Source organism: Enterobacter cloacae complex sp. P43RS (assembly GCF_014930585.1).
GTDB lineage: Bacteria > Pseudomonadota > Gammaproteobacteria > Enterobacterales > Enterobacteriaceae > Enterobacter > Enterobacter bugandensis.
The window spans coordinates 57,026-283,933 of record NZ_JADBRJ010000006.1 but is presented as its reverse complement, the minus strand read 5'-3'; the positions used below and the strand labels follow the sequence as shown (position 1 = coordinate 283,933).

Here is a 226,908-nt window from a genome sequence, read left to right as displayed (position 1 = left end):
CCGTCGGCTGGTGGAAAAACAGCTTCTCACCTATCGGCTGCACGGCGAAGCCTGGCGAGATAAGCTCAGCCAGCGCCCGGTCGTGCATCAGGACTTTGATGAGCAGCCGCGCGGGCCGTTTATTGTCTGCGTGGATACGTCCGGCTCAATGGGTGGCTTTAACGAGCAGTGTGCGAAGGCGTTCTGTCTGGCGCTGATGCGCGTGGCGCTCGCTGACCGCCGTCGCTGCTTTATCATGCTCTTCTCCAGCGAAGTCGTGGGCTACGAGCTGACGAACCAGCAGGGCATTGAGCAGGCCATCCGCTTTTTAAGCCAACGTTTTCGCGGCGGCACCGATCTGGCCAGCTGTTTTCGCAGCATTGTAGAACGGATGCAGGGCGGCGACTGGTACGACGCTGACGCGGTGGTGATTTCCGATTTCATTGCCCAGCGGCTGCCGGAAGATGTGGTAAATAAAGTGAAGGAGCTGCAGCGCGTGCACCAGCACCGTTTTCATGCCGTGGCGATGTCCGCACATGGAAAACCCGGCATCATGCGCATCTTCGATCATATCTGGCGCTTTGATACCGGGTTGCGTAGCCGCCTGCTCAGACGCTGGCGGCGTTAATTAAAGAAGAGAATCGACGCTTTCACGTACCTGCTGCGGCCAGACCCCACACTGCACTTGACCAATATGAGACAGTTGCAGCAGCAGCATGGTCAGACGGGACTGCCCGATACCGCCGCCGATGGTCTGCGGCATTTCACCGCGCAACAGCGCCTGATGCCACTCTAATTTAAGGCGATCTTCATCACCGGTCACCGCCAGCTGGCGCTTCAGCGCCTCTGCATCCACGCGGATCCCCATCGAAGAGAGCTCAAACGCATCTTCCAGAACCGGGTTCCAGACCAGAATATCGCCGTTCAGACCGGCATATTCGCTTTCGCCCGCGGTGCTCCAGTCATCATAATCCGGCGCACGAACGTCGTGCCGTTTGCCATCAGACAGTTTGCCGCCGATGCCAATCAGAAATACCGCGCCCAGTTCTTTGGCGATCGCCCGCTCGCGGCCTTTGGCATCCAGATCCGGGAAGCGGCTCAGCAGTTCCTGGCTGTGGACAAAGTGGATCGTATCCGGCAGGAACGGTACCAGACCAAACTCTTTGCTCACGGCCGCTTCGGTCGCTTTGATCCCCGCGTAGATCGCCTCAACGGTGGATTTCAGCGTACCGACATGACGCTCGCCGTCACCCATCACGCGCTCCCAGTCCCACTGGTCAACGTAGACAGAGTGAATCGGGGAGAGGCGGTCTTCATCGGGGCGAAGGGCTTTCATGTGCGTGTAGAGCCCTTCGCCCGCGCTGAAGTCGTGTTGTCCCAGGGTTTGACGCTTCCACTTCGCCAGGGAATGCACCACTTCGAACTGTGCATCTGGCAGTGTTTTCACTTTCACCTGTACCGCTTTTTCGCATCCAGACAGGTTATCCTGCGTCCCGTCACCCACGCGGCTAAGAATCGGCGCCTGAACTTCAATAAGACCAAGCTTCTCTTCCAGCTGGCGGGAAAAATGGGATTTTACGAAACTGATCTGGCGTTGTTTTGCGATGTAAGCGGTTTTCATTATTTATACTCCTGCGTCCTGTTGATAATGATTAAGCAACAGAACCGGCACTTAATTCAATAACCCATCAACAAAAAGCCACCTTCACTTTTGATTCGTTAAAATAAGACGCTAGAATAGACGTATTCATTAATCTTCATAAGAAAAAGCTATGGAAAATTATCAGATCGACAATCTGGACCGCGGCATCCTTGAGGCCTTAATGGCCAATGCCCGTACAGCCTACGCCGAACTGGCGAAACAGTTTGGCGTCAGCCCGGGAACCATTCACGTTCGCGTAGAGAAGATGAAGCAGGCAGGGATCATTACCGGTGCCCGCATCGACGTCAGCCCGAAGCAGCTGGGTTACGACGTCTGCTGCTTCATCGGCATTATTCTTAAAAGCGCAAAAGATTACCCCTCCGCGCTGGCAAAGCTGAACGCGCTCGATGAAGTCACCGAGGCGTACTACACCACCGGGCACTACAGCATCTTTATCAAGGTGATGTGTCGATCCATCGATGCCCTCCAGCAGGTACTTATCAACAAGATCCAAACAATCGATGAAATTCAGTCCACCGAGACACTGATCTCCCTGCAAAACCCGATCATGCGTACCATCCGCCCGTGATCGGGCAAATTCATTCCCACATTTTCCACAGGTAGATCCCAGCTCGTTCACAGCGTACAATGATCCCCTCTTTATCTGAGCGAGCGATCAATGGCGGACATTACCCTTATCAGCGGCAGCACTCTTGGCGGTGCGGAATACGTAGCGGAACATCTGGCTGAAAAGCTGGAAGATGCAGGCTTTTCTACACAAACGCTGCACGGGCCGCTGCTTGAAGATCTCCCGGCTGACGGGGTCTGGCTGCTGATCACCTCCACTCACGGCGCGGGCGATCTGCCGGATAACCTGCAACCTTTATATGACGAACTGCTGGAACAGCAGCCCGACCTGTCAAACGTCCGTTTTGGCGCAGTGGGGATCGGCAGTCGTGAATATGACACCTTTTGCGGGGCAATAGAGAAGGTCGAAGCCGCTGTTACCGCTTGCGGAGCAAAACAGCTGGGTGAAACGCTCAAGATCAACATCCTCGATCATGACATTCCGGAAGATCCAGCCGAGATCTGGCTCGCGGAATGGAAAAATTTACTCAAAAACGATTAAAGATCGCGCGAACAGATGTGGATAACTCTGGTTAAAAGCTCGTATTAACCCGTAGTTATCCAAAGAACAACCCTAGCGTCGTTTTTGACCTGTGTATAAAGTCGCGATCTGATCCCAGCTTATACGGTCCTGGATCACCGATCATTCACAGCAAACGATCCTTCCTAACTGCATGATCTTATTTGCAGGATCGGACTTATCCACACGTGTCCGCGATCCTAATAAGAGATCACAATAGAACAGATCTCTAAATAAAAAGATCTTCTTTTTAATAGCCCAGGATCCCAATGCTTTCTCGAAAGACTAAAGTTGAGTAGAATCCACGGCCCGGGCTTCAATCCATTTTCATACCGCTTTACGCGAGGCAGACCACCATGTTTTATCAGGATCCTTTTGACGTCATCATCATTGGCGGGGGTCATGCAGGCACTGAGGCCGCAATGGCCGCAGCGCGAATGGGTCAGCAGACCCTGCTTTTGACACACAATATCGACACGCTGGGACAAATGTCCTGTAATCCGGCGATTGGCGGCATTGGGAAAGGACACCTGGTAAAAGAAGTGGATGCACTTGGCGGCCTGATGGCGAAAGCGATCGATCATGCGGGCATTCAGTTTAGGATACTAAACGCGAGTAAAGGCCCTGCTGTTCGCGCCACTCGTGCGCAGGCAGACCGCGTGCTTTACCGCCAGGCCGTGCGCACCGCGCTGGAGAACCAGCCGAACCTGATGATCTTCCAGCAGGCGGTAGAAGATCTTATCGTTGAGAACGATCGCGTCGTGGGCGCCGTGACCCAGATGGGCCTCAAGTTCCGCGCCAAAGCCGTGGTGCTGACGGTCGGGACATTCCTGGACGGCAAAATCCATATTGGTCTGGACAACTACAGCGGTGGCCGTGCTGGCGATCCGCCGTCCATTCCGCTGTCTCGTCGTCTGCGTGAACTGCCGCTGCGCGTCAGCCGTCTGAAAACCGGCACGCCGCCGCGTATCGATGCGCGCACCATTGATTTCAGCGTACTGGCCCAACAGCACGGCGATAACCCGATGCCGGTTTTCTCGTTCATGGGCAACGCGGCGCAACACCCGCAGCAGGTACCGTGCTACATCACGCATACCAACGAAAAAACCCATGACGTGATCCGCAATAACCTCGATCGCAGCCCAATGTACGCTGGCGTGATCGAAGGGATCGGCCCGCGTTACTGCCCGTCGATCGAAGACAAAGTGATGCGCTTTGCCGATCGTAACCAGCATCAGATCTTCCTGGAGCCGGAAGGGCTGACCTCGAACGAAATTTACCCGAACGGCATCTCCACCAGCCTGCCCTTCGACGTGCAGATGCAAATTGTTCGCTCAATGCAGGGGATGGAGAATGCGAAAATCGTTCGCCCTGGCTACGCTATTGAGTACGATTTCTTCGACCCGCGTGACCTGAAGCCGACGCTGGAGAGCAAATTCATCCACGGCCTGTTCTTCGCGGGGCAGATTAACGGCACCACCGGCTACGAAGAAGCCGCAGCGCAGGGTTTGCTTGCCGGTCTGAACGCTGCCCGCTTCTCTGCCGAGAAAGAGGGCTGGGCGCCGGCGCGTTCTCAGGCCTATCTGGGCGTTTTGGTCGACGATCTCTGCACGCTGGGCACCAAAGAACCGTACCGTATGTTTACCTCTCGCGCGGAATATCGTCTGATGCTGCGCGAGGACAACGCCGACCTGCGTCTGACCGAGATAGGCCGGGAGCTGGGTCTGGTGGATGACGAACGCTGGGCGCGCTTCAACGAGAAGCTGGAACGTATTGAACAGGAGCGTCAGCGCCTGAAAACCACGTGGGTAAACCCACAGGCGGAAACCGCTGCCGAAGTGAACGCTCACTTAACAGCGCCGCTGTCGCGTGAAGCCAGCGGCGAAGATCTGCTGCGTCGTCCTGAAGTCACCTACGAGAATCTGGTCAAACTGACCGCGTTCGCACCGGGCCTTGAAGACGCTGAAGCTGCCGAGCAGGTCGAAATTCAGGTGAAGTACGAAGGCTACATCGCGCGTCAGCAGGATGAGATCGAAAAACAGCAGCGCAACGAAAACACGCTGCTGCCGGAAATGCTGGATTACCGTCAGGTGACGGGCCTTTCCAACGAAGTGATCGCTAAGCTGAACGATCACAAACCGGTATCGATTGGCCAGGCCTCCCGTATCTCGGGCGTTACGCCGGCGGCGATTTCGATCCTGCTGGTGTGGCTGAAAAAGCAGGGCATGCTGCGTCGTAGCGCGTAATTGACATTGCTTTTGGCGGGTGGCGCTTCGCTGACCCGCCCTACTTATTCGTAGGCCCGGTAAGCGGCAGCGCCACCGGGCAAAAAAACTCTCAACAGGTATTCACCGTGCTCAACAAACTCTCTCGTCTGCTTGATCAGGCAGGTATTTCGCTCACCGATCACCAGAAAAACCAGCTGGTGGCGTATGTCGATATGCTGAACAAATGGAATAAAGCGTACAACCTGACGTCTGTGCGCGATCCCAACGAGATGCTGGTTCGCCATATTCTCGATAGTATCGTGGTGGCGCCGTACCTGAAAGGTGGACGTTTTATCGACGTGGGGACGGGGCCGGGTTTGCCGGGCGTTCCGCTGTCTATTGTCCGACCTGAGAGCCATTTCACGCTGCTGGACAGCCTGGGCAAGCGCGTGCGCTTTTTACGCCAGGTTCAGCATGAACTGAAGCTCGATAACATCACGCCTGTACAGAGCAGGGTAGAGGAGTTTCCGGCAGAGCCGCCGTTTGACGGCGTTATCAGCCGTGCGTTTGCTTCGCTCAATGACATGGTGAGCTGGTGTAAGCATCTGCCGGCAGAAGATGGCCGTTTTTATGCGCTGAAAGGACAGCTGCCCGGTGATGAAATTGAACAGCTTCCGGACGGTTTTAGCGTTGAAACCATCGAGAAATTAAACGTTCCGCAGCTCGACGGTGAACGTCATCTGGTGATAATTAAGCCAAACAATTTTTAAAAAAATAATAAAAAATGTGGAATTTGTGCTGTTCTGAGTATGTTAAAAAACAGCACAACTACCCGGGATTAACCAGAGAGCGTTTAACCGCTTTTTTACCAGGGATTTTCTTGCGGTTAACCTCAAGTCGATTATTCATCGCGAAGATAGTCAACTATGAAAATATCAGCCTGCTAAAAGTGGAAGGCTGTAACCAGAACGCAATGTTAATTATTTATTAAGAATGTCAATAAAAGGTTTTTATTGTGTACGGGGCTGTTTTGAAAATAGTTGCGATATTTTGTGTTTAATTTCAGAAAGATAATCCTGGGCGATTTACGGCTTTGATAAATACAACCTTATCGCAAATGTGTGTTTTGTGATCTCGTGCACGCTTTGTAGTCAACGTTTTCGCGCTGTTTGCAGTTTTGCTCGAAGGTCGGTGCTTTCTACGAAAGTTAAAAAATAGCGCTGGGGAAAAATATTTAAACATTTATTCACCTTTTCGCTACTTAATGTTTGAAATCACGGGTACGCACCGTATAATTTGTCCGCTTTTTGATGCTTGACTCTGAGCCTTAAAGGACGTTTTATACGACACGCGGCATACCTCGAAGGGAGCAGGAGTAAAAACGTGATGTCTGTGTCGCTCTTGAGTAGAAACGTTGCTCGTAAGCTTCTGTTCATTCAGTTTCTGGCTGTGATAGCAAGTGGACTGCTGTTTAGCCTCAAAGACCCCTTCTGGGGCATCTCCGCCGTGTGCGGGGGTTTGGCGGTCGTGCTGCCAAACGTGTTGTTTATGATTTTTGCCTGGCGTCATCAGGCGCATACACCCGCCAAAGGCCGCGTGGCCTGGTCCTTCGCCCTCGGCGAAGTGTGTAAGGTGTTGCTGACCTTTGCTCTACTGGTGATGGCGCTGGCGGTTTTGAAAGTGGTATTCATGCCGCTGATAGCAACGTGGGTTTTGGTGCTGGTGGTACAAGTTCTGGCTCCAGCTGTAATCAATAACAAAGGGTAAAAGGCATCATGGCTTCAGAAAATATGACGCCGCAGGATTACATAGGTCACCATCTGAATAACCTTCAGCTGGACCTGCGTACATTCTCGCTGGTGGATCCACATAACCCCCCGGCCACCTTCTGGACGATCAACATCGACTCCATGTTCTTCTCGGTGGTTTTGGGTCTTCTGTTCCTGGCCATGTTCCGCAGCGTTGCTAAAAAAGCGACCAGCGGTGTTCCAGGGAAATTCCAGACGTTCGTTGAGATGATCATCGGCTTCGTCCATGGCAGCGTGAAAGACATGTACCATGGTAAGAGCAAGCTGATTGCTCCGCTGGCCCTGACCGTGTTCGTTTGGGTCTTCCTGATGAACCTGATGGACCTGCTGCCAATTGACCTGCTGCCGTTCATCGGCGAGCACATCTTCGGCCTGCCTGCGCTGCGTGTTGTACCGTCTGCGGACGTGAACATCACCCTGTCTATGGCGCTGGGCGTGTTTATCCTGATTCTTTTCTACAGCATCAAAATGAAAGGCGTAAGCGGCTTTGTGAAAGAGCTTACCTTGCAGCCGTTCAACCACTGGGCGTTTATTCCGGTCAACCTGATCCTGGAAGGCGTTAGCCTGCTGTCCAAACCTGTTTCACTGGGTCTGCGACTGTTCGGCAACATGTATGCGGGTGAGCTGATTTTCATTCTGATCGCGGGTCTTCTGCCGTGGTGGTCACAGTGGGTTCTGAATGTGCCATGGGCCATTTTCCACATCCTGATCATTACGCTGCAAGCCTTTATCTTCATGGTTCTGACGATCGTCTATCTGTCGATGGCGTCTGAAGAGCACTGATTTTTTACCAACACTACTACGTTTTAATTGAAACAAACTGGAGACTGTCATGGAAAACCTGAATATGGATCTGCTGTACATGGCTGCCGCTGTGATGATGGGTCTGGCGGCTATCGGTGCTGCGATCGGTATCGGCATCCTCGGAGGTAAATTCCTGGAAGGCGCAGCGCGTCAACCTGATCTGATTCCTCTGCTGCGTACTCAGTTCTTTATCGTTATGGGTCTGGTGGATGCTATCCCAATGATCGCTGTAGGTCTGGGTCTGTACGTGATGTTTGCTGTCGCGTAGTAGTTGTTTTAAAACCCCAAGCCACAGAAATTTAAGAGGTATTGTGCTGTGAACATGAACGCAACAATCCTCGGCCAGGCCATCGCGTTTATTCTCTTTGTCTGGTTCTGCATGAAGTATGTATGGCCGCCTTTAATGGCTGCCATCGAAAAACGTCAGAAAGAAATTGCTGACGGTCTGGCTTCCGCAGAACGCGCTAAGAAAGATTTGGACCTTGCACAGGCCAACGCGACAGACCAGCTGAAAAAAGCGAAAGCTGAAGCTCAGGTAATCATTGAACAGGCTAACAAGCGCCGTTCTCAGATCCTGGACGAAGCCAAAGCTGAAGCAGAACAGGAACGTACTAAGATCGTGACACAGGCTCAGGCTGAAATTGAAGCTGAGCGTAAACGTGCTCGTGAAGAACTGCGTAAGCAGGTTGCGATTCTGGCTGTTGCTGGCGCCGAGAAGATCATCGAACGTTCCGTGGATGAAGCTGCTAACAGCGACATCGTGGACAAACTTGTCGCTGAACTGTAAGGAGGGAGGGGCTGATGTCTGAATTTGTTACGGTAGCTCGCCCCTACGCCAAAGCAGCTTTTGACTTTGCTGTCGAACACCAAAATGTCGATCGCTGGCAGAATATGCTGGCGTTTGCCGCTGAGGTGACGAAAAACGAACAAATGGCCGAGTTGCTTTCCGGTGCGTTAGCGCCTGAAACCCTCGCCGCGTCGTTTATCGCCGTGTGCGGAGAGCAACTGGATGCCAACGGCCAGAACCTGATTAAGGTCATGGCAGAAAATGGTCGTCTCCGTGTGCTCCCGGATGTTCTCGAGCAGTTTGAGCACTTACGTGCCCTTAGTGAAGCAACTGCAGAAGTCGAAGTGACTTCTGCGACTGAACTGAGTGACGAACAGCTTGCGAAAATTACCGCCGCGATGGAAAAACGTCTGTCACGCAAAGTTAAGCTGAATTGCAAAATCGATAAGTCTGTAATGGCAGGCGTAATCATCCGCTCGGGTGATATGGTCATTGATGGCAGCGTACGCGGCCGTCTTGAGCGCCTTGCAGACGTCTTGCAGTCTTAAGGGGACTGGAGCATGCAACTGAATTCCACCGAAATCAGCGAACTGATCAAGCAGCGCATTGCTCAGTTCAATGTTGTGAGTGAAGCTCACAACGAAGGTACTATTGTTTCTGTAAGTGACGGTGTTATCCGCATCCACGGCCTGGCCGATTGTATGCAGGGTGAGATGATTTCCCTGCCGGGTAACCGTTACGCTATCGCACTGAACCTGGAGCGCGACTCCGTAGGTGCAGTTGTGATGGGTCCATACGCTGACCTCGCCGAAGGCATGAAGGTTAAGTGTACTGGCCGTATTCTGGAAGTGCCGGTTGGCCGTGGCCTGCTGGGTCGCGTTGTTAACACCCTGGGTGCGCCAATCGACGGTAAAGGTCCGGTTGAGCACGATGGCTTCTCCCCAATCGAAGTTATCGCACCAGGCGTTATCGACCGTCAGTCCGTTGATCAGCCAGTGCAGACTGGTTATAAGTCCGTTGACGCCATGATCCCAATCGGTCGTGGTCAGCGTGAACTGATCATCGGTGACCGTCAGACCGGTAAAACCGCGATGGCAATCGACGCCATCATCAACCAGCGTGACTCCGGCATCAAATGTGTGTACGTGGCTATCGGCCAGAAAGCGTCCACCATTTCTAACGTGGTTCGTAAACTGGAAGAGCACGGCGCACTGTCTAACACCATCGTTGTGGTAGCAACCGCGTCTGAATCTGCTGCACTGCAATACCTGGCGCCATACGCCGGTTGCGCAATGGGCGAATACTTCCGTGACCGCGGTGAAGATGCGCTGATCGTATACGATGACCTGTCTAAACAGGCTGTTGCTTATCGTCAGGTTTCCCTGCTGCTCCGTCGTCCACCAGGACGTGAAGCATTCCCGGGCGACGTATTCTACCTCCACTCTCGTCTGCTGGAGCGTGCTTCCCGCGTTAACGCGGAATACGTCGAGAACTTCACCAAAGGTGAAGTGAAGGGCAAAACAGGTTCTCTGACCGCGCTGCCGATCATTGAAACCCAGGCGGGTGACGTTTCTGCGTTCGTTCCGACCAACGTAATCTCCATTACCGATGGTCAGATCTTCCTGGAAACCAACCTGTTTAACTCCGGTATTCGTCCGGCGGTTAACCCGGGTATCTCCGTATCCCGTGTGGGTGGTGCTGCTCAGACCAAGATCATCAAGAAACTGTCCGGTGGTATCCGTACCGCGCTGGCACAGTATCGTGAACTGGCTGCGTTCTCTCAGTTCGCATCCGATCTGGACGAAGCAACCCGTAAACAGCTGAGCCACGGTCAGAAAGTGACCGAACTGCTGAAGCAGAAACAGTACGCTCCAATGTCTGTTGCTCAGCAGGGCCTGGTGCTGTTCGCGGCTGAACGCGGTTACCTCGAAGATGTGGAACTGGCGAAAATCGGTAGCTTTGAAGCCGCTCTGCTGGCTTACGTCGACCGTGATCACGCTCCGCTGATGCAAGAGATCAACCAGACCGGTGGCTATAACGACGAAATCGAAGGCAAGCTGAAAGCTATCCTCGATTCCTTCAAAGCAACCCAATCCTGGTAATCGTCCGGCGGCTTGTCTCAGGGCAAGCCGCCTGGCATTGAGGAGAAGCTCATGGCCGGCGCAAAAGAGATACGTAGTAAGATCGCAAGCGTCCAGAACACGCAAAAGATCACTAAAGCGATGGAGATGGTCGCCGCTTCCAAAATGCGTAAATCGCAGGATCGCATGGCGGCCAGCCGTCCTTATGCAGAGACCATGCGCAAAGTGATTGGTCACCTTGCAAACGGTAATCTGGAATATAAGCACCCTTACCTGGAAGAACGCGACGTTAAGCGCGTGGGCTACCTGGTGGTGTCGACTGACCGTGGTCTGTGTGGCGGCTTGAACATTAACCTGTTCAAAAAACTGCTGGCGGATATGAAAGGCTGGTCTGATAAAGGCGTTCAGTGCGATCTGGCACTGATTGGCTCTAAAGGCGTCTCTTTCTTTAACTCCGTTGGTGGCAACATTGTCGCTCAGGTGACCGGTATGGGTGATAACCCGTCCCTGTCCGAACTGATCGGCCCGGTTAAAGTGATGTTGCAGGCCTACGATGAAGGCCGTCTGGACAGACTGTACGTTGTCAGCAACAAATTCATTAACACCATGTCTCAGGTTCCAACGCTCACTCAGATGCTGCCGTTACCGGCATCAGAAGATGACGAGCTGAAGCAGAAAGCCTGGGATTACCTGTATGAACCCGATCCGAAACCGCTGCTGGATACCCTGCTGCGTCGTTACGTTGAATCTCAGGTTTATCAGGGCGTTGTAGAAAACCTGGCCAGCGAGCAGGCCGCACGAATGGTGGCGATGAAAGCCGCGACCGATAATGGCGGCAGCCTGATTAAAGAGCTGCAGTTGGTTTACAACAAAGCTCGTCAGGCCAGCATTACTCAGGAACTCACCGAGATCGTCTCGGGGGCCGCCGCGGTTTAACCAGGTTTACGAATTACGTAGAGGATTCAAGATGGCTACTGGAAAGATTGTCCAGGTAATCGGCGCCGTGGTGGACGTCGAGTTCCCTCAGGACGCCGTACCACGCGTGTACGACGCGCTTGAGGTACAGAATGGTAACGAGAGCCTGGTGCTGGAAGTTCAGCAGCAGCTCGGCGGCGGTATCGTGCGTACCATCGCCATGGGTTCTTCCGACGGTCTGCGTCGTGGTCTGGAAGTTAAAGACCTTGAGCACCCGATCGAAGTGCCTGTAGGTAAAGCAACGCTGGGTCGTATCATGAACGTATTGGGTCAGCCAATCGACATGAAAGGCGACATCGGCGAAGAAGAGCGTTGGGCTATCCACCGCGCGGCACCTTCCTACGAAGAGCTGTCCAGCTCTCAGGAACTGCTGGAAACCGGCATCAAAGTTATCGACCTGATGTGTCCGTTTGCGAAGGGCGGTAAAGTTGGTCTGTTCGGTGGTGCGGGTGTAGGTAAAACCGTAAACATGATGGAGCTGATCCGTAACATCGCGATCGAGCACTCCGGTTACTCCGTGTTTGCGGGCGTAGGTGAACGTACTCGTGAGGGTAACGACTTCTACCACGAAATGACCGACTCCAACGTTCTGGACAAAGTATCCCTGGTTTACGGCCAGATGAACGAGCCACCAGGAAACCGTCTGCGCGTTGCGCTGACTGGTCTGACGATGGCTGAGAAATTCCGTGACGAAGGCCGTGACGTTCTGCTGTTCGTTGATAACATCTATCGTTACACCCTGGCCGGTACCGAAGTATCTGCACTGCTGGGTCGTATGCCTTCAGCGGTAGGTTATCAGCCTACGCTTGCGGAAGAGATGGGTGTTCTTCAGGAACGTATCACTTCTACCAAAACAGGTTCTATCACCTCCGTTCAGGCGGTATACGTACCTGCGGATGACTTGACTGACCCATCTCCAGCAACCACCTTTGCGCACTTAGACGCAACCGTGGTACTGAGCCGTCAGATCGCGTCTCTGGGTATCTACCCGGCCGTTGACCCGCTGGACTCCACCAGCCGTCAGCTGGATCCACTGGTTGTTGGTCAGGAACACTACGACACCGCGCGTGGCGTACAGTCCCTGCTGCAGCGTTACCAGGAACTGAAAGACATCATCGCCATCCTGGGTATGGATGAACTGTCTGAAGAAGACAAACTGGTGGTAGCACGTGCGCGTAAGATCCAGCGCTTCCTGTCCCAGCCGTTCTTCGTTGCGGAAGTATTCACCGGTTCTCCGGGTAAATACGTTTCCCTGAAAGACACCATCCGTGGCTTTAAAGGCATCATGGAAGGCGAATACGATCACCTGCCAGAGCAGGCGTTCTACATGGTTGGTTCCATCGAAGAAGCCGTGGAAAAAGCCAAAAAACTTTAACGCCTTAATCGGAGGGTGATATGGCAATGACTTACCACCTGGACGTCGTCAGCGCAGAGCAACAAATGTTCTCTGGTCTGGTCGAGAAAATCCAGGTAACGGGCAGTGAAGGTGAACTGGGTATTTTCCCGGGTCACGCACCGCTGCTCACCGCCATTAAGCCTGGTATGATCCGCATCGTTAAACAGTTCGGTCACGAAGAGTTTATCTATCTGTCCGGCGGCATTCTTGAAGTGCAGCCTGGCAGTGTGACCGTTCTGGCCGATACCGCTATTCGTGGCCAGGATCTCGACGAAGCGCGAGCCCTGGAATCGAAGCGTAAGGCTGAAGAGCACATTAGCAGCTCTCATGGTGACGTGGATTACGCTCAGGCGTCTGCGGAGCTGGCCAAAGCGATCGCGAAACTGCGCGTTATCGAGTTGACCAAAAAAGCGATGTAACACCGGCTTGAAAAGCACAAAAGCCAGTCTGGATACCAGACTGGCTTTTTTTTTCATCCTTAATTCATGATGAAAAAGATGTAGAATTTTAGGCATCAAACGTTTTTACTTCTCACTCAAACTACCGTCAGGATGCGTATGTCAAACAGTGCGATGAGCGTGGTGATCCTTGCCGCTGGCAAAGGTACCCGCATGTATTCCGATCTGCCTAAAGTGCTCCACACGCTGGCAGGAAAGCCAATGGTGCAGCATGTCATTGATGCAGCGAATGAACTAGGTGCCCGTCAGGTTCACCTGGTCTACGGCCACGGCGGCGATCTGCTTAAAAAGACGCTGAGCGATGATGCGCTCAACTGGGTGCTTCAGGCTGAACAGCTGGGTACCGGTCATGCGATGCAGCAGGCTGCGCCGTTCTTTGCCGATGACGAAGATATTCTGATGCTCTACGGTGATGTTCCGCTGATCTCCGTTGAAACGCTGACTCGCCTGCGTGCAGCCAAGCCGCAGGGCGGCATCGGTTTATTGACCGTTGTGCTGGACGATCCAACGGGCTATGGCCGTATCACGCGTGAAAACGGCAACGTAACGGGTATCGTTGAACATAAAGATGCCAGTGATGAACAGCGCAAGATTCAGGAGATCAACACCGGCATCCTGATTGCCAATGGCGCGGATATGAAGCGCTGGCTCTCTCAGCTCGACAACAATAACGCGCAAGGTGAGTACTACATCACCGACATCATTGCGATGGCGTATCACGAAGGGCGTGAGATCGCCGCCGTTCATCCGGCGCGCATCAGCGAAACGGACGGCGTGAATAACCGCCTGCAGCTTTCCCGTCTTGAGCGTATTTATCAGTCCGAGCAGGCCGAAAAACTGCTGCTCGCGGGCGTGATGCTGCGCGATCCGGCGCGTTTCGATTTGCGCGGCACCGTGTCTCACGGGCGCGACGTTGAGATCGATACTAACGTTATTCTTGAAGGCAACGTCACGCTGGGCAACCGCGTCAAAATTGGCGCCGGCTGCGTGATTAAAAACAGCGTCATCGGTGACGACTGCGAAATCAGCCCGTACAGCGTGTTGGAAGATGCTCATCTTGAAGCAGCGTGTACCATCGGCCCGTTTGCGCGTCTGCGCCCGGGCGCTGAGCTGCTGGAAGGCGCGCACGTGGGCAACTTCGTGGAAATGAAAAAAGCGCGTCTGGGTAAAGGCTCGAAAGCCGGTCATTTGACCTATCTGGGCGACGCGGAGATTGGCGACAACGTGAATATTGGTGCAGGAACCATTACCTGTAACTATGACGGCGCCAATAAGTTTAAAACCATCATCGGCGATGACGTGTTCGTGGGCTCGGACACGCAGCTGGTGGCACCGGTTACCGTGGGTAACGGCGTAACCATTGCCGCCGGCACGACCGTCACGCGCGACGTAGCGGATAACGAGCTGGTGTTAAGCCGCGTGCCGCAGGTACACAAGCAGGGCTGGAAACGCCCGGTGAAGAAAAAGTAACAACAAGGCGGGTTGGCGCTACGCTTACCCGCCCTACGATTGAGTAGGCCTGATAAGGCGTAGCCGTCATCAGGCAAACCCGGGAGAGGAGATAAATATATATCTCCCCCCACAAGCAGTACCCATAAAAATAACCCCACTCTCTACAAGGCTCGGGGCGCCCGGAAAGGGTAAATACAGGTCAGCGACAACGCAGGCATAATGCCTAAATTCGGAATCTAAAATATGTGTGGAATTGTTGGCGCAGTTGCGCAGCGTGATATTGCTGAAATCCTTCTCGAAGGTTTACGTCGTCTGGAATACCGTGGTTACGACTCTGCCGGTCTGGCTGTCGTGGATGCAGAAGGGCATATGACCCGTCTGCGTCGTCTCGGTAAAGTGCAGATGCTGGCTCAGGCCGCGGAAGAACACCCGCTGCACGGGGGTACCGGTATCGCGCACACCCGCTGGGCGACGCATGGCGAACCGTCTGAAGGTAACGCGCACCCGCATGTGTCTGAACACATCGTGGTGGTGCATAACGGCATTATCGAAAACCACGAACCGCTGCGCGAAGAACTGAAAGCGCGCGGCTATACCTTCGTCTCTGAAACCGACACCGAAGTGATTGCTCACCTGGTTCACTGGGAGCTGGCAAAGGGCGGTACGCTGCGTGATGCGGTGCTGCGCGCTATCCCTCAGCTGCGCGGTGCGTATGGTACGGTGATCATGGACTCCCGCGATCCATCTACCCTGCTGGCCGCGCGTTCCGGTAGCCCGATGGTTATCGGTCTGGGCATGGGTGAAAACTTTATCGCCTCCGATCAGCTGGCGCTCTTGCCGGTCACCCGTCGCTTTATCTTCCTGGAAGAGGGCGATATCGCGGAAGTGACGCGCCGCAGCGTGACCGTCTTCGACACCAAAGGCGAGCAGGTGAAGCGTCAGGAGATCGAATCTAACCTGCAGTACGACGCGGGCGACAAAGGCGCTTACCGTCACTACATGCAGAAAGAGATCTACGAGCAGCCGAACGCTATCAAAAACACTCTGACCGGGCGCATCAGCCACGGCGAGGTGGATCTGAGCGAGCTGGGGGCAAACGCCAACGAACTGCTCGGCAAGGTTGAACATATTCAGATCGTAGCCTGCGGTACCTCTTATAACTCCGGTATGGTCTCTCGCTACTGGTTTGAATCCCTGGCGGGCGTGCCATGCGACGTGGAAATCGCATCTGAGTTCCGCTATCGCAAGTCTGCGGTGCGTCGTAACAGCCTGATGATCACCCTTTCCCAGTCCGGCGAAACGGCGGATACGCTGGCAGCGCTGCGTCTGTCTAAGGAATTGGGTTATCTGGGCTCGCTGGCCATCTGTAACGTCCCGGGCTCATCCCTGGTGCGTGAGTCCGATCTGGCGCTGATGACCAAAGCGGGTACCGAAATCGGCGTGGCCTCCACCAAAGCGTTTACCACTCAGTTGACCGTTCTGCTGATGCTGGTGGCGAAGCTGGCGCGTCTGAAAGGCGAAGATGCTTCCGTTGAGCACGACATTGTTCACGGTCTCCAGGCGCTGCCGAGCCGTATTGAGCAGATGCTGTCTCAGGACAAACGCATTGAGGCGCTGGCGGAAGATTTCTCTGACAAACATCACGCCCTGTTCCTGGGTCGTGGCGATCAGTACCCGATTGCGCTGGAAGGCGCACTGAAGCTGAAAGAGATCTCCTACATCCACGCGGAAGCCTACGCGGCAGGTGAGCTTAAGCATGGCCCGCTGGCGCTGATTGACGCGGATATGCCGGTCATTGTTGTCGCACCGAACAACGAACTGCTGGAAAAACTGAAGTCTAATATCGAAGAGGTGCGCGCCCGCGGCGGCGTGCTGTACGTCTTCGCTGATAAAGATGCCGGTTTCGCCAGCAGCGACAACATGCACATCATCGAGATGCCGCATGTGGAAGAGGTGATTGCACCGATCTTCTACACCGTTCCGCTGCAGCTGCTGGCTTACCACGTGGCGCTGATCAAAGGCACCGACGTTGACCAGCCGCGTAACCTGGCGAAATCGGTCACCGTAGAATAATCCCTTCTGTTAATGGCTACACGACGTGTAGCCATTTTTTCCTTACTTTTTTCTCATCAGCTTTCTCTTTGCTATCAATCATCTTATTCTGACGCATTTCGTTACTTTATTGTGTGAATAATGAACGAGATTGCTTCTGAGCATTAGTATTTTCTATTTTGATCACTAAACGATCAGCTTTTATTAACGGAATCCTAAAAATGGTTTGTTTATAAAATATGTGTCCTTTTTATGTGTATACTGAAAAGGAATTTTAATGATAAAGCAAAAATAATATTATATTTGTTTTTCTCTATTATTATTCCAGCTATGGTTCGTCATTATTCCATTAATTTAAACTCTCCCCTTGAAGATCATTCTTCCCGAAGAATATTATTTCATCGCATTTGGGATGGCGTTGTCTTTATGATAAACGCAATATTGATTTAATTAATGGAGTTATCATGAAAAATAATGGAATTACGGTGGCGATTGCACTCGCATCGGCGTTAATGGCAGGACAATCATTTGCTGCGGATGGTACGGTTCATTTCCGCGGAGAGGTTATTGATTCAACGTGTGAAGTGACGCCTGATACCGCCGATCAGACGGTGAATATCGGCCGCGTTGCCAAAACGACGTTCTCCGGCATTGACTCAACGGCGTCAGTAAAAGATTTCCATATTAAACTGGAGAAATGCCCTGCAACCTATACTCAGGCAGCAGTTCGTTTTGACGGAACAGAAGATAAAGACACCATCGGCAAAGGGTATTTGTCTATTGGCACGCCTGTTAACGGTGAAGCGGGTACTGACGGTATTTACACCGGCGAAGGTGAAGCCGTTACCGCTACCGGCGTTGCAATCAAGCTCTTCAACCTGAACGATGATACGGCGATCCCGCTGTATAACAATTCAAATTATGTTGCTATCACCGACGGCAAAGCGGACATGGGCTTTAAAGCGAAGTTTGTGCAGACGCTGGCTACGGTTACGCCGGGTACAGCGAACGCGGATTCCCAGTTCACCATTGAATACCTGAAATAATCTTCAGCTGTTCGCCAGGAGCCTGTTTTATCCTTTTTGCAGGCTCCTCCACAGGATGTGAGGATAACTGATGTATTTACGGCGTTTGTTGACTCTGTTCATCATGCTCTCTTTTTCATTTTTAACACCCTTGTCGACGGCTGGCGTCATTATTGGCGGAACCCGCGTTGTTTATAGTAGCGATAAATCCGATGCGACAATTAGCATAAAAAATAACGAAGCGACCACGCCTTATCTCATACAGACGTGGGTCGATCCTTTTAAAGGCGATACAGCGTCGAATAAACCTCCTTTTACCGTTATTCCGCCGGTTTCAAGGCTGGAGGCCGGGCAGGAGAAAGTATTGCGCATCATGAAAGTGAAGGGCGAACTGCCTCACGATCGGGAATCGCTGTTCTGGCTCAACATCAAAAATATTCCACCGTCCAGTTCAAACCCCAATTCGCTCGAAATTGCGATTAAGACGCGAATAAAACTTTTTTGGCGTCCGGCGACCCTGAATATCACGCCTGAACGGGCTGCGGCGAAGGTTAAATGGCGTGTTCAAAACCAGCAGCTCGTGATTGAAAATCCGAGCCCGCTACATATTAACGTTATGAATGTCACCGTCGATAAAAAAGACGTTCCCTTAAACATCATTCCCCCTTTTGACACCGTGCGTTTGCCGCTTCCGGAAGGGATTAACGGCCACGCGCTGGTCTGGCGTTTCGTTAACGATTTTGGGGCAATCAGTCAGGAAATTCACGTCACGCTGTAAACATAGGGATGTTTGATATGGGGTGTTTCCGTTTTTTCATTGCGCTTGCCTCGGGGGTATCTCTCGGCTTTTCAGGCGTGACGCTGGCAAAAGATATCTTTAACCCTGCGCTTCTTGAAATTGACCATCCGGTGGATGTTGATATCCACCAGTTTAACCGCGCCAATACGTTACCTGCGGGCTCTTATAAGGTTGATATTCATGTTAACGATGAGTTTATCGATAGCCGGGAGGTCACCTTTATTGAAGATAAGGCTGGCGATAGGCTGCATCCCTGTTTTAAGCACGTCAGGACGGTGCTTGCGGAGCTCGGGGCTAAGGTGGCGGCGATCGGTTCGCTGGATCGCCTGGACGAAAACGCCTGTGTGGACCCTACCCCGCTGATCCCTGGCGCCACATGGACGTTCGATACCGATAAGCTGCTGCTCAACGTCACGCTGCCGCAGATTTACATTGATACCACCGCCCGCGGCACCATCAATCCTGCCCGCTGGGATGAAGGTATTAATGCGTTGATGATGAACTATGACTTTTCCGGCTCCAGCACGTTGCAGTCTGATGATGACGACAATAGCGATTTCTACTATCTGAACCTGCGAAACGGGGCGAACATTGGCGCGTGGCGTTTACGCAATTACAGCACGCTAAACATCATTGACGGTCATTCGGATTACCATTCCATCAGCACCTATGTGCAGCGAAACCTCGCGACGTTACGCAGCCAGATCATGCTGGGTGATACCTGGACCGCGAGCGATGTCTTCGACAGTACCCAGGTGCGCGGCGTGCGCCTGTATACCGATGATGAAATGCTTCCTTCCAGCCTGACGGGCTTTGCGCCGGTCGTTCGGGGCGTAGCGAAAAGCAATGCGACGGTGATTATTCGGCAGAACGGCTACATCATTTACCAATCTGCCGTGCCGCAGGGACCGTTTGCGCTAAAGGATTTAAACACCACCAGTTCCGGCGGCGACCTGGACGTGACCATCAAAGAAGAAGACGGCAGTGAGCAACACTTCACGCAGCCCTACGCCTCGCTGGCCATCCTCAAGCGTGAAGATCAGACCGACGTCGATATCAGCGCGGGTGAACTGCGCGATCAAAGCGAATTCCAGCCCAACGTTTTTCAGGCGCAGGTTCTGCACGGCTTTCCTGCCGGGATTACGGTATACGGTGGCGTGCAGGCCGCGGAAGCGTATCGCTCGGCAGCGGTGGGGGTCGGCAAAGATATGGGGGCAGTTGGCGCGTTTTCCGTCGATATCACCCAGGCACGTGCGCAATTTACGGACGAGGACTCAGAGGAGTCCGGCCAGTCCTGGCGTTTTCTCTATTCGAAACGGTTTGATGAGACGGATACCACGCTGAGGCTGGTGGGGTATCGCTACTCAACACAGGGCTACTACACCCTCAATGAATGGGCGTCACGCCAGAACAGTCAGCGCGATTTCTGGGTAACGGGCAACCGACGCAGCCGGCTTGAAGGGTCCTGGACGCAGAATTTCGGCGATGGCATGGGGAACATTTATCTCACGCTGAGCCGCCAGCAGTACTGGAAAACCGACGAAGTTGAACGCCTGGTTCAGCTTGGCTACAGCAATGTCTGGCGGTCGCTTTCCTGGAACCTCTCCTGGAACTACAGCGATTCCATCACCACGGCGCAGAGCGCGGAGTATTCAGATAGCGACGATCGAGAAAGCGAACAGGTTTTTATGCTGTCGTTCTCCGTGCCGCTGTCAGCATTGCTGCCGGACAGCTATGTGAGCTACGGCCTCACGCAGAACAACAGCGGAAAAGGAATGCACCAGCTTGGCCTGAACGGTACGGCGCTTGATAACCGTAATCTCTCCTGGAACCTCCAGCAGTCCTGGGATGCGGATGACAGTGTGTACAGCAGCAGCGCGGGGGTGGGATATGACGGAACCTATGGTTCGGTTAACGGCAGCTATGACTACAACCAGGACAGCCAGCGGCTCAACTACGGCGCGCGCGGCGGGATCCTGCTGCATGGCGATGGAGTGACGTTCTCGCAGGAGATGGGCGAAACCGTGGCGCTGATTAAAGCACCCGGTGCAGCCGGTCTGGCAATGGAAAACGGCACCGGTACGGCAACCGACTGGCGAGGCTACACCGTTCAAACGCAGCTTAACGCTTACGATGAAAACCGTGTGGAAATTGAGAGCGGCTATTTTGAAAAAGCGAACGTCGAGCTGGAGAACAGCGTGCTTAACGTCATCCCCACGCGAGGTGCGGTGGTGCGGGCGCAATTTATCACTCACGTTGGCTATCGCGTGCTCTTTGAGGTCACACAGGCCAACGGCAAACCGGTTCCCTTTGGCGCAGTGGCGTCTGCCGAACTGGCGACGGGCAGCGTGTCGGGCATTACCGGCGAGAATGGCGAACTGTATCTTTCGGGCATGCCGGAAGAGGGAACGTTCACGCTGAAGTGGGGGAGTGAAAAGACAAAACCTTGCAAGGTCCATTATCAGTTCCCCAAACCAACGGGTGTTGAACTGGTTCAAACAGCGGTCGTGTGCCAATAGGGAAATGAGATGAAACGACGTATCACTTTTATAGCAGTCGCCATGCTGCTTTTTACCCCTTTTTCCCACGCTGCGACGACAGAAGGCGGGGTGTGTTTCGCCATCGGCGGCACCTATATTTTCAATCTGAATCTTAACGGGGCAGAAATACCGGCAGATAAAAACCAGGCGGGAACCGAGGTGCGCGATCTGACGACCCTGCAATCGCCTTCCCAGTATAAACTGGGATGTAACTGCCTGACCCATTTCACCACCACGTTTCGTAGCGTCTACTTCACCGCGCGTTCGCCCTTAAGCGTTAATACCGTTAAAAATGGATATACCTACTACAGGTTGAACGATCACCTCAGTATTGCGTCCTCTATTCACGTGCTGGGACGTGACTATCTCGCCGTTCCCTTTGAGGCGGAGCCCAACCGGGTGACGTCCGGTATCTACTGTTATACCTCCAGTGTAGAGGGCTCAGAGGCAACGCTTGATACCGGCTCTCAGGTAAAAATATCGTTTTTGATCGACAAGCCCTTTATTGGAAAAATTACCGTTCCGGGTACGACGATTGCCACGCTCTATGGCGGTATCGATGAAGCGTCCTCTCTGGCAAGTACCGAGAAGCTCGCCGAAATAAAAATTGCCGGAGACATCGTGGTACCGCAAAACTGCGAGATTGCGCCGGGTCAGTCGCTGGAAATTGATTTTGGAAAAATTCCCGCCAGCGCGTTTTCAGCCACCAAAGGCGAGGCGGTCGGTAGCCGCAAAATCCGCAAGATGATACAGGTGAAATGTACCGGCATGCTGGATGAGAACATCGTCCGATCCGCTTTCCATGCCGATCCCGTTGACGCTGACGCCACGATGATGAAAGTGAACGGCAATGATGACGTAGGGATCGTTATTTATGATAAATGGGACCGCGTCGTCAACGTCAATGGGGGGAGCATGGAGATGGATATGGGAGCCAACCAGGGGGGGGGCGAAGTTAACTCGCTCACCTTCTCTGCTGCCCCGGCCAGCGCGACGGGGAGTATTCCGAAGCCCGGCGCCTTTGAAGCTTGGGCAACCGTGACCTTCGAAATTCAAAATTAATAACAACGGCTGTTTATGACAGCCGTTGTCATATTCACATCTTTGAACCAGGCTTAACGCATCTCAGTGTGACATTATCATGACAGGGATATGATTTTATTTGTATTAAAATCATTACCTTAACTCAAACGCGTTGATTGTCATAAAACTGTCATATTTCGTACATTTATCTGTCACCTGTTTGTCCTATTTTGCTCATCGTAGCCACTTAAACAATGATTTACGAAATCCTTGCAGGAGACATTATGAAAGTTATGCGTACCACTGTCGCAACTGTTGTCGCCGCGACCTTATCTCTGAGCGCTTTCTCTGCTTTTGCAGCAGCAAGCCTGACTGGCGCTGGTGCAACCTTCCCTGCGCCGGTGTATGCCAAATGGGCGGATACCTACCAGAAAGAAACCGGTAACAAGGTGAACTATCAGGGTATCGGCTCCTCCGGTGGCGTAAAACAAATTACCGCGAATACCGTTGATTTCGGCGCATCCGACGCTCCGCTGTCTGATGAAAAACTGAATCAGGAAGGCCTGTTCCAGTTCCCGACCGTGATCGGCGGCGTTGTGCTGGCCGTTAACATCCCTGGCCTGAAATCAGGCGAGCTGGTGCTGGACGGCAAAACCCTGGGCGACATCTACCTGGGCAAAATCAAAAAATGGGATGACGAAGCCATCACTAAGCTGAACCCGGGCGTTAAGCTGCCTTCGCAGAACATCGCTGTGGTTCGCCGTGCTGACGGCTCTGGTACCTCCTTCGTGTTCACCAGCTACCTGGCAAAAGTGAACGAAGAGTGGAAATCGAAAGTCGGCTCCGGCTCTACCGTTAACTGGCCAACCGGTCTGGGCGGTAAAGGTAACGACGGCATCGCTGCCTTCGTACAGCGTCTGCCTGGCTCTATCGGTTACGTAGAATACGCTTACGCTAAGCAGAACAACCTGGCTTACACCAAACTGGTTTCTGCTGACGGCAAACCGGTTAGCCCAACTGAAGAGAACTTCGCTAACGCAGCGAAAGGCGCTGACTGGAGCAAATCCTTCGCACAGGATCTGACTAACCAGAAAGGCGACAACGCGTGGCCAATCACTTCTACAACGTTCATTCTGATTCACAAAGATCAGAAGAAACCAGAGCAAGGTACTGAAGTGCTGAAGTTCTTTGACTGGGCATACAAAAACGGCGGCAAACAGGCTAACGACCTGGATTACGCCAGCCTGCCAGACAGCGTGGTTGAGCAGATTCGTGCTGCATGGAAAACCAACGTGAAAGACAGCAGCGGTAAAGCATTGTATTAATTTAGCATTCTGACGAAAATGGCGGGTGGCGCTTGCGCTTACCCGCCGATTTCGTAAACGCGTTTAACAGAAGAGTGATTTATGGCTGCAACCAAGCCTGCATTTAACCCTCCGGGTAAAAAAGGTGACATGATTTTCGGCGCGCTGGTCAAACTGGCTGCGCTGATTGTGCTATTGCTGCTGGGCGGCATTATCGTGTCTCTGATTTTCTCCTCCTGGCCGAGCATTCAGAAATTCGGTTTCTCCTTCCTGTGGACCAAAGAGTGGGACGCGCCGAACGATATCTACGGTGCGCTGGTGCCGATTTACGGTACGCTGGTGACCTCGTTCATCGCCCTGCTGATTGCGGTTCCGGTAAGCTTCGGTATTGCGCTGTTCCTGACGGAACTCGCGCCGGGCTGGCTGCGTCGCCCGCTGGGTATTGCCATCGAACTGCTGGCGGCCATCCCAAGTATCGTATACGGCATGTGGGGCCTGTTTATCTTTGCGCCGCTGTTTGCCACGTACTTCCAGGAGCCGGTAGGTAATGTTCTCTCCGCCGTTCCGTTTGTGGGTGCCCTGTTCTCTGGCCCGGCATTCGGTATCGGTATTCTGGCGGCAGGTGTGATCCTCGCCATCATGATTATTCCGTACATTGCGGCGGTAATGCGCGATGTCTTCGAACAAACCCCGGTGATGATGAAAGAGTCGGCCTACGGCATCGGCTGTACCACCTGGGAAGTTATCTGGCGCATTGTCCTTCCGTTCACCAAAAATGGGGTGATCGGCGGCGTAATGCTGGGCTTAGGTCGCGCGCTGGGTGAAACTATGGCGGTCACCTTTATCATCGGTAACACCTACCAGCTCGACAGCGCTTCACTCTATATGCCGGGTAACAGTATTACCTCCGCGCTGGCAAACGAATTTGCCGAAGCGGAATCCGGGCTTCACGTCGCAGCGCTGATGGAACTGGGTCTGATTCTGTTCGTTATCACCTTCATTGTTCTGGCGATTTCCAAGCTGATGATCCTGCGTCTCGCGAAAAATGAGGGGGCACGCTGATGGCAACTCTCGAAATGCAAAGCACCGCTCAGCTTGCCGAATCCCGCCGCAAAATGCAGGCGAAGCGTCGTTTTAAAAACCGCATTGCGCTGACGCTTTCCATGGCAACGATGGCATTCGGCCTGTTCTGGCTGATCTGGATCCTGATGTCCACCATCACACGTGGTATTGATGGAATGTCTCTGGCGCTGTTCACCGAGATGACGCCGCCGCCAAATACGGCGGGTGGTGGTCTGGCGAACGCCCTGGCGGGCAGCGGCCTGCTGATCCTGTGGGCGACCGTTTTCGGTACGCCGCTGGGCATCATGGCCGGCATCTACCTGGCCGAGTACGGGCGTAAATCCTGGCTGGCAGAGGTGATTCGCTTCATTAACGACATCCTGCTTTCCGCTCCGTCGATTGTCGTGGGCCTGTTTGTTTACACCATCGTAGTCGCGCAAATGGAACACTTCTCCGGCTGGGCGGGCGTAATTGCGCTGGCGCTGCTGCAGGTGCCTATCGTCATTCGTACCACCGAAAACATGCTGAAACTGGTGCCGGATAGCCTGCGTGAAGCAGCTTACGCGCTGGGTACGCCGAAATGGAAAATGATTTCTGCGATCACCCTCAAAGCGTCGGTCTCCGGGATCATGACCGGTATCCTGCTGGCTATCGCCCGTATTGCCGGTGAAACGGCACCGCTGCTGTTTACTGCCCTCTCCAACCAGTTCTGGAGCACGGACATGATGCAGCCGATCGCCAACCTGCCGGTGACGATCTTTAAATTTGCGATGAGCCCATTCGCGGAATGGCAGCAGCTGGCCTGGGCCGGGGTGCTGATCATCACCCTTTGCGTACTGTTGCTGAACATTCTGGCGCGCGTCATTTTCGCGAAGAAGAAACACGGTTAATTTTTTACGGCGCGGCAGCTCGCGGCGTCGAATGAGGAAATGAGTCAATGAGTATGGTTGATACTGCCCCGGGTAAGATTCAGGTTCGTGATTTGAACTTCTACTACGGCAAATTCCATGCCCTGAAGAACATCAACCTGGATATCGCGAAGAACCAGGTCACGGCATTCATCGGTCCGTCTGGCTGTGGCAAGTCCACGCTGCTGCGTACCTTTAACAAAATGTATTCGCTCTATCCGGAGCAGCGCGCTGAAGGTGAAATTATCCTGGATGGCGAAAACATTCTGACCCAGGCCCAGGATATCGCCCTGCTGCGTGCCAAAGTGGGCATGGTGTTCCAGAAACCGACGCCGTTCCCGATGTCCATCTATGACAATATCGCGTTTGGCGTTCGCCTGTTTGAGAAGCTCTCCCGTGCGGACATGGACGAGCGCGTGCAGTGGGCATTGACCAAGGCCGCATTATGGAACGAAACCAAAGATAAACTTCATCAGAGCGGGTACTCTCTCTCCGGTGGTCAACAGCAGCGTCTGTGCATTGCGCGCGGTATCGCCATTCGCCCGGAAGTGTTGCTGCTGGATGAGCCGTGCTCAGCGCTGGACCCGATCTCAACCGGCCGTATTGAAGAGCTGATCACCGAGCTGAAGCAGGATTACACCGTGGTTATCGTGACCCACAACATGCAGCAGGCTGCGCGTTGCTCAGATCACACGGCGTTTATGTACCTGGGCGAGTTGATTGAGTTCAGCGATACGGACGCGCTGTTCACCCGGCCCGCGAAGAAACAAACCGAAGATTATATTACTGGCCGCTACGGTTGATTTGCCTTAGTGCATGTGGAGAAACCATGGACAACCTCAATCTTAATAAACACATTTCAGGCCAGTTCAACGCAGAGCTGGAAAGTATTCGCACGCAGGTGATGACCATGGGTGGCATGGTCGAGCAGCAGCTTTCTGATGCGATTACGGCAATGCATAACCAGGACAGCGAGCTGGCGAAGCGCGTCATCGAAGGCGACCATAACGTCAACATGATGGAAGTGGCGATCGACGAAGCCTGCGTGCGTATTATCGCCAAGCGTCAGCCGACCGCGAGCGACCTGCGTCTGGTAATGGCGATCATTAAAACCATCGCCGAGCTGGAACGTATTGGTGACGTGGCGGATAAAATCTGCCGCACCGCGCTGGAGAAGTTTTCCCAGCAGCATCAGCCGCTGCTGGTGAGCCTGGAGTCGCTGGGCCGCCACACCGTGCAGATGCTGCACGACGTGCTGGATGCCTTTGCGCGTATGGATCTGGACGAAGCGGTGCGTATCTACCGTGAAGACAAGAAAGTCGACCAGGAGTATGAAGGCATTGTGCGTCAGCTGATGACCTACATGATGGAAGATTCCCGTACGATCCCAAGCGTGCTGACGGCCCTGTTCTGCGCGCGCTCTATCGAGCGTATCGGCGACCGCTGCCAGAACATTTGCGAATATATTTTCTACTTCGTGAAGGGTCAGGACTTCCGTCACGTGGGCGGCGACGAGCTGGACAAGCTGCTGGCGGGTAAAGATCCGAAAGAGTGATGGTTGTGGCGGGTGGCGCTGGCGCTTACCCGCCCTACGTTAGCTTAACGCGTAATATCCCACCCGCGTGCCTTCCACAACTCTGGCAATTGCGCCAGATCGGTAAAGGTCGTCACTTTTGGATGATCGATCGGCTTGTTGTGCGGATCGGCACAGAAGTAAAACACCTCCATCCCCGCATCAATCCCCGACTGGGCGCCCGCAGGCGAGTCATCCACCAGAATGCAGTTCTCCACGTTGACGTTCATCGCTTTCGCCGCGTGGAACATCAGCGCCGGATCGGGCTTCCAGCGCTGGATATCGTAGCCGCTGAACAGTTTTTCCGGAAAGTGGTGCAGCATTTCAAGCTTGCCCAGTGAATGCTGCATTTTGCTGACCGGACCGTTGGAAACTACGCAGATTGGCACCGTCATCGCATCCAGCAGCGCGTTAGCCCCGGCAATAACGTCCAGTTCTGAGTCGAAGAGGCGTGCGACCTCGGCGCGGTACACCGGTTCCAGCTCCGCTTTCGCCAGATCCACCCCGTGCTCTTCGTTAATGATGTCGATGATCTCGTACAGCTTCACGCCCTTAAAGCGTTTGAACACCTCTTCGAGATCGAGCGTAATGCCAAATTCCTGGAACATGGCGACATACGCGCGGGAACAAATGACCTCACTGTCGACCAGCGTACCGTCACAGTCGAAAAATACCGCTTCAATTCCGGACATGCCCTTCCCTTTTAACAAGTTTAACGTTTACGTACGACAGATTTACGAGACGCAATCGTTGCCGTATAAGCATAATCAATGAAAAAAGTATCCCGTAACCGCCACTATTGTCGCATTTTGGTATAGGATAGCGACGAATTTTCCCTCCTTGTTCGGAAATTGATGATGAGTCAACAACACACAACCCAGACATCTGGTCAGGGTCTGCTTGAGCGCGTATTCAAACTGCGCGAGCACGGCACAACGGCACGCACCGAAGTGATCGCCGGTTTCACCACCTTCCTGACGATGGTCTATATCGTTTTTGTGAACCCGCAAATTCTGGGCGTCGCTGGCATGGACACCAGCGCCGTCTTTGTTACCACCTGTCTGATCGCGGCCCTTGGCAGCATCCTGATGGGCGTTTTCGCTAACCTGCCTGTGGCGCTGGCACCCGCAATGGGCCTGAATGCGTTCTTCGCGTTCGTGGTGGTTCAGGCGATGGGCCTGCCGTGGCAGGTTGGTATGGGCGCTATCTTCTGGGGTGCGGTCGGCCTGCTGCTGCTGACCATCTTCCGCGTCCGCTACTGGATGATTGCCAATATCCCGGTGAGCCTGCGCGTGGGTATCACCAGCGGTATCGGTCTGTTCATCGGCATGATGGGGCTGAAAAACGCCGGTGTGATCGTGGCGAACCCGGAAACGCTGGTGAGCATCGGTAACCTGACCTCGCACAGCGTGCTGCTGGGCGTGCTGGGCTTCTTCATCATCGCGATCCTGGCGTCGCGCAACATCCACGCTGCGGTGCTGGTCTCTATCATCGTGACCACGCTGCTGGGCTGGATGCTGGGTGACGTGCATTACAGCGGTATTGTCTCTGCGCCGCCGAGCGTCTCTACCGTGATTGGTCACGTTGACCTGGCGGGTTCCCTGAACCTGGGCCTGGCGGGCGTGATCTTCTCCTTCATGCTGGTCAACCTGTTTGACTCCTCCGGTACGCTGATTGGCGTGACGGACAAAGCGGGTCTGGCTGACGAGAAAGGCAAATTCCCGCGCATGAAGCAGGCGCTGTATGTGGACAGCATCTCTTCCGTGGCGGGTTCTTTCATCGGCACCTCATCTGTTACCGCTTACATTGAATCCTCTTCCGGCGTGTCCGTGGGTGGCCGTACCGGCCTGACGGCGGTGGTGGTGGGTATCCTGTTCCTGCTGGTGATCTTCCTCTCTCCGCTGGCGGGTATGGTTCCACCGTATGCGGCTGCCGGCGCGCTGATTTACGTGGGCGTGCTGATGACCTCGAGCCTGGCGCGCGTGAAGTGGGAAGATTTAACCGAAGCGGTGCCGGCCTTTATTACCGCCGTGATGATGCCGTTCAGCTTCTCGATCACCGAAGGTATCGCGCTGGGCTTTATCTCTTACTGCGTCATGAAGATCGGTACCGGCCGCTTCCGCGAACTCAGCCCGTGCGTGATTATCGTTGCGCTGCTGTTTGTGTTGAAGATTGTGTTTATTGACGCGAAATAAACAGGTTTGTTCCCTCTCCCCGTGGGAGAGGGCCAGGGTGAGGGCACCAAGCCGCTCCGGCTTACGCCTTCACCCGCTTAATATAATCCCCAAACGCGGTCAGCTGGCCAGAGAGATGGTCACGCGTGCTCTGATCCACCACTTCACCCGTCTGCGGGTCAACCTTGTTTTGAATCACACCGCCCATAAATTCCGGCTTGTTCATCACCATCGCATCCAGGAACACCAGGATCTGACGCAGGTGATACTGGCAGCGTGCGCCACCAATCGCGCCCATTGAACTGGTCTGGATCAGCACCGGTTTGCCAGACAGCGGCTGCTCCGGTAAACGGGATAACCAGTCAATCGCGTTCTTCAGGCCACCCGGAACCGAGTAGTTATACTCCGGCGTGACAATGACCACACCGTCGGCCTGGCGGATCTGCTCGGCTATCGCCTCCACGCTCTGCGGGAACCCCTCTTCCTGCTGGACATCTGCATCATACAGCGGGATATCGCCAATAGATGGCAGGGCGCTAATTTCCATACCTGCCGGGGCCAACTGCGGCAGCGTGCGGGCAACCATTCCGTTAAATGAACCTTTGCGCAGGCTTCCCAGTAACGTAACTACTTTCAACGTATCAGACATGATTACTCCTGTTTCATCATGATGACCCTGATTGGATCAGCTATGGGTAAATGCTTTTTCTGCCGGTAAACTGGTTAAACGCATCAGGCGTGCGGCGGGCTCGTTGGCGCGCTCGGGCACATCCGGAAGGCTACTCCATCCCTCTTTACTGTCAAATTCCCAAATCTTTAGCCGTTCGATGGCTGGGCTAACTGCAACAGACCATATCAACACATCTTCTGCATCGCTGAGCGCCTCTACAAGCGTAGCTTTAGCAGCACGCAGGCGTCCGGAGCCGGGCAACAATTGCAACAGGCTGGCGTCGTCTGAAGCGCATCCGCAGAGCTTGCGAATACTCTGGCGCAGGGTGATGAGCTGGGCTCTGGCCTCGACGGAGTCGTTCTGGTTGCGTACCCACAGCTTCTCATTACTGGAGAGCGGGTAGTCATCGTGCGGGCTTGCGCCGTGGAAGCTCCGCGTCGCACGCTGAAGCTCCATATCCAGCCCGCAATCCCCTTCGGTGGTCAGCGCCACGCCAATGATATTGCCCGTATAGGCAATGGAAAAACGGGGGAGTTCCGGGTCAGCAAAGACCGGGCGGCCTTCTGGTTGCGTGACGATCTCCGGCAGTTCGCTGGTGCCGTACAGCATAAACAGCAGTTCTGCGAGAAGTGCTCTCGAGGCTAAAAACCGCGTCCTGCGGTGTTCGGGGAGTTTGAGCGCCTCACTGTGACAGGCTGAAGAGAGTCTGGCCGATACGAGACGTCCTTCTGTAAGTATCCCTCTTGCAAAGTGCGTTGCCATTTTTCGCTCCTTGATAATGGTCGTAATCGGTTAAACGGTTACATGATTATCGCTTAACTTGGCTCCTGTTTTAATCAGTAAATCGGAGTAAGAGAAGCCTGAAGGCCGAACTTTACATTTTCTTAGGCAAAAATTGGATCGCTGCCACCGTACAACGCCTTGATGGTCTCCCGCAGCCAGAGGATTTTCGGATTATGGCTGTTCCGTTTATGCCAGATCAGCGTGAAGGGAACGGTCAGCTTTTCAGCCTGCGCTTCGTCAATGGGAATAGGAAGCGCGATCAGCTTCCGCTGGTGGAGTTCATTGTAGTGGCGACAGTAGTGGGGAGCCGTGGCGATATAGTTATGGCCGGGCTGCGCCGCCATAAACATCGACTGCTCAAAGCCCGGCAAACACATGGCAATGTTTCTCTCCCGCCCCATCTCTTTTAGCACCTCATCCAGCGCCCAGGTGTCGCTCCGTTCCCAGAAGATACTGATATGGGGATAGCGCAGGAAGGTCTCCAGATTCCACTCCTCCTGCAGAGCGGGGTGGTCCTCACGCAAATAGACGTATGGACGGTCGCTAAACAGGATTTCGTAGTCGATAAACCAAGGCATCAGCTTCAGCAGTTCACGCGAGCGCGGGTGGGTTTCGCGACCGGTGAAGCCAACGTCCACTTCCCCGCGCGTAATGGCGTCCAGCGAGTCGTAATCCCAGTGACGCATCTTCACCGTCGCCTGCGGATAACGCTGGTTCACCTGCTCAAGCAGGGCGTTAAAGCGGATGAGCATCAGCGGCGTTTCGGCGGCCAGCACAAACGTCAGCCCGCCAGGCGAATCATGGTGAGATTTATCGAGGATCTGGTTGCCAATCTGCATCCAGTCGGCCAAATCCTGCTCCAGGCTGACCGTCAGCGGCGTAGGCAGCAGCCCTAACGGCGTTTTGACAAACAGCGGGTCGTCAAACCAGTCGCGCAGCCTGGCCAGCGATTTACTCACCGCCGACGGCGTCACGTTCATCCGCTTCGCGGCTTTGGTGACGCTGCGCTCCTGCAGCAAAAGCTGCAGGCAAAGCAACAGGTTAAGATCGAGACTGCTGATGGGCTTCTTCATACTGTGCCGCGGGCTGGATGACCATAAGTAAGGTGATGCAGACTATGCTACAGCCAATCAGAATCCCGATCAGCATATTGAGCGCGTTAAGTCCGATGACCGCCGCCAGCCATATCCACAGAGACGAGCCGCAGACCTGCGCAATCCCCAGCACCGAGCTTGCCACGCCTGCCCGCAGCGAGAACGGGCCGAGCGCCTGACTCATCGCCACGCCAAAGCCAACCGAGAACCCGGCACAGATGAGCGTAATGCCCACCAGCATCAGCGCATGCGAGCTGGTGGTTGCCAGAACCACACCTGCGGCGAGAAACAGTACTTGAGAGGTCAGCATCAGCGTGCGCTGGCGGAAGATATTCAGCGCGAAGGGGGTAGAAAATGAGACGGCCATACTGACCATAGCGGTTAATGCCATTACCGTGGAATACTCACCGCGATCGAAACCCATAGTCTCCATCAGCAAAACCGGGGAAACGTTTACATACGTCAGGATCACCGCCACGCTTAACGTGGTTACGGCCAGACGGCTGAGGAAAAAGCGATTGAGAAGTTTCTCTGCCGGATGAATGGTCGCGGTATGGCTGGGATTCTGCGAGCCCGGGTGGGTCTCTTTCAGTACGGCGATCGACAGCACAAAGACCAGGGCGCCCATTGCAGCCATGGTCCAGAACAGGCTCTGCCACGGGAATTTCAGCATGATCAGATAGCCTACAACCGGTGCCAGCACCGGAATGATGCAGGTTATCCCGTTCAGCATGGAGAGCACCTTAGCACGGCGCTGGGCGCTTAAGGTGTCGCGCAAAATAGCAAACGCCACCACGTAACAGCCGCCGGCACCAATGCCCTGGATGAACCGTCCTGCCAGGAACAAGGTGCTGTTCTGTGCCTGTGAGCAGAGAAGAGAGGCCAGGGCAAAGATGATGGCTCCGGTTATTGCGACGGGCTGACGGCCAGCCTTATCCGCGATCTTCCCGGCAAAGACCATCGACGACGCCATTCCTGCGAGGTAGGCCGAAAACGCGATATGCAGCTGCGCTTCGCTGGCACCCAGATCGCGGGCGATGTGCGGTAATCCCACCAGATACATATCAATACCCGACGGATAAAGCAGAACTAATGCGAAACTACAAAACAGAAAACGCGCCATAAACCCCCCATAAATGCAGGCATGCAGAATAGGGGGTGAAAAGGGTTAAAGCGAGTTGCCATTTGGACAATGGTGATTTCCTGAGAGGAAATCACCATCAATTAGCGGAAACTATTTACCAATACAGAAGCTCGAGAAAATCCTGCCCAACAGATCGTCCGACGTAAACTCCCCGGTGATCTCGCTCAGATTCTGCTGCGCCAGACGCAGCTCTTCCGCCAGCAGTTCACCCGCCCACGCACCAATCAGCTGCGCTTTGCCCTGGTCAAGATGGCGTGCCGCCTCTTCCAGCGCCTGCAGGTGACGGCGACGTGCCAGGAAGCCACCTTCCATGCTGGTGTCAAAGCCCATGCTCTGCTTGAGATGATTACGCAGGTCGTCCACTCCTTCACCGGTCCGCGCCGACAGGCGAATAAGTGAGTGACCATTCACATCGCTGATGCCCAGCGTTTCGCCGGTCACGTCCGCTTTGTTACGCACCACGGTGATCGGCAGTTTCGCCGGCAGACGGGCGATAAAGTCCGGCCAAATCTCCGCCGGATCGACGGCGTCGGTCGTGGTGCCGTCCACCATAAACAGCACGCGGTCGGCTTGCTCAATCTCCTGCCAGGCGCGTTCGATACCGATGCGCTCAACCTCGTCGCTGGCATCGCGCAGGCCCGCGGTGTCGATAATGTGCAGCGGCATCCCGTCGATGTGGATATGCTCGCGCAGCACGTCGCGGGTGGTCCCGGCTATGTCGGTTACGATCGCCGCTTCACGGCCCGCCAGGGCGTTCAGCAGGCTCGATTTTCCGGCGTTAGGGCGACCAGCAATGACGACCTTCATCCCTTCACGCAGCAGGCTGCCCTGACGCGCTTCGGCGCGTACCGCGTCGAGATCGTTCATCACCTGGTTCAGCTGGGCTTCGATTTTACCGTCAGAGAGGAAGTCGATCTCCTCATCCGGGAAGTCGATAGCTGCTTCGACATAGATTCGCAGGTGAGTAAGTGCTTCCACAAGGTGATTCACACGTGCGGAAAACGCGCCCTGCAGCGAGTTCAGGGCGGAGCGGGCCGCCTGTTCAGAGCTGGCGTCGATCAGGTCTGCAATCGCCTCGGCCTGTGCCAGGTCGAGCTTGTCGTTGAGGAAGGCACGTTCGGAGAACTCGCCCGGCTTCGCAATGCGCAGGCCAGGCAGGGTCAGAATACGTTTTAACAGCAGGTCGAGGATAACCGGGCCGCCGTGGCCCTGAAGTTCCAGCACGTCTTCGCCGGTAAAGGAGTTCGGGCCGGGGAACCACAGCGCAATGCCCTGGTCCAGCGGCGTGCCGTCGGCATCTTTAAACGGCAGGTAATCAGCGTAGCGCGGCTTTGGCAATTTACCCAGCACCGCTTCAGCCACCTCGCGCGCCTTCAGGCCGGAGATGCGCAGAATGCCTACACCACCGCGTCCCGGTGGGGTTGCCTGGGCGACGATAGTGTCGTTATGGCTCATGGTTGCTCTCGTTCAATACAAATAAAAAAGGCGGTCAATCGACCGCCCTTATTTTAGCGTTATCTTACCGAATCAGGACTTTTTCTTTTCGCGGCTATGCAGGCCACGTTTTTCCAGACCACGGTAAATCAGCTGCTGCTGGATGATGGTCACCAGGTTGCTGACGATATAGTACAGCACCAGACCTGACGGGAACCACAGGAAGAACACGGTGAAGATGACCGGCATAAAGGTCATGATCTTCTGCTGCATCGGGTCGGTCACGGTGGTTGGCGACATCTTCTGGATGAAGAACATCGTCACGCCCATCAGGATCGGCAGGATGTAGTACGGGTCCTGTGCGGACAGGTCATGGATCCACAGGGCGAACGGCGCGTGGCGCAGCTCAACGGAACCCATCAGCATGTAGTACAACGCAAGGAAGATTGGCATCTGAATCAGCAGCGGGAAGCAACCACCCAGTGGGTTCACTTTCTCTGCTTTATACAGGGCCATCATCTCCTGGCTCTGACGCTGTTTATCATCGCCCAGACGCTCACGCATTGCCTGAATCTTCGGCTGCAGCATGCGCATCTTCGCCATGGAGGTGTACTGCGCTTTGGTCAGCGGGTACATGATGCCACGAACGATGAAGGTGATAACGATGATAGAGAAGCCCCAGTTACCCAGGAAGCTGTGGATGAACTTCAGCAGCTTAAACAGCGGCTGAGAGATGAACCACAACCAGCCGTAATCAACGGTCAGATCCAGGTGCGGCGCAACAGCGGCCATTTTGTCCTGGATTTCCGGGCCGACCCACAGGGTGCTTGCCAGCTTACCGGTTTGACCCGGCTGAACCAGAACAGGCTGTGATTTGTAGCCGATGGCTGCAATACCGTTGCCCAGGTTCGCGGTGTAGAAGTTATTCGTACCGTCGTTATTCGGGATCCACGCGGTCGCGAAATACTGCTGCAGCATTGCGACCCAACCGCCTTTGGAGCTGACGTTCAGGTTTTCGTTATCGGCAATGGTGTCGAATTTGTATTTCTCGTACTTCGCATCAGGCGTGGAGTACGCCGCGCCACGGAAGGTATGCAGCGCAAAGTTGCTACTTCCGGTGTCACGGTGTGACGGCAGATTGATGGACTGCTTCAGCTGACCGAAGGTAGACAGTTCCAGCGGTTTCGCACCGGCGTTCTGTACGCTGTAGCCCACGTTCACCGCATACTCACCGCGTTTCAGGGTGAAGGTTTTGGTGAAGGTGTTGCCTGCCGCGTCGGTGTAGGTCATCGGGATAACGAGTTCGTTCTGGCCATCGGCCAGTACAAAGGTGTCGTTCTCGACGTTATACAGTGGACGCGCACCGTTAGCCGGATTGTCCGGGCCATCACGACCGGTCAGGCCGCTCTGCGCCTGATACAGGAACTCCGGTGTGGTTTCCAGTAACTGGAACGGTTCGTTAGACTTCAGCTCTTTCGGGTAGGTCAACAGCAGCGCCTGCTCAACATCACCACCACGGGTGTTGATAGTCAGCTCAAGCACATCGGTCTTAACCGTAATCTGTTTCCCCTGGCCACTGGCCGGTACGCCCTGGTCGGCGGCGCTACCCGCTGCGGTGGTCGTGGTCTGCGTGGTCTGCTGCTGGGGTTGAGGATTTTTATCCTGCTCCCATGCCTGCCAGATCATGAAAGACACGAACAACAAAGCGATGATAAGAAGATTGCGTTGCGAATCCATCGTTAGTGTTCTCTGGTATCAAAAGGTCCTGGGGGGACGGGGTCGTCTCCACCGGGGTGTAAAGGGTGGCATTTTAATACGCGTTTCACCGTCAACCAACTGCCTTTTATCACTCCAAACCTGCGCAATGCCTCAATTCCGTAGCTTGAGCATGTTGGTGTGAAACGGCAGTGCGGCCCGAGTAGCGGACTAATCAGGCGTTGATAGACCCGAATGAGGGCTATCAGGACCCGTGAGCCAGGCGACAGTGGCGGCGCCATAATTTTTCCAACGCTTCCGAGAGAGCACGGTTATCGAGGTCGGCAACCCCTTTTTTAGCCACCACCACGAAATCCATAGAAGGCAGTTCGTGCTGACGTAAACGGAAGCTTTCACGCGTCAGACGTTTAATCCGGTTGCGTTCATGCGCACGCTTAACGTTTTTCTTAGCGACTGTGAGACCGATGCGGGGATGCCCCAGCGAATTTTGGCGGCCGAGGATGGTGATTTGCGGCGTGCCAGCCCGTTGTGGCTGCTGGAAGACGAAAGTGAAATGAGTGGGAGTTAACAAACGTAACTCCCTGGGAAATGCTAGCTTAACCACTCAGGGGTTAGCTTTATTACTTGGAAACGGTCAGACGAGCGCGGCCTTTAGCACGACGACGTGCCAGAACCTGACGACCATTTTTAGTAGCCATACGAGCACGGAAGCCGTGAGAACGGTTGCGCTTCAGTACAGACGGTTGAAAAGTGCGTTTCATGGCGATTTCTACCTAAACTTGAAAAAATTCATGACTTTTGCGGATGCCCGACCGAGTTTCGAATGACGGACGCCGAAGCCGTGGGTGATTAAAGAGGCCGGATTGTAATAATTGTACACTCCGGAGTCAATTCTCTTTCCTTATTTCCCGCGTATTTCCGCACGATTTCGCGTGGAAAATGAGCAACGGACGACGCAGGAAGATGAGCATCACGCGCCGGGTCGAGGATTATACGGCCTCGCCAACAAAGCGCAAGGATCGTCCCGGATCTTCGTTAGATCATTTAAGCAATAAATTGTCGCTGCTCATTAAATTTTCCAATATGCGGGCTAAATCGCGGGGCACTCGCGCCAGGATCGTTTACACTTACCCGGTTTCGGATCTTCCTGTGGATAAATCGGGAAGAATCTGTGAGAAACAGAAGATCTCTGGCTCAGTTTACGCTATGATCCGCGGTCCCGATCGGGATCCCAGGATCCTGGTCAGGATAAATTGCAGATAGCAATTCGCACGTCCCCCTTTACACAGGGTCATGTCGATGTGCGCCAACAATCATGAATATTCAATAGTTTTCTTTTATTGTTCGAGTGGAGTCCGCCGTGTCACTTTCGCTTTGGCAGCAGTGTCTTGCCCGATTGCAGGATGAGTTACCAGCCACAGAATTCAGTATGTGGATCCGCCCGTTGCAGGCGGAGCTGAGCGATAACACGCTGGCTTTGTATGCGCCAAACCGTTTTGTGCTCGATTGGGTAAGAGACAAGTACCTTAATAACATCAATGGCCTGCTGAACGATTTTTGCGGGTCAGATGTCCCACAGCTGCGTTTTGAAGTGGGCACAAAGCCGGTCACCCAAACCGTTCGTGAAACCGTAAATGTAGCCGCGCCCGCTCAGGCTGTTCCGGCTCCGACGCCACGCGTTGCACCTGCTCGTCAGGGCTGGGATAACGTCCCTGCCCCCGCAGAGCCAACCTACCGCTCTAACGTTAACGTGAAACACACGTTCGATAACTTCGTTGAAGGTAAGTCGAACCAGCTGGCGCGCGCGGCAGCCCGTCAGGTTGCCGATAACCCCGGCGGTGCTTACAACCCGCTGTTCCTGTATGGCGGCACGGGTCTCGGTAAAACCCACCTGCTGCATGCGGTAGGTAACGGCATTATGGCGCGCAAGCCCAACGCGAAAGTGGTGTATATGCACTCCGAGCGCTTCGTTCAGGACATGGTAAAAGCCCTGCAAAACAATGCGATCGAAGAGTTTAAACGCTACTACCGTTCCGTTGACGCGCTGCTGATCGATGACATCCAGTTCTTTGCCAATAAAGAACGATCGCAGGAAGAATTTTTCCACACCTTCAACGCTCTGCTGGAAGGTAATCAGCAGATCATTTTGACCTCGGATCGTTATCCTAAAGAGATCAACGGCGTTGAAGATCGTCTGAAATCCCGCTTCGGCTGGGGCCTTACCGTGGCGATCGAGCCACCTGAGCTGGAAACCCGCGTCGCGATCCTGATGAAGAAAGCCGATGAGAACGACATCCGCCTGCCGGGTGAAGTGGCGTTCTTCATCGCCAAGCGCCTGCGTTCCAACGTGCGTGAGCTGGAAGGGGCGCTGAACCGCGTTATCGCCAATGCCAACTTCACCGGTCGTGCGATCACCATCGATTTTGTGCGTGAAGCACTGCGCGATTTATTGGCATTGCAGGAAAAACTGGTCACCATCGACAATATTCAAAAGACGGTGGCTGAGTACTACAAGATCAAAGTGGCAGATTTACTGTCTAAACGTCGTTCCCGCTCGGTGGCGCGTCCGCGTCAGATGGCGATGGCGCTGGCAAAGGAGTTAACCAACCACAGTCTGCCGGAAATCGGCGATGCGTTTGGTGGCCGTGACCATACGACCGTGCTGCACGCGTGTCGCAAGATTGAGCAGTTACGCGAAGAAAGCCACGACATAAAAGAAGATTTTTCCAATTTAATCAGAACATTATCATCGTGACGCTATGAAATTTACCGTTGAACGTGAACATTTATTAAAACCGCTGCAACAGGTGAGTGGCCCATTAGGCGGCCGCCCAACGCTGCCTATTCTCGGAAACCTGCTGCTTCAGGTCGCGGACGGTACGCTGTCGCTGACCGGTACAGATCTGGAAATGGAAATGATCGCGCGCGTTACGTTGACGCAGCCGCACGACGCGGGCGCGACCACGGTTCCGGCACGTAAATTCTTTGATATCTGCCGCGGGTTGCCGGAAGGCGCTGAAATCGCCGTGCAGCTGGAGGGCGACCGCATGCTGGTGCGCTCTGGCCGCAGCCGTTTCTCGCTCTCCACGTTGCCCGCTGCGGACTTCCCGAACCTGGACGACTGGCAGAGTGAAGTTGAATTCACTCTTCCGCAGGCGACGATGAAGCGTCTGATTGAAGCCACGCAGTTCTCCATGGCGCATCAGGACGTTCGTTACTACTTAAACGGCATGCTGTTCGAAACCGAAGGTGAAGAGCTGCGTACCGTCGCCACCGACGGCCACCGTCTGGCGGTCTGTTCCATGCCGATTGGCGACTCGCTGCCGAATCATTCGGTGATCGTGCCGCGTAAAGGCGTGATTGAACTGATGCGTATGCTCGACGGCGGTGACACGCCGCTGCGGGTGCAGATTGGCAGCAATAATATCCGTGCCCACGTGGGCGATTTTGTCTTCACTTCGAAGCTGGTTGATGGCCGTTTCCCGGATTATCGCCGCGTATTGCCGAAGAACCCGGACAAAACGCTGGAAGCGGGCTGCGATAGCCTCAAGCAGGCGTTTGCCCGCGCGGCCATTCTCTCGAACGAGAAATTCCGCGGCGTGCGCCTGTACGTGAGTGAAAACCAGATCAAAATCACCGCCAACAACCCGGAGCAGGAAGAGGCAGAAGAGATTCTGGACGTCACCTACGCCGGGGCTGAGATGGAAATCGGCTTCAACGTCAGCTACGTGCTGGATGTGCTCAATGCACTGAAATGCGAGAATGTGCGCATTCTGCTGACCGACTCCGTTTCGAGCGTACAGATTGAAGATGCGGCCAGCCAAAGCGCGGCTTATGTTGTCATGCCAATGAGACTGTAATGTCGCTCACCCGTCTGTTGATCCGCGACTTTCGCAATATCGAAAGCGCGGATCTCGCTTTATCCCCCGGCTTTAACTTCCTGGTTGGCGCGAACGGCAGCGGCAAAACCAGCGTGCTGGAAGCCATCTATACGCTCGGCCATGGCCGGGCGTTTCGCAGTTTGCAGATTGGTCGCGTCATTCGCCACGAGCAGGAATCCTTTGTTCTGCACGGGCGTTTGCAGGGCGCAGAGCGGGAAACTGCCATCGGCCTGACCAAAGACAAGCAGGGCGATAGCAAGGTGCGCATCGACGGCACCGACGGCCATAAGGTGGCGGAGCTGGCGCTGCTGATGCCAATGCAGCTGATTACGCCCGAGGGGTTTACTTTACTCAACGGCGGCCCCAAATACAGAAGAGCGTTCCTCGACTGGGGATGCTTTCACAATGAAGCCGGTTTCTTTAACGCCTGGAGCAACCTGAAGCGTTTGCTTAAACAGCGTAACGCCGCGTTGCGCCAGGTCACGCGCTACGCCCAGCTGCGTCCGTGGGACATGGAACTCATCCCTCTTGCGGAACAGATCAGCCGCTGGCGTGCCGAATACAGCGCGGGTATCGCCGAAGATATGGCCGACACCTGCAAACAGTTTTTACCCGAGTTCTCTCTCACCTTCTCCTTCCAGCGTGGCTGGGAGAAAGAGACGGATTATGCCGAGGTGTTAGAGAGAAGCTTCGAGCGCGACCGCATGTTGACCTACACCGCGCACGGCCCGCACAAGGCGGATTTCCGCATTCGTGCCGACGGTGCGCCGGTGGAAGACACGCTGTCGCGCGGGCAGCTCAAGCTCCTGATGTGCGCGCTACGCCTGGCGCAGGGGGAGTTCCTCACCCGCGAGAGCGGACGACGCTGCCTGTACCTGATAGATGATTTTGCCTCGGAACTTGACGACGCGCGGCGCGGGCTGCTTGCCAGCCGCTTAAAAGCCACGCAGTCGCAGGTTTTCGTCAGCGCCATTAGCGCTGAACACGTTATGGACATGTCGGACGAAAATTCGAAGATGTTTACCGTGGAAAAGGGTAAAATAACGGATTAACCCAAGTTGAAATGAGCGAGAAACGTTGATGTCGAATTCTTATGACTCCTCCAGTATCAAAGTCCTGAAAGGGCTGGATGCGGTGCGTAAGCGCCCGGGTATGTATATCGGCGACACGGATGACGGCACCGGTCTGCACCACATGGTATTCGAGGTGGTAGATAACGCTATCGACGAAGCGCTCGCGGGTCACTGTAAAGACATCGTGGTCACCATCCATGCGGACAACTCCGTCTCCGTTACCGATGACGGCCGTGGCATCCCGACCGGTATTCACCCGGAAGAGGGCGTATCGGCTGCGGAAGTGATCATGACCGTACTGCACGCAGGCGGTAAGTTCGACGATAACTCCTATAAGGTTTCCGGCGGCCTGCACGGCGTAGGCGTTTCCGTAGTAAACGCCCTGTCGCAAAAGCTGGAGCTGGTTATTCAGCGCGAAGGCAAAATTCACCGTCAGATCTATCAGCACGGCGTGCCTGAAGCCCCGCTGGCCGTTACCGGTGATACCGATAAAACCGGTACCATGGTGCGTTTCTGGCCGAGCCTTGAAACCTTCACCAACGTCACTGAATTCGAGTACGACATTCTGGCGAAGCGCCTGCGTGAACTGTCGTTCCTGAACTCCGGCGTCTCTATTCGCCTGCGCGACAAACGCGACAATAAAGAAGACCACTTCCACTACGAAGGCGGTATCAAGGCGTTTGTTGAGTATCTGAACAAGAACAAAACGCCAATTCACCCAAATATCTTCTACTTCTCCACCGAAAAAGACGGTATCGGCGTGGAAGTGGCGCTGCAGTGGAACGACGGTTTCCAGGAAAATATCTACTGCTTTACCAACAACATTCCACAGCGCGACGGCGGTACTCACCTTGCGGGCTTCCGCGCGGCGATGACCCGTACCCTGAACGCCTACATGGACAAAGAAGGCTACAGCAAAAAAGCGAAAGTCAGCGCCACCGGTGATGACGCCCGTGAAGGCCTGATTGCCGTGGTCTCCGTGAAGGTGCCGGATCCGAAGTTCTCCTCACAGACCAAAGACAAGCTGGTTTCTTCTGAGGTGAAATCGGCGGTTGAGCAGCAGATGAACGAACTGCTGAGCGAATACCTGCTGGAAAACCCGAACGATGCGAAAATCGTGGTGGGCAAAATTATCGATGCGGCACGTGCCCGTGAAGCGGCGCGTAAAGCCCGTGAAATGACCCGTCGTAAAGGCGCGCTGGACCTGGCAGGCCTGCCGGGCAAGCTGGCTGACTGTCAGGAACGCGACCCGGCACTGTCTGAACTGTACCTCGTGGAAGGGGACTCCGCGGGCGGTTCTGCGAAGCAGGGCCGTAACCGTAAGAACCAGGCGATCCTGCCGCTGAAGGGTAAAATCCTCAACGTTGAGAAAGCGCGCTTCGACAAGATGCTCTCTTCTCAGGAAGTGGCGACGCTCATCACCGCGCTCGGCTGCGGCATTGGCCGCGACGAGTACAACCCGGACAAGCTGCGCTATCACAGCATCATCATCATGACCGATGCGGACGTCGACGGCTCGCACATCCGTACGCTGCTGTTGACCTTCTTCTATCGTCAGATGCCTGAAATCGTTGAGCGCGGCCACGTCTACATTGCCCAGCCGCCGCTGTACAAGGTGAAGAAAGGCAAGCAGGAACAGTACATCAAAGATGACGACGCGATGGATCAATACCAAATCGCGATCGCCCTTGATGGCGCGACCCTGCACGCGAACTCCAGCGCGCCGGCACTGGCAGGCGAGCCGCTGGAGCGTCTGGTCTCCGAATTCAACGCCACGCAGAAAATGATTGGCCGTATGGAACGCCGCTATCCAAAAGCGCTGCTGAAGGAGCTGGTCTATCAGCCAACCCTGACCGAAGCCGATCTGAGCAACGAGCAGGCCGTGACCCGCTGGGTGAATACCCTGGTGAGCGAGCTGAACGAGAAAGAGCAGCACGGCAGCCAGTGGAAGTTCGACGTTCAACAGAATGCGGCACAGCAGTTTGAGCCGATTGTTCGCGTGCGTACTCACGGCGTCGACACCGACTACCCGCTGGAGCACGAATTCGTGACCGGCCCGGAATACCGCCGTATCTGCACCCTCGGCGAGAAGCTGCGCGGCCTGATCGAAGACGATGCCTTCATCGAACGTGGCGAGCGTCGTCAGCCGGTAGCAAGCTTCGAGCAGGCGCTGGACTGGCTGGTGAAAGAATCCCGTCGCGGTCTGTCTATCCAGCGTTATAAAGGTCTGGGCGAAATGAACCCGGATCAGCTGTGGGAAACCACCATGGATCCGGAAAGCCGCCGCATGCTGCGCGTCACCGTTAAAGACGCGATTGCAGCGGATCAGCTGTTCACGACCCTGATGGGCGATGCGGTAGAACCACGTCGTGCGTTCATTGAAGAGAACGCGCTGAAAGCGGCGAATATCGATATTTAACAGTCGCTATCCCGCATGAAAACTGGCCGCGCTTTTAGCGCGGCTTTTTTATGGGCGCAGGAATGTCCAGCGACATCGCCGCCGGTAAACGGCTCGCCAGCGCATCTATGGCCATTCTTACCCTCAGGGGCAGGTACGGCGTCTGTTGCCAGACGGCATGGACGTCAAAATGGACATCCGGCGCCTGCTTAAAGAGCGGGACAAGCTTTCCCTGATGAATTTCTTTGATGGCCATCCAGCAGGGGAGCCAGGCAATGCCGTGCCCGGTCACCGCCGCGTCGCAGATGGCCTGCAAATCATCCATATTGAGTGATGACCGCGGCATAAACGTGCGCGGCGTTCCGTCGCTGTCCATAAGCTGCCAGGATAGCACGCGGCCTGCGCGCAGATAGTTAATGGCCGAGTGCCGGGATAAATCATCCACAGCGTCTGGATGACCTCTTTTTTGCAGATAGTCGGGCGAGGCGCACAGGACCATGCGGTGTTCTCCCAGCTTTCTGGCCACCAGCACGCTGCTGTCCTGCAGCGTGCCGTTACGTACCGCCATATCGAAGCCTTCCTCGACCAGATCCACCACGCGGTCGCTGAACGACATTTCAAGCTCAAGCCCAGGGTGTTCCTGCGCCAGTTCAATCAGCAGCGGCGCGACGCACTGGCGTCCAAACAGCACCGGCATGGCAACACGAAGCCGGCCGTTGATCTGATGTTTCCCCGTTTCCAGCAGGGATTCCGCGCTCCTGATCTCCTCCAGCGCGCGCAGGCAGCGCTCGTAGAACAGGGCGCCGTTATCGGTGAGCCGCTGGCTGCGGGTGGTGCGCTGAAACAGCCGCACTCCCAGACGTTCCTCAAGTCGAGCAATGCTTTTACCCACCGCAGAGCGCGACAGGTGCAGGCGAACTGCGGCCTGCGCAAAGCTTCCTGCCTCCACGGCAGCGACAAAAACAGGAATATCTTTCAGCGTATCGGTCACGGTTTGTATCCATTCAGGCGTCAATGAAGAGAAAACTTATCGCCACTGGTGACGAGGAGTCAACGGTAGACTGTCATTACTGAAGCTTATCTGATGGCAGGAGAAAAAAATGACAGAGACAATGCAGCGCTGGTCAATGAACGCCCTCGGGCGCGAGAATCTCAAACTCATTCATGAATCGGTTCCACAGCCAGGCCCCGGTGAGATTCGTGTGCGGGTGAATGCCGTTGCGCTCAACTATCGCGATAAAATGGTCATCGAAGGCACGATGCCGATTCCGCTTTCCTTCCCGTTCACCCCGGCGTCTGACATGGCGGGCGTGGTGGACAGCGTAGGTGAAGGTGTCACGCGTTTCAAACCCGGCGCTCGCGTCATTTCAACCTTCTTCCCGGAGTGGATCGACGGCAAGCCGCAGGCAGACGCGCGTGATTTGCCCTACAAAACGTCCGGCGGCTATTTCCAGGGAATGCTGGCCGAATATGTGGTTGTAAATGAAAACGCGCTGGTAGCCTCTCCGGAAACTCTGAATGACGCAGAGGCCAGCACGTTACCCTGCGCAGGGCTTACCGCCTGGTTCGCGCTGGTGGAGCGGGGTCAGCTCCGCGCCGGGCAATCGGTGCTGGTACAGGGGACGGGCGGCGTGGCGATTTTCGCCCTGCAAATTGCAAAAGCGCACGGCGCAGAGGTTATTGTCACGTCCGGGAGCGATGAAAAGCTGGCGCTCGCCAAAAAACTGGGCGCCAGTCAGGGCGTCAACCGCCTGAAAAGTGACTGGGCTGAAGAAGCATTGGCGCTGACTCAGGATCGCGGCATCGACCATATTATCGAAACCGTAGGAGGGGAAAACCTGAAGCATTCCCTGCGTGCCGTTGCCGTTCACGGACGTATCTCCGTCATTGGCGTGCTGGCCGGGACTGACATTTCGCTGCCTGCTGGTGAGCTGCTGCTGAAATCCCCCGTCATTCAGGGGATTGGCGTGGGACACCGCCGGGCGCTGGAGGATTTCGTCCGTGCTGTTGACGTCACGGGACTGAAGCCGGTGATTGAGCATCGCTACCGTTTTAACGAGCTTGAACAGGCCTTTGAACATCTGGATCGCGGCGCATTCGGTAAAATCGTTCTCACCCGCGAGTAAGTCGTCATTCCCCGGGTAAGCGTAAAAGGGGTGTTTCTGTTGCGCAATGTAGCTCTATTTTTGTGTGCTTAATCGCGTTAGCATGAGGTAGCACTCATTTATCCCGGGGAACTCATGGCTATCAAACTCATTGCAATCGATATGGACGGCACGCTGCTGCTGCCAGACCACACTATCTCTCCTGCCGTTAAAAACGCGATCGCCGCCGCACGAGCGAAGGGCGTGAATGTGGTTCTGACCACGGGGCGTCCATATGCGGGCGTACACAGCTACCTGAAAGAGCTGCACATGAATCAGCCGGGCGATTACTGCATCACCTATAACGGCGCGCTGGTGCAGAAAGCCGCAGACGGCAGCACGGTTGCGCAAACTGCGCTGAGCTATGATGACTACCTGTTCCTCGAAAAACTGTCCCGTGAAGTGGGCTCCCACTTCCACGCGCTCGATCGCAATACGCTCTACACCGCCAACCGCGATATCAGCTACTACACGGTGCATGAATCCTACGTTGCGACCATTCCGCTGGTGTTCTGTGAAGCCGAGAAAATGGATCCGGCGACGCAGTTCCTGAAGGTGATGATGATTGACGAGCCGGAGATCCTGGATAAAGCCATCGCGCGCATTCCGGCAGAGGTAAAAGAGAAGTACACCGTGCTGAAAAGTGCGCCGTACTTCCTCGAAATCCTCGATAAACGCGTCAATAAGGGCACCGGCGTGAAATCACTTGCTGATGCGTTAGGGATTAAGCAGGAAGAAATCATGGCGCTCGGCGACCAGGAGAACGACATCGCGATGATTGAATTCGCGGGCGTTGGCGTGGCAATGGATAACGCCATTCCTTCGGTGAAAGAGGTGGCTGATTTCGTCACAAAATCTAACCTGGAAGATGGCGTTGCCTACGCGATCGAGAAGTTTGTGCTGCAGTAACGCTTATTTTTAATTATCAGCCCCGGTTATCAATCGGGGCTTTTTTTTGCCCTGTATTTATCGAATTGTTCTTTTTGTGATCTTGATTGTAGTACAACATTAAATGATTGTACTACATTGTCACCACAGCAAAGACGAATGGCCTCACGTTTGTACTGCAAAAGTGAGGCGAAATTCAGCGGTCGCGGTAAAGTAGTGATGGACATACAGAGCACAAGGACTCTCCATGACTCTCAATAAAACCGATCGCATCGTTATTACGCTGGGCACCCAGATTGTAGGCGGTAAATACGTTCCCGGTTCGCCGCTCCCCGCAGAGGCTGAACTGTGCGAGGAGTTTGAAACCTCGCGCAACATCATCCGGGAAGTGTTCCGCTCGCTGATGGCGAAGCGGCTGATTGAAATGAAGCGCTATCGCGGCGCGTTTGTTGCTCCGCGCAACCAGTGGAACTACCTCGATACCGACGTGCTGCAGTGGGTGCTGGAAAACGACTACGACCCACGGCTTATCGGCGCGATGAGTGAAGTTCGAAACCTGGTGGAGCCGGCAATTGCGCGCTGGGCGGCGGAACGCGCGACCTCCGGTGATTTGGCCCAGATTGAATCGGCTTTAAACGACATGATCGCCAATAACCAGAACCGGGAGGCGTTCAACGAGGCGGACATTCGCTACCACGAAGCGGTGCTGCAGTCGGTGCATAACCCGGTATTACAGCAGCTTAGCGTGGCGATCAGCTCGCTACAGCGAGCGGTATTTGAACGTACCTGGATGGGTGATGAGGCCAACATGCCAAAAACGCTCCAGGAACATAAAGCGCTGTTCGATGCGATACGGCATCAGGACGGCGATGCGGCAGAGCAGGCGGCGCTTACCATGATTGCCAGCTCGACACGAAGGCTGAAGGAAATCACATGACATCTCGCTACATCGCAATTGACTGGGGATCGACCAATCTGCGCGCCTGGCTTTATCAGGGCGAGCAGTGCCTGGAGAGCAGGCAATCAGAAGCAGGCGTGACGCGCCTGAACGGTAAATCCCCCGAGGCGGTGTTAGCTGAGGTCACACAAAACTGGCGCGACAGCGCCACGCCGGTGGTAATGGCGGGAATGGTGGGCAGTAACGTAGGCTGGAAAATTGCACCTTATCTGCCGGTTCCCGTCCATTTCTCCGCTATTGGCGAGCAGTTAACGTCCGTTGGCGACAATATCTGGATTATTCCCGGTTTGAGCGTCTCTCGCGACGATAACCACAACGTGATGCGCGGCGAAGAGACGCAGCTGCTTGGCGCGCGCGCTCTCTCTCCTTCTTCTGTCTACGTCATGCCCGGCACGCACTGTAAGTGGGTCCAGGCTGACGCTGAGCAAATCCACGATTTTCGCACCGTAATGACCGGCGAGCTGCACCATTTGCTGCTCAACCATTCGTTGGTCGGGGCCGGTTTACCTGAGCAGGAATCCTCGTCAGAGGCGTTTGCCGCCGGGCTTGAACGTGGGATCGCCTCCCCTGATGTGTTGCCGCAGCTTTTTGAGGTTCGCGCCTCGCACGTGCTGGGACTTCTCCCGCGCGAGCAGGTCAGCGAGTTTCTCTCCGGCCTGCTGATTGGCGCAGAGGTCGCCAGCATGCGTGAGTTCATCGCGCACGAGCAGGCCATTACGATTGTCGCAGGCGCATCGCTAACGTCGCGCTACGAACAGGCATTTCGCGCCGTTGGGCGTGATGTTTCGACGGTATCCGGCGACACGGCATTTCAGGCAGGAATAAGGAGCATCGCTCATGCAGTGGCAAACTGATCTTCCCCTTATCGCGATTTTGCGCGGCATCACGCCCGATGAGGCGTTAGACCACGTCGGCGCGGTTATCGACGCCGGATTCGACGCGGTAGAAATCCCGCTCAACTCGCCCGACTGGGAAAAAAGCATTCCGGCCGTGGTGGAGGTTTTCGGCGATAAGGCGCTGATTGGCGCAGGCACCGTGTTACAGCCTGAGCAGGTCGATCGGCTGGCAAAGATGGGCTGCAGGCTTATCGTCACGCCCAATATTCAGCCTGAGGTGATCCGCCGCGCGGTGGGTTACGGCATGACGGTTTGCCCGGGCTGCGCCACCGCCACGGAAGCCTTTACTGCCCTTGATGCGGGCGCGCAGTCGCTCAAAATTTTCCCGTCATCGGCTTTTGGACCGGACTACATCAAGGCGTTGAAAGCGGTATTGCCCGCCAGCGTGCCGGTCTTTGCCGTGGGCGGCGTAACGCCAGAAAATCTGGGCCAGTGGATGAGCGCTGGCTGTGTGGGCGCAGGGTTGGGTAGCGATCTCTATCGTGCCGGACAGTCCGTGGAACGTACCGCACAGCAGGCGGCAGCATTTGTGAAAGCGTATCGAGAGGCAGTGAAATGAAAATAACCAAACTCACCACGTACCGTTTACCCCCGCGCTGGATGTTCCTGAAAATCGAAACCGATGAAGGGGTTGTAGGCTGGGGCGAACCGGTGATTGAAGGGCGCGCGCGCACCGTTGAAGCGGCAGTACACGAGCTGGGCGAATACCTGATTGGTCAGGATCCGGCGCGCATTAACGACCTGTGGCAGGTGATGTACCGCGCGGGCTTCTACCGCGGTGGTCCGATCCTGATGAGCGCCATCGCCGGTATCGACCAGGCGCTGTGGGATATCAAAGGTAAAGTGCTTAACGCGCCGGTATGGCAGCTTATGGGCGGCCTGGTGCGTGACAAAATCAAAGCCTACAGCTGGGTGGGCGGCGACCGCCCTGCGGAAGTGATCGACGGCATCACGCAGTTGCGCAATATCGGCTTTGACACCTTCAAGCTCAACGGCTGCGAAGAGATGGGCGTTATCGACAATTCGCGTGCGGTAGACCGGGCGGTCAATACCGTGGCGCAAATTCGTGAAGCCTTCGGCAACGAGATTGAGTTTGGCCTGGATTTCCACGGCCGCGTCAGCGCGCCGATGGCCAAAGTTCTGATTAAAGAGCTGGAGCCGTATCGCCCGCTGTTTATCGAAGAGCCGGTGCTGGCCGAGCAGGCGGAGTACTATCCGAAGCTGGCTGAACAGACCCACATTCCTATCGCGGCGGGTGAACGTATGTTCTCGCGCTTCGAGTTTAAACGCGTACTTGAAGCGGGCGGCATAGCGATCCTGCAGCCGGACCTTTCTCATGCGGGCGGCATCACCGAATGCTACAAAATTGCCGGGATGGCAGAAGCTTACGATGTGGCGCTGGCACCGCACTGCCCGCTCGGCCCAATCGCGCTGGCGGCCTGCCTGCACGTCGACTTCGTCTCCCGCAATGCGGTGTTCCAGGAACAGAGCATGGGGATTCACTATAACAAGGGCGCGGAACTGCTCGATTTTGTGAAAAATAAAGAAGACTTCTGCATGGAAGGCGGTTTCTTTAAACCGCTTACGAAGCCGGGCCTTGGCGTGGAAATTGACGAAGCTAAAGTCATTGAGCTGAGTAAGAATGCGCCGGACTGGCGAAACCCGCTGTGGCGTCATGAGGACGGCAGCGTAGCGGAATGGTAATCGCCATCCCGTAGACCCGGTAAGCCTCCGGGCAAAAATCATACATACAAAAATATAACCCTCTGTAAATTACAGGGCATGGTGAGCGGCTTCGCTATGCCCAAAATCTGGAGACAGATTGCGATGGATATTCCAGTTACCGCTACAAAAATCGGGCGTCGCCGCTACCTGACGCTGATGATGATCTTTATTACCGTGGTCATTTGCTATGTCGACCGCGCCAACCTTGCCGTGGCATCGGCCCATATTCAGGAAGAGTTTGGCATCACCAAAGCGGAAATGGGCTACGTCTTCTCGGCGTTTGCCTGGTTGTATACCTTATGCCAGATCCCCGGCGGCTGGTTTCTTGACCGCGTGGGTTCACGTCTGACCTACTTTATCGCCATATTAGGCTGGTCCGTGGCGACCCTATTCCAGGGCTTCGCCACCGGGCTGATGTCGCTGATTGGCCTGCGTGCCATCACCGGGGTTTTCGAAGCGCCCGCGTTTCCGACCAACAACCGTATGGTGACCAGCTGGTTCCCGGAACACGAGCGCGCGTCCGCCGTTGGTTTTTACACCTCTGGCCAGTTTGTCGGCCTGGCGTTCCTGACGCCGCTGCTGATCTGGATCCAGGAGCTGCTGAGCTGGCACTGGGTGTTCATCGTCACCGGCGGGATTGGCATTATCTGGTCGCTCATCTGGTTCAAGGTGTATCAGCCGCCGCGTCTGACCAAAAGCATCACCAAAGCCGAGCTGGACTACATCCGCGACGGTGGCGGTCTGGTGGATGGTGATGCGCCGGTGAAAAAAGAGGCGCGCCAGCCGCTGACCAAAGCGGACTGGAAGCTGGTCTTCCACCGTAAGCTGGTGGGCGTTTATCTGGGTCAGTTCGCGGTTACTTCTACGCTGTGGTTCTTCCTCACCTGGTTCCCGAACTACCTGACCCAGGAAAAGGGGATCGCGGCGCTGAAGGCGGGCTTTATGACCACCGTGCCGTTCCTCGCCGCATTTTTCGGCGTGCTGCTCTCCGGCTGGCTGGCCGATAAGCTGGTGAAAAAAGGGTACTCGCTGGGCGTGGCGCGTAAAACGCCGATTATCTGCGGCTTGCTGATCTCAACCTGCATCATGGGTGCCAACTACACCAACGATCCGGTGTGGATTATGGCCCTGATGGCGGTGGCGTTCTTTGGTAACGGTTTCGCCTCTATCACCTGGTCGCTGGTGTCGTCCCTTGCGCCGATGCGGCTGATTGGCCTGACCGGCGGTGTGTTCAACTTTGTCGGCGGACTGGGCGGGATCACCGTACCGCTGGTTATCGGCTACCTGGCGCAGGACTACGGCTTCGGCCCGGCGCTGGTCTACATCTCTGCCGTGGCGCTGATCGGGGCACTCTCCTACATCCTGCTGGTGGGCGATGTGAAACGAGTAGGCTAATCCCTGCGGATGTTTTACCCTGATGCACTCACCGTGCATCAGGGTATCCTCATGAAACAAATCACCTTCGCTTCCCGCAACCACCAGCTGACCAACATCAATACCTGGACGACGGACAGCCAGTGGCTGGCCTACGACGTGCGCCCGTCAGGCGCGTCATTTACCGGCGAAACCATTGAGCAGGTCAACGTCGTTACGGGCGAGGTGGAGGTGGTTTATCGCGCTACTGACGGCGCGTATGTCGGCGTGGTGACCGTTCATCCGGCACAGGACAAATACGTCTTTATCCACGGTCCGAAAAACCCGGATGCTGACTGGCACTACGATTTTCATCATCGTCAGGGTGTGATTGCGCATAACGGTCAGGTGAGCAACCTGGACGCGATGGATATCACCGCGCCTTATACCGCAGGCGCGCTGCGCGGCGGCAGCCACGTGCACGTCTTTAGCCCGAACGGGCTGCTCGTCAGCTTTACCTATAACGACCATGTTTTACATGAGCGCGATCCGAAGCTCGATTTACGCAACGTCGGCGTGGCGGCACCGTTTGGCCCGGTGAACCCGCAGGGGAATCATCCACGTGAATATTCAGGCAATTTCTGGAGCGTGCTGGTCAGCCGCACAACACCCAACCCGCAGCCGGGCAGCGATGAAATCAACCGCGCCTACGAAGAGGGCTGGGTGGGCAACAACAGGCTGGCATTTATCGGCGATACCCTCTCCGCGCAGGGCGAAAAAGTGCCTGAACTGTTTATTGTTAACCTGCCAGAAGACGAGCAGGGCTGGAAACGAGCGGACGATGCGCCGCTGCAGGGCACCCCAGACACCCTGCCAGCGCCGCCTGCCGGGGTGAAGCAGCGTCGTCTGACCTTTACCCACCAGAGGGCTTACCCGGGTCTGGTGAACGTGCCGCGTCACTGGGTGCGCAGTAACCCCCATGGGACGCAAATCGCGTTTCTGATGCGGGATGATAATGGCATTGTGCAGCTGTGGCTGATCTCTCCTGAGGGCGGCGAACCGCGCCAGCTGACGCGCACCGGGAGCGGTATTCAGTCTGCGTTTAACTGGCACCCTTCCGGGAACATGCTGGGATTTGTGCTTGAAAACCGAATCGCCTGCTGTGACGCGAAGACTGGAGAAGTGACGTTTTTGACGTCCGATCACGGCAATCCGCCGTCTGCTGATGCGGTCGTGTTTTCCCCGGACGGGCGCTTTATTGCGTGGATGCAAGAGACGGGCGGTTTCCGTCAGCTTTGGGTAACGGAAACCGCGAAGGACTAGCGCGGCGGCATCTCGGCGGGCGGGATAACGGCGTTTGTCGCCAGATTTTCCTGCTCGCTTTTCTCTACCCGTGAGCGCACGGAATCGTCTTTACGGAATACATCCCACGGCAGCAGAAGCGTATCCGCCACTGCTGTAAAGGGCATATCCAGGATAACCAGGGATTTGGTGCCCCAGTTCGTATCGTCATCGGAGATCATCGCCGCGCTGGCGCGCGTCCCCGGATATGTTCCTTCTTTACCGCCGGTGTGAGACATCACGCTCGAACACCCGCAAAGTAAAACCACCCCGCTGAACGTCGTCAGCTTTATCAGAACATTTTTCATCATCACTCAGTCATCGTTAATGGCACTGCATAGACCTGCAACTCAGGGTTATAGCGAGCCTTATCCGAAATGAATAGCCCGATAACCCCGCACTGTGGCAGCCATCGCAATTTAACCCTTTGTGCTGTTGTCCCAGAGTCTATGCGACAACCAGCAAAGTGCAAAAAAATCTCGATTAAATAGTCTTGAAAAGCCCGGTTCCAGACCCATTTTAAGAATGTGACCCGATAACGAACACGCCTGATGGGTGCTCGGGGGCGCAAAGGCCTGTCCATGGTGGAAGGCTACAATTTCTCGCTGATTTCAGGAGTATTATCTATGCGTAACTTCGATCTTTCTCCGCTATACCGTTCTGCAATTGGTTTTGACCGCCTGTTTAACCATTTAGAAAATAACCAAAGCCAGAGCAACGGCTACCCTCCATACAATGTTGAGCTGGTTGACGAAAACCACTACCGCATCGCCATTGCCGTCGCCGGTTTTGCAGAAAACGAGCTGGAAATCACCGCGCAGGACAACCTGCTGGTGGTGAAAGGTTCCCATACGGCCGAGCAGAAAGAACGTACCTACCTTTACCAGGGCATCGCCGAGCGCAACTTTGAACGCAAGTTCCAGTTAGCCGAGAACATTCACGTTAAAGGCGCGAACCTGGTTAACGGCCTGCTGTTTATCGAACTGGAACGCGTGATTCCGGAAGAGAAAAAACCGCGCCGTATCGAAATTAACTAATTACGCGGGTCGCGCGAGCGGCCCACCCAGACTTGCTTGCCGTAACGGGAGCATATGCGAATCCATCAGGATTTGCAGGAACAACTGTGCACAAAATTAAACTGTGCCGAACTCGCTTCTCAGAAGGAGATTTAGTATGCGTAACTACGATTTATCCCCCCTGCTGCGTCAGTGGATTGGTTTTGACAAACTGGCTAATGCCCTGCAAAGCACCACCGAGCAACAGACATTTCCGCCGTACAACATCGAAAAAAGCGACGATAACCACTATCGCATCACCCTTGCGCTGGCCGGGTTCCGCCAGGAAGATCTGGATATCCAGCTCGAAGGCGCGCGCCTGACCGTGAAGGGTACGCCGGAAAAACAAGAGACCGAAACCCGGTGGCTGCATCAGGGTCTGGTTAATCAGCCGTTTAGCCTGAGCTTTACCCTGGCAGACCATATGGAAGTGTCCGGTGCGACGTTTACCAACGGGCTGCTGCATATCGATCTTATCCGTAACGTGCCGGAAGCCATCGCGCCGCAGCGTATCGCCATTAGCGAGCGGCCGGCGTTGAACAGCTAATCCGCTTTACTCACAGACAGCACAAAGCCCTGCTCCGGCAGGGCTTTTTTGTGCGCCATCGCCCATACAATCGCATCCGGCTCTGAGAGAATCCATAGCATAACTAAGGTTATACACAGGATGTGGATCATGAGTGATATCGCGTTAACCGTCAGCGTGTTGGCCCTGGCCGCGGTTGTAGGGCTATGGATTGGCAATATCAAAATCCGTGGCGTCGGGTTTGGGATTGGCGGGGTGCTGTTTGGCGGCATTTTTGTCGGGCATTTTGCTGACAAGCTCGGGCTGGTTCTCAGCGCCGATATGCTCCACTTTATTCAGGAGTTCGGCCTGATCCTCTTTGTCTACACCATCGGGATTCAGGTAGGGCCTGGCTTTTTCGCTTCCCTGCGCGTCTCCGGGCTACGGCTCAATCTGTTTGCCCTCGGCATTGTGGTGATGGGCGGGCTGGTCACCGCGATCCTGCACAAAATCTTTGCTATCCCGCTGCCCGTGGTGCTGGGCATTTTCTCCGGGGCGGTTACCAACACGCCGGCGCTCGGAGCCGGGCAGCAAATCCTGCGCGATTTGGGCATTGAACCCGGCATTGTCGACCAGATGGGGATGAGCTACGCCATGGCCTATCCGTTTGGGATTTGCGGCATTCTGCTCTCCATGTGGCTGGTCCGCGTCCTGTTTCGCGTTAACGTCGACAAAGAGGCGAAGGATCACGAAACCACGCTCACCAACGGCCACATGCCGATCAAAACCATCAACATTCGCGTCGATAACCCCAACCTGAACAATATGGCGATTCAGGACGTACCGATTCTGAACAGCGCCAATATTATCTGCTCCCGCCTTAAGCGCGACGACGTGCTGATGGTGCCTGCGCCCGGCACGATGATCCAGCAGGGTGACCTGCTGCACCTGGTCGGCCAGCCGGGGGATTTAAACAACGCGCGGCTGGTGATTGGTCAGGAAGTGGATACCTCGCTTTCGACCCGCGGCACCGATATGCGCGTGGAGCGTGTTGTGGTGACCAACGAGCACGTTCTGGGCAAGAAAATACGCGATCTGCAGGTAAAAGAGCGCTACGACGTGGTCATCTCCCGCCTCAACCGTGCGGGCGTCGAACTGGTTGCCAGCCCGGAGGCCAGCCTGCAGTTCGGGGATATCCTCAACCTGGTCGGACGCCCGTCGTCCATCGATGCCGTGGCGGATATGGTAGGCAACGCCCAGCAAAAACTGCAGCAGGTGCAGATGCTGCCGGTGTTTATCGGCATCGGGCTTGGCGTGCTGCTCGGCTCTATTCCGCTGTACGTGCCGGGCTTCCCGGTGGCGCTCAAGCTCGGCCTGGCGGGCGGGCCGCTGATTATGGCGCTGATCCTCGGGCGTATCGGCTGCATCGGGAAGCTCTACTGGTTTATGCCGCCGAGCGCTAACCTGGCGCTGCGCGAGTTGGGCATCGTGCTGTTCCTGGCGGTTGTCGGGCTGAAGTCCGGCGGGGATTTTATCGATACCCTGGTCAAGGGCGAAGGGATGAGCTGGGTCGGCTACGGCATCTTTATCACGGCGATCCCGCTGCTGACGGTGGCAATCCTGGCGCGGATGTTCGCCAAAATGAACTACCTGACGCTGTGCGGTATGCTAGCGGGCTCCATGACCGACCCGCCAGCCCTCGCTTTTGCCAACAACCTGCACGCCACCAGCGGCGCGGCCGCGCTCTCCTATGCCACCGTCTACCCGCTGGTGATGTTCCTGCGCATCATCACCCCGCAGCTACTGGCGGTGCTGTTCTGGGGGATGGGCTAACAGCTCTTCCGGGTGGATGCGCCGCAGATGGTAGTCCACCTGGTAATCGCTGGTATTTCGGAACATCACGGAATAATTGAGGAACTCGCCGCTGTCGCTGTAGGAGAGAGAGGTAATTCGCAGCAGCGGCGTCTGTTCCGGCAGATTCATATAACCGGCCAGCTGTTTATCTGCCAATACCGGCGTCAGGCTCTCGTAGTTGCCGCTGATGGTGATCCCGCACTCCTTCTCAATGTAATCAAACTTAGACCCCTCAAGATGCGCCAGTGACAGGTTGCGGAACAGCTTCACCGGCATAAAGCTGTCCTCCAGCATCAGCGGCTTTCCGTCCACGTAGCGCACCCGCCGTGAAAAGTAGATCCGCTCATCCACCTGGATCCGCAGCTGGCTGGCGATGGCGGGCGGGGCGGGCATCACTTCGAACTGCAGCACCTTGCTCTGCACCTCTTTTCCCTGCTGACGCAGTACCTCCACCAGCCCGGTCAGGTTAGTGGTTTCGTGGTGAACGTCTTTGCGCGAGACAAACGTTCCGCTGCCGTGCCGGCGCTCAACCAGCCCCCAGCTCACCAGCAGATCCAGCGCCTTGCGGATGGTCATGCGCGCCACGCCAAACTCCTGCGCCAGCGCTTTTTCACCAGGCAGCGGGCTGCCGATGTTGTAGTCCGATGAATTCAGCCGCAGCCGCAACCTGTCAGCAATTGATTTGTAGATCACCAGTAGACCTCTCTGCCCTTATCAGGGCGTGGAATGCGTCCTGACATGTCCATATTTACCGCAAGAAGTAGACCTGACTGGTCAAAATAAAACCATGAATGCGATCACGAATCGCAGCGGCACGCCATGTTCGTACATCAGTAAGTTCTTATGCTCACCTCAGGCCAGCACAAAACCATAAAGGCCTCTACCCCTACAGGTTGTTACGTGAGGATTTAAAAATGCTCAGTCAAATACAACGTTTTGGCGGTGCCATGTTTACCCCGGTGTTGCTGTTTCCGTTTGCCGGGATCGTGGTGGGAATCGCCATCATGCTTCGCAACCCGCTGTTTGTCGGCGAAGCCTTAACCGCCCCCGATCATCTTTTCGCGCAGATCGTTCACATCATTGAAGAGGGTGGCTGGGCGGTGTTTCGCAATATACCGCTGATTTTTGCCGTCGGCCTGCCGATTGGGCTGGCGAAGCAGGCGCAGGGCCGCGCCTGTCTGGCCGTGCTGATTAGCTTCCTGACCTGGAACTACTTCATTAACGCGATGGGCATGACCTGGGGCCACTTCTTTGGCGTCGACTTCTCCGCCGAACCGACGGCGGGAAGCGGGCTGGCGATGATTGCCGGGATCAAAACGCTCGATACCAGCATCATCGGCGCCATCGTGATCTCAGGCATCGTCACCGCCATTCACAACCGCTATTTCGACAAGCCGCTGCCGGTCTTTCTGGGAATTTTCCAGGGCAGCTCGTTTGTCGTTATCCTCGCGTTCTTCGTGATGATCCCCTGCGCCTGGCTGACGTTGCTGGGCTGGCCGAAAGTGCAGATGGGCATCGAATCCCTGCAGGCGTTCCTGCGCTCTGCCGGTGCGCTGGGCGTGTGGGTGTATACCTTCCTGGAACGCATTCTGATCCCAACTGGCCTGCACCACTTTGTCTACGGTCCGTTCATCTTCGGCCCGGCGGCGGTGGAGGGCGGTATTCAGGTCTACTGGGCGCAGCATCTGCAGGAATTCAGCCAGAGCACCCTGCCGCTGAAGACCCTCTTCCCGGAAGGTGGCTTCGCGCTGCACGGCAACTCAAAAGTGTTTGGCTCGGTCGGGATTGCCTTCGCTATCTGGTACACCGCGTCGCCAGAAAACCGCGTCAAGGTGGCGGGCCTGCTGGTTCCGGCCACGCTAACTGCCGTGCTGGTGGGCATTACCGAACCGCTTGAGTTCACCTTCCTGTTTATCTCGCCGCTGCTGTTCGCCGTGCATGCGGTGCTGGCGGCAACCATGGCGACGGTGATGTACGCCTTCGGCGTCGTGGGGAACATGGGCGGCGGCCTGCTGGACCAGTTCCTGCCGCAAAACTGGATCCCGATGTTCCATAACCACGCCTCGACGGTGTTCACCCAGATCGGCATTGGCATCTGCTTCACCGGCATCTACTTCGTGATCTTCAAAACGCTGATTGAGCGTCTGAATCTGAAAACGCCGGGCCGGGAAGAGAGCGAAATCAAACTCTACAGCAAGGCCGACTATAAGGCGGCGCGCGGGCAAACCACCGCCCCGGCGGCGGCCAGCCAGCAGGTTGGGCAAGCAGCCGGATTCCTGCAGGCGCTCGGCGGCGCGGCCAACATCGAAAGCATCAATAACTGCGCCACCCGCCTGCGTATCGCACTGGTGGATATGGCGAAAACCCAAAGCGACGACGTCTTCAAAGCCCTGGGCGCACACGGCGTAGTGCGACGCGGCAACGGCATTCAGGTGATTGTCGGCCTGCACGTTCCTCAGGTGCGCGACCAGCTGGAATCGCTGATGAAAACCCCTTTAACAAATGAACAAACCACCCTGACAGAGGCTATATCATGAAAAAATTCTCAGTTGTCATTGCAGGCGGCGGCAGCACCTTTACGCCTGGTATCGTCCTGATGCTGTTAGCCAACCGCGACCGCTTCCCGCTGCGCGCCCTGAAGTTCTATGACAACGACGGCGCGCGTCAGGAGACCATCGCCGAAGCGTGCAGAATCATCCTTAAGGAGCAGGCCCCGGAGATTGAATTCAGCTACACCACCGATCCAAAAGCGGCGTTTACCGATGTCGATTTCGTGATGGCGCACATCCGCGTGGGCAAATACCCGATGCGCGAAAAAGATGAAAAAATCCCGCTGCGCCACGGCGTGCTGGGCCAGGAAACCTGCGGACCGGGCGGTATCTCTTACGGCATGCGCTCTATCGGCGGCGTGCTGGAGCTGGTGGATTATATGGAGCAGTACTCCCCGAACGCGTGGATGCTGAACTACTCCAACCCGGCGGCGATTGTCGCAGAAGCCACGCGCCGCCTGCGTCCGAACGCTAAAATCCTCAACATCTGCGATATGCCGATCGGCATTGAAGGGCGCATGGCGCAGATTGTCGGCCTGAAAGACCGCAAAGAGATGCGCGTGCGCTACTACGGCCTGAACCACTTCGGCTGGTGGACGTCGATTGAAGACCTGAACGGCAACGATCTGATGCCGAAGCTGCGCGAATACGTGGCGAAAAACGGCTATGTTCCGCCTTCGGAAGATGCGCATACCGAAGCGAGCTGGAACGATACCTTTGCCAAAGCTAAAGACGTGCAGGCGCTGGATCCGGACACCATGCCGAACACCTACCTGAAGTATTACCTGTTCCCGGACTACGTGGTCGCGCATTCCAACCCGGAACGGACCCGCGCCAATGAAGTTATGGATCACCGTGAGAAGCATGTGTTTAGCGCCTGTCGGGCGATTATCGAAGCCGGCAACTCCGCCGCCGGTGAGCTGGAAATCGACGAACATGCGTCGTACATCGTCGATCTGGCGACTGCGATTGCCTTTAATACCCAGGAGCGGATGCTGCTGATAGTGCCAAACAACGGTGCCATCCATAACTTTGACGCCGACGCGATGGTGGAGATCCCGTGCCTGGTGGGCCATAACGGACCGGAGCCGCTTACGGTGGGCGATATTCCGCACTTCCAGAAAGGGCTGATGAGCCAGCAGGTGGCGGTGGAAAAACTGGTGGTGGATGCCTGGGAGCAGCGCTCGTACCAGAAGCTCTGGCAGGCCATTACCCTGTCGAAAACCGTGCCGAGCGCCTCCGTCGCGAAAGCGATTCTGGATGACCTGATCGAGGCCAACAAAGAGTACTGGCCAGAGCTGCATTAATCGTCCTGACCGGCATCGCCCGATGCCGGTCTCCTTGTCCTTGTCGATTTACGCTATGCTGAAGCCTGCCCGTAGCACGACAAGGAATCTCCATGAAAATTTCCCGCCTCGGCGAAGCGCCGGACTACCGCTTCTCTCTGGCTAATGAGCGCACTTTTTTAGCGTGGATCCGCACCGCACTGGGCTTTCTGGCCGCAGGTGTCGGCCTTGACCAGCTCGCCCCCGATTTTGCCACGCCGCTGATTCGTGAAGTGCTGGCGCTGCTGCTGTGCCTGTTCGCGGGCGTGCTGGCGATTTACGGCTACCTGCGATGGCTGCGCAATGAGAAGGCGATGCGCCTGAAGCAGGATCTGCCCTATACGCGCGGGTTGCTCATCATCAGCGTGATTCTGCTGGCGGTGGCGGGCGTGGTGATGGGGCTGGTGTTCTATGGCGGATAGCCGCAAAGCGCGGCGCGAAGCGGACCCCGGCCTGCAGCCGGAGCGGACGTCGTTGGCCTGGCTGCGCACGCTGCTGGGGTATGGCGCGCTGATTGCCCTGGCGATTAAGCACAACTGGCACCGAACCGGGGTGCCATTCTGGATCTCTATTATTGTGCTGGCGCTGGTGGCCATCATTTTATGGCGCTATACCCGCAGCCGTAACCTGATGGACGTGGCGCAGAACGATTTTGTACAGCCGAAAGCGGTGCGGGATAAGTTCCTGATCGCACTCGCTGTTCTCTCGCTATCGCTGCTGTTTGCGGTGACCCATATTCAGCAAATTTTGAGTTTGTAAGCCGGGTGGCGGCTTAATTACTTCCCTTTAGCCAGATACTTCGCCATCTCGTCTTCCGGCACCATGCCGCCGCCGGTTGCCCACACCAGGTGGGTAACGTTGGTATGCGAATGAACGCGCAGCGGCCCGGCCATCCCCGCCAGCGCTGAAGGCTCAAGGCGGATCCCTTCCTCCTGCGCCAGCCAGCCGAGCATGTCGTACATGCTCCGATCGGAAAGGGTATAGAACCCGTCGAGCAGGCGCTCCATCGCGCGGCCCACGAAGCCGGACGCGCGCCCAACCGCCAGACCGTCCGCCGCCGTCACGTTATCAATGCCCAGATCCTGCACCGCGATTTCATCGTGCAGGCCGGTGTAAATGCCCAGCAGCATGCACGGCGAGTGCGTTGGCTCCGCGAAGAAGCAGTGCACGTTATCACCAAAGGCCAGCTTCAGGCCAAACGCCACGCCGCCAGGCCCGCCGCCTACGCCGCACGGCAGATAGACGAACAGGGGATGATCCGCATCCACCACGCGGCCCTGTTCGGTGAACTGCGCTTTCAGGCGCTCGCCCGCCACCGCATAGCCCAGGAACAGGGTGCGGGAATTCTCATCGTCAATGAAGAAGCAGTTCGGATCGCTTTCCGCCGCTTTGCGCCCTTGCTCCACCGCCACGCCGTAATCCTGCTCATATTCCACGACGATGACGCCGTGGCTGCGCAGCCTGGCTTTCTTCCACTCGCGGGCGTCGGCGGACATATGGACCGTCACCTTAAAGCCGATGCGGGCGCTCATTATGCCAATGGATAACCCCAGGTTGCCGGTGGAGCCCACGGCAATGCTGTACTGGCTGAAGAAGGCCTTAAAGCGTGGCTCCAGCAGAACGCTGTAGTCGTCTTCAACGCTCAGCAACCCGGCGTCCAGCGCCAGTTTTTCCGCGTGGGTCAGCACCTCATAGATGCCGCCGCGCGCTTTAATCGAGCCGGAAATCGGCAGGTGGCTGTCTTTTTTCAGCAGCAGCGTGCCGGGAATGGATTTGCCAGATTCTCTCTCCAGCCGCGCCTGCATTGCCGGAATGGCGACCAGTTCAGATTCAATAATCCCACCCGTTGCCGCCGTCTCCGGGAAGGCTTTCGCCAGATACGGCGCGAAGCGGTTGAGGCGCGCGTGGGCGTCGTCCACGTCGGCTTTGGTCAGCCCGACATAGGGTAACCCTTCCGCCAGCGTGGTGGTGCGCGGGTTAAGCCAGGTGGTTTCTTTCAGGGCAATCAGATCCTCAACCAGAGGAAACTGTGCGGTTAAAGTGGTGATAGTTGCGTTTTCCATAATATGTCTCTTCGCGCTCAGATAATGAAAGAAAGCAGGAATGTGCCGCCAAGTGCAAGCACCGAGGCGATAAACGTCGCCGTCGTATAGTATTTGAAGGTCTCATTCAGGGTCGCGCCGCAGTATTGCTTCACCAGCCAGAAGAGAGAATCGGTCACGATCGTGCAGCCAATGGCGCCGGAACCGATGGCAATGGTGATGATCTCCGGGCTGACGTTCGGGTAGAGCGGCAGCATCGGCGCGACGATGGCCGTGGCGCCCATCATCGCGACCGTGGCGGAGCCTACGGCGGCATGCAGCACCAGCGCCACCAGCCAGGCGAGCAGGATAGGGTGCATGTGCAGGTTCGAGAGAATTTGCGCCAGCGAGTCCGCCAGTCCGCTGGTTTTCAGGATGGCGTTGAACGCGCCGCCCGCGCCGATAATCAGCAAAATGTTGGCGATAGAGCCAAAGCCGTGCTCGGTGTGCGTCAGCATCGCGCCCATGCCCATGTGCTGGCGGATGCCCAGCAGGTAGTAGGCGACAAACACGGCGATAAACATGGCGGTGATCGGGTTGCCGATAAACTCCAGCAGCGTATACAGCGTGCCGTCTTTTGCCATATTCAGTTCAGCGATGGTCTTCACCAGCATCAGGGCAATCGGCAGCAGCACCGTAAACAGCGTGGCGCCCAGCGACGGCAGGGTATGCTCCTCCCGCACCTTCAGGTCTGAAAATTCCGCCGGAACCGGTTTAAATGGCAGACGATTGCCGAGCAGCTTCAGGAACAGCGGGCCGCCGACCAGAGAGGCCATCAGGCCGACCATCAAACCGTAGACAATGACCGTTCCAACGTCCGCCCCTAATTTATTGGTCACAAACAGCGCGGCCGGATGCGGCGGCACCACGCAGTGCACCGCCATCAGCGCGGTACAGAGCGGAATGGCCAGCTTGAGCAGCGACGTGTGGGTCTTTTTGGCGATGGAAAACGCCAGCGGTATCAGCAGGACCACGCCCACTTCCACGAACAGCGTAATGCCGCAGATCAGGCCCACCAGCACCATAATCACGTCTGCTGACAGCCAGCGGCAGCGCTGCAACGTAATCCCGATGCGCTCTGCCGCGCCGGAAACCTCCATCATCTTGCCGAGAATGGTCCCAAGACCAATCACGGTCGCCAGGAAGCCCAGCGTGCCGCCAATCCCACTCTCAATGGCGTTTACCATATCCAGCGGGCTCATTCCCATCATTGCGCCGACGAAAAAGCTCGCCAGCAGCAGCGCGAGGAACGGGTGAAACTTTAGCTTAACGATGGTTAAAACAATCAACACAATGCTGACCAGCAGCGTTGCCACAACCCAGACCTGAGATCCCATATCTCACCTCACCCTTATGTCATCTGGGGGTATTGGACGAAAAAGCGGCGTGGGCTGACAAACGATATAAATTGGCGTTCAGGTGAGCCAGATTGAATCAACTGAGTGACTGCGCTCTAAAAAACGCACTTAAACCGCATTAGGTTCACATATATTCACCCTTAAACAGTATGCTGAGCGCAGAAACCACGCGTGAGAATTGTGATGACCGATGCAAATGAAGCCAGAAACCGGCTGCTCAACGGCTGGCAGCTGTCGAAAATGTACACCTTTGAAGTGGCGGCTCGACATGAATCCTTCGCGCTGGCGGCGGAGGAGCTGTCGCTCAGCCCCAGCGCGGTGAGCCACCGCATCAACCTGCTCGAAGAAGAGCTCGGTATTCAGCTGTTTGTCCGTTCGCACCGTAAAGTCGAGCTGACGCAGGAGGGAAAGCGCGTTTACTGGACGCTAAAATCGTCCCTCGACACCCTGAATCAGGAGATCCTGGACATCAAAAACCAGGCGCTGTCCGGCACGCTGACGGTCTACTCCCGGCCGTCGATCGCTCAGTGCTGGCTGGTACCCATGCTGGGCGACTTTACCCGCCGCTATCCGTCGATTTCGCTCACCGTCCTGACCGGCAATGATTACATCAATATGCAGCGAACGGGGGTCGATCTGGCGCTCTATTTCGACGATACACCGCCAAACCATCTGTCTCATCACTTCCTGATGGACGAAGAGATTTTGCCCGTCTGCTCGCCGCAGTATGCCCGCGAGCATGAGCTGTTGAAAAACCCCGATAACCTTAGCCACTGCACGCTGCTGCACGACCGTCAGGCCTGGAGCAATGATTCCGGTACGGATGAGTGGCTGAGCTGGGCGCAGCACTTTGCGGTGAATATGCCGTCATCGTCGGGTATTGGTTTCGATCGTTCCGACTTAGCGATTATTGCGGCCATCAACCACGTCGGCGTCGCGATGGGGAGAAAGCGGCTGGTGCAAAAACGGCTTGAACGGGGCGAACTGATCGCCCCGTTTGGTGACAAGACCCTGAAATGCCATCAGCACTACTATGTTTCGACGCTTTCGGGCCGACAGTGGCCGAAAATAGACGCCTTTATCGGCTGGCTGAGAGAACTGGCAGGTTGAAGAATTATTACGCTTTCGCGCTACACCAAATGTGAAAAAGCATGCTAAATACAGGTAATGCTTTCGATTTATCCAGGGTAAACCGTGTTAAAGCCTCTTATAGCGACCGCGTTACTGATCTCTTCCGGCTGGGCCATTGCCGCTGAGCCGCCGCTGACGGCTGCCCGTTATGCGCAGCAGCTTGGCGTCGGGATGGATGTGGACTGGGCGCGCACCGAGCGCGGCATACGCGAATTCGACCCGCTGGTGGTCCGCGATTTTCGGGCTAAAGGCATTACTCACGTGCGCATCCGCGTGGCCGACGAGCCGACGGAAGCGCGGCTGATCCACCTGCGCAAGCTAGTAGAAGCCTGTGAGCAGTATGGCGTGATCCCGATAGTCGCGTATCAGGCGGATGAATATAAAAACGACCCGAAAGCCGACAACGAGAAAGAGACGATCAACTGGTGGATTGCCGTGGCGCACTATTTCGGCCAGAGCTATCCGCTGCTGGGTTTTGATCTCATTTATGAGCCAGCCGACAAGCTTAACCACAACCTCGCGTCGTTAAACCGCGTGTATGAAAAAACCATTAAAGCGATCCACGACATCGACCCGCAGCGCATGATTTTCATTGCGCCGCGCCTGCGCGCTGCGCCGGAGGATTTATCCGGCCTGAAGCTGCCTGCGCACAGTCAAAACTACCTGCTGGCGGAGTGGCATATTTTCCCGTGGGGGCCGCTGAAAAATAGCGGTAAATACCCGTGGACGTCCGGCACGGTGGCGGAGAAGGCGGCTATCCGTAACCGCATCAGCACCGCGCTGCGCTGGCAGCAAAAAACCGGGCACGTTAGTTGGGTCGGGGGCTGGGGCGTGGGGGAGTCAAACCACCTCACGCCAACCGCTTCGCAAATGGCCTTCGCCACCTTTATGGCCTGCGAGCTGCAAAAGGCGAAAATCCCGTATGCGCTTAACGCGGATTTCCAGTTTTACGACGGGGAAGAGGGGGCCTGGCGGCCTGCGCCGGAGCCGTTATTGCAGGCGATGATTGCGCCCGTCTGTGAAAAGCCCGGCGAGAAGCCGGGCCATCATGCGGTTAAACCGGCTGCTCGTGATGCGGAACGCGCGACGACAGCGGCAGCCAGCACAGTAAAATCAGCAGCCCCATTAGCGTCATCAGAAGGCCCAAACTAGCCTGCCCGGTCTGCGGCATCATGGCCGAGAGCCAGGCCAGCGCGCCGGAACCGATGTTCTGCAAACCGCCCACCAGCGCGCCCGCCGTGCCTGCGAGGAACGGGAACGGCTCCATCGCGCCGCTGGTGGCGAGCGGGAACAGCATTCCCGCGCCGAAGAAGAACAGCGCCGCCGGAATCAGCAGCGTCCAGACGGTCATCACGCCAAACAGCCCCGGGATCCACATCATCAGACCCGCCAGCAGGCAGCTGATCACGGCCTGCCACATCAGGGTTGAAAAGCGCTTGTTCTGACGCCCGGCAAACCAGGCGCCAAAGAACGCCGCCGGGATCGGCAGAATAAACAGAATGCTCACCACCATGCTGCTCAGGCCAAGGCCCGCGCCCAGCAGCACGCCGGAGCAGGCTTCGAACACTGCAATACCCGCCAGGCCGCCGATCAGCATCAGCAGGTAGCAGGTAAACGCGCCGTTGCCGAACAGCGTCTTATAGCTTGTGAGAAGCTTCGTGCGCGGCGCGTCTTTTGGACGGGTTTCCGGCATCCAGCGCGCCATGCTGAAGGTGACAATTACGCAGAGCACCAGCAGAAAGGCGTAACAGGCGCGCCAGGACCACATTGTGTCCAGCAGGCCGCCAATCAGCGGAGCGAGAAGCGGGCTGACCAGAATGCCCATATTTAACAGGCTGTTGGCGTGGCGGAGCTGGGTGCCCTGATACATATCGCGCGGTAAGGTTCGCGCCATCACCCCGCCGACACCCGTCCCAACGCCCTGCAGGGCGCTGGCGGCAATCAGTACGGTCAGGCTGTGGGTGGTAATGGCAATCACCGTCGCTACCATGAAAATGCTCATGCCCACCAGGATCACCGGGCGACGCCCGACGCGGTCGGAGAGCGGGCCGTAGAAGAGCTGTGAAACGCCATAGGTCAGCAGGTAGGCTGCCATCACGCTCTGCACCGCGCCTTCGCGGACGTTCAGTTCCTTTGCCATGTCGGCAATCGCCGGAATGTAGATGGTTTGCGCCATCTGACCGACGGCCACCAGTAACACCAGCATCAACAATAAGTTAACGTTCCGTTGCTTTTTCATGTCGCTGAATACTTTTGCCAAAAGAGGTAAATAAAGAATAAGTGACTACGCATTCCCATAAATGCGCGAGGAATCTACCACAGATAGATGACAATTTAAGCATTGTTGCGGTGAATGAAAAAACCGGGAAAGGCAGGATTTGTAAACAAGAACGGCAACTAATGTTGCCAGCGATTTACGCCAGACGCAGCAGAATAGCGCCGACAGCAATACCCAGCGCTGCCGCGATGCGCAGGCCCGCAACCTTCTCTTTTAAAAGGACAAAGGCGATCAGCGCCCCGAAAAGAATTGAGGTTTCACGCAGCGCGGCGACCACCGCCAGCGGTGCCTGCGTCATCGCCCAGAGGGCCAGACCGTAAGAGCCCATGGTCCCCACGCCGCCGAGCAGCCCTTTTTTCCAGTGCAGGCGCAGGTAGCTGGACGCCTCGCGCCGACGCGCCACCATCGCCCAGCCCAGCAGGCAGAAGCCGTTCATAAAGAAGGTCCAGAGCGTGTAGCCCAGCGCGGTGTCCGACAGCCGCACGCCGGTGCCGTCCACCAGCGTATACCCGGCGATAAAACAGGCGTTCAGCAGCGCCAGCCAGATCCCCCTGCGTGACTGCATGCGGCCATTCATCGCCATCGCCAGAATCGACAGGCAAATGACTCCGATACCGGACCAGGCGAGCCAGGAGAGATGGTCGCCGAGCGCCAGCACGCTGATCAGCGCCACCAGCAGCGGGGCGGTGCCGCGCATCAGCGGATAGGTCTGGCTCATGTCCGAGACCTGATAGGTCTTCGCCACCAGCACGGTGTAGACCACCTGTAAGGCGCAGGAGACGATCAAAAACGGCCAGCTTGCCGCAGAAGGCTGTGGTGAGAAGGGCAGTAAAATCAGGGCAATAATCGCGGCTGAGCCGCTAACGCCGATCGCAGAGTAGAGTTTATCCGTTCCGGCTTTAACGATAGCGTTCCAGCTGGCATGCAGCAGTGCGGCGAAAAGCAAAATGCAGAAAACGGTGATGGTCATGGCGTATTGGGTGATGAATTGTCACTCAACTGTAACATTCACATCCTGATGCCGCCAGCCGGTTACACCGCACAAAAAAGGCGGTGCGTCACCCGCGGTTCGTCTGAGACCAGCGTAAAACCGGCTCGATTGTAAAATCCGTACGCGCTGTCCGGCGCGTGAGTATTCAGAAAATCAAACCAGATGCTGGCATCCGCCATCACTACGGTTAAAAGCTGTTTTCCAATGCCCAGCCCGCGGCACTTCTCGCTGACGTAGAGATGGCGAATGCGTCCGGCACGCGGCTGCTGGCTGAACGGATCGCGGTTGAGGCCACACACGCCCACCAGCTTGCCGTTAAGAAACGCACCCAGCAGCTTTTCACCCGGCGCGTTAAAGCGGTTCTCACCCCGCAGCCAGTTCTCTTCCAGCCTGCGCAGCATGTTGAAATTCAGCGCGATACTTTCCGCCTTCAGGGCGATATACCCCGGCTCATCCGGTGTGACAGGCTCAATTAACAGACGCGACATAGCATTCCCTCGTTATTAAAGAGGGGCGGTTGCCCGCCCCTCTCAGGTGCGACTTGAACCTGAATTACCGAATGTATTTCAGGACAGCATCAAGCAGTTGCAGTACTGCAACAATGAGTTTGAGGATAAGTATCACCATATCCACTACGCTCATACGCGTCTCCTTTTGGTTAAAAGGAGCACGATGCTGGCGTACCTTTCCGCCGCCTGTTGCCAGCACCTGGATTGACGTAACACAGTGTGCTCACTTCAGGGGTTAAGGCACTGACGGCACCACCCGTTTCAGCCAGGACTTCGTTGCGCCGGTAAACTGCGGCCCCCTCGCTCACTGCGAACACCCTCAGTATAGATAAATACTGTATGCATGAACAGTATTTTTTGGACAAAATTAGGAAGGTGATCCATACTCAAAAACGTCAAAATCCGTGCCGGAATTGCGCGTTCGAGTTCTATCGCGTATACTTTTCGCGTTGACGTAACACAGTGTGTTCTGCGGCGACCAACCGCAAAACCCTGAAAAAAACCTCGCTCCGGCGGGGTTTTTTGTTTTCAGATGTTAGTCTGAAAAACAATACGTGTTGACACATTGGCAATGCATGATATTGTTGCCATAATGGCAACGGACGCAGCAGGCATGCAGTATGCATTTAATTTCTATGAAGGCAATTATTGATGCGGTCAAACAGTTCCCGCAGCACAAGGAAGAGCTCCTTTTTTTAGGTCGCACTATCGAAAAGAGCCATTGCCCGACACCTGCTGCGCTGAAACAAATTTTTCCGACGCTGGATAACTTTAAATATCTGGATAAGCATTATGTGATTGATATTGCAAATAACAATCTCAGAGTAGTGGCTCTCATATTCTTTGAAAGCCAAACGTTCTATGTGCGCCATGTTTTTACTCATAAGGAATATGACCGTTTTACGGAGAAACATCGCACTAAGGGGAAGAAATGATGATCGTCGCTGATGCAATGAAAGCAACGCATGCCCTTGTCGAGGCTGTCCCTTTACTGGGTGAACATCCGAATGAGAAAGATTACCAGGATGCACTTGAGCTGGTTGAGTATCTGCTCATGAATGAACCTGGTAGTCCTTTGCTGGATATCGTATGTGCAAGAATAAGTCGTTATGAAGCGAATCGACCCGAGATTGTCGCCTTGCGTCAGGAGATGGAATCTGTTTCAGTGGGAATTGCGGTTTTAAGAACCCTTATGGATCAGTACAAACTGACCATTTCAGATTTTCAGGATGAAATTGGCAGTAAATCAATGGTCTCTAGGGTATTGAATGGACAGCGTCAGCTGACGTTAAACCATATAAAAAAACTGGCGGTGCGCTTTGGGGTATCGCCTGCACTGTTTATTGAATGAAATAAAACGGTCGACAGCCCTTTATCACTCAACAAACGAAACGTGATCCCTGACGCATTTTTGCGCAGATGAAAATATTTCCATTGTCACGCCCGAAAACCTGTGTTTGTATAAATTCAATCAATGATTCCAAACACAGGTCCCCAATGACTTCATCCATCTTCACTTCGACCCTACTAAAAACTGCGCAACCTGCCGCAGTGGTCGTCGTGCGTGTGGTGGTGGTCGTCGGCAATGCGCCGTAGGGACTGGATCAACACACGAATCCAAAACCCCGCCGGCGCAAACCGGGCGGGGTTTTTCGTTTAGGACCCTCCCCGGAAAGTCGGCCCAGAAGAAAAGGACTGGAGCATGGCAAGTTCGGGCACAACATCCACAAAGACGCGTTTTACAGGCGCGCAGCTGATTGTTCATTTACTGGAACGACAGGGCATCACCACGGTTGCGGGTATCCCGGGTGGAACCGTGCTGCCGCTGTACGATGCGTTGAGCCAAAGCACGCAGATCCGCCACGTGCTGGCGCGTCACGAGCAGGGGGCAGGCTTTATCGCTCAGGGCATGGCGCGTACGCAGGGCAAACCGGCGGTCTGTATGGCCTGCAGCGGCCCCGGCGCAACCAACCTGGTGACCGCCATCGCCGACGCGCGCCTCGACTCCATTCCGCTGATCTGCATTACCGGCCAGGTGCCGTCCTCGATGATCGGCACCGACGCGTTCCAGGAAGTGGACACCTACGGCATCTCTATCCCCATCACCAAACATAACTATTTAGTTCGCGATATCAGCGAGCTGCCTCAGGTTATCAGCGATGCGTTCCGCATCGCCCAGTCTGGCCGCCCGGGCCCGGTGTGGATAGACATTCCTAAGGATGTCCAGACCGCAGAGATCGAGATTGACGTGTTGCCGGAGCCGGGCGAGCGCGCCCCCGCGCCGGAATTCAGCGCTGAAAGCGTGCGCGACGCCGCCGTCATGATTAACGCCGCCAAACGCCCGGTGCTCTATCTGGGTGGCGGGGCGATCAATGCCGCGGATGAAATCCGCCAGTTTGCGGAAAAGGCCAACCTGCCGACCACCATGACCCTGATGGCGCTGGGTATGCTGCCTAAAGCGCATCCGTTGTCATTAGGCATGCTGGGCATGCACGGCGCGCGCAGCACCAACTACATCCTGCAAGAGGCGGATTTGCTGATTGTTATGGGGGCACGTTTTGATGACCGGGCGATTGGCAAAACCGAGCAGTTCTGCCCGAACGCCAAAATTATTCACGTGGATATTGACCGCGCCGAGCTGGGTAAAATCAAACAGCCGCACGTGGCGATTCAGGGCGACGTGGCCGAAGTGCTGGCGCAACTGATCCCGCAGACGGACGCAACTGACCGGGCCGACTGGCGTCAGCTGGTGGCCGATCTGCAGCGCGAGTTCCCGGGCACCATCCCAGCTGAGGGCGACCCGCTGAGCCACTACGGGCTGATCAACGCCGTGGCCGCCTGCGTGGACGACAGCGCGATTATCACCACCGACGTGGGCCAGCACCAGATGTGGACCGCACAGGCGTATCCGCTGAACCGTCCGCGCCAGTGGCTGACCTCCGGCGGCCTCGGCACCATGGGCTTCGGCCTGCCGGCGGCAGTAGGCGCGGCGCTCGCCAACCCGGACCGCAAGGTTATCTGCTTCTCCGGCGACGGCAGCCTGATGATGAACATTCAGGAGATGGCGACCGCGGCCGAAAACCAGTTAGACGTGAAAATCATCCTGATGAACAACGAGGCGCTGGGTCTGGTGCACCAGCAGCAGAGCCTGTTCTACAAGCAGGGCGTGTTTGCGGCGACCTATCCGGGAATGATTAACTTTATGCAGATTGCCGCCGGCTTTGGCCTGCACACCTGCGATCTGAACGCGGAAGAAGACGCCCACGCGGCGCTGCAGGCGGCGATCTCGCGTCCTGGCCCGGCGCTGATCCACGTGCGTATCGACCCTGAACAAAAAGTGTATCCGATGGTGCCGCCGGGTGCGGCCAATACTGAGATGGTGGGGGAATAAACCATGCAGAAACAACATGATAACGTCATTCTGGAACTCACCGTCCGCAACCACCCTGGCGTTATGACCCACGTCTGTGGGCTGTTTGCCCGCCGCGCGTTTAACGTGGAAGGTATTCTCTGCCTGCCGATTCAGGGCAGCGAGCACAGCCGCATCTGGCTACTGGTCAACGACGATCAGCGTCTGGAGCAGATGATGGCGCAGATCGACAAGCTGGAAGACGTCACCAAAGTGGCGCGCAACCAGTCCGATCCCACCATGTTTAACAAAATTGCGGTGTTTTTCGAGTAAATCGCTTAAGGTAAGCGTCTTTCGCTCTTGTAGGCCGGATAAGCGCAGCGTCATCCGGCTTTTTCAGACCGCAGGAACACACATGACCACCATCGCTCTCATCGACGACCACCTTATCGTCCGCTCCGGCTTTGCCCAGCTTCTTAACCTCGAACCGGATTTTCAGGTCGTGGCCGAGTTTGGCTCCGGTCACGAGGCGCTGGCGGGCCTGCCGGGGCGCGGGGTGCAGGTCTGTATCTGTGACATCTCGATGCCGGATCTCTCCGGGCTGGAGCTGTTGAGCCAGCTGCCGAAAGGGATGGCGACGATCATGCTCTCGGTCCACGACAGCCCGGCGCTGGTCGAGCAGGCGCTCAACGCGGGCGCACGCGGCTTTCTCTCCAAACGCTGTAGCCCGGACGAGCTGATCGCCGCCGTGCGCACCGTCTCCACCGGCGGCTGCTACCTGACGCCGGATATCGCCATCAAGCTGGCGGCCGGACGTCAGGATCCGCTCACCAGACGCGAGCGCCAGGTGGCGGAGAAGCTTGCCCAGGGCATGTCGGTGAAAGAGATTGCCGCCGAGCTGGATCTGTCGCCGAAAACCGTGCACGTCCACCGCGCCAACCTGATGGAAAAACTCAACGTCAGCAATGACGTCGAGCTGGCGCGCCGCATGTTTGACAGCTGGCAATGAGTCCCGTGTTTTCACGGCTGATCGCCGTCGTCGCCAGTTTTTTTATCTTCTCCGCCGCGTGGTTTTGCCTGTGGAGCATCAGCCTGCATCTGGTGGAGCGTCCGGAGCTGGCGGTGCTGCTGTTTCCCTTCGGCCTGCGGCTGGGATTAATGCTCCAGTGCCCGCGCGGCTACTGGCCCGTTTTGCTCGGCGCGGAGTGGCTGATGCTGGTCTGGCTGGCGCAGGAGGTGGCCCTCGGGCATCTTCCCTTATTGATGACCGGAAGCCTGCTTGCGCTTCTCCCCGTTGCCCTGATTTCCCGCTACCGCCACCAGCGCGACTGGCGCACGCTGCTGCGTCAGGGGGCGGCGCTGATTGCCGCCGCGCTGTTACAATCCCTGCCGTGGATCGGCGAGAAGGAGATGCTTAACGCCCTGCTTCTGACCCTGACCGGTGGTCTGACCCTCGCGCCGACCTGTCTGGTTTTCTGGCACTACCTCACAAGCACCGTCTGGCAGCCGCTCGGCCCCGCGCTGGTCTCCCAACCGGTGAACTGGCGCGCCCGGCACCTCATCTGGTATTTGCTGCTGTTTATGGTGAGCCTGTGGCTGCAGCTTGGTCTGCCCGCCGAGCTTTCGCGCTTCACGCCGTTTTGCCTGGCGCTGCCGATCATCGCTCTGGCCTGGCACTACGGCTGGCAGGGGGCGCTGATCGCCACGCTGATGAACGCAATCGCGCTGATCGCCAGCCAGACCTGGCACGATCATCCGGTGGATCTGCTGCTCTCGCTGCTGGCCCAGAGCCTGACCGGATTGCTGCTCGGCGCGGGCATTCAGCGCCTGCGCGAGCTGAACCAGTCCCTGCAAGCCGAGCTGGCGCGCAACCGTCGTCTGGCGGAGCGTCTGCTGGAGACCGAGGAGAGCGTGCGTCAGGAGGTGGCTCGCGAGCTGCACGACGATATCGGCCAGACCATTACCGCCATCCGCACGCAGGCGGGCATTGTTCAGCGCCTGGCGGCGGATAACTCGGGCGTGAAGCAGGGCGGGGCGCATATCGAACAGCTTTCGCTGGGTGTCTATGACGCCGTTCGCCGCTTGCTGGGACGGCTGCGTCCGCGCCAGCTTGATGACCTGTCGCTGGAGCAGGCGATACGCTCCCTGATGCGCGAGATGGAGCTGGAAAGCCGCGGCATTGTCAGCCATCTCGACTGGCGCATTGATGAATCATTGCTCAGCGAAGGCCAGCGCGTGACGCTGTTCCGCGTCTGCCAGGAGGGGCTGAACAACATCGTTAAACATGCCAATGCCAGCGCGGTGACGATCCAGGGCTGGCAGCAGGACGAGCGCCTGATGCTGGTGATTGAAGACGACGGCTGCGGCCTGCCGCCGGGCTCCGGCCAGCAGGGCTTTGGCCTGGCGGGCATGCGCGAGCGCGTCAAGGCGCTGGGCGGCACGCTGACCCTCTCCTGCACCCACGGGACGCGCGTCAGCGTCAGTTTGCCGTTAAGGACGTACCATGTTTAAAACCCCAACCAGCGCGGCTCCGTTGCGCGACAAGGCGGAAATCGACGCCCGCTACCGCTACTGGCGTCGCCATATCCTGATCACCATCTGGCTCGGCTACGCGCTGTTCTACTTCACCCGTAAAAGCTTCAACGCCGCCGCGCCGGAAATCCTCGCCAGCGGCGTGATGACGCGCACCGATATCGGCCTGCTGGCGACGCTGTTTTACATCAGCTACGGGCTGTCGAAGTTCTTCTCCGGCATCGTCAGCGACCGCTCCAACGCGCGCTATTTCATGGGCGTTGGGCTGATCGCCACCGGCGTGGTGAACATCCTGTTCGGCTTCTCCACCTCGCTGTGGGCCTTCGCCCTGCTGTGGGCGCTGAACGCCTTTTTCCAGGGCTGGGGTGCGCCGGTCTGCGCCCGCCTGCTCACCGCCTGGTACTCGCGCAACGAGCGCGGCGGATGGTGGGCAATCTGGAACACCGCGCATAACGTCGGCGGGGCGCTGATCCCGATGGTGGTGGGAGCGGCGGCGCTGCACTACGGCTGGCGCACGGGGATGATGATTGCCGGTGGCCTCGCGATTGTCGCCGGGCTGTTCCTCTGCTGGCGCCTGCGCGACAGGCCGCAAACCGTCGGCCTGCCTGCGGTGGGCGACTGGCGGCACGACGAGATGGAGATTGCCCAACAGCAGGAGGGCGCCGGGCTGTCCCGCCAGGAAATCCTCACCAAGTACGTGCTGAAAAATCCGTACATCTGGCTGCTGTCCCTCTGCTACGTGCTGGTCTACGTGGTGCGCGCGGCGATCAACGACTGGGGCAACCTGTACATGTCCGAGACGCTCGGCGTGGACCTGGTGACCGCCAACTCTGCGGTGACGATGTTCGAGCTGGGCGGGTTTATCGGCGCGCTGGTGGCGGGCTGGGGCTCGGACAAGCTGTTCAACGGCAACCGCGGCCCGATGAATCTGATTTTTGCCGCCGGGATTTTACTCTCCGTCGGCTCGCTGTGGCTGATGCCGTTTGCCAGCTACGTGATGCAGGCGGCGTGCTTCTTCACCATCGGCTTTTTTGTCTTTGGCCCGCAGATGCTGATCGGCATGGCGGCGGCGGAGTGCTCGCACAAGGAGGCGGCAGGCGCGGCGACGGGCTTTGTCGGGCTGTTTGCCTACCTCGGCGCATCGCTCTCCGGCTGGCCGCTGGCACGGGTCATCGACGTCTGGCACTGGAGCGGTTTCTTCGCGGCGATCGCCATCGCGGCGGGCATCTCGGCCCTGCTGCTGCTGCCGTTTTTGCACGCTCAGGCGCCGCGCGAAGCGTGACGTGCCTCACCTTTTGTTGCCGAGTGCCGCAAAACTAGGAAATTTTCCCGGTTTCACCTGGACGCTGTCTCAGGCATCTCTCCCGGCTGATTTTTACAATGCTGCAAAAATCAGCTCAGGAGTAAACCAACCATGCTGGCCTTCTTAAACCAGGTGCGCAAGCCGACCCTGGATCTGCCGCTCGACGTGCGGCGCAAGATGTGGTTCAAACCGTTCATGCAGTCTTACCTGGTGGTCTTCATCGGCTACCTGACCATGTACCTGATCCGCAAAAACTTTAACATCGCGCAGAACGACATGATCTCTACCTACGGGCTGAGCATGACGCAGCTGGGGATGATTGGCCTGGGTTTCTCCATCACCTACGGGGTGGGGAAAACGGTTGTGTCCTACTACGCGGACGGCAAAAACACCAAGCAGTTCCTGCCGTTTATGCTGATCCTCTCCGCCATCTGTATGCTCGGCTTCAGCGCCAGCATGGGCGCGGGCTCCGTCAGCCTGTTCCTGATGATTGCCTTTTATGCCCTGAGCGGTTTCTTCCAGAGCACCGGCGGGTCGTGCAGCTACTCCACCATCACCAAATGGACGCCGCGCCGCAAGCGGGGTTCGTACCTCGGCATGTGGAACATCTCCCACAACCTCGGCGGGGCGGGTGCGGCAGGCGTGGCGCTGTTTGGCGCGAACTATCTGTTCGACGGCCACGTGATCGGCATGTTTATCTTCCCCTCGATTATCGCCCTGATCGTCGGCTTTATCGGCCTGCGTTTCGGCAGCGACTCCCCGGAATCGTACGGCCTCGGCAAAGCCGAAGAGCTGTTCGGTGAGGAGATCAGCGAAGAGGACAAAGAGACCGAAGAGAACGAGATGTCCAAATGGCAGATCTTTGTTGAGTACGTGCTGAAAAACAAAGTGATTTGGCTGCTGTGCTTCTCAAACATCTTCCTGTACGTGGTGCGCATCGGCATTGACCAGTGGTCAACGGTGTACGCTTTCCAGGAGTTGAAGCTCTCGAAAGAGGTGGCGATTCAGGGCTTCACCCTGTTCGAAGTGGGCGCGCTGGTCGGCACGCTGCTGTGGGGCTGGCTCTCCGACCTCGCCAACGGCCGTCGCGCGCTGGTGGCCTGCGTCGCGCTGGCGCTGATTATCGCCACGCTCGGCATCTACCAGCACGCCAGCAACCAGTACGTTTACCTGGCGTCCCTGTTCGCGCTCGGCTTCCTGGTGTTTGGCCCTCAGCTGCTGATTGGCGTAGCGGCCGTAGGGTTCGTGCCGAAAAAAGCGATCGGCGCCGCCGATGGGATTAAAGGCACCTTCGCCTACCTGATCGGCGACAGCTTCGCCAAGCTTGGCCTGGGGATGATCGCCGACGGTACGCCGATTTTCGGCCTCACCGGCTGGGCGGGCACCTTCGCGGCGCTGGATGCGGCAGCGATTGGCTGTATCGTCCTGATGGCGATGGTCGCGGTGCTGGAAGAACGTAAAATTCGCCGCGAGAACCGCGCGCAGAAATTAAAAGCGGCCTGAGTGTGCAGGTAACTTCTTTGCCCGGTGTGTGATGCCGGGCTTTTTTCTTAAATAAAGAGCATCCTTATTCAAATCAAAGATTTGTATTTACCCCGTTATCTCAACATGCAAACATTCTGATTTAACCATATTTTAAATCAGGTATTTGTTATGGATAACTGGCTGGCGCTCTTCGACGGACAGACCCGTTACACTCTGGACATTACGGACTCCCGCGCCACGCCCGACGTGCTGCGTTTTAAGGGCCGCGAGGCGCTCAGCGAACCCTTCCGCTGGACCATCGATTTCACCACCCCGCAGGATAACCTCACCCCTGAAGAGGTACTGATGAAGTACGCCACCCTGCACATGCGCAGCGGGAAGACAGTGTACGGTATCATCACCCGTCTGGAGTGGCTTTCAACTACCGGCGACCAATCGCATTACCGGGTGGAGCTGAGTTCCCGTCTGGCGCTGCTCAGCCGCACCCGCCAGTGCCGCATTTTCCAGAACCAGTCCGTGCCGGAGGTGGTGGAGCAGGTCCTGCGCCTGCACGGGCTGGAAGGGCCGGACTTTGAATTCAGTCTGGAGCGCAGCTATCCGGCGCGTGAACTTATCACCCAGTGGCGGGAGACGGACCTGGAATTTATTCAGCGCATTCTGTCAGAGGTCGGGATTTTCTGGCGCACGGAAACGGACGAGGCGCGCGGGCTGGATATTTACATTTTTGCCGACAGCCAGCTGAACTATCAGTTTGATGTCCGCCTGCCGTACCGCGAGCCGTCCGGGCTGTATGACGGGGCGGAAGAGTCGGTGTGGGACGTGTACACTCTGAATCTGGTGGTGCCGGGGATGATCAGCACCCGGGACTACAACTACCGCGACGCCAGCATGCCGATGGATGCGACGGTCAGCGTGCGCAGCGACGCGGTGACCACCGGAGAGCACTACCGCTACGCGGAGCCGTACCGCACGGCAGGGGACGACACTGACCCGGAGCCGGAAACCGAATCCGGCGCGTTTTATGCCCGGCTTCATCACGAGCGGGAACTCAATAAATCAACCCGTATCCACCTGTTCAGCAACTCCTCCGTACTGTCACCCGGTCAGGTGCTGGAGCCACAGGGCGATGTCATTGCTGCCCTGAAAGAGGGGGTCATTCTCACGCTGGTGACCTTCCGGGGAGCGCGGGATTCCCGCCTGCATGTGTCGGTCTGGGGTATGCCCTACACTGAGCGCTACTGTTTCCGCCCGGCGGAAGTTTCGCGCCCGGAAATACACGGCACCCTCCCGGCCCGCATTGAGAGCCGGGAGAAGAATGATATTTACGCCCACCTGGACGACCAGGGCCGCTACCGCGTCAGGCTGGACTTTGACCGGGACGATGCTGAACAGGGATTCGCATACCTGTGGCTGCGGATGGCGAAACCGTATGCCGGGGAGACATACGGCTGGCATACGCCACTGACCGACGGCACGGAAGTGGCCATCGTGTACAGCAACGGTGATATTGACCTGCCGTACATCGCGTATGCGCTGCACGACTCCGGACATCCCGACCCTGTGACCCGCGACAACCACACCCGCAACGTGCTGCGCACGCCCGCCAATAACAAGCTGCGGATGGAGGATAAGCGCGGGGAGGAGCACGTAAAGCTCGCCACGGAATACGGCAAAACGCAGCTGAACAGCGGGCATCTGGTGGACGCGCAGGAGCAGCCCCGGGGCAAAGGCTTTGAACTCCGGACCGATGAGCACGGCGTCATTCGCGTGGCGAAGGGGCTGTTTGTCACTGCGGACGGGCAGCAGAAGGCTGCGGGCGAAGTGCTGGACATGAGCACGGCGCTGAGAGAAATCGACATCTGCCTGCGACAGCTTCAGCATCTGGAGGTGGTGGCAGAGCAGGCGCAGGCGTTGAAGGCGGATATCGACAGCCAGATACAGATGTTTGAGCAGCGCCTGAAGCCCCTTAACGAAACCCTGCTGTTCTCTGCCCCGGAAGGGGTTGCCGTGACCAGCGGGAAGCACATGCAAATGACAGCCACAAAAAACGTCGCCGTTAACGCCGGAGGGGATATCAGTGCCGGTGTCATGGGCAACATGACGGCGCTGGCAGGGGAAAAGCTCGGGCTGTTTGCCAGAACGGGCCAGCTGAGCCTAAAGGCCAGTGAAGGCCCGGTGGAGATGCAGGCGCAGAACGGCAGAATGCAACTGTTCGCGGAGAAGAAGCTCACCCTGTCGTCTGCGAGTGACATCACGTTTGCGGGGAAAAAGCGCATCACGCTCATCGGGGGCGGGAGCTACCTGCGGCTGGAGGCCGGGAAGGTGGAGTATGGTACGACAGAGATGTATATGCGGAAGGTTAAACGGACAATGGCAGCGGGGAAAAATACAATTGAAACTGATTTACCTTCTGTTGCTGGTGAAGTCTCAGATTTACCGTCCACTAAAAAAATTCTGTTCTCATAATCAAGGATTGAACGATGCATATTTCCCCTCCTATTTTATTACCATATTCCCCGAATGGCATTTTCAGCGACTGGGTTTTTCAGTGCATGCCTGTCGATACTGCACGTAATTATCCCGTAAATCCTGTGGGTGCATGGCACGGGGGCATACATATTCCTCATACAGATATTTCCGGTGCACAGGCCAACCCCATCCGGGCAATTGCTGACGGTACTATTATTTATGCCAGGCCTTCGTCCGAAAACAAAGATAAAAAGCCACTGGCTTATAATGGGAAAACAGACGATGGGTGTGTACTGATCCGACATAAGATATTAATTGGTGATGATCCTGTCGAGTTTGTTTTTTATTCGTTAACCATGCACATGAAGCAGGTTCGATTTGAAATTTTGTCTAATATTGGACAGCGTATAAAACGTGAGCAAGTCTTAGGTACGTCGGGTGTCGTGGATGGAAAAAATGCATTCCACTTCCAGATTTGTTGCGAGCAAAAAATGCTCGATGTATTGTGTGGTCGAATTCATGGAGGGATAAATATTGCGTTCCCAGGACGGTTTAAGCCTGTATACGGTAGTGAGTACTATTATTTCCCTGCGGGTACTCCTGTTTATGGGAATATTCCTAAAGGTTTTGTGCACGCTCCAGCGAACATCACGACGGAAGATTTATATATTATCAACAGTGGGGGAGATACAAAAACGCTGCGAAAAAAAGACGATGGTTTCTATGACCACCTCGGCAGTGTTGCTGTGGGCGTCAATTATATCAGCGAAGCATCAGGGGTTGATTTCCTAAAAAATGCCATGGGCTACAGTCATTGGGTTAAGATTGCGCTCCCTGGTGGAAGTGGGTGGGTCGATGTCTGCACTGATAATATAATGACTTACAGCGAGGCCGAACTACCTGACTGGGCAGGATGGTCTCTGATTGATGACGACGCATCCAGCGATAGCCAGTGTAATTCAAAAATTATAAAAAAATTATATGCAGAAAAAAAGAATGATGATGCAAAAGATCTGCTTACACACTCAATTTGCAAGTTTCCATTTGAGTGGGATTTTTCAACATTCGAAGCGCGTTTTTCATGGGTAAAAACAAAAACAGATCATCTACCCGAGCCATTGACAGATGATGATTACAATGAACTCAAGGAACACATAAAGTCGTTATGCTTCTTTGATAAATTGCCTGCTGAGGTACAGAAGGAACTCAGTGGTCAGATTTGGCATTTTGAACCCCGAGTATTTATCACGCAGATACAAAAAGCAGAACGCCGTTTGATCTTTAAAACCATTAAAAAAATGAATGACTTCACTGCTGATGATATGCGGTACGGTGATATGACGAAAGAGCAGATACTTGCTCAGGGAAAAATGAACAAAGTTGACATTTTTGGGCGGGAGTTTAAAGTTAACTTTTTCAATTTTGACAAAACTATTGATGAGCATTTTAAGAGCATGGATAGTATGGGGTACTGGACTGCTTGGGGGGAATATTCAAGTCTTATAAATATCATGCTCAAAAAGTTTAAAGCGAACGAAGGTGGGGTTTTAAAGCATAATCTTTTGAATAAGGCATTTTCTGAACATGTAACTACAGTGGAATGTGTTAATAAAATTAAGGGGTTTATTAAATCATTACTTGATGACAATGGTTATATGAGTCTTTCGGTTAATGACTTAAACGTGTTAAATGAAAAAATAAGGAATGGTATTAAGCTTCCTAAATTCGATAGCTATGATTGGTTTAATGGTTTAGGAATAACTATCCATGATACTTATTCCACGCAAATTTATCTTAATTATATAGACGTTAGTGACGGTAAATTTAAAGCCGAAATTTCATTTCAAATACAGGATCACTTTGGTTTAGATGTTGCTGATGTTAATGGGAAATGGTTTGAAGACTCTCCATGGTTTTGTTCATGGTTCATTCTTCAGCGTTATACGGAATATGGATATATGCCATTCATTAACGAGGCTGAGTTTACAAAGGTTGTTGAAGGGTGAGAAATGAAATTTAAATATATTTTTTTAGTGATAATCATCGGCGTTATAATAAGCGTGATTTATTTGTTTTTAAAACCAGCAAAAATATCTGGAATATATCAAGATATAACTTATGATAAGCGCTGGGATAGTGAATGTAAATCAACTATTGTATTGGTAGATAATGCTCCGCTGACGAAATCAAACCTTACGAAATTGTGGAGTCGAGAGAAAACATTCATTTTGGATCAGTGGAAGCCTTTTGTTAATAAATGCGATTATATACTTTTTATAAAAAACAAAACTGAGCCTCCTCTTGATAGTGAGGAAGTTAAGTACTGGGTAGGCGATTATCAGTTATGTCTTAAAGGTAAGATAGATAATTGCATTTCGAAAGATGAAAGGTTGTTTTATATAGGCATTGATAAGCAGATATATGGCGATAGATTGATCGGGGAGTTTGGCAATAAAAAACTTTATCTAAGTTTTGTGGACTGAATATTTTATTCTATCGGTTTGATGTGCGTCTGCCGTACGGCGAGCTATCGGGTCTGTTTGACGGGGCGGCAGAATCGGTCTGGGATGTGCGGACACTGGCACAGTGTTGCCACCGTACCGTCGCCACGCGGGATTACAACTACCGGATAGCCACCACACCGGTGGATGCTACAGTGAGCGTACGCAGTAAGACAAGCACTACAGCTAAGCAGCACCGTACCGGAAGGCGGACGATGACAACGCCACCAGCAGGCACGGCTGAACGATAGCGCTCGGAAGTGCATGGTATCGTCCCTGGATGGTTTGGGAGCAGTGATAAGAACGATATTTCATACTACCTTTACCCCGCTTTACACACCCACTCCTCTCCATGCTCTACAGTGTTTTTTGCTGCCGCCTTTCGTGCAGCCTTAGCCCCTTTTGCTAACGGAGAGCTTGCATGTTAACCCGACGATTGTCCTGCCTGGCGCTGCTGATGGCGCTGGCGTCCCCCGCAATGGCTGCGGATGCCCCCACCTACGGCGAGAAGCTGGAAGGTTTCGACTACGGCTGGCCGGTAAAACACTTTACCTTTACCTCGCAAAACCAGTCTCTGGATATGGCTTACCTGGACGTGAAGCCGGAAAAACCCAACGGACGTACCGTGGTGCTGATGCACGGCAAAAACTTTTGCGCCGGCACCTGGGACGGCACGATCCGTGCGCTGTCGGCCAGCGGGTATCGCGTGATCGCACCCGACCAGATCGGCTTCTGTAAATCCACCAAGCCGGACCATTATCAGTACACCTTCCAGCAGCTGGCGGACAACACCCACGCGCTGCTCACATCGCTTGGCGTCGATCGCGCGACGGTTATCGGCCACTCGACCGGCGGCATGCTGGCAACCCGCTACGCGCTAATGTGGCCGCAGCAGGTAGAGCAGCTGGTGATGGTCAACCCGATAGGGCTTGAAGACTGGAAAGCGCGCGGCGTGCCGCATATCACGGTTGACCAGTGGTACCAGCGCGAGCTGAAGGTCAGCGCCGACGGCATTCGTCAGTACGAGAAAAATACCTACTACGCCGGGGAGTGGAAGCCGGAGTACGAACGCTGGGTCACGATGCTTGCCGGGCTGAACAACGGGCCGGGCAAAGCGCGCGTGGCGTGGAACTCGGCGCTGCTCTACGACATGATCTACACCCAGCCGGTTATCTACGAATTTAGCGACCTGAAGATGCCGGTATTATTGATGATCGGCACGAAGGACAACACCGCCATCGGGAAAGACCTCGCCCCGCCGGAGGTCCGCAAGACGCTCGGCAACTATGCGGTGCTGGGCAAAGAGACGGCGAAGCGCATCCCGCACGCGACGCTGGTGGAGTTTAACGACATGGGCCACGCGCCGCAGATGCAGGATCCCGCACGCTTTCACGAGGCGCTGTTGAAGGGGCTTCAGGCGCGCTGACGGGTCTCCAGCAACAGCCCGCGCAGCCACGCCTGCGCGGGATTGCTTTCATCGCATTTATCCAGCTTTTTTCGGTTCACTATTCTGGCCGTACCCGCTGTCGACACGCTGCGTTTCCCGCTATGATGAGCGGCAAGTCTAAGGAGAACGCATGGTCTGGATAATGCTGGCAACGCTTGCCGTGGTGTTTGTGGTGGGATTTCGTGTCCTGACCTCAGATTCCCGCCGCGCCATCAAACGTTTAAGCGAACGGCTGGGGATTACCCCGATGCCGATCGAGTCGATGATTGACCAGTTCGGTAAAACACCGGGCAATGAATTTATCCGCTACCTTGAGCGGCCTGACGAGGCGCATCTGCAAAACGCCGCGCAGGTGCTGCTCATCTGGCAGGTCTGTATTGTCGACGGTAGCGAAGAGAATCTGCATGCCTGGCACCGTATGCTGCGTAAAGCCCGCCTTGCCGCACCCATTACCGATGCGCAAATTCGTCTGGCACTTGGCTTTATGCGCGAAATGGAGCCCGATCCGCAGGAGCTGAACGCCTTCCAGCTGCGCTATAACCAGCTATTTCTGCCGGAAGAAGGTGTGTTTTATCTGCATTAAGCCTTTTTGCCGCACAAGATATTCTGAGCGTTCAGGATCTCCTCTCTGTTTTCATTGAGGCGAGTTGCGGCATAGATATCAATATTTAATCTCTTTGCCTCATCGTCCGTTAGTTCGCGATAGCATAGCCCCTCCTGATTGAAGGTGCATTTTGACTGAGGCAGCAGCGCAAACCCTTTCCCTCTTGCGATACGGCTTAGCATCACGAGGGAATCATCCGGCTCTTTAATACGCTTCAGCGGCGTTTTCAGCGTGTCAAAGTAGCTTTCGCATTTATCATAGAATGACGGATTAGCGCTTCTCGAAAACCAAAAAAGTGGAAGATCGCTAATGTCTTCCAGCGAGACTTTCTCTTTCAGACTGGCAGGATGTAAAGAAGGCATTGCGATGAGCAACGGTTCCTGGCAGACCCAGCGGTATTGAACAATGTCTTCATGACCCGTTCCTTTTTCCCCGGTCAGCACCAGATCCAGCATATTTTTAGACAAGCTTTGCAGCAGCTGTGCTGACGTCAGGTCGGGCGTTTCAACGTCATCTCCGGCGTTCATTTTTTGAAGCTGGGTATTTACAGGTTCAATATATTCAAAATTAAGCGTGCGCGTGAGACCGATGCGCAGATTCGTTTCTGAAGAGTGAGGGTCTTCTTTTAAGCTGCTGATGTCTTTGAGTATTTTTTCTGCCTGAACGACCAGCGCTCGGCCTGCTTCAGTGAGGCTAACGTCATGCGTACTGCGACTGAACAACTGACGTTTCAACACCGCTTCAAGGCATTTTATCTGACGCGTCAGAGGCGGTTGAGTCATGCGCAGACGTTCGGCAGCCTTACGAAAGTTCAGTTCATGTGCAACAGCGAGAAAGCATTGTAATTGTTTGATACTGGGCAGGTTATTGCTGATTAAATGTTCTGCTGTAGCCATACGTGGGTCCTAAATGCGAAAAGGTATTTCGTCTTTTTTCCATTTCGATATTACACGCTAAATGCTGGCAGCAAAACCCGTTTTAACAGTAATACAAAAAATATATTACAAATTTAACAATTCCAATAGTTTCCTGTATTGATAAATTTCTATCCGAATCCTCACTTAATCAATACTCGGAGTAATTATGTCGTCTAAATATGTACTGGTATCACGCTTCCCATTAAAAAACACTTTTTCTGAAAAAGAATTTACTTCCTTAAAAAGCAATGAAAACGTTCGCTACTATACCTGTGAAGAAAACGGCGTTAATGAATTGCTGGAATTACGCGCATTCAACGATATTAAAGAAATTGCATGGGTTGAAAGTGAAATGGAATCCATGTTCCATCGTTTCTCTGAAGTTCTTTCTGCCGATATCCGTCGCGAACTGCTTAAGTTTGTTGAATCCCCAATTGATAATAAAAATAGCTTGCCACAATCAAATTATATTCAACTCCGACACGTCGAAGTGCCTGCGCATAACTATCAGCAGTACCGTCAGTGGCGCGATGAAACCATTTTTAATGTTGTAAGAGATAACAAAGATAAGATTGAAAGTTTCGAAGCATTTCATTCACTGATCAGCGGCGTTCCGGGTGTAATGTTTATCTCCTCATTCAACGGCGATAAAGCAGCATATAAAGAAGCATTTACCAATGCACGTTATCAGGAAATCATTCAACAGGCCGGCGATAACTTTATTACTGGCGGTAATGACGGCCTTTATACACGTATCTATCGTGCTTGCTGTTGTTGAGGGACAATGAATGAACTGTAAAAAGTTGGTAGTTGTTGGCGATAAATTTAATGAATTTGCTAATGGTAAAGATGTACTGACTATATCTCAGCTAGAATTATTGACTCAAATCCCTGCGAATATCATTGATAAAGAACATGAAATTATTGTTGGGCAGGGCGTGCGCAAGGATTTTGCCGGAAAGGTAATTTCAAATCAGGCAAGAAATGCGATTCATGGTAATAAGTTAAAAATGTGCTCTCTGGAAAAACTGGTTAGCGACAAAAAAAATGCTTATTGCCATAAAAGACTGGAACAGAATGTACTTATAGGACCTGCGGAACAAGCTGAGCATAACCACGATCTTTATGCGATGCCGCTGTTAATTGATGAGCGTTGCGAATTGATGGCGGATCATCAGACGGGGCAGCATATTCAGGGAATGCTCCTGGTTGAAGCCAGCCGACAGGCCTTTATCGGTGTCACCGAAGAATTTATTTACCAGCAGGAAAGTGGACGCTATTACGTCATTAATAGCATGGCAATCACTTTCGCCAGTTTCCTGTTCCCTTTACCGGCGCTGGTTCACTTTGAATTTCTTGAAAAAGATATTAACGACCGCCGGGGGCGTTTCAAGGCTCAGGTTCGCGTCACTCAGCACCAAACGCTTTGCGCGACAATGGATGTCTCGTTCACCGTCTATCCTTCCGCCCTGATTACAGAGAAAGAGAAATCTCTGGCTGAGGTTGCCATGCAGGCGACCATTGTTGAGCAGCAAGGGGTGACTCAGGGGGTAACGCATGCCTGAATTACGTAGCCAGAAATACCGTCTGGCTGCGACCACGCAGGGGCCGCTTTACCCCCCTGCGGAGGTCATGGACGGGAAGGGTAATTTTGTCGTGGTTGGCATGGTGCCAGGGGATAACGGACTGCAGTGGCGAAGCGTCATTGTCTCTCCGGACAGCCCGCTTCCGGCATTTGGGGAAGTCGCACCCTATAACATTCTGTGCGATCTGGACAAGATGCCTCAGGACGCGTTGAAGGACATCATTCTTCATACTCTTCCTTTACCCATTCCGATGAACAACTATCGTATGGTTTTCGCACCAGAACAGCGGCCGCAGGCCAATAATGAAATAAGGCCTGGCCTGCCACTTCATGAAGGCTATATCGCGGATTATCGCAGCAGCGATGGAAAGCGAGAGATCGAGCCAGTGACCCTCGCTGCCTGGCTCGAGGCAGAGGGCACCTTTGAGGTCACATTGTCCGAAGATAAGAAACGAGCCCGGTTCACGTTTTCGTTCCGGAGCCTTGTTCCGGATAGCGTTTACACCGTGATGAGTCTCAGGGAAAACGATCTAGCCTCGGAGGATCCGAGCAGGCCAGGTCCGCTGGGAATACCCAACGTATTTATAACCGATAGCGAAGGTAATGCCGAATATTGGGCAGAGTTAACCGATCCTTTCCCGGCGCCGGCGAGGAAAGGAAACAGAATTATTAATGTAGTCGTACTTTATATGAGCTCGCGTCAGAGCTACGGCGGTGCAATTGGCTTTTATGGTCTTGGAGGCGATATCCATGCCCATTTAAAACTCAAAGGCCGTTCCTTCGATGAATTTACAACTATAGAGTGAGAAAAATATGCCATTTGTTCATGTTATGACCTGGCCTGCGAAAGATGAAAATCAAATCATCAGACTCCAGGAAGATATTACATTTGCCGTTCACAAAAACACGGGTGCGCCGCTGGATAAAATTTCCGTGGTGGTTTCTGAAATTGCGCCTTCTCGCTGGGCGGATGCAGGCGTGTCTGGTACGGATAGAGATTTTCCGGTTAAGAGTCGAAGAAAAAACTACGAGGAATAAAGTTTGCGTAAACATGCCGCTTTTTTTGATGTTGATGAAACGCTTATAAATATTAAAAGCATGTTTGATTTCTATGATTTCTGGTGCAGGGAAAATAATCAAAACGATCGTCTTCAACGCTATATGTCTCGTTTTCGCACCGACGTGAAAAACGGCGTGCCAAGGGAAGCCCTGAACAGAGATTATTATCGTCAGTTTAAAGGCGTGTCTTGTCGTTATCTGGAAGAAATGGGTGAGAAGTGGTTCAGGCGTAAGCTGGAAAGCGAGTTTTTTATTGAGAGTGCTGTTTCAGCCCTTAAAAAACATCAGAACCAGAACATGTATACCGTATTTATATCGGGCTCTATGCTTCCGATTCTTTCACCCATTGCAAAATATCTTGGAGTAACGGAAGTACTCTGTGCGCCGGTGATAATAAATGACGAAGGTGAGTTGACGGGTGAAATCGGCCTGCCTCAAACAATTGGAACAGGTAAAAAAGACGCGCTTATCGCCTTTTGCGATGATAAAGAGATTAACCCCGTGGATTGTTATGCTTACGGCGACGATCTTTCGGATATTCCAATGCTGGAAGCCACTGGCCATCCCGTCTGTGTGGGAGAGCATTCCGCGCTTACCAGATATGCAACTGAAAAAAATTGGCACATTATTTAAATCCATATTGAGGTAAGTAGTATGACTTCAGAACTCACTCCGCAGAATATGACGTTAAGGTCATGGCTTGCTTTATTCATTCTGGCAATTTCAACCTTTACTATTGTCACCACCGAACTGGCGCCAGTCGGATTATTAACGCCAATCGCAGAGGGGCTACAGTCTTCGGAATCTGCGGTGGGCATGACCGTGTCGCTTTATGCCTGGGTGGGGGCGTTGAGTGCGCTGTTTGCCTCCGTCTTTTTAGGGAATGTGGCCAAGAAGCGGCTTTTACTTGTGCTCACCGTGGTACTTCTGATCTCTAACGTTATGGCTGCGACGGTAAACGTCTATAGCATGCTGCTTAGCGCCCGCGTACTGGGAGCGCTCGCTCACGGCGCATTCTGGGCGATGATCGGCGCAACGGCGGTGGCTATGGTCCCTGCCAGATATATAGGGGCGGCGACGTCAATCGTATTTGGTGGTGTTTCCGCAGCAAGCGTTTTTGGCGTACCGGTATCCAACTATATTGGTATTCACTTCGGCTGGCGGCAGGCATTTTGGCTGATGGCCGCGCTGAGCGTAATTGCCTTTGTGGGTATTAGCGTTCTTGTTCCCAGGATTACCAGCAAAAGTGCGCTCGGGCTGGATGCGCTTAAAGGCGTGCTGAAATCGTCAACATTATGGAAAATTTACTCAGCAACCTTGCTGGCTGTGACGGCTCACTTTGCTGCCTTTACGTACATTGAGCCCTGGCTACACACGCAGAGTTTACTGTCCACCACCATTATTCCTGCTGTGCTTTTTGTTTACGGCATCGCGGGTCTGGCAGGTAATTTCCTGACCGGCGTGTTGATTGATAAGTATCTCAAGCTGACGGTCTCTTTGTCTGTACTGCTGATCTGTGCAGTGCTGCTGTTCCTGGGCCTGTCTGGTTCCTCGCTCTCTGCTGCGTTGATATTTACCAGTATGGTTGTCTGGGGTGTCGCCGTATCAGGAATATTTGTCGGTTTCCAGACGTGGGTTTTACGTATGGCAGAGGATAAAGCCTTCCCGGCCTCCGCAATCTACGTTTCATTTTTCAATACCGCCATTGGTATCGGTGCGTCAGTCGGTGCCTGGATGGTTTCATCATTTTCAATGCCGCTCCTGTATATCGTCGCCGGTACGGCCATCGGTCTGTCCGTTCTGCTTGTCGCGGTTATTCCGGCAACGTTGACCGCAAAACAATCCCGTATGGAGAAATCTTATGAGTCAAATTAATGACCGCACGCGCTATGGCAGAGAGATTATGGACCGTCTTGAAGCGGGGCTCGCGGATAAAGTCACCCGCCGCCTGAGCGAGCTGGACCCGGGGCTGCCCGCCCTGATTACCGACTATGCGTTCGGGGATGTGGTGGGTCGTCCGGGACTGGATCTCAAAACGCGCGAAATGTTGACCGTCGCCTCGCTTGTGACGCTGGGTAATGCCATGCCGCAGCTAGAACTGCATATGCGAGGCGCGCTCAATACCGGCGTGACGCCGGAAGAGCTGCTTGAAATTGTGATACAGATGGCGGTATATGCTGGCGTTCCCGCCTGCATGAATGGTCTTACTGCATACCGCGCGGCAATAGCCGCGACGGGCCATACTTTGCCAGGACTGAAGGGAAGTGACGCATGAGCGAGATTGTTATTATTGCAGCCCGCCGCACGGCGACGGGCGCATTTCAGGGCGCGCTTGCGGAGCATTCAGCCTCTGATCTGGGAAGCCGCGTCATTCAGGCGCTTTTGAAAGAATCTGGCGTAGAAGCCAGTGATATCTCTCAGGTCATTATGGGACAGGTTCTTACTGCGGGGTGCGGCCAGAACCCGGCCCGACAGTCGGCACTGAATGCTGGATTGCCCGTAGATACGCAATGTCTGACGGTAAACAAAGTGTGCGGGTCCGGGCTTAAGGCGGTCCATCTTGGCATGCAGGCGCTGCAGACGGGGGAGGCTGAGTTTGTTATCGCCGGTGGTCAGGAGAGTATGTCCAACGCGCCGCATATCGCCACGACGTCGCGTAGCGGAACGCGGCTGGGTGATATTACTCTCAAAGATAGCCTGGTTTCTGACGGGCTCTGGGATGCCTTCAACGATTATCACATGGGTATCACTGCAGAGAATGTTGCGACGGAGTTTGGTATCAGCCGCGAAATGCAGGATGAATATGCCCTTGTCTCTCACCACAATGCGCTTGAAGCGCAGGCGCGTGGCATTTTTGAGCGTGAAATTGTCCCGGTTGAATGGCAGACGCGAAAAGGTGAAACGATCAGCGTGGAGAGGGATGAAGGACCCCGTGCAACCAGTATCGAAAAATTGACGAAACTGAAGCCTGTTTTCCGAAAAGAGGGGACGGTGACGGCGGGAAATGCTTCATCGTTGAATGACGGTGCCGCGGCGGTCCTGCTTTGTACGCGTGAGACTGCCGAAGCACGTGGCTTGCCGGTTCTGGCATCGCTGGGCGTATTTTCCAATTCCGGTATCCAGCCGGCATTAATGGGTGCAGCCCCGATTCAGGCCATTGCCGACTGTCTTTCCCGCTCGGGATGGAAGCCTGAGGATGTGGATCATCTCGAATCCAACGAAGCGTTTGCCGCCCAGGCGCTGGCCGTGATTCAGCAGGCCGGGATTTCCCCGGATCGTATCAATCCATACGGCGGGGCAATCGCGCTTGGGCATGCGATAGGTGCATCCGGCTGCCGAATTTTGGTGACGCTGGTTCATTCCCTGATCCGTAATGATGCCAGGCGTGGCGTTGCCGCACTGTGCGTTGGCGGCGGGGAAGGCGTCGCGTTGAGCGTTTATCGCTAACGGCGTATCTGTGGATATAAAAAAACCGGGGAAACCCGGTTTTTTATTTTCAAGATGCTGTATCAGGCATTCACGCCCTTCATACCCTCGGCAGAATAACGATCGCCTTTAATCGCTACCCGGCGATGAAGGTTGTTCAACGATTCGATATCGCTCTTCTCAAGCACAATATCGGCAGCGCGCGCGTTCTCGGCCAGATAGCTGACGTGCTTAGTACCCGGAATGGGAACCAGCCGATCGTATTGTGCTAACAGCCAGGCAAGCGCAATCTGACCTGCGGTACAGCCGTATTTTGTCGCCAGCGGGGTAATGATATCGAGCAACTGGCGATTATGATCGAGGCTGGACTGAACAAATCGTTCGTTATTCTTGCGGAAATCACCTTCTGCAAAATCGTTGTTGTTCAGGTATTTTCCCGTCAGGAAGCCTCTGCCAAGAGGTGAGTAGGGCACCAGGCCGATACCTAGCGCTTTCACGACCGGCAAAATGTTTTCCTCGATGTCTCGTGTCCACAGAGAATATTCTGTTTGCAATGCGGTGACCGGATGCACCGCATGCGCCCGTTGCAGCGTTGAAGCCGACACTTCGCAAAGGCCGATGTGGTTGATCTTGCCCTCTTTAACAAGGGTGCGCAGACAATCCATACTCTCTTCGATCGGGGTTGCGTTACTCACTCTGTGAAGATAAAAGAGGTCGATTCGCTCCACGCCAAGCCGCTTAAGGGATTCGTTACAGCAGCGGATGATATAGTCCGGCGTATTGTTGATGGTGCGGGCGTAGGACTCGTCAGGAGAGCGATCGATGCCGCACTTCGTGGCGATTTTGAACTGGTCGCGAGTGTTTTTATCCAGCCCGGCAAGAAAGTGACCGATTAGCCTTTCATTATGGCCACGGCCATATAAATTTGCGGTATCAATAAACGTCACGTTCAGATCGATGAGGTTATGCAATACCTGCAGTGAGCCTTTGTCATCAGTCTGGCCATAAAATTCACTCAGACCCATGGCACCGTAGCCGACGGCACTGACGGTAAGATTTTGAGATAAAGTACGTGTTTTCATAGTTTCTCCTTTTCAGACGCTATGATTGTTTCACCTCAATTGTGGTTACTGAATTTTCATTTTCGTTATGCTGAAAAGGTATCAGTCACCGCCGATCTGCCTTCCGAATCATTAAAAACGGCAAAAGTTGTCAAATCGTTAAATCCGTCACACTTTTGATGATAAACTGCGCGACTTTTCCGCACGTTTTTATCTTCAGGTGACGCCATGACAGAACATATCCAGCCCACAACCAGACCGCAGACCAAAGAGGTGTCGCGCCCCAACTGGTCGGCGGTTTTCTCCGTGGCGTTCTGCGTCGCCTGCCTGATTACCGTTGAGTTTCTGCCGGTGAGCCTGCTGACGCCGATGGCGCAGGATCTGGGCATTTCCGAAGGCGTGGCGGGGCAGTCCGTTACCGTCACCGCCTTTGTGGCGATGTTCGCCAGCCTGTTTATCACTCAGGTGATTGGCGCGATTGATCGCCGCAAAGTGGTCATTCTGTTCAGCGTGCTGCTGACGCTCTCCTGCCTGCTGGTCTCTTTCGCGGAAAGCTTCACCCTGCTGCTGCTCGGTCGCGCCTGTTTGGGGCTGGGATTAGGCGGCTTCTGGGCGATGTCGGCCTCGCTGACCATGCGCCTGGTGCCCGCGCGCACCGTGCCAAAAGCGCTGTCCGTTATCTTCGGCGCGGTCTCTATTGCGCTGGTGATTGCCGCGCCGCTGGGCAGCTTCCTTGGTGGGATTATCGGCTGGCGTAACGTCTTTAACGCGGCGGCAGTGATGGGTGTGCTCTGCATTATCTGGGTGTGGAAGGCGCTGCCGTCCCTGCCGGGCGAAGCGGCGCACCACAAACAGAACATGTTCGCGCTGCTCAAGCGTCCGGGCGTGCTGGCGGGGATGACCGCCATCTTTATGGCCTTTGCCGGGCAGTTTGCCTTTTTCACCTACATCCGTCCGGTGTTTATGACCATGGCGGGCTTTGACGTGGACGGCCTGACGCTGGTGCTGCTGAGCTTCGGTATCGCCAGCTTTATCGGCACGTCGCTGTCGTCCCAGTTCCTGAAGCGCTCCCTGAAGGTGGCGCTGGCGGGGGCGCCGTTGCTGCTGGCGGTGAGTGCCACGGTGCTGATTCTGTGGGGTAGCGACAAATGGGTTGCCTCGGCGATTGCGATTATCTGGGGCTTTGCCTTTGCGCTGGTACCGGTGGGCTGGTCGACGTGGATCACCCGAACGCTTGCCGATCAGGCGGAAAAAGCCGGGTCGATTCAGGTGGCGGTGATCCAGCTGGCGAACACCTGCGGTGCGGCCATTGGCGGCGTGGCGCTCGACCATCTGGGGCTGACGTCACCGCTGGTGATTTCCGGCACGCTGATGCTGCTGACCGCGCTGCTGGTGGCGGGAAAGGTTAAGGCGAAGTAGTGTTTTTCTCCCTCTCCCGTGGGAGAGGGTTGGGGTGAGGGCATCAGGCTACGCCGATGCCTTAACCCTTCTACGCGAATCCATCGAAATCAGCACCACCGACGACACGATCAGCAGCGTCCCCAGCCAGTCCGGCAGCGTAAACGCCACGCCAAGCAACACCACCGACAGCAGCGCGCTGCTCAGCGGCTCGGCGCAGCTCAGAATGCTCGCCTTCGGCCCGCCAATCATCTGCGCGCCCTTCAGGTACAGGCTGAACGTCAGCGCCGTGCCGATCACCACCAGGTAGAAAAATGCCAGCAGCAGGCCGCCGTCAATCACGAAAGTGGTGCCGCGCCCGGCGTAGAACGGCGTCAGCATTAACCCGGCAATCAACATGCTCCAGCCGACAATCGGCAGCGTGCCGTAGCGGGCAATCAGCGCTGACGGATAGGTTGTGTAAAACGCGGCGGCAAACGCCGAGGCGATGCCGAAGAACAGCGCGGCAGGGGAGATGGAGAGCGAGGTTGGGTCGCCGTGGGTCACCAGCAGGAAGGTGCCGATCAACGACGTAAAAATCGCTGACAGGACAAACACGCCGGGACGCGTTTTCCGCGCCAGGGCGAACCACGCCACAATGATGGTCGGCGACAGAAACTGGAGCACGGTCGCCGTAGCGGCGTTGGATTTTTCAATCGTCAGCAGGAAGGTGAGCTGCACGGTGAGCGCGCCGACCAGCGAGAAAAACAGCAGACTGAGGGCGTCTTTACGATGCTTGATGATCGAGAAAATCTTGTCGCCGTGAACGAAGGAGAGCGTCAGCAGGATCACGCCGGTAAACAGCAGGCGAACCATGGTCAGGTAAGGCGAAGAAATGTGGCTTTTCTCCATGATGTACTGCGCGCAAACTCCGGAACTGCCCCATAAAACGGCGGCGATCAGGACGTTCAGCATCCCTTTACGTGTGGAACCCATTTTCTCCCCTGCTATGTTGTCGTTAATTGGCCAACAGCATAGCATGGTTGTGTGCGGCCTGATGCCCTCACCCCGGCCCTCTCCCACGAGGAGAGGGGGAAAACCGTAGGCCGGGTAAGCGTAGCGTCACCCGGCATGTTGTTGACCTTAGAACCACGCCTCCCACATCGCGCCGACGTTGAAGTCGTCGAGCGTCTCGTCTTTGGTATTGTTCACGCGCGCGGTGCGTTCATTATCCACCTTGCCGCCGGTGACGTAGAAGCGCAGCATCGGACGGAACTCCGGCCCCATGGCGATAGACATGTTCTGCGACAGGGTCAGCTTCCAGCCCTTGTTGTCGCCGCCGTTATCGTAGTCAACGTGCTGCCAGCCTGCTTCCAGCCAGGTGGAGTGAACGTCGTTCCACCAGTGCATCGGGCGCACGATGGCGTTGTAGTTCTTGCGGTTATCGGTCTTATCGCGGCTGTTGTCGTAGTCGTGGAAGGCGAGGATGTACTCCACCTGCGTGGCCTGAGTGAATTTATACAGCCCTTCGAAGCTGGCGTAGACCGTGGTCAGATCTTCGGTTTTGTTGAACACGCTGTTGTCCGCGTTATCGGAGTAGCGGGCGATCACCTTGTTCACGCCGCTGTCGTTGGTGTGGCTCAGCACCACGCCGCCCTGCCAGGCGTTCAGGCGTTCGTCGCTTTCAACCGCTTTCGAATCAAAGCCGTAGTTGGCGTACAGCTCCATGTCGATCGGGCCGAGCTTCATGCCGTGGATTTTGGAGGTCGCGGCGTAGTTGCCCTTGTCGCCCGTGCCGGAACCGCCGGTACAGGTGATGCGCGACGGGTTCGCTTCGTCTTCCATCACTTCCGGGCTACAGGATTCCACCGCCGCCACGGCAGCCACGTCAAACTGCACGCCGCCGATGTCGAAGTTCTTCACGCCCGCGCCCTGGCCGTCGTGGTTCATCCAGAAGTAATCGTTGATGCCCTGCTGCGGACGCTGGTGGAAGTCACGACCAGCCCAGAAGTAGGCATTTGGGTTGGAGGCCATAATGTTGGTCACCCCCGCGTAGGCTTTTTTCAGGTTAACCTCGTCGCCCCAGTGGTCGATCATCACGTTGATGTCCCAGATGGCGCCGTTGTCCCCTTTGAAGGCCTTGGAGAGCTGGAATTCCCCGCCGTTACCTTCGTTACCCAGACGACCAATCGCGGACGCGCCGTTGTAGGAGCCGTCCACCGCCACGTATTTCTGATCGGCGGCCTGGAAGTGCGCGCCGTAGCGGGCGTAGCCGGTAAATTTAATGCCGAACGGTATCGCCATATCCGGGGATTGCGCCGCGCTTTGCGGCTCGGTCACCACGTCCGCTTTTTTCGCAACCGCCGCATCCATCTTGGCCTGACGCTCGGCCAGAGCTTTATCTACCGCTTTCGCCACAATGGCGTCGATTTGCTCCTGGGTAAATTCTTGTGCGAGTACGGAAATTGGGCAAAGCGCGGCGATAACCGCCATGGTTAATGGAAGTTTTTTAATCGTATTCATGGTTATCTCAATATAGTTTAATTTTATTCAGACAATAACCATCCCGCTCCGATCTGACAGAGTATGTCGCTATCATCAGAACAAGTGGATCTCTATTTAGGGTACAGAGGTATTACATTAACTTTATTTCGCCATAGACTATCTCTGATATAAATGAATAATTTCTTCAGACAGTTCACGCGCTAATAAGGAATTCATTAAATGATCCTGCGCGTGCACCATGATTAACGTCATCGGCTGGCGGCCTTCGCCTGCATCCTGCTCGATCAGTTTGGTCTGCATCTTGTGCGCCTGGCGCGCGTAGCCGTCGGCTTCGTGCAGCAGGCTTTTGGCCTCGTCAAAGTTGCCCTGACGCGCTGCGTGCAGCGCTTCAAAGCACAGGCTGCGGGACTGTCCGGCGTTGACGATAATTTCCATTACGGCTTCTTCTAGTGCGATCATCATTATTACTCTTTTTCAAAACTATTATTTAAGGCGGTGGCGGCAAACCACTCTCCGCTTTTCTTAATGGTGCGCTGCTGCGTCTCTAAATCGAGCTGGATAAATCCGTAGCGATTTTTATAGGCATTACACCACGACCAGTTATCAATAAATGTCCACATATGGTAGCCAAGGCAATTGCACCCTTCGCTAATCCCTTTATACAGCCACGTTAAATGCTCAGAAATAAACTCGATGCGGTATTGATCGTTAATCTGGCCATTTTCAATAAAGCGCTGTTCATTTTCGACGCCCATGCCGTTTTCAGAAATAAAGCAGCGAGGGTTGCCGTAATTGTCGCGCAGGTTAACCAGAATATCGTAAATACCCGGCTCGTAGATTTCCCAGCCGCGGTACGGATTCATCTTGCGGCCCGGCATCTCGTAGTTATCAAAGAACCACTCCGGCATAAACGGCGCCTGCGGGTTCACCGCGCTGTCGCGACACTTCACGCGACGCGGCTGATAGTAGTTCACGCCGAGCAGGTCGATTTTCCCTTCCGCAATCAGGAAGCCGTCTTCCGGCTTGCAGGCGGGCAACTGATCGTAGGATTTCAGCAACGCCACCAGGTCGGCCGGATACTCCCCGCGCAGTACCGGGTCAAGGAAGCTGCGGTTAAACATCAGGTCCGCGATGTGCGCCGCCTTCACGTCCGCCGGGTTCTGCGAGCGCGGGTAGGACGGCGTCAGGTTCAGCACGATGCCGATCTCACCCGCGTAATGTCCGGCGCGGTAAGCCTGAACGGCCTTCGCGTGGGCCAGCACGGTGTGATACGCCACGGTGGCGGCCCGGCGGAAATCCACCACGTTGGGATAGTGGAAGTCATACAGATAACCGCCTTCCACCGGCACGATCGGCTCGTTGAAGGTAAACCAGTGCAGCACGCGGTCGCCGAACAGCTCGAAGCAGATCTGCGCATAGCGGGCGTAAGCGTCCACCACGTCACGGTTTTCCCAGCCGCCGATCTCCTGCATCGCCATCGGCATGTCGAAATGGAACAGGGTGATAAACGGCGTGATGCCCTGTTCATTTAGCTCATCAATGACCTGATTGTAAAAATCGACCGCTTCCGGGTTCACTTCACCGATACCGTCGGGGATCAGGCGCGCCCAGCTAATCGAGGTACGAAAGCTGTTGTGGTTCAGCTGCTTTAACAGCTGAATATCCGTTTTCCAGTTTTGATAAAACGTGGAGGTCTGCTGCAGCCCCACGCCGTTGTGAAAACGGTTCGGCTCGCGGGCAAACCAGTAATCCCATGTGGTTTCCCCCTCTCTTGCCCCTTCGGTCTGGAGAGCGGAGCTTGCGCTGCCCCACCAGAAGTTATCGGGAAATGCGTATTTCATGTCCTTTCCTCTTTGACTTAATTGCTTGCGGCTTCAGCGGTACCGACGGTTGCCTGGGCTTTCTGCTCTTCGTTTTTCATCAGCGTACGCTCATAGGCGCGCAGGAACGGCAGATACATCAGCGCGGACATCACCATACAGACCAGGCACATTATCACCGGACTGAGCGCCCAGTTTGCCGCCCATGAGGCACCAATCGGCGCGGGGGTGGTCCACGGGGTTAATGACACCACCTGAGCCAGCCAGCCGAGCTTCGTTGCGCCGTACGCCAGGCAGGCATTGACCAGCGGAACAAACACGAACGGGATAAACAGCATCGGGTTCATGATGATCGGCGCGCCGAACAGAATCGGCTCATTGATGTTAAAGAAGCTCGGCACAATGCCCATTTTGCCGATGGTACGCAGGTGCGTGGCGCGGCTGCGCAGCAGCAGGAACGCCAGCGGCAGCGTGGAGCCTACGCCGCCAATCAGCAGGTAGTGATCCCAGAAGCCCTGCAGGTAAACGTGCGGCAGCGCCGCGCCTGCGGCGAGCGCCGCCTGGTTTGCGGAGAGGTTCGCCATCCAGAACGGGTTCATGATGCCGGTGACAATCAGCGAGCCGTGAATACCGGCAAACCAGAAGATCTGGCACAGCAGCACGGAGAGCAGTATCGCGGGCAGGGAGTCGGATGCGGATACCAGCGGCTCCAGCAGGTGCATGATCGCCTGCGGGATGATCATTCCGGTCTGCGCTTCAATGAACAGGTTCAGCGGGTGCAGCGTACCGATCACCACCATCACCGGGATCAGGATCTCAAACGAACGCGCCACGCCGGTGGGCACTTCCTTCGGCAGGCGGATGGTCACGTTGTTCTGCTTCAGCCACGCATAGACGCGGGTGGCGTAAATCGCGGTGATAAGCGCGGTAAAGATGCCCTGACCGGAGAGATACTGGGTCGAGATTTTACCGTCGGCATACGGCGCGGCGACCAGCAGGAAGGCCATAAAGGCCAGCAGGCCGGACATCACCGGGTCGAGGTTAAACTGACGCCCCAGGCTCGCCCCAATCCCCACCGAAATGAAGAAGGTCATCACGCCCATGCTGAGGTTAAACGGCAGCATCAGCTGTTCGCGGTAGGTCTGGGAGAAATCCAGCCAGCCGCGGGCAAAGCTGTTGGTGGTATCCGCCGAGAACGGTGGGAAGATGAACACCAGCATAAACGAGCCGATGATCATGAACGGTAGCGCGGCGGTAAAGCCGTCGCGAATGGCAATCACATACTTTTGCTGACCCAGCTTTGCGGCCAGCGGGGTAATTGACTTCTCAATCACCGCGACCATGGATTGATATAACGAACTCATGTGAACACCTTTTAGTGTGCCGCTTCGATGAGCGACAGAGCATAGTCCAGTACTTTATCGCCACGTTGCATGCCGTAGTCCATCATATCGATGGGCTGCACCGGAATGCCTTTCGTAGCCGCCTTGTCTGAGAGTGTCTGTAACATGTATTTCACTTGCGGTCCGAGAAGTACCACCTGGTATTGCGGAAACTGCGTATCAAATTCGGAAACACCGTACGCATCAATCTTCACCGGCAAACCACGTTCTTTCGCGACATCGACCATTTTGCTGACCAGCAGGCTGGTGGACATCCCGGCAGAGCAACACAGCATAATCTTGAACATCGACAACCATCCTCTAAATGTAAATAGTTATTGCGAGGATGATTGGACATGATACGGAAACCGGTTTCCATTTATAAAAAGCAGAACTGTGATAACCATCAAGATCCAATGCTTATGAGGCTAATTAACCGGATGTGGGTCACATAATTTGGCTGTTTTGACATCATTTTGAGTGGAAACGGAAAATCGGTTTCCATGAAAAACGGAAACGGATATACTCCGTTCTGGCTATAATGTGAGCCGTAGCGGTTATGGAATTTGCAGGCGCGAGGTTAGCCTGCCAGGGGAAAGAGATGTCGACAATCAATGATGTATCACGTCTGGCCGGGGTGTCTAAAGCCACGGTATCGCGAGTGTTGAGTGGGTCACGTGGCGTTAAGGAAGCCAGCCGTCAGGCCGTGCTGAAGGCGGTGGATGAGCTGAACTACCGTCCCAACGTGATTGCCCAGTCGCTGCTGAGCCAGTCGACGGGCTGCATTGGGGTGATTTGCGCGCAGGAAAACATTAACCAGACCACCGGGTATCTTTACGCGCTGGAAAAACAGCTCAGCCAGCACCAAAAACACCTGCTGCTGCGCTTCGCCCATAGCAAAGCGGAAGTGATGAATGCTCTTGAAGAACTCTCCTGCGGCCTGTGTGACGACATTCTGGTGATTGGCGCCCGTTTCCCGCTGGACGTGGATATGGAAAACGTCATTCTGGTGGACTGCATGGAGGCCGATAACGCCAACAGCATTCAGTTCGATCACGCCTTTGCCGCCGAAACCGCCTGTAACTATCTGACCAGCCAGGGGCGTCGCCAGATTGCGCTGATCCACCCGCACGGCAGCGGGTTTGCCGACCAGGTGCTGCTTGGCTATAAGCACGCGCTGGAGAAAAATTTCCTGCCCTTTAATCGCAACCTCGTCTTTATGGACGCGACCTCCTCGTCCGTTGCGCTTCAGGAATTACTCAACAACGCGTCCACGCTGAACTTCAACGCGTTACTGGTGGCGGACGAGCAGGAAGCCCAGCGGGTGATCCCGCAGCTGCAGGCGTTTAATAAATCCGTACCGGACGACATTATGGTCTTTAGCCTGGCCGGATCGCTGCACCTGCCGGGTATTCCGGTGATCCCGGCGATTGAATATTCCATGGATGCCATGGCGGCGCGTATCGTAAGCTGGCTGACGGAGAAAACGCAGATGCTCGGGTCCTATGTTCTGCGCGGGGATCTCATCATTCCGGACGTGCGGAAGCGTTAAAACATTTTCCAGGCCGGGTAAGCGCAGCGCCACCCGGCGAGAACTCAATAATCTTCCAGACAATCCACCTGACCAACCGCAGCCCAGTAGGCGTCCAGGTTGTCGCGCTTCACGGCGGTGATGGCGTTTTTGATCAGCAGCTGATTGGCCTCGGACGACAAAATCATCTCCTGCCAGGCCTTATCGCTCTGCTTTTTCTGTGGCGTACAGGTTTTCTTAATATCTTTCAGGACCTGTTGCTTAATCTGCGCCTCTTTCGCCGGATCGTCCTTTTCCTGAGCATGGACAAACGCGGCGAAGAGCAGACAAACCAGCAGGCAGACCAGGTGCGCAGCTTTCATCAACAACCCCCTTTAGACGTCACAGGCTTCCCATGAAATATATCGTTACATTCAGTGTAGCGATTCCAGTCGAAAGTATGATTTTCTCTTTTCTGCGCATGAGAATCGCCCACCGATAAGGTTACTGGATCCCCCCGCCCAGCGACTGCCACAGCGTGATGCGGTTCTCCAGGTCGGTTTGCTGCAGCGCAATCAGCGATTCCTGCGCCGACCACAGCGACCGCTGCGCGGTCAGTACCGTCAGATAATCCCCCGCGCCCGCCTTATAGCTGCGCGTTGCCACATCCAGCGTTTTTTGCTCGGCCGCCACGTATTCTCGCTGGGCATCAAGCTGCTCGCTGAGCGTTTCACGGCGCGCCAGCGCGTCGGCCACGTCTTTAAACGCGCTCTGGATGGCTTTTTCATAGGTCGCAATTAACCCTTTTTTCTCGGCTTCTGCATAACGCAGCTGCGCCAGATTGTTGCCACCGCTGAACAGCGGCAGGGTGATGGACGGCGCGAATGACCAGACCTTCATCCCGTGGCTGAACAGGGAGGAGAGCGAGTCGCTGCCGACGCCCGCGCTGGCGGTCAGTGAAATGGTCGGGAAGAAGTTGGCGCGCGCCGCGCCGATATTGGCGTTGGCGCTCAGCAGGTTATGTTCCGCTTCCTGAATGTCCGGGCGGCGCAGCAGCGCGCTGGAGCTGACGCCCGCCGGGATCAGCGTGATGGCGTTGTTGCTCAGGCTCTCCAGCGTACCGGGCAGCAGGTTCTCCGGCACCGTATCGCCCGCAAGCAGATTGAGGGCGTTTTTGTCCTGCATTACCTGCGTCCGGTAGCTCGCTACGCTGGCGCGCGCCTGCTGGTAAACCGCCATCGCTTCACTAACGTCCGTAGCCGCCGCGACGCCCACTTCCTGCTGGCGCTTCACAATCTTCAGCGAGTTTGCCGCGCTCTCCATTGTGGATTTCGCCAGCGCCAGGTTGCTATTATCCGCCGCCAGCGTCACCCAGGCCGTGGTCAGCTCGCTAACCATCGTCAGGCGCGTGTTCTGCGCGGTGAACTCGCTGGCAAGCCAGGTTTCACGCGCGGCGCGGGAGAGGCTCTGGTTGCGACCAAACAGATCCAGCTCAAAGCTGGAGACCGCGCCGTTGGCTTCGTCGCTTGTCGCAACACCGCTTGCCAGCGTGCGGCTGCGGGTGTGGCTCAGCTCGGCGTCCACCGTCGGAAACAGGGACGAGCGCGTTTCACCGTACTGTGCGCGGGCGGCGTCGATATCCGCGATCGCTTTTTGCACGTCGCGGTTGCTGTTCAGCGCCATCGTCACCACGCTTTTCAGCCTCGCGTCGTTCATCACCTGCTGCCACTGGCTCACCACGGCGGTGGCTTCGCCGTGCGCGCCGGGCAAGGTCGCCGGGACGGGAGCGTCCGGGCGTTGATAGGTAGGGTCTAACGACACACACCCTGCGCTCAGCAGGGCTAACGCTAAAACAGTGACACGAAACATTATGACCTCCGGTTCGCGTGTTTACCGGAGAACAGACGTTTCACCAGTACAAAGAATAAAGGGACGAAGAAGATCGCCAGCAGCGTCGCGGCCAGCGTTCCGCCGATAATGCCGGTACCAATTGCCACGCGGCTGTTGGCACCTGCACCGGTTGCAACGGCCAGCGGCGTCACCCCTGCGATAAACGCCAGCGACGTCATGATGATGGGACGCAGACGCGTCTGGGCGGCACGCAGGGCGGCGCGCGTCAGGGAGTAACCTTCTGCGACTTTGGCTTCGGCAAACTCGACAATCAGGATGGCGTTCTTCGACGACAGGCCGATAGTGGTGAGTAGCGCCACCTGGAAGTAGACGTCATTACTCAGGCCGCGCAGGGAGGCGGCAAGCGCCGCGCCCAGCACCCCAAGCGGGATCACAAGGATGACCGAAATCGGCACCGACCAGCTCTCATACAGCGCCGCCAGGCACAGGAACACCACGAGAATGGAAAGGGCATAGAGGCTCATCGCCTGACCGCTTGCCAGTTTTTCCTGCAAAGACAAACCGCTCCACGCCCAGGTGCTGCCGGACGGCAGGCTGTTTGCCAGCTGCTCCATTTTGCTCATCGCCGTGCCGGAGCTCGCGCCGCTGGCGTTTTCGCCCTGTATCTCATACGCCGCCGAGCCGTTGTAGCGCACCAGGCTTTCCGGGCCATACTCCCAGCGAGTGGTGGCGAAGGCGGAGAACGGGGTCATGGTGCTGTCGCTGCCGCGCACATACCATTTGTTGAGATCGGACGGCACGGCGCGATAGTCGCTGTCGCCCTGGATGTAGACCTTTTTCACGCGGCCGCGATCGATAAAGTCGTTCACGTAGGTCCCGCCCCAGGCGCTGGAGAGGGTGTTGGTGACGTCGCTCAGGGACAGTCCCAGCGACACGGCTTTGTTGTTGTCGATATCCACCTGAAGCTGCGGCATCTGCGGCAGATCGTTGGCGCGCACGGCGTGCAGCGAGCTGTCCTGGTTGGCTTCGCCAATCAGCTGGTTACGCAGTTTAAGCAGCGCATCGCGGTCGGTGCCGCCGCTGGCCATCAGCTCAAAGGTAAAGCCGTTGCTCTGGCCCAGGCCGTCTACCGCAGGCGGCGTCATCGCAAAGATGGTCGCATCGCGGATGGTGCTCAGTTCCTGCGTGGCACGCAGGGCGATGGCCTGAGCCGTGTTTGCATCGCCTTTACGCTCTGACCAGTTCTTCAGGGAGACAAACGCCATCCCGGCGTTCTGGCCGCTGCCGCTGAAGCTGAAACCTTCAATGGTGAAGATCACGTTGGTGTTGGCTTTCTCTTTGGTGAGGAACCACTCGCGCACCTGGCGGCTGACTTCGGCGGTACGTACCGTCGTCGCGCCGGCTGGCAGGGTGTACTGCACCATGATTTCGCCCTGGTCTTCCGTCGGCAGGAAGCTGCCCGGCAGCTTAAGCATGGCGAAGCCCATCGCGCCGCAGAGCAGGGCGTAGATGACCAGCATGCCGCCGGAACGGCGCAGAGCGCGCAGCACCTTGTTCTGATAACCACGCTCGGTCCTGCTGTAGAAGCGGTTAAACGCGCCGAAGAAGCCCTTTTTGTGCGGCGTCGTGTGGCTCAGAATCGAGCCGCAGAGTGCGGGCGTCAGGGTCAGCGCCACCACCACGGAGAGGAACATCGCCGAAATAATGGTGACCGAGAACTGACGGTAAATCACCCCAGTCGAGCCGCCGAAGAAGGCCATCGGCAGGAATACCGCAGAGAGCACCAGCGCAATGGCGACCAGCGCGCCGGAGATTTCGCCCATCGATTTCTCGGTGGCTTCCCGGGCGGGCAGCCCCTCGTCGCGCATAATACGCTCGACGTTTTCCACCACCACGATGGCGTCATCCACCAAAAGCCCAATCGCCAGCACCATCGCAAACAGCGTCAGGGTATTGATGGAGTAGCCGAACAGCGCCAGCACGCCGAAGGTACCCAGCAGAACGACAGGTACCGCCAACGCGGGGATCAGCGTCGCGCGGATGTTTTGCAGGAACAGGTACATCACCACCACCACGAGGACAATGGCTTCGAACAGGGTCTGAATCACGTCCTCAACGGAGATCTTGATGAACTCGGTGCTGTCCTTCGGGTAGGCCACGTCGTAGCCTTCCGGCATCGACTTTTTGAACTCGGCAATCTTGTCTTTCACCGCCGTCGCAGTGTTGAGCGCGTTCGCACCCGGTGAGAGCATGACTGCCATACCCGCCGCCGGGTGGCCGTTGAGCTTCGCGGTGGCGGTATAATCTTCGCTGCCCATCTCCACGCGGGCGACATCGCTGATGCGCACCACCGCGCCGTTGGACTGGCTCTTCACAATGATGTTTTTAAACTGATCCACCGTCTGCAGGCGCGACTGGGCGCGGACGGTGGCGGTCAGCTGCTGGGCGTTCGACGAGGGTAGCGCGCCGATTTTACCGGCGGAGACCTGCACGTTCTGCGCTTCAATCGCGCTCTGCACGTCGGACGGCATCAGCGAGTAGGATGCCAGCTTCGCAGGGTCGAGCCAGATGCGCATCGCGTATTCCGCCCCGAACACCTGCAGGCTCCCGACGCCTTCCACGCGCGCCAGCGGATCCTGCATATTACTCACCAGCCAGTCGGCAATATCCGAGCTGCTGGCGGTGTCGGTTTTATCGTACACGCCCATGATCAGCAGGAAGTTGCTCTGGGATTTTTCGACGGTGATCCCGGACTGCTGCACCTCGGTGGGCAGGCGCGATTCCGCCTGCTGGACTTTGTTCTGCACCTGCACCTGAGCGGTGTCCGGGTCAGTGCCCTGCTCGAAGGTGACGGTAATGCTCACCGACCCGTCCGAGCTGCTGGTGGAGGTGAAGTAGAGGAGGTTATCCAGCCCGGTCAGCTGCTGCTCGATCACCTGCGTTACGCTGTTTTCCAGCGTCTGCGCGGAGGCACCGGTATAGGTGGCGGAGATTTTGATCGACGGCGGCGCAACGTCCGGGTACTGCGCGACCGGCAGCGTGCGGATGGCCAGCATCCCGGCGAGCATGATAAGAATAGCGATAACCCAGGCAAAGACCGGGCGACGCACGAAGAAACGGGAAAACATCAGGCGTTTCCTCCGTTGGCTTTCATCTCTTCGGCCTTCACTTCCTGCCCGGCGGTGACTTTGTCAGTACCTTCCACAATCAGCCTGTCGCCCGCCTTCAGTCCGCTCAGCACCAGCCATTTGTCGCCGTAGGTGTCACCCGTTTCCAGCTGACGCTGCTCGACCTTGTTGCTGGCATTGACCACCAGAGCGGTGGCGGTGCCTTTGGCGTCACGGGTGATGCCCTGCTGCGGCGCGAGGATCGCGTCGCTCATGACGCCTTCATCCACCCTGGCGCGGACAAACATGCCCGGCAGGAGCTGATGCTGCGGGTTCGGGAAGACGGCGCGCAGCGTGACCGAGCCGGTTGATTCATCCACCGCCACTTCGGTTAACGCCAGGCGGCCTTTCTCGCTGTAGGTGCTGCCGTCTTCGAGGATTAACGACACACTTAGCGTATCGCTATTGGTGGCAAGGGTTTGCTTGCGTAAACGCAGCAGATCGGCGCTGGAACGGGTTAAGTCGACGTACATGCTGTCCAGCCCGCGAATGGTGGCGAGCGCGGTATCCTGCTGGGCGGTGACCAGCGCGCCGGGGGTGACGGAGGAGATGCCGATGCGTCCGGCAATCGGCGCGGTGACGGTGGTCCAGTTGAGGTTAATGCGCGCGCTCTCCTGCGCGGCCTTCTTTGATTCAACGCTGGCCTTGTCCTGCGCGCAGGTGGACTTCGCGTCTTCTGCGTCCTGACGCGACACGCCGTCGTCTTTCACCAGCTGCGCATAGCGCTGGGCTTTCTGGCAGTCGGCCTGCACCAGCGCCTGGGCCTGTTTCAGCGCCGCGGCGGCTTCATCAAACGCCGCGCGGTAGCTGGAAGGGTCAATTTGATACAGCGCCTGTCCGGCCTTCACGGTATCGCCTTCGGTGAACAACCTCTTCTGAATAATGCCGCCCACCTGCGGGCGCACTTCGGCGTTCATGGCGGCGGTGGTGCGGCCCGTGAGTTCGCTGACGACGGAGACCGGCTGGCTCATGAGGGTGACAATCCCCACATCCGGAAGAGGACGCTGGGGAGCAGATGTTTGCGCATTATCGCACCCGGTCAGGAGGAGTAATGCCGCGATGGAGGTTGTTATGGTTTTCATAATCTTTTTCCAGGGTGAACGATGCCTGCCCTGTTAAAGGATCAACAGGGAGGGGGGCTATTTAAAGGCACAGCGATACCGCATCTCCGGCATGGCCGGAAATGTTAAGTTGGGAAATTACTTATTCCCGCTAATTATTCACATGCGATTACTTCGCAGAGAAAAGCATATTTAAAATATTCTGATAGATAGGCTCTAATTGTTCTGACGGTACTTTTAAAGGCGTGAGTCGACGGTAAATCGTGCCTTCGATCATCACCGCGGTAATTTCCACGCAGCAGCGAATATGTTCATCGCTCAGATGGGGAAATTGTTTTTTCAGGTGCGCACAGGCGTTGGTAAACATCCGGGCATCGGCTGCGATCAGCATGGCCGCCACCTGCGGGTTACGGGTCGCCTCGGCAGACATTTCGAGCATCAACGCATCGTCGTCTTCGTTGAGCGTCTGACGCCAGGCGAGCGCCTGCGGCATCCCTTCCACCACCGTTTTGTCCTGCATCCCTTCGATGCGTGAGTCGATAATGCGGCGGATCATCTCTTCAATAATCGCATCTTTGTTACTGAAATAACGGTAAATTTGCCCGACGCTAAGCTTCGCCTCACTGGCAATTTGCGACATGCTGGCGGCGTGAAATCCGCTGGCGCGAAAGCAGCGACGCGCGGCGGTGATGATTTCGTCCTGACGTTGTTTTTGTCGTTCTTCCAGCTTTGTGCTCATCGTCGTCTACCGTGTAAAAGTGAGAATGATCGTTCTCATTATACGTTTTGGGTGCGTATTGGAAAGGCTTTTTTTATTTAGTTATTGAGTGAATGTTTCTGTATTAAAAAAATGGAGGAAATTAGGAGTTTTTATGAAGGTTAAGCTGTGAGATATTCAAATTGCGCGGAAAATAAGGAGAGAAATATGCACCTGAGCATTACTTATAATGTAACACCCGCAGAAAAAGAAGAGCTATTTGTGGGGTTAAGAGCCTATAACGGACAGTTTATCGATCTGACAAACTTTAGCGGCGACATTGGCGTTTATGTACGAGACGATAAAGGCGTCATGCTCGGCGGGCTCATTGGAGTGCGTAAAGGCGACTGGCTGAATATCGACTTTCTCTGGGTGAGCGATGCCGTGCGCGGATCTGGCGTGGGCAGCCAGCTTATCAAAACGGCGGAAGAGGAAGCCAGACGCAAAGGCTGCAAGCACGCGCTGGTGGATACCGTCAGCTTCCAGGCGCGTCCGTTCTATGAAAAACAGGGGTACCAGCTGCAGATGTCTTTGCAGGATTATCCGTACCCGGGCATGCAGCGACATTACCTGGCGAAAGTCCTTTAAGCTCTGAATCCGTAGGCCGGGTAAGCGCAGCGTCACCCGGCCATACCCGCATATAACTTATCCTTCTTATTGATTCTTTTTCGTTTTTTATTTCACCGCCTCGTTGTCGATATAGTCACTACAACATTCAGCAAAAGGAACTTTCTCGTGAAACGTCGATTGGGTGCTCTGGTTTTCGCTGGCCTGCTGCTGGCAGGGTGCGATCAAAGTGGCAGCGATGCCAAACACATAAAAGTGGGCGTCATCAACGGCGCTGAACAGGACGTGGCGGAAGTCGCCAAAAAGGTGGCAAAAGAAAAATATGGCCTGGACGTGGAGCTGGTCGGCTTCAGCGGCTCGCTATTGCCCAACGATGCCACTAACCAGGGAGAGCTGGATGCCAACGTCTTCCAGCATCGCCCGTTCCTTGCAGAAGATAACAAGGCGCATGGCTACAAGCTGGTCGCCGTGGCGAACACCTTTGTTTTCCCGATGGCCGGCTATTCCCGCAAAATCAAATCCGTCTCTGACCTGAAGGACGGGGCGACTATCGCCATTCCAAACGATCCGACCAACCTTGGCCGCGCGCTGCTGCTGCTGCAAAAAGAGAAGCTCATCACCCTGAGGCCGGACACCGGGCTGCTGCCGACGGCGCTGGATATTACCGCCAACCCTAAGCAGCTGAAAATCATGGAACTGGAAGGGGCACAGCTGCCGCGCGTGCTGGATGACCCGAAAGTGGATGTCGCCATCATCAGCACTACCTATATTCAGCAAACAGGGCTATCGCCGGTGCATGACAGCGTCTTTATTGAAGATAAAAACTCGCCGTACGTGAACATCGTGGTGACGCGCGAAGACAATAAGGACGCGGAGAACGTGAAGGCGTTTATCCAGTCCTATCAGTCACCGGAAGTGGCGAAAGCGGCAGAGACGATCTTCAACGGCGGGGCGGTGCCGGGCTGGTAAAGGTGCCGGCAGAAAACGCGGTGATGAAAATGGCCCGATACCATCGGTAATCGCCCTTTAGCCCACAGCACCAATTGTGACGGCTGGCTATCCTCCTTATCTCACCAACCGGAGGATAGCCCATGAACATTACCCAAATTCGCAATGCCACCCTGCTGATTACCTACGCCGGAAAACGCCTTTTAATCGACCCGATGCTGGCCCCGAAAGGCGCTTATCCGGGCTTTCCCGGTACGGCGCATGCCGAACGCCGTAACCCGACGGTCGAACTTCCCGTCGACGTTAATACGCTGCTGGACGCTGACGCGGTGATCGTCACCCATACCCATGACGATCACTGGGATCGCACCGCGGCAGAGCTGATCGCCAAAGACAAACCGATCTACGTGCAAAACGATCGTGACGCCGCGCTGCTGCGCAGCCAGGGATTTACCAACCTGACGATCATGACCGACGAGACCACCTTCGGGGAGGTTCGGATTGCGAAAACGTACGGCGGTCAGCACGGGACCGACCGCGCATACGCCGTGCCAGAACTGGCGGAGCGGCTGGGCGAGGCCTGTGGCGTGGTGCTGCGTCATCCTGATGAGAAGACGCTCTATCTTGCCGGGGATACCATCTGGCGCGAAGAGGTGGCAGCCGATCTGCAAAAACACCAGCCGGATGTGGTGGTACTGAACGCCGGTTATGCCCACGTCATCGGCTTTGGGCCCATTATTATGGGACAGGAAGATGTGCTTAACGTCCATTTCCTGCTGCCGCAGGCTAAAATCGTCGCGAGCCACATGGAGGCGATTAACCACTGCCTGTTGACCCGCAGCGCGCTGCGTGAGTACGTCGAAGCCAACCAGGTGAGCGATGTGGTGAGCATTCCCCAGGATGGCGAAACCGTTATATTCTGAGTGCGTTAACGGGAAAGGAGAGACAGATGTCGCTAATCAACGTCGCGATTGTCGCGGTAGACGGGTTTAGCCCGTTCCACTACTCCGTTCCCTGCATTCTGTTTGGTGATTCGGTCTCCGGCGAAAAGCGCTTTAACGTGACGATCTGCGCCGAAACGCCGGGGTTTCTTACCTCAAAAGACGGGTTTGCCCTCAACGCCACGCAGGATTACACCGCCATCGGGCAGGCCGACATTGTTGTCGTTCCCTACTGGCAGCACGTCCTTGAACGGCCGCCTCAGGCGCTGCTCGACAGCCTGGTGTTGGCGAGAGACAACGGCGCGGAAATTGTCGGCCTGTGTCTGGGGTCGTTTGTGCTGGCCTGGGCGGGGATCCTCGACGGTAAACGGGCCGCCACCCACTGGGAGTTTGAACATCACTTCCAGTCGCTCTTTCCGAACGTCCAGCTGGATATCAATGCCCTCTACGTGGATGACGGCAATATCATCACCTCTGCCGGTACCGCGGCTGCGCTGGACTGCTGCCTGTACATCATTCGCCAGCGTTTTGGCAGCGTCGTCGCCAACCAGATTGCCCGTCGGATGATTGTACCGCCCCATCACGAGGGCGGGCAGGCGCAGTTCATCGCCCAGCCGGTTCCGAAAGATACCCGTGACGCACGTATTAACTGCCTGATCGACTACCTGCAGCAGCACATCACCGAACCGCATAGTCTGGACTCGCTGGTGCTGCGGGAGCTGCGGGGGCCGCGTCAGGGGAGCTGGCTGCGCATGCTATAGCCAGCGTGCTCTATCCGGAAGTGAAAGACCTGTCGAAAATGAGCGAAGATCAAATGCAGACGGTCATTACGCTGGCTTCAGTATCGGCGGGGATGGCGGGTGGATTGGCGGGAGGTAGTACGGCTTCGGCAGCTGCTGGGGCGCAAGGTGGGAAGAACGCGGCAGAGAATAATGCAACCTCCATTCCGCTCCCCTCCGGCCTTGATAATTACATGAAAGCCGTGGGGTCATGGAATCAATATGCTGAAAGCCAGGGCTTATCTGTAGAAGAAAAACAGGCCGGTCTGGATAAACTGGCGAAAGGCGACTTACCTGAGGGCGCTAATATCACAAAAGTGATTGTCGAAGGTTACCAGGATGGGGTAATGATCGGAGCTGCCTGGTATTTAGGACCTGCGGCATCCGTGGGTAAAGTTGTTGGCGGGGGAGTGATTGCGGAAATCGCCAACGGAGGGTACCAGTGGTTTAGTCTGAGTCAGCCTGGCAATGAAAATAAATCATGGGATTATAAAAGCAGCATTAGTGCTGGCGTAGGAGGAATGCTTGCTCCGGGCAGGAATACCTGGCAAAACGTCGGCATAGCTATGGGAGGGGCATTCTTTACTGATGGCCCAGATACGGGATCGCTTATTGATTCAGCATTAGGTTCATGGGCTGGCGGTAAATTCGGTGAGCTGGCACCTTTCCCTGGGGAAGTTAATGATCTGATTGGTGGTTTGGGAGGGGAGTTAATCGGCGATAAAGTTAAGGATAAAGTTAATGGCAAATAAAAAGACGTTTCATCGGGCTACGTTTTTGGTTTTTCTGCTTAGTACCCTTTATTACGGCGTATGTTTTTTTGCACTTATTTTTATTGTAAACAATGTGCTGATCGAGTTTATAAGCTCTGGAAAGATTGATTTTTCATCAAAATCATTAAGTTATTTGTCTGTGGTGAGCGCTATTGTTGGCGTCGCCGCAGGTGCCAGAGTATGGCTCTTTGCAAAGATAGATGAACGCAAAGCGAGAAGATCATCCTCAATAGATCGCCACTAATTGACAGGCCCATCCGGGTTGTATGGAAATTTGATATGCCTGGGAAATATTCTTTCCAGGCATAATTTTGCTACAAACGAGACCTTCCTGACGATTTTTTCTTACCGGCTACCCCAGCCTCTCCACCCTCGTCTCCCCCTCCGCCATCGACAGCTGATACAGCGAAAACGATCTGTGCTTCTCAATCAGCTTCGCCAGCTCCGGCGAGTGGCTGGTGAGCCAGATCTGCGAGTAGCGGCTGGCCTCGGCGATTAAGCTCGCCAGGGCGGGCAGCATCTGTGGGTGCAGGCTGTTTTCCGGTTCGTTTAACGCGATAAACGCCGGCGGGCGCGGGCTTAACAGCGCCACCGCCAGGCACAGAAAGCGCAGGGTGCCGTCGGAGAACTCCGCCGGTTCCAGCGGCCTGCTCAGCCCCTCGCGCTGCATCATCATGCGAAAACGTCCACCGCTGTTGTCGCTGTAAAACACGCAGCCGGGGAAGGCCTGCTCAAGAATGCGCATCAGCAGCAGCTCGTCGCCAATCTCCACGATGGTCTGAAACGCCGCTGCCAGGTTGGCGCCGTCGCTGGCCAGCACCGGGGAGCGGAAACCGACCTGCGGGGCGCGCATCGCCGAGCCGATTGATACAGAAAACTCATGATAAAAGCGCCAGTTACGAAGGGACTCGCGCATCTGCGACACTTCCGGGTAAAGGTGCGGTTCGCCGAGCTGTCCGAATACCGATTCGTTCTCGTACAGCGTGCCGCTGTGGGTCACTTTTTCATGATGCACGTTGTTCAGAAATACGGCCTGATTCCTGCGCTTCATCAGCTGTGACGAAGGACGACGGTGCTGGCCGCTCAGCCAGATGGACTCCTCTTTGATCACCGGGTCGAGCTGAAACTGTGAGGGATACGGCAGCTTCTCCACAAAACCGACCTGCAGCTCGTATTCGTAGGTCTCAGTTTCTACCGCCAGATTCATCCGCCGCAGCTGGTCGCTGCGGGTTTTGCCTGCCCAGAACACCTTCAGAATGCCGCCCTCGTTCGCCAGCGCCTGGGAAAACTGCCCTTGCGCGGCGCTGTGCATCAGGTGTATCGCCTTGTAAATATTGGATTTCCCGGTACCGTTCGGCCCGAAGACGATGTTGAGCTGCTCCAGCTCCAGCGACATCTCGCGGATGGAGCGGTAGTTTTGAATGTGCAGGGTGTTGATCACAGGCAGGCCCCTTTTGCAGAATAAGCCTGTATATAATCACAGTCTTTAAGATGAAATGCAAAAAAGAGACGACAGTGAGGATGTCGTCTAAACGGGGTACTGCTTTGGGCCTCTATGGGTCAATGGGGCCTTCGCATTTTTTACATCACTTGACTGCCAGACGCAGACCCAAATCATCAGGATAGGGATCAAAGTAGTTTTGCGTCATCAGATACCGGTCGGGGTATTCGGCCAGGTAGTGCTTCAGCAGCGTGATCGGCGCGAGGATAGGCAACTGTCCGTTGCGATAATGCAGGATCACGTCGCGCAGCTCGCCGCGCTGGCGGGTGTTGAGCTGGTTACGAAAATAACCCTGAATATGCATCAGCACGTTGGTGTGATTCTTCCGCGAGGCGGGTTTTTTCAGGATGGTCATCAGCTTTTCCCGGTACGCCACGAAGAAGGCGTCCAGGTCTTCCCACTCGTGCAGCGAGGCAACGAACGGGCCGATTTCACGGTAACCCGCCTGATGGTGCGCCAGCAGCTGAAGCTTGTAGCGGCTGTGGAAGTCCAGCAGCGCGCGGCGCGTCATGCCATTTTTACGTAGCGTGTTGAGTTCGTGCAGCGCAAAAACACGTTCGACAAAGTTTTCCCGCAGCACCGGGTCGTGCAGGCGTCCGTCCTCTTCCACGGGCAGCCACGGCAAGGTTTCAAGGAGGGCGGCGGTGAACAGCCCGACCCCCTCCTTGCGGCCCCGGTTGCCGTTTTCATCGTACAGCCGCACGCGTTCCATGCCGCAGCTTGGGGATTTTGCACAGACAACAAAGCCTGCGAGATCGCCGATTTTCGGCAAATAATCTGCCGCAAAGTCAGCCATTTTCTGCGTTACGTCTTCGTGAGGCGCGTGGCTGAAGCGCATCTGCGTTTCACCTTCTGTCGTGACGATCAGACGCAACGCCGGACGAGGCGTCGGCAGGCCGATGGCCATCTCCGGGCAGACGGGCCTGAAATTCACCCACTGGGCCAGCTCATCCATGATGAAGCCCATGCGCTTATGTCCGCCGTCAAAGCGAACGGCGGATCCGGTCAAACATCCGCTAATACCGAGCACAGGTTTCGTTGTCATGGTGTTGTCCTCCCGTTCATATAACTAAAACTTACACAACATGACTAATTTGTCCAAGTATTCGCGGAACTATTTTTTATAATCCTTTAAAATCAATGCCTCTTAACTGCCCTTGTAGGTCGAGTAGCCGTACTGGCTAAGCAGAAGTGGAATGTGCAGCTTCTCGTTGGTGCGGGTCACGGTAAACAGCACCGGGATCTCCGGGAAGAAGGTATCCAGCTTTTTGCCGTGGAAATACTCTGCGGTTTTAAAGGTTACTTTGTACACGCCAGGCTGCATGTCCTGATCCTGCGGATAGAGCGATTTAATACGGCCATCCTGGTCGGTTTTACCGCTGGCAACCTGAGTCCATTTGTCCTGCTGCTGCTTCTCCAGCGTAACGGTAACGTCTGATGGCGGCATTCCGGTTTGCTGGTCAAGAATGTGGACGCTTAGCGTGCCGGCAGGGGCGCTAAAGGCGGCAGGGGCAAAGGCCATCGAGGCCAGGATCAGCAGAGGGGCAGTTTTTTTCATGGTGTTTTCCTGTTGAGTTATTCGTCACAGGAAAACGTTAGCATCTGCGGCGCGGGAAAATATTCAACTTTTCGTGAAGATTCCCGCAGGAGAAAATTATCAGAGGATAATTACTTCAAGCGATACCTGCTGCTGCCACTGCTCCACCTGCTTTTTCCGCCCGGCGGTGAGCTTGCCGCTGGTGACCAGCAGCCATTTCCGCTCCGGGAAAATCTCCGGTGCCAGCGCGTCAGGGGGAACCGGCAGGATGTCGATGCGGTGGCCCTGCCCGGTGCGCGTTAGGGCTTCGAGCCAGATCTCGCACGGGTCGTTCAGGTGCCAGCCGCTGAGCAGAATATTGTCGCCCGGCGCTTTTTTATCGCCTTCGAGGCAAAACGAGGTGTAGGCGATGATGATGCCGTCGAGGATCGCGCGCAGGGTCATGGCGGCGGCGACGTTAGCCGAGACCTGGCTGCGCAGCGGACGCAGTACGTTCGCGACCAGTTCCGGCCTTGGGTACTCGCGCCCGGCGTCGTAAATCATCTGGCGCAGGGACTCGACTTTGCCGTCCTGCAGGCGTTGCAGCATGCTCTGCTGCAGCGTTTGCCAGTTGTTGGTCCGCCCTGGCGTCGGGCGTTCCAGTAGCGGTTTGACCTGGCCGATCGGGACGCCTTTTTTTACCCAGTCGAGGATTTTGAGCGCCTGCTGGACGTCCTCATCACTGTACTGGCGGTGGCCGCCTTCCGTGCGCTGGGGCTTGAGTAAACCGTAGCGACGCTGCCACGCCCGCAGGGTGGTGGCGGTGATGCCGCTGAGTCTGGCGAATTCGCCGATGGAGTAAGCCATGTCCGTGTCCAGGGTGGAGGAATACTCTCAATATACTACGAATTTTCCCGAACGGGATGAAGCGCCGAAACGGTGCACTACACTTAACTTCCAACCGTGCAAATGAAAGGAATTCTCATGAAGCTATGGCCTGTTGTGACCGGTGTTGCGATTGCCCTGACGCTGGTCGCCTGTAAATCCCCCACGCCGCCGAAAGGCGTGCAGCCTATTACCCACTTTGACGCCAGCCGCTATCTCGGCAAATGGTACGAAGTCGCCCGTCTGGAAAACCGCTTTGAACGCGGTCTGGAACAGGTGACGGCGACCTACGGCGAGCGCAGCGACGGCGGCATCAGCGTGCTTAACCGGGGTTTTGATCCGGTGAAGAACAAGTGGAGCGAGAGCGAGGGGAAAGCGTACTTTACCGGCGAGCCGACCACCGCCGCGCTGAAGGTATCGTTCTTCGGCCCGTTCTACGGCGGGTATAACGTGATCAGGCTGGACGATAAGTACCAGTACGCGCTGGTGAGCGGCCCGAACCGCGACTATCTGTGGATCCTGTCACGCATGCCGACCATCCCGGATGCGGTAAAGCAGGATTACCTGAACACCGCGCGCAGTCTGGGCTTCCGGGTTGATCAGCTGGTATGGGTGAAGCAGTAAAAATCGTGCTTTCTTCCAGGGGCATTATTGGCTCGCCTGGATAGACTTCCGTTAAAAGCCCAACGGAGAAAGACGGCATGAACGGGCGAGCGGAGCTGCCATCCCTGCGGGGAGCGTCACAGCAGCTACAGGATATTCACCTTGCGGCAGGCGTGCCGATGGAAAACGTCACCGTAGGGATGGGGTGATGGGGAACAGATTGTAAAGAGTGGATTGAAATAGTTCGGTTTTCTAATCATGATCCCCCCATGAAAATAGAAACCGCACTCCCCATACACTTTGAACGTCTGGTCGCGATCTGGGAATCTTCCGTTCGCGCCACCCATCACTTTTTACAGGAAAGCGATATTGCGGCGCTGCGCCCGTTATTGCTCAACGCCTATCTGCCTAACCTCAAGGTCGTGATTGCTCGCGATGACGCAGGCGTTATTCACGGCTTTTTGGGCGTGGATGAAAACCGCATTGAAATGCTTTTTGTGGATGACGCGAGCCGCGGGAAGGGCGTTGGGAAATTGCTGCTAAAACACGCCATCGCCGAGTTCGGCGTAAACGAAGTGGACGTGAATGAGCAGAACCCGCAGGGCGTCGCATTTTATCGCCATATGGGGTTTGAGCAGGTCGGACGCTCGGAACTGGACGGGCAGGGGAATCCGTTTCCGTTGTTGCATATGCGGTTGAGTGGACAGGCTTAACTCCCCGTTCCTGTGGAAGAGGGAGTCTGCGAACTAGTTGCTGGTAATTTGCCCGATGATTACACTACGCACTTTTTCGTCATCGAAGGAATAAGAGACGGTATTACTCTGGATGAATCCATCCTGCACTGGCGTCTCATGATAAAAAAGCATCGCTTTCTTTGTGGCGATCTCCTTATGACCGAACAGTTTAACTAAATTCCCGTGAGTAGCATTCAACAACGGAACATTAGCGACTGAGACTCTGACTGGTTCCGTTGTTTTTGCACACTCTTTATGAATCCCATCCCTGGCTATGGCTAGTGCCGTTAACAATCCTGCACCCATTTCGTTATCCGAGATGAACCAGTAATTCGTGCCATCGTCGTCATGAAGGCAGACCCAACGAGTGGAACTGTCTTTGTTGACTGGTGTGCTGGAGATGTCTGCCAGATGAGTAACCTCCATTTGCACGGTTTTCTTACCGATGGTGATGATTGGGGTAAGGGGCATTGTTGTTGAAATTTCCGTCAGCGAGCCGTCTTCATCGTAATACCGGGTCGCGAAGCCGGTCATTTCCGTTGCTGAGACGTGCGAACTGACTGCAACGAGTAATGGCAATAAACAAAATAAACGCTTCATTTGACAATCAATACCGTATCGTTGCTTTTCCAGATACTCCTTCTGGCACTCAGAGGAGCAATGATGCAGCCCTCAGAAGAGTCGTCGGGGTGCAAACTGCTTTTACCATGTATTTTAAATGAGTCCCTACCACACATATCATTTGTCGAGTAGGGCGTGAGACTGAGAGTATATTTCCCAGTGTGGGCTGAATTATGAGGGGACCCAATAGTGTAGGTACCTCGTGGCAGCGGTCCGCTGTTTTTTACACATTCTTGTGACGGATCGTTTTTGTAACCACTTGCACCTGCGTAATCTGCATCAAATTGGTAGACACCATCCAGATAAAATTTATGCTCTTTTACATCATATTCCCAGGACATACTTTCTCCTCAAGCGCGTTCGTTCCATGTATCAGAGTGAGTGATGTTTCCATCAATGTAGTGCCATGTGATTTTTTCATATGTCAGATCTACATATTCATGGTGTGTATAGTGTTCGTTATGCGGATGTTTAATATCAAACATGACAGGTTCAATTTGAACAACTCTTGCATTTTCTAACGTTGTCTTAAAGTAAGCCTCTTCGAGTCCGTTATAGTTGATTTTGTAAAATATGAATTCAGCTTTTTTTAGTGTTTGTCCAGTGCACAAGGCTTTGTATAGATATGAGGATGATGAATCAATCTCTTTCATGAATGCATAGGTACTACAAATGCGTTTTGCTGTGATTTTACCGGAGAGCTTATCTATAGGCTGCTCTATAGAATGCATAAATTCAATGACTTCTATTGAACCTTCGCGACCCATTATATCGACAGATCCATTAATCCTCCGGCCTGAATCATCCTCGATCCATAAGTAAACAGGTATAGCCATCTCAATCTCCTTTTATAGACTGAGGGAAACTACTCTTCATTATGGATTTAAATTGTGACTTTCATTTCAAAATGGAAAATAAAATATGGAAGTGGGATTTAAAACTGCTCTTTGCGATGTATACGTTTCTCAGATGGGTTTTTAAAGATTATAACGTTGAATTATGATTTCGTTGCCATCGTAAGATAAATGCTAACTTAAAATAGCATCAGGTATTGAAATGATGGATGTCATCAAATATTGAACCTGTAAGTCAGTATTACATGTTGGGTTCGATCGCTTTTTGGATATTATGGAAGAAATTTGGCATTCCATAATGTGTTTTATGTTGGCTGCATGCCCAGCAGCCAACTTGATAATAGCGGGAACGGTTATGATAATTGCAGGCTCGCCAGCTTGTTCTCGATCTGGCATAACTTTGCTTTAGTGCGTTTGTAATCGTCCAGAATCCTTTGTTCCTGCTCGTTATACGCCACCAGAACGATGCATCCTTTCATGACTTTTATCGTGACCTGCTGTCCGGTATCAAAACCCGCCGCGCGCAGCCACTTGCCGGAAAGGATGATTTTCGGCGTGGATTTGTCGAAAACATTCGGGCGGTATCGCACAATTAACGAATGCTCGGTTCCGGATTGGTCGGAGTCTGGGGTAGAATGCGAATCAGCCATAATCAACTCCTTGATAGTTGGTGAGGTTAAACGCCCATTAGTGCTCCAACCCTGCTGGGCGTTATTAGAATTCAGAATCCATGTGGTAGGTACCACACACAGGTTAATCAACCGAAGTGGTACCTACCATGCAAGAGAAAAAGAAACCAAATTTTGACCGTACCAAAAGCACTATGAAGAATATCTGGTTCGAGGATGAGCTTTTGGAACAGATTGAGAAGGCTACGGGGAAAGGGAATTTTAGTAAGTGGGTGAAGGAAGCATGTATGCAGAGACTTAAAAAATTATAAAAATTAATTTTGAATCTGGATTCAATTTTTCTGATACTCATGAGTGTAGGCTGCTATAGCATTGCGTACCGAATCAAATTCTTCTTGAGTAAAATTATAACTATTTTCTGACGTTGAGTTTTCTCTAATCCATGAACCGATCATGCTTCGCAAGATAATATCAGTCTGAGGTTCATTAACTTTAGATCTTAAAATTTTCGCTTTAGAATTAACAAAAACAACCAGTGGCCGAATTGGCCACTTATTTATTCTTGCCTTTTCAAGTATTTGAAGTAATAATCCACAAGTTCTAGAAACTTGTAAGCAGGGATTTCCAAATTCTTTCTTGATACCACTATTTTCTTGAGTCCATTTTTCGAGCGATGTAGCTTTTACAGTTCCAGCCCAATTTTTCACTTCAATAGTTATAAGACCAATGCTGGGGACGAAAACTAGGAAATCAATTTGGAAATTTCTGCCATAAAATAATATATTTTTTGAACGAATAAACCCAGCAATTAATTTATTGTCTTTAAGGTTTCTTAGCTCTGTTCTAACAAGATCTTCTCCGTAATTCCCTGCAGCAGTGTTCATTTTACCTCCATGTACAAACTATTAATCAAAATCGCTTCTTATTAATGTTAAATATTTCTTTTGTCGATGAATCAAGTGCTGCTAAGTTATCTGTTTCAGCGTTACGTACATATTTTCGGATTGTATCGACTTGTTTGAAATATTCAATTAATTGTTCCTCTTTATTAGCTCCAAATTCATGAGGTCGATCAAGAAGTTTCCTGAAAGTATCAAAAAATTCAGATTCTCCGTGTCTATAGGATTTGAAGTTATCTTCGACTTTTAGTCCTTTATGGAATGCTAATAAGATAGCTGTAAACGATGAGACGACCGTTATAAATAATTTAGAATGATCTGCGTCATTAACATATTGAACTAGCACGGGTATTAAAACGGAAGATGGAATCGTCCAGCACAAAACATAATAATGAAATCTTTTAAATTTTAATGCTTGGTTTTTCCAAAAGCCTAGTGTCCCTGATATTCTGCTAAAATGAGAGATCAATCTGACTTTTTCATCATCATTGAAGTATTTACTCTTCTCAAAACTATCCCCTCCATCATGAAGCTTTACTTTTTTTAGAATCGCCTTAAATACAGGAATAAAAGTAAATAAAGAAAGGGAAATGTAAGCTATAGTGAAGAATAACCAGATATCTAGCGGAATAATGGTTCCCATTTTTTCACTATCCTAAGGAATATATTTCCGAAGATAACATATAAACATTTTTGGCGGAAGATCACAGGAGTCGAACCTGCCCGGGAACGCTGGCGCCCCCAACTGGATTTGAAGTCCAGCCACCTCACCGGAGATGACGATCTTCCGCGCCTCTATTGCTACATGGAGGCGGGGCGCATTATAGCTACTTTCAGGCATTTACCACATACCCCACACCACTTTTTTCACCTCTCTTTTGACCTGTACCCCCCTGTTTCAGCTAATTCTTAAGAAAATCCTCAGGTTAGCCTTTTGTGCTCTCCAACATTTATCGCGATCACAAAAAACAAGAAACGTAATCTGCTAACCAGAAAACGCAATACCCGCCGTTGAAACAATGGTTTAAAACCAATGCAACCGGTCTCAGCGCCCCCTACAGCGTGAAGGATAAAAAAGATGAGCGAAGTATTGTCAGTAAAAGAGAAGATTGGCTACGGCATGGGTGACGCCGCCAGCCACATCATTTTTGATAACGTCATGTTGTACATGATGTTTTTCTACACCGATATTTTCGGCATTCCCGCCGGGTTTGTCGGCACCATGTTCCTGCTGGCCCGCGCGCTGGATGCGATCTCCGACCCGTGTATGGGGCTGATCGCCGACCGCACCCGCAGCCGCTGGGGCAAGTTCCGTCCGTGGATTTTGTTCGGCGCCATCCCGTTCGGCATCGTCTGCGTGCTGGCCTACACCACACCGGACCTCAGCCTCAACGGCAAAATGGTTTACGCGGCAATTACCTACACGCTGCTGACCCTGCTCTATACCGTGGTCAACATCCCGTACTGCGCGCTGGGCGGGGTAATCACCAGCGACCCGACGCAGCGTATCTCCCTTCAGTCCTGGCGCTTCGTGCTGGCGACGGCGGGTGGCATGCTCTCCACGGTGCTGATGATGCCGCTGGTGAACCTGATCGGCGGCGACGATAAGGCGTTCGGCTTCCAGGGCGGGATCGCCGTGCTGTCGGTGGTCGCGTTCCTGATGCTGGCGTTCTGCTTCTTCACCACCAAAGAGCGCATCCAGGTGCCGCCGAGCACCACCTCCATGCGGGAAGACCTGCGTGATATCTGGCAAAACGACCAGTGGCGCATTGTCGGCGTGCTCACCATCCTCAACATCCTCGCCGTCTGCGTGCGCGGCGGCGCGATGATGTACTACTGCACCTGGATCATGGGCTCGCCGGAGGTGTTCGTCGCGTTCCTCACCACCTACTGTGTCGGCAACCTGATCGGCTCCGCGCTGGCGAAACCGCTCACCGACTGGAAGTGCAAGGTCAGCATCTTCTGGTGGACCAACGCCGCGCTGGCGGTGGTCAGCGTGGCGATGTTCTTCGTACCGATGCATGCCACCGTGCTGATGTTCGCTTTTATCTTCGTTATCGGCGTGCTGCACCAGCTGGTGACGCCAATCCAGTGGGTAATGATGTCCGATACCGTCGACTACGGCGAATGGACCAACGGCAAACGCCTGACCGGCATCAGCTTTGCGGGCACCCTGTTCGTGCTGAAGCTCGGCCTGGCGCTGGGCGGGGCGATGATCGGCTGGATGCTGGCAGGCGGCGGCTACGACGCGGCGGCCAAAACCCAGAACAGCGCGACCATCAGTATCATTATCGGCCTGTTTACGCTGGCACCGGCGATCTGCTACGTGCTGAGCGCGATTATCGCCAAACGCTACTACACGCTGAAAACCCCCTTCCTGACCAAAATCCTGCGCGAGCTGGCGCAGGGCGCGCGCCGCAATCAGCAGGATTTTGAAAACCTGCCGGTCAGCAAAGAATTGCAGAACTAAGAGGACGAAAGCATGAAAATCAGTGATGGAAACTGGCTTATTCAACCGGGCCTGAACGTGACCTGTCCGGTTCAGGTGTTCGACGTGGAGCAGCAGGGCAATGACCTGGTGGTGTATGTTGCGCCGCGCGACGTGCGTGAGCGCACCTGGCAGCTCGACACGTTGATGTTCACGGTGCGCCTGTTTGCTCCACAGGAAGGGATTGTCGGGGTGCGCATCGAGCACTTCCAGGGCGCGCTGAACAACGGCCCGCACTATCCGCTGAACGTTCTGAAAGACGTGAAGGTCGAGATTGAAAACAACGCCGAATTTGCCGAGCTGAAAAGCGGCAGCGTCAGCGTGCGCGTCACCAAAGGCGAGTTCTGGGCGCTGGATTTCCTGCGCAACGGCCAGCGCATTACCGGCAGCCAGCTGAAAAACAACGGCTACGTGCAGGACAGCAATACCCACCGTAATTACGTTTTTGAGCGTCTGGATCTGGGCGTGGGGGAAACAGTCTACGGCCTGGGCGAGCGCTTTACCGCGCTGGTGCGCAACGGGCAGACGGTCGAAACCTGGAACCGCGACGGCGGCACCAGCACCGAGCAGTCCTACAAAAATATCCCGTTCTACCTGACTAACCGCGGCTACGGCGTGCTGGTGAATCACCCGGAAAACGTCTCGTTTGAAGTCGGCTCCGAGAAGGTCTCTAAAGTGCAGTTCAGCGTGGAAGGGGAATATCTCGAGTATTTCGTGATCGACGGCCCGACGCCAAAAGAGGTGCTGAACCGCTATACGCAGCTCACCGGGCGTCCGGCGCTGCCGCCTGCGTGGTCGTTCGGCCTGTGGCTGACCACGTCGTTCACCACCAACTACGATGAAGCGACGGTGAACAGCTTTATCGACGGCATGGCCGAGCGCGACCTGCCGCTGCACGTGTTCCACTTCGACTGCTTCTGGATGAAGGCTTTCCAGTGGTGCGACTTTGAATGGGACCCGGTGACCTTCCCGGATCCGGAAGGGATGATCCGCCGCCTGAAAGAGAAAGGGCTGAAGGTCTGCGTGTGGATCAACCCGTATATCGGCCAGAAATCCCCGATTTTCCGCGAGCTGAAAGAGAAGGGCTATCTGCTCAAGCGTCCGGACGGCTCCCTGTGGCAGTGGGACAAATGGCAGCCGGGGCTGGCGATTTACGACTTCACCAATCCGGACGCATGCCGGTGGTATGCCGACAAGCTGAAAGGCCTGGTGGATATCGGCGTTGACTGCTTCAAGACCGACTTCGGCGAGCGTATCCCGACGGACGTGCAGTGGTTCGACGGTTCCGATCCGCAGAAGATGCACAACCACTACGCCTACATTTATAACGAACTGGTGTGGAACGTGCTGAAAGAGACCGTCGGCGAAGAGGAGGCGGTGCTGTTTGCCCGCTCGGCGTCCGTCGGGGCGCAACAGTTCCCGGTACACTGGGGCGGCGACTGCTACGCCAACTACGAGTCGATGGCGGAAAGCCTGCGCGGTGGGCTGTCGATTGGCCTGTCCGGCTTCGGGTTCTGGAGCCACGATATTGGCGGGTTCGAAAACACCGCTCCGGCGCACGTTTATAAACGCTGGTGCGCGTTCGGGCTGTTCTCCAGCCACAGCCGCCTGCACGGCAGCAAATCCTACCGCGTGCCGTGGGCGTACGATGACGAGTCCTGCGACGTGGTGCGCCACTTCACGCAGCTGAAGTGTCAGCTGATGCCGTACTTGTACCGTCAGGCGGCGCTGGCCCGCGAGTTCGGCACGCCGATGCTGCGTGCGATGATGCTGGAGTTCCCGGACGATCCGGCGTGTGATTACCTCGACCGTCAGTACATGCTGGGGGATTCCATGATGGTGGCGCCGGTGTTCTCCGAGGCGGGGGACGTGCAGTTCTACCTGCCGGAAGGCCGCTGGACCCACCTGTGGCACAACGACGAAATCCATGGCAGCCGCTGGCATAAGCAGCAGCACGATTTTATGAGCCTGCCGGTCTACGTGCGCGACAACACCCTGCTGGCGCTGGGTAACAATAACCAGAAGCCGGACTACGCGTGGAACGAGGGGACGGCCTTCCAGCTGTTTAACCTGGAGGATGGCGCAGCGGCGGTGAGCGAAGTGCCTGCGGCGGACGGTTCTGTGGCGTTTACGCTGAAGGCGTCACGTCGGGGCGACATTGTGACCTTTACCGGCGCGGGTGATGCGAAAAACTGGTCGGTGTGCTTGCGCAACGTGCAGAAGGTGAGTGGCGTGAAAGGCGGCTCGCACGCGGGCAGCGAGTGGGGTGTGGTGGTGAAAGCGGAGGGGGATGAGGTGGTGGTTCAGCTCTGAGGTGGAAAATGCCCGGTGGCGCTTCGCTTACCGGGCCTACGGTAATTCTGCGCTCTGATGCCCTCACCCTGACCCTCTCCCACAGGGAGAGGGAACAAACATCAAAAACTTTATTGCACAGGCGTTGCAACCACGCCGCCCGTCATCGTCTGCTCAACCTGCTGCTTATCCATATTCACCGCGCTTAGCTTCCCATTCACCGTTGGCTTCAGTGGCGCACTGGCCTGCACGCTGCCGCTGGCGGTCATCTGAATATTGCCGTCGCCCGTAATCGGTAACGCAGGCCAGCCCCACTGCTGCAGCACGTTGAGCGGTACGCCGCGCCCGTTCAGGCTCACGGTGGTTTGCCGCTGTGGCAGCTGTGACACGGTGGCGGTCGCTTCCAGGATCCCTTTCTCTGTAAAGGCGCTCAGGTCGCTAATGTTCACCGTGGCGGCGTTGGCATTCAGCGCCAGCGACGGACGGCGCACGTCGACGCGGTTAAAGGTCGCCGCCGCGCCGTTTAATGTTGCGCTGCCGCCCCAGACGCCCCACTGGCGATCTTTCGCCAGCTGCAGGTTTGCGCCGTAGCCGTCCAGGGAGGTGATCTGCCACGGGAAGGCGGGATCGATGTCGATCACCAGGTTGCGGCTCAGGCCAAATTTTTGCAGCGTGACGCTGTTCAGCCATTCCGGCAGCGGCTCCATCCACAGCGTTTTCCAGTTTTCAGGAAGGGTGTACTCCAGCCCGGCGATGGCAACATCGTCCAGAACCAGCGCTTTACCGTCGCGCAGCCAGTTGCCGGACGTACGCACCATACCGCCTTCCCAGCGGGAGGTGAACTGACGCAGCGCTATGCCCTGCGGGGAAAACTCCGCATTCAGGATCGGGTCAAACAGATGCAGCGAGCCGAAGATAAACTCGCTGGCGTTCATGGACAGGCGACCTTCCTGGCTCTGCCAGTCGCCTTTGCTGAGAGTCAGGTTGCGCAGGCTTAAGTCGAGATCGGTCACCGCCCAGTCCGGGCCCTGCAGGCGGGCATCGGTGACCTCCAGACGGCCAATTTGCAGGGAGGGGATGGTAGCCAGCGGCGCGAAGAATGCTTTCAGCGTTTTGTCGCTCTGCAGGCGGATCTCGTTCAGGCGCATGGTGTCGATTATCCAGCTTCCGTCAGCGTTACGCAGGGCGGAGCCGGTGAGCGAGCCACGGGCCATATCGGCACCAATGGTGTTCAGCACCACCTCCTTGCCGTTCAACTGGCCGTCGATTAGCACGTTGGTGGCTGGTACGCCGTTCAGGGTCAGCGAGCCGGCGCTCATCTGGATCTTCGCGTTTTTACCCAGCACGTTCCCGGCTTCTGGCTGCCATGGGCTGACGCCGCCCGTGACCTTCTGTGCGCTCAGATCCCATTCAGTATTCGGGCTGTTAAAGGCCATGTTGTTCAGCTGCAGACGATCGGCCTGGAAGGGCAGCGGCGCTGTTTGAGGCGAGAGATTCAGCGTGCCGTCGAACAGGGTGATAGTGCCCATGTGCAGCGGAGCGGTGATCTGACGGCTGCTCAGGCCAATATCGACTTTTTTGGCAACTAATGTGGCGGGTTTACCGTCCCGCCCAAAGGTGACATTTTCCAGAATGAGGTGGGAAGGCGATGAAAAGCGGTGATTCATCTTGTCGAAACTGAGTTCGTAGTCGGTATTCACCGTAATCCAGCTGCTGACTTGCGCCGCGCCCCAGCGGGTCTGCAGCAAAATATAGAACGCCAGCAGCACAATAAGCAGGGCTACCAGAAGATAGACGAGTAGCTTTCCAATAAATTTCATGGTCTTCCATCCCGCGAAACGAACATAAGGGAGTTATGCACGATTTATGCGCAATGCTCAAGGCGGGAATGGTGTAATTAGATGTCACGGCAGGCATTGACTGCCTGCCGTGAGGGAGATCAGTTCTTCTCAGGCGGGAAAACGAGGTTCAGTACGATAGCGGTGATACCGCCCGCGGCAATGCCGGAAGAGAGCAGGTTTTTAACCCAGTCAGGCGCAAACTGCAGGATCAGCGGCTGCTGGGAGACACCAAGACCAACGGCCAGCGACAGCGCGATAATCATGATCGCGCGACGGTTCAGCGGCTCGCGGGAGACGATACGCACGCCGGAGGCCGCGATAGTCCCAAACATCACCAGCGTTGCGCCGCCCAGCACCGGCTCAGGAATGTGCTGCACAAAGCCGCTCACCGCCGGGAACAGGCCGAGGACGATCAGCATCAGCGCCACCACGAAACCAACGTAGCGGCTGGCCACGCCGGTCAACTGGATCACACCGTTGTTCTGGCCGAAGCAGGAGTTCGGGAAGGTGTTAAATACCGCAGAGACAAACGAGTTCAGGCCGTTCGCCAGTACGCCGCCTTTCAGACGCTTCATGTACAGCGGGCCGGACACCGGCTGCTCGGAGACATCGGAGGTGGCGGTGATATCACCGATGGTCTCCAGAGAAGTAATCATAAAGACCAGCATCAGCGGCAGGAGCAGACCCCAGTCTATGCCCAGGCCGTAATAAAGCGGCGTTGGGACGGTGATCAGCGCGCTGTTGGTCGGCGCGGTGTTCTCCGGCAGCATCCCCAGCGCCCACGCCAGCAGATAGCCCGCCGCCATGGCGATCACCAGCGAGGCCACGCGCAGGTAAGGGTTACGCTGACGGTTAAGCAAAATAATGATCGCCAGCACCACGCCCGCCAGCAGCAGGTTTTTCGGCGCGCCGAAGGTGTGGTCGCTCATTGCCGCGTAGCCGCCACCGATGGAGGTGAGGCCCACCTGAATCAGCGACAGGCCGATAATCATCACCACCACGCCGGAAACCAGCGGGGTGATCACACGGCGAGCCAGGTGCAGCACGCGGGAGATGACCATCTCCGTGCAGCTTGCCAGCATCAGGGTGCCGAACAGCGCCGCCATCATGGTCGGAACATCCGCACCGCCGGTTTTCAGCGCCGTACCGCCCATGATCAGCGGCGCCACGAAGTTAAAGCTGGTGCCCTGAATCGACAGTAGCCCAGACCCCACCGGGCCCCAGGCTTTAATTTGAATAATGGAGGCCACGCCGGAGGCGAACAGAGACATACTGATAATGTGCTGCGTGTCCTGCGCCGGTAAACCGAGTGCCTGGCAAATCAGCAGCGCCGGGGTGATCACCGCAACAAACATCGCCAGAAGATGCTGGCAGGCGGCAAAAAGCGTCTGCGGCAGCGGCGGTCGGTCTTCAAGGCGGTAAATCAGTTCGCTATTTTGCTTCTGCGCAATCGGTTGCGCATCTGGCGATTCTATGGTGTTAACGGACATCGGCGGCAATCCCACGGTGGAAAAGCGGGCATTTTATCTGACCACCTGGTAAAAGCAAACGATTGCCAGCAAAAAAAAGGAAGAAAATCTGCCGCTGTGAGCAGGTTTTTTACAACCTATCGGAAAAAAAAATTACACTTTTTGCGCCGGGGGCTCATGACGAGCGCAAACCGGCCCAGGATAACGCCGCGTGTGTATGGAATACGCGCATAACAGGAGCCTTTTATGATTCATCTCGATACGTTGTCGACCCTTGTTGCCGCAACGCTGGTTCTTCTGCTTGGTCGCAAGCTGGTCCACAGCGTTTCCTTTCTGAAAAAATACACTATTCCTGAACCTGTCGCCGGCGGTCTGCTGGTGGCGCTGGCCTTGCTGATACTGAAAAAAAGCATGGGCTGGGAAATTGATTTTGATATGTCCCTGAAAGACCCGCTGATGCTGGCTTTCTTTGCCACCATCGGCCTGAACGCCAACCTGGCGAGCCTGCGCTCGGGCGGTAAGGTGCTCGGCGTGTTTCTGATTGTGGTGGTGGGGCTGCTGCTGATGCAAAATGCGATTGGCATCGGTATGGCAACGCTGCTGGGGCTGGATCCGCTGATGGGGCTGCTGGCGGGGTCGATTACCCTTTCGGGCGGTCACGGCACCGGCGCGGCGTGGAGCAAGCTGTTCATCGAACGCTACGGTTTTGAAAACGCGACGGAAGTGGCGATGGCCTGCGCGACCTTTGGCCTGGTACTGGGTGGCCTGATTGGCGGCCCGGTAGCGCGTTATCTGGTGAAGCACTCCACCACGCCGAACGGCAGGCCAGACGATGAAATGGTGCCGACCGCGTTCGAAAAGCCGGACGTTGGACGCAGCATCACCTCGCTGGTGATGATTGAAACCATCGCGATGATTGCCATCTGCCTGACCGTGGGCAAAGTGGTTGCGCAATGGCTGGCGGGTACCGCGTTTGAACTGCCGACGTTTGTCTGCGTGCTGTTTATCGGGGTGATCCTGAGCAACGGTCTGGCGCTGATGGGCTTCTACCGCGTGTTTGAACGGGCGGTATCGGTGCTCGGCAACGTCTGCCTGTCGCTGTTCCTGGCGATGGCGCTGATGAGCCTGAAGCTGTGGGAGCTGGCCTCGCTGGCGCTGCCGATGGTGGCGATTCTGGCGGTGCAGGCGCTGTTTATGGCGCTTTATGCCATGTTCGTGACCTGGCGCATGATGGGGAAAAACTATGATGCGGCGGTGCTGGCGGCCGGTCACTGCGGGTTTGGTCTGGGGGCTACCCCAACGGCTATCGCCAACATGCAGGCGATCACCGAACGGTTCGGGCCATCGCATATGGCGTTTCTGGTGGTCCCGATGGTCGGCGCATTCTTCATTGATATCGTCAACGCGCTGGTGATCAAGCTGTACCTGATGCTGCCGATATTTGCCTGAGATCAGGCGTTGGAATACCGTTCGGTTTCCGGCATCCAGCGCTCAATTAACGCTGCCGCCTGTTCGGGGTAGCGTTCATGAATATGGCGCGCAAGGCGCTGAACTTCGGGGATCATGGCCTGATCGCGCAGTAAATCCGCCACTTTGAATTCAGCATTTCCCGTCTGGCGCGTGCCCAGTAGTTCGCCCGGGCCGCGTATCTCCAGGTCTTTTTGCGCAATCACAAAGCCGTCGTTGCTGTCGCGCAGCACCTGCAGTCGCATCTGGGCGGTTTTTGAAAGCGGTGCTTTGTAAAGCAGCACGCAGTGAGACGCTACCGCGCCGCGGCCAACGCGCCCGCGCAGCTGGTGGAGCTGGGCAAGCCCCAGACGTTCCGGGTTTTCGATGATCATCAAACTGGAGTTGGGTACGTCAACGCCCACTTCGATGACCGTCGTCGCGACCAGCAAATGCAGTTCCCCCTGTTTGAAGGATTGCATCACCGCCTGCTTCTCGGCAGGCTTCATGCGGCCGTGAACCAGGCCAACGTTCAGCTCGGGCAGTGCCAGCTTGAGCTCTTCCCACGTCGCTTCGGCGGCCTGGGCTTCCAGCAGTTCAGACTCTTCAATCAGGGTACAGACCCAGTAGGCCTGACGCCCTTCATGGGTGCAGGCATTGCGCACCCGGTCAATGATGTCGCTGCGGCGCGTATCCGGTATGGCGACCGTCGTCACCGGCGTTCGGCCCGGCGGCAGTTCGTCGATGGTAGAGGTATCCAGATCGGCGTAGGCGGTCATCGCCAGGGTACGCGGGATCGGCGTGGCGGTCATGATCAGCTGATGCGGGTGGAAGCCCTGCTGCAGCCCTTTTTCCCACAGCGCCAGACGCTGATGCACGCCGAAGCGGTGCTGCTCGTCGATAATCACCAGCGCGAGGCCGTTAAACTGCACCTGCTCCTGAAAGATAGCGTGTGTGCCGACAATCATCTGCACCTGGCCGCTGGCGATGGCTTCCTGCTGCGCAAGACGCGCTTTGCCTTTTTGCTTTCCGGCGAGCCAGCCCACCTCAATCCCGAGCGGTGCGAACCAGGCGCGGAAATTATTGGCGTGCTGCTCGGCCAGCAGCTCTGTCGGTGCCATCAGGGCGACCTGTTTGCCGTGGGCGATGGCGCGTAACGCGGCCAGGGCGGCAACCAGCGTTTTACCTGAACCTACGTCGCCCTGCACCAGGCGCATCATCGGCACGTCGAGCGCCATATCGCGCTCAATCTCGGCGGTGACGCGCGCCTGCGCGCCAGTGGGCTTAAAGGGCAGCGAGGCCAGCAGCTTATCTTTGAGCACATCATTCGGGCTTAACGGCTGAGCGTGGAAACGCTGCGCGCCGGCACGCAGCGCCAGCATGCTCAGGTTATGCGCCAGTAATTCCTCAAGGATAAGACGCCGTTGGGCGGGGTGTTTACCGCTTTCTAAATCGCTGAGCTGCAGCGTTGGCGGCGGGCGGTGCAGGGTGCGCAGCGCCTCGGGCAGGCTCATCATCCCCTGAGCCAGTTCTGGCGGCAGCAGTTCGGTAATGGCGCAGGTATCCAGCAGTTCCAGGGCCTGATCGGTGAGCTTACGCAGCGTCGCCTGCTTAACGCCTTCGGTCGTCGGGTAAACCGGGGTGAGCGTCTCCTGCAGTTCCGGCGTGCTGAGATCGCCCTGTACGCGGTACTCCGGGTGGATCATCTCTGCGCCGTATTTCCCGCGTTTAGCTTCGCCATAGGCCAGCACCCTACGGCCGATCGCCAGGCTGTTCTTCATCGCCGCGCTGAAGTTGAAGAAACGCATGGTGAGGATGCCGGTGCCGTCGCTGATCTGACAGGTCATCATCCGGCGTCCGCCGAAAGTGATATTGCAGTTCAGGACTTCGCCTTCAACGGTGGCGTAAATGGCGGGAAGCAGATCGCCAATCTTGTAGAGCTGAGTGCGGTCTTCGTAACGCAGGGGGAGGTGAAGCAGGAGATCCTGCACGGTGTGCAGGCCAATTTTTGCCAGCTTATTGCTTTGCGCCGCGCCCACGCCCGTCAGGCTGTTGAGCGGGATAGCATCCAGCAGGCGGCCTTTCATCGGTTACCCGGCGTACTGCATAGTGGCCCACCACTCGGCATCGGCTTCAATTTCGCCCTGCGCGTTGACGTGGGGGTAAGGCAATTTTTTCTGCTTCGCAACGCGTGCCAGCACCGGATAGCCACCTTCAAACAGCAGGCGCTGCTGTTCTTCTTCCGGCAGCATGCTGTTGCTGCGCTCGTACATCCCGGCGTTCTGACGCTGGCGCTGCGCTTCATACAGAATGAGCGCGGACGCCACGGAGACGTTAAGGGACTGGACCATGCCGATCATCGGAATGATGATGTCCCGATCCGCCAGATCCAGCGCTTCCTGGGAGATCCCGGTTTTCTCCTGACCCATCAAAATGCAGGTCGGGCGGGTATAGTCGATTTCGCGGAAATCCACGGCCTTATCGGACAGGTTTGTCGCCAGGATCTGCATCCCGCGTCCTTTCAGATGCGATACGGCATCGCCAATCGTCTGGTGAGATTTGACGGATACCCAGCTGTTACTGCCTGCCGCAGCAGAGACCATGGTTCGCATCCGGTGACCCGGCCAGACGGCGTGCACTTCATGCACGCCGACGGCATCTGCGGTACGGACGATGGCAGAGACGTTATGAGGTTTATGCACCTGCTCCATGCAGACCGTCAGGTCAGGCTGGCGTCTGGCAAGCATTTCGCAGATACGGGCATAACGTTGTGAATTCATAAACCTAGTTTCGGTTTCGGGTGACTTTAATCACGTCCGGCATGACGCGGATCTTGCGCATAATGTTCGCCAGATGCACGCGGTCGCGAGCGGTCAGACGAATAAAGGCGCTATAGACGCGGCCGTCTTTTTCTTCCGTATTCAGGCTCTGAATGTTGGACGAGGCCGTGTTGATGGCTGCCGTCAGGTTCGCCAGGGCACCCTGGTGGTTAAACATATCTACCTTAATTTCGGTGATAAATTCCTGCGCCGTCTCTTTATCCCACTCGACCGCCATAAACTTCTCGGCTTCTTTCTGGTAGCCGCGAATGTTACGACAGGATTCATGGTGGATAACCAGCCCTTTGCCCGGACTGACGTGCGCAATAATCGGGTCGCCAGGGATTGGACGGCAACATTTTGCGAAGGTGATCAGCACCCCGTCCGCGCCTTTGATCGGCAGATGAGCATGGCCGGATGCGCCTGGAGCAGATGGCGTCGCTTCGCCCTGCTGCAGGTTTTTCGCCACCACGACGCTCATCGCGTTACCCAGACCAATTTCCGCCAGCAGATCGTCCAGAGACGTGAGCTTCATACGGTCGAGTTCACGCTGAATATGCTCCGGTGGGATCTCAGCCAGCTTGCGGCTGCCGCCCAACGCGTGGTTGAGCAGGCGACGCCCCAGGCTGACGGAGTCATCGCGCTTGAGGTTTTTCAACAGCTGACGAATTTTGGCGCGCGCTTTGGAACTCACGACAAAGTTCAGCCAGGCCGCGTTCGGACGTGCACCCGGCGCGGTAATAATTTCGACCGTCTGTCCGCTGGAGAGCGGCTGAGACAGCGGGTAAGGCTGTCTGTCGACGCGCGCGCCCACGCAGGCGTGCCCGATATCGGTATGCACGGCGTAGGCGAAGTCGACCGGTGTTGCGCCCGCAGGCAGTTCGACAATGCGGCCTTCTGGGGTGAAAACGTAAATCTCGTCCGGGAAGAGATCGGATTTAACGCTCTCGATAAATTCGAACGAGCTACCCGCACTCTGCTGAAGCTCCAGCAGGCTCTGCATCCAGCGCTGGGCGCGGATTTGCGCGGTGGTGCTGCTTTCGCCACCGTGCTCTTTGTAAGCCCAGTGTGCGGCTACACCCATCTCTGCCATCTGGTCCATGTCTTCGGTGCGGATCTGCACTTCAACAGGCACGCCGTGCGGACCGATCATCGAGGTATGCAAAGATTGATAGCCGTTCGCTTTCGGAATGGCGATGTAATCTTTCATGCGCCCCGGGCGCGGTTTATAGAGGCTGTGCATCTGCCCCAGCACGCGGTAGCAGGTGTCAGAGTCGTGGACGATTACGCGGAACGCGTAGATATCCATGATCGAGTGAAAACGCTGCTCTTTGAGCACCATTTTGCAGTAGATGGAGTAAAGATGTTTTTCGCGACCGCTGACGCGGCACGGGATTCCCGCTTCCTGCAAACGCCCTTCAATTTCAGAGAGGATCTTTTGAATCATCTCTTTACGGTTACCGCGTGCGGCTTTCACCACCTCTTTAATCACGCGATAGCGGTTCGGGTACAACGCTTCAAAGCCCAGCTCTTCCAGCTCGGTTTTGATGTGGTGGATACCTAAACGGTGCGCCAGCGGACTGTAAATTTCAAGGGTTTCACGGGCAATGCGGCGGCGTTTGTCCGGGCGAAGTGAGCCCAGCGTGCGCATGTTGTGGGTACGGTCAGCGAGTTTGATGAGAATGACGCGGATATCCTGCACCATCGCCATAATCATCTTGCGGAAGTTTTCGGCTTGCGCCTCTTTCTTGTCGCGGAATTTCAGCTTATCAAGCTTAGAGACCCCTTCCACCAGCTCGGCAACGCTTTTGCCAAACAGCTGTTCCATATCCTGGTAGGTGGCAGGGGTATCTTCGATCACGTCGTGCAGCAGGGCAGCCATCAGCGTTTCGTAGTCGAGTTTCATCTCGGCCAGAATACAGGCTACCGCAACCGGGTGCGTGATGTAGGGTTCACCGCTTGAACGTGTCTGGCCCTCGTGAGCGTCACGTGCAACGAGATACGCCTGCTGAAGACGCTTAATCTGGTCTTCAGGCAGGTAGGTTTGAATCAGTTGATTCAGGCTTTCAAACAGATACAAGGGCGACCCGCAGGTTTAATTAACGACGACCTTCAGCAATGGCGGTTACGGCCTGCAGTTCTGCGGCTTCCTGCTCTTGCTGCTCCTGGCGCTCACGCACGTCGAGGATCTGATTGTTGATCAGACCTTCTTCGATTTCGCGAAGTGCAATAACGGTGGTTTTATCGTTTTCTTCCGGTACCAGCGGATCTTTACCGCCCACCTGCATCTGACGAGCGCGACGCGCGGCGACCAGCACCAGGTCAAAACGGTTACCAATTTTCTCTACAGCGTCCTGAACAGTTACGCGTGCCATACTTAAAATGCTCCACAGGTGAAGAAATGACTGGGCATGATACTGAAAGTGGGTTCAGTCTGCCAACAGTTTGGTGATTAATGCGTCATGTCGCTGCTTCTGGCGGCTCATACGCAGTCGTTCTGCGCGAAGAATGGTTTTGAGATCGCTCAGCGCGGCATCAAAATCATCATTCACAATAAGGTAATCATATTCCGCGTAATGGCTCATTTCTGCAACTGCCTGTTCCATACGCTTTGCGATGACTTCTTCACTGTCCTGACCGCGGCCACGCAGGCGGCGATCCAGCTCATCCTTCGACGGCGGTAAAATAAAGATACTGCGCGAGTCAGGCATTTTCTTGCGAATTTGCTGTGCGCCCTGCCAGTCGATGTCGAGGAACACATTCACGCCCGTCGCCAGAACCTGCTCAATGGTTTCACGCGAGGTGCCGTAGTAGTTACCGAACACTTCTGCGTGTTCAAGAAACGCATCTCTGCCGATCATCGCTCTGAACTCGTCGTGATCCACAAAGAAATAGTGTTCACCGTGCACTTCACCCGGACGCGGCGCTCGCGTGGTGTGAGAAACAGAAACCTGTGTGTCGTACAACGGTTGGGTTTTTAACAGTGCCTGAATAAGGCTGGATTTACCCGCGCCGCTAGGGGCAGAAACAATATAAAGCGTGCCTTGAGCCATGAGAGTCTTTTGTATGTGTTAACGAAGAAGTCCTACATACGGGCTTATTATACACGTCGCCGCTGTGTGACGTAGCCTTTGTCACACTTTTTCCCCTGGATTATTGAATTTTGCGTACCGTTTTCAGGTTTTACCTGCGGTTTGCAGCAATAAAAATTAACGCTGGATAGCGCCTCGCAACGTGAAAGGTTGCTATTAGCGTCGTTTCTCACGTCAGGTTATACCTCCTGCATTGCAAAGGAGGGATAGCGATGTGGCGATGGATAAGCGGGTTAATGCTGTTGTGGTGTGGTTATGGGGCGGCGGTGTGCCCGGTGTGGTCACAGGCAAAAGCCGAAAAAGAGATTGCATCATTAAGTGCACAAATCAAACGCTGGGATGAGGCTTACTGGAAGCTGGGGGTGAGCGAGGTCAGTGACGAAGTGTATGACCAGCTCAACGGCCGTTTAACCCAGTGGCAGCGCTGTTTCGGCAACGATTTTGCTGATAGCGCCCTTCCTGCGCTGGAGGGAAACGTAAAACATCCTGTTGCCCATACGGGGGTACGTAAAGCAGCCAGCAAAGAAGCGCTGGGTCACTGGATGCACGGCCGGAAAAATCTCTGGATGCAGCCAAAAGTCGATGGCGTGGCGGTGACGCTGGTGTATCGCAACGGAAAGCTAGCGCGGGCCATCAGCCGTGGTAATGGGCTAAAAGGCGAGGACTGGACGGCCCGCGTGCGTTTGATCCCGTCCGTGCCCAAGGAGGTATCCGGCGCGCTTGCAAACAGCGTCTTACAGGGGGAGCTTTTCTGGCTACGCGAAAACCACGTCCAGCGGCAGATGGGCGGAATGAATGCTCGCGCAAAAGTGGCGGGCGCGATGATGCGACAAAAGGACAACGCGCTTCTGAGCCAGACAGGAATATTTATCTGGGCCTGGCCGGATGGACCGAAGGGAATGGAAAACAGGCTTTCTGAGCTGTCCAGCGCAGGCTTTTCCCTGACGGCGCGCTATACGTTGCCCGTACAAGCGGTTGATGCTGTTGAAAAACAGCGTTTGGCCTGGCAAAACACGGCATTGCCCTTTGCCACGGATGGCATAGTGGTTCGATCTGCGGAGTCACCTACAGGGGAAAGTTGGCTGCCCGGCGAAGGCAACTGGATTATCGCGTGGAAATATTCGCCTGCGGCACAGGTCGCAGAGGTCAGGAATATTCTTTTTTCCGTGGGGCGCACGGGCAAAATTTCTGTCGTGGCGGCACTTGAGTCTGTGCAGTTGGACGATAAACGGGTGCAGCGAGTGAGTCTCGGTTCGGTTGGGCGCTGGCAGAGGCTGGATATTGCCCCGGGCGATCAGATCCAGGTCAGCCTGGCAGGGCAGGGTATCCCCCGGTTTGATAAGGTGGTCTGGCGAGGGGCGGACAGACAAAAACCTGAGCCTCCGGCCTCGCGTTATCACTCCCTGAGTTGCTTTTATGCCTCGCCGGAGTGTATGGAACAGTTCTTTGCCCGGCTGACGTGGCTCAGTTCAAAGCAGGTATTCAACATTGAAGGATTAGGTGAGTCAGGCTGGCGCACACTCTGGCAGGCGCATCATTTTGAACATCTCTTTTCGTGGCTGCTATTAACGCAGGAGCAGCTGCAGTCGACGCCGGGATTCTCTGCCGCACGCGGGCTGGCGCTCTGGCATCGCTTTAATCAGGTGCATGAGCAGCCTTTTATCCGCTGGATTATGGCGCTGGGTGTTCCGCTGCCACAGGCCTCGCTGAAGGCGTTGGAAGATGTGTCGTGGCAGAAGATGAGCGAACGCAGTGAAAAGGCCTGGCAGGCCTTGCCGGGTACGGGAGCGGAGAAGGCGCGGCAAATCGTTGCCTGGCTGCACGCGCCAGAGATCGATGTGTTGATCAGATGGCTTGCTCAGCAGCACATCAATGGGTTCTGAGATCAGTGGGCGCTGTGCTTATAGTGAAACACGGGCAATCCGAGCTTCAGACGCAGCGCCAGCATGCGGGCCGTAAAGCCAAACAGCAGCGTGGAGATGACCACCACGTCGTGGTTTGAAACGTAATACTGCAGGGCAATGTAGAGCACCGCTGCGGCGAAGGAGATGCCGGCATAAAGCTCTTTTTGGAAGACCAGAGGAATGCGTTTGCAGAACATATCGCGCAGCACGCCGCCGAAAACGCCCGTGACCACGGCGGCAATGGTAGCGATAACCGGACCTTCCCCCATATCGAGCGCGATTTGCGCGCCGATGATAGAAAAGACGATCAGCCCCAGTGCATCAAGCACCAGGAACAGGCGGCGCAGATGGGGCATAACGGGTGCCACGATGGTGGTTAATACGGCAGCCGTTGCGACGATAATCACATACTCAGGATGTTTCACCCAGCCGAGCGGGTAATGGCCAAGCAGGATATCGCGCACGGAACCGCCGCCCAGCGCGGTTGCAGTGGCAATAATGATCACACCGAAGGTGTCCATCCGGCGACGCCCGGCGGCGAGAGCGCCAGTCATGGCTTCGGCGGTGATACCAATAAGATAAAGAATGTGAAGCAGCATATACCCTCCGGTGTGAACGCGGAAAGGTTAGCGATTTGTGCGCAAGATCACGATTGAGATTTTCTAAGGCGATTGGGTTTCACCTATAAAATTTAATCAATACATGTTGAATATCTTTGATTCTCGGCTGCTGAATTTGAAAAAAAGGCGGGAATTCGGATTAGAAATAATAATGGATGGCGTCAGCCGACGCCATCCAAAAAGCGATTACTCAATATTCTGGATCTGCTCGCGCATCTGCTCAATCAGAACCTTGAGTTCAATCGCTGAGTTGGTCACTTCAGCGTTGATAGACTTAGACGCCAAAGTGTTCGACTCGCGGTTGAACTCCTGCATCATAAAGTCCAGGCGGCGGCCTACAGCTTCCTTCTTCTTCAGGATGTTATAGGTCTCTTTCACGTGCGCTTCCAGACGATCCAGCTCTTCGGCAACATCGATACGCTGCGCCATCAGCACCAGCTCTTGTTCCAGACGGGTGTTTTCCAGCTGAACTTCCGCTTCTTCCAGCTTGGCGACCAGACGCTCGCGTTGCCATTGCAGCACTTCCGGCATGTGGGTGCGGACTTTGGCTACTTCAGCGCTGACGCCTTCAAGGCGCTGCTCAATCATCGCTTTCAGTGCCTGGCCTTCGGTTTCGCGGGCAACGATAAAGTCATCCAGCGTGCCGTCGAGGGCTGCCAGAATTTCTGCGGCAATCGCGTCCAGATCCTGCTCGCCGGCGGCCATGACGCCAGGCCAGCGCAGAATATCAACGGGGTTGATTTCGCCTTCATCGCTCTGCATTTTGACCCAGTTCGCCGCATTCACGAGCTGTTTCGCCAGTTTTTCGTTGAGGATCAGCTCGCCCTGTGCGCTGGCATCGGGCTCAAAGCGCAGGTTGCATTCCACTTTCCCGCGGGTCAGACGCGTACGGATACGCTCGCGCACCACAGGTTCAAGGCTGCGGAACTGTTCCGGCATACGGAAATATGTTTCCAGATAGCGCTGGTTTACCGAACGCATTTCCCAGGTAGCGCTACCCCAGCTACCCTTGATTTCACGCCGGGCGTAGGCGGTCATACTGCGGATCATAGACATTCCCGTTTTTAAAGGAGAGATGGGGGGATTATAGCTTTCGGGGGCTTCTCAGGATAGGAATAAGCGTCCTTTATCCGTATAATGCGCAGCCACATTCGTTTCAAGCCGGAGAATCCATCATGCGTCCATCAGGTCGTAGCGCCAATCAGGTGCGTCCCGTCACCCTGACCCGTAACTATACAAAACACGCTGAAGGCTCCGTGCTGGTTGAGTTTGGTGACACCAAAGTGCTTTGCACCGCGTCCATCGAAGAAGGCGTTCCGCGCTTTCTGAAAGGTCAGGGCCAGGGCTGGATCACCGCCGAGTACGGCATGCTGCCACGCGCGACCCATACCCGTAACGCCCGTGAAGCGGCAAAGGGTAAGCAGGGTGGACGTACCATGGAAATCCAGCGCCTGATCGCACGTGCGCTGCGCGCCGCCGTTGATCTGAAAATCCTCGGTGAATTCACTATTACCCTGGACTGCGACGTGATTCAGGCAGATGGCGGCACGCGTACCGCGTCCATTACCGGTGCCTGTGTGGCGCTGGCCGATGCCCTGAACAAGCTGGTTGCAGCCGGTAAGCTGAAAACCAACCCTATGAAAGGGATGGTCGCGGCGGTTTCCGTGGGGATCGTTAACGGTGAAGCGCTTTGCGATCTGGAATATGTTGAAGATTCTGCCGCCGAGACCGACATGAACGTGGTGATGACCGAAGATGGTCGCATCATTGAGGTGCAGGGGACGGCGGAAGGTGAGCCGTTCACCCATGAAGAACTTCTCTCCCTGCTGGCGTTGGCCCGAGGGGGAATCGAATCCATTGTAACGACGCAAAAAGCGGCGTTAGAAAATTGATTTTAAAGGCGACCAATGAGTCGCCTTTTTTTTGCCTGTAAGACAGAAAAAACCAAAGGAGCGAATCCATGAAATCGTATCAGCGCCAGTTTATTGAGTTTGCGATTAATAAACAGGTACTTAAGTTTGGCGAATTTACGCTGAAGTCCGGGCGTAAGAGCCCGTATTTCTTCAACGCCGGGCTGTTTAATACCGGGCGCGATCTGGCACTGTTAGGCCGCTTCTATGCCGAAGCGCTGGTGGATTCCGGGATTGATTTCGACCTGCTGTTTGGCCCTGCGTACAAGGGCATTCCGATTGCAACCACCACGGCGGTGGCGCTGGCGGAGCACCATGACCGTGATGTGCCGTACTGCTTTAACCGCAAAGAGGCCAAAACCCACGGTGAAGGCGGTAATCTTGTGGGCAGCGCGCTGCAGGGCCGCGTGATGCTGGTCGACGACGTGATTACCGCAGGCACCGCGATCCGTGAATCTATGGAGATTATCCAGGCCAACGGTGCGACGCTGGCTGGCGTGCTGATTTCTCTTGATCGTCAGGAGCGTGGTCGCGGCGATATCTCTGCTATCCAGGAAGTAGAGCGTGATTACAGCTGCAAAGTGACCTCTATCATCACCCTGAAAGACCTGATTGCGTATCTGGAAGAGAAGCCAGAGATGGCGGATCACCTGGCGGCGGTGCGGGCGTATCGCGAAGAGTTTGGCGTGTAATTAAAATGCCCGGCGGCGCTACGCTTACCGGGCCTGCGGTGCTACTGCAGCTGCGCTGCCACTAACGGCCAGCGGGCGTCAAAATCGTCCGTTGGTCGGTATTTGAATTCGCTGCGCACAAAGCGGGAGAGCATGCCTTCACAAAACGCCAGAATCTGGCTTGCCAGCAATGTCTCATCCGTATTGTATCCTTCGCCTTCACGCATTTTCTTCTCGCGCAGCACCTGGCGCAGCTGCGCTTCAATACGCTCAAAAAGCTGATTGATGCGGCCCTGCAGCCTGTCCTGCTCAAACATTAGCGCGTGGCCGGTCAGGATACGGGTTAAACCCGGATTGCGCTCCCCAAAGCCCAGAATTAACAGCACAATCAGACGAAGACGCGCGGTGGTATCTTTTTCATCTTTCAGAATCAGGTTAATGCGCGTGATCAGACTGTCTTCAATAAACTCGATCAGGCTGTCGAACATTTTTGTTTTGCTGGGGAAATGACGATACAGCGCCGCCTCAGACACGCCCACAGAGGCGGCCAGTTTGGCGGTGGTGATGCGTTGACTGCCATCGCTGGATTCAAGCATCAGAGCCAGAGATTGAAGTATTTCTTCGCGACGATTCCTTTTCGCGGTTTGTTTTTCTGCCATGTTATAAAATACCCCTGAAAATAAGCACTTGCCAGGCTGGCATCCACACAGCGACCGCAAACTGACGTTTGCGGTTTGTTATTGCGTTATGGCGCTGCGAGATACGTGTGTCGGGCGGTTATTTGCGCCCGGAATGGCCGAAGCCGCCTTCGCCACGGTCGGTGGCATCAAAATCTGCCACCAGGTTAAATTCTGCCTGTACCACCGGTACAAAAACCATCTGCGCGATACGCTCGCCCGGTTCAATGGTGAAGCTGTCCTGACCACGGTTCCAGACGGACACCATCAGCTGACCCTGGTAGTCGGAGTCGATCAGGCCGACCAGGTTACCCAGCACTACGCCGTGCTTATGGCCCAGACCCGAGCGCGGCAGGATCACTGCCGCCAGAGACGGGTCTGCAATGTGGATCGCCAGGCCAGTCGGGATCAGGGTAGTGGCACCGGGAGCCAGTTCTACGGCGTCATCGAGACAGGCGCGCAGGTCAAGTCCGGCAGAGCCGGAGGTGGCATAGGTTGGCAGCGGGAATTGCTCGCCAACACGCGGGTCCAGAATCTTAACGTCGATTTTTTTCATCATAACGGGTAACGATCTCGTCCAGTAATTGTTGGCCCAGGAGTTCCTTGCGCTCAAGCGGTAAGATTTTATCTCCATCCTGCCAGAAAAGGTGCAGTGCGTTGCTGTCGCTATTAAATCCTTGCGTGGCCAGCGATACGTCGTTCGCGCAAATTAAATCGAGGTTTTTGCGGGTACGTTTTTGCCGGGCATATTCTTCCACATTATTCGTTTCTGCGGCAAATCCAACAACGTAAGGACGATGGCTTTTTAATGCGGCGACACCGGCAACAATGTCCGGGTTTTTCACCATTTTCAGTGTTAATTCATCGCCTTGCTTTTTGATTTTAGACTCGGCGATGGTCTCGGCGCGATAGTCTGCCACGGCCGCACAGCCGATAAAAATCTGCTGGCGTTGCGCATGAGCCTGCACGGCGGCTTCCATCTCCAGCGCGGTGGTAACATTAATACGCTGTACAAAAGGTGGCGTAGGTAACGAGACCGGGCCGCTGACCAGCGTGACGTTAGCACCGCGTTTTGCCGCTGCGGCAGCAATTGCAAAGCCCATTTTGCCGGAGCTGTGGTTGGTGATGTAACGCACCGGGTCCAGCGGCTCGCGCGTCGGGCCCGCGGTAATCATGATGTTGAGATGTTGCAGGTCGTTGACAGGTGAAAAATGGGCGGCGGCCATATCCACAATCGTCAACGGGTCGAGCATACGCCCCGGGCCAACGTCGCCGCAGGCCTGGCTGCCGCTGTCCGGGCCCCAGACAAGCAGGCCGCGCGAAGCCAGCGTCTCCAGATTATGCTGGGTGGCGGCATTGCGGTACATCTGCTGGTTCATGGCGGGCACAACGGCGACGGGCGCAGGCGTCGCGAGGCAAATGGTCGAAACCAGATCGTTCGCCATACCGGCCGCCACGCGGGCAATTAAATCTGCCGTGGCAGGGGCAAGAATCACCAGATCGGCCCATTTCCCAAGCTCAATATGCCCCATCGCGGCTTCGGCGGCCGGATCGAGCAGGCTGTCAGATACCGGGTATCCTGAAACCGCCTGCAGGCTCAGAGGGGTGATAAAGGCTTTACCGCCTTCGGTTATCGCGACCCGCACGTCCGCCCCGCGCTCGCGCAGACGACGCACCAGCTCCGGCGCTTTATAGGCAGCAATGCCGCCGCTCACGCCAAGAACGATTTTTTTACCGGCCAGGCTCATCATGATTCTTTCCTGTTGGGTTTCACCAGAGAGCGGGCATTTTACCACAATCCCAAATAGGGGGGTGATGAAGTCCTTTATGCACTTTGCGAGGCGCTACGCAAGAACGAAACCTCAGCGTCGAGCCCCGGATTTGCCTGTGGCAGCATAATGGCAAACAGAAGGAGGCCGGGCATGGAAGAGACTGAACTGCTGCTACCGCGCGAAAAAATGCTGCGTCATGGCGTCGCGTTATTAAAAGACGAGGAGCTGCTGGCGCTCTTTTTACGTACAGGTACGAAGGGAAAAACGGTATTTACGCTGGCGAAAAATCTGATAGACCATTTTGGTTCACTACATGGTTTGCTGACAGCCGAACTGGAGGCGTTTACGCACGTAGAAGGCATTGGCGTCGCGAAGTATGCCCAGTTACGGGGTATTGCTGAACTTGCCCGGCGATTTTATAACGTACAGATGGAGGAGCAAGATCCGATCCTTACCCCTGACATGACCCGCGAATTTTTGCAAAGCCAGCTATCCGGTCTGGAGCGGGAGATCTTTATGGTGATCTTTCTCGACAACAGGAACCGGGTACTGAAGCACAGCCGCCTGTTTTCGGGTACACTGAGCCACGTTGAGGTACATCCGCGTGAAATTGTGCGTGAAGCGATAAAAGTGAATGCAGCGGGGGTGATCCTCGCGCATAATCACCCCTCTGGCTGTGCAGAACCGAGCAGAGCTGACAAAGAAATCACCGAACGCATTATCAAATGCTGTCAATTCATGGACATTCGTGTTCTGGACCATCTGATAATTGGCCGCGGAGAGTACATTTCTTTTGCAGAACATGGCTGGATTTAGGCTATTTCTCGCGATCCATCGGGATCTTTGTCTGTTCGGGACTTGAGCACACCGCCGAGTCAGCGTATACTACGCCACCTTTGAGAATCTCGGGTTTGGCATTTGGGCCTGGCAATCGAGAGTTCACTTAGAACTACGCGATGACCGGGCTGTAAAGCCTGACGAGGCGCCGATACCCCATACGAAGCTCGAGCTAATTTGATTTTTGGAGAATAGACATGTCCCGAGTCTGCCAAGTTACTGGCAAGCGTCCGGTGACCGGTAACAACCGTTCCCACGCACTGAACGCGACTAAACGCCGTTTCCTGCCGAACCTGCACTCTCACCGTTTCTGGGTTGAGAGCGAGAAGCGTTTTGTCACCCTGCGTGTATCTGCTAAAGGTATGCGTGTAATCGATAAGAAAGGCATCGATACAGTTCTGTCTGAACTGCGTGCCCGTGGCGAAAAGTACTAAGTACTTAAAGAGGAAATAAATCATGGCTAAAGGTATTCGCGAGAAAATCAAGCTGGTTTCTTCTGCTGGTACAGGTCACTTCTACACCACCACGAAGAACAAACGTACTAAGCCGGAAAAACTGGAACTGAAAAAATTCGATCCAGTTGTACGCCAGCACGTACTGTACAAAGAAGCTAAAATCAAATAATTTTAGCCTCCTTGTATTGAAAAACCCCGCAACTGCGGGGTTTTTTGCATTCTGCATCTCAACGGAGGAACCATGCCTGAATTACCTGAGGTAGAGACCAGCCGTCGCGGCATTGAGCCCCATCTGGTCGGCGCGACTATTCTTCATGCCGTCGTTCGCAATGGACGACTGCGCTGGCCGGTGTCCGATGAGATCCACGCGTTAAGCGACAAACCCGTCCTTAGCGTGCAGCGCCGCGCGAAATACCTGCTGCTGGAGCTGCCTGACGGCTGGATCATTATCCATCTTGGGATGTCCGGGAGCCTGCGCATCTTGACCGAAGAATTGCCTGCGAAAAAACACGATCACGTTGACCTGGTAATGAGCAACGGCAAAGTGCTCCGCTACACCGATCCGCGGCGCTTTGGCGCGTGGCTGTGGACGAAGGAGCTGGAAGGACACAACGTGCTGGCGCATCTGGGCCCTGAGCCGCTTTCAGACGCGTTTAATGCGGACTACCTGAAAGAGAAGTGCGCGAAGAAAAAGACCCCGATCAAGCCCTGGCTGATGGATAATAAGCTGGTGGTCGGCGTGGGGAATATTTACGCCAGTGAATCGCTGTTCGCGGCCGGGATCCATCCCGATCGGCTGGCCTCGTCGCTGTCCGCGCAGGAGTGTGAGCTGCTGGTTCGGGTCATTAAAGCAGTGCTGCTGCGCTCGATTGAGCAAGGCGGGACCACCCTGAAGGATTTTCTGCAAAGCGACGGTAAACCAGGCTATTTTGCCCAGGAGCTGCAGGTGTATGGCCGTAAGGGCGAGCCATGCAGGGCATGCGGGACGCCGATTATTGCCACGAAGCACGCCCAGCGCGCCACGTTCTACTGCCGCCAGTGCCAGAAATAGAACTACTTTAACTTTTCCATCAGCGCCTGGTGGACGTTATCCGGCAGGAAATGGGTAACGTCCCCGTGATGGCGCGCCACCTCTTTCACCAGCGTGGACGAGATAAACGACCACTCTTTTGACGGCATCAGGAATACGCTTTCCAGCTCTGGCATCAGGTGGCGGTTCATGTGCGCCAGCTGCATCTCATACTCGAAGTCTGCCACCGCGCGTAGGCCACGAATCAGAATATTGGCCTGCTGGGCGCGGGCAAAGTTCGCCATCAGATCGCTGAACCCGACAACTTCAACATTCGGCAGGTGCGAAATGGCGTCGGTGGCAAGTTGCACGCGCTCGTTAAGATCAAACATCGGCTTTTTGCTGGGGCTGGCGGCAATCGCCAGGATCACCTTGTCGAACATGCACGCTGCACGGGTAATGATGTCAAGATGACCGTTAGTGATCGGATCGAAGGTACCCGGATAAATCGCTTTTGTGCTCATGGCTCACGTTTTCTCTGAGTAGCCGCGGCAGAGCGCCCACAGCTCGGTGTATTTGTTGAAAGTATACTGGGCATTCACTACCGCCAGTAACCAGCCCTGCTTACCATCCAGCACGCCGCCGCGCAGCAGCAGCGTTTTCAGAAACGCGCCCAGCGTGTGGGTGAAGATTCCTGTCAGCGAGGCCTTCTTGCCGCGCTGGTGGCGTTCCTGCGCCCATGCGGTGGCATAGTTGAGCTGCTTTTGCTGGAAGCTGGCGAAATCACGGCAGGTCAGATGCAGCAAATCACCCGTCAGGGGGATGACCTGGGCGCCGTCGCAGGCCAGTGACTCATGGACAAGATTGTCGTTGTACTGAAAGCGCCCGCGCTCGTAGAGGCGCATTACGCGATCCGGATACCAGCCGCTGTGGCGCATGAAGCGGCCAAGGAAGTAGTTACGACGCGCGATGCTGTATACGGCGCCAGGCTGGGGTGAGGAAAGCACCGCCTGAATGGCCTGCTGGAGTTCCGGGGTGACGCGCTCGTCGGTGTCGATCATCAGCACATAATCGCCCGTGGCGTGACCCTGCGCGCGCTGGCGCTGAATGCCGAAGCCCTGCCAGTCGGTATCGGTAAAGACTTTTGCGCCCGCAGCCCGGGCGATGTCCACCGTGTTGTCCGTGCTTCCGGAGTCGAGGATAACAATTTCGTCAGCCCAGGCGACGGAGGCCAGGCAGTCCGGAAGCAGGTCGGCGGCGTTTTTGGCGATCATGACGACCGACAGACGCGTAGACATTAGTGGCTCCGCTGAGGCAGATAAGGTTGCAGAAGCTGCAGCAGACGGGTGAGTGCGCCCTGGTTCTGGTGCAGCACTTCGACGGCGTGGCGACCGTACCACAGGCGGTAATCTTCATCCGTCAGAAGGGTCGATACTTCTTTGACGACCGAGTCCGCATCGGTCACGGTAATTAAACCATCGGCCTGCTGCAATTTAGCGCAGATATCTTTGAAGTTAAACGTGTGTGGACCCATCAACACAGGAATGGCGTGGGCTGCCGGCTCCAGCGGGTTATGGCCTCCGCGCTCCACCAGGCTGCCGCCAACAAAGGCGAGGTCAGCAATGCCGTAGAGCAGCATCAGTTCGCCCATCGTATCGCCAATCACCACCTGGGTACTGCCGGAAGGGATCTCTCCGCTGCTGCGCAGGGTGAAGCTGAAGCCGCCTTTCTGCACCATTTCGCGGGCATCTTTAAAACGTTCGGGGTGACGAGGCACCAGAATCAGCAGTAGGTCCGGGAAGGTTTCCAGCAGCTTACGGTGTGCCTGCAGGATAATCGCCTCTTCGCCCTCATGAGTACTGGTCGCTATCCAGACCTGGCGACGCGGAGCCCACTGGCGGCGCAGCGTGATGGCGCGGGCGGCCAGTTCAGGGGTAACGGAAATATCGAATTTCAGGCTGCCGGTCACGGCAAGCTGGTTGCGCTTCAGGCCCAGGGAGATAAAGCGCGCCGCGTCTTCTTCGTTCTGCGCGGCAATCAGCGTGATTTTGCTCAGCAGGCGGCGCATAAATTTGCCCAGCTTGCCGTAGCCTTTCGCCGAGCGCTCTGAAAGGCGCGCGTTGGCAATCACCAGCGGAATTTTACGGGCATGCAGAGCGGAAATCATGTTCGGCCACAGCTCGGTTTCCATCACGATCACCAGCTTCGGGCGAACGGTATTCAGGAAACGATTCATAGCGCAGGGCAGATCGTAAGGGAGGTAGACGTGATGAACGTCTTTGCCAAACGCGGATAACGCGCGCTCTGAGCCGGTTGGCGTCATGGTGGTGACGGTAATCGGCAGAGACGGGTAGCGGTGGCGCAGAGCGCGAACCAGCGGGATCGCCGCCAGCGTTTCACCGACAGAAACGGAATGCAGCAAAATACCGTCCGGGGCGACTTTATTGCGGCAAAAGCCATAGCGTTCAGCCCAGCGTTTACGATACGCAGGCGCTTTACGGCTACGAAGCAACAGTCTCAGCCACACCAGTGGCTGAATGATATAGAGCAGGGCGGTATACAACAATTCCAAGCGATTATCCGTCTTTTTAGTTTCGGCGGGCAAATTCTAAGCATTTAAGCCAGGTAAAGCTATCTCTTATGCCAGATACCGTTTTAAACGGAAGTAGCGTCGGCCCAGGCGCCAGCGCAAACGCGGGCTTTTGGCACTTTTCCAGATAAGCTTCCAGATCCCGGTGTCGAAGAACTCTTTGATAATCATTGTTTTCTTTGTCTCATCCTTCATGTTGTCGAAGGTATGAATGATCCCCAGCCCCTCTTTGGCGATTTGCCAGTGGCAGGCGGGGATATTTTTCACTTTATCCGGGTAACGCTGGTTAATGGCATCAAGCATCTGCAGGATTTTCATGTAGTGGCGCGCGGAGCGGATCAGCGTGTCGTCATTATCCGGCGTATGCGATACCGAGGCAGAGTGAATGTAGTAGTCATAAAAGCGTTCACTGGTGTACTGAACGCGCTCTGCGGCAAGCAGCACCTCGGTAGTCCACGGGATATCCTGATGGCGCAGGCCGGGTTCGAAATGGAAACTGTGTTTACGAATAAAATCGTGGCGATAGATATTAAGCCAGGTCACGTGCAGGAACTTACGTGAATCCAGCGCCATCTTTAACCATGCCGGGCCCGTCATAACGCCCGTTGAGGCGAGTTTATCCTCGGGGAAGATAGGTCGAGACGGTTTCTTATCATTTTCCCAGACGTAGTTGCCGTTGCAGGTGGCGACATCCAGATCCTGCGTGACGGCCATATCCAGCAGACGCTGGTACATGCCTGGTTTGAATACGTCATCAATATCCGGGAAAGAGAGATACTGACCGGTTGCAACGGCCAGGCCGGTATTTCGCGCAATGGAAACGCCCTGGTTTTGCTGTTCAATCACCTGCATCTGCGGCAGTTTTTCACGCCAGCTTTCGACGATCTGCATCGAGCGGTCAGTTGAGCCATCATTGACAATAATGACTTCCATGCTGTCGATGCGTTGATTCACAAGGCAGGTAAAGAACTGATCCAGAAAAGCTTCGCCGTTATAAACGGCAACCACCACGCTTAACAATGGCGCTGAATTTTGCATAAGAAACCTGATTATTTTTGATTGTCGACCAAAGCAATGTACTGCTGGCAAATGGCATTGATACCGAACGACGCAATCGTTGCATCGCCAACGACCGGCGGGGCGGTATAAATATCTACCAGGGTTTTTGCCAGTGACGCGTCATTTAGCTCTGCCAGCCCGCGCGCTAAGGCGCCGGTGAGGATTTCTGCGGGGCCACCCGGACAATTGGTACTGACCGGTGGCGTCTGGCAGATAATGGATTCCACCAGCACATTACCAAAACCTTCGCAGTCAGAACTTAACACTAAGAGGCGTGCCCCTTTAATCCAGGGGTAGGGATTGGAGTCGAAGGGACGGAAAACCGTCTTGTCTTCAATACCCAGGTCGCGGGCAAGCTGTTTGAGCTTTTGAATTTTGGCTTCGGAACCATTGCCCATCATGACAAGCGTAGTGTCGAGCCGGCTCTGTGCGAACGCGCGTAAAAGACGGTCGTGGCGTTTGTGTTCATGGAAGCGGCCGACATGGATGATGTAATCCTTCCCTTGCATCTCGAAGGGGGCATCCGCCAGACGCTGAATTTCAGGGATATCAAAAGGATTGTGGATAACCGCTTTACGCCGGAGTTTCAGAGCCAGGGTCTCGGAAAGGTCTTTCAGCACGGCGCCTGAGACGGCGACAACGTTTCGGTTTTCGTAGGTATGACGAATTTTAAGATGCTTAAACCAGCGCGAAAGCCCGCTGCGATGGCGAAGATAGGAGAAAGAGAACATGCCATGCACGCAGAACCAGACTTTTTCACGCTCCAGCGCGCGGCAGTGCGCCACAATGCGGTCAGTTTTGTGCAGATGAGAGAACACAACGTCAAATTTTCCGCTGCGCTCAGCCCGCTCAATCGCCTGATCCAGCAGGCGGGCTCGGCGTGGGATCTCCGTCAGCTTGCGCCACGGTTTTTTGCAGGTATCCTGAACCACCTGATAATCAATGCCTTCCGGGATGGCGTAATCACACACTTTCCGCAGAGAGAAAAGGGAGACCTGATGCCCCATTTCCGTTAATCCGCTGGAAAGTGTAAGAACTGTTTTTTCAGCTCCCCCACCGGGTAAACCATCAATAATCATTAGGATGCGCATTTTTAATCCAGTAATTTTTGATAAAGCGAAATAAGCTGACTTGACAGTTTTTCGGGGGTGGCGTCTTTTACCCGTTCACGTGCCGCTTGCCCCATCGTGTTATTTTTTCCCAGAGAAGGAGTGGCTGCAATTGCCTCCTTCAATGTGTTGATATCCAGGGCGTCACAATAAAATCCGTTCTGGCCTTGCTGAATAAATTCAGCGCCTCCGCAACTCTCTGAAGTAATGACGGGCAAGCCGCAGGCCATCGCTTCAAGAATGACGTTTGGAAAGGGATCATACAGCGTTGGCAACAGTAAACCATCGGATAGCTGATAAAAAGGCAGCGTTTCTTTCTGCATTCCCAGGAAACGGATTTGCCCTTCGCAGCCCAATGAACGGGCGAGGTCACGATAACGATGTTCTGCTTTATCCTGTCCAACCACAATCAGCCAGGCTGAAGTTCCTGCGATAGCGCGTATGGCGCTGGCCAATCCTTTTCGTTCAAATCCCGATCCTACAAAACAGAACACCACGGCATCGGCTGGCAAACCAAATTGCTGACGCAGCGCGGCACGCTGTGCTTCCTGGGCTGGAACGAAGCGGCTGGAATCAATTGAATTATAAATCACATGGATCTTTTTTGCGTCAATATCAAAGTCTTCGACGATTTCGCGTTTGATCATCTCCGCATTACAGATAACCGCTTTCAGCTCTGGCGCCTGGTACATTTCACGCTCGGCGTGCATCACGTAGCGGTGATAGCGGTCGACCATCAGCATTTTCGCGCGCCAGGCGGGCAGGATGCGCGCACGCTGTAGCAGCCAGCGGCGATGAACGCCATCGCCAGCGCGGTAGATATCACAGCCCGGAATCCGCTCGTGGCTTTGCACAATATCAAACTGCTGTTGCTGCCACAGCGCGCGGGCAGCATGGGCAAACCCGCGTTCGCGGCTAATTCGGCCCCATTTGCGCGGGTCGCAAATATGGATATGCCAGTCGTCCTGTCTCTCGCCCTGCCATTCACGCGTAATGACGTTGAGTTCAAGATTCTGATTGCTCAGCGCGGTGAGCGCACGTGAAACGAAGCGCTCCGCTCCGCCATCAGGGCGATACTTTTGGCGAACAATCGCCAGACGATGGTGTTTCATGACAAATATCTCCTTGCAGCGGAGACGACAGCATCAACAGGAATGGCGTCGAGATAGCGTTCTTTCGTTTTGGTATCAATAGCGTCGGGATCGGGAAGGGGACCGTAGTCGCCAGCCCAGATGACTTCACCGTTGACTTGCCATGGAGACCAAAACGTCAGTTTGGAAGGGCCAAACAGCGCCACGCAGGGCGTCTGCAGCGCGGCGGCCATATGCATCGGAACGGAGTCAACGCCAATAAAAAGACACGCGTGGTCGATGAGTGAGGCCAGCTGGCGCAACGTTAGCTGTCCCGCCAGCGAGACGACCCCCGTTTTCGGTGAGGCGGCGAGTATGCGATCTATCATCGCCAGCTCTTTTTTATCCGGCCCGGCCGTGAGTACAACGGTATGCCCATCCTGCTGCAGCGCGGTGATGGTTTGCGCCATTTTGCTTTCATCCCAGCATTTGAAGAACCAGCGTGATGTCGGCTGAATGACGATGTAGTTATCGCCCACTCCTTTTTGCACCAGTTGCTGGTGGGCGTGGTGCCAGTCTTCTGCGCTGTAGGCCATGGTAACAGCTGGCTCAGGCGCGACCTGTAATGGTGACAGAATGGAGAGATTTTGTTCGACGGTGTGCAGGGATTTGTGATTTGCAACAGAGACTAAATCGCTATGACAGAAACGCCAGAATGGATTGTTGCGTTTGTTAAAGGCGAATCCGAGGCGAACCGGCGCACCAGTGAAACGGGTGACGATAGCGCTACGCCACTGATCGGCAAGATTTATCACCAGATGATAATGTTGCTTTCGTAACGCGCAGAGTAACTGCCACTCCTTTTGAAGGTGCTTTAGCGTGCCCAGCTGCTTCCATTTACGATCGATTCCATAAATAGTGCCAATCGTCGGGTGCGCGGCGAGCATATCGCGCGTTTCTTCATACAACAGCACGTCAATTTGCGCTTGTGGCCATTTTTGACGTAATGAATCAATGACGGGGGTGGTCAATAACATATCGCCATGATGGCGGAGTTTGATCAGTAGAATGCGCAAATCAGGCGTGTCAGGTAAGTTATTCATCATCATCTTATCGGCGTTGTACTGTTGGCAATTCTAATAGACCTGGTAGCGACTTGCACTCTTTCTCCATAATCTCAGGAATTTCCCAGGAAGGGTTTACTCAGGCTTTGGAGAGTGCGTAACATAGCGCTAACTTCCCTGTCATGCGGACTCATTATGAAAAAACCAGCGTTTATCATCACGATTGATACTGAGGGCGATAATCTCTGGGAGAATCACCGCGTCATTAAAACGGAAAATGCGCGCTATCTGGCCCGGTTCCAGGCCCTCTGTGAGCGTTTTGGTTTTAAGCCCGTATGGCTGACAAACTATGAGATGGCAATCGAGCCCGTTTTCATTGAATTCGCCAGGGACGCGATCGCTCGCGGTCAGGGGGAGGTGGGTATGCACCTTCATGCATGGAATAGCCCACCTGAGCACGATCTCACGGGAGATGACTGGCGCTGGCAACCGTATCTGATTGAATTTTCAGACGAGGTGATGCGTGAGAAAGTGCTGTTCATGACCCGTCTGCTGGAAGAAACATTCCAGACCAAAATGCTGAGCCACCGCGCCGGGCGTTGGGCATTTGATAGCCGCTATGCAAAATTGCTCGTTGAACTGGGCTACCAGGTTGATTGCTCCGTGACGCCACGCGTGAACTGGCGCAATGCGAAAGGTGCTCCGCAGGGCAATGGCGGAACGGATTATCAGCATTTCCCCGACCACGCCTATTTTATGGATTTAGATACTATTTCCCAGGCGGGAAATAGCCCCTTACTCCAAGTGCCGATGAGCATTCAGTATAAACATCCGGCCTGGTTGAACACGATCAAACAGGGATACGATCGGCTTCGCGGGAAATACCGCTCTCCGTCCGTAAACTGGTTGCGACCGTCCGGCGGCAATGCGGCGCAGATGATTCAGGTCGCGCAGCAGTGCCTGTCGCGGGGACAGGATTATGTGGAGTTTATGCTTCACTCGTCTGAATTTATGCCAGGCGGAAGTCCGACCTTTAAAGATGAGGCGGCGATTGAAGGGTTATATCGGGATTTAGAAGCGCTTTTTAGCTGGCTATCCGATAAGACGGTGGGGATGACGCTGGCGGAGTTTTATCAATACAAGAAAAAATAATGCCCGGCTGGCGGGCATTATCTCTTATTGATGTTGTCTGGTTTGCGATAAAGGAGTACTCAATGCAAACAGAGTAACAAAGAATATTAGGGCTTCTGAGCTCAATAAAATGACGTCTGTCAGGCCATAGAGTAATAAAAGAAGCATCGTTGTCAGCAGCAGGCCATTTCGGTTTTTAAGCGCGTAAGCGATCATCGAAACGAAGAAAAAGAGTAATATCGCCAGACCCGGAAGCCCTTGCAGAGAGTATTTTTCGATAAATTCATTGTGTAGGTGTATTTTTAAATAGCCAAGTGCAGTGATTAGATTAGGATGTCCATCATTAATATAATGTTGCGTCCAGAAATATCTTTCTTCTAATGATTGCCCTAGTGGATGTGCAAGCCCGTTTTGAATACCTACATTCCACATGGTAAAACGAGAGCCAAGTGAGGTGCCGTCTACTCCGCTTTCATATTTCTCAAGCTCAGCCTGTACTTGCATAATCTTGGGTGAAATTAATGGTTTGTAACTAACGACAACTACACCTGCCACAATACATAAAAAAATCAGCGTTGATTTCAGATGAATTCTTCTGAAGTGGTAGAGCGTGAGTACAATCGCAAGGAGCAAATATAATCCCATTGCAGCACGCGTCCCCGTTAAAAGAATAACGAAGTAAGATATTAAGATGGTAAGACCCGCGACTACATACAGTTTTCTGTTTTTTTGAAGATAAAGGCTGTATACCAGCGCCAGTGACAGTACGGAGTAAACATAGGCAGACACGGTGGCGCGATTGATGGCCATCTCTATACGTGCCATACCCTGCGTCGCCTGCCATAAGCCATATCCCGTGGCGAGGACAAACCCTGTACCTGCCGCGTACAGGAAGTACTTCTGGAAAGCGCTTTTATCGACGTAAGTTTTAAACCGGTCAAGATAGAAAACGAGAATGCTCGCTAATATCAGTTTCTTACTGGCACCCAGATAATCGCTGTAAGCGTTTAAACCTTCGCTATGATATTCGTACACCATATACCAGACAAGATTGAGTAGCCCAATCAGCAATATGGGGAGCGCGATTGAAAAGGGGCGCAGGGTGATTTTTTTATATTCGCAAGCTAAGCCGATAATGCTGGCATAAACCGCAATATAGAAAAATTCGCGTTGTTTACCTGAGCTCAGCAGCGCCAGTGCAAACGAAATGAGGCTCAAAATCAGCGTCAGCTGATAGAGCCGCAGTTTTACTTTTTCCATAATGCCTCAATGACCCTTTTTTTGTAGCTGAAACGTACATCTCTGGAGAAGAAAAAAGAGAAAGAATAAAGTGCATTTACCCGCGCCTTAACCAGTTTGAGCTGCAGGTCGGTCAGATATTGTCGGTGATTACTGTAAATATCAAACCAGTGGCAATTAATAAGATGCTTAAATGATTGCGGGAATGTATTTTCCATCTGTAGCGTACATTCAATCAGCGTGGCGATTTTACTGGCGTCAAGACGGCTCGACAAACTGTCGCTGCGTTTGATGTAAAAATAGTGTCCCTGACGCTGAAAGAAGATTTTACGCGATTGCCTCAGCATGCCGGGAAATACCGCGAAATCTTCATAGCAGACCATAGACGGGATCGGGTTGCTTGCATACAGCTTGCGGTGGATGAATTGCCCGATGAGATGCGCCTGAAAATCTTTGTGCTGCAGGAAACGCTTTATTGCATCATTTTGCGATAATGAGACGGGCGTGAATCCCTGCCAGGCGGAGGTGATTTTCCGCATATCGCGTATTTCCAGCAGGCGCGTCAGCAACATATCAGGACGCTCTGCTTTCAGGAAGGCGACGGCATCCCGGATGCTACCCGGCTTTAACAGATCGTCGCTATCAAGCATCGTGATGTAATCGCCTGACGCCAGCGAGACTGCGCTGTTTCGAACATGCCCTACGTTACGGTACTCAACGTATTGGCATTGCGCATGCGGAAGCTTTGGCAACCACGCCTCAATAATAACCTGTGTGGAATCGTTGGAACTGTCATTAATGATAATAACTTCTACATCATCGCCTGCATTCTCAATCGCGTTTTGCAGACTTTCCAGTGTGGCGTGAAGCGTGTTTTCGGCATTATGTGCGGCAATAATGATGCTGAGAAAAGCCATAGTAATTAGTTTCCCTGAGCATCAAAGGCAGATTTTGCTGTTGGTAGACCGCAAATGAAATGTTTGAGTTCGTCCAGCGATTCATCTGTTACCGCGAAGAGTTCTTCCCGGCCTTGCGAGAAATAATAACGAGTTTCAAAAACATACGAGCAAATATTGTCATCGTTGCCAATCAGCAACACGTTGCCAAGCGGGCGCTGCTCGTAGTGACAGCACGGACCGAACAGTAAGACGACCGGTACGCCAACCGCATCGGCGATGTAGACATTCCCCGAGTCGGAGGCGATATAACAATCCATTTTAGAAATTGCCCACGGAAGCTCTTCAAGCGAGATCTTGCCAATCAGATTAATAAAGTTGGGCAGTTCACCGTAAGCGCGGGTGATGTCATCCATCCAGGACTGTTCATTTGGGGCGCCAAAGACATAAAACTCGCAGGGCAGGTCGGCGAGACGATCGGCAATTTGCTTCCAGATGACAGGCGGAACGGTTTTGGCTTTATTCCCGGCGGCGATACTGATGCCAATGCGGACCGCGCCGGGTTTATCAAGGATCGCCGGATAAGTCGCGGGTTTAAACAGTGGCTTTGTGGCGTGCTTTGGAGAGTCTTGCCAGGTCAGAGCGCGGTCGGCCAGCTTAAGATAGTCAGTGACTGTTAACGTTTTTCTACCGTGGTCAACCGTACCATCGGCCGTTGAATAGAAAATCCCGTGATACCACCTGCGCGTGTAAGTGCTTAAAAATTGCTTATTTTTGGCGTTACAAACGGAGGCGAAAAAAAGATTCACGCTGTTAGGCTGCAGAAGGTAGACGTTGTCATAGCGGTTCATGATCCTGCAGGCGAAACAGAGCTTACGCCACAGGTTACGCTTATGCTGCTCAATAAAATAAATCTCTTCGACCGTCTCGTCATGCTTCGCCAGCGCACCCACGCTGCGGCTGATGAGCACGTCGCTTTTTTGCAGCCAGGCCAGAAGAGGCGTTGCATTAACAAAATCACCGATTTTGGCTGTCTGAATGACCAGGTTTTTCCCTGTCTCTTTGCGCAACAGCTTCCGGATAAGCTTCACCGGAAAGAGTAAAATCAGCAGAAATACGTAACTCATGGGTTAAATATCCCTGTTGGAAAGCCAACGGCTGCCCTGTAAAAATGAAAAAATCGCATCTGCGCTGATATCCTTCGTTTGCTGAGTCGGGCTGACCATCTGATGCTGGTTTTTGCCATAGCCCCCGATCAGGCCGGGATCGGTCGGGCCAAAAAGGGTGATATTTGGGCGATCCAGCGCCGCGGTTAAATGGCTTAAACCCGTATCCACGGAAACAACGGCGTTAGCGCCTGCCAGCTCTGCGGCAACCTGCGCCAGCGTGAGTTTAGGTAACACCTCGACGTGGGAAAAGCCTGCTGCCAGACGCGCCGCACGCTGCCGCTCATGCTCAGCGCCCCACGGGAGTTTAATATGGATACCGGAGGGTTGCATTAGTTCAATCAGCCTTCGCCAGTGTGTTTCCGGCCAGTGCTTATCGTCGCGCGTTGTGGCATGCAGAAAGACAAGATAAGGCTGAGCACAGGGATCTGTATTGCGCAAAAAGTGCTGCGCAATGGCGTAGTCGCCCTGCGCTTCCGGTTTCGCATAGCCGAGGCTTTTCGCAAACAGCTCGCGGGTGCGTTCTACGGCGTGCTGCTGCTTTGCGATGTGGTGGCGGCGGTTATAGAACAGACTCGCCAGCGGTTCGCGGGCGGTGTGCCAGTCCATGCCGTGCTTTACGCCGTGCGCCAGACGCGTGACCAGTGCCGCGCTTTTCACCAGCCCCTGCGCGTCGATAATCGCGTCGTAACGCTGCGCCTGCACCGTTTCACGGAAGGCTTTACGCTCGGCTTTAATCGGCGCGGAGAACCACGCTTTGCGCCAGCGGCGAATCGCGACCGGGATCACGCGGTCAACCGCTTCATGCCAGGTGGGGATCTGCGCGAAGCCTTCTTCTACCACCCAGTCAAAACGGATGCCGGGAATGGTCCGCATCGCGTCCGTCAGTGACGGTAGCGTATGCAGCACATCACCCATTGAGGAGGTTTTAACGATCAATACCCGCATCCGTTATCCTTCTTCGCTCAACAGCAGTTCGTTGAGCTCTTCGAGAACGCGCTGCGGCGTTATGTCGATCAGGCTCTGATGGTAACCTTCAGCGGCATCGCCTTTGCGTACCTTGTGGTAGCCGGTGATCAAACGGATTACGCGCGCTTTGTGCGACAGCGGCGGCGTGAAGTCTGGGCTGCTTGGGCCATACAGCGCAACCAGCGGACGATCCAGCGCGGCGGCGACGTGCATCAGGCCAGAGTCATTGCTGACCACGGCCTTACAGGCGGCAATCAGGATAACCGCCTGCTCAAGCTGCGTTTCTCCAGCCAGGTTGCGGCACCAGGCCTGTTGCTCGGTGCTCAGCGTGGCGAGAATTTCGTTGCCCGCCTCGTGATCCTTCGCCGAGCCAAACAGCACAATCTGGTAGCCTTCGTCGATCAGCTGTTTCGCCAGCTCTGCATAGTGGTAGTGCGGCCAGCGTTTTGCCGGGCCAAATTCTGCGCCGGGGCAGAAGCCAATCATTGGGCGTTCGGACGAAAGGCCAAACGCGTTGCAGGTGTGGGATTTCTCCCCCTCGTTCACCTGAAGCTGCGGCCACAGTAGCGGCTGCGGCAGATCTTTCGCGCTGCGCATGACGCATTTGTCGTAGGCCAGCGCCACGTAGCGCTCCACCATCAGCGGCCAGGCTTCTTTATCCAGCACCCTGGCATCGTTCAGCAGGCCGTAGCGCATTTCGCCGCGCCAGCCGGTACGGTGCGGGATGCCTGCAAAGAAGGGCACAAGGGCGGATTTGAAGGAGTTAGGCAGCACGTACGCACGGTCATAGCGCTTCTCGCGCAGGCTATGACCGAGTTTGCGGCGTTCACCGATTTCCAGCGCCCCGTGGCCGAGCGGCATCGGGATCGCCTCGTTTACTTCCGGCATACGCGATAACAGCGGACGGCACCATGCGGGTGCCATCACGTCGATTATCGCCTGGGGATAACGCGCCTTGAGCGTGCGATAGAGACTTTGCGACATCATCATGTCGCCCACCCATGACGGGCCGATCACCAGAATCTTCATACTTACGCGTCGCGGTTCAGCCAGGCCATATATTCCGTTACGCCTTCGGCAACGGTCTTGAACGGTTTGTCGTAGCCCGCGGCGCGCAGGTTGGTCAGGTCGGCCTGCGTGAACGCCTGGTAGCGGCCTTTCAGCTTATCCGGGAACGGAATGTACTCGATGCTGCCTTTTTTATGGTACGCCAGCGTGGCGTCAGCCACCGCCTGGAAGGACTCTGCGCGGCCCGTGCCCAGGTTGAAAATGCCGGAGACGCCGTTTTCCAGGAACCACAGGTTTACGGCTGCAACGTCGCCTACGTAGACGAAGTCACGCTTGAAGCCGTCGCTGCCTTCGAACAGTTTCGGGCTTTCACCGTTATTCAACTGGGTGTTCAGGTGGAACGCCACGCTCGCCATGCTGCCCTTGTGCCCTTCGCGCGGCCCGTAAACGTTGAAGTAGCGGAAGCCGACAATCTGTGAGTTCGCTTCCGGCAGGATCTGACGCACGTACTCGTCAAACAGGAACTTGGAGTAGCCGTAGACGTTCAGCGGCTGCTCGTATTCGCGGGATTCGATAAAGTCCGAGGTGCGCCCGCCGTAGGTTGCCGCGGAAGAGGCATACAGGAACGGAATTTCACGCTCCAGGCAGTAGTGCAGGATCTCTTTAGAGTACTGATAGTTGTTATCCATCATGTACTTGCCGTCCCACTCGGTGGTGGAAGAGCACGCACCTTCGTGGAAGATGGCTTCGATCTCGCCGAACTCTTCACCCGCCATAATCTGGATAAGGAAGTCTTCTTTATCCATGTAGTCAGCGATGTTCAGATCCACCAGGTTAACGAACTTGGTGCCGTCTTTCAGGTTGTCCACCACCAGAATGTCGGTGATGCCCTTATCATTGAGGGCCTTAATAATGTTGCTGCCGATAAAGCCCGCGCCGCCGGTAACGATGATCATAACTGTAACCTTTGAAGTGTTGAGCCCGGGGACAATCCCGGACGCTAATATTCATATCATATCATCACAATGCCCGGTCTTCAGCCATTCACCGATATGCAGCAGGGGTACACGTGATTTATGCTGCAAAAACGAGAAGAGATACGGCGTCATCTCGTCATGAACTATAGGTTTGGGTAATATGTGCCAAAATTTGCCGAGTCTGGAGAATTGCAATGCGTGGTGATTTTTACAAACAGTTAAACAGCGACCTCGACACCGCACGTGCGGAAGGGTTGTTCAAAGAAGAGCGTATTATCACGTCTGCCCAGCAGGCGGATATCACCGTTGCCGACGGCAGCCATGTGATCAACTTTTGCGCGAACAACTACTTAGGTCTTGCGAATCACCCTGAGCTGATTGCCGCCGCGAAAAACGGCATGGACACCCACGGCTTCGGCATGGCCTCCGTGCGCTTCATCTGCGGTACCCAGGATAGCCACAAGCAGCTTGAGCAAAAGCTGGCAAACTTCCTCGGAATGGAAGACGCGATTCTGTACTCCTCCTGCTTCGACGCCAACGGCGGTCTGTTTGAAACCCTGCTCGGCGCAGAAGATGCGATTATCTCCGACGCCCTGAACCACGCCTCCATCATCGACGGTGTTCGCCTGTGTAAAGCGAAGCGTTTCCGCTACGCCAACAACGACATGGTTGAGCTGGAAGCGCGGCTCAAAGAGGCACGCGAAGCGGGTGCCCGCCACGTACTGATCGCGACCGACGGCGTGTTCTCCATGGACGGCGTGATCGCCAACCTGAAAGGCGTGTGCGACCTGGCGGATAAATACGACGCGCTGGTGATGGTGGATGACTCTCACGCGGTCGGTTTTGTCGGCGAAAATGGCCGAGGTTCCCACGAATACTGCGACGTGATGGGCCGCGTGGATATCATCACCGGTACGCTGGGCAAAGCGCTCGGTGGCGCGTCCGGCGGCTATACCGCTGCGCGCAAAGAGGTGGTTGAGTGGCTGCGTCAGCGCTCCCGTCCGTATCTGTTCTCCAACTCCCTGGCGCCAGCCATTGTGGCCGCTTCTATCAAAGTGCTGGAGATGGTGGAGTCCGGCGCCGAGCTGCGCGACCGTCTGTGGTCTAACGCCCGTCTGTTCCGTGAAAAAATGAGCGCCGCAGGGTTCACCCTGGCCGGCGCTGACCACGCGATCATTCCTGTGATGCTGGGCGACGCAGTTGTGGCGCAGCAGTTTGCCCGCGAACTGCAGAAAGAAGGAATTTACGTCACCGGGTTCTTCTTCCCGGTGGTACCAAAAGGTCAGGCGCGTATCCGCACCCAGATGTCTGCGGCGCATTCGCCTGAACAAATTGAGCGTGCGGTGGAAGCCTTTACCCGCATCGGCAAACAGCTGGGCGTAATTGCCTGAGGACGTGTGATGAAAGCGTTATCCAAACTGAAAGCGGAAGAAGGGATTTGGATGACCGACGTGCCGGAGCCGGAAGTCGGTCATAACGATCTGCTGATCAAAATTCGTAAAACCGCCATCTGCGGTACTGACGTTCACATCTACAACTGGGATCAGTGGTCGCAAAAAACCATTCCTGTCCCAATGGTTGTCGGTCACGAATATGTTGGTGAAGTGGTCGGCATCGGCCAGGAAGTCAAAGGCTTTAGCATTGGCGATCGCGTCTCTGGTGAAGGCCATATTACCTGCGGTCACTGCCGCAACTGCCGTGGCGGTCGCACCCACCTGTGCCGCAACACCGTCGGCGTGGGCGTAAATCGTCCGGGCTGCTTCGCGGAATACCTGGTGATCCCGGCGTTTAACGCCTTCAAAATCCCGGACAATATCTCTGACGATTTGGCCTCCATCTTCGACCCGTTCGGCAACGCGGTACACACTGCGCTCTCCTTCGACCTGGTCGGTGAAGACGTGCTGGTTTCCGGCGCCGGCCCAATCGGCATTATGGCGGCAGCCGTGGCGAAGCACGTGGGTGCGCGCAACGTGGTGATCACCGACGTGAATGAATACCGCCTGTCGCTGGCGCGCAAAATGGGCGTCACCCGCGCGGTGGATGTCTCGAAAGAGAGCCTGACCGACGTGATGGAAGAGTTGGGTATGACCGAAGGCTTTGACGTCGGCCTGGAGATGTCCGGCGCGCCGCCGGCGTTCCGCACGATGCTGGACACCATGAACCACGGTGGCCGTATCGCGATGCTGGGCATTCCGCCGTCAGATATGTCCATCGACTGGAACAAAGTCATCTTCAAAGGGCTGTTCATCAAGGGCATCTATGGCCGCGAGATGTTCGAAACCTGGTACAAGATGGCAGCGCTGATCCAGTCCGGCCTGGATCTGTCCCCGATTATCACTCACCGTTTCTCCATCGATGAGTTCCAGCAGGGCTTCGACGCGATGCGTTCCGGTCAGTCAGGGAAAGTGATCCTGAGCTGGGATAAGTAATAAAAAAGGGGCCAGCGGCCCCTTTTTTACTGATTCTTTTTCTCTTCGTCCGTCAGGTAGCGCACCTTGCGGGTATAGTCCTGCCCTTTGAACAGCAATTTGTTATCCGGAGATTCCAGATACTTCTGCCATTCGGAAAGCGGGAAACCCCCGTGCGCGCCAATCACCTCTTTCGGCACAACGGCTTCCTGTCCGCCGATCTTCTTGGATACAGGCCAGTTCATCCAGTCGCCCAGGTTAACCGTTTTAACATCCAGCATGTCCAGCAGCGCAGCGAGCGGCAGCTGATCGGTCGGCGGCTGGGTATCGTCCATCAGCTCCCAGGTATCCTGGAACAGCGTCAGCCACAGCGGGCAGATGCGACGCCAGGTCTTTTTGGTTGCGGCAAGAAACGCGCCGTTAACGTGGTCGACCAGATACGGGCGCACCGTTTCTTTGTAATATGCCGGCACTTTTTCTGCGGGGGCGCCGTCCAGCTTGGCGATCATTTTGCCCTGACGGAAGCTGGAGTAGATGTGCATATCGGCCATGTTGATCTGGGGCATCTTCAGCAGGTTGAGATCGGAGTCGATCATCAATACGCCTTCTCCGCGCGCCTGAAGCGGAGCGTTAAGCTTCACCAGACGGCTGAGGTAGATTTGCTTATAGCGGTACCCCTCTTCACGTTTTGGCAGCGTGAGGGTCACAACGCGGGTTTTTGGCGGCAGCTCGCCGAAAGCGGATTCAGGCTGATCGCTGACGATAACAATCTCGCTGACGTCGGTGGCGTAACGCTCTGCAAAGGTCGCTGATAATAACGCCTCTTCGACGAAATCCGCGCCCGTACAAGGGATCACGATGGAATCAACCGCAACGAGATCGCGCGTGACCGGAAGGGAAGCGTACGGAATGTTATGACGCCCGGTAATGTGGCGGTAGCGAGCATTCAGGAATTTAAACATGTTCTTCTCGTTTGGTTATTGCGCGCCAAGAACGGCCTCGACACCGTTAACATAGCTTTCAATGGCATACACGTTGCAGACATTCTGGTGCGCGGCTGCGGCGAGCCGGGCGCGCAGAGCAGGATCCTGCCAGATATTATCCAGATGTTGAGCAAGTTGCGACACATCGCTCCACGGGAACAGCAGCCCGGTCGACTCATGGTCGATCAATTCTGCCGTGCCGGTTACCTTTGAGCCAATCACCGGGATGTTCAGCAGCATTGCCTCCAGCACGACGCGGGGCAAACCTTCGCTCTTCGAAGCCAGAATAAACGCGTCAAAGGTGGCGAGATAGTCAAAAGGCGTGTTCTGGAAACCGGTAAAAATGATGTGCTCAGCAATCCCCAGCGCGTCAGCCTGCGCCGTCAGCGCGCCGCGTTCAGCCCCTTCACCGACCAGCACCATCTTCCATTTTGCCTGCGGGTGCTTCTGGCTGAACTGGGCCAGCGCCTCCAGAGTATGGTGGTTGGACTTGCGAGGGATAAGCGAGCCAATGCTGCCGAACACAAAGGTGTCGTCATCAATGTTCAGACGCTGGCGCATGGCGCGTCGGTCGGGCAAAGGCTGGTGGATGTCGATGGCGTTGTTGACCGTGGTACACAGCTCGGGCCGGACGCCATGCTGAAGAAGCACGCGTTCAACGCCGTGCGAAACCGCGATGATTTTTGTGGCATGTGCGTTGACCAGCTTCACCAGCGGCGGGGTCAATACAGGTTCAATGCGACAGTGCTGAATCAACCGCGCCTGCAGTTTCGCTGCCGCGAGATAGCCTTCCTCATTTGAGCCGGGTTGGTTATTCATATAGAGCGTATCGAAACCGCCCTCCATGAAAAGCGTCTCGATTTTGCTGACGTTAGGCCTGATTCGCCACAGGATATCCACGTAACGAGTCAATGCCTTACGGGCGCTGCGTGAGAAAAAAAGCAGGCTACGTCCCGCTTCCTTCAGTAATTTGGCCCAGAGCGGCTGCTGACGCTGAGGGATCACGATGAGCGGGATCCCGATGCTGTTGAGCACCTGACCAATCGTCTCACCTTCAGCGCGGCTATAATCACTGTAAAAACAACACGTAATATCGAATTTATCGCGATTGATCCGCTTCAGGAGCTCAAGCATACTGTTGGTGCCTCCCCCCCATTCTTTACCCGTATCCAGGAGGAGAATTTTACTTTTGTGCGGCATGTCTGAATCCGTGTGCTACCCTTCATCTGACTGCATTATAAAGAATCTGTTGAAATAAAATAGATTTTTCTATTTTATTGCGCTTCAGAATTAGACAAAACGTCATACGTGCTTATTTGAAAAGTGTGATTCAGGACTTTAATCATCTCTACTCATTTATATAGTATTAATCATATTCATTTATGCTGCTGTTGAGAGTGGAAACATGTTTAAAATAACGATCTGCTTATTAACGTTTAATTCTGAAAGATTATTGCACGATGTTATTCCGCCTCTTTTAAAAATAGCGGATGAGATCGTCGTTGTAGATTCAGGCAGTACGGACAAAACACGTTTTATTTGTGAGAGCTATGGACTGCTCCCTGTCTATAAAAAATTTGGCTGGCATGGCGAGCAGATGAATTATGCCATATCCTTAGCCAGCAATGACTGGGTCCTGTGCATCGACAGTGATGAAATTCTTGACCAGGAAACAGTTGATGCTATTTCAGCGTTAAAAGCAGGTGATGAGCCTGACCCCGGAACGGCATGGCGAATATGCCGCCACTGGTTTGTTCTGGGTAAAGAAGTCCGGACGATCTATCCTGTTTCATCCCCTGATTACCCTGTACGTCTTTTTAACCGTAAACAGTCCCGATTTAATAACAGACCGGTAGACGATCAGGTGGAAGGTTTTCTCCGTTGTGAATGTATTCCGGGCTATGTAAAACATGATACGTTTCCCACTCTGCATGAGCTTTTTAACAAATTAAATTGTTATACAACCCGTCTGGTACAATATCATAAAATACGCCCCTCTATCGGGCGCGGCATCATCAGTGCCATCGGGGCTTTTTTTAAATGGTATTTGTTTAGCGGCGCCTGGCGTCAGGGTAAAGTGGGAGTGGCGACAGGACTGTATGCCACAGCCTACAGCTTTTTGAAGTATTTCAAATCCTGGTATTTGCATCAGGAGAAAAAAGAGCCCGTTGCGAATGAGCAGACGGGCTCTCAGATTGCGAAATAAGCGTCAGGCTTTCTTGCCCCATCCCTGCCACTGCTGCTGGACGTATTTCACCAGCGTACTGTTACTGATGCTGTCTCCGATGACAGAGAAGACTCGGGTCGCGTAGACCGGTTCTAGCGGCTGCTTCGGTACACAGCGCTTCACGCCGCGGAACGGGTTACGCGGTGCCGTCGGGACGGGCTGCGCAGAATTCGGCGTAGAGGTATCCACCTGCGGCTCGTTCAGCAGATCGCTCGGGCGTACCAGCGTGATATCGGCAGGTAAGGTCGGCAGCATTTGCTGTAAAACGCGAACGGTAGACGGATGCGGGTGCCCGATGGCAATCGCCGAACCGTTACGGCGCGCCAGCTGTACCGCGCGGTTGAACTGCACGCGGATATCCGCTTCGTTCTGGGAGTCGTCCAGGAAGACTTTGCGCTTAATGACCTTCACACCCGTACCCTGAGCGGCACGCATCGCCTGGCTGTTGCCAATGGTCATGCTGTCGAGGAAATAGAGATTGTAACGCTCCAGCGCCTGCATCACCTTCAGCATACCGTACAGGCTGGAGGTCATCGCGCTGCCCATATGGTTGTTCAGACCCACGGCATACGGCACCTTGTTGTAGGCGTCGCGGATGATGCGTTCGATCTCATCGCTGCTCATATCCGGGCGCAGGGTGTCTTTTTCCAGCGGCTGCTTGCTGAGCGGTGCCATCGGAAGATGGATGAGGACCTGGTGGCCGCTATTGTGCGCTTTGGTCGCCATTTCATGCGCGTGAGGCGCATTCGGCAGGACGGCGACGGAGATGGCTGACGGCATCGCCAGCACCTGATTTTCATAGTGTGGTCGATAACCGAAGTCATCAATCACGATGGCGAGTTTACCTGCATATACCGGTGCAGCCAGCGCCAGTGCGCTGACGACGGAGAGAACCATTCGACGAAATTGAAGCAAAACTTATCTTCCCAACCACGGCTGTGGATTGACCGCCTGACCCTGACGACGAATTTCGAAATAGAGTGACGGGCGGCCCTGACCGCCACTGCTGCCCACAAGGGCGATGGGTTGGCCGGCGCGCACCTGGGTGCCGACGCTGACCAGCGCGCTCTGGTTGTAGCCGTAAAGACTCATGTCGCCTTTACCATGCTCGACCACCACCACCAGCCCGTAACCCTGCAGCCAGTCGGCCAGGATCACGCGGCCATCGGCGATGGCTTTCACTTCGCTACCTTCAGACGCACCGATAACGATCCCTTTCCAACGTAGCTCACCCTGCAGCTGTTCGCCATAGCGATGAAGAATAGTGCCGCGAACGGGCCAGTAGGCCTGACCGCGCGGGGAACCCAGACCGCCGGTACGCGACATCAGGGAGCGTTCGCTTTCGCTTGGCTTGTAGGTGGTCCCTTTGCGGGAGGCTTCCTGCTGCTTGTCGCGAACCGCCTGCGCCTCGCGGGCCTCTTTTTCGGCGCGCGCCTTCGCTGCGGCTTCCGCACGGGCAATGCTGTTACGCAGTTTTGATTCGTTGGCGCGCATTTCGCTCAGCTGGCTCTGTCCTGCCTGAATGGAGGACTCAAGACCGGACAGCGTTTTCTTGCGTTCGTTACGGGCCTGCTCAAGTTTCGCCTGCTGCGCTTTTTGTTCGTAGAGCAACGTCTGCTGCTGGCTCTGCTTCTCTTCCAGCTCCGCTTTTTGGGTGGAAACCTCTTCACGCGTCTGCTTCAGCTGTGCAATGGTCTCCTGACGCGCCTGGTTCAGATAGCCGAAATAGGCCTGCAGACGCTGGCCGCGCTGGCTCTCTTCACCGCTGAGGATCAGCTGGAGTCCGGTATGCTCACCCTGGCGGAATGCGGCATCCAACTGTGCTGCGAGGTTGCGCTCCTGCGCATCACGCTGGCGCTCCAGTTTGGCAATCGACGCATTCATCTCGTCGATCTGTTTGTTCAACTGGGTGAGGGTGTTTTGCGTTTCACGGAGTTTACGTGCGGCAGCGGAGATGGCCTCTTCCTGCTGCTTAAGCTGGGCGAGCAGGGTGGCGCGCTGCTGTTGCTGCTGGCGTACCGCACGCTCTTTGGCGGCGATATCGGCCTGAATGGATTTCAGCTGGTCGCGGTCATCCGCGTGGGCGGATGCGGCGCACAGCAATACGCCAGCGCTGAGTGCGCTGGCGCAAAGCAGAGGTCTGACTGATAGCCTAAGCGGCTTCACGACCCATGTGATTGAAAAAATCGCCTTTCCCCTCATGGGGAGCGATTATTCCACGATGAACAGCGGCTTACCAGTCATCTCTTCAGGGATCGGCATACCCATCAGCGACAACATGGTTGGCGCGATGTCGGAAAGCTTGCCGCCTTCTACTGCTTTCAGTGATTTATCACCCACATAAATCAGCGGAACAGGCAGGTTGGTATGGGCGGTGTGCGCCTGACCGGTTGCCGGGTCACGCATCTGCTCGGCATTACCGTGGTCAGCGGTGATCAGCAGCTGGCCGCCAACGGACTCAACCGCTTTCGCAACCTGCTCAACGCAGTGGTCCAGCGCTTCAACCGCCTTCACTGCCGCTTCCATTACGCCGGTATGGCCGACCATGTCGCCGTTCGGGTAGTTACAGATGATGGTGTCGTACTTGCCGCTTTCGATGGCCGCGACCAGTTTTTCAGTCAATTCCGCAGAGCTCATCTCTGGCTGCAGATCGTAAGTCGCGACTTTCGGCGAGTTGATCAGAATGCGCTCTTCGCCTTTGAACGGCTCTTCAACGCCGCCGTTAAAGAAGAAGGTCACGTGAGCGTATTTTTCCGTTTCGGAAATACGCAGCTGCGTTTTGTCGTTCTTCGCCATCCACTCGCCGAAGGTGTTAGCCAGCGAGGCTGGTGGGTACGCGCACGGCGCGTTGATATCTGCCGCGTATTCGGTCAGCTGGATGAAGTTAATGTTCACCACTTTCTTACGGGCAAAACCGTCGAAGTCGCTGTTGACGAACGCACGGGTGATTTCGCGCGCGCGGTCAGCGCGGAAGTTCATAAAGATCAGCGCGTCGCCATCTTCCATTGCGGCATCGGCCTGGCCTTCAGCGCGGATCACGCTCGCTTTCACGAATTCATCGTTTTCATCACGCGCGTAAGCGGCTTCCAGCGCTTCAACCGCGGTCGGGAACTGGAATTCCCCTTTTGCCAGAGTCATCAGGTCATAGGCCTGTTCAACGCGATCCCAGCGGTTGTCGCGGTCCATAGCGTAGTAACGGCCAATGATGGAGGCCACGCGGCCTTTGCCCAGCGCAGCGAATTTGTCTTCGAAAGCTTTCAGGGACCCTTCTGCGCTGCGCGGTGGCGTGTCACGACCGTCCAGGAAGGCGTGCAGGTAGATTTTTTCCGCACCGCGTTCAGCGGCCAGTTCAACCATCGCCATGATGTGATCCTCGTGGCTGTGCACGCCGCCTGCGGAGAGCAGACCCATGATGTGCACCGCTTTACCTGCCGCAACGGCTTTATCTACCGCACCGCAGAGAATCGGGTTAGCGAAGAAGGTGCGTTCTTTGATTTCGACGTCCAGACGGGTCAGATCCTGATACACAATACGACCCGCGCCGAGGTTAACGTGGCCAACTTCGGAGTTGCCCATCTGGCGATCCGGCAGGCCCACTTCCAGACCGGATGCGTCAATCAGGGTATGCGGACGTTTTGCCCACAGTGCATCCATGACCGGGGTTTTTGCGTTGAAAATAGCGTTATCCTGGCTATCTTCACGGTAGCCATAGCCATCCAGAATCACCAGTACCATAGGTTTTTTAGAAACCGACATTGCAACAACCTCATGCTCAAGAGTCAAAATTTGCGTAATTTTACTACAGCTGAATCGATCAAATAGCCGCAGAAGATCAAAGAAAACGCGGGGGCAAGATGCTGACCGGACCATTTTGAGGCATTTTTTTAGGTGGCATGCCGCAGAAAATGGATTAGGTTATGGTCGCTGGCTGTATTTGCCAGAACGCACAGGTATACTCCTGTCCTGGTTTTTTTATCACTTAGTCGGGAGTAGTTACCCTCCATGCAAGAAATTATGCAATTCGTTAGCCGCCATCCGGTACTGAGCATCGCGTGGATTGGCCTGCTGGCTGCTGTGCTGTTCACCACATTTAAGAGCCTGACGTCTAAGATTAAGGTTATCACCCGTGGTGAAGCGACGCGTCTGATTAACAAAGAAGATGCCGTCGTTGTCGATCTGCGTCAGCGTGACGATTTCCGTAAAGGTCACATTGCCGGCGCAATCAACCTGTTGCCAGCTGAAATCAAAGCCAACAACGTTGGTGAGCTTGAGAAACACAAAGCCCAGCCCATTATCGTTGTGGATGCGACCGGTATGCAGGCGCAGGAATCTGCCAGCGCGCTTTACAAAGCGGGCTTCGAAAACGTAACGGTACTGAAAGAAGGGATTTCCGGCTGGAGCGGGGAAAATCTTCCTTTGGTTCGCGGTAAATAAGGAGTTCAGTCATGGCCAATATTGAGATCTACACCAAAGCGACGTGCCCGTTCTGCCACCGTGCGAAAGCGCTGCTGAGCAGCAAAGGCGTCACGTACCAGGAACTGCCGATCGACGGTGACGCGATCAAACGCGAAGAGATGATCCAACGTAGTGGTCGTACGACGGTTCCGCAGATTTTTATTGATGCGCAGCACATTGGCGGCTGTGATGACTTGTATGCGCTCGACGCCCGTGGTGGACTCGATCCGCTGCTGAGCTAAGAGACTTTAGGACAATTAAAAAGGGTATTTCCATGTCAGAACAAAACAACACCGAAATGACTTTCCAGATCCAGCGTATCTACACCAAGGATGTCTCTTTCGAAGCGCCAAATGCGCCGCACGTTTTCCAGAAAGACTGGCAGCCAGAGGTTAAACTTGATCTGGATACCGCATCCACCCAGCTGGCGGATGACGTGTATGAAGTCGTACTGCGTGTGACCGTGACCGCCTCTCTGGGCGAAGAAACTGCATTCCTGTGCGAAGTACAGCAGGGCGGTATCTTCTCCATCGGCGGCATCGAAGGCAACCAGATGGCGCATTGCCTGGGTGCATACTGCCCGAACATCCTGTTCCCGTATGCCCGTGAATGCATCACCAGCCTGGTTTCTCGCGGTACATTCCCGCAACTGAACCTTGCGCCAGTGAACTTTGATGCGCTGTTCATGAACTATCTGCAGCAGCAGGCTGGCGAAGGTGCCGAACAACATCAGGATGCCTGATGAGCACTGTTAATGCGTCAATGACTGTGATCGGTGCCGGCTCATACGGCACCGCTCTTGCCATCACGCTGGCAAGAAATGGTCACGACGTGGTCCTGTGGGGCCACGATCCAAAACATATCGCCACGCTGCAGCGCGACCGTTGCAATGTGGCGTTTCTCCCGGACGTTCCGTTCCCTGACACCCTGCACCTGGAAAGCGATCTTGCAACCGCGCTGGCGGCCAGCCGCAACATTTTGATTGTGGTGCCAAGCCATGTCTTTGGCGACGTGCTGAATCAGATCAAGCCGCTGATGCGCCCGGATGCGCGTATCGTCTGGGCGACCAAAGGGCTGGAAGCGGAAACCGGACGTCTGCTGCAGGACGTTGCCCGCGAAGCGCTGGGGGATGAGATCCCGCTGGCGGTCATCTCCGGGCCGACCTTTGCCAAAGAGCTGGCTGCGGGCCTGCCGACGGCGATCTCGCTGGCATCCACCGATCAGGCTTTCTCCGACGATCTCCAGCAATTGCTGCACTGCGGCAAGAGCTTCCGCGTCTACAGCAACCCCGATTTTATCGGCGTGCAGTTGGGTGGCGCGGTGAAGAACGTGATTGCCATCGGGGCCGGGATGTCTGACGGTATTGGCTTTGGCGCCAACGCGCGTACGGCGTTGATTACCCGCGGCTTAACCGAGATGTCCCGTCTGGGCGAAGCGCTGGGTGCCGATCCGGCCACCTTTATGGGTATGGCGGGTCTGGGGGATCTGGTGCTGACCTGTACCGATAACCAGTCTCGTAACCGCCGCTTTGGCATGATGCTCGGACAGGGCAGCGATGTAAAAAGCGCGCAGGAGAAGATTGGACAGGTGGTGGAAGGCTACCGCAATACCAAAGAAGTCCGCGAGTTGGCGCACCGGTTTGGTGTCGAAATGCCAATAACCGAGGAAATTTATCAGGTATTGTATTGCGGAAAAAATGCGCGCGAGGCAGCATTGACCCTATTAGGTCGTGCGCGCAAGGACGAGCGCAGCAGTAACTAGTCGGAACCGTTGTCACCTGAATGACCCAGCCAGCGCAGAACTGGCTGGTCATTAACTATCGTCTGGAGTAAGCAATGCCGTGTGAAGAACTGGATATCGTCTGGAATAACATTAAAGCCGAAGCCCGGGCGCTGGCCGACTGTGAGCCTATGCTGGCCAGTTTCTACCACGCAACGCTACTTAAGCACGAAAACCTCGGCAGCGCGCTGAGCTATATGCTCGCCAACAAGCTGGCGTCCTCGATCATGCCCGCGATTGCGATTCGTGAGGTGGTGGAAGAGGCTTACGCCGCTGACCCGGAAATGATTGCGTCTGCCGCCTGTGATATCCAGGCCGTGCGCACCCGTGACCCGGCGGTCGATAAATACTCTACGCCGCTTCTCTACCTGAAAGGCTTCCACGCGCTGCAGGCGTACCGCATTGGCCACTGGCTGTGGAATGAAGGCCGCCGCGCGCTGGCGATCTTCCTGCAAAACCAGGTTTCCGTGACGTTTCAGGTTGATATTCACCCGGCGGCGAAGATTGGCCGCGGGATCATGCTCGACCACGCCACCGGGATCGTTGTCGGGGAAACGGCGGTGATTGAAGACGACGTCTCGATCCTGCAATCCGTTACCCTGGGCGGTACCGGGAAAACCAGCGGCGATCGCCACCCGAAAATTCGTGAAGGGGTGATGATTGGCGCGGGGGCTAAAATCCTCGGCAATATCGAAGTCGGACGCGGCGCGAAGATTGGCGCGGGGTCGGTTGTGCTCCAGCCCGTGCCACCGCACACCACCGCCGCTGGCGTACCGGCGCGCATCGTTGGTAAGCCAGACAGCGATAAGCCGTCGATGGATATGGATCAGCACTTCAACGGCATTCACCATACCTTCGAGTATGGTGACGGCATTTAACTTCTGAGAATGGCGCCCGGGTAACCCAGCTGGCGCCAGGCCTCATACACCACCACCGACACCGCGTTCGACAGGTTCATGCTGCGGCTGTCCGGCATCATCGGAATACGGATTTTCTGCTCAGCGGGCAGGGCATCCAGGATCGTGGCCGGCAGGCCGCGGGTTTCCGGGCCAAACATCAGATAGTCACCCTCCTGATAGCTCACGGCGCTGTGCGCTGGCGTGCCTTTGGTGGTCAGGGCGAACATGCGCTGCGGCTTCTCTGCTTCCAGAAACGCGGCGTAATCGTGATGGCGAACCACGGCGGTAAATTCATGGTAATCCAGCCCCGCGCGGCGCAGGCGTTTGTCGTCCCACGTAAAGCCCATCGGCTCGATGATGTGCAGACGAAAACCGGTGTTGGCGCACAGGCGGATGATATTGCCGGTGTTCGGCGGAATTTCTGGTTCGAATAAAACGATGTTAAGCATGCTGCCCCCTTAATTGCGGGGGCAGAATAGCAGAAAAGAGAGGAACTACGCGACGCCGGGTTCCTGAGAGCGGCTGTACAGCATTTTGTAGACGGTTGCCGTCGCGGCCACCAGAGCGGGCACGCTGAGGATCATTAAAATACTGTCTGCCTGCCACTGCAGGGAAAGAAGCTGGGCGCTGGTCATGGTTCCCGCCACGCCGCCAAAGCGACCGATGCCCTGCATCCAGGCGATACCCGTCGCGCGGCACTCGGTAGGGTAAAAGGTGGCGGCCAGGGTTTGCATGCCCGACTGCGCGCCGTTCATCGCGATCCCCATCAGGAAAATCAGCCCGCCAAACAGGGCGATATGGTTATGCTCAAGGCCAAGCAAAAGAATCAGGCCCATCGTCAGCACAAAACCACCTGCGACCACCTTGTGCGCTTCCCAGCGGTCCATCATCCAGCCCGCGAGCAGAATGCCTGCGGTGCCGCCGAAGGTAAACAGCGAGGTGAGCCAGGCGGATTCCGCCAGGGCATAACCCATCCCCTGCATCAGCGTCGGCATCCAGCTAAGCAGGACGTAGTAAATCACCAGCCCCATAAAATAAGTCACCCACAGCATCAGGGTGCCGGGTAGCCAGGGCATGGAAAACAGCTGCCCCACGCTTCCTTTTTTAGACGCGGCTTTCTCTTCCGCCAGGAAAAAGCCCGTAACGCTCTCCAGCGTGCTGCGGCTGAACCGGCTGGCAATGCGGCGAACCTGCGCGACGTCTTTCCCGCGCTGCACCAGAAACTTCACCGATTCCGGCAGCAGCAGCGCCAGCAGCACGGTTAAAATCAGCGGCGCAATCGCGCCGGTCAACAGCACGCTTCGCCAACCGTGGTGGGGAATAAGCCAGGAAGAGATCGCGCCGCCGCCCGCAGCGCCCAAAGGGAAGCCGCAGTACATGGTATTAATCGCCATGGCGCGGCAGCGCTGGGGGGCGAACTCTGAGATCAGCGTGATGGCGTTTGGCATGGCGGCGCCGAGCCCGAGACCCGTCAGAAAGCGCCACAGCGTTAGGGTATTCAGGCTTTGCGCCCAGGCCGTCCCCAGGCTCGCCAGGCCGAAGAACAGGCACGAGAAGACCAGCACGCGCTTGCGTCCCATCCGGTCCGATACCGGACCTGCAATAAGGGCTCCAAGCGACAGCCCCAGCAGCGCCGCACTCAGCACCGGCCCCAGATCCTCTTTATGTATTCCCCACTCCGCCGACAGCGTAGGCGCGATGTAGCCCATCGCTGCCGTATCAAAACCATCGATCGCCAGAACCAGAAAGCCCAGCACGATAAGAAGCCAGTGAAACCCTGAAAAAGGACTCTCGTCGATCACCTGCTGAATATCCACCTTACCTGAATAGGTCATACGCTCCCCTCTGATGTGATGTTGTTATTGTGTTCTTGTATTTGCTTGTCTATACAATTGCGAACGGGAGGGATGTGTCAAATTTTCTTATCCAGAATGTTACGCAGGTGTTATTTTCGGCAAAAAAAGCGCCCGAGGGGGAAATCGGACGCATGGAAAAGGTGGGGTAACGGGAGAGGATCAGGCCGCGTCGCCATGTGACAGCGGAGCCAGTGCCGCCGGTAGTTTGCTCAACTCCTGCACCAGCGAATCCTTGCTGATTTCACTGATCGACTTCGCGCCGGTCAGGGTCATCGCCACCTTCATCTCTTTCTCGATCAGGTTCAGCAGATTTGCCACGCCCGCCTGGCCGCTGGTGGCCAGGGCGTAAAGATATGCGCGGCCCAGCAGCACGCTGTCGGCACCCAGCGCAATCATGCGCACCACGTCCAGCCCGTTGCGGATCCCGCTGTCGGCCAGAATGGCAATATCGCCTTTCACCGCATCGGCAATGGCCGGCAGGGCTCGTGCGGAGGAGAGCACCCCGTCGAGCTGGCGTCCGCCGTGGTTAGAGACCACAATTCCATCCGCGCCAAAACGCACCGCGTCGCGGGCATCTTCCGGATCGAGGATCCCTTTGATCACCATCGGGCCATCCCAGAATTCGCGGATCCACTCCAGGTCTTTCCACGAGATCGACGGATCGAAGTTGTTCGCCAGCCAGCCGATATAGTCCTCCAGCCCGGTCGGTTTACCGAGATAGGCCGAGATATTCCCCAGATCGTGCGGACGGCCGTTCAGACCCACATCCCACGCCCACTGTGGATGCGTAACCGCCTGCCAGTAGCGGCGCATCGCGGCGTTCGGGCCGCTCATGCCGGAGTGGGCATCGCGGTAGCGCGCGCCGGGGGTCGGCATATCAACGGTAAAGACCAGCGTTGAGCAGCCCGCCGCTTTGGCGCGCTCCAGCGCGTTACGCATAAAGCCGCGATCGCGCAGGACGTACAGCTGGAACCACATCGGGCGCTTGAGGGTCGGCGCGACCTCTTCAATCGGGCAGACGGATACGGTAGACAGGGTAAACGGAATGCCTTTGGCATCCGCTGCGGCGGCGGCCTGCACTTCGCCCCGGCGGGCGTACATGCCGCATAAGCCGACGGGCGCGAGCGCGACGGGCATGGAGAGCGTTTCGTTAAACAGCTTCGTCTCAAGGCTCAGGTCAGACATATTCTTCAGCACGCGCTGGCGCAGGGCCACTTCTGACAGATCCTCCACGTTGCGGCGCAGGGTGTATTCGGCATACGCCCCACCGTCGATGTAGTGGAACAGGAACGGGGGCAAAATGCGCTGCGCCGCGGCGCGGTAGTCACTGGCTGCTGAAATAATCATGCTTTGTTCTCCCTGGAAATATCACTTTCGCCAGGCAGACGGGTAATACGCGCCTGTCGGGCCTGGTCTTCATCAAATCGTTTAATGGTGGTGTGCACGAAGCCGAGATGCGCCATCATCGCCTTGCGCGCGGCTTCGGCATCGCCAGCCAGAATGGCGTTGAGCACCGCCTCGTGCTGTTCGGTCAGTTGGGCAAAGACCGGCGGGACCAGATACATGCGCTGGCGGCTCTGCTTCACGGAGGATTGCAGCAGGTCGAAGAACCCGCGCATGGTCTGGAGCAGCACCACGTTGTGCGACGCCTCGGTGATTGCCAGATGGAAACGCACGTCCGCCTGGGAGGCGATGTCCGGGTCGCTGCTTAGCGTGGCTTCGAAGCAGGTTTTGAGCTTCTCTTTGTCGGCTTCGGTTGCCCGCATCGCTGCGTGCCATGCGGTACTGGTTTCGATGGCGTGACGCGCTTCAAGAATGTCGAAGCTGTAGTCCGGGTCGTTTTCCAGCAGCGTCTTTAGCGGCTGAACGATGTTTTGCTCGGACCAGTCGTCATGCTGCCAGCGCACAAAAGTACCGCCGCCGCGACGGCTCACCAGTACGCCTTCGCTGACCAGCGTCGCCAGCGCCTCGCGAAGTGAGTTACGCGATACGCCAAGCCGGGCGGCAAGCTGGCGCTCGGCGGGCAATTTCATGCCCGCTTCCAGCTGTTGTTCTTCAATCAGCGCCCGCACGCGAGAGGCAATCTCGTCGGACAGGCGTCTGGGCATCACTATCATGGGATCATCCAGGTTAAGACATAGGCCTGCAGGGTGGTGATCACGCCCACCATGCAGGTGAATATCAGGCTGTGTTTCACGGTAAAGCGGAACAGGTCCGACTCTTTGCCCACCAGTCCCACCGCCGCACAGGCAATGGCGATGGACTGCGGGGAGATCATTTTGCCGGTCACGCCGCCGGTGGTGTTCGCGGCGACCAGCAGCACGTCCGACACGCCAATCTGCTGCGCAGCCGTCGCCTGCAGGGCGGCAAACAGGGCGTTAGACGAGGTATCTGAACCCGTCAGGAACACCCCCAGCCAGCCGAGGAACGGCGAGAAGAAGGTGAACGCGTGTCCGGTGTGGGCCAGCGCTAACGCCAGCGTCGATGACAGGCCGGAGTAGTTCGAGATAAACGCGAACGCCAGCACCATGCCGATGGAGTAGATCGGCAGCATCAGCTCTTTAATCGTTGCCGCAAAAGTCTGTACCGCGGCGGCAGGCTTCATGCGCAGCCACACCACGGAAAGGAGTGCCGCAAACAGGATGGCCGTACCGGTGGCGGAGAACCAGTCAAACTTAAACACTGCCGCATACGGGGTGGCGTCGTGCACGACCGGCGGCATACGGGCAACCATCTTGTCGAGGAACGGCACGGAGATGTTAATCACCATGTCGTACAGCGCGCCGCCGGGAGCGAACAGCGCTTTAAACGGCGGTATGCTCCACAGCGTCACGGTAGCGGTCAGGAACAGGAACGGCGACCACGCGCGGACGATCTGTCCTGCGGTATAGCCCGTGCGGGCGAGGGTCTGATCCACATGCGACGCACCCATGTCGGCAAAGCGGAAGATACGTACCGGCTGCCAGCGTTTCAGGAACAGCGTCAGACAGACCAGCGACACCAGGGAAGAGATGATGTCCGGCAGCTCCGGGCCAAGGAAGTTCGAGCTGAGGTACTGGGCAATCGCGAACGAGCCGCCTGCCACCATCACCGCAGGCCAGGTCTCCTTCACGCCGCGCCAGCCGTCCATAATCGCCATGATCCAGAACAGCACGATAATGGTCAGGAACGGCAGCTGGCGGCCAACCATCTGGCCGATCTCAAAGCTGTCCAGCCCGGTCACCTGTCCGGCCACCAGAATCGGAATCCCCATCGCGCCAAACGCCACCGGTGCGGTGTTCACAATCAGGCACAGGCCAGCGGCGTAGAGCGGGTTAAAGCCCAACCCGACCAGCAGCGCGGCGGTGATCGCCACCGGTGCGCCGAATCCTGCCGCGCCTTCAAGGAACGCCCCGAAGGAGAAGCCGACAATCAGCATCTGCAAGCGCTGGTCCGGGGTGATGGAGAGAATCGACGAACGAATGATGTCGAACTGCCCGGTCTTTACCGAGATTTTATAGACAAAGACCGCGGCGATGATGATCCACGCAATCGGCCACAGGCCGTAGAAGAAACCGTAGACAACGGAGGCCAGCGCGCGATCGACCGGCATCTTGTAGAAGAACAGCGCCACCAGCAGGGCGATGGCAACGGTATACGTCGCGGCGAGGTAGCCCTTCAGCTTGAGCTTAATCAGCGCAAAGAAGAAGAACAGGATCGGTAGCGATGCGATCAGGCTCGACAGCCAGATATTGCCGGCCGGGTCGTAGTTTTGTTGCCAGAGGCTCATGCAGGTCTCCTGGGGACCAGACAGCCTGTGCTGCGGGTGAGTCTCCGCTCAACTCTGCGTCACAAACTGTGTAAAAGTGGTCCTGCCAATATTGTGTTGTAGGGTTAATGACAATGAATGGTTAACCAGATGTTATGGAGTGGCAATGGTTTTGTGAGCGCAAATAATGGAATTGTGAACCGGGGGAGGATTGATTGCGTTATTGGTTGGACCAATTCACGCGAAGGGGAAAAGAGTAGGCCGGGTAAGCGCAGCGCCACCCGGCATGAAATCAGAATGCGGTCTTACAAAAGCCCGTCATCTCTTTCAGGCCCATTTCGCGGCCAAGCTCAGTCATCGGGTGTACCACCACCAGACCACGGACGCTTTTCTTCAGCTTGCCCATGTCGGCCTGCTCTTTTTTGGTGATTGCGCGGCGGTGCGGCATGTTCATCAGCTTCTGCGCTTCTTTGCTCAGCTTCTGGCCTTTCACTTCGCGCAGGCGCTCGATTTCCGCTTCCAGCTTCGCGGACTCTTTTTCCAGCTCGGCATATTTCTCGGCGGAATCAACCAGAGACAGGCCAGCCATCTGGTGACGGATCAGATCCAGACGGTCGCTCAGGCGTTTAATTTCGTTCTTTTCGACTTCTTTCATGACAATTGACTCTAAATCGGGGGAATTACAGGGAAGGATACACCAATGTGAACGGGCTTACTTCTGAAACGCTTTTTTTAAGCTGATTTTAGAAATCAGCTCAGTCAGGGAGAGGACCATCGTGGAACGGACAACCTGTTGATAGCGCAGCTTTTGCATCGCGTACAGTTCAGGGTCGCTGTTATCAAAATGGGGAGCAGGAGGCAGGGCGGTGACGCAGTGCAGCTCGCCGAACGGCCCCAGGATTTCATCATCGGTAAAAGTGTACTCATTACCGTCATGATTGAGCTCTTCGCGCAGCGCCATTAACAGTTCAGCGTCTTCATACTCCTGGCGGTTGAGCACGCCAAGACCATAAATCAGCTTCAGACGCACCGACAGATCGCCCAGCGGTCCGTCTCCGTCCAGTAACGGTTCTACAGCGTACTTTACCGCGTAGTCGTCTTTGCGAAACACCTGAAGCACCAGAATGTTCACCGCCTCGGTTAACAGCTCGACGGCGGCAATCAGGAAACTTCGTACGGTTTTGCCAGCATTCAGACGCTCAAGCACACGATTTTCAAAGGCCTGGGTTTGTTCCATTATTGCCTGCATATCTGACAATCTGTTATTCGGGCGCAGGCTTACCTGCGCCGGATTCTGCATCATTTGGTTGCGTTGTATGCGTTAACCGCCTCCGCAACCACGTCGCTGCTGGCGTCCAGACCGGAAATCTGCGCCAGCGCAGCCTGCGCGCCTTTGTCATCAATCAGCTGAGCCAGCTCAATCGCCTGCGGGTCCTGCTCGCTGCGGTAGTGCATCGCGGCAGCAATTCCTTTCACCAGGTTGGCGTGCGGCAGACCGTATTCCAGCGTGCCCAGCAGCGGCTTAATCAGGCGGTCGCCCGCGCTCAGCTTACGCAGCGGCTGACGGCCCACGCGCTCAACGTCATCTTTCAGATACGGGTTTTCAAAACGACCGAGGATTTTCTGGATGTATGCTGCGTGTTTATCAGCATCAAAACCGTAGCGTTTGATCAGCACCGCGCCGCTCTCTTCCATTGCCCCTTTTACCACCGCGCGGATCTTCTCATCGAGGATCGCGTCGCGAATGGTCTGATGACCGGCCAACTTTCCGAGGTACGCGGTTATAGCATGCCCGGTGTTCAGCGTGAAGAGTTTGCGTTCGACAAATGCCATCAGGTTATCAGTGAGTTCCATTCCCGGAATGGTCGGCAGCGCGCCCTTGAACTGAGTTTTATCGACGATCCACTCGCTGAAGGTTTCAACAGTGACTTCCAGCGGATCGTTGGTGGCGGATTCGGACGGCGGAACGATGCGGTCTACAGCGGAATCCACAAACCCGACGTGCGCTTCAACCCAGGCTTTATCTTCCTCAGCCACGGCCGCCATAACGTGGCCTTTCAGCTGCGTGGTGCCGCGCACCATGTTTTCACAGGCGATGATGTTCAGCGGTGTTTCAATGCCCTGTGCTTTACGCTTCGTCAGGCCTTTCGCGACAGCAGGAGCAATACGTTCAAGCACCACCGGACCCACGGCGGTGGTCACCAGATCAACGCTGGCGATCAGGTCAATCACGTCGTCGCCGATGCTGCTGACCGCGTTGACGCCAGAGACGGTTTCAACCTGTTCGTTTTCACCCACCACATGAACCTGATAGCTATGACGGGCATTCAGGGCATCCAGAACCACCTGATTCACATCGGCGAATGTCAGGGTAATGCCCGCGTCTGCCAGCAGTTTACCGATAAAGCCACGACCGATATTACCTGCGCCAAAATGTAATGCTTTCATAGTGTTAACCTTCATCAATGTTTTTACCCGAGAGGGCTGGGGTGAGGAACGTTTCCCCCTCACCCTAGCCCTCTCCCCGAAGGGGAGAGGGAAGAGGCGCTGCTATTTGTTGAGCAGGGCCAGAACTTCTTCAACGCTTTCAGTTTGTGCCAGGCGCTCGATGACGGACTCATCATCCAGCGCGTTGGTCAGGCTGGTAATCACCTGAATATGCTCGTTGTTGCGAGCGGCGATACCAATCACCAGACGGGCGATGTCGTCCTCTTCTTCACCGAAGCGCACGCCGTCAGGATACTGACAGAACACCACGCCGGTTTTCAGCACGCGGTCTTTCGCTTCAACCGTACCGTGCGGAACCGCGATGGATTCACCCAGGTAGGTTGGCGTCAGTTTTTCACGTTCCAGCATCGCGTCAACGTATTCTGGCTGAACGTAGCCGCCCTTCACCAACTGTTCACCGGCAAAGCGAATCGCCTCTTCTTTGGTGCTCGCGGTACGGCCGAGGAAGATGTTCTCCGCGCCCAGCTTAAACAGGTGAGCGTTGCTCTCGTCAAAGCTGTCCTGCAGGCTGGTGCGCACTTTCACTTCGTTGTCTTCGTGGCGCTGCGCGGCAACCAGACGTTCGGTCAGGCTGGTGTACAGGCCGCTGTCCAGGAAGTTGGTCAGCGAGATGTGCTGTGCCTGCGGTACCTGACGCATAGCGCGCTCGGTCAGATCGCGGTGCGTGATAACCAGGTCTACGTCCGGCGGCAGGTTGTTAATCGCGCTGTTGGTTACGGAGATGTTGGTCAGGCCCGCATCCTGCACTTTCTTACGCAGCACGCCGGCACCCATTGCGCTGGAACCCATACCGGCGTCGCAGGCAACGATGATTTTACGCACGTGGCTCAGGTCGTTAGAAACATCGCCAGCCGCCAGCGGGGTCGCACCTTTGGATTCGGCTTTCATGTCGTGCATACGACGGGTTGCCGCTTCGATATCGTCGTCTTCTTTCACCTTGCTGGTTTTCAGCAGGATAGAAGAGACCACGAAGGAGACCGCCATCGCCGCACAGATCGCCGCGATGTTCGCGAAGTATGCGCCTTTCGGCGTCATCGCCAGCACCGCCAGGATAGAGCCTGGAGAAGCAGGGGAGACCAGACCGCCGCCCAGCACGCTCAGGGTGAACACACCAGTCATACCGCCGAGGATAACGGCCAGGATCAGACGTGGGTTCATCAGCACGTACGGGAAGTAAATTTCGTGGATACCGCCCAGGAAGTGGATGATAGCCGCGCCGCCAGCAGACTGCTTCGCGCTGCCGCGACCAAAGAACATGTACGCCAGCAGAACGCCCATACCCGGACCCGGGTTCGCTTCAATCAGGAAGAAGATGGACTTGCCGAGATCGTGAGACTGCTGAATACCCAGCGGCGAGAAGATACCGTGGTTAATGGCGTTGTTCAGGAACAGGATTTTCGCCGGTTCAACGAAGATAGACGCCAGCGGCAGCATGTCGTGCGCCACCATGAAGTTAACGCCCGCCGCCAGCAGTTTGGACAGCACTTCAACAGCCGGACCAATGCCGAGGAACGCCAAAATCGCGAGGATCATCCCGATGATGCCCGCAGAGAAGTTGTTCACCAGCATTTCGAAGCCGGACTTGATCTTGCCATCAACCCAGACGTCGAATTTCTTAATCGCCCAGCCGCCCAGAGGACCGGCAATCATCGCACCGAGGAACATCGGCATATCCGCACCGACGATCACGCCCATGGTTGTGATGGCACCCACGACGCCACCACGGTCACCGCCCACCAGACGACCACCGGTATAACCGATGAGCAGCGGCAGGAGATAGGTAATCATTGGGCCAACAAGTTTCGCCAGCGTTTCGTTAGGCAACCACCCTGTCGGAATGAACAATGCGGTGATAATACCCCACGCGATAAACGCGCCGATATTTGGCATCACCATGTTGCTGAGGAAACGACCAAAGCTTTGAACTTTGATCTTGAAATCGGATGACATAAAACACCCCTTCTTCTGTTTACGCTTAGGCTTGCGGCCCGAGGTTTATTGTTAATGAGGCGGCAGAGGTAGCCGGACCCTGTTCTGATGCTGTGAAATCTGGCACTGAATCGTTCAACTGTCCAGATAGCGGAATTTTGTGTGATGTATGTCACGTAAATGTAGGGGGTGTGGCGCTGAATGAAGTGATCTGAGTCACAAAATAGGCGAGTAAAAAAAATACGATGGCGAAAAATAGAGCAAAAATCACCTCTTTATGTGATTGATATCACATTTTGTTTTTGCGTGTTTGTTTCTGGATTGTGACTGGTTTCACAAAATATTTTTATGCAGATTTCTCCGACTGCGATCGGCGTCAGGACGGCCTCGAGTAACACGGAAAGCTAATAAAACAGTTTTCATATGTAGTATGGCGGAAAGTTGAAACCTGAATTACGCTCATAATGTAAGGTTGAGTATATTATTATTCAGGATATATTTTGACACGCTTATAAACTTGCGTGGAGATATTATAAAAACCGATACTCCCCGGCTCTGAAATAATCAGCGTGCCTTTTAAATTTAAAAATAAATTAATTAGGCTGCGTGCTGTTTTATTAATGTAATGAGTTGACGTTGTTTAAGTGAGGAGACTATGTTTCTCAACTATTTCGCGCTGGGCGTGTTGATTTTTGTATTTCTGGTTCTTTTTTACGGAATCATCGCCATCCATGACATCCCCTATAATATGGCTAAAAAGCGTAATCATCCCCATGCCGATGCTATTCATACGGCAGGTTGGATAAGCCTGTTTACGCTCCATGCCATCTGGCCGTTCCTGTGGATTTGGGCCACGTTGTATCGCGAAGATCGCGGCTGGGGCATGCAGAACCACATTATTAAGCCTGATGAGGTTCCGGGGATGGATGCGCTGGCCAAACGCGTGGCCGAGTTAGAACACAAGCTGGCAGCGGTTCAGCCCTCTGATGATAAAAACACGCTGGAGCGCTAATCATGGATCTGTTGATTATTCTGACCTATGTGGCATTTGCCTGGGCAATCTTTAAAATATTCCGTATTCCGGTAAATCAGTGGACGCTTGCTACCGCGACGTTAGGCGGGGTGTTTATTGTTGCCGGACTCATTCTGCTAATGAACTATAACCATCCGTATACCTTTACGGCGCAAAAAGCGGTAATTTCCATTCCGATTACGCCGCAGGTCACGGGGGTGGTTACTGAAGTGACCGATAAAAATAACCAGCTCATTAAAAAAGGCGAAGTGTTATTTAAACTGGATCCGGGCCGCTATCAGGCGCGCGTCGACAGACTGAAGGCGGACCTGGTGACCGCGACGCACAATATCGACACTCTGAAAGCGCAGCTTTCGGAAGCGGTTGCCAATACGACACGCGTCTCCGCTGAGCGCGATCGACTCTATAAAGATTATCAGCGCTACCTCAAAGGCAGCCAGGCGAAGGTGAATCCGTTCTCTGAAAGCGATATTGATAACGCGCGGCAGAACTATCTGGCGCAGGATGCCATGGTGAAAGGCTCCGTTGCTGAACAGACGCAGATTCAAAGCCAGCTGGACAGCATGGTGAACGGCGAGCAGTCGCAGATTGCCTCGTTACGCGCCCAGCTTGCTGAAGCGAAATACAACCTCGATCAGACCGTGGTGCGCGCGCCGAGCAATGGCTATATCACCCAGGTGCTGATTCGTCCGGGAACCTATGCCGCCGCGCTGCCGCTGCGCCCGGTGATGGTCTTCATTCCTGAACAGAAGCGCCAGATTGTGGCCCAGTTCCGTCAGAACTCGCTGCTGCGTCTGAAGCCGGGCGATGAAGCGGAAGTGGTATTTAACGCGCTGCCGGGCCAGGTGTTCACCGGTAAGCTCACCAGCGTTCTGCCGGTAGTGCCCGGCGGGTCGTATCAGGCGCAGGGTGCCTTGCAGGCACTGACCGTTGCGCCGGGGACGGATGGGGTACAGGCACTGATTGAACTGGAGCCTAACGCCGACGTCGATGCTTTGCCGGACGGTATTTATGCCCAGGTGGCGGTCTATTCGGATCATTTCGCCCACGTCTCGGTGATGCGTAAAGTGCTGCTGCGTATGACCAGCTGGATGCACTACCTCTATCTCGATCACTAATCCTTCCGGGGCGGGAATGCGACACGCATATCTGCCCTTTTTTCATCGCTTGATCCATACTGACTTTTTCCCGGCATCAAGGATCAGGCAATGAAACTCATCGGTAGCTACACCAGTCCCTTCGTGCGAAAAATCTCGATTCTCCTGCTGGAGAAAGGGATTGAATTTGAATTCGTTAATGAACAGCCCTACAACGCCGAAAACGGCGTCGCGCAGTATAACCCGCTGGGGAAAGTTCCGGCGCTGGTGACGGACGAGGGCGACTACTGGTTCGATTCCCCCATTATTGCGGAGTATATCGAACAGCTGGGCATTGCCCCGGCAATGCTGCCGTCTGACCCTAAAGCGGCGCTGGCGGTGAAGCAAATTGAAGCCCTGGCCGACGGCATTATGGATGCAGCACTCACCTCCGTTCGCGAGCAGGCAAGGCCCGCCGCCCAGCAGTCAGAAAGCGAGCTGCTGCGCCAGCGGGAAAAAATCAGCCGCAGTCTGGATATGTGCGAAAAGCTTATCCGGGAGGGCAAGATCCACACCGACAGCCTGGACCTGGCAACCATCGCCATCGCCTGCGCCATCGGCTATCTCAACTTCCGTCGGGTGTCCCCTGGCTGGTGCGTTGACCGTCCGCTGCTGGTGAAACTCGCAGAAACGCTCTTTAGCCGCGAGAGCTTTGCCCGCACCGAACCGCCAAAGGCTTGACGCGGGTTATAACACTTCGGCGTCGGAGGCGGTACAATCCCTCAACATGTTAACTCCCTCTCCCGTCGGGAGGGGGGAAGATATTTACTCGCCAGGCGCTTTCATGACTACTCATCATTCGCTGTACAGCCAGATCCCCGCGACCGACCGACTTCTTCGCGAGCCCCGCATTCACGCTGCCGTTGAGCGCTTCGGCCATACCGCGACGGTGGAGATGTTACGTCTGCTTCAGGATGAAGCCCGAGGCCATATCCAGGCCGAAAACGCCTTGCCCGACTGGTGTGCAGCGTGGGAGCAGGAAGTTGAGCATCGGCTGGGTGAGAAGGCGCAAAGCGCGTTACGCCCGGTGGTCAACCTGACGGGGACCGTGCTGCACACCAACCTGGGACGCGCCCAGCAGGCGGAAGAGGCGGTGGCTGCGGTCGTGCAGGCCATGCGCTCGCCGGTGACGCTGGAGTACGATCTGGACGGCGCCGGGCGCGGGCATCGCGATCGCGCGCTGGCGGATCTGCTCTGCCAGCTAACCGGTGCGGAAGATGCCTGCATTGTGAATAACAACGCGGCGGCGGTGCTGCTGATGCTGGCGGCGACCGCGAGCGGCAGAGAGGTGGTGGTGTCCCGCGGCGAGCTGGTGGAGATTGGCGGAGCGTTTCGCATCCCGGACGTGATGCGCCAGGCGGGCTGCACGCTGCATGAAGTGGGTACGACTAACCGTACCCATGCGAAAGATTATCGCGCGGCGGTGAATGAAAACACCGCCCTGCTGATGAAGGTCCACACCAGCAATTATCATATTGAAGGCTTCACCAAAACGGTTGAAGAGGCCGAGCTGGCGGCGATTGGGCGCGAGCTGAATATTCCGGTGATTGCCGATCTCGGCAGCGGTTCGCTGGTGGATCTCAGCCAGTACGGGCTGCCTAAAGAGCCGATGCCGCAAGAGATGATTGCGGCGGGCGTGAGCCTGGTCAGCTTTTCCGGCGACAAACTGCTGGGCGGGCCGCAGGCCGGAATTATCGTCGGCAAGCGCGAGCTGATTGCGCAGCTGCAGCAGCACCCGCTCAAGCGCGCCCTGCGCGCCGATAAAATGACCCTTGCCGCGCTGGACGCGACGCTGCGCCTCTATCTCCACCCGGAGAAACTGGCTGACCGCCTGCCCACGCTGCGTCTGTTAAGCCGGGATGCCGCCTCGATTCGCGGCCAGGCCGAACGGCTGCTGCCGCGCGTTGCCCCGCACTACCCCGATTTTGACGTTCGCATTGAGCCCTGTCAGTCGCAAATTGGCAGCGGTTCGCTGCCGGTGGACAGGCTGCCGAGTCAAGCGCTCACCTTCACCCCGCGTGACGGGCGCGGTAGCCGCCTTGAGGCCCTGTCGTTGCGCTGGCGTAGCCTGCCGACGCCGGTTATCGGACGGATTTACGACGGCCGCATGTGGCTGGATCTGCGCTGCCTTGAAGATGAAGAGCGATTTCTGGAGATGTTGTTGAAATGATTATTGCCACCGCCGGTCACGTCGACCACGGAAAAACCACGTTACTGCAGGCAATTACCGGCATAAATGCCGATCGTCTGCCGGAAGAGAAAAAGCGCGGCATGACCATCGATCTGGGCTATGCCTACTGGCCCCAGCCCGATGGCCGCGTGCTGGGCTTTATTGATGTTCCGGGGCATGAAAAATTTCTTTCCAACATGCTGGCGGGCGTGGGGGGCATCGATCATGCCCTGCTTGTGGTGGCCTGCGATGACGGCGTGATGGCGCAAACCCGTGAGCATCTGGCGATCCTCCAGCTGACAGGCAACCCGCAGCTGACCGTGGCGCTGACGAAAGCCGATCGCGTTGACGACGCGCGCGTCAACGAGGTGCGCGAAGCGGTGCAGGCGACCTTACGGGAATATGGTTTTGCCGATGCACCGCTTTTTGTCACCGTAGCGACAGAAGGGCGCGGTATCGGCGAACTTCGCCACCATTTGCAGCAGCTTTTGTCGCGAGACCACGCCAGCCATCACCGCTTCCGTCTGGCGATTGACCGGGCGTTTACCGTCAAAGGTGCGGGGCTGGTGGTCACCGGTACGGCGTTAAGCGGTGAAGTGAAGGTGGGCGATAGCCTCTGGCTGACGGGCGTTAATAAACCGATGCGCGTGCGCGGCTTACATGCGCAAAATCAGCCTGCGGAGCACGCCCACGCCGGGCAGCGGATCGCGCTCAACATTGCCGGGGATGCGGAAAAAGAGCAGCTTAACCGCGGCGACTGGCTGCTGGCCGACGCCCCGCCGGAGCCGTCTGAACGCGTCATCGTCTCCCTGCAGACAAACGTCCCGCTGACCCAATGGCAGCCGCTGCATATTCACCACGCGGCCAGCCATATCACCGGGCGCGTGTCCCTGCTGGAAAACGATCTTGCCGAACTGGTTTTTGATTCGCCGCTCTGGCTGGCGGATAACGACCGTCTGGTACTGCGGGACATTTCCGCACGGGAAACGCTGGCCGGGGCGCGGGTAGTGACGCTGAACCCGCCGCGACGCGGCAAGCGTAAGCCTGAATACCTGCAATGGCTGGCTGCGCTTGCACAGGCTCAGGATGATAACGCCGCGCTGCGGGTGCATCTTGAGCGCGGGGCCGTGAGCCTGAGTGATTTTGCATGGGCACGCCAGCTGAGCGGCGAAGGATTGCATCAGCTGACCCAACAGCCGGGCTTTATTCAGGCCGGCAACAGCCTGCTCGATGCGCCGGTTGCGGCAAACTGGCAGCGTAAGATCCTGAACACGCTCGCCACTTACCATGAACAGCATCAGGATGAACCCGGTCCTGGTCGCGAGCGCCTGCGACGCATGGCGCTGCCGATGGAAGACGATGCGCTGGTGCTGCTGCTGATTGAAAACATGCGCGAAAGCGGGGTGATTAAAAGCCATCACGGCTGGCTGCATCTGCCGGATCACAAAGCCGGGTTCACCGCAGAGCAGGAGGCAATCTGGCAAAAAGTGGCCTCGCTGTTTGGCGATGAACCCTGGTGGGTTCGCGATCTGGCGCGTGAAACGAACACCGACGAGCAGGTAATGCGCCAGGTATTGCGCCATGCGGCGCAGCAGGGGCTGATAGTCGCGATCGTGAAAGATCGTTATTACCGTAACGATCGCATTGTGGCGTTTGCTAACCTGATCCGCGAACTGGATCAGGCGCGCGGCTCCACCTGCGCAGCCGATTTCCGCGACCGGCTGAACGTTGGCCGCAAGCTGGCGATCCAGATCCTGGAATATTTCAACCGCATCGGTTTTACGCGTCGCCGGGGTAATGACCATCTGCTTCGCGACGCGCAGCTGTTCCCCTGAGCGCTACGTGCGGCGGGAGAGTTTCTGCTTAGCCAGCCATACCGCGCCCAGCCTCCCCGCCTGGTTACCCAGCTCGCAGGGCAGAATGGGCACCTTGAGCGCCTCCCACTCCTCGAATCGCTGCAGGTACTTATCGAGCAGGAGATAGATTTTCTCCTGCTCGCTTACCCCGCCGCCAATCAGCACTGCCTGTGGATCGAACATCGAGATTACGCTGTAAACGCCGCGCGAGAGGCAATGGGCCCACTCCTCAATGGCCTCACGCAGATGCACGTCGCTCTCCATGCGTTTAAACAGCTCCTCGCCGTCAGGCATCTCTTCTTCTGATACGGCCAGCGCGCGACGACAGGCTTTCATCAGGCCGCTGGCCGACGCCACGTCATGCATGGGTTCGCCGTTATTACCCACGGGCAGCACGCCAAATTCGCCGGCGCGGTAATGCGACCCGCGATAAAGATCGCCTTCCATCACAATCCCGCCACCGATGCCCGTGCCGATGGTGATGCAGACGAAATGCTCGTAGTCCTTACCCGCGCCCTGCCAGCGCTCGCCCAGCGCCGCACAGTTGGCGTCGTTTTCCACGGTGACGGGAAGATCGGTCAGACCGGCGAAGAGTTCGCACAGGTTTTCGCCGTCGAGATAGTCGAGCGCGCCCGCTTTTGCCGCTTCGCCGCTGTGGTGGTTAATATGGCCGGGAAAGCTCACGCCGATGCCGACGATGTCGTGTTCGTCCTGATACGCTTCAACTACCGCTTTCCACTTCTTTTTGAAGGTGTTTTTATCCTCAGGAGTATCGTACTCGTCCGTCGTCAGCTCCTTGCCATTTTCATCAATCACGCCGTGTTTGATGTGGGTTCCGCCTACGTCAAAACCGATAAACAGCTGCATCGCATCGTTCCTCATGAGCCCTTGAGCTGTTAAGTATGGCTCAGTGGCAGAAACGAAACGTAAAGTACGGTAATCCGTGATACGGCTCGTAAACCCGTCACCCACTGGCGAGAAAACCGCCAGCCGGGACTACCCTTGTTGTACACCAACAGCAAGGAGACGGTCATGACAAACAATCCTCCCTCTTCGCGTATCCAGCCCGGCGAGTATGGTTTTCCCCTCAAGCTGAAGCCCCGTTATGACAATTTTATCGGCGGCGACTGGGTGGCCCCCGTCGACGGCGAATACTATTCCAACCTGACGCCCGTTACCGGCCAGCCGCTGTGCGAGATTGCCAGTTCCGGCAAGCGGGATATCGATCTGGCGCTGGATGCAGCGCACAAAGCGAAAGATAAATGGGGCCATACCTCCGTTCAGGAGCGCGCGGCCATTTTGTTCAAAATCGCCGACCGGATGGAGCAGAACCTGGAGCTGCTGGCGACGGCGGAAACCTGGGATAACGGCAAGCCGATCCGGGAAACGATGGCGGCAGACGTGCCGCTGGCTATCGACCACTTCCGCTATTTTGCCTCCTGTATTCGCGCGCAGGAGGGCGGAATAAGCGAGGTAGATAGCGACACCGTGGCGTACCACTTCCACGAGCCGCTGGGGGTCGTCGGGCAAATTATTCCGTGGAACTTCCCGCTGCTGATGGCGAGCTGGAAAATGGCACCCGCGCTGGCCGCCGGGAACTGCATTGTGCTTAAACCGGCGCGTTTAACCCCGCTCTCTGTCCTGCTGCTGATGGAAATTGTTGCCGATCTTCTGCCGCCGGGGGTGATTAACGTGGTGAACGGCGCGGGCGGTGAGATAGGGGAATATCTGGCCACCTCAAAACGGATTGCTAAAGTGGCGTTTACCGGGTCGACGGAAGTGGGCCAGCAGATTATGCAGTACGCCACGCAAAACATCATTCCGGTGACCCTGGAGCTGGGCGGGAAGTCCCCGAACATCTTCTTCGCGGACGTGATGGAGGAAGAGGACGCTTTCTTCGACAAGGCGCTGGAAGGGTTTGCGCTGTTTGCCTTTAACCAGGGCGAAGTCTGCACCTGCCCAAGCCGCGCGCTGGTGCAGGAGTCCATCTACGAGCGCTTTATGGAGCGGGCCATTCGCCGCGTCGAGTCTATCCGCAGCGGTAACCCGCTCGATAATGTTACGCAGATGGGGGCGCAGGTCTCGCATGGCCAGCTGGAGACTATCCTCAACTACATCGATATCGGCAAGAAGGAAGGGGCGGATATCCTGACCGGCGGTCGCCGTAAGGTGCTCGGCGGAGATCTGCAGGAAGGGTATTACCTTGAGCCGACGATCCTGTTCGGGCAGAACAACATGCGCGTCTTCCAGGAGGAGATTTTCGGACCGGTGCTGGCGGTGACTACCTTCAAAACGATGGAGGAGGCGCTGGAGATTGCCAACGACACGCCGTATGGCCTGGGGGCGGGAGTCTGGAGCCGTAACGGTAATCTGGCCTATAAAATGGGCAGGGGTATACAGGCCGGGCGCGTATGGACCAACTGCTACCACGCCTATCCGGCTCACGCGGCATTTGGCGGGTATAAGCAATCGGGCATCGGGCGTGAAACGCACAAGATGATGCTGGAGCATTATCAGCAGACGAAATGTCTGCTTGTCAGTTACTCCGATAAACCGCTGGGGCTATTCTAACCACCCAGTTCAGGCCGTCCATGGACGGCCTGAGCAATTTGCTGGCGCAGGCAGTTGAGGACACCATCCAGAACATATTGTACGCGCCAGGGCTGATATTCGCGCTTGCGGAAGATGGCGGTCAGATCGAGCCACCACTCTTCCTGATGCGGGAAACAGGGGACCAGCGTGCCTTGCGTTAATTCTTTCTTCAGGCTTTCTTTCGGCGCGAACACAATGCCAAGATTATTTCTTGCCAGCTCCAGTGCCGTCTGGGTATTGTCGCAAATATAGTTTCCGGTTACCCGATAATCATGCACATCATCACTGCCATGCATGCGAAAACGCCAGATGTTGGCATCATCGACCAGCATGGAGTCGATCAGAATACAGGAGTGATTACTTAAATCTTCAGGTCCGGTTAAAGGATGTTTATTTAAATATTCCTGGGTTGCGAATGCAGTGACGGAATATTTTGCTAACACGCTGGCGACCAGACTTTCATCTTTTGGCTGAGCATAGGTAATTAAAATATCACAGTCATCCGGGAAGGACACACCTTCTGAATATTCGTTGCGGTCCAGGTTGTAGGTTTTCAGGGAAATGCGAATGTCCCCGATGTCCTTTATCTGGTGGATCACGTGGCGCGCGAGATAGGTCACAATGCCCGTTGGGGCGTAAATCGTGACTTTTCCACGCTTTTCATGCTTATAATCGGCAATGAAATTAATAAGTTGTGTGTTTTTGTCCAGCGTGGCGTCGACATAGGGGAGCAACGCCTCACCGAACTGCGTCAGAGCGAGCTGGCGGGTCGTGCGCTCAAAAACCTTAAGCCCAACCCGCGTTTCAAAATCCGAGAGATATTTACTGACGTTGGCCTGCGCCATGCCCAGCAGGGCGGCGGCATCACCAATGCTGTGGGTGGCTGCGATGACGGAGATTATTTTTAACTCGCGTGGCTTTAGCTGTAATTTATTCATCATGCGCACCCATCTATATGGTTTTATATATAATATTATATAAACTGCAGCGTTGCACCGGCAAATTTGTAACCATTATTATTCGCCCCGCTTATTTGGCGTATAAATGGATTACTTCACATGACTATTAAATACAATTTACTGATTGCTGCCACGTTATTTGCAACCTCTTCTGCAATGGCCGGTGATTTTTCACTTGGCGCGGGGGCCGTATTTAATGAGTCTCCTTATAAAGGCTATAACGAAAATACCACCGCGGTGCCGTTAATTAGCTATGAGAGCGATCGCTTCTATGTTCGCCAGACCACGGGCGGATGGATCCTTTGGAAAGACGCAAAAAATGAACTCAGCCTGACCGCATCCTGGATGCCGCTGCATTTTGATCCGGATGATAACGACGACCACCAGATGAAGCAGCTTGATGAGCGTAAAGCCTCTGCGTTCCTCGGCGGTGCGTACTACCGCCACGAAAGCTGGGGTTCTCTGAAAGTGGCGGTTTCAGGCGATGCCACGGATGAAAGCGGCGGCGTGGTGGGCGAGGTATCCTACTTCCGTCCAATCAGGATGGAGCGTTTGACCCTGACGCCTTCTGTCGGTGTTTTTTACAGCGACGAGAGCTATAACGACTACTACTACGGCGTATCCGGCAGCGAGTCACGCCGCTCAGGTCTGGATCAATACACCGCCGGCGACAGCTGGACGCCCTACGTTGGTCTGGTAGCTAAATATCAGTTAACCCAGAAGCTGTACCTCAACGCCAGCGCGGTCTACACCGTGTTGCCTGATGACGTGAAGAACAGCCCGATGATCGACCGCGATGATAGCTTCGCTCTAATGACCGGCCTGACCTGGCGCTTCTGATGGGGTAAAGCCGGGCGACGGTGTTGCCTTGCCCGGCCTACGATCTTGCCTGCATTTTTATCTGCAATACAACGTATTCCTTTTTCATTTCTCGATGCTTCTTCCTGTTCCGCCAAAACACGGCTGCACTGATGTTCCTTATGCGCTAATGTGATTCGACCCGATAGCAATGGTGTGTATCATGTGTATAATCATGGAAGGACTGGGATGTGAAAAGTGCGGATGTCATTACCGTTCTGATCGGCCACGGCTGGAAATGTGTCAGAACGAAAGGAAGCCATCATCAGTTTCGCCATCCCGAACAGAAAGGGCTGGTTACTGTCCCACATCCTAAGAAGGATATTAAACCGGGCACGCTCGCGCAGATATGGCGGCAGGCGGGAATTAAACACTGATATCAGGAGTAGTTATGTTTTATCCGGCTTACATTCATTCTGACACCGACGGTAGCGCCAGCGGCTTTTTTCCTGACGTTCCAGGCTGTTTTTTTGCAGGTGATTCCCTGGACGACGCTTTTCAGGATGCACGTGAGGCGCTCACCGCGCACTTCGAAGAGCTGTTTGAAATGGATGAAGCATTGCCTCTTCCGGGGAATGTCGAAGTGCACCTTGAAAATCACCCTGACGACTTCACGGGCGGGCAATGGTTGCTGGTGGATATTAATATGAAGCAGTTTGACGGCAGAGCCGAGCGTATCAACATCACGATGCCTCGACGTTTGCTGGTAAAGATTGATTCCTTTGTTAGCGAGCATCCTCAGTTCGGTAATCGAAGCGCATTTCTGGCTGAGGCAGCACGTCGCGTGCTGCCTGGGTAAAAATTAATTATATAGAGCCGCTGTTGCTTTAAGGATATCTGCAAAGGAATAGATATCATCGACTGTCGATATAGGGTGACGTGTTTCGTTTTTTTCTATGTCGAAAAGTCCGATGTATTTTTGCGTACGATTAAAATGCAATCGGCATATTGGTTTGCGGTTGTTATCATCCACAAGAATGCCAAAATAGCTTTTGGTATCTCTGTGAGTGATACGTGGTGCCTCTAGTACTGCTCTGGTAATTGCTTTAACAATATGATATCCCTCAAGTTCCTCTAGCGTTGTTATCACATCGCTTTCATCTTTATGGTCATCTTCTTCAATATGCGATGGCTCATTTGATGTTTCGGTAATCGCTGGGGTTATACCCGTAATGGCAGACTTAAGTCGCTCATTAACTTGATCATTTATGTACTGACTTGCAGCCTTTTTAGTTAAATTTAAAAATGAATCTCTGACTTTTTGCGTCAGAATTCCATCATAAACCCTGGATGCAAAAAATTTCACAAAATCATCTTCGGGATTATTAAGCTGAGAGTGAAGGATTTTTTTGATTTGGCTAACATATTTTAACTCACCAGCAGCATTGATAATTGATTCGAGATCAAATGAAGATTTAGTTAGTTTCTTTAATTCAGGTATTATATTTTCGTCAATATCAAGTAGATCGACTTCCAAAAATGGTTTTTCGTCCATTTTGTTTGGTGCGTCAAGGTCAGTGAAAAATTTATAATTTTGACCATTGGTAAGAATTGAAATCCTTGCGTTTGTTACGTGAAAATATCTGAATAACTGCGACGCATGATTTATATTTAATGGTTCGCCAATTTTTTTACATTCAATAAGTATTTGTACGTCATTGTTTTTCATTATGGCGTAATCGATTTTTTCTCCTTTTTTTGTGCCAATATCACAGACAAATTCAGGTGTTACCTCTGAAGGATCAAAAACATCGTAGCCCAGGACATTATGAATGAATGGCATTACAAATGCAGTTTTTGTTCCTTCTTCAGTATTTATTACATCAATTTGTTGTTTTATTTTATTTGATAAGGCATTTAATCTTTCAGTGAATTCCATGGGATATCCTTATTTTTAGCTGTGTGTCTTTATGGAATAACACTAAAATGTGTACTAGACAATGGTATGCTGAGATGATGGACACCAAAAAAACAATACCGAGGGTTAGATCACATTGTCTTTCGATTGATAATAAATCACAGAGCTCGGCATCACCGAGCTCGATAAAAATATTATATATTATGAAAATTAGTATTACCCTTATTTATGCTTCATCCACCCATATCCGCATTTCCCCTTCTCCCCGGTTAGCCCAGCTAAACCACGGAATAAAGGTCAACGTCCGGGGCTGGCGCTGTACCGGCGAGCGGTCGTACTGCCACAGTGCATCCGTTTCCTTCATGTGACACCCAATCCCTTCTGTCTGTATCAGCATCTTATGCGCGAAAATGCCTTTGCCTTCATATACCCGGAACTCGCTATCTCGGGGCAAGGAGAGGTTATGCAGGTTGGCGCCGTTATCAGCTTCTTCCAGGCAGTAAACCAGCGGCCCGCGCTGTAGCGCGACTTTACCCGCCTGCTGGCGCACCTGAGGGTTACCGTACACGCGGCGGACCGGCATCGGTAGCGTCAGGGTCAGGGTGTCGCCTTCCTGCCAGCGGCGGTTGAGGTAGAGGTATCCGCGTGACACTTCACCGGTAATGGCTTCGCCATTCAGCGAAACGGCAGGCTCCGCGCACCAGTCCGGCAGCCTGAGTGCCAGCGTGTGGGTGACCGGAACCGGCGAGGTGATTTCGATCTTCACCTGCTCCTGCCACGGATAGTTACCGCTAATGCGCAGCTGTAGGGCGTTATCGCCCACCGGAATGGCGACGTCGTTCCCCACGTACAGGTTTATCAGCAGCGCATCCGGGCGAACGGTATAAATGTAGTGCCCCAGCGAGGTCAGCACGCGGGCGATATTCGGCGGGCAGCAGGCGCAGCCGAACCAGCGCTGACGCACCGGCTTCACGTGGTCATAGATATGGTTAAAGGCCAGCGTTTTCGGATGCACTTCCAGTGGATTGACATAAAAGAAATGCTTACCGTCCAGCGCCATCCCGCCCAGCACCGTGTTGTACAGCGCGCGCTCCATCACGTCGGCGTAGTGGCCGTCTGCCTCCATCTCCAGCATCCGGCGGGCGAACATCATCAGGCCGATTGAGGCGCAGCTTTCGGCGTACACCGTATCGTTGGGCAGATCGTAATCGCTGCTGAACGCCTCGCCGCTGCTCTGCGAGCCAATCCCGCCGGTGATATACAGCTGGCGCTGCGCCATGTTGCTCCACAGCCGCAGACAGTCCCGGCGTTTCCCCTCATCGTTGCTCAGGCGCGCCAGATGCGCCATGCCCGCCATCAGATAGACGAAACGCACGGCATGGCCGATGGCCGTTTGTTGTTCCGCAAGGGGCAGATGCGCCTGGCTGTAGGCTTTGTCCTTGACCATCCACGCCGGACCATAGGTGTTCCAGTAAGATGTTTTGCCGCGCTTCTCGTATTCGCTATCGTAGAAGTGAGGCTGCGCGCCGCGTTCTTCGATAAAGTATTTCACCAGATTGAGATAACGCGGCTCCTGCGTGACGTCGTACAGCCTCATCAGCGCCAGCTCGATTTCCGGGTGACCAGGGTAACCGTGTAGCTGTGTTTCTCCCGGGCCAAACACGCTGTCGATATGGTCCGCCAGCCTGCACACCACGTCCAGTAGGCGACGTTTTCCGGTTCCCTGGAAATACGCCACGCCCGCTTCAATCATATGCCCGGCGCAGTACAGCTCGTGGCATTCGGCCAGATTCGTCCAGCGTTCCTCGGGGGCTTTTACCGTAAAGTAGGTGTTGAGGTAGCCATCTTCACACTGCGCCGCCGCGACCAGCTCAATCACCTCGTCGGCGGTTTTTTCCAGTGCTGCATCCGGCTTCTGGCACAGCGACCACGCCACGGCTTCGAGCCATTTCGCCACGTCGCTGTCCTGAAACACCATCCCGTAAAACTCCCCCTGTTCCAGCCCGGCCGCGATGCGGAAGTTAGCGATGGCGTGGCTGGGTTCGGCCTCCGCCACGCGGTCGTTAAGCGCATCCCACTGGTAAGGGATCACCACGTCACGGACCAGCCGTTGATATTGCCCGAGAAACGGATCGTTGATTTTCAGCTGGTGCAGGTCGGGTTCCATTATGGACATAGCGTTCTCCTCAGGACGGTACGTGACGCTGGCGCAGGTCGGTGGAAATGCGCGACATCATTGGGTTATTAAGCCTGCACCAGCGGATAGTGACCGCCAGCAGCAGGTGGAAAAGGGCAGGCAGCAGCGTCTCCATGGCGGTGATGCCCTGCAGTGAGGCTGGCGTCTGGTTGCCCGCGCCTGGCTGATAGGCCACGGCAATAAACACCAGGCTGATAATCCCGGCGCTGGATGCCCACGCAAGCTTGATGAAAAACAGGTTGAAGGCGAAGTTCATGCCCGACGAACGCACGCCGGTTTTCCACTCGCCGTAGTCATCGGCAAAAGCCATTAGCGAGAAGTGCAGCGGCAGGGTGAAGCCCAGGATCACGCCGTTGCTTAAAATGACGATCAGCCATAGCGTCTGGTGCGCCGGGCCACCCGGCAGAAACCACATGCCCACCGCAAGCGCAGCGAGCACCAGGTTGGTGTAGTAGTAGAGTTTGACGGTATCAATACGGCGCGACAGCGGGCTGACGATCACCGCGCCCAGAATAGCGGCAAAGGTCACCATGGTGAAAAACAGCGAGGTGTACGCCGTGCTGCCCTGAAGCACGTAGGTGATAAAGTACATATATCCACCGCCGCGAATGTTGAAGACGTTGATCAGCAGAAACGACATCAACAACATCAGCAGCAGCTGATCGTTTTTACGCAGGCCCGCCAGGTGCTCGCGCAGGGTGAATTTGCCCATCAACGCCAGCGGAACGCGTTCACGAACCCAGAAGAAGCAGCACAAGAACATCACCACGGCGATAGCGCACAGCACGCCAACGCCCAGTTGATAACCCTTCGCGGCATCGCCCTGACCCAGCTCCGCTACCAGCCACGGCAGGCCAACGGAGACCAGAAAGCCCGCCACGCCGCACAACACAAAGCGCCAGGACTGGCAGGCGATCACCTCGTTGTGGCGGGTGGTCATGGTGTTGATCAGCGCGCAGTAGGGCACGTTGATGGCGGTATAGCCCACGGATAACAGCAAATAGGTGCCGAACGCCCAGGCGATTTTCACGCCCATGCTGGCTTCCGGAACGGTGAAGGTCATTACGCCGATAATGCCTATCGGGACGGCGACCCACAGCTGCCAGGGACGAAATCGGCCCCAGCGGCTCTGCGTGCGGTCAGCAATGACGCCCATCACCGGATCGGAAATGGCGTCAAACACGCGAAGGGCAATAAACAGCGTGCCCACCAGCGCAGGGGTGAGACCAAATACATCGGTATAGAAAAAGGTCAGAAAGTTCATGATCAGGCAGGTAATCACCGTGCCGCCCGCATCGCCCAGGCCGTAGCCCATTTTCTCGCGGACGGACAGCCGGTCATCGACTTTCTGTTTTGCAGCGTCTGCGTCTGTAATCGGTGTGGAAGTCATGAAGTAACTCCTCGGAGATCGAATTTATTATCGTATTTATGCTGGGTACCTCTTTATTCTGCATCGAACGGGAAGGCCAACAAGGGAAGGGAAAAGTATAAAAAGGTGACGATTCCGACCTGATGATAAAAATGTGATTCCGATCGGACAGATATTTTAATATTGATTAATAATCAACGGGTAAGTCGAATATTAACGACAATAAAAGCGGAATGGTGAATATCCATGCTCGAATTATCCATAGCGCTTCCGGTTAAGGTTCAAAATGGCGGGCTATTTATCTCCCGCGGAGTGGGCCGCCACCCTGCGCGAAAATTAACATCGTGGGAGATTATTTTTGTCGAAAAAGGGACTTTAACGATCCAGGAAGAAAATCATGTTTTTGATGTCAATGCGGGAGAGAGTTTATTGCTCTGGCCGCAGCGTCGGCATGTGGGCGTGGAGGATTTCCCGGCGGACCTGCGCTTTTACTGGCTGCATTTTGAGGTGGAGCCGCAAGATCCAACGTTACCCAACGCTGCTCCTCTGGCAATAGAACAACACTGCCGCGTAAGGGATGCGGAATATGTGATTGCGCTCTTTCGTCAATTCCTCAGCGAGCAGGAGAAATTACGGCGTAGCGTGGCGCTGGAGATGATTTTATTATTGATTTTACAGCAGGTGTCGAACTCTTCAGGATATGAAGACAGCGCAGATCAGGCCGGCGCGGCGATGGCATGGAAGGCAAAACAGCTTATTCGCACGCAGTTTCATTTACCGATATCCACCTCGCAGCTGGCAAAAGCGTTGCACTGTAATGCAGATTATCTCGGGCGCGTCTTTCGCCGGACTTTCCATTTAACCCTGACGGAGGCGATACATCGCCAGCGCGTCAGGGCGGCGGAAAAACTCCTGCTCAACGACGCTGCGTCATTAACCGAGGTCGCAGCGCGCTGCGGCTTTAACGACGTGGGATATTTCCGACAGATATTTTCGAAGCATACCGGGTTAACCCCCGCCGTCTGGAAACGGCGGTACTGTAAAGAGCATATTAATTCCGGTTGATTACTGCCCGTAATAGGCGTTCGCCCCGTGCTTGCGCAGATAATGCTTGTCCAGCAGCGCCTGCTGCATAGCCGGTAACTGTGGTGCGAGCTGGCGTGAGAACAGGCCCATATAGGCGCACTCTTCCAGCACGACGGCATTGTGGACCGCATCGGCAGCGTCTTTGCCCCAGGCGAACGGGCCGTGGGAGTGAACCAGTACCGCCGGGACCTGCATTGGGCTGAGATCGCGCCCCTCGAAGGTTTTAATGATCACTTCGCCCGTCTGGTATTCGTATTCCCCGGCAATTTCTGCCGTGGTCATCAGCCGCGTGCAGGGGATCGCTCCGTAGAAATAGTCTGCGTGCGTCGTGCCCCAGGCGGGTAAATCCTGTCCCGCCTGCGACCAGATGGTGGCGTGGCGGGAATGGGTATGTACGATGCCGCCAATCTCCGGATAACGGCGATACAGTGCCAGATGGGTTGGTGTGTCAGAGGAGGGTTTTTTACTGCCTTCGACCACCAGGCCGGTGGCAATGTTCACCACCACCATATCCTCCGCCGTCATCACGTCGTACTCCACGCCGGACGGCTTGATGACCATCATGCCGCTTTCGCGATCTATTGCGCTGACGTTGCCCCAGGTAAAGGTCACCAGCTGGTGGGCTGGCAGCGCCAGGTTTGCCGCCAGTACCTCGGTTTTCAGTTGTTCTAACATGTCATGCCTCCTTCCTGCATACGGGCTTCAATCCAGCGGCGTGCCTGGATAATCTCCAGCACCGGCTCTTTGGCTTTTTCGGTCCACATTTCAATCAGAAACGCGCCGCGATAGTTCAGCTTATTCAGCGTGTTAAACACGCCGACAAAATCGACGCAGCCATCGCCAAACGGTACATCGCGGAACTGTCCGGGGCTTTGCGCGGTAACGGGTTGGGTATCTTTCAGGTGAATAGCCGCAATGCGGTCAATGCCCAGCGTCAGCTCGGCGGTAACGTCGTTACCCCACGCGCTCAGGTTGCCAACGTCCGGGTAAACGCTGAACCACGGCGAGGCGAGCATACTGTCCCACTTTTTCCACTTGCTGATGGAATTCATAAATGCGGTATCCATGATCTCGACCGCCAGCATCACCTGTGCGGCGGCGGCCTGCTCGACGGCCCATGCCAGCCCTTCGGTAAAACGTTGTTGAGTACCTTCATCGTGCTCTTCGTAATAGACGTCATAACCCGCAAGCTGAATGGTGCGAATACCTAAGTCGCGTGCCAGCCTGATGGCTTTGGTCATGATCTCACGGGCGCGCTGGCGCACCGTTTCGTCGCGGCTGCCGAACGGGAAGCGACGGTGGGCAGACAAGCACATAGATGGGATAGACACCCCGGTTTCCAGCATCGCCTCAACCAGAGAGGCGCGCTGCGTGGTACTCCACTCAAGGCGCGATAAACGCTCGTCGGTTTCATCAACCGACATCTCAACGAAATCGAATCCGCAGCTCTTCGCCAGTACCAGGCGTTCCGGCCAGGAGAGATCTTTCGGCAGCGCTTTTTCATAAATACCTAACGGATGCTGACGCATGGTTACGCTCCCCAGATATCGCGGATTTGCGAATGGAATGCCTGTGCCACCTGCGGCGGATTATCCGCGCCCGCCAGCGCGCGCCCGGCGATAAACGCTTTGACGTTGATTTGCTTAAACAGGGGGAGATCGGCAGGCGTGATGCCGCCGGTAATCGAAAGCTGTAAACCGATATCTGAGAGGGCTTTCATTCTGGCGAGATCCGTCTCACCCCACTGCTGACCGCTGGCCTGCGCGTCTCTTCCCCGGTGGTATATCGCCTGTTTTACGCCGATACGTTGCCATGCGCGCGCGTCGTCCAGCGTCCAGTTACCAAAGAGCTCTATCTGGATTTCTCCTCCGCAGCGCAGTGCCACCTCGTGGCCTCGCTCAACGGTCGCCAGCGGAGCGGCGCAGATAATGGTCATCCAGTTCGCGCCCGCGCCAAACGCCTGTTCTGCCAGCGTCTCTCCGGCATCGGCCACTTTCCAGTCCGCCACGATAATTTTCTCCGGGCACTGTTTGCGCAGCGCGCGGACGGCGCTTAGTCCTTCGGTCAGACATAAAAGGGTACCGGCTTCGACGATATCGACGTAATCCACAAGCAGGGCAACATCGCGCTGCGCGGCCTGAAGTGAGGTGTGATCGAGCGCCAGCTGCAGTAATGGTCGGCTCATAGGTCGTGCTCCTTAACCTGGGCGTGATAGCCCTGTAATGCTGAAATCAGTAACTGATAGCGGTGATATTTGCGTTGATAGGCCGCATGGGCGTTCATGTCGGGTTCAATCACCCGGATGTCATGTTTAAGGGCGCGTTGCGCCGTGTGGAAATCGGGATAGATGCCTGTACCGACCAGTGCGGCCAGCGCGGCACCGGAACAGCCAGTCTCTTCTACTTGGGGTAATTGAATTGTCAGACCGCTGACGTCCGCAAGCATCTGCATCCACACGTCCGAATGGGCCGGGCCACCCGTGACGCGCAGTGCCTGCACCTCGGTAAAGCGCTCAAGCATGCGGTTAAGATGGGTCATGTGGCTGAATACCACGCCTTCGTAAACCGCCTGCAGCAGGTGCGCGCGGGTGTGTAGCGCCTGCATGCCGTAGAAACCGCTGGTCATCTCCAGACCCGCGTTGCTGCCGTAGAGGAAGGGCAGGAAAATCAGATCGCTTCCGGCTTTTGGCAGACCGGCGACGGCATGGTTGATTTCATCGAATGACATATCGCCCCACTGCGCGGTTAGCCACTCAAGATTGCCGGAGGAAGTCGGGCTGGCTTCGTGAACGATGTACTGCTGCGGATGAACGTAGCGGCCATAGACGTAGGGGAACGGCTCGCTGTCGCGGATGCCAAGCGCAATCCCGCTGGTGACGGCCCAGGTGCCCATTACGGCATTCAACGTGTGTTCGTCGTGTAGCCCGGCGCAGATCGCGGTGGAAACCACGTCAAACAGTCCACCAACGACGGGCGTACCCGCCGCGAGACCGGTCAGTGCGGCTGCCTGAGCGGTGATTTCCCCGCAAATTTCTGCTGAACCGACAATCGGCGGCAGGGCGCCGTCAATTTCGCTGATACCGAGCCAGCGTGTGAGCTGTGGGTCGTACTGGCCGGTATTCATATTGTAGAGATTGGACTCCGAAATGTTGCTCTCTTCGCAGGCTTTGGTGCCGGTGAGGCACCAGCGAAGATAATCGTGCGCCATCATCACGCAGCCAATTTTCTCGAAGCGCTGAGGCTCATTCTCTTTTACCCAGCGCAGAAGCGAGGCCGGATGCCCGGTCCACAGCGTCTGGCGCGTATGCGGATAGAGTTTTTCTGGAATGCCGTCCTGCTGCCAGCGTTGCACAATCTCCAGCGCCCGCCGGTCAGAAGAGAGCATGGCGTTGCCCAGGGGCCGATCCTGTTTATCGAGTAGAAACAGTCCTTTGCCCTGAGCAGAAATGCCGACGCCTTTGATCTGCTCTCCGTCTACGCCTGAATGTTTGAGCAGCGTGGCGACGGTAGCGTGGCAGTGCTGCCAGAGCTGGTGCATATCCCGCTCCGCATAGCCTGCGCGTGGGCTGAGCGTGGCCACTGAGCGACGTTCGATACACATTTCCTTTCCCTGGCGGTTGTATAACCCGGCTTTCAGATAAGTACCGCCACAATCGATACCCAGCCAGAAGGGCTCTTTTTCACTCATCTTCATCTCACTTATTCGCCGGGTGGCGCTTCGCTTACCCGGCCTACGGTTCGGTTTAGTGGGTTGGGTGAGGGCATCAGGCCGCACGTTTATGCGGATTCACCGTGGGATTGGGTTCTGCTCCGGCATCACATTTCGCTGGTAACAGCAGTGCCAGCAGCGCAGCCAGTGCCAGAGAAATCGCCAGGCAGTAAACTCCCGCGTCTTTGCTGTACAGCGTTATCAGTACGCCTACCGCATAAGGGCCGCAGAATCCGCCGAGGTTACCAAGCGCATTGATCACACCGCGCGCACCGCCTGCCATTTCGGCGCTAAACAGACGTGCAGGAATCGTCCAGAACACCCCAGCGGCGGACTGCAGGAAGAATCCGCAGCCGACCAACGCGGCATAGGCCAGCCAGGTGTTTGCCTTCAGCGCCACGGAGAGGAACATGCAAAGTGCGAAGCCAATCAGCGGCAGGGAGACAAACAGCTTGCGCTTGCCGGTGCGGTCAGAAAGCGTAGAGAACAGGAACATCCCCGCAATGGCACCGATGTAAGGCAGAATGGCGAGCACCCCGACCTGGCCGATGCTGGTGTGCGTCAACTCTTTCAGGATGGTGGGCAGCCAAAGGGTATAACCGTAAATCCCGGTCTGGTAGAAGAAGTTCAGGGCGATTAATTGCCACATGGTTTTATCGGAAAGCACGGCGCTCAATGAGGCATTTTTCACCTCTTTTCCGGCGATGGCCTGCTGTTCAGCGGCCAGCGTTTGCACCAGATAGTTTTTCTCGGCCTCTGAGATCCAGCGGGCTTCCTGCGGACGGTCGTAAACGGTGAACGCCCACAGCACCAGCACCACTATGGACATCAAACCTTCAATGATAAAAAGCCAGCGCCAGTCGAGCGCGGTGATAATCCAGCCAGAAAGTGGCGCGGTGATGATCCCGGCAATCGGCACGAACATGATCACAATCGCGTTGGCGCGGCCACGTTCGGCATCCGGGAACCAGTTGCTTATCATCGTTAACACAACGGGCAGCATCCCGCCTTCCGCCACGCCGAGTAAGAAGCGCAGCACCAGCAACTGATACTGGTTGGTGACAATACCGGTCAGGACTGAGATGACTGCCCAGGCGACCAGGGACCAACCGATAAACTTCTTGCCGCTACCATGAACAGCAATCTTGCCGCCCGGAACCTGCAGGAACAGATAGCCGATAAAGAAGATCCCGCCTGCCAGGCCTGCCATGGTGGCGGAAATACCCAGTTCTTCATCCATACCTCCGGGCATCGCAAAGGCGATATTTACGCGGTCCATGTAAGAAATAATGCAGGCGATAAGAATAGGTGGAATGATTCTTAGCCAGCGCTGGCGCGGAATATCCGCATGTAGAGCATTCGTTGAAATATTCATAGTTAATGTCTCTGTGAATGTAATCGGAATATGTTTTTATTTTTATTGTGTCGCTTTATTCATAGCGCTTATGCCGTCACGCAAAATGGCGATGCGATGGCTGACATCAGCATTAGCATTTATTTCCAGTAATTTAATACCGGAGAATTTCAATGTTGCGGCGCTCGCCGCAGTAAAGAGTGATGTAGCCTGTTCAGTCGTCATTAAACTGTCGGCACAGAACGAAGAAAACGGCGCGTGCAGATCCTGCCACTCGCCATATTCGCCGCGTGTGGTGGTGCCAGAGAACATCAGCGCGCCCAATTTTCCGGCTTTACATGCGGCCTGAACGTGTTCAAGCGGAACGGTGGAATTACGGCCTTCAATGGCCGACCGTGCCCAGTTGATGCAGACGCTGATGTCGGTTCCGTTTACCACCTCCAGCACCTGTTCTAAGGGTAAAAAACCTTTACGCGGTGCAGGTCCGGTCATGGCATCGCAGTGTTCCAGCACCAGATCGCAGGACCAGTTCCAGCTCACAATTTCGCGGATTGAGCGGGAGAATGCCTCAGTGGCCTGTTCGACGGATGCGTTCCCGGCCTGCGGCGCCGCCTGCATCTCCAGGGCTATGACTTTTCCCGGAAAACGCACATTTACAGCGTCAATTTTCTGGTGCAGATGCCGGTAAAATTCAACGCATGCTTTACGTTGTTCTTCGTCTGCTGATGCCAGACCAAATGCGCCGTTCGTGCCACGACGGCGCATGGTTTCCATCACCGCCGTGACCACGATTTGCCACTCGTCCGGCGTATGACGGAACAGCCACTCGTCACCGAAAGGATGAAGGTTTTCCAGGCAAGGTTGTTCCAGCCCGCGTATGTACGGTGTGTCGGAAAGTTCCCGCCAGAAGGATTGTTCTTCTTGTTCCCCTTTCTGGTGAAACGAGGGTGCGCAGGGGTACGCACCAATAATAAAACCGGTGTTGGTCATTTCGCGTTCCTGTATTCGTCAGAAAATTACAATAATTCGCTAATTGCCACTTTCACCACAATTTTACGAATTACCGTTTCCTTGTTTTTAATACAGGCAGGACGATGAACATCCTGCGGGAAAAATATGGCATAACTGCCAGGTACCATTTCTATAAACGACTCATTTTCGCTGTCGTGATAAAAAATAATATCTCGCTGTTCCAGTAATGATTCGCTTATTTTGTTATTGCCGGTATCAATAGCGATACCGATTTTCTCTTCACCCCAGGCCAGAAACTGAATATCCAGATAGCGGCGGTGCACTTCAGGACGGTTTTCGTGTTGTTCCTTTGTGGTGAGGTCGAGCACCTGGGCAAAAATAGTGCGGCCTTCAATTTCCACCACGCCTGGCTCCAGGGTGGTGAAATCCGTGGTGCGCAGAAAATGAAGCGCTTTTTCAATCGCCAGCGGCAGGCGACACGGATTGGGCTGCGAAATATGTCCGAATATCATCATCCCCTCCTCACAGAGACTGGATTTTCGCCCATACGCTGTCGTCAATGGTTATGCCGTTGCGACGGTTCTCTTCCTGCAGACGCGTGAATTCATGTCCCGGCAAACGAACGGCAACATTTTCATCAGCGCGTTCGGCGGTAGTGATGAAGTCCATGATGCGTTGCAGTTTGGCATCGCGGGTTGGCCCGTCGATCAGGCGATCCACTTCAATAGCGATAAAGATCTGCGATACGCCATATTCGTCGCTGTTGTCCTGGGTCACTTCTGCGACGGAAGAGCCGTTAGAGAGCAGGGTAGCGATCATGTCGAGCACGATGGATAAGCCTGAACCTTTCCAGTAGCCCATCGGCAGAATACGGCGGTTTTTCTCAATCACGCCAGGCTCCCGGGTGAGATTGCCCTCGTCGTCAAAGCCGCCATCTACAGGCAACTCGCGCCCGGCCAGGCGGTTCACTTCCAGCATGCCGTAGGAGAACATCGACATCGACATGTCGACCATGGTGATAGGATTCGACGGGATAGCGACGATCAGCGGGTTTGTGCCGATGCAGCATTCTTTTGATCCCCACGCAGGCATTACTGCAATGGAGTTGGTCCAGCAAATTCCAATGTAACCTTTCTCAGCCGCCTGCCAGCCGTAACTGCCGCCGCGCATCCAGTGGTTGGCGTTACGCAGCGCCACCAGGCCGATACCGTGGTCGGATGCCAGTTCGGTGGCGCGATCCATCATCTTTTTCGCCGTCAGGTTGCCGATGGAGCGTCGGGCATCCCACTGTTCGATGGCACCCAATGAGGTCACCCGTTGTGGCTGGGCGTCAGGGATGATGTCGCCCGCATCCAGTTGCTGAATAAAACGCGGGAAGCGGTTTACGCCATGCGAGTAGACACCGGACTCGGTGGTGCGGGCAAACATCTCCGCGCAGGCATCGGCAGTCTCCACTTTTATGCCGCGATCGAGCAGAACCCGATTGAACGCCGCTTTCAACTCTTCGAAGGTCACTTTCATCCCTGTTCTCCTGTTTTTTAGGGGCAAGTGCGAACGCTTTTTTATCGTTAAATTTCACTATGCGAAATCTGATTTCAAATATAGCGATCAATTTTTATCAGATCAACGACATTCACGTTTTTCAAAAATCATTAAAATCAACTGGTTGTGTTTTTTCTGTTGAGATCGTGAACTAAACCACACTTTGCGCTACCATCAGGAGCGCGATAAAAAGGAGCGATTTGATGAGCATGAAAGAGAGCGAAATAACGCAGGAAAAAGAGAGGCCAGCAGGCAGCCAGAGCCTGTTTCGCGGCCTGATGCTGATTGAGATCCTCAGCAACTACCCGAACGGGTGTCCGCTTGCGCATTTATCGGAACTGGCAGGTTTGAATAAGAGCACCGTCCACCGGTTACTCCAGGGTCTGCAGTCGTGCGGGTACGTTACCCCGGCGCCAGCGGCGGGCAGCTATCGTTTGACCACTAAATTCATTGCTGTCGGGCAAAAGGCGCTGTCATCGCTCAACATTATTCACGTGGCGGCCCCGCATCTTGAGGCGCTGAACATTGCCACTGGCGAAACGGTGAACTTTTCCAGTCGGGAAGATGACCACGCGATCCTAATTTATAAGCTCGAGCCGACAACCGGCATGCTGCGTACGCGTGCTTACATCGGCCAGCATATGCCGCTCTATTGTTCTGCAATGGGCAAGATCTATATGGCCTTTGGTCATCAGGATTACGTGGCCAGCTACTGGCAAAGCCATCAGGAACAGATTCAACCGCTGACGCGCAATACCATCACTGAACTGAGTGCTATGTACGATGAGCTGGCGGAAATTCGCGATCGCAGCATGGCAATGGATAAAGAAGAGAACGAGCTGGGTGTCTCCTGTATCGCCGTGCCGGTGTTTGATATTCATGGTCGCGTGCCGTATGCGATCTCCATTTCGCTGTCGACGTCCCGCATGAAGCAGGTTGGCGAGAAAAACCTGCTCAAGCCTCTGCGCGAAACGGCAGAGGCGATATCAAAAGAGCTGGGTTTTAACGTGCGTGAGGGGTAGCGTGTTACTGGCTGCCTTCGTGCCACGCTTTTTCTATTTCTTCGGCGAGAATTTTGACGCCCGCTTCGATTTTTGCCGGATCGGGCACGTAGTTCATGCGCATGCACTGGTGCGTGTGCGGCCACGGCTTATCCAGACCCGGGAAGAAGTAATCGCCCGGCACCATCAGCACGCCACGCTTTTTCAGTCGCTGATAGAGCAGTTCTGTAGTGATCGGCAAATCCTTAAACCACAGCCACAGGAAAATCGCTCCTTCGGGTTTGTGGATCAGGCAGCGTTCTTCCGGTAAGTAGCGGCGAAGCGTCGCAATCGTCTCCTGAACGCGCTGGTAATAGAACGGTTTGATGACTTCATTAGACAGACGCAGCAGGTCGTTGCGCTTGATCATTTCGCACATCATCGCCGGGCCGATACCGCCCGGTGAAAGGCTGATAATGCCGTTCATATTGGTAATGGCGGTGATGATTTTCTCGTTGGCGATGATGATGCCGCAGCGGCTGCCCGGCAGACCCAGCTTGGAGAGGCTCATGCACAGGACAATGTTCGGGTTCCACAGCGGACGTGCTTCGCTGAAGATAATGCCCGGGAACGGCACGCCGTAGGCATTGTCGATCACCAGCGGGATGCCGTGCTGGTTCGCCAGGACATCCAGCTTCATCAGTTCGTCGTCGGTAATCACGTTGCCTGTTGGGTTCGTCGGGCGCGATACGCAGATCATCCCCGTCTCTTCACCAATATGCAGGTGTTCAAAATCGACGTGATATTTGAACTGGCCTTCCGGCAGCAGCTCGATGTTCGGGCGCGCGGAGACGAACAGATCCTCTTCCAGGCCGGAATCAGCATAGCCGATATACTCCGGTGCCAGCGGGAACAGCACCTTTTTGGTGGTGCCGTCGGCACGACGCCCTGCGAAGAGGTTAAACAAGTAGAAAAACGCGCTCTGGCTGCCGTTTGTTAGTGCAATATTCTGTGGTTCGATATCCCAGCCCAGCTCTTCACGCAGCATTTTGGCAAGGAGAGTCAGTAGCTCGGTTTTACCCTGCGGACCGTCGTAATTGCAGAGCGCATCGGTCGCTTTGCCGTTTTCCAGCATCTGCGCGAGCAGCGTCTGGAAATAGGTTGTCATCTCCGGAATTTGCGCCGGGTTTCCGCCGCCGAGCATGATGGCACCCGGTGTGCGCAGCCCGTCGTTGAGGTCCTCCATCAGGCGAGTAATGCCTGAATGGCGGGTGAATTTGTCGCCAAAAAGTGAAAACGTCATAGCAGGTGTTCTATCGAGCTTATTTTGAAAGTGGGTAACCATAACGCTAGCACTGTGCTGGTGCAAATCGGGAGATGTGGTCGGATTTGTTGTTTTGTATGGCGGAGTGGGATTTATGTAGTGAATAGTTCTGGTGGGTTTCACCCCTCACCCCGGCCTTCTCCCCATGCGGGGAGAGGGCCAGGGTGAGGGGGGGATAATTATTGATTACCCGCCCATACCACCATCACCTTATCGCCCTTGTGCTCGCGCACGAAGCCGTACCCCTCTTTCAGCGACAGCGTGGTTTGCTTGCCTTCACCGATCGCCGGATGGCGGGCGCGGAACTGGCCCAGCGTTTGCCAGTGGGCGACGGTTAAGGCCTGCTTGCCCGTCACGTCCTGCCAGTTCATATCCGAGCGGGTACCCTGCAGCGGGTCAGACCCCGTCGGGCCAAACGGACGCTCGGATTCATCACCGTAATAGATTTGTACGCTGCCCGGTGCCAGCAGGAGCAGTTCCGCAGCGCGCTGGCCTCCTTCGCGGAACAGGCGTGTGTCATGGGAGGAGAGATAGCTCAGCACGTTGAAGCTTTGCAGCTTTTCCGCCATCTGCTGCCAGGTGAGATCCATATCGGCCAGGCAATCCACCGCTTTTGCCGCCTGCTCCTGATAATCAAAGTTGATCATCGCGTCGAAACCGTGGCGGTAATAGTCGCTTTGCATCACTCCGTGGCCCCAGGACTCGCCGGTCATCCAGAACGGTGCGTTATCGAGCTTTTTGTCCGGGTTGGCCCCTTTCCACGCGGCCAGCGCCTGACTAGCCTGGTCCTTTAACTGCTGCCAGGCCGCAAGCTCGACGTGCTTCGCGGTATCCACCCGGAAACCGTCAATGCCGTAGTCGCGCACCCACTGGCTGAGCCAGTGGGTGAGATAGTCGCGCGGGGTATATCCCGGGATGGCTTTCGCGTGGGTATCGGGCTTGTGCTGATAAAAGTTGGGTAATCCGGAAGGGGCGGTGGATTCCGTTTTCAGATCCGGTAGGAACGCCAGCGACATGGTTAAATCGTCGAAGCCGGGGTTGTCGTAATCACCAATGTCGGTGCGGATCCATTTCTTGCCCCACCATTTTTCCCATGCGGCTTTGTCGCTAAAGTTGATGTAATCGTTGAAGCTATGCCAGCTTTGGCCCGCGCCCGGCTTCCAGTCCGTCCAGCGGTCGCCCAGGGTCTTTTTCAGCTCATCACCCTGCAGATACAGCGCGCCAAACTGGTACTCCTGCATGTCCGCAAGCGTCGCGTAGCCCGCGTGGTTCATGACGATATCGAACAGGATGCGAATGCCGCGCCTGTGCGCTTCATCAACAAGATGTCGCAGATCATCCTCGGTGCCCATGTTGGCATCGAGCTTCGTCCAGTCCTGGGTGTAGTAGCCGTGATAGGCGTAGTGTGGGAAGTCCCCTTTGGTGCCACCGCCTACCCAGCCGTGGATCTGCTCAAGCGGGGAACTTATCCAGAGCGCGTTCACCCCCAGCTGCTGTAAATAGTCGAGCCTGCTGGCGAGCCCTTTGAGATCGCCACCGTGGAAAGTGCCAATCTCCTGCATGCCGTCTTTGTGACGACCGTAGCTGTTGTCGTTGCCCGGGTCGCCATTCACAAAGCGGTCGGTTAGCACAAAATAGACGGTGGCGTTCTGCCAGCTAAACGGCGCTGGTTTGTCGGTTTCGGCGCGCTCAAGCAGCAGCAGGCCACCACTGCTGGCGTCTGGCTGCAGGGTTATGTTTCCGTTCTGCACTGTCGCGGTCTGTTTGCTGTAGAAATCACGCACCACGGTGCCTTCCGGGAAGGTATGGCTGACGTCCAGCGTCAGCGGTTTACCGTCCCACTTCGGGCACTGGCGGATAACGCTTGCAACCGGCTGTTCTGCGGTACTCTGAATTGTCAGCAGCAGCGTGGGCGTGCCGGATCGGGTATCAATCCGCATCTGGTATTCACCGTCGCGGAAAAGGCGCCACTGCGGCGGAGACCCGTCGCAGGGCTTGAGCGACAGCATCTCATTGAGTTTTATCGCCTCCGAAGGCTGCCAGCACGTCTTGTCAAAACCCAGCGTCAGAGGACGCGTACCCTTCGTAAGCTTTGCCTGGCTGGTGAAAACACCGGTGCCTTCGGCGCGTAATGTGTTAAACCCCGGCGATGACCAGTCGGCATGTGCCAGAGCGGGTAACATCAGAAAAGCTAATGCGGTGCGTTTCATTCCATTTCCTGTCGCGGCATTTTTGACCAGTGTGCCATCAGGTTGTGGTTAAAAACTCATCCCCCATCGCTTTCTGTCGGGATGACCTGTGAGGATGAGTGATCCCGCGCGAAATGAGACAGTTATCTGCGATATCGCACACATTTTTTCAGGAATGATGTTTTTATGAGCAAGTTTCAGGTGACATAGTTTCGGATTTGGACTATTTCTATACGTGCTCTTGAAGTCTATTTTTGATATGATTTGAGATTCCGCTCTCAAATTTGTGAAAAAAATAAGGTGTTGGGATGATTACATCCGACCAGGAGACCTAATGATATCGACTCCCATTCGACGATATGGGGCCGCGATACTCATGTTACTCACCACGACATTTTCGGGTGGGGTGCTTGCGAAGACGCACACGGATACAACGAGTAAGAAAGCCCACGTAATAAAGACGACAAGTAGTAAGGTTAGCAGTAAACAAGAGTATTCTCGCAATAGTGCAAAGAGTAGTTCACTTCCTGATTTGCGAAAATACCCTTCCGGAACACCAAGAAAAAAAGCGTTTCTCCGGACGGTAATGCCTTACATAACAAGTCAAAATGCCGCGATTACGGCGGATCGTAACTGGTTAATTTCAAAGCAGTACGATAGCCGCTGGTCGCCGTCTGAACGCGCGCGTCTGAAAGACATCACGAAGCGCTACAAACTGAGCTGGAACGGTAACACGCGTCGCGTACCGTGGAATGCTCTCCTTGAGCGTGTGGACATTATCCCAGGCAGCATGGTAGCGACCATGGCAGCAGCCGAAAGCGGCTGGGGAACGTCTAAGCTGGCGCGTAATAACAACAACCTGTTCGGCATGAAATGTGCGAAAGGGCGTTGTAATAATGCGCCCGGCAAAGTGAAGGGCTATTCTCAGTTTGAATCAGTAAAAGATTCCGTGAATGCTTACGCGGTGAATCTTAATACGCACCCGGCCTACTCATCGTTCCGTAAATCACGCGCTCAGTTGCGTAAAGCGGATCAGGAAGTAACGGCCAGCGCAATGATTCATAAGCTAAAAGGTTATTCGACGAAGGGAAATAGCTATAACAACTATCTGTTCGCTATGTACCAGGATAACCAGCGCTTAATTGCCGCCCATATGTAATCTCAAAAAACGCCTTCCAGTGGAAGGCGTTTCCTTTTCTATATCAGCACCTCGCTGTGGCGATCCCGGTACTCTTTCGGCGTGGTGTCATACTCTTTGCGAAACACCGAATAGAAATACTGCAGCGACGGATAGCCGCACATCTGCGAGATTTCGTTGATCGACAGTGACGTGGAGACAAGCAGGCTGCGGGCCTTCTCCAGCTTCTCCGCATGAATGACGGCATGAATGGTTTCGCCCACCTCTTCTTTGAATCGCTTCTCCAGATTCGAGCGGGAAATGCCCACCGAGTCCAGGACCTGATCGACCTTAATCCCTTTGCAGGCGTGGTTGCGGATATAGTGCATGGCCTGAATGACGGCCGGGTCGCTTAGGGAGCGATAATCGGTTGAGCGACGCTCAACGACGCGGACGGGGGGAACCAGCAGGCGCTGAAGCGGCAGAGCCTCTTTATCCAGCAGACGGTGCAACAGCTTTGCCGCCTGATAGCCCATCTGACGTGTGCCCTGTGCTACGGAGGAGAGCGCCACGCGGGACAAGTAGCGGGTCAGTTCTTCGTTATCAATGCCAATCACGCACAGTTTTTCGGGCACCGGGATATGCAAATGTTCGCAGACCTGCAGCACGTGTCGGGCGCGGGCGTCCGTCACGGCAATAATGCCGGTTTGCGGTGGCAGCGTTTGCAGCCAGTCCGCCAGACGGTTTTGCGCGTGCTGCCAGTTTTCCGGTGCGGTTTCCAGCCCCTGATAGACCACGCCGCGGTACTTCTCCTGCGCGACAAGCTGGCAAAACGCATGTTCACGCTCCACGGCCCAGCGCTTGCCGCTGGTGGCGGGTAAACCATAAAACGCGAAGCGATGGACGCCTTTCTCCTTTAAATGGAGAAAGGCGGCCTCGACCAGGGCATGATTATCGGTGGCGATGTAGTGGACCGGCGGGTAGTGTTCGGGTGAATGATACGAGCCGCCGACGCCCACAATCGGCACGTCGACGTCGGTTAGCAGCTGCTCGATGATGGGATCGTCATAGTCGGCGATGACGCCATCACCCAGCCAGTCTTTGATGTTCTCCAGACGGGTGCGGAAATCTTCTTCAATAAAAATATCCCATTCGGATTGCGACGCCTGCAAATATTCACCCACGCCTTCTACCACCTGACGGTCGTAGGCTTTGTTGGCATTGAATAACAACGTAATGCGGTGACGCTTTTCAAACATGGCTCGCTTCCCAGTTAAGTCACAATGCGGTTATCAGGCTCGTCGCTTGGTGGCAGAGTCCATCCAGACTGCCAGTAAAAGAATGGCCCCCTTGACGATATACTGCCAAAACGTCGGGACGTCCATCATACTCATCCCGTTATCCAACGACGCCATGATAAATGCCCCCATGACCGCGCCCGCCACGCTACCGATACCGCCTGCGAGGCTGGTGCCACCGATGACGCAGGCAGCGATAGCATCCAGCTCGGCGATGTTACCGGCGGAAGGAGAGCCTGCCCCCAGACGCGAGCTGAGGATCAACCCGGCGATAGCGACCATCAGGCCGTTAATGGCGAAAACCGCCAGCTTGGTACGTTCGACGTTAATACCCGACAGGCGAGCAGCTTCAAGATTGCCGCCGATGGCATAAATACGACGGCCAAACGCGGTGCGCGTCGCCATAAACATGCCGCCGAGCAGTAACAGCGCCAACAGCAGTACCGGCGTCGGAACGCCGCGATAGTCGTTAAGAAGCCAGATGGCGCCCAGCACAATGACCGCCGTCAGCGCCTGACGTCCTACCACGGACGTTGACGCTGGCGACGCAAGACCCAGCGCCTGACGGCGCATACGTCCACGCCATTGCCACGCGACAAACGTCAGCAGTCCCACCACGCCGATAGTAAAGCCTATGCTATCCGGGAGGTAACTCTGGCCAATTTGGGACATCGCCGCGCTGGTCGGGGAGACGGTCGTGCCGTTGGTGATACCGATCAGGATCCCGCGGAAGGCCAGCATTCCCGCCAGGGTGACGATAAACGATGGCACCTTCCGATAGGCAACCCACCAGCCGTTCCAGGCCCCTAAAACCAGCCCCAGTACCAGCGTCACCGCCACGGTCAGCGGTAGCGGCCAGCCGAGCCAGACGTCAAAAATGGCCGCCACGCCGCCGAGAAGACCCATCATCGACCCGACCGACAGGTCGATTTCCGCAGAGATGATCACGAACACCATGCCCACGGCCAGGATGCCGGTGATGGCGGTCTGGCGGAGCAGGTTTGAGACGTTACGCGCGCTTAAGTACGAGCCATCCGTCATCCACGTGAAGAACAGCATGATGACGATAATCGCCGCGATCATCACGAAAACCTGCAGGTTCAGCGCTTTTAGCCCCGCGAACGCGCCGGGCGTCGGAACAGCGACTTTGATATCAGACGGATTGCTTTTCGACATGACGTTCGCTCCTTAAAGCGGCTTCCATCACCTGCTCCTGCGTCAGGTTCTGGTTAATCAGGTTGGCTTTCAGTTTCCCCTCGTGCATGACCAGCACGCGGTCGCTCAGGCCGAGCACTTCGGGTAACTCAGACGAGATGACAATGACGGCAATCCCTTGCTGTACAAGCTGATTAATCAGTTTGTAGATTTCGTATTTGGCACCGATATCGATCCCGCGCGTCGGCTCATCAAGGATTAATATGCGTGGATTAAGGAGCAGACAGCGTGCCAGAATCGCCTTCTGCTGGTTACCGCCGCTCAGTCGACCAATCGCCAGTTCCGGCGAGGAGGTTTTGACCTTCAGCCGGGCAAGTGACTGAAGGATGCACTGCTGCTCGGCGGCATCATCCAGGCAGCTCAGCGCGCCGGAGAACCGATCGAGTGCCGCAAGGGTGATGTTTTTACCCACCGCCATGACCGGTACGATGCCGTCTTTTTTGCGGTCTTCCGGCACCATGGCAATGCCGCGAGCAATCGCCTGCTGGCAGTTGTCGATTCTCACGGGCTGGCCGTCTATATATATCGTGCCCTCCCAGCGTCCTGGCCACACGCCAAACAGGCACTGCACGGCTTCGGTACGCCCGGCACCGACGAGCCCAGCAATCCCAAGAATTTCGCCGCTGTGAAGGGAAAACGAAACGTTATTGACCCGCTTAATGTGGCGGTTAACGGGGTGCCACGCGGTCAGGTTTTCCACGCGCAGCACTTCACCGCCCGTAGTGTGGGGCTCATTCGGGTAGAGCGCGGTCAGCTCGCGGCCCACCATCATGGTGATGATGTCATCTTCACTCATGCCCGCAGCTTCACGCGTGCCGATGTGTTGCCCGTCGCGGATCACGCAGATGGTGTCCGAAATGGCTTTTACCTCGTTCAGCTTGTGCGAAATGTAGATGCAGGCGATACCGTGGTTTTGCAGATCGCGGATGATATTGAGCAGAACCGCAGTTTCCTGTTCGGTGAGTGACGCCGTTGGCTCATCGAGGATCAGCAGCCTGACCTGTTTATTCAGCGCCTTCGCAATTTCGACCAGCTGCTGTTGCCCCAGGCCCAGATCGCCCACGCGTGTATCCGGTGAAATGTTGAGGCTCACCTGCGCCAGCAGCTTTTCACAGCGGAGCGTCATGGTGTCGTAATCCAGCACGCCGTGGCGGGAAATCTCGGCTCCGAGGAAGATGTTCTCCAGCACGGTGAGATGTTTCACCAGCGCCAGCTCCTGGTGGATGATGGCGATGCCTTTACGTTCGGTGTCGCGAATGTGCGTCGCCTGGATGACTTCACCAGCAAAGACAATTTCGCCTTCGTAACTGCCGTGCGGGTAGATCCCACACAGGACTTTCATCAGCGTTGATTTGCCCGAACCGTTCTCGCCACACAGCGAAACCACTTCGCCAGGGTTCAACCGGAGACTGACGTTGTCGACGGCTTTCACCGCGCCGAAGCGCTTGGTGATGCTTTTCATTTCAAGTAAATAAGGCATAACTGCTCCACATAACCCGAGGGAAGAACAGTACAACGTGATGCGCCCCCGCAGAGCAGGGGCAGCGCCGGATTACAGTTCGCTCTTCTTGTGGAAACCGTCTTTAATAACGGTGGCGTCAATGTTCTCTTTATTGACTTCAATTGGCGTGAGCAGGCGAGCCGGAACGTCTTTCAGGCCGTTATTCAGCGTTGCATCTGCTTTAGGTTGCTTACCGTTGCCCAGCTCAACGGCAATTTCCGCCGCCGTATTGGCAAGCTCAGTAATCGGTTTGTAGACCGTCATGGTCTGAGTTCCAGCAATAATGCGTTTTACGCCCGCCAGGTCGGCATCCTGACCAGAAATCGCGACTTTACCGGCCAGCCCCTGGGCACTCAGAGCCTGAATAGCCCCGCCTGCTGTGGCATCGTTGGAAGCCACGACAGCATCAATTTTGTTGTTATTGGCCGTCAGCGCATTTTCCATAATCTTCAGGGCATTTTCTGGTAACCATCCGTCGGCCCACTGATCGCCGACCACCTTAATTTTGCCGCTGTTGATGTACGGCTTAAGGACCTTCATTTGCCCTTCGCGGAACAGTTTGGCGTTGTTATCCACCGGCGAACCGCCCATCAGGAAATAATTGCCTTGAGGCACTTTGTCGATCAGGCTTTGCGCCTGTAATTCGCCCACTTTTTCATTGTCGAAGGAAATATAATAATCAATATCGGCGTTATTAATCATGCGGTCATAAGCGAGAACTTTTATGCCTTCCTGCTTCGCTTCTTTCACCACGTTACTTAATACCTGGCCGTTATAAGGGATAATGACCAGAACATCGACTCCCCGGTTGATCATATTCTCGATCTGCGACATTTGCGTTTCTTCATTGCCGTTAGCCGACTGAACAAACACATTCGCACCGAGTGATTCCGCTTTTTTCACAAAAATATCGCGATCTTTTTGCCAGCGCTCCAGACGCAGGTCATCAATCGCCATGCCAATTTTGACCTCCTTGGCATGCCCTGCAAAGCTTACAAGGAGGAGCGTAGTGCAGAGTGTTAGGGTCAGGTTCTTTATCTTCATAATTATTAGGCCTTTTTGTAGGGGTATGTGTTGCTGAGATAAAAGAAACATTCACTGCTGGGTCGCAGCAAATTTTTAACGCGGAAAGGCGGGCTGGCAATTACAGATTTTTATCTTCTCATTACGATATTTGGTTTATTTCTGAATTTATGACCGCGATCGGATTTTAAAATTCGTAACGCCTTAATTACATTTGATTCTGGAATGCGCGCCGAAAAATAGTTTGTCTGCGCATTATTTTGCGAGCCAGCGCACAGTTGTGCATTCTCTCAATAGCAGTGTGAAATAACGTAATTGAGCAACCCAAAATGTCTATTCACTATTACTCCTGAATCAACGACTCGCCGCATACCCTGATTATGGAGCTCAATATGCAAGCTTATTTCGACCAACTCGATCGCGTTCGTTACGAAGGCCCAAAAACGACCAATCCTTTAGCATTTCGTCACTACAATCCGGATGAGCTGGTGCTGGGTAAGCGCATGGAAGATCATCTGCGCTTTGCCGCCTGTTACTGGCATACCTTCTGCTGGAACGGCGCCGATATGTTCGGCGTGGGTTCCTTTGACCGTCCGTGGCAACAGCCGGGTGAGGCCATCGAGCTGGCGAAACGCAAAGCCGACGTGGCGTTTGAGTTCTTCCACAAGCTGAACGTGCCGTACTACTGCTTCCATGATGTTGACGTATCGCCGGAAGGGGCGTCGCTGAAAGAGTACCTGAACAATTTTGCGCAGATGGTGGACGTGCTGGCAGAAAAACAGCAGCAAAGCGGCGTGAAGCTGCTCTGGGGTACGGCAAACTGCTTCACCAACCCACGCTACGGTGCGGGTGCGGCCACCAACCCGGATCCGGAAGTGTTTAGCTGGGCGGCTACGCAGGTGGTGACGGCAATGAACGCTACGCATCAGCTGGGCGGCGAAAACTATGTCCTGTGGGGCGGCCGAGAAGGCTATGAAACCCTGCTCAATACCGACCTGCGCCAGGAGCGCGAGCAGATTGGCCGCTTTATGCAGATGGTTGTCGACCATAAGCACAAAATCGGCTTCCGCGGCACGCTGCTGATCGAGCCTAAACCGCAGGAACCAACCAAGCATCAGTACGACTATGATGTCGCCACCGTGTATGGCTTCCTGAAGCAGTTTGGTCTGGAAAAAGAGATCAAAGTGAATATTGAGGCTAACCACGCTACCCTGGCGGGCCACTCATTCCATCACGAAATTGCCTCTGCGATTGCGCTGGGCATCTTCGGATCGGTAGATGCGAACCGCGGCGATCCGCAGCTGGGCTGGGATACCGACCAGTTCCCGAACAGCGTGGAAGAGAATGCGCTGGTGATGTACGAGATCGTCAAAGCGGGCGGTTTCACCACCGGCGGCCTTAACTTTGACGCCAAGGTGCGTCGCCAGAGCACCGACAAATACGATCTGTTCTACGGCCACATTGGCGCGATGGACACCATGGCGCTGGCGCTGAAAGTGGCGGCGCGTATGATTGAAGACGGCGAGCTGGATAAGCGCGTGGCGAAGCGCTACAGCGGCTGGAACAGTGAGCTGGGCCAGCAAATTTTGAAGGGTCAGTTATCGCTTGCGGACATCGCGAAGTACGCTGAACAACAGCAGCTGGCGCCGCAGCACCAGAGCGGGCATCAGGAACTGCTGGAAAACCTGGTTAATCACTACCTGTTCGATAAATAACAGCATCCAGGCCCGGTAAGCGGAAGCGCCACCGGGCATTTCTGTCAAAGGAGTCACCACAATGTATATCGGGATCGATCTTGGCACATCGGGTGTGAAAGCCATCCTGTTAAGCGAGCAGGGCGACGTGTTAGCAACGCAGACTGAAAAGCTGCAGGTTTCACGCCCGCATCCGCTGTGGTCGGAGCAGGACCCGGAGCAGTGGTGGCAGGCGACGGATCGCGCGATGAAAGCCTTAGGCGAGCAGCACAGCCTGCGCGACGTGAAAGCGCTGGGCATTGCCGGACAAATGCATGGTGCAACGTTGCTGGATAGCCAGCATCGCGTTCTGCGCCCGGCTATTCTCTGGAACGATGGCCGCTGTGCGGAAGAGTGCGCAATCCTTGAAGCGCGTGTGCCCACGTCCCGCGAGATTACGGGCAACCTGATGATGCCGGGCTTCACCGCACCAAAACTTTTGTGGGTACAGCGCCACGAGCCGGAGATTTTCCGTCAGGTGGCGAAAGTCCTGTTGCCAAAAGACTATCTGCGTTTTCGCATGACAGGCGATTTCGCCAGCGACATGTCCGATTCCGCGGGTACCATGTGGCTCGACGTGGCGAAGCGCGACTGGAGCGAGGCGATGCTGGATGCCTGCCATCTGACCCGGGAACATATGCCCGCGCTGTTCGAAGGCTGTGAGGTGACGGGTACGCTGCTGCCAGACGTTGCGGAACGCTGGAATATGCCTGCCGTACCGGTGGTGGCCGGGGGCGGCGATAACGCGGCGGGTGCCGTGGGTGTCGGGATGGTTGAGGCGGGGCAGGCGATGCTGTCGCTGGGAACCTCTGGGGTCTATTTTGCCGTCAGCGACGGCTATCGCAGCAATCCCGAAAGCGCTGTGCACAGTTTCTGTCATGCGCTTCCGGGAAAATGGCATTTGATGTCGGTGATGCTGAGCGCGGCATCCTGCCTGGACTGGGCGGCGAAGCTTACCGGCATGGCGGACGTTCCGGCACTTATTGCGGCGGCGCAGCAGGCGGATGACGCGGCGAGTACCGTCTGGTTTTTACCCTATCTTTCTGGCGAGCGTACGCCGCACAACAACCCGGAAGCGAAAGGGGTATTCTTTGGCCTAACCCATCAGCACGGCCCGGTAGAGCTGGCGCGTGCGGTTCTGGAAGGTGTGGGGTATGCACTGGCCGACGGAATGGATGTAGTGCACGACTGCGGCCTGAAACCGGCGAGCGTCACCCTGATTGGCGGCGGCGCGCGAAGCCCTTACTGGCGACAGATGCTGGCGGATATCAGCGGGTTGCAGCTGGATTTCCGCACGGGAGGGGATGTTGGCCCCGCGCTCGGCGCCGCGCGTCTGGCGCAGATCGCTATGAACCCGGAAAAGCCGCTTTCGCAACTGCTGCCGCAGCTTACGCTTGAACAGGCGCATGTGCCTGACGCGGCAGGACATGCCCGTTATGCAGAAAGGCGCGAGGTGTTCCGCAAAATCTATCAGCAGCTGCTGCCGCTGATGTCATAAACTCGCTTGTCCGACAGAGGCACGAGGTTGTCCTTTTTTGGTCTGTGCGTGCCTCTCTTTCCTTGCCAGTATGGTGACACACCCACTGGCGAGGAGATTTATCATGTCACGCATTGCACTCATCAATATTGATACTCAGCAGTCCTTCCATCATCGCCCTTACTGGCAGGAGGGCGACATTCCTGCCTTTCAGCAGGCGATGCTGGGGCTGATTGAAGGCTGCCAGGCGCGCGGTATTCCAGTCGTTGATATTTTTCATGTGGATGAAGACGGCCCCTTCACGCTGCAAAGCGGCTATGTCAAACCGATGGCCTTTTTGCGTCATCAGCCGGATGTGGTTTTCCAGAAACACGTCCATAATGCCTTCACGGATACCGGGCTTGACCGCTGGCTGCGCGAGCGTGATATCAACCAGCTGATTATCTGTGGCATTCGCACGGAACAATGCTGTGAAACCACCGCTCGGGTAGCATCCGATCTGGGTTATGCTGTGACGTTTGTGAGCGAGGCAACGCTGACGTTTCCCATGATGTACAAGGGCATTACCCTGAGCGCAGCGGAAATTCGCCATCGTACCGAGACGGTACTGGCCGGGCGTTTTGCCGAAATTAAAACGGTAGCGGAGACGCTGGAGTCACTGTAATGCGCATCGACGTCTGGTTCGTGATGTTACCCGGGGTACTGGCACTGGATATGTCAGGCCCGGCGGAGACCTTTGTGCTGGCTGGCGACGCGTTTCGTCTGCATTACATTGGGCCGCAACCGGACGTGCCGACGTCGATAGGCCTGACGATGGGCGGCATCCAGCCGTTGCCGGAAAGTCTGCCTCCGGGGAGTCTGCTGGTCCTGCCGGGGGTGAGTGACTCCCGCGTTCAGTTCTCAACGCCGCAGGCGCAGCAGATCCAGCACTGGCTAATGCGCCTGCAGCCGGTCATTCAGCGCCGGGATATCACGGTGATGTGCGTCTGTTCTGGTGCGCTGCTGGCGGCGAAATCGGGCCTGCTGAATAACAAACAGTGCACAACCCACCATGACGTTATCAGCCGTTTACGCACTGTGGCTCCCACGGCGACGATTAAAGAAAACCGCATCTTTGTACAGGACGAGAATATCTGGACCAGCGCGGGGATCACGTCGGGTATCGATCTGGCGCTGCATATGATTAACCGCCTGTGCGGTCCCGAAAAGGCGCTGGCCGTGGCGCGCGAGATGGTGGTCTGGTTCCGCCGTTCCGGTGACGATCCCCAGCTTTCACCGTGGCTGCGCTACCGCAACCATCTTCATCCGGCGATCCATCGGGCGCAGGATGCGCTCACCGCCGAGCCGCAAAAAACGTGGAGCTTGCCTGATATCGCCGCACTGGCGCACGTCAGCCCGCGCCATCTCACCCGGCTTTTCCAGACGCATTTAGGGATTAGCGTCCGCGATTATCTGGAGCAGCTGCGTCTGGCGGTGGCGGAGCAGTGGCTGATGCAGGGGCGCGGCGTGGAACAGGCCTCGCTGGCGGCAGGGTTTTCCTCCCCGCGCCAGTACCACCGCGCCCGGCAGCGCAGCGTTAGCTGACGAAGCGGCGCGTGTCGATTTTTTGCAGCAGCATCGACAGCAGCAGGCTGATAACCAGCGTAGCGGCAAAAATCCAGACGATATCCAGCACCGGCCAGCTTTTGAACTCAACGCCCCTCGTTCGCAGGGCGTGGATCACCAGCGCGTGAAAACCGTAAATTCCCAGCGAGTGCCGCGAGATAAAGCCCAGCACGGGAAGGGGACGCGCATTCAGGGTGTTTTTAACGAGCGTGAGCAGCGATACGGCACAGATAAAGACCATCGGCCCGCAATACAGATACCAGGTATCGGCAAAATTGCCGCGCCACTGAAGCTCATGTAGCGTCCCGCGTGAAATCACCGCCACACCGGCGATAAACAGCGCTCCGCAGAGCCAGTTCAGACCGCGCTTTTGCGTGTCCATCATCCCGATGGCGCGCCCCAGCATGCCGTAAAGCACGTAGTAGAAGGTGTCGCCGTTGATATAGAGGTTTACCGGCAACCATTCGAAACCATCGATTTTCTGCGAGACCGTGTTCGGGTTGGCGACGATGCCAATCACCACCATCAGGGCCAGAAGCATTTTCCCGCTGACGTTTTTCACCTGAATGAGCGGAGAGACCAGATAGATAACGATGATGGCGAAGAAGAACCACAGGTGGTAGAAAACCGGTTTTTGCAGCAAATATTTGAGGGATAACCCGGCGTTAATGGAGGTAAACAGGGTGATATAGAGCAGGGCAACGGCGCTGTAGAACCCCAGGCAGGCCGCGATGCGGATGAAGTGCCTCGGCTGCGCGCTACGCTCGCCAAAAAAGAGAAAGCCGGAAATCATAAAAAACAGCGGCACGCTGACGCGCGACGCGGAGTTGAGGATATTGGCAATATCCCAGTTAACGGGGCTGATGCTGTGGGCATTCGTGACATACCAGGTCGTCGTGTGGATCATGACCACCATCAGACACGCTATTCCGCGCAGGTTATCAATCCAGTTAATTTTTGACGGCATCAGTTCCTCGTATTCCCTGTAAAGTGAGTGGGACTCCCATTGTCCAAAAGTCTTCGTTTGGAAAATTCTGAGTTTTATGCGCAGGCTTGCCGGGAGACCGCGAGATTCGCAGAATGGCAGACCTTAATCTATAAAAGTGTTGATATTAAAAATAACAGCCGCTGACCAGGACGGTAATAAAAATGATGATGAAGCGTGTGGCATCACTCTTTCTGCTGTTGATGCTGGCAGGATGCAGTGCGCCACAGGAAGTCCCCGTGCAAAAAGCGCAGCAGGGAAAAATAAGCCCGGAGCGTTCGCTGAATATGGAAGCGCTCTGTAAAGAGCGGGCCGCTCGGCGCTATAACTCGGACGTTCAGAAAATTAACGTCATCGGATTCGAGCGCTTTCAGGGCAGCTATGAGCTTAGAGGGTATACGGCGCGTAAAGAGGGCTTTGTCTGCTCGTTTGATGCGGACGGTCAGTTTTTACATCTCTCCATGCGCTAGCCTGCTCGCATAATCAACAACCAGACGCCGCCAGCGTTCTGGCCGGAAGGCTTATTTCCCAATTTTCCCTAAACAACCCCGTTTCGTACTGTATATCTTGCAGCCAGCGGGTATACTGGTCCCTTCCATTTAAAACCACACGTATCCAGCACGAAATACTATGCAAAAGTTTGATACCAAGACCTTCCAGGGCCTGATCCTGACCTTACAGGATTACTGGGCTCGTCAGGGCTGTACCATTGTTCAACCTTTGGACATGGAAGTCGGCGCCGGCACTTCACACCCGATGACCAGCCTGCGCGCGTTGGGGCCAGAGCCAATGGCGACCGCGTATGTGCAGCCTTCCCGTCGTCCGACCGATGGTCGTTACGGTGAAAACCCGAACCGTCTGCAGCATTACTATCAGTTCCAGGTGGTGATTAAGCCATCACCCGACAATATTCAGGAACTGTATCTCGGGTCGCTGAAAGAGCTGGGTATGGATCCAACCATCCACGACATCCGTTTCGTGGAAGACAACTGGGAAAACCCAACGCTGGGTGCCTGGGGTCTCGGTTGGGAAGTGTGGCTGAACGGCATGGAAGTGACCCAGTTCACCTACTTCCAGCAGGTTGGCGGTCTGGAATGTAAGCCAATCACCGGTGAAATCACCTACGGTCTGGAACGTCTGGCCATGTACATTCAGGGCGTAGACAGCGTTTACGACCTGGTCTGGAGCGACGGCCCGCTGGGTAAAACCACCTACGGCGACGTGTTCCATCAGAACGAAGTGGAGCAATCCACCTATAACTTCGAATACGCGGACGTGGACTTCCTGTTCACCTGCTTCGAGCAGTACGAGAAAGAGGCACAGCAGCTGCTGGCGCTGGAAACTCCGCTGCCGCTGCCTGCCTACGAGCGTATTCTGAAGGCCGCCCACAGCTTCAACCTGCTGGACGCCCGCAAAGCGATCTCCGTGACTGAACGTCAGCGCTACATTCTGCGTATTCGTACCCTGACCAAAGCCGTTGCAGAAGCTTACTACGCGTCCCGTGAAGCCCTTGGCTTCCCGATGTGCAACCGAAACAAATAAGAGGCGGCCATGTCTGAGAAAACTTTCCTGGTGGAAATCGGCACCGAAGAGCTGCCACCAAAAGCCCTGCGCAGCCTGGCTGAATCTTTTGCTGCGAACGTGACCGCCGAGCTGGATAACGCTGGCCTGGCGCACGGTAAAATTGAGTGGTTTGCCGCGCCGCGCCGTCTGGCGCTGAAAGTGGCAAATCTGGCGGCGTCTCAGCCGGATCGTGAAGTCGAAAAACGTGGCCCGGCGATTGCCCAGGCGTTTGACGCGGAAGGCAAGCCAAGCAAGGCTGCCGAAGGCTGGGCGCGCGGCTGCGGCATCACCGTTGATCAGGCCGAGCGTCTGACCACGGATAAAGGCGAATGGCTGCTGTATCGTGCCCACGTGAAAGGCGAAAGCGCGGAAGCGCTGCTGCCAAACATGATCGCCACTTCTCTGGCGAAGCTGCCGATTCCTAAGCTGATGCGCTGGGGCGCGTCTGACGTACACTTCGTGCGTCCGGTACACACCGTGACCCTGCTGCTGGGCGACACCGTTATCCCGGCGACCATTCTGGGCGTGGCGTCCGATCGCGTGATCCGCGGCCACCGCTTTATGGGCGAGCCAGAGTTCACCATCGACAATGCCGACCAGTACCCGCAGATCCTGCTGGAGCGCGGTAAAGTTATTGCCGACTACGAACAGCGTAAAGCCAAAATTAAAGCGGACGCGGAAGAAGCGGCGCGTAAGATTGGCGGTAATGCCGACCTGAGCGACAGCCTGCTGGAAGAGGTCACTTCTCTGGTGGAATGGCCGGTTGTGCTGACCGCAAAATTCGAAGAGAAATTCCTGGCCGTTCCGGCAGAAGCGCTGGTGTACACCATGAAGGGTGACCAGAAGTACTTCCCGGTTTACGCCAACGACGGCAAGCTGCTGCCAAACTTCATCTTCGTGGCGAACATCGAATCGAAAGATCCGAGCCAGATTATCTCCGGTAACGAGAAAGTGGTGCGCCCGCGTCTGGCGGATGCCGAGTTCTTCTTCAATACCGACCGTAAAAAGCGTCTGGAAGATAACCTGCCGCGCCTGCAGACCGTGCTGTTCCAGCAGCAGCTGGGTACGCTGCGCGACAAAACCGACCGTATCGCGGAGCTGTCCGGCTGGATCGCCCGTGAAATCGGTGCCGACGTTAACCACGCGACCCGCGCGGGCCTGCTCTCCAAATGCGACCTGATGACCAACATGGTGTTCGAATTCACTGACACCCAGGGCGTAATGGGCATGCACTACGCGCGTCACGATGGCGAAGCGGAAGACGTGGCCGTAGCTCTGAACGAGCAGTATCAGCCGCGCTTTGCGGGCGACGATCTGCCGTCCAACCCGGTTGCCTGCGCTGTAGCGATTGCCGATAAGATGGACACCCTGGCGGGTATCTTCGGCATCGGCCAGCATCCGAAAGGCGATAAAGACCCGTTTGCGCTGCGTCGTGCCGCGCTGGGCGTGCTGCGCATCATCGTTGAGAAGAACCTGAACCTTGATCTGCAGACCCTGACCGAAGAAGCGGTGCGTCTGTACGGCGACAAGCTGACCAACGCGAACGTGGTGGATGACGTGATCGACTTTATGCTCGGCCGTTTCCGCGCGTGGTATCAGGACGAAGGTTACACCGTCGACACCATTCAGGCGGTGCTGGCGCGTCGTCCAACCCGTCCGGCTGATTTCGATGCGCGTATGAAGGCGGTTTCCCACTTCCGTACGCTGGAAGCGGCATCTGCTCTGGCGGCGGCCAACAAGCGTGTATCCAACATCCTGGCGAAATCCGACGAGACGCTGAACGAGCGCGTAAACGCCGCGACGCTGAAAGAGCCGGAAGAGATCGCCCTGGCGATGCAGGTTGTGGTGCTGCGCGACAAGCTCGAGCCGTACTTCGCGGAAGGTCGCTACCAGGAAGCGCTGGTGGAGCTGGCGGAGCTGCGTGACGTGATCGACGCCTTCTTCGAGAAAGTGATGGTGAACGTAGAAGATAAAGAACTGCGTATTAACCGTCTCTCCATGCTCGAAAAACTGCGCGAGCTGTTCCTGCGCGTGGCGGATATTTCGCTGCTGCAGTAATGTGCCCGTTGTAACAAATGTTAAAAACCC

General features: G+C 55.4%; 218 protein-coding genes, 1 tRNA gene, 3 pseudogenes and 1 other annotated feature (1 of these 223 running past the window's edge). Of the genes and pseudogenes, 119 read left to right on the top strand and 103 right to left on the bottom strand.

Features of this window, described 5'->3' with window-relative positions; translation table 11 throughout:
• Positions 1-607: the final stretch of an ATPase RavA stimulator ViaA gene (gene viaA / locus IM294_RS14950; protein ID WP_126818351.1), read on the top strand. It extends 845 nt beyond the left edge of the window; only the last 607 of its 1,452 coding nucleotides appear in the window; its start codon lies off the left edge, out of view; it ends in the stop codon at positions 605-607.
• Here the strand turns inward: viaA and asnA are convergent, their stop codons facing one another.
• Positions 608-1,600, bottom strand: a complete 993-nt coding sequence (gene asnA / locus IM294_RS14945) for an aspartate--ammonia ligase (RefSeq protein WP_041911750.1) — start codon at positions 1,598-1,600, stop codon at positions 608-610.
• A gap of 151 nt (positions 1,601-1,751) precedes the next feature.
• Here asnA and asnC point away from each other — a divergent pair, with 151 nt between their 5' ends.
• From asnC to phoU, 24 genes are all read left to right on the top strand, one after another.
• Positions 1,752-2,210 carry a transcriptional regulator AsnC gene (asnC, locus tag IM294_RS14940; protein WP_008500198.1) on the top strand — a complete coding sequence of 153 codons (459 nt, stop codon included), beginning with the start codon at positions 1,752-1,754 and terminating at the stop codon, positions 2,208-2,210.
• Positions 2,211-2,300: 90 nt separating this feature from the next.
• Positions 2,301-2,750 carry an FMN-binding protein MioC gene (gene mioC, locus IM294_RS14935; protein ID WP_041911749.1) on the top strand — a complete coding sequence of 150 codons (450 nt, stop codon included), beginning with the start codon at positions 2,301-2,303 and terminating at the stop codon, positions 2,748-2,750.
• 374 nt (positions 2,751-3,124) lie between these two features.
• Entirely contained in the window at positions 3,125-5,014 is a 1,890-nt protein-coding gene (gene mnmG / locus IM294_RS14930; RefSeq protein WP_045261176.1) for a tRNA uridine-5-carboxymethylaminomethyl(34) synthesis enzyme MnmG, read from the top strand.
• A gap of 107 nt (positions 5,015-5,121) precedes the next feature.
• Positions 5,122-5,745, top strand: coding sequence for a 16S rRNA (guanine(527)-N(7))-methyltransferase RsmG (gene rsmG, locus IM294_RS14925; protein ID WP_028014915.1), 624 nt, complete (start codon positions 5,122-5,124; stop codon positions 5,743-5,745).
• A 616-nt stretch (positions 5,746-6,361) separates the two neighbouring features.
• A complete protein-coding gene (gene atpI / locus IM294_RS14920) occupies positions 6,362-6,742 on the top strand; it encodes a F0F1 ATP synthase subunit I (RefSeq protein ID WP_008500194.1) in 381 nt (126 codons plus the stop codon).
• Between the two features lie 8 nt (positions 6,743-6,750).
• Positions 6,751-7,566: a F0F1 ATP synthase subunit A gene (atpB, locus tag IM294_RS14915; protein WP_028014916.1), complete on the top strand. Its 816-nt coding sequence runs from the start codon at positions 6,751-6,753 to the stop codon at positions 7,564-7,566.
• Positions 7,567-7,615: 49 nt separating this feature from the next.
• Positions 7,616-7,855 carry a F0F1 ATP synthase subunit C gene (gene atpE, locus IM294_RS14910; protein WP_000429386.1) on the top strand — a complete coding sequence of 80 codons (240 nt, stop codon included), beginning with the start codon at positions 7,616-7,618 and terminating at the stop codon, positions 7,853-7,855.
• 48 nt (positions 7,856-7,903) lie between these two features.
• The gene (gene atpF / locus IM294_RS14905; RefSeq protein ID WP_003862370.1) at positions 7,904-8,374 is read left to right on the top strand and encodes a F0F1 ATP synthase subunit B; all 471 of its coding nucleotides are present in this window, start codon (positions 7,904-7,906) and stop codon (positions 8,372-8,374) included.
• A gap of 14 nt (positions 8,375-8,388) precedes the next feature.
• Entirely contained in the window at positions 8,389-8,922 is a 534-nt protein-coding gene (gene atpH / locus IM294_RS14900) for a F0F1 ATP synthase subunit delta (protein WP_003862369.1), read from the top strand.
• Between the two features lie 12 nt (positions 8,923-8,934).
• A complete protein-coding gene (atpA, locus tag IM294_RS14895) occupies positions 8,935-10,476 on the top strand; it encodes a F0F1 ATP synthase subunit alpha (protein WP_003862367.1) in 1,542 nt (513 codons plus the stop codon).
• 51 nt (positions 10,477-10,527) lie between these two features.
• Positions 10,528-11,391 (top strand): F0F1 ATP synthase subunit gamma, encoded by an 864-nt coding sequence (gene atpG / locus IM294_RS14890; protein WP_003862364.1) that lies wholly within the window; start codon positions 10,528-10,530, stop codon positions 11,389-11,391.
• A 31-nt stretch (positions 11,392-11,422) separates the two neighbouring features.
• Positions 11,423-12,805 (top strand): F0F1 ATP synthase subunit beta, encoded by a 1,383-nt coding sequence (atpD, locus tag IM294_RS14885; protein ID WP_003862362.1) that lies wholly within the window; start codon positions 11,423-11,425, stop codon positions 12,803-12,805.
• 20 nt (positions 12,806-12,825) lie between these two features.
• Positions 12,826-13,245, top strand: a complete 420-nt coding sequence (locus IM294_RS14880) for a F0F1 ATP synthase subunit epsilon (protein ID WP_006177560.1) — start codon at positions 12,826-12,828, stop codon at positions 13,243-13,245.
• A gap of 138 nt (positions 13,246-13,383) precedes the next feature.
• Positions 13,384-14,754 carry a bifunctional UDP-N-acetylglucosamine diphosphorylase/glucosamine-1-phosphate N-acetyltransferase GlmU gene (gene glmU / locus IM294_RS14875; protein ID WP_028014917.1) on the top strand — a complete coding sequence of 457 codons (1,371 nt, stop codon included), beginning with the start codon at positions 13,384-13,386 and terminating at the stop codon, positions 14,752-14,754.
• Positions 14,755-14,979: 225 nt separating this feature from the next.
• A complete protein-coding gene (glmS, locus tag IM294_RS14870) occupies positions 14,980-16,809 on the top strand; it encodes a glutamine--fructose-6-phosphate transaminase (isomerizing) (protein ID WP_047366743.1) in 1,830 nt (609 codons plus the stop codon).
• Positions 16,810-17,252: 443 nt separating this feature from the next.
• Positions 17,253-17,834, top strand: coding sequence for a chaperone-usher fimbrial major subunit (locus tag IM294_RS14865; protein ID WP_080329739.1), 582 nt, complete (start codon positions 17,253-17,255; stop codon positions 17,832-17,834).
• A gap of 70 nt (positions 17,835-17,904) precedes the next feature.
• Positions 17,905-18,591, top strand: coding sequence for a fimbrial chaperone (locus tag IM294_RS14860; RefSeq protein WP_049001568.1), 687 nt, complete (start codon positions 17,905-17,907; stop codon positions 18,589-18,591).
• Between the two features lie 17 nt (positions 18,592-18,608).
• Positions 18,609-21,131, top strand: a complete 2,523-nt coding sequence (locus IM294_RS14855; protein WP_126818352.1) for a fimbria/pilus outer membrane usher protein — start codon at positions 18,609-18,611, stop codon at positions 21,129-21,131.
• 9 nt (positions 21,132-21,140) lie between these two features.
• Positions 21,141-22,214, top strand: coding sequence for a fimbrial protein StgD (stgD, locus tag IM294_RS14850; protein ID WP_126818353.1), 1,074 nt, complete (start codon positions 21,141-21,143; stop codon positions 22,212-22,214).
• Between the two features lie 245 nt (positions 22,215-22,459).
• Positions 22,460-23,500 (top strand): phosphate ABC transporter substrate-binding protein PstS, encoded by a 1,041-nt coding sequence (gene pstS, locus IM294_RS14845; RefSeq protein ID WP_028014923.1) that lies wholly within the window; start codon positions 22,460-22,462, stop codon positions 23,498-23,500.
• Positions 23,501-23,581: 81 nt separating this feature from the next.
• Positions 23,582-24,541 (top strand): phosphate ABC transporter permease PstC, encoded by a 960-nt coding sequence (pstC, locus tag IM294_RS14840; RefSeq protein ID WP_028014924.1) that lies wholly within the window; start codon positions 23,582-23,584, stop codon positions 24,539-24,541.
• Complete coding sequence (pstA, locus tag IM294_RS14835) at positions 24,541-25,431, top strand: phosphate ABC transporter permease PstA (protein WP_014881893.1); 891 nt, start codon at positions 24,541-24,543, stop codon at positions 25,429-25,431. The genes pstC and pstA overlap by 1 nt, the downstream gene beginning before the upstream one ends.
• A gap of 47 nt (positions 25,432-25,478) precedes the next feature.
• On the top strand, positions 25,479-26,252 hold the full coding sequence (gene pstB, locus IM294_RS14830) for a phosphate ABC transporter ATP-binding protein PstB (protein WP_010426574.1): 774 nt from the start codon (positions 25,479-25,481) through the stop codon (positions 26,250-26,252).
• Between the two features lie 26 nt (positions 26,253-26,278).
• The gene (gene phoU / locus IM294_RS14825) at positions 26,279-27,004 is read left to right on the top strand and encodes a phosphate signaling complex protein PhoU (protein ID WP_003861153.1); all 726 of its coding nucleotides are present in this window, start codon (positions 26,279-26,281) and stop codon (positions 27,002-27,004) included.
• Positions 27,005-27,048: 44 nt separating this feature from the next.
• Here phoU and yieH read toward each other — a convergent pair whose 3' ends face one another.
• On the bottom strand, positions 27,049-27,714 hold the full coding sequence (gene yieH, locus IM294_RS14820; RefSeq protein WP_047366739.1) for a 6-phosphogluconate phosphatase: 666 nt from the start codon (positions 27,712-27,714) through the stop codon (positions 27,049-27,051).
• 165 nt (positions 27,715-27,879) lie between these two features.
• Between yieH and adeP the strand changes: the two genes are divergently transcribed.
• The gene (gene adeP, locus IM294_RS14815; RefSeq protein WP_145965165.1) at positions 27,880-29,217 is read left to right on the top strand and encodes an adenine permease AdeP; all 1,338 of its coding nucleotides are present in this window, start codon (positions 27,880-27,882) and stop codon (positions 29,215-29,217) included.
• A 61-nt stretch (positions 29,218-29,278) separates the two neighbouring features.
• Here adeP and IM294_RS14810 read toward each other — a convergent pair whose 3' ends face one another.
• The 9 genes from IM294_RS14810 to rpmH form a co-directional block, all read right to left on the bottom strand.
• A complete protein-coding gene (locus IM294_RS14810) occupies positions 29,279-29,845 on the bottom strand; it encodes an NADPH-dependent FMN reductase (protein ID WP_003861147.1) in 567 nt (188 codons plus the stop codon).
• Between the two features lie 36 nt (positions 29,846-29,881).
• Complete coding sequence (locus IM294_RS14805) at positions 29,882-30,628, bottom strand: 4'-phosphopantetheinyl transferase superfamily protein (RefSeq protein ID WP_047366738.1); 747 nt, start codon at positions 30,626-30,628, stop codon at positions 29,882-29,884.
• Between the two features lie 122 nt (positions 30,629-30,750).
• On the bottom strand, positions 30,751-31,722 hold the full coding sequence (gene yidZ, locus IM294_RS14800; RefSeq protein ID WP_028014928.1) for an HTH-type transcriptional regulator YidZ: 972 nt from the start codon (positions 31,720-31,722) through the stop codon (positions 30,751-30,753).
• The gene (locus IM294_RS14795; protein WP_045260851.1) at positions 31,691-32,866 is read right to left on the bottom strand and encodes an MFS transporter; all 1,176 of its coding nucleotides are present in this window, start codon (positions 32,864-32,866) and stop codon (positions 31,691-31,693) included. The genes yidZ and IM294_RS14795 overlap by 32 nt, the downstream gene beginning before the upstream one ends.
• Before the next feature lie 111 nt (positions 32,867-32,977).
• Positions 32,978-34,342, bottom strand: a complete 1,365-nt coding sequence (mnmE, locus tag IM294_RS14790) for a tRNA uridine-5-carboxymethylaminomethyl(34) synthesis GTPase MnmE (protein WP_048961460.1) — start codon at positions 34,340-34,342, stop codon at positions 32,978-32,980.
• 72 nt (positions 34,343-34,414) lie between these two features.
• On the bottom strand, positions 34,415-36,058 hold the full coding sequence (gene yidC, locus IM294_RS14785) for a membrane protein insertase YidC (RefSeq protein ID WP_028014931.1): 1,644 nt from the start codon (positions 36,056-36,058) through the stop codon (positions 34,415-34,417).
• A gap of 2 nt (positions 36,059-36,060) precedes the next feature.
• Positions 36,061-36,318 carry a membrane protein insertion efficiency factor YidD gene (gene yidD, locus IM294_RS14780; protein WP_001307474.1) on the bottom strand — a complete coding sequence of 86 codons (258 nt, stop codon included), beginning with the start codon at positions 36,316-36,318 and terminating at the stop codon, positions 36,061-36,063.
• Positions 36,282-36,641: a ribonuclease P protein component gene (gene rnpA, locus IM294_RS14775; protein WP_014072458.1), complete on the bottom strand. Its 360-nt coding sequence runs from the start codon at positions 36,639-36,641 to the stop codon at positions 36,282-36,284. The genes yidD and rnpA overlap by 37 nt, the downstream gene beginning before the upstream one ends.
• Before the next feature lie 16 nt (positions 36,642-36,657).
• A complete protein-coding gene (gene rpmH, locus IM294_RS14770) occupies positions 36,658-36,798 on the bottom strand; it encodes a 50S ribosomal protein L34 (RefSeq protein WP_000831330.1) in 141 nt (46 codons plus the stop codon).
• A gap of 599 nt (positions 36,799-37,397) precedes the next feature.
• Between rpmH and dnaA the strand changes: the two genes are divergently transcribed.
• From dnaA to gyrB, 4 genes are read left to right on the top strand one after another with little or no spacing between them, the layout of a single operon-like run.
• Positions 37,398-38,792 carry a chromosomal replication initiator protein DnaA gene (dnaA, locus tag IM294_RS14765; protein WP_126818354.1) on the top strand — a complete coding sequence of 465 codons (1,395 nt, stop codon included), beginning with the start codon at positions 37,398-37,400 and terminating at the stop codon, positions 38,790-38,792.
• Positions 38,793-38,796: 4 nt separating this feature from the next.
• Positions 38,797-39,897 (top strand): DNA polymerase III subunit beta, encoded by a 1,101-nt coding sequence (gene dnaN / locus IM294_RS14760; RefSeq protein WP_008500170.1) that lies wholly within the window; start codon positions 38,797-38,799, stop codon positions 39,895-39,897.
• Positions 39,897-40,970 carry a DNA replication/repair protein RecF gene (gene recF, locus IM294_RS14755; protein ID WP_045260850.1) on the top strand — a complete coding sequence of 358 codons (1,074 nt, stop codon included), beginning with the start codon at positions 39,897-39,899 and terminating at the stop codon, positions 40,968-40,970. The genes dnaN and recF overlap by 1 nt, the downstream gene beginning before the upstream one ends.
• A 28-nt stretch (positions 40,971-40,998) precedes the next feature.
• Positions 40,999-43,410: a DNA topoisomerase (ATP-hydrolyzing) subunit B gene (gene gyrB, locus IM294_RS14750; RefSeq protein WP_028014934.1), complete on the top strand. Its 2,412-nt coding sequence runs from the start codon at positions 40,999-41,001 to the stop codon at positions 43,408-43,410.
• A 34-nt stretch (positions 43,411-43,444) separates the two neighbouring features.
• On the opposite strand, the gene IM294_RS14745 is transcribed toward gyrB, so the two are convergent.
• The gene (locus IM294_RS14745) at positions 43,445-44,380 is read right to left on the bottom strand and encodes a LysR family transcriptional regulator (protein WP_126818355.1); all 936 of its coding nucleotides are present in this window, start codon (positions 44,378-44,380) and stop codon (positions 43,445-43,447) included.
• A 109-nt stretch (positions 44,381-44,489) separates the two neighbouring features.
• Here IM294_RS14745 and IM294_RS14740 point away from each other — a divergent pair, with 109 nt between their 5' ends.
• The 8 genes from IM294_RS14740 (at position 44,490) to IM294_RS14705 (ending at position 52,676) form a co-directional block, all read left to right on the top strand.
• A complete protein-coding gene (locus IM294_RS14740) occupies positions 44,490-45,515 on the top strand; it encodes an NAD(P)-dependent alcohol dehydrogenase (protein ID WP_126818356.1) in 1,026 nt (341 codons plus the stop codon).
• A 114-nt stretch (positions 45,516-45,629) separates the two neighbouring features.
• Positions 45,630-46,442: a sugar-phosphatase gene (gene yidA, locus IM294_RS14735; RefSeq protein ID WP_047363227.1), complete on the top strand. Its 813-nt coding sequence runs from the start codon at positions 45,630-45,632 to the stop codon at positions 46,440-46,442.
• A 226-nt stretch (positions 46,443-46,668) separates the two neighbouring features.
• Positions 46,669-47,358 (top strand): D-galactonate utilization transcriptional regulator DgoR, encoded by a 690-nt coding sequence (dgoR, locus tag IM294_RS14730; RefSeq protein WP_003861109.1) that lies wholly within the window; start codon positions 46,669-46,671, stop codon positions 47,356-47,358.
• A complete protein-coding gene (locus IM294_RS14725) occupies positions 47,355-48,233 on the top strand; it encodes a 2-dehydro-3-deoxygalactonokinase (protein WP_049137088.1) in 879 nt (292 codons plus the stop codon). Before dgoR ends, IM294_RS14725 begins: the two co-directional genes overlap by 4 nt.
• Positions 48,217-48,834, top strand: coding sequence for a 2-dehydro-3-deoxy-6-phosphogalactonate aldolase (locus IM294_RS14720; RefSeq protein ID WP_041911729.1), 618 nt, complete (start codon positions 48,217-48,219; stop codon positions 48,832-48,834). The genes IM294_RS14725 and IM294_RS14720 overlap by 17 nt, the downstream gene beginning before the upstream one ends.
• Complete coding sequence (dgoD, locus tag IM294_RS14715; RefSeq protein ID WP_028014940.1) at positions 48,831-49,979, top strand: galactonate dehydratase; 1,149 nt, start codon at positions 48,831-48,833, stop codon at positions 49,977-49,979. Before IM294_RS14720 ends, dgoD begins: the two co-directional genes overlap by 4 nt.
• A gap of 78 nt (positions 49,980-50,057) precedes the next feature.
• Complete coding sequence (locus IM294_RS14710; RefSeq protein WP_082697291.1) at positions 50,058-51,395, top strand: MFS transporter; 1,338 nt, start codon at positions 50,058-50,060, stop codon at positions 51,393-51,395.
• Positions 51,396-51,446: 51 nt separating this feature from the next.
• Complete coding sequence (locus IM294_RS14705) at positions 51,447-52,676, top strand: DUF3748 domain-containing protein (protein ID WP_185860361.1); 1,230 nt, start codon at positions 51,447-51,449, stop codon at positions 52,674-52,676.
• Here IM294_RS14705 and IM294_RS14700 read toward each other — a convergent pair.
• Positions 52,673-53,005: a YceK/YidQ family lipoprotein gene (locus tag IM294_RS14700; RefSeq protein WP_014881914.1), complete on the bottom strand. Its 333-nt coding sequence runs from the start codon at positions 53,003-53,005 to the stop codon at positions 52,673-52,675. The two genes, IM294_RS14705 and IM294_RS14700, sit on opposite strands and share 4 nt — an antisense overlap.
• Positions 53,006-53,255: 250 nt before the next feature.
• Positions 53,256-53,327 (top strand) — a sequence feature (ROSE (Repression Of Heat Shock gene Expression) occurs in the 5'-region of heat shock genes and acts as an RNA thermometer to modulate expression.).
• Between IM294_RS14700 and ibpA the strand changes: the two genes are divergently transcribed.
• The 3 genes from ibpA to IM294_RS14685 all read left to right on the top strand — a co-directional run bounded on the left by ibpA (position 53,321) and on the right by IM294_RS14685 (position 56,087).
• Positions 53,321-53,731 carry a small heat shock chaperone IbpA gene (ibpA, locus tag IM294_RS14695; protein WP_008500162.1) on the top strand — a complete coding sequence of 137 codons (411 nt, stop codon included), beginning with the start codon at positions 53,321-53,323 and terminating at the stop codon, positions 53,729-53,731. Its footprint overlaps the feature before it by 7 nt.
• Positions 53,732-53,867: 136 nt before the next feature.
• Entirely contained in the window at positions 53,868-54,296 is a 429-nt protein-coding gene (gene ibpB, locus IM294_RS14690) for a small heat shock chaperone IbpB (protein WP_028014943.1), read from the top strand.
• Positions 54,297-54,425: 129 nt separating this feature from the next.
• Positions 54,426-56,087, top strand: a complete 1,662-nt coding sequence (locus IM294_RS14685; RefSeq protein WP_047366728.1) for a putative transporter — start codon at positions 54,426-54,428, stop codon at positions 56,085-56,087.
• On the opposite strand, the gene IM294_RS14680 is transcribed toward IM294_RS14685, so the two are convergent.
• Positions 56,055-56,801, bottom strand: a complete 747-nt coding sequence (locus IM294_RS14680) for a GntR family transcriptional regulator (protein WP_028014945.1) — start codon at positions 56,799-56,801, stop codon at positions 56,055-56,057. The two genes, IM294_RS14685 and IM294_RS14680, sit on opposite strands and share 33 nt — an antisense overlap.
• Before the next feature lie 221 nt (positions 56,802-57,022).
• Between IM294_RS14680 and IM294_RS14675 the strand changes: the two genes are divergently transcribed.
• The 4 genes from IM294_RS14675 to IM294_RS14660 all read left to right on the top strand — a co-directional run bounded on the left by IM294_RS14675 (position 57,023) and on the right by IM294_RS14660 (position 60,741).
• Positions 57,023-58,645, top strand: coding sequence for an alpha-glucoside-specific PTS transporter subunit IIBC (locus tag IM294_RS14675; RefSeq protein ID WP_126818358.1), 1,623 nt, complete (start codon positions 57,023-57,025; stop codon positions 58,643-58,645).
• On the top strand, positions 58,642-59,964 hold the full coding sequence (locus IM294_RS14670) for a 6-phospho-alpha-glucosidase (protein ID WP_080329766.1): 1,323 nt from the start codon (positions 58,642-58,644) through the stop codon (positions 59,962-59,964). The genes IM294_RS14675 and IM294_RS14670 overlap by 4 nt, the downstream gene beginning before the upstream one ends.
• Positions 59,965-60,056: 92 nt before the next feature.
• Positions 60,057-60,404: a YidH family protein gene (locus tag IM294_RS14665; protein ID WP_028014948.1), complete on the top strand. Its 348-nt coding sequence runs from the start codon at positions 60,057-60,059 to the stop codon at positions 60,402-60,404.
• Positions 60,394-60,741 (top strand): DUF202 domain-containing protein, encoded by a 348-nt coding sequence (locus tag IM294_RS14660; RefSeq protein ID WP_023309822.1) that lies wholly within the window; start codon positions 60,394-60,396, stop codon positions 60,739-60,741. Before IM294_RS14665 ends, IM294_RS14660 begins: the two co-directional genes overlap by 11 nt.
• A 17-nt stretch (positions 60,742-60,758) precedes the next feature.
• Here the strand turns inward: IM294_RS14660 and dsdA are convergent, their stop codons facing one another.
• Positions 60,759-62,045, bottom strand: a complete 1,287-nt coding sequence (dsdA, locus tag IM294_RS14655) for a D-serine ammonia-lyase (RefSeq protein WP_126818359.1) — start codon at positions 62,043-62,045, stop codon at positions 60,759-60,761.
• Between the two features lie 17 nt (positions 62,046-62,062).
• Complete coding sequence (dsdX, locus tag IM294_RS14650) at positions 62,063-63,400, bottom strand: D-serine transporter DsdX (RefSeq protein WP_045260838.1); 1,338 nt, start codon at positions 63,398-63,400, stop codon at positions 62,063-62,065.
• A gap of 204 nt (positions 63,401-63,604) precedes the next feature.
• On the opposite strand from dsdX, the gene dsdC reads away from it, so the two are divergent.
• The gene (dsdC, locus tag IM294_RS14645; RefSeq protein WP_126818360.1) at positions 63,605-64,531 is read left to right on the top strand and encodes a DNA-binding transcriptional regulator DsdC; all 927 of its coding nucleotides are present in this window, start codon (positions 63,605-63,607) and stop codon (positions 64,529-64,531) included.
• Between the two features lie 84 nt (positions 64,532-64,615).
• Entirely contained in the window at positions 64,616-65,704 is a 1,089-nt protein-coding gene (locus tag IM294_RS14640; protein WP_126818361.1) for a glycoside hydrolase family 5 protein, read from the top strand.
• Here IM294_RS14640 and emrD read toward each other — a convergent pair.
• The 4 genes from emrD to tisB all read right to left on the bottom strand — a co-directional run bounded on the left by emrD (position 65,607) and on the right by tisB (position 68,463).
• The gene (emrD, locus tag IM294_RS14635) at positions 65,607-66,791 is read right to left on the bottom strand and encodes a multidrug efflux MFS transporter EmrD (RefSeq protein WP_039024559.1); all 1,185 of its coding nucleotides are present in this window, start codon (positions 66,789-66,791) and stop codon (positions 65,607-65,609) included. The two genes, IM294_RS14640 and emrD, sit on opposite strands and share 98 nt — an antisense overlap.
• Before the next feature lie 175 nt (positions 66,792-66,966).
• The gene (locus tag IM294_RS14630) at positions 66,967-67,800 is read right to left on the bottom strand and encodes an EamA family transporter (protein ID WP_028014955.1); all 834 of its coding nucleotides are present in this window, start codon (positions 67,798-67,800) and stop codon (positions 66,967-66,969) included.
• 62 nt (positions 67,801-67,862) lie between these two features.
• Complete coding sequence (locus tag IM294_RS14625) at positions 67,863-68,309, bottom strand: GNAT family N-acetyltransferase (protein WP_028014956.1); 447 nt, start codon at positions 68,307-68,309, stop codon at positions 67,863-67,865.
• Between the two features lie 64 nt (positions 68,310-68,373).
• Positions 68,374-68,463, bottom strand: a complete 90-nt coding sequence (gene tisB, locus IM294_RS14620; RefSeq protein ID WP_041911717.1) for a type I toxin-antitoxin system toxin TisB — start codon at positions 68,461-68,463, stop codon at positions 68,374-68,376.
• Positions 68,464-68,950: 487 nt separating this feature from the next.
• Here tisB and IM294_RS14615 point away from each other — a divergent pair, with 487 nt between their 5' ends.
• From IM294_RS14615 to IM294_RS14550, 15 genes and pseudogenes are all read left to right on the top strand, one after another.
• Entirely contained in the window at positions 68,951-69,265 is a 315-nt protein-coding gene (locus IM294_RS14615; RefSeq protein ID WP_126818362.1) for a type II toxin-antitoxin system HigB family toxin, read from the top strand.
• On the top strand, positions 69,262-69,681 hold the full coding sequence (locus tag IM294_RS14610; protein ID WP_148110180.1) for a type II toxin-antitoxin system HigA family antitoxin: 420 nt from the start codon (positions 69,262-69,264) through the stop codon (positions 69,679-69,681). Before IM294_RS14615 ends, IM294_RS14610 begins: the two co-directional genes overlap by 4 nt.
• Positions 69,682-69,827: 146 nt before the next feature.
• Positions 69,828-69,926, top strand: coding sequence for an ilvB operon leader peptide IvbL (ivbL, locus tag IM294_RS14605; RefSeq protein ID WP_057979964.1), 99 nt, complete (start codon positions 69,828-69,830; stop codon positions 69,924-69,926).
• Positions 69,927-70,032: 106 nt separating this feature from the next.
• Positions 70,033-71,721, top strand: coding sequence for an acetolactate synthase large subunit (gene ilvB / locus IM294_RS14600; RefSeq protein WP_126818363.1), 1,689 nt, complete (start codon positions 70,033-70,035; stop codon positions 71,719-71,721).
• 3 nt (positions 71,722-71,724) lie between these two features.
• Entirely contained in the window at positions 71,725-72,012 is a 288-nt protein-coding gene (gene ilvN, locus IM294_RS14595) for an acetolactate synthase small subunit (protein WP_010426528.1), read from the top strand.
• Between the two features lie 82 nt (positions 72,013-72,094).
• The gene (gene uhpA / locus IM294_RS14590) at positions 72,095-72,688 is read left to right on the top strand and encodes a transcriptional regulator UhpA (protein WP_041911714.1); all 594 of its coding nucleotides are present in this window, start codon (positions 72,095-72,097) and stop codon (positions 72,686-72,688) included.
• Positions 72,685-74,190, top strand: coding sequence for a signal transduction histidine-protein kinase/phosphatase UhpB (uhpB, locus tag IM294_RS14585; protein ID WP_126818364.1), 1,506 nt, complete (start codon positions 72,685-72,687; stop codon positions 74,188-74,190). Before uhpA ends, uhpB begins: the two co-directional genes overlap by 4 nt.
• Complete coding sequence (locus IM294_RS14580) at positions 74,183-75,493, top strand: MFS transporter (protein ID WP_063943316.1); 1,311 nt, start codon at positions 74,183-74,185, stop codon at positions 75,491-75,493. The genes uhpB and IM294_RS14580 overlap by 8 nt, the downstream gene beginning before the upstream one ends.
• Positions 75,494-75,625: 132 nt before the next feature.
• On the top strand, positions 75,626-77,017 hold the full coding sequence (uhpT, locus tag IM294_RS14575) for a hexose-6-phosphate:phosphate antiporter (RefSeq protein ID WP_028014963.1): 1,392 nt from the start codon (positions 75,626-75,628) through the stop codon (positions 77,015-77,017).
• Positions 77,018-77,167: 150 nt separating this feature from the next.
• Positions 77,168-79,465: a type VI secretion system Vgr family protein gene (locus IM294_RS14570; RefSeq protein ID WP_126818365.1), complete on the top strand. Its 2,298-nt coding sequence runs from the start codon at positions 77,168-77,170 to the stop codon at positions 79,463-79,465.
• Between the two features lie 14 nt (positions 79,466-79,479).
• Positions 79,480-81,474: a DUF3289 family protein gene (locus IM294_RS14565; RefSeq protein WP_126818366.1), complete on the top strand. Its 1,995-nt coding sequence runs from the start codon at positions 79,480-79,482 to the stop codon at positions 81,472-81,474.
• A 3-nt stretch (positions 81,475-81,477) separates the two neighbouring features.
• Positions 81,478-81,951, top strand: a complete 474-nt coding sequence (locus tag IM294_RS14560) for a hypothetical protein (RefSeq protein ID WP_126818367.1) — start codon at positions 81,478-81,480, stop codon at positions 81,949-81,951.
• A 5-nt stretch (positions 81,952-81,956) separates the two neighbouring features.
• Positions 81,957-82,169: pseudogene (locus tag IM294_RS22260) on the top strand (type VI secretion system tip protein VgrG); the annotation flags it as partial.
• Positions 82,170-82,390: 221 nt separating this feature from the next.
• Complete coding sequence (locus tag IM294_RS14555) at positions 82,391-83,395, top strand: alpha/beta fold hydrolase (RefSeq protein WP_126818368.1); 1,005 nt, start codon at positions 82,391-82,393, stop codon at positions 83,393-83,395.
• 151 nt (positions 83,396-83,546) lie between these two features.
• Entirely contained in the window at positions 83,547-83,999 is a 453-nt protein-coding gene (locus tag IM294_RS14550; RefSeq protein WP_049137106.1) for a DUF1198 domain-containing protein, read from the top strand.
• On the opposite strand, the gene IM294_RS14545 is transcribed toward IM294_RS14550, so the two are convergent.
• A complete protein-coding gene (locus IM294_RS14545; RefSeq protein WP_028014966.1) occupies positions 83,996-84,916 on the bottom strand; it encodes a LysR family transcriptional regulator in 921 nt (306 codons plus the stop codon). The two genes, IM294_RS14550 and IM294_RS14545, sit on opposite strands and share 4 nt — an antisense overlap.
• Positions 84,917-85,103: 187 nt before the next feature.
• Here IM294_RS14545 and IM294_RS14540 point away from each other — a divergent pair, with 187 nt between their 5' ends.
• Genes IM294_RS14540 through IM294_RS14505 form a run of 8 tightly spaced genes read left to right on the top strand, consistent with a single transcriptional unit; the run spans position 85,104 to position 91,028 of the window.
• A complete protein-coding gene (locus IM294_RS14540; RefSeq protein WP_045260828.1) occupies positions 85,104-85,715 on the top strand; it encodes a hypothetical protein in 612 nt (203 codons plus the stop codon).
• Positions 85,716-85,725: 10 nt separating this feature from the next.
• On the top strand, positions 85,726-86,502 hold the full coding sequence (locus IM294_RS14535) for an AfsA-related hotdog domain-containing protein (protein ID WP_126818369.1): 777 nt from the start codon (positions 85,726-85,728) through the stop codon (positions 86,500-86,502).
• Positions 86,495-87,328 (top strand): hypothetical protein, encoded by an 834-nt coding sequence (locus IM294_RS14530; RefSeq protein ID WP_028014969.1) that lies wholly within the window; start codon positions 86,495-86,497, stop codon positions 87,326-87,328. The genes IM294_RS14535 and IM294_RS14530 overlap by 8 nt, the downstream gene beginning before the upstream one ends.
• A gap of 7 nt (positions 87,329-87,335) precedes the next feature.
• Complete coding sequence (locus tag IM294_RS14525) at positions 87,336-87,560, top strand: 2-hydroxymuconate tautomerase (protein ID WP_041911708.1); 225 nt, start codon at positions 87,336-87,338, stop codon at positions 87,558-87,560.
• Between the two features lie 3 nt (positions 87,561-87,563).
• Positions 87,564-88,214 carry an HAD family phosphatase gene (locus IM294_RS14520; RefSeq protein WP_059357167.1) on the top strand — a complete coding sequence of 217 codons (651 nt, stop codon included), beginning with the start codon at positions 87,564-87,566 and terminating at the stop codon, positions 88,212-88,214.
• A 21-nt stretch (positions 88,215-88,235) separates the two neighbouring features.
• Complete coding sequence (locus tag IM294_RS14515; protein WP_028014972.1) at positions 88,236-89,456, top strand: MFS transporter; 1,221 nt, start codon at positions 88,236-88,238, stop codon at positions 89,454-89,456.
• Positions 89,443-89,856 (top strand): carboxymuconolactone decarboxylase family protein, encoded by a 414-nt coding sequence (locus tag IM294_RS14510; RefSeq protein WP_126818371.1) that lies wholly within the window; start codon positions 89,443-89,445, stop codon positions 89,854-89,856. The genes IM294_RS14515 and IM294_RS14510 overlap by 14 nt, the downstream gene beginning before the upstream one ends.
• Positions 89,853-91,028, top strand: a complete 1,176-nt coding sequence (locus IM294_RS14505) for an acetyl-CoA C-acetyltransferase (RefSeq protein WP_045260824.1) — start codon at positions 89,853-89,855, stop codon at positions 91,026-91,028. The genes IM294_RS14510 and IM294_RS14505 overlap by 4 nt, the downstream gene beginning before the upstream one ends.
• Positions 91,029-91,090: 62 nt before the next feature.
• Here IM294_RS14505 and IM294_RS14500 read toward each other — a convergent pair whose 3' ends face one another.
• Positions 91,091-92,089, bottom strand: coding sequence for an aldo/keto reductase (locus IM294_RS14500; protein WP_047366712.1), 999 nt, complete (start codon positions 92,087-92,089; stop codon positions 91,091-91,093).
• A gap of 207 nt (positions 92,090-92,296) precedes the next feature.
• Between IM294_RS14500 and nepI the strand changes: the two genes are divergently transcribed.
• The gene (gene nepI, locus IM294_RS14495; RefSeq protein ID WP_049000261.1) at positions 92,297-93,487 is read left to right on the top strand and encodes a purine ribonucleoside efflux pump NepI; all 1,191 of its coding nucleotides are present in this window, start codon (positions 92,297-92,299) and stop codon (positions 93,485-93,487) included.
• Between the two features lie 48 nt (positions 93,488-93,535).
• Here nepI and IM294_RS14490 read toward each other — a convergent pair whose 3' ends face one another.
• The 6 genes from IM294_RS14490 to IM294_RS14465 form a co-directional block, all read right to left on the bottom strand.
• Positions 93,536-94,441 carry an EamA family transporter gene (locus tag IM294_RS14490; RefSeq protein ID WP_028014977.1) on the bottom strand — a complete coding sequence of 302 codons (906 nt, stop codon included), beginning with the start codon at positions 94,439-94,441 and terminating at the stop codon, positions 93,536-93,538.
• A gap of 147 nt (positions 94,442-94,588) precedes the next feature.
• Positions 94,589-95,968 (bottom strand): carbohydrate porin, encoded by a 1,380-nt coding sequence (locus IM294_RS14485; protein WP_041911699.1) that lies wholly within the window; start codon positions 95,966-95,968, stop codon positions 94,589-94,591.
• Positions 95,969-96,106: 138 nt separating this feature from the next.
• Positions 96,107-96,409 carry a PTS lactose/cellobiose transporter subunit IIA gene (locus IM294_RS14480; protein WP_028014979.1) on the bottom strand — a complete coding sequence of 101 codons (303 nt, stop codon included), beginning with the start codon at positions 96,407-96,409 and terminating at the stop codon, positions 96,107-96,109.
• 5 nt (positions 96,410-96,414) lie between these two features.
• Complete coding sequence (locus tag IM294_RS14475) at positions 96,415-97,791, bottom strand: glycoside hydrolase family 1 protein (protein WP_126818372.1); 1,377 nt, start codon at positions 97,789-97,791, stop codon at positions 96,415-96,417.
• A 17-nt stretch (positions 97,792-97,808) separates the two neighbouring features.
• On the bottom strand, positions 97,809-99,134 hold the full coding sequence (locus IM294_RS14470; RefSeq protein ID WP_059357164.1) for a PTS sugar transporter subunit IIC: 1,326 nt from the start codon (positions 99,132-99,134) through the stop codon (positions 97,809-97,811).
• Positions 99,135-99,145: 11 nt separating this feature from the next.
• Positions 99,146-99,460, bottom strand: coding sequence for a PTS sugar transporter subunit IIB (locus IM294_RS14465; protein ID WP_014830072.1), 315 nt, complete (start codon positions 99,458-99,460; stop codon positions 99,146-99,148).
• A 293-nt stretch (positions 99,461-99,753) separates the two neighbouring features.
• Between IM294_RS14465 and IM294_RS14460 the strand changes: the two genes are divergently transcribed.
• Positions 99,754-100,704: a LacI family DNA-binding transcriptional regulator gene (locus IM294_RS14460; protein ID WP_126818373.1), complete on the top strand. Its 951-nt coding sequence runs from the start codon at positions 99,754-99,756 to the stop codon at positions 100,702-100,704.
• Between the two features lie 44 nt (positions 100,705-100,748).
• Here the strand turns inward: IM294_RS14460 and IM294_RS14455 are convergent, their stop codons facing one another.
• From IM294_RS14455 to IM294_RS14435, 5 genes are all read right to left on the bottom strand, one after another.
• Complete coding sequence (locus IM294_RS14455) at positions 100,749-101,045, bottom strand: YicS family protein (protein ID WP_028014983.1); 297 nt, start codon at positions 101,043-101,045, stop codon at positions 100,749-100,751.
• Positions 101,046-101,166: 121 nt separating this feature from the next.
• Positions 101,167-102,531: an efflux transporter outer membrane subunit gene (locus tag IM294_RS14450; RefSeq protein WP_048959753.1), complete on the bottom strand. Its 1,365-nt coding sequence runs from the start codon at positions 102,529-102,531 to the stop codon at positions 101,167-101,169.
• Complete coding sequence (locus IM294_RS14445; RefSeq protein ID WP_063155224.1) at positions 102,531-105,641, bottom strand: efflux RND transporter permease subunit; 3,111 nt, start codon at positions 105,639-105,641, stop codon at positions 102,531-102,533. Before IM294_RS14445 ends, IM294_RS14450 begins: the two co-directional genes overlap by 1 nt.
• Complete coding sequence (locus IM294_RS14440; protein WP_126818374.1) at positions 105,641-106,762, bottom strand: efflux RND transporter periplasmic adaptor subunit; 1,122 nt, start codon at positions 106,760-106,762, stop codon at positions 105,641-105,643. The genes IM294_RS14445 and IM294_RS14440 overlap by 1 nt, the downstream gene beginning before the upstream one ends.
• A gap of 148 nt (positions 106,763-106,910) precedes the next feature.
• Positions 106,911-107,480 carry a TetR/AcrR family transcriptional regulator gene (locus IM294_RS14435; RefSeq protein ID WP_048959756.1) on the bottom strand — a complete coding sequence of 190 codons (570 nt, stop codon included), beginning with the start codon at positions 107,478-107,480 and terminating at the stop codon, positions 106,911-106,913.
• 186 nt (positions 107,481-107,666) lie between these two features.
• On the opposite strand from IM294_RS14435, the gene IM294_RS14430 reads away from it, so the two are divergent.
• From IM294_RS14430 to IM294_RS14405, 6 genes and pseudogenes are all read left to right on the top strand, one after another.
• Entirely contained in the window at positions 107,667-108,086 is a 420-nt protein-coding gene (locus tag IM294_RS14430; RefSeq protein WP_048959757.1) for a GNAT family N-acetyltransferase, read from the top strand.
• A gap of 147 nt (positions 108,087-108,233) precedes the next feature.
• On the top strand, positions 108,234-109,034 hold the full coding sequence (nlpA, locus tag IM294_RS14425) for a lipoprotein NlpA (protein ID WP_126818375.1): 801 nt from the start codon (positions 108,234-108,236) through the stop codon (positions 109,032-109,034).
• Between the two features lie 122 nt (positions 109,035-109,156).
• A complete protein-coding gene (locus IM294_RS14420; protein ID WP_041911690.1) occupies positions 109,157-109,936 on the top strand; it encodes an MBL fold metallo-hydrolase in 780 nt (259 codons plus the stop codon).
• A gap of 26 nt (positions 109,937-109,962) precedes the next feature.
• Positions 109,963-110,661 (top strand): annotated as a pseudogene (locus IM294_RS14415) (GlxA family transcriptional regulator); the annotation flags it as partial.
• A 2-nt stretch (positions 110,662-110,663) separates the two neighbouring features.
• Positions 110,664-111,485 (top strand): annotated as a pseudogene (locus IM294_RS14410) (VENN motif pre-toxin domain-containing protein); the annotation flags it as partial.
• Positions 111,475-111,750 carry a hypothetical protein gene (locus IM294_RS14405; RefSeq protein WP_126818377.1) on the top strand — a complete coding sequence of 92 codons (276 nt, stop codon included), beginning with the start codon at positions 111,475-111,477 and terminating at the stop codon, positions 111,748-111,750. The pseudogene IM294_RS14410 and the gene IM294_RS14405, both read left to right, overlap by 11 nt.
• A gap of 108 nt (positions 111,751-111,858) precedes the next feature.
• Here the strand turns inward: IM294_RS14405 and IM294_RS14400 are convergent, their stop codons facing one another.
• The 4 genes from IM294_RS14400 to IM294_RS14385 form a co-directional block, all read right to left on the bottom strand.
• Positions 111,859-112,947 carry an AAA family ATPase gene (locus tag IM294_RS14400; protein WP_126818378.1) on the bottom strand — a complete coding sequence of 363 codons (1,089 nt, stop codon included), beginning with the start codon at positions 112,945-112,947 and terminating at the stop codon, positions 111,859-111,861.
• A gap of 145 nt (positions 112,948-113,092) precedes the next feature.
• Complete coding sequence (locus IM294_RS14395; protein WP_193031524.1) at positions 113,093-114,052, bottom strand: DUF523 and DUF1722 domain-containing protein; 960 nt, start codon at positions 114,050-114,052, stop codon at positions 113,093-113,095.
• A 102-nt stretch (positions 114,053-114,154) separates the two neighbouring features.
• Positions 114,155-114,565 (bottom strand): hydroxyisourate hydrolase, encoded by a 411-nt coding sequence (gene uraH, locus IM294_RS14390; RefSeq protein ID WP_028014995.1) that lies wholly within the window; start codon positions 114,563-114,565, stop codon positions 114,155-114,157.
• Positions 114,566-114,664: 99 nt separating this feature from the next.
• Positions 114,665-115,390, bottom strand: a complete 726-nt coding sequence (locus IM294_RS14385) for a MerR family transcriptional regulator (protein WP_028014996.1) — start codon at positions 115,388-115,390, stop codon at positions 114,665-114,667.
• 117 nt (positions 115,391-115,507) lie between these two features.
• Between IM294_RS14385 and IM294_RS14380 the strand changes: the two genes are divergently transcribed.
• Together IM294_RS14380 and IM294_RS14375 are read left to right on the top strand one after the other, a co-directional pair.
• Positions 115,508-116,032 carry a lipocalin family protein gene (locus IM294_RS14380; RefSeq protein WP_126818380.1) on the top strand — a complete coding sequence of 175 codons (525 nt, stop codon included), beginning with the start codon at positions 115,508-115,510 and terminating at the stop codon, positions 116,030-116,032.
• Between the two features lie 248 nt (positions 116,033-116,280).
• Positions 116,281-116,724 (top strand): acetyltransferase, encoded by a 444-nt coding sequence (locus IM294_RS14375; RefSeq protein WP_126818381.1) that lies wholly within the window; start codon positions 116,281-116,283, stop codon positions 116,722-116,724.
• A 33-nt stretch (positions 116,725-116,757) separates the two neighbouring features.
• On the opposite strand, the gene IM294_RS14370 is transcribed toward IM294_RS14375, so the two are convergent.
• The 4 genes from IM294_RS14370 to IM294_RS14355 form a co-directional block, all read right to left on the bottom strand.
• Positions 116,758-117,345, bottom strand: a complete 588-nt coding sequence (locus IM294_RS14370) for a hypothetical protein (RefSeq protein ID WP_227015629.1) — start codon at positions 117,343-117,345, stop codon at positions 116,758-116,760.
• Positions 117,342-117,707, bottom strand: coding sequence for a tlde1 domain-containing protein (locus IM294_RS14365; protein ID WP_072051083.1), 366 nt, complete (start codon positions 117,705-117,707; stop codon positions 117,342-117,344). The genes IM294_RS14370 and IM294_RS14365 overlap by 4 nt, the downstream gene beginning before the upstream one ends.
• 9 nt (positions 117,708-117,716) lie before the next feature.
• Entirely contained in the window at positions 117,717-118,202 is a 486-nt protein-coding gene (locus IM294_RS14360; RefSeq protein ID WP_049137133.1) for a type VI secretion system tube protein TssD, read from the bottom strand.
• Positions 118,203-118,573: 371 nt separating this feature from the next.
• On the bottom strand, positions 118,574-118,870 hold the full coding sequence (locus tag IM294_RS14355) for a SymE family type I addiction module toxin (protein ID WP_126818382.1): 297 nt from the start codon (positions 118,868-118,870) through the stop codon (positions 118,574-118,576).
• Positions 118,871-118,998: 128 nt separating this feature from the next.
• Between IM294_RS14355 and IM294_RS14350 the strand changes: the two genes are divergently transcribed.
• Positions 118,999-119,160, top strand: a complete 162-nt coding sequence (locus IM294_RS14350; RefSeq protein WP_126818383.1) for a DUF3950 domain-containing protein — start codon at positions 118,999-119,001, stop codon at positions 119,158-119,160.
• 21 nt (positions 119,161-119,181) lie between these two features.
• On the opposite strand, the gene IM294_RS14345 is transcribed toward IM294_RS14350, so the two are convergent.
• The 3 genes from IM294_RS14345 to IM294_RS14335 all read right to left on the bottom strand — a co-directional run bounded on the left by IM294_RS14345 (position 119,182) and on the right by IM294_RS14335 (position 120,537).
• Positions 119,182-119,733, bottom strand: a complete 552-nt coding sequence (locus IM294_RS14345; RefSeq protein ID WP_126818384.1) for a nuclease-related domain-containing protein — start codon at positions 119,731-119,733, stop codon at positions 119,182-119,184.
• Positions 119,734-119,758: 25 nt separating this feature from the next.
• A complete protein-coding gene (locus tag IM294_RS14340) occupies positions 119,759-120,391 on the bottom strand; it encodes a hypothetical protein (RefSeq protein WP_126818385.1) in 633 nt (210 codons plus the stop codon).
• 51 nt (positions 120,392-120,442) lie between these two features.
• A tRNA-Sec gene (locus tag IM294_RS14335) sits at positions 120,443-120,537 on the bottom strand.
• Between the two features lie 289 nt (positions 120,538-120,826).
• Between IM294_RS14335 and IM294_RS14330 the strand changes: the two genes are divergently transcribed.
• Positions 120,827-122,218 carry a glycoside-pentoside-hexuronide family transporter gene (locus IM294_RS14330; RefSeq protein ID WP_028015004.1) on the top strand — a complete coding sequence of 464 codons (1,392 nt, stop codon included), beginning with the start codon at positions 120,827-120,829 and terminating at the stop codon, positions 122,216-122,218.
• A 12-nt stretch (positions 122,219-122,230) separates the two neighbouring features.
• Positions 122,231-124,549, top strand: a complete 2,319-nt coding sequence (gene yicI, locus IM294_RS14325; RefSeq protein WP_126818386.1) for an alpha-xylosidase — start codon at positions 122,231-122,233, stop codon at positions 124,547-124,549.
• Positions 124,550-124,659: 110 nt separating this feature from the next.
• On the opposite strand, the gene IM294_RS14320 is transcribed toward yicI, so the two are convergent.
• The gene (locus tag IM294_RS14320) at positions 124,660-126,348 is read right to left on the bottom strand and encodes an AsmA family protein (RefSeq protein WP_126818387.1); all 1,689 of its coding nucleotides are present in this window, start codon (positions 126,346-126,348) and stop codon (positions 124,660-124,662) included.
• Positions 126,349-126,467: 119 nt separating this feature from the next.
• Positions 126,468-127,859: a xanthine/proton symporter XanP gene (xanP, locus tag IM294_RS14315; protein ID WP_014881972.1), complete on the bottom strand. Its 1,392-nt coding sequence runs from the start codon at positions 127,857-127,859 to the stop codon at positions 126,468-126,470.
• 225 nt (positions 127,860-128,084) lie between these two features.
• Between xanP and gltS the strand changes: the two genes are divergently transcribed.
• Positions 128,085-129,287 carry a sodium/glutamate symporter gene (gene gltS, locus IM294_RS14310; protein WP_047366905.1) on the top strand — a complete coding sequence of 401 codons (1,203 nt, stop codon included), beginning with the start codon at positions 128,085-128,087 and terminating at the stop codon, positions 129,285-129,287.
• A 2-nt stretch (positions 129,288-129,289) separates the two neighbouring features.
• On the opposite strand, the gene recG is transcribed toward gltS, so the two are convergent.
• The 5 genes from recG to gmk are packed head-to-tail and all read right to left on the bottom strand — an operon-like array spanning position 129,290 to position 135,156.
• Complete coding sequence (gene recG / locus IM294_RS14305; RefSeq protein WP_126818388.1) at positions 129,290-131,371, bottom strand: ATP-dependent DNA helicase RecG; 2,082 nt, start codon at positions 131,369-131,371, stop codon at positions 129,290-129,292.
• A 3-nt stretch (positions 131,372-131,374) separates the two neighbouring features.
• Entirely contained in the window at positions 131,375-132,064 is a 690-nt protein-coding gene (trmH, locus tag IM294_RS14300; RefSeq protein ID WP_028015010.1) for a tRNA (guanosine(18)-2'-O)-methyltransferase TrmH, read from the bottom strand.
• Positions 132,065-132,068: 4 nt separating this feature from the next.
• Positions 132,069-134,183 (bottom strand): bifunctional GTP diphosphokinase/guanosine-3',5'-bis pyrophosphate 3'-pyrophosphohydrolase, encoded by a 2,115-nt coding sequence (gene spoT / locus IM294_RS14295; protein ID WP_028015011.1) that lies wholly within the window; start codon positions 134,181-134,183, stop codon positions 132,069-132,071.
• Between the two features lie 19 nt (positions 134,184-134,202).
• Entirely contained in the window at positions 134,203-134,478 is a 276-nt protein-coding gene (gene rpoZ / locus IM294_RS14290) for a DNA-directed RNA polymerase subunit omega (protein ID WP_000135058.1), read from the bottom strand.
• A gap of 54 nt (positions 134,479-134,532) precedes the next feature.
• The gene (gmk, locus tag IM294_RS14285; protein WP_010426438.1) at positions 134,533-135,156 is read right to left on the bottom strand and encodes a guanylate kinase; all 624 of its coding nucleotides are present in this window, start codon (positions 135,154-135,156) and stop codon (positions 134,533-134,535) included.
• A 251-nt stretch (positions 135,157-135,407) separates the two neighbouring features.
• Between gmk and ligB the strand changes: the two genes are divergently transcribed.
• Complete coding sequence (gene ligB / locus IM294_RS14280) at positions 135,408-137,078, top strand: NAD-dependent DNA ligase LigB (RefSeq protein ID WP_126818389.1); 1,671 nt, start codon at positions 135,408-135,410, stop codon at positions 137,076-137,078.
• A 2-nt stretch (positions 137,079-137,080) separates the two neighbouring features.
• On the opposite strand, the gene IM294_RS14275 is transcribed toward ligB, so the two are convergent.
• Positions 137,081-137,698, bottom strand: a complete 618-nt coding sequence (locus IM294_RS14275) for a trimeric intracellular cation channel family protein (RefSeq protein ID WP_126818390.1) — start codon at positions 137,696-137,698, stop codon at positions 137,081-137,083.
• A 207-nt stretch (positions 137,699-137,905) separates the two neighbouring features.
• The gene (locus IM294_RS14270) at positions 137,906-138,769 is read right to left on the bottom strand and encodes a YicC/YloC family endoribonuclease (RefSeq protein WP_008502687.1); all 864 of its coding nucleotides are present in this window, start codon (positions 138,767-138,769) and stop codon (positions 137,906-137,908) included.
• A 125-nt stretch (positions 138,770-138,894) separates the two neighbouring features.
• Between IM294_RS14270 and rph the strand changes: the two genes are divergently transcribed.
• Together rph and pyrE are read left to right on the top strand one after the other, a co-directional pair.
• Positions 138,895-139,611: a ribonuclease PH gene (gene rph / locus IM294_RS14265; protein ID WP_010426431.1), complete on the top strand. Its 717-nt coding sequence runs from the start codon at positions 138,895-138,897 to the stop codon at positions 139,609-139,611.
• Positions 139,612-139,679: 68 nt separating this feature from the next.
• On the top strand, positions 139,680-140,321 hold the full coding sequence (gene pyrE, locus IM294_RS14260; RefSeq protein ID WP_041911672.1) for an orotate phosphoribosyltransferase: 642 nt from the start codon (positions 139,680-139,682) through the stop codon (positions 140,319-140,321).
• 41 nt (positions 140,322-140,362) lie between these two features.
• On the opposite strand, the gene slmA is transcribed toward pyrE, so the two are convergent.
• From slmA to coaBC, 3 genes are all read right to left on the bottom strand, one after another.
• Positions 140,363-140,959 (bottom strand): nucleoid occlusion factor SlmA, encoded by a 597-nt coding sequence (slmA, locus tag IM294_RS14255; protein WP_028015015.1) that lies wholly within the window; start codon positions 140,957-140,959, stop codon positions 140,363-140,365.
• Positions 140,960-141,077: 118 nt separating this feature from the next.
• Positions 141,078-141,536: a dUTP diphosphatase gene (gene dut / locus IM294_RS14250; RefSeq protein ID WP_015570042.1), complete on the bottom strand. Its 459-nt coding sequence runs from the start codon at positions 141,534-141,536 to the stop codon at positions 141,078-141,080.
• Positions 141,514-142,725 (bottom strand): bifunctional phosphopantothenoylcysteine decarboxylase/phosphopantothenate--cysteine ligase CoaBC, encoded by a 1,212-nt coding sequence (coaBC, locus tag IM294_RS14245; RefSeq protein ID WP_028015016.1) that lies wholly within the window; start codon positions 142,723-142,725, stop codon positions 141,514-141,516. Before coaBC ends, dut begins: the two co-directional genes overlap by 23 nt.
• Positions 142,726-142,899: 174 nt before the next feature.
• On the opposite strand from coaBC, the gene radC reads away from it, so the two are divergent.
• From radC to mutM, 4 genes are all read left to right on the top strand, one after another.
• A complete protein-coding gene (gene radC, locus IM294_RS14240; protein ID WP_028015017.1) occupies positions 142,900-143,565 on the top strand; it encodes a DNA repair protein RadC in 666 nt (221 codons plus the stop codon).
• A 218-nt stretch (positions 143,566-143,783) separates the two neighbouring features.
• Positions 143,784-144,020: a 50S ribosomal protein L28 gene (gene rpmB, locus IM294_RS14235; RefSeq protein WP_002436699.1), complete on the top strand. Its 237-nt coding sequence runs from the start codon at positions 143,784-143,786 to the stop codon at positions 144,018-144,020.
• A gap of 22 nt (positions 144,021-144,042) precedes the next feature.
• Positions 144,043-144,210 carry a 50S ribosomal protein L33 gene (gene rpmG / locus IM294_RS14230; protein WP_003024094.1) on the top strand — a complete coding sequence of 56 codons (168 nt, stop codon included), beginning with the start codon at positions 144,043-144,045 and terminating at the stop codon, positions 144,208-144,210.
• A 72-nt stretch (positions 144,211-144,282) separates the two neighbouring features.
• A complete protein-coding gene (mutM, locus tag IM294_RS14225) occupies positions 144,283-145,092 on the top strand; it encodes a bifunctional DNA-formamidopyrimidine glycosylase/DNA-(apurinic or apyrimidinic site) lyase (RefSeq protein ID WP_126818391.1) in 810 nt (269 codons plus the stop codon).
• A 2-nt stretch (positions 145,093-145,094) separates the two neighbouring features.
• On the opposite strand, the gene coaD is transcribed toward mutM, so the two are convergent.
• The 7 genes from coaD to rfaQ all read right to left on the bottom strand — a co-directional run bounded on the left by coaD (position 145,095) and on the right by rfaQ (position 151,987).
• Positions 145,095-145,574 (bottom strand): pantetheine-phosphate adenylyltransferase, encoded by a 480-nt coding sequence (gene coaD, locus IM294_RS14220; RefSeq protein WP_025758454.1) that lies wholly within the window; start codon positions 145,572-145,574, stop codon positions 145,095-145,097.
• A gap of 3 nt (positions 145,575-145,577) precedes the next feature.
• Positions 145,578-146,348 carry a glycosyltransferase family 2 protein gene (locus IM294_RS14215; RefSeq protein WP_126818392.1) on the bottom strand — a complete coding sequence of 257 codons (771 nt, stop codon included), beginning with the start codon at positions 146,346-146,348 and terminating at the stop codon, positions 145,578-145,580.
• Entirely contained in the window at positions 146,348-147,622 is a 1,275-nt protein-coding gene (gene waaA / locus IM294_RS14210; protein WP_028015020.1) for a lipid IV(A) 3-deoxy-D-manno-octulosonic acid transferase, read from the bottom strand. Before waaA ends, IM294_RS14215 begins: the two co-directional genes overlap by 1 nt.
• A gap of 66 nt (positions 147,623-147,688) precedes the next feature.
• Positions 147,689-148,678 carry a glycosyltransferase gene (locus IM294_RS14205; protein WP_028015021.1) on the bottom strand — a complete coding sequence of 330 codons (990 nt, stop codon included), beginning with the start codon at positions 148,676-148,678 and terminating at the stop codon, positions 147,689-147,691.
• 11 nt (positions 148,679-148,689) lie between these two features.
• Positions 148,690-149,790, bottom strand: coding sequence for a glycosyltransferase (locus IM294_RS14200; protein ID WP_126818393.1), 1,101 nt, complete (start codon positions 149,788-149,790; stop codon positions 148,690-148,692).
• A 2-nt stretch (positions 149,791-149,792) separates the two neighbouring features.
• On the bottom strand, positions 149,793-150,920 hold the full coding sequence (locus IM294_RS14195; protein ID WP_041911666.1) for a glycosyltransferase family 4 protein: 1,128 nt from the start codon (positions 150,918-150,920) through the stop codon (positions 149,793-149,795).
• The gene (gene rfaQ / locus IM294_RS14190) at positions 150,917-151,987 is read right to left on the bottom strand and encodes a putative lipopolysaccharide heptosyltransferase III (RefSeq protein ID WP_045260064.1); all 1,071 of its coding nucleotides are present in this window, start codon (positions 151,985-151,987) and stop codon (positions 150,917-150,919) included. Before rfaQ ends, IM294_RS14195 begins: the two co-directional genes overlap by 4 nt.
• A gap of 150 nt (positions 151,988-152,137) precedes the next feature.
• Here rfaQ and IM294_RS14185 point away from each other — a divergent pair, with 150 nt between their 5' ends.
• Positions 152,138-153,094: a polysaccharide deacetylase family protein gene (locus IM294_RS14185; RefSeq protein ID WP_126818394.1), complete on the top strand. Its 957-nt coding sequence runs from the start codon at positions 152,138-152,140 to the stop codon at positions 153,092-153,094.
• Between the two features lie 24 nt (positions 153,095-153,118).
• Here IM294_RS14185 and IM294_RS14180 read toward each other — a convergent pair whose 3' ends face one another.
• From IM294_RS14180 to rfaD, 6 genes are read right to left on the bottom strand one after another with little or no spacing between them, the layout of a single operon-like run.
• Positions 153,119-154,333 carry an O-antigen ligase gene (locus IM294_RS14180; RefSeq protein ID WP_126818395.1) on the bottom strand — a complete coding sequence of 405 codons (1,215 nt, stop codon included), beginning with the start codon at positions 154,331-154,333 and terminating at the stop codon, positions 153,119-153,121.
• On the bottom strand, positions 154,321-155,229 hold the full coding sequence (locus IM294_RS14175) for a glycosyltransferase family 2 protein (RefSeq protein WP_126818396.1): 909 nt from the start codon (positions 155,227-155,229) through the stop codon (positions 154,321-154,323). The genes IM294_RS14180 and IM294_RS14175 overlap by 13 nt, the downstream gene beginning before the upstream one ends.
• A 5-nt stretch (positions 155,230-155,234) precedes the next feature.
• Complete coding sequence (locus IM294_RS14170) at positions 155,235-156,335, bottom strand: glycosyltransferase family 9 protein (protein ID WP_126818397.1); 1,101 nt, start codon at positions 156,333-156,335, stop codon at positions 155,235-155,237.
• Between the two features lie 3 nt (positions 156,336-156,338).
• A complete protein-coding gene (rfaC, locus tag IM294_RS14165; RefSeq protein ID WP_063437265.1) occupies positions 156,339-157,322 on the bottom strand; it encodes a lipopolysaccharide heptosyltransferase RfaC in 984 nt (327 codons plus the stop codon).
• 3 nt (positions 157,323-157,325) lie between these two features.
• Positions 157,326-158,372 carry an ADP-heptose--LPS heptosyltransferase RfaF gene (gene rfaF, locus IM294_RS14160; protein ID WP_126818398.1) on the bottom strand — a complete coding sequence of 349 codons (1,047 nt, stop codon included), beginning with the start codon at positions 158,370-158,372 and terminating at the stop codon, positions 157,326-157,328.
• Positions 158,373-158,374: 2 nt separating this feature from the next.
• Positions 158,375-159,307, bottom strand: coding sequence for an ADP-glyceromanno-heptose 6-epimerase (rfaD, locus tag IM294_RS14155; protein ID WP_041911658.1), 933 nt, complete (start codon positions 159,305-159,307; stop codon positions 158,375-158,377).
• Positions 159,308-159,522: 215 nt separating this feature from the next.
• Here rfaD and kbl point away from each other — a divergent pair, with 215 nt between their 5' ends.
• Together kbl and tdh are read left to right on the top strand one after the other, a co-directional pair.
• Complete coding sequence (gene kbl, locus IM294_RS14150) at positions 159,523-160,719, top strand: glycine C-acetyltransferase (RefSeq protein WP_045630245.1); 1,197 nt, start codon at positions 159,523-159,525, stop codon at positions 160,717-160,719.
• A 9-nt stretch (positions 160,720-160,728) separates the two neighbouring features.
• Positions 160,729-161,757: an L-threonine 3-dehydrogenase gene (tdh, locus tag IM294_RS14145; protein ID WP_006812404.1), complete on the top strand. Its 1,029-nt coding sequence runs from the start codon at positions 160,729-160,731 to the stop codon at positions 161,755-161,757.
• 26 nt (positions 161,758-161,783) lie between these two features.
• On the opposite strand, the gene IM294_RS14140 is transcribed toward tdh, so the two are convergent.
• Positions 161,784-162,698 (bottom strand): hypothetical protein, encoded by a 915-nt coding sequence (locus tag IM294_RS14140; protein WP_045260055.1) that lies wholly within the window; start codon positions 162,696-162,698, stop codon positions 161,784-161,786.
• A gap of 15 nt (positions 162,699-162,713) precedes the next feature.
• Entirely contained in the window at positions 162,714-163,919 is a 1,206-nt protein-coding gene (locus IM294_RS14135; RefSeq protein ID WP_063943271.1) for a glycosyltransferase, read from the bottom strand.
• Positions 163,920-164,124: 205 nt separating this feature from the next.
• On the opposite strand from IM294_RS14135, the gene IM294_RS14130 reads away from it, so the two are divergent.
• Complete coding sequence (locus tag IM294_RS14130; protein WP_126818399.1) at positions 164,125-164,925, top strand: glycosyltransferase family 2 protein; 801 nt, start codon at positions 164,125-164,127, stop codon at positions 164,923-164,925.
• Between the two features lie 3 nt (positions 164,926-164,928).
• Here IM294_RS14130 and IM294_RS14125 read toward each other — a convergent pair whose 3' ends face one another.
• The 3 genes from IM294_RS14125 to gpmM are packed head-to-tail and all read right to left on the bottom strand — an operon-like array spanning position 164,929 to position 168,702.
• A complete protein-coding gene (locus IM294_RS14125; protein WP_074147980.1) occupies positions 164,929-165,861 on the bottom strand; it encodes a divergent polysaccharide deacetylase family protein in 933 nt (310 codons plus the stop codon).
• 3 nt (positions 165,862-165,864) lie between these two features.
• Positions 165,865-167,124, bottom strand: a complete 1,260-nt coding sequence (gene envC, locus IM294_RS14120; RefSeq protein WP_231940812.1) for a murein hydrolase activator EnvC — start codon at positions 167,122-167,124, stop codon at positions 165,865-165,867.
• 33 nt (positions 167,125-167,157) lie between these two features.
• Positions 167,158-168,702 (bottom strand): 2,3-bisphosphoglycerate-independent phosphoglycerate mutase, encoded by a 1,545-nt coding sequence (gpmM, locus tag IM294_RS14115; RefSeq protein WP_048960283.1) that lies wholly within the window; start codon positions 168,700-168,702, stop codon positions 167,158-167,160.
• Positions 168,703-168,948: 246 nt separating this feature from the next.
• Between gpmM and IM294_RS14110 the strand changes: the two genes are divergently transcribed.
• The 5 genes from IM294_RS14110 (at position 168,949) to cysE (ending at position 172,058) form a co-directional block, all read left to right on the top strand.
• On the top strand, positions 168,949-169,380 hold the full coding sequence (locus IM294_RS14110) for a rhodanese-like domain-containing protein (RefSeq protein ID WP_014882007.1): 432 nt from the start codon (positions 168,949-168,951) through the stop codon (positions 169,378-169,380).
• A gap of 11 nt (positions 169,381-169,391) precedes the next feature.
• The gene (gene grxC / locus IM294_RS14105; protein ID WP_045630250.1) at positions 169,392-169,643 is read left to right on the top strand and encodes a glutaredoxin 3; all 252 of its coding nucleotides are present in this window, start codon (positions 169,392-169,394) and stop codon (positions 169,641-169,643) included.
• A gap of 32 nt (positions 169,644-169,675) precedes the next feature.
• Complete coding sequence (gene secB, locus IM294_RS14100; protein ID WP_003860835.1) at positions 169,676-170,143, top strand: protein-export chaperone SecB; 468 nt, start codon at positions 169,676-169,678, stop codon at positions 170,141-170,143.
• Positions 170,143-171,162 carry an NAD(P)H-dependent glycerol-3-phosphate dehydrogenase gene (gene gpsA, locus IM294_RS14095; protein ID WP_045630251.1) on the top strand — a complete coding sequence of 340 codons (1,020 nt, stop codon included), beginning with the start codon at positions 170,143-170,145 and terminating at the stop codon, positions 171,160-171,162. Before secB ends, gpsA begins: the two co-directional genes overlap by 1 nt.
• Before the next feature lie 74 nt (positions 171,163-171,236).
• Positions 171,237-172,058 carry a serine O-acetyltransferase gene (cysE, locus tag IM294_RS14090; RefSeq protein ID WP_008502718.1) on the top strand — a complete coding sequence of 274 codons (822 nt, stop codon included), beginning with the start codon at positions 171,237-171,239 and terminating at the stop codon, positions 172,056-172,058.
• On the opposite strand, the gene trmL is transcribed toward cysE, so the two are convergent.
• The 9 genes from trmL to IM294_RS14045 form a co-directional block, all read right to left on the bottom strand.
• Positions 172,055-172,528, bottom strand: coding sequence for a tRNA (uridine(34)/cytosine(34)/5-carboxymethylaminomethyluridine(34)-2'-O)-methyltransferase TrmL (trmL, locus tag IM294_RS14085; RefSeq protein ID WP_028015039.1), 474 nt, complete (start codon positions 172,526-172,528; stop codon positions 172,055-172,057). The genes cysE and trmL overlap by 4 nt on opposite strands.
• A gap of 45 nt (positions 172,529-172,573) precedes the next feature.
• Positions 172,574-173,914: an aromatic acid/H+ symport family MFS transporter gene (locus tag IM294_RS14080; protein WP_126818400.1), complete on the bottom strand. Its 1,341-nt coding sequence runs from the start codon at positions 173,912-173,914 to the stop codon at positions 172,574-172,576.
• A 180-nt stretch (positions 173,915-174,094) separates the two neighbouring features.
• Entirely contained in the window at positions 174,095-175,282 is a 1,188-nt protein-coding gene (gene lldD, locus IM294_RS14075; protein WP_063865875.1) for an FMN-dependent L-lactate dehydrogenase LldD, read from the bottom strand.
• The gene (gene lldR, locus IM294_RS14070; RefSeq protein WP_126818401.1) at positions 175,279-176,052 is read right to left on the bottom strand and encodes a transcriptional regulator LldR; all 774 of its coding nucleotides are present in this window, start codon (positions 176,050-176,052) and stop codon (positions 175,279-175,281) included. Before lldR ends, lldD begins: the two co-directional genes overlap by 4 nt.
• Positions 176,049-177,704, bottom strand: a complete 1,656-nt coding sequence (gene lldP / locus IM294_RS14065) for an L-lactate permease (protein WP_045630254.1) — start codon at positions 177,702-177,704, stop codon at positions 176,049-176,051. The genes lldR and lldP overlap by 4 nt, the downstream gene beginning before the upstream one ends.
• A gap of 271 nt (positions 177,705-177,975) precedes the next feature.
• Entirely contained in the window at positions 177,976-178,338 is a 363-nt protein-coding gene (locus tag IM294_RS14060; RefSeq protein WP_028015044.1) for a YibL family ribosome-associated protein, read from the bottom strand.
• Positions 178,339-178,395: 57 nt separating this feature from the next.
• The gene (gene mtlR / locus IM294_RS14055; protein WP_028015045.1) at positions 178,396-178,986 is read right to left on the bottom strand and encodes a mannitol operon repressor MtlR; all 591 of its coding nucleotides are present in this window, start codon (positions 178,984-178,986) and stop codon (positions 178,396-178,398) included.
• Positions 178,983-180,131: a mannitol-1-phosphate 5-dehydrogenase gene (gene mtlD / locus IM294_RS14050; RefSeq protein ID WP_126818402.1), complete on the bottom strand. Its 1,149-nt coding sequence runs from the start codon at positions 180,129-180,131 to the stop codon at positions 178,983-178,985. The genes mtlR and mtlD overlap by 4 nt, the downstream gene beginning before the upstream one ends.
• A 102-nt stretch (positions 180,132-180,233) precedes the next feature.
• The gene (locus IM294_RS14045; protein WP_028015047.1) at positions 180,234-182,141 is read right to left on the bottom strand and encodes a PTS mannitol transporter subunit IICBA; all 1,908 of its coding nucleotides are present in this window, start codon (positions 182,139-182,141) and stop codon (positions 180,234-180,236) included.
• A gap of 634 nt (positions 182,142-182,775) precedes the next feature.
• Here IM294_RS14045 and IM294_RS14040 point away from each other — a divergent pair.
• The 5 genes from IM294_RS14040 to selB all read left to right on the top strand — a co-directional run bounded on the left by IM294_RS14040 (position 182,776) and on the right by selB (position 188,294).
• Positions 182,776-183,132: a DUF3302 domain-containing protein gene (locus IM294_RS14040; protein WP_126818403.1), complete on the top strand. Its 357-nt coding sequence runs from the start codon at positions 182,776-182,778 to the stop codon at positions 183,130-183,132.
• A gap of 2 nt (positions 183,133-183,134) precedes the next feature.
• Entirely contained in the window at positions 183,135-184,271 is a 1,137-nt protein-coding gene (locus IM294_RS14035; RefSeq protein ID WP_028015049.1) for an HlyD family secretion protein, read from the top strand.
• A gap of 90 nt (positions 184,272-184,361) precedes the next feature.
• Positions 184,362-184,970, top strand: coding sequence for a glutathione S-transferase (locus IM294_RS14030; RefSeq protein ID WP_126818404.1), 609 nt, complete (start codon positions 184,362-184,364; stop codon positions 184,968-184,970).
• Between the two features lie 103 nt (positions 184,971-185,073).
• Positions 185,074-186,459 (top strand): L-seryl-tRNA(Sec) selenium transferase, encoded by a 1,386-nt coding sequence (selA, locus tag IM294_RS14025; RefSeq protein WP_126818405.1) that lies wholly within the window; start codon positions 185,074-185,076, stop codon positions 186,457-186,459.
• Positions 186,456-188,294, top strand: coding sequence for a selenocysteine-specific translation elongation factor (selB, locus tag IM294_RS14020; protein ID WP_126818406.1), 1,839 nt, complete (start codon positions 186,456-186,458; stop codon positions 188,292-188,294). Before selA ends, selB begins: the two co-directional genes overlap by 4 nt.
• Before the next feature lie 3 nt (positions 188,295-188,297).
• Here the strand turns inward: selB and IM294_RS14015 are convergent, their stop codons facing one another.
• Positions 188,298-189,182: an ROK family protein gene (locus IM294_RS14015; protein ID WP_028015053.1), complete on the bottom strand. Its 885-nt coding sequence runs from the start codon at positions 189,180-189,182 to the stop codon at positions 188,298-188,300.
• A gap of 165 nt (positions 189,183-189,347) precedes the next feature.
• Between IM294_RS14015 and aldB the strand changes: the two genes are divergently transcribed.
• Entirely contained in the window at positions 189,348-190,886 is a 1,539-nt protein-coding gene (aldB, locus tag IM294_RS14010) for an aldehyde dehydrogenase AldB (protein ID WP_041911639.1), read from the top strand.
• Here the strand turns inward: aldB and IM294_RS14005 are convergent.
• Positions 190,883-191,848, bottom strand: a complete 966-nt coding sequence (locus tag IM294_RS14005; RefSeq protein WP_069733341.1) for a LysR family transcriptional regulator — start codon at positions 191,846-191,848, stop codon at positions 190,883-190,885. The two genes, aldB and IM294_RS14005, sit on opposite strands and share 4 nt — an antisense overlap.
• Positions 191,849-191,965: 117 nt before the next feature.
• On the opposite strand from IM294_RS14005, the gene IM294_RS14000 reads away from it, so the two are divergent.
• The 3 genes from IM294_RS14000 (at position 191,966) to IM294_RS13990 (ending at position 193,523) form a co-directional block, all read left to right on the top strand.
• Positions 191,966-192,706 (top strand): MipA/OmpV family protein, encoded by a 741-nt coding sequence (locus tag IM294_RS14000; protein WP_060572006.1) that lies wholly within the window; start codon positions 191,966-191,968, stop codon positions 192,704-192,706.
• A 209-nt stretch (positions 192,707-192,915) separates the two neighbouring features.
• Positions 192,916-193,101, top strand: a complete 186-nt coding sequence (locus IM294_RS13995) for a type II toxin-antitoxin system HicA family toxin (RefSeq protein ID WP_041911637.1) — start codon at positions 192,916-192,918, stop codon at positions 193,099-193,101.
• 14 nt (positions 193,102-193,115) lie between these two features.
• Entirely contained in the window at positions 193,116-193,523 is a 408-nt protein-coding gene (locus tag IM294_RS13990) for a type II toxin-antitoxin system HicB family antitoxin (protein ID WP_060572007.1), read from the top strand.
• Between the two features lie 3 nt (positions 193,524-193,526).
• Here IM294_RS13990 and IM294_RS13985 read toward each other — a convergent pair whose 3' ends face one another.
• The 3 genes from IM294_RS13985 to IM294_RS13975 all read right to left on the bottom strand — a co-directional run bounded on the left by IM294_RS13985 (position 193,527) and on the right by IM294_RS13975 (position 198,169).
• The gene (locus tag IM294_RS13985) at positions 193,527-194,603 is read right to left on the bottom strand and encodes a type I restriction endonuclease (protein WP_060572008.1); all 1,077 of its coding nucleotides are present in this window, start codon (positions 194,601-194,603) and stop codon (positions 193,527-193,529) included.
• A 205-nt stretch (positions 194,604-194,808) separates the two neighbouring features.
• A complete protein-coding gene (locus IM294_RS13980) occupies positions 194,809-196,758 on the bottom strand; it encodes a glycoside hydrolase family 127 protein (RefSeq protein ID WP_126818407.1) in 1,950 nt (649 codons plus the stop codon).
• A gap of 10 nt (positions 196,759-196,768) precedes the next feature.
• Positions 196,769-198,169, bottom strand: coding sequence for an MFS transporter (locus tag IM294_RS13975; RefSeq protein WP_045260038.1), 1,401 nt, complete (start codon positions 198,167-198,169; stop codon positions 196,769-196,771).
• A gap of 225 nt (positions 198,170-198,394) precedes the next feature.
• Between IM294_RS13975 and IM294_RS13970 the strand changes: the two genes are divergently transcribed.
• Positions 198,395-199,213, top strand: a complete 819-nt coding sequence (locus tag IM294_RS13970; RefSeq protein WP_126818408.1) for an AraC family transcriptional regulator — start codon at positions 198,395-198,397, stop codon at positions 199,211-199,213.
• Here IM294_RS13970 and araD read toward each other — a convergent pair whose 3' ends face one another.
• From araD to yiaK, 8 genes are all read right to left on the bottom strand, one after another.
• Positions 199,214-199,909 carry an L-ribulose-5-phosphate 4-epimerase gene (gene araD, locus IM294_RS13965; RefSeq protein WP_126818409.1) on the bottom strand — a complete coding sequence of 232 codons (696 nt, stop codon included), beginning with the start codon at positions 199,907-199,909 and terminating at the stop codon, positions 199,214-199,216.
• Entirely contained in the window at positions 199,903-200,763 is an 861-nt protein-coding gene (locus tag IM294_RS13960) for an L-ribulose-5-phosphate 3-epimerase (RefSeq protein WP_049137184.1), read from the bottom strand. Before IM294_RS13960 ends, araD begins: the two co-directional genes overlap by 7 nt.
• Before the next feature lie 2 nt (positions 200,764-200,765).
• Positions 200,766-201,419, bottom strand: a complete 654-nt coding sequence (ulaD, locus tag IM294_RS13955) for a 3-keto-L-gulonate-6-phosphate decarboxylase UlaD (protein ID WP_126818410.1) — start codon at positions 201,417-201,419, stop codon at positions 200,766-200,768.
• Positions 201,416-202,921 (bottom strand): FGGY-family carbohydrate kinase, encoded by a 1,506-nt coding sequence (locus tag IM294_RS13950; RefSeq protein ID WP_126818411.1) that lies wholly within the window; start codon positions 202,919-202,921, stop codon positions 201,416-201,418. The genes ulaD and IM294_RS13950 overlap by 4 nt, the downstream gene beginning before the upstream one ends.
• Before the next feature lie 76 nt (positions 202,922-202,997).
• Positions 202,998-204,317: an MFS transporter gene (locus IM294_RS13945; RefSeq protein WP_041911629.1), complete on the bottom strand. Its 1,320-nt coding sequence runs from the start codon at positions 204,315-204,317 to the stop codon at positions 202,998-203,000.
• A gap of 42 nt (positions 204,318-204,359) precedes the next feature.
• Positions 204,360-205,286 (bottom strand): DUF4862 family protein, encoded by a 927-nt coding sequence (locus IM294_RS13940; RefSeq protein WP_045260032.1) that lies wholly within the window; start codon positions 205,284-205,286, stop codon positions 204,360-204,362.
• A 26-nt stretch (positions 205,287-205,312) separates the two neighbouring features.
• Positions 205,313-205,780 (bottom strand): YhcH/YjgK/YiaL family protein, encoded by a 468-nt coding sequence (locus tag IM294_RS13935; RefSeq protein ID WP_045630272.1) that lies wholly within the window; start codon positions 205,778-205,780, stop codon positions 205,313-205,315.
• 10 nt (positions 205,781-205,790) lie between these two features.
• Entirely contained in the window at positions 205,791-206,789 is a 999-nt protein-coding gene (gene yiaK, locus IM294_RS13930; RefSeq protein ID WP_041911626.1) for a 3-dehydro-L-gulonate 2-dehydrogenase, read from the bottom strand.
• A gap of 224 nt (positions 206,790-207,013) precedes the next feature.
• Between yiaK and yiaJ the strand changes: the two genes are divergently transcribed.
• Positions 207,014-207,832, top strand: a complete 819-nt coding sequence (gene yiaJ / locus IM294_RS13925) for an IclR family transcriptional regulator YiaJ (protein WP_041911625.1) — start codon at positions 207,014-207,016, stop codon at positions 207,830-207,832.
• 4 nt (positions 207,833-207,836) lie between these two features.
• On the opposite strand, the gene avtA is transcribed toward yiaJ, so the two are convergent.
• Both avtA and IM294_RS13915 read right to left on the bottom strand, forming a co-directional pair.
• The gene (avtA, locus tag IM294_RS13920; protein WP_045260029.1) at positions 207,837-209,093 is read right to left on the bottom strand and encodes a valine--pyruvate transaminase; all 1,257 of its coding nucleotides are present in this window, start codon (positions 209,091-209,093) and stop codon (positions 207,837-207,839) included.
• Between the two features lie 200 nt (positions 209,094-209,293).
• A complete protein-coding gene (locus IM294_RS13915) occupies positions 209,294-211,324 on the bottom strand; it encodes an alpha-amylase (RefSeq protein WP_126818412.1) in 2,031 nt (676 codons plus the stop codon).
• Between the two features lie 313 nt (positions 211,325-211,637).
• On the opposite strand from IM294_RS13915, the gene IM294_RS13910 reads away from it, so the two are divergent.
• Positions 211,638-212,462 carry a protein bax gene (locus tag IM294_RS13910; protein WP_045630274.1) on the top strand — a complete coding sequence of 275 codons (825 nt, stop codon included), beginning with the start codon at positions 211,638-211,640 and terminating at the stop codon, positions 212,460-212,462.
• A gap of 38 nt (positions 212,463-212,500) precedes the next feature.
• Here the strand turns inward: IM294_RS13910 and xylR are convergent, their stop codons facing one another.
• The 4 genes from xylR to xylF form a co-directional block, all read right to left on the bottom strand.
• Positions 212,501-213,679, bottom strand: coding sequence for a D-xylose utilization transcriptional activator XylR (gene xylR, locus IM294_RS13905; protein WP_041911622.1), 1,179 nt, complete (start codon positions 213,677-213,679; stop codon positions 212,501-212,503).
• A gap of 33 nt (positions 213,680-213,712) precedes the next feature.
• Positions 213,713-214,894, bottom strand: a complete 1,182-nt coding sequence (gene xylH / locus IM294_RS13900) for a xylose ABC transporter permease XylH (protein WP_126818413.1) — start codon at positions 214,892-214,894, stop codon at positions 213,713-213,715.
• Positions 214,872-216,413: a xylose ABC transporter ATP-binding protein gene (locus tag IM294_RS13895; protein ID WP_088204492.1), complete on the bottom strand. Its 1,542-nt coding sequence runs from the start codon at positions 216,411-216,413 to the stop codon at positions 214,872-214,874. Before IM294_RS13895 ends, xylH begins: the two co-directional genes overlap by 23 nt.
• 72 nt (positions 216,414-216,485) lie before the next feature.
• Positions 216,486-217,478, bottom strand: coding sequence for a D-xylose ABC transporter substrate-binding protein (gene xylF / locus IM294_RS13890; RefSeq protein ID WP_126818414.1), 993 nt, complete (start codon positions 217,476-217,478; stop codon positions 216,486-216,488).
• Between the two features lie 371 nt (positions 217,479-217,849).
• Here xylF and xylA point away from each other — a divergent pair, with 371 nt between their 5' ends.
• The 4 genes from xylA (at position 217,850) to IM294_RS13870 (ending at position 222,251) form a co-directional block, all read left to right on the top strand.
• Entirely contained in the window at positions 217,850-219,172 is a 1,323-nt protein-coding gene (gene xylA / locus IM294_RS13885; RefSeq protein WP_088204493.1) for a xylose isomerase, read from the top strand.
• Positions 219,173-219,233: 61 nt separating this feature from the next.
• Positions 219,234-220,688 carry a xylulokinase gene (gene xylB, locus IM294_RS13880; protein ID WP_126818415.1) on the top strand — a complete coding sequence of 485 codons (1,455 nt, stop codon included), beginning with the start codon at positions 219,234-219,236 and terminating at the stop codon, positions 220,686-220,688.
• Positions 220,689-220,791: 103 nt separating this feature from the next.
• Positions 220,792-221,331 (top strand): isochorismatase family protein, encoded by a 540-nt coding sequence (locus IM294_RS13875; protein ID WP_028015071.1) that lies wholly within the window; start codon positions 220,792-220,794, stop codon positions 221,329-221,331.
• Complete coding sequence (locus tag IM294_RS13870) at positions 221,331-222,251, top strand: GlxA family transcriptional regulator (RefSeq protein WP_045260023.1); 921 nt, start codon at positions 221,331-221,333, stop codon at positions 222,249-222,251. The genes IM294_RS13875 and IM294_RS13870 overlap by 1 nt, the downstream gene beginning before the upstream one ends.
• On the opposite strand, the gene IM294_RS13865 is transcribed toward IM294_RS13870, so the two are convergent.
• Positions 222,244-223,239: an acyltransferase gene (locus IM294_RS13865; protein ID WP_126818416.1), complete on the bottom strand. Its 996-nt coding sequence runs from the start codon at positions 223,237-223,239 to the stop codon at positions 222,244-222,246. The genes IM294_RS13870 and IM294_RS13865 overlap by 8 nt on opposite strands.
• Positions 223,240-223,421: 182 nt before the next feature.
• On the opposite strand from IM294_RS13865, the gene IM294_RS13860 reads away from it, so the two are divergent.
• The 3 genes from IM294_RS13860 to glyS all read left to right on the top strand — a co-directional run bounded on the left by IM294_RS13860 (position 223,422) and on the right by glyS (position 226,878).
• Entirely contained in the window at positions 223,422-223,727 is a 306-nt protein-coding gene (locus IM294_RS13860) for a YsaB family lipoprotein (RefSeq protein ID WP_028015074.1), read from the top strand.
• A 160-nt stretch (positions 223,728-223,887) separates the two neighbouring features.
• Positions 223,888-224,799 carry a glycine--tRNA ligase subunit alpha gene (glyQ, locus tag IM294_RS13855; protein WP_003860141.1) on the top strand — a complete coding sequence of 304 codons (912 nt, stop codon included), beginning with the start codon at positions 223,888-223,890 and terminating at the stop codon, positions 224,797-224,799.
• A gap of 9 nt (positions 224,800-224,808) precedes the next feature.
• Positions 224,809-226,878, top strand: coding sequence for a glycine--tRNA ligase subunit beta (gene glyS / locus IM294_RS13850; protein ID WP_028015075.1), 2,070 nt, complete (start codon positions 224,809-224,811; stop codon positions 226,876-226,878).
• The last annotated feature ends 30 nt before the right edge of the window (positions 226,879-226,908 follow it).

What these genes read in the sequence shown, in the direction of transcription:
- IM294_RS14320 (WP_126818387.1), bottom strand. Translation starts at nt 126,348, where the DNA reads ATGAAATTTATTGGAAAGCTACTCGTCTATCTTCTGGTAGCCCTGCTT.
- IM294_RS14135 (WP_063943271.1), bottom strand. Translation starts at nt 163,919, where the DNA reads ATGCCGCACAAAAGTAAAATTCTCCTCCTGGATACGGGTAAAGAATGG.
- xylR (WP_041911622.1), bottom strand. Translation starts at nt 213,679, where the DNA reads ATGTTTGAAAAGCGTCACCGCATTACGTTGTTATTCAATGCCAACAAA.
- atpB (WP_028014916.1), top strand. Translation starts at nt 6,751, where the DNA reads ATGGCTTCAGAAAATATGACGCCGCAGGATTACATAGGTCACCATCTG.
- recG (WP_126818388.1), bottom strand. Translation starts at nt 131,371, where the DNA reads ATGAAAGGCCGCCTGCTGGATGCTATCCCGCTCAACAGCCTGACGGGC.
- yieH (WP_047366739.1), bottom strand. Translation starts at nt 27,714, where the DNA reads ATGTCCGGAATTGAAGCGGTATTTTTCGACTGTGACGGTACGCTGGTC.
- IM294_RS14345 (WP_126818384.1), bottom strand. Translation starts at nt 119,733, where the DNA reads ATGAACACTGCTGCAGGGAATTACGGAGAAGATCTTGTTAGAACAGAG.
- IM294_RS14195 (WP_041911666.1), bottom strand. Translation starts at nt 150,920, where the DNA reads ATGAAACACCATCGTCTGGCGATTGTTCGCCAAAAGTATCGCCCTGAT.
- nepI (WP_049000261.1), top strand. Translation starts at nt 92,297, where the DNA reads ATGACAGAACATATCCAGCCCACAACCAGACCGCAGACCAAAGAGGTG.
- lldR (WP_126818401.1), bottom strand. Translation starts at nt 176,052, where the DNA reads ATGATAGTGATGCCCAGACGCCTGTCCGACGAGATTGCCTCTCGCGTG.
- rpmG (WP_003024094.1), top strand. Translation starts at nt 144,043, where the DNA reads ATGGCTAAAGGTATTCGCGAGAAAATCAAGCTGGTTTCTTCTGCTGGT.
- IM294_RS14340 (WP_126818385.1), bottom strand. Translation starts at nt 120,391, where the DNA reads ATGGGAACCATTATTCCGCTAGATATCTGGTTATTCTTCACTATAGCT.
- IM294_RS14170 (WP_126818397.1), bottom strand. Translation starts at nt 156,335, where the DNA reads ATGAGTTACGTATTTCTGCTGATTTTACTCTTTCCGGTGAAGCTTATC.
- IM294_RS14860 (WP_049001568.1), top strand. Translation starts at nt 17,905, where the DNA reads ATGTATTTACGGCGTTTGTTGACTCTGTTCATCATGCTCTCTTTTTCA.
- IM294_RS14110 (WP_014882007.1), top strand. Translation starts at nt 168,949, where the DNA reads ATGCAAGAAATTATGCAATTCGTTAGCCGCCATCCGGTACTGAGCATC.
- IM294_RS14475 (WP_126818372.1), bottom strand. Translation starts at nt 97,791, where the DNA reads ATGAAATACGCATTTCCCGATAACTTCTGGTGGGGCAGCGCAAGCTCC.
- IM294_RS14615 (WP_126818362.1), top strand. Translation starts at nt 68,951, where the DNA reads ATGCATTTAATTTCTATGAAGGCAATTATTGATGCGGTCAAACAGTTC.
- yidC (WP_028014931.1), bottom strand. Translation starts at nt 36,058, where the DNA reads ATGGATTCGCAACGCAATCTTCTTATCATCGCTTTGTTGTTCGTGTCT.
- uraH (WP_028014995.1), bottom strand. Translation starts at nt 114,565, where the DNA reads ATGAAAAAAACTGCCCCTCTGCTGATCCTGGCCTCGATGGCCTTTGCC.
- tisB (WP_041911717.1), bottom strand. Translation starts at nt 68,463, where the DNA reads ATGAGCGTAGTGGATATGGTGATACTTATCCTCAAACTCATTGTTGCA.
- uhpT (WP_028014963.1), top strand. Translation starts at nt 75,626, where the DNA reads ATGCTGGCCTTCTTAAACCAGGTGCGCAAGCCGACCCTGGATCTGCCG.
- IM294_RS13980 (WP_126818407.1), bottom strand. Translation starts at nt 196,758, where the DNA reads ATGTCCATAATGGAACCCGACCTGCACCAGCTGAAAATCAACGATCCG.
- IM294_RS14550 (WP_049137106.1), top strand. Translation starts at nt 83,547, where the DNA reads ATGGTCTGGATAATGCTGGCAACGCTTGCCGTGGTGTTTGTGGTGGGA.
- IM294_RS14705 (WP_185860361.1), top strand. Translation starts at nt 51,447, where the DNA reads ATGAAACAAATCACCTTCGCTTCCCGCAACCACCAGCTGACCAACATC.
- IM294_RS14360 (WP_049137133.1), bottom strand. Translation starts at nt 118,202, where the DNA reads ATGGCTATACCTGTTTACTTATGGATCGAGGATGATTCAGGCCGGAGG.
- IM294_RS13875 (WP_028015071.1), top strand. Translation starts at nt 220,792, where the DNA reads ATGTCACGCATTGCACTCATCAATATTGATACTCAGCAGTCCTTCCAT.
- IM294_RS13870 (WP_045260023.1), top strand. Translation starts at nt 221,331, where the DNA reads ATGCGCATCGACGTCTGGTTCGTGATGTTACCCGGGGTACTGGCACTG.
- IM294_RS14430 (WP_048959757.1), top strand. Translation starts at nt 107,667, where the DNA reads ATGCACCTGAGCATTACTTATAATGTAACACCCGCAGAAAAAGAAGAG.
- IM294_RS13940 (WP_045260032.1), bottom strand. Translation starts at nt 205,286, where the DNA reads ATGACCAACACCGGTTTTATTATTGGTGCGTACCCCTGCGCACCCTCG.
- lldD (WP_063865875.1), bottom strand. Translation starts at nt 175,282, where the DNA reads ATGATTATTTCAGCAGCCAGTGACTACCGCGCCGCGGCGCAGCGCATT.
- xylA (WP_088204493.1), top strand. Translation starts at nt 217,850, where the DNA reads ATGCAAGCTTATTTCGACCAACTCGATCGCGTTCGTTACGAAGGCCCA.
- glmU (WP_028014917.1), top strand. Translation starts at nt 13,384, where the DNA reads ATGTCAAACAGTGCGATGAGCGTGGTGATCCTTGCCGCTGGCAAAGGT.
- atpH (WP_003862369.1), top strand. Translation starts at nt 8,389, where the DNA reads ATGTCTGAATTTGTTACGGTAGCTCGCCCCTACGCCAAAGCAGCTTTT.
- IM294_RS13910 (WP_045630274.1), top strand. Translation starts at nt 211,638, where the DNA reads ATGATATCGACTCCCATTCGACGATATGGGGCCGCGATACTCATGTTA.
- pstA (WP_014881893.1), top strand. Translation starts at nt 24,541, where the DNA reads ATGGCAACTCTCGAAATGCAAAGCACCGCTCAGCTTGCCGAATCCCGC.
- phoU (WP_003861153.1), top strand. Translation starts at nt 26,279, where the DNA reads ATGGACAACCTCAATCTTAATAAACACATTTCAGGCCAGTTCAACGCA.
- tdh (WP_006812404.1), top strand. Translation starts at nt 160,729, where the DNA reads ATGAAAGCGTTATCCAAACTGAAAGCGGAAGAAGGGATTTGGATGACC.
- uhpB (WP_126818364.1), top strand. Translation starts at nt 72,685, where the DNA reads ATGAGTCCCGTGTTTTCACGGCTGATCGCCGTCGTCGCCAGTTTTTTT.
- xylB (WP_126818415.1), top strand. Translation starts at nt 219,234, where the DNA reads ATGTATATCGGGATCGATCTTGGCACATCGGGTGTGAAAGCCATCCTG.
- mtlD (WP_126818402.1), bottom strand. Translation starts at nt 180,131, where the DNA reads ATGAAAGCATTACATTTTGGCGCAGGTAATATCGGTCGTGGCTTTATC.
- kbl (WP_045630245.1), top strand. Translation starts at nt 159,523, where the DNA reads ATGCGTGGTGATTTTTACAAACAGTTAAACAGCGACCTCGACACCGCA.
- IM294_RS14660 (WP_023309822.1), top strand. Translation starts at nt 60,394, where the DNA reads ATGGCGGATAGCCGCAAAGCGCGGCGCGAAGCGGACCCCGGCCTGCAG.
- IM294_RS14040 (WP_126818403.1), top strand. Translation starts at nt 182,776, where the DNA reads ATGTTTCTCAACTATTTCGCGCTGGGCGTGTTGATTTTTGTATTTCTG.
- xanP (WP_014881972.1), bottom strand. Translation starts at nt 127,859, where the DNA reads ATGTCCGTTAACACCATAGAATCGCCAGATGCGCAACCGATTGCGCAG.
- dsdA (WP_126818359.1), bottom strand. Translation starts at nt 62,045, where the DNA reads ATGGAAAACGCAACTATCACCACTTTAACCGCACAGTTTCCTCTGGTT.
- IM294_RS14675 (WP_126818358.1), top strand. Translation starts at nt 57,023, where the DNA reads ATGCTCAGTCAAATACAACGTTTTGGCGGTGCCATGTTTACCCCGGTG.
- IM294_RS14205 (WP_028015021.1), bottom strand. Translation starts at nt 148,678, where the DNA reads ATGCAAAATTCAGCGCCATTGTTAAGCGTGGTGGTTGCCGTTTATAAC.
- IM294_RS14560 (WP_126818367.1), top strand. Translation starts at nt 81,478, where the DNA reads ATGAAATTTAAATATATTTTTTTAGTGATAATCATCGGCGTTATAATA.
- yidZ (WP_028014928.1), bottom strand. Translation starts at nt 31,722, where the DNA reads ATGAAGAAGCCCATCAGCAGTCTCGATCTTAACCTGTTGCTTTGCCTG.
- yicI (WP_126818386.1), top strand. Translation starts at nt 122,231, where the DNA reads ATGAAAATCAGTGATGGAAACTGGCTTATTCAACCGGGCCTGAACGTG.
- IM294_RS14725 (WP_049137088.1), top strand. Translation starts at nt 47,355, where the DNA reads ATGACATCTCGCTACATCGCAATTGACTGGGGATCGACCAATCTGCGC.
- rph (WP_010426431.1), top strand. Translation starts at nt 138,895, where the DNA reads ATGCGTCCATCAGGTCGTAGCGCCAATCAGGTGCGTCCCGTCACCCTG.
- IM294_RS14450 (WP_048959753.1), bottom strand. Translation starts at nt 102,531, where the DNA reads ATGTTTCGTGTCACTGTTTTAGCGTTAGCCCTGCTGAGCGCAGGGTGT.
- IM294_RS14625 (WP_028014956.1), bottom strand. Translation starts at nt 68,309, where the DNA reads ATGTCGCGTCTGTTAATTGAGCCTGTCACACCGGATGAGCCGGGGTAT.
- IM294_RS14480 (WP_028014979.1), bottom strand. Translation starts at nt 96,409, where the DNA reads ATGATCGCACTAGAAGAAGCCGTAATGGAAATTATCGTCAACGCCGGA.
- grxC (WP_045630250.1), top strand. Translation starts at nt 169,392, where the DNA reads ATGGCCAATATTGAGATCTACACCAAAGCGACGTGCCCGTTCTGCCAC.
- xylF (WP_126818414.1), bottom strand. Translation starts at nt 217,478, where the DNA reads ATGAAGATAAAGAACCTGACCCTAACACTCTGCACTACGCTCCTCCTT.
- rfaC (WP_063437265.1), bottom strand. Translation starts at nt 157,322, where the DNA reads ATGCGGGTATTGATCGTTAAAACCTCCTCAATGGGTGATGTGCTGCAT.
- IM294_RS14380 (WP_126818380.1), top strand. Translation starts at nt 115,508, where the DNA reads ATGAAGCTATGGCCTGTTGTGACCGGTGTTGCGATTGCCCTGACGCTG.
- rpmH (WP_000831330.1), bottom strand. Translation starts at nt 36,798, where the DNA reads ATGAAACGCACTTTTCAACCGTCTGTACTGAAGCGCAACCGTTCTCAC.
- IM294_RS14445 (WP_063155224.1), bottom strand. Translation starts at nt 105,641, where the DNA reads ATGTTTTCCCGTTTCTTCGTGCGTCGCCCGGTCTTTGCCTGGGTTATC.
- IM294_RS14215 (WP_126818392.1), bottom strand. Translation starts at nt 146,348, where the DNA reads ATGTCTACGCGTCTGTCGGTCGTCATGATCGCCAAAAACGCCGCCGAC.
- araD (WP_126818409.1), bottom strand. Translation starts at nt 199,909, where the DNA reads ATGTTAGAACAACTGAAAACCGAGGTACTGGCGGCAAACCTGGCGCTG.
- ligB (WP_126818389.1), top strand. Translation starts at nt 135,408, where the DNA reads ATGTGGCGATGGATAAGCGGGTTAATGCTGTTGTGGTGTGGTTATGGG.
- IM294_RS14670 (WP_080329766.1), top strand. Translation starts at nt 58,642, where the DNA reads ATGAAAAAATTCTCAGTTGTCATTGCAGGCGGCGGCAGCACCTTTACG.
- IM294_RS14140 (WP_045260055.1), bottom strand. Translation starts at nt 162,698, where the DNA reads ATGTTTAAATTCCTGAATGCTCGCTACCGCCACATTACCGGGCGTCAT.
- IM294_RS14420 (WP_041911690.1), top strand. Translation starts at nt 109,157, where the DNA reads ATGAACATTACCCAAATTCGCAATGCCACCCTGCTGATTACCTACGCC.
- ibpA (WP_008500162.1), top strand. Translation starts at nt 53,321, where the DNA reads ATGCGTAACTTCGATCTTTCTCCGCTATACCGTTCTGCAATTGGTTTT.
- IM294_RS13865 (WP_126818416.1), bottom strand. Translation starts at nt 223,239, where the DNA reads ATGCCGTCAAAAATTAACTGGATTGATAACCTGCGCGGAATAGCGTGT.
- IM294_RS14005 (WP_069733341.1), bottom strand. Translation starts at nt 191,848, where the DNA reads ATGATGAATAAATTACAGCTAAAGCCACGCGAGTTAAAAATAATCTCC.
- IM294_RS14720 (WP_041911729.1), top strand. Translation starts at nt 48,217, where the DNA reads ATGCAGTGGCAAACTGATCTTCCCCTTATCGCGATTTTGCGCGGCATC.
- IM294_RS14795 (WP_045260851.1), bottom strand. Translation starts at nt 32,866, where the DNA reads ATGGCGCGTTTTCTGTTTTGTAGTTTCGCATTAGTTCTGCTTTATCCG.
- dgoR (WP_003861109.1), top strand. Translation starts at nt 46,669, where the DNA reads ATGACTCTCAATAAAACCGATCGCATCGTTATTACGCTGGGCACCCAG.
- IM294_RS14350 (WP_126818383.1), top strand. Translation starts at nt 118,999, where the DNA reads ATGCAAGAGAAAAAGAAACCAAATTTTGACCGTACCAAAAGCACTATG.
- IM294_RS14455 (WP_028014983.1), bottom strand. Translation starts at nt 101,045, where the DNA reads ATGAAAGCTGCGCACCTGGTCTGCCTGCTGGTTTGTCTGCTCTTCGCC.
- glyS (WP_028015075.1), top strand. Translation starts at nt 224,809, where the DNA reads ATGTCTGAGAAAACTTTCCTGGTGGAAATCGGCACCGAAGAGCTGCCA.
- pstS (WP_028014923.1), top strand. Translation starts at nt 22,460, where the DNA reads ATGAAAGTTATGCGTACCACTGTCGCAACTGTTGTCGCCGCGACCTTA.
- rfaD (WP_041911658.1), bottom strand. Translation starts at nt 159,307, where the DNA reads ATGATCATCGTTACCGGCGGCGCGGGCTTTATCGGCAGCAACATTATT.
- IM294_RS13915 (WP_126818412.1), bottom strand. Translation starts at nt 211,324, where the DNA reads ATGAAACGCACCGCATTAGCTTTTCTGATGTTACCCGCTCTGGCACAT.
- atpG (WP_003862364.1), top strand. Translation starts at nt 10,528, where the DNA reads ATGGCCGGCGCAAAAGAGATACGTAGTAAGATCGCAAGCGTCCAGAAC.
- IM294_RS14355 (WP_126818382.1), bottom strand. Translation starts at nt 118,870, where the DNA reads ATGGCTGATTCGCATTCTACCCCAGACTCCGACCAATCCGGAACCGAG.
- IM294_RS14440 (WP_126818374.1), bottom strand. Translation starts at nt 106,762, where the DNA reads ATGAAAACCATAACAACCTCCATCGCGGCATTACTCCTCCTGACCGGG.
- atpD (WP_003862362.1), top strand. Translation starts at nt 11,423, where the DNA reads ATGGCTACTGGAAAGATTGTCCAGGTAATCGGCGCCGTGGTGGACGTC.
- dgoD (WP_028014940.1), top strand. Translation starts at nt 48,831, where the DNA reads ATGAAAATAACCAAACTCACCACGTACCGTTTACCCCCGCGCTGGATG.
- IM294_RS14665 (WP_028014948.1), top strand. Translation starts at nt 60,057, where the DNA reads ATGAAAATTTCCCGCCTCGGCGAAGCGCCGGACTACCGCTTCTCTCTG.
- asnA (WP_041911750.1), bottom strand. Translation starts at nt 1,600, where the DNA reads ATGAAAACCGCTTACATCGCAAAACAACGCCAGATCAGTTTCGTAAAA.
- recF (WP_045260850.1), top strand. Translation starts at nt 39,897, where the DNA reads ATGTCGCTCACCCGTCTGTTGATCCGCGACTTTCGCAATATCGAAAGC.
- IM294_RS14540 (WP_045260828.1), top strand. Translation starts at nt 85,104, where the DNA reads ATGTCGTCTAAATATGTACTGGTATCACGCTTCCCATTAAAAAACACT.
- IM294_RS14015 (WP_028015053.1), bottom strand. Translation starts at nt 189,182, where the DNA reads ATGCAGCTGTTTATCGGTTTTGACGTAGGCGGAACCCACATCAAACAC.
- yidA (WP_047363227.1), top strand. Translation starts at nt 45,630, where the DNA reads ATGGCTATCAAACTCATTGCAATCGATATGGACGGCACGCTGCTGCTG.
- dnaN (WP_008500170.1), top strand. Translation starts at nt 38,797, where the DNA reads ATGAAATTTACCGTTGAACGTGAACATTTATTAAAACCGCTGCAACAG.
- IM294_RS14515 (WP_028014972.1), top strand. Translation starts at nt 88,236, where the DNA reads ATGACTTCAGAACTCACTCCGCAGAATATGACGTTAAGGTCATGGCTT.
- IM294_RS14610 (WP_148110180.1), top strand. Translation starts at nt 69,262, where the DNA reads ATGATGATCGTCGCTGATGCAATGAAAGCAACGCATGCCCTTGTCGAG.
- adeP (WP_145965165.1), top strand. Translation starts at nt 27,880, where the DNA reads ATGAGTCAACAACACACAACCCAGACATCTGGTCAGGGTCTGCTTGAG.
- cysE (WP_008502718.1), top strand. Translation starts at nt 171,237, where the DNA reads ATGCCGTGTGAAGAACTGGATATCGTCTGGAATAACATTAAAGCCGAA.
- IM294_RS14525 (WP_041911708.1), top strand. Translation starts at nt 87,336, where the DNA reads ATGCCATTTGTTCATGTTATGACCTGGCCTGCGAAAGATGAAAATCAA.
- IM294_RS14865 (WP_080329739.1), top strand. Translation starts at nt 17,253, where the DNA reads ATGAAAAATAATGGAATTACGGTGGCGATTGCACTCGCATCGGCGTTA.
- IM294_RS14200 (WP_126818393.1), bottom strand. Translation starts at nt 149,790, where the DNA reads ATGCGCATCCTAATGATTATTGATGGTTTACCCGGTGGGGGAGCTGAA.
- IM294_RS14505 (WP_045260824.1), top strand. Translation starts at nt 89,853, where the DNA reads ATGAGCGAGATTGTTATTATTGCAGCCCGCCGCACGGCGACGGGCGCA.
- rpoZ (WP_000135058.1), bottom strand. Translation starts at nt 134,478, where the DNA reads ATGGCACGCGTAACTGTTCAGGACGCTGTAGAGAAAATTGGTAACCGT.
- uhpA (WP_041911714.1), top strand. Translation starts at nt 72,095, where the DNA reads ATGACCACCATCGCTCTCATCGACGACCACCTTATCGTCCGCTCCGGC.
- IM294_RS14270 (WP_008502687.1), bottom strand. Translation starts at nt 138,769, where the DNA reads ATGATCCGCAGTATGACCGCCTACGCCCGGCGTGAAATCAAGGGTAGC.
- mioC (WP_041911749.1), top strand. Translation starts at nt 2,301, where the DNA reads ATGGCGGACATTACCCTTATCAGCGGCAGCACTCTTGGCGGTGCGGAA.
- xylH (WP_126818413.1), bottom strand. Translation starts at nt 214,894, where the DNA reads ATGTCGAAAAGCAATCCGTCTGATATCAAAGTCGCTGTTCCGACGCCC.
- IM294_RS14460 (WP_126818373.1), top strand. Translation starts at nt 99,754, where the DNA reads ATGTCGACAATCAATGATGTATCACGTCTGGCCGGGGTGTCTAAAGCC.
- secB (WP_003860835.1), top strand. Translation starts at nt 169,676, where the DNA reads ATGTCAGAACAAAACAACACCGAAATGACTTTCCAGATCCAGCGTATC.
- atpI (WP_008500194.1), top strand. Translation starts at nt 6,362, where the DNA reads ATGTCTGTGTCGCTCTTGAGTAGAAACGTTGCTCGTAAGCTTCTGTTC.
- IM294_RS14395 (WP_193031524.1), bottom strand. Translation starts at nt 114,052, where the DNA reads ATGACAACGAAACCTGTGCTCGGTATTAGCGGATGTTTGACCGGATCC.
- IM294_RS14185 (WP_126818394.1), top strand. Translation starts at nt 152,138, where the DNA reads ATGAAAAAACCAGCGTTTATCATCACGATTGATACTGAGGGCGATAAT.
- coaD (WP_025758454.1), bottom strand. Translation starts at nt 145,574, where the DNA reads ATGAGCACAAAAGCGATTTATCCGGGTACCTTCGATCCGATCACTAAC.
- yiaJ (WP_041911625.1), top strand. Translation starts at nt 207,014, where the DNA reads ATGAGCATGAAAGAGAGCGAAATAACGCAGGAAAAAGAGAGGCCAGCA.
- radC (WP_028015017.1), top strand. Translation starts at nt 142,900, where the DNA reads ATGGAAGAGACTGAACTGCTGCTACCGCGCGAAAAAATGCTGCGTCAT.
- IM294_RS14545 (WP_028014966.1), bottom strand. Translation starts at nt 84,916, where the DNA reads ATGGCTACAGCAGAACATTTAATCAGCAATAACCTGCCCAGTATCAAA.
- IM294_RS14405 (WP_126818377.1), top strand. Translation starts at nt 111,475, where the DNA reads ATGGCAAATAAAAAGACGTTTCATCGGGCTACGTTTTTGGTTTTTCTG.
- mnmG (WP_045261176.1), top strand. Translation starts at nt 3,125, where the DNA reads ATGTTTTATCAGGATCCTTTTGACGTCATCATCATTGGCGGGGGTCAT.
- IM294_RS14470 (WP_059357164.1), bottom strand. Translation starts at nt 99,134, where the DNA reads ATGAGTTCGTTATATCAATCCATGGTCGCGGTGATTGAGAAGTCAATT.
- gmk (WP_010426438.1), bottom strand. Translation starts at nt 135,156, where the DNA reads ATGGCTCAAGGCACGCTTTATATTGTTTCTGCCCCTAGCGGCGCGGGT.
- dsdX (WP_045260838.1), bottom strand. Translation starts at nt 63,400, where the DNA reads ATGGGATCTCAGGTCTGGGTTGTGGCAACGCTGCTGGTCAGCATTGTG.
- lldP (WP_045630254.1), bottom strand. Translation starts at nt 177,704, where the DNA reads ATGAGCCTCTGGCAACAAAACTACGACCCGGCCGGCAATATCTGGCTG.
- IM294_RS14060 (WP_028015044.1), bottom strand. Translation starts at nt 178,338, where the DNA reads ATGAAAGAAGTCGAAAAGAACGAAATTAAACGCCTGAGCGACCGTCTG.
- IM294_RS14375 (WP_126818381.1), top strand. Translation starts at nt 116,281, where the DNA reads ATGAAAATAGAAACCGCACTCCCCATACACTTTGAACGTCTGGTCGCG.
- IM294_RS14130 (WP_126818399.1), top strand. Translation starts at nt 164,125, where the DNA reads ATGTTTAAAATAACGATCTGCTTATTAACGTTTAATTCTGAAAGATTA.
- IM294_RS14175 (WP_126818396.1), bottom strand. Translation starts at nt 155,229, where the DNA reads ATGGCTTTTCTCAGCATCATTATTGCCGCACATAATGCCGAAAACACG.
- ivbL (WP_057979964.1), top strand. Translation starts at nt 69,828, where the DNA reads ATGACTTCATCCATCTTCACTTCGACCCTACTAAAAACTGCGCAACCT.
- IM294_RS14465 (WP_014830072.1), bottom strand. Translation starts at nt 99,460, where the DNA reads ATGTTCAAGATTATGCTGTGTTGCTCTGCCGGGATGTCCACCAGCCTG.
- IM294_RS14855 (WP_126818352.1), top strand. Translation starts at nt 18,609, where the DNA reads ATGGGGTGTTTCCGTTTTTTCATTGCGCTTGCCTCGGGGGTATCTCTC.
- IM294_RS14810 (WP_003861147.1), bottom strand. Translation starts at nt 29,845, where the DNA reads ATGTCTGATACGTTGAAAGTAGTTACGTTACTGGGAAGCCTGCGCAAA.
- IM294_RS14080 (WP_126818400.1), bottom strand. Translation starts at nt 173,914, where the DNA reads ATGACCTATTCAGGTAAGGTGGATATTCAGCAGGTGATCGACGAGAGT.
- gpsA (WP_045630251.1), top strand. Translation starts at nt 170,143, where the DNA reads ATGAGCACTGTTAATGCGTCAATGACTGTGATCGGTGCCGGCTCATAC.
- IM294_RS14510 (WP_126818371.1), top strand. Translation starts at nt 89,443, where the DNA reads ATGAGTCAAATTAATGACCGCACGCGCTATGGCAGAGAGATTATGGAC.
- ilvN (WP_010426528.1), top strand. Translation starts at nt 71,725, where the DNA reads ATGCAGAAACAACATGATAACGTCATTCTGGAACTCACCGTCCGCAAC.
- IM294_RS13960 (WP_049137184.1), bottom strand. Translation starts at nt 200,763, where the DNA reads ATGCGTCAGCATCCGTTAGGTATTTATGAAAAAGCGCTGCCGAAAGAT.
- glyQ (WP_003860141.1), top strand. Translation starts at nt 223,888, where the DNA reads ATGCAAAAGTTTGATACCAAGACCTTCCAGGGCCTGATCCTGACCTTA.
- IM294_RS14710 (WP_082697291.1), top strand. Translation starts at nt 50,058, where the DNA reads ATGGTGAGCGGCTTCGCTATGCCCAAAATCTGGAGACAGATTGCGATG.
- IM294_RS14365 (WP_072051083.1), bottom strand. Translation starts at nt 117,707, where the DNA reads ATGTCCTGGGAATATGATGTAAAAGAGCATAAATTTTATCTGGATGGT.
- aldB (WP_041911639.1), top strand. Translation starts at nt 189,348, where the DNA reads ATGACAAACAATCCTCCCTCTTCGCGTATCCAGCCCGGCGAGTATGGT.
- trmH (WP_028015010.1), bottom strand. Translation starts at nt 132,064, where the DNA reads ATGAATTCACAACGTTATGCCCGTATCTGCGAAATGCTTGCCAGACGC.
- coaBC (WP_028015016.1), bottom strand. Translation starts at nt 142,725, where the DNA reads ATGAGCCTGGCCGGTAAAAAAATCGTTCTTGGCGTGAGCGGCGGCATT.
- IM294_RS13970 (WP_126818408.1), top strand. Translation starts at nt 198,395, where the DNA reads ATGCTCGAATTATCCATAGCGCTTCCGGTTAAGGTTCAAAATGGCGGG.
- mutM (WP_126818391.1), top strand. Translation starts at nt 144,283, where the DNA reads ATGCCTGAATTACCTGAGGTAGAGACCAGCCGTCGCGGCATTGAGCCC.
- IM294_RS13860 (WP_028015074.1), top strand. Translation starts at nt 223,422, where the DNA reads ATGATGATGAAGCGTGTGGCATCACTCTTTCTGCTGTTGATGCTGGCA.
- emrD (WP_039024559.1), bottom strand. Translation starts at nt 66,791, where the DNA reads ATGAAAAAGCAACGGAACGTTAACTTATTGTTGATGCTGGTGTTACTG.
- IM294_RS14490 (WP_028014977.1), bottom strand. Translation starts at nt 94,441, where the DNA reads ATGGGTTCCACACGTAAAGGGATGCTGAACGTCCTGATCGCCGCCGTT.
- IM294_RS14330 (WP_028015004.1), top strand. Translation starts at nt 120,827, where the DNA reads ATGAGCGAAGTATTGTCAGTAAAAGAGAAGATTGGCTACGGCATGGGT.
- yidD (WP_001307474.1), bottom strand. Translation starts at nt 36,318, where the DNA reads ATGGCGCCGCCACTGTCGCCTGGCTCACGGGTCCTGATAGCCCTCATT.
- IM294_RS14275 (WP_126818390.1), bottom strand. Translation starts at nt 137,698, where the DNA reads ATGCTGCTTCACATTCTTTATCTTATTGGTATCACCGCCGAAGCCATG.
- rfaQ (WP_045260064.1), bottom strand. Translation starts at nt 151,987, where the DNA reads ATGATGATGAATAACTTACCTGACACGCCTGATTTGCGCATTCTACTG.
- IM294_RS14530 (WP_028014969.1), top strand. Translation starts at nt 86,495, where the DNA reads ATGCCTGAATTACGTAGCCAGAAATACCGTCTGGCTGCGACCACGCAG.
- IM294_RS13935 (WP_045630272.1), bottom strand. Translation starts at nt 205,780, where the DNA reads ATGATATTCGGACATATTTCGCAGCCCAATCCGTGTCGCCTGCCGCTG.
- IM294_RS14035 (WP_028015049.1), top strand. Translation starts at nt 183,135, where the DNA reads ATGGATCTGTTGATTATTCTGACCTATGTGGCATTTGCCTGGGCAATC.
- IM294_RS14570 (WP_126818365.1), top strand. Translation starts at nt 77,168, where the DNA reads ATGGATAACTGGCTGGCGCTCTTCGACGGACAGACCCGTTACACTCTG.
- IM294_RS13985 (WP_060572008.1), bottom strand. Translation starts at nt 194,603, where the DNA reads ATGGAATTCACTGAAAGATTAAATGCCTTATCAAATAAAATAAAACAA.
- glmS (WP_047366743.1), top strand. Translation starts at nt 14,980, where the DNA reads ATGTGTGGAATTGTTGGCGCAGTTGCGCAGCGTGATATTGCTGAAATC.
- IM294_RS14500 (WP_047366712.1), bottom strand. Translation starts at nt 92,089, where the DNA reads ATGAAAACACGTACTTTATCTCAAAATCTTACCGTCAGTGCCGTCGGC.
- IM294_RS14580 (WP_063943316.1), top strand. Translation starts at nt 74,183, where the DNA reads ATGTTTAAAACCCCAACCAGCGCGGCTCCGTTGCGCGACAAGGCGGAA.
- IM294_RS14805 (WP_047366738.1), bottom strand. Translation starts at nt 30,628, where the DNA reads ATGGCAACGCACTTTGCAAGAGGGATACTTACAGAAGGACGTCTCGTA.
- stgD (WP_126818353.1), top strand. Translation starts at nt 21,141, where the DNA reads ATGAAACGACGTATCACTTTTATAGCAGTCGCCATGCTGCTTTTTACC.
- IM294_RS14565 (WP_126818366.1), top strand. Translation starts at nt 79,480, where the DNA reads ATGCATATTTCCCCTCCTATTTTATTACCATATTCCCCGAATGGCATT.
- dut (WP_015570042.1), bottom strand. Translation starts at nt 141,536, where the DNA reads ATGATGAAAAAAATCGACGTTAAGATTCTGGACCCGCGTGTTGGCGAG.
- asnC (WP_008500198.1), top strand. Translation starts at nt 1,752, where the DNA reads ATGGAAAATTATCAGATCGACAATCTGGACCGCGGCATCCTTGAGGCC.
- IM294_RS14045 (WP_028015047.1), bottom strand. Translation starts at nt 182,141, where the DNA reads ATGTCATCCGATTTCAAGATCAAAGTTCAAAGCTTTGGTCGTTTCCTC.
- rpmB (WP_002436699.1), top strand. Translation starts at nt 143,784, where the DNA reads ATGTCCCGAGTCTGCCAAGTTACTGGCAAGCGTCCGGTGACCGGTAAC.
- IM294_RS13990 (WP_060572007.1), top strand. Translation starts at nt 193,116, where the DNA reads ATGTTTTATCCGGCTTACATTCATTCTGACACCGACGGTAGCGCCAGC.
- IM294_RS14370 (WP_227015629.1), bottom strand. Translation starts at nt 117,345, where the DNA reads ATGAAGCGTTTATTTTGTTTATTGCCATTACTCGTTGCAGTCAGTTCG.
- ilvB (WP_126818363.1), top strand. Translation starts at nt 70,033, where the DNA reads ATGGCAAGTTCGGGCACAACATCCACAAAGACGCGTTTTACAGGCGCG.
- IM294_RS14700 (WP_014881914.1), bottom strand. Translation starts at nt 53,005, where the DNA reads ATGATGAAAAATGTTCTGATAAAGCTGACGACGTTCAGCGGGGTGGTT.
- IM294_RS14880 (WP_006177560.1), top strand. Translation starts at nt 12,826, where the DNA reads ATGGCAATGACTTACCACCTGGACGTCGTCAGCGCAGAGCAACAAATG.
- IM294_RS14180 (WP_126818395.1), bottom strand. Translation starts at nt 154,333, where the DNA reads ATGGAAAAAGTAAAACTGCGGCTCTATCAGCTGACGCTGATTTTGAGC.
- ulaD (WP_126818410.1), bottom strand. Translation starts at nt 201,419, where the DNA reads ATGAGCCGACCATTACTGCAGCTGGCGCTCGATCACACCTCACTTCAG.
- IM294_RS14435 (WP_048959756.1), bottom strand. Translation starts at nt 107,480, where the DNA reads ATGAGCACAAAGCTGGAAGAACGACAAAAACAACGTCAGGACGAAATC.
- mnmE (WP_048961460.1), bottom strand. Translation starts at nt 34,342, where the DNA reads ATGAGCCATAACGACACTATCGTCGCCCAGGCAACCCCACCGGGACGC.
- trmL (WP_028015039.1), bottom strand. Translation starts at nt 172,528, where the DNA reads ATGCTTAACATCGTTTTATTCGAACCAGAAATTCCGCCGAACACCGGC.
- slmA (WP_028015015.1), bottom strand. Translation starts at nt 140,959, where the DNA reads ATGGCAGAAAAACAAACCGCGAAAAGGAATCGTCGCGAAGAAATACTT.
- dsdC (WP_126818360.1), top strand. Translation starts at nt 63,605, where the DNA reads ATGACCGATGCAAATGAAGCCAGAAACCGGCTGCTCAACGGCTGGCAG.
- IM294_RS14555 (WP_126818368.1), top strand. Translation starts at nt 82,391, where the DNA reads ATGTTAACCCGACGATTGTCCTGCCTGGCGCTGCTGATGGCGCTGGCG.
- IM294_RS14030 (WP_126818404.1), top strand. Translation starts at nt 184,362, where the DNA reads ATGAAACTCATCGGTAGCTACACCAGTCCCTTCGTGCGAAAAATCTCG.
- rfaF (WP_126818398.1), bottom strand. Translation starts at nt 158,372, where the DNA reads ATGAAGATTCTGGTGATCGGCCCGTCATGGGTGGGCGACATGATGATG.
- gyrB (WP_028014934.1), top strand. Translation starts at nt 40,999, where the DNA reads ATGTCGAATTCTTATGACTCCTCCAGTATCAAAGTCCTGAAAGGGCTG.
- pyrE (WP_041911672.1), top strand. Translation starts at nt 139,680, where the DNA reads ATGAAATCGTATCAGCGCCAGTTTATTGAGTTTGCGATTAATAAACAG.
- IM294_RS14740 (WP_126818356.1), top strand. Translation starts at nt 44,490, where the DNA reads ATGACAGAGACAATGCAGCGCTGGTCAATGAACGCCCTCGGGCGCGAG.
- atpE (WP_000429386.1), top strand. Translation starts at nt 7,616, where the DNA reads ATGGAAAACCTGAATATGGATCTGCTGTACATGGCTGCCGCTGTGATG.
- pstB (WP_010426574.1), top strand. Translation starts at nt 25,479, where the DNA reads ATGAGTATGGTTGATACTGCCCCGGGTAAGATTCAGGTTCGTGATTTG.
- pstC (WP_028014924.1), top strand. Translation starts at nt 23,582, where the DNA reads ATGGCTGCAACCAAGCCTGCATTTAACCCTCCGGGTAAAAAAGGTGAC.
- IM294_RS14485 (WP_041911699.1), bottom strand. Translation starts at nt 95,968, where the DNA reads ATGAATACGATTAAAAAACTTCCATTAACCATGGCGGTTATCGCCGCG.
- IM294_RS14385 (WP_028014996.1), bottom strand. Translation starts at nt 115,390, where the DNA reads ATGGCTTACTCCATCGGCGAATTCGCCAGACTCAGCGGCATCACCGCC.
- IM294_RS13975 (WP_045260038.1), bottom strand. Translation starts at nt 198,169, where the DNA reads ATGACTTCCACACCGATTACAGACGCAGACGCTGCAAAACAGAAAGTC.
- atpA (WP_003862367.1), top strand. Translation starts at nt 8,935, where the DNA reads ATGCAACTGAATTCCACCGAAATCAGCGAACTGATCAAGCAGCGCATT.
- gltS (WP_047366905.1), top strand. Translation starts at nt 128,085, where the DNA reads ATGATTCATCTCGATACGTTGTCGACCCTTGTTGCCGCAACGCTGGTT.
- IM294_RS13950 (WP_126818411.1), bottom strand. Translation starts at nt 202,921, where the DNA reads ATGAGTGAAAAAGAGCCCTTCTGGCTGGGTATCGATTGTGGCGGTACT.
- avtA (WP_045260029.1), bottom strand. Translation starts at nt 209,093, where the DNA reads ATGACGTTTTCACTTTTTGGCGACAAATTCACCCGCCATTCAGGCATT.
- yiaK (WP_041911626.1), bottom strand. Translation starts at nt 206,789, where the DNA reads ATGAAAGTGACCTTCGAAGAGTTGAAAGCGGCGTTCAATCGGGTTCTG.
- IM294_RS13945 (WP_041911629.1), bottom strand. Translation starts at nt 204,317, where the DNA reads ATGAATATTTCAACGAATGCTCTACATGCGGATATTCCGCGCCAGCGC.
- selA (WP_126818405.1), top strand. Translation starts at nt 185,074, where the DNA reads ATGACTACTCATCATTCGCTGTACAGCCAGATCCCCGCGACCGACCGA.
- mtlR (WP_028015045.1), bottom strand. Translation starts at nt 178,986, where the DNA reads ATGATGCAGAATCCGGCGCAGGTAAGCCTGCGCCCGAATAACAGATTG.
- IM294_RS14685 (WP_047366728.1), top strand. Translation starts at nt 54,426, where the DNA reads ATGAGTGATATCGCGTTAACCGTCAGCGTGTTGGCCCTGGCCGCGGTT.
- IM294_RS13895 (WP_088204492.1), bottom strand. Translation starts at nt 216,413, where the DNA reads ATGCCTTATTTACTTGAAATGAAAAGCATCACCAAGCGCTTCGGCGCG.
- IM294_RS14535 (WP_126818369.1), top strand. Translation starts at nt 85,726, where the DNA reads ATGAACTGTAAAAAGTTGGTAGTTGTTGGCGATAAATTTAATGAATTT.
- ibpB (WP_028014943.1), top strand. Translation starts at nt 53,868, where the DNA reads ATGCGTAACTACGATTTATCCCCCCTGCTGCGTCAGTGGATTGGTTTT.
- selB (WP_126818406.1), top strand. Translation starts at nt 186,456, where the DNA reads ATGATTATTGCCACCGCCGGTCACGTCGACCACGGAAAAACCACGTTA.
- IM294_RS14000 (WP_060572006.1), top strand. Translation starts at nt 191,966, where the DNA reads ATGACTATTAAATACAATTTACTGATTGCTGCCACGTTATTTGCAACC.
- gpmM (WP_048960283.1), bottom strand. Translation starts at nt 168,702, where the DNA reads ATGTCGGTTTCTAAAAAACCTATGGTACTGGTGATTCTGGATGGCTAT.
- IM294_RS14630 (WP_028014955.1), bottom strand. Translation starts at nt 67,800, where the DNA reads ATGACCATCACCGTTTTCTGCATTTTGCTTTTCGCCGCACTGCTGCAT.